This window comes from Bifidobacterium criceti (assembly GCF_002286935.1).
In the GTDB taxonomy this organism is placed as follows: domain Bacteria; phylum Actinomycetota; class Actinomycetes; order Actinomycetales; family Bifidobacteriaceae; genus Bifidobacterium; species Bifidobacterium criceti.
This window is the reverse complement of sequence record NZ_MVOH01000007.1, coordinates 1-179,102: the sequence shown is the minus strand read 5'-3', so window position 1 is coordinate 179,102 and position 179,102 is coordinate 1. Positions and strand designations below refer to the sequence as shown.

Sequence of the window (179,102 nt, the reverse complement as noted above, 5' to 3'; positions counted from 1 at the left end):
TGTATGCCTCCTTGCTGTTCTCCGGCCACCATGTTTCTCCCGTGGTCTTGTCCACGGCGAGTGTGTTCTTGGCTTGGTTCCACCACCTGCGCAGCCCGTAGTACGACCATTCGGGTTTATCGCCACGTTCGAGCATGTCCTTGACATGAGCGAGTCCCGCGTTGTAGACGAACCGCGCCGCACCAGCATGAGACTCCAAGAGTCGTTCCTGCCGTGGCGTCGGGTCAAGCGCCACCTTGACCGCCTCAAGCATCGCGTGCCGCCTTCAACGCCGCGTCCGTCTTGCGCTTGGCCGCGCGGCGTCCGTACAGCCTCGCGCACAACGAGGTCAGCACCTCGCTCATGTCGCGCACCAGATCGTCGTCCAGTTCCGTGTCGTCCACCACGACGATCCGGCGTCCCTGCGCTTTCAACGCGCTCTCCACCAGTCCCGCGTTCATGCGGGCGAGCCTGTCCCTGTGCTCCACGATCAGCGTGCCCACGGTCGGGTCGGACAACAACCGGTTGAGCTTGCGCCGCCTGTCGTTCATGCCGGAACCCGTCTCCGTGACCACCTCGGGCTTCTCGACGCCCATGCCAAGGGCGAACGCTTTCAGTCGGTCGGCCTGACGTCGCAGGTCGTTCCTTTGGTCGCCGCTGGATACTCGCGCATAGCAGACGGTGCGGGATTCCATGCTTTTCGATTGCGGCATGGTCTCGTATTTCGGGTCGTGGATGAGCCACATGCCAGACGGCGTGCGCTCCACGGGGACGGGCATGGTGCCCTGACGGCACCATTTCCACACGGTCTGCGGGTGCAGATGCTCACGCTCGGCCCATTCCTTCACCAACATGCAACATAGTATAGCATATTAAAATATATTTAAGCAAATCGTTTAGGAAACAGCCGACCGCCCCATATCAGCATCATATTGAAATATGTGCCGGCCATGGTCGTCCTCCGCGAGCACTCCGATATGCTGCCCATCGAGCAGAACATGAAGTTCCTTCATATCTCCCTTCCTCATTGTTGACTGCGGCTTTGGCTGTCGTTGGATTCACGCTGGGCTTCAGAAGTCTTCGCCGTCGCCGGAATCGTCACTTGTGTGATTTGCCTTACCGCCTCGGACAGGCTTTCATCATGACGAGCGATATCAAGCTTCAGACCCTCCGCAAGGCGTTCCATCGAAATACCCAACGCGTTATCAGCGAGCTGCGTCTGCATCCATTGATCTACACGCTTACGCATTTTCTCCAACTGAGCATCGTCAAACCCCGGGATCCTCTTCAACGACACTGCCTCCTTCAACGACCCCACCCCCGCAGAAGAAAAGCCTCCAGAACCCGCAAAGCGACCCAATCCGACACCGTCCGCCCTCCGCGCACCATCAGCGCTGCGCGCGTCATCCGCCGACACCGAATCGCCGTCATTCTGGGTCCGAGATGCGGATTGGTTCGTCTCATATGAAACCTCCATCCGCATATCCAGCACTTCGAATAGCTTCATGATGCGCTCGAACCCAGCGTTCTCCACATGCCCGCTTTCGAATCGGCTGATCCACGGCCTGGAAACGCCGACCCGCTGAGCCAGTTCAGCCTGCGTCAAACCACGCGCGATGCGCGCATCGCGGACCGCTACAGCAAGCTGTCTCTTGGACCAGATTGTGCTTGTATACGCCAATGCATGCACCTCTCATCAATCAAACATAATGTTAGATTCGCATAACATCATTAAGAGTGTTAGTAATATCTAACAAACTATAGCATGTTAGCTCATCCCAACATGCAGAGACGGTAGCAATCGCGCCATTGCTCATGCTCAGTCACTAGAGATGACATTCCACGCGTGACCTCACGCACAAACGACCACCCAGCGGCCACCAACAACCGACCGCCGCTCGACCACCCCGAAAACACAGGAAGGCCCCCGCCAAGCGGCGGAGGCCTTCCGAAAAGTATGTACTGTGCTTACGCGATCAGTGCAATCACTCGGCGACGACGTCGACGACCTTGCGGTCGCGGCGGACGCCGAAGCGCACCTGGCCATCGGTCAGAGCGAACAGCGTGTGGTCCTTGCCGACGCCGACGTTCTTGCCCGGGTGGAACTTCGTGCCACGCTGGCGAACGAGGATGTTGCCGGCGACGACGGACTCACCGCCGAAACGCTTCACACCGAGGTACTGAGGATTTGAATCGCGACCGTTACGCGAGCTGGACGCGCCCTTCTTATGTGCCATTTCTAATTCCTTTCAGTGTCCGACTGTCGTCTGATGCCGAAATTCCGAGCGAACTCAGGCGATCTCGGTGATCTTGACGGCGGTCAGCTTCTGGCGATGGCCCTTGCGACGCGCAACGCCGGTCTTGTTCTTGAACTTCTGGATGCGGATCTTCGGTCCCTTGACCTCATCGTCCACAACTTCCGCCTTGACGGTGATCTTCGCGAGATCGGCCGCCGCCACGGTGACCTTGGAGCCGTCCACGACGAGCGCAACCGGGAATTCCACGGTCTCGCCGTTCTTGGCTGCAAGACGATTCACGAGGATCGTATCGCCGACCTCGACCTTTTCCTGATGGCCGCCGGCCTTCACAATCGCGTACATATTCGTTCCTTTATTCACTTGGAAAGCTTACTGTCCGGCACGTTCGAGCCTCGCGGCCAGACACCAGCAATCTAATATACACAGTCCCATGAACATCGCAACACGCCGACGACACCCGCCGACCGACACGTTCACGCCACCGCGCGCCACACCCCTCCAACCTACCGAATCACCCCGACGACACCGGTGTTCGCGACATCCGCACTGTCTACCCATGTTCCCCTCCCCCATCTGCGCATCTTTGGGTACCCACGGCGTCTCCGCGAACCCTATCTGCGCATCTTTGGGTACCTCCCCCGGTTACCTCACGGCGTGTCGCCCCTCCAGGCCCCCGACACGCCCGGTTTCCACGATTACAAACACCCAAAGATAGAAGATACCAATCCTTGGGTACCCAAAGATCCCCGAATACCTCACGCAGATGCACATATTCCACCGCACCAGCCTGTACAGCGCACACTCCCCTGCAGAACGGTACGATCAGCAACCTGTCAGCATACCGGACTGCGGATTCAGACGCAGAACGGTACGCTCAGGCGCACGTCACCGTACCGGACTGCGGATTCTCACGCACTGCGGTACGCTCAGAGGTCCGTCAGCGTACCGGACTGCGGAATTAGACGCACTGCGGTACGCTCAGCAGCGCGCCAGCATACCGAACTGCGGGATTAGACGCACTGCGGTACGCTACGGCGCACACCAGCGTACCGGACTGCGGAATAGGTTGCGATCAGGTCACATCCATCGCTTTCCTAACGCCGCCCACGCACGCCAACGTCGCCTACGCGCACACGCCAATGACATCCATTCCAACAACGCACACAGAGCCATCCTCACTCGCATATTCCAAGTCCACTCCCAGACCCATCCCCCCCCGTTTCCCCCACCAAAATGTGGTTGACTCCCACATTTTACGGGGGGTAAAATGTGGGAGTCAACCACATAAACAGGGGGAAAGCCTCCTGGCTCCCATATTTCGACTATTCACCTTGGGCATCGGATTATTGGCGCATCTGCCTATGTCAATCTCTCGATCGTGCGTGCTTGACCGCGCGTTCCGCATGGCGATGACCGACTACCGCGCCGAAGGATGGATCGTCAACATGCCGCTCTGGGCATCGCCCGGCCTGCGTGCCTATCTCGGAACTGACTGATCGGCGTCAGTGGGGCGTCCGCGATGCCTATCTGCCCATCTTTGGGTACCGTCCGTGCCTCCGTGACGCTATCTGCGCATCTTTGGGCGCCTCCCCCGATTGCCTCACGGCGTGTCGCGCCTCCAGGCCCCGACACGCCCGGTTTCCACGAGACCAAACACCCAAAGATAGAAGATACCAATCCTTGGGTACCCAAAGATTCCCGGATACCCCACGCAGATGCACACATTCCACCGCACCAGCCTGTGCAACGCAACATCCCCCGCAGAACGGTACGCTCAGCGCCCCGTCACCGTACCGGACTGCGGATTCAGACGCACAACGGTACGCTCAGGCGCACGCCAGCGTACCAGAGTGCGGAATTAGACGCACCACGGTGCGCTCAGGCGCACGTCAGCATACCGGACTGCGGGATTTGACGCAGAACGGTGCGCTTAAGCGCACGCCAGCGTACCAGAGTGCGTGAAATACCGCAGAACGGTACGCTCAGGAGGTCGCCAGCATACCGGAGTGCGGAATGTGACGCAGAACGGTACGCTACGGCGCACGTCAGCATACCGGGGTGCGGATTTTCACGCACTGCGGTACGCTCAGAGGTACGTCAGCATGCCGAACTGCGGAATACACCGCCGAACGGTACGCTACGGCGCGCGCCAGCATACCGGAGTGCGGAATGTGACGCAGAACGGTACGCTCAGCCGCGCGCCAGCGTACCGGAGCGCATGAGAGGGGCCACACGCAAAAAGATACGGGGCACATCATCGGCTTGATGTGCCCCGTCGGGGGGAAGAATCATTCTCATGATAAATCTTATGGCGCCCTTTTGCGTTCAGGCAAATGAACGCTGTGTAAATTATAATCCGCCTTCCCCGTTATCCACCCAACACGTCCGCTTCCTTCACAACCTCCCAACACACGAACACGCCCGCACATACCACACACCCATTCCCTCCACATCCAACCACACCAACCCCTAACCCCAACCACACCAACACCGCACACCCCACACCACCCACCAACACGCAAGAAGGCCACCCCCTTCCGAGGGTGGCCTTCCGCTACGCGTTCACGCGTTCACGCGTTCACGCGCTCACACTACGCGCACTCACGCTTCCTTCTTGCGCGACTTCACGATGAGCAGCACGCCGAGCACGAGCGCCGCTCCCGCAACCACAGCGACAAGCGCGATGTCCGCACCGGTCTGCGCCGGCGGTGTCGGCGGCGTGACCGGCGGCGCCGGCTTCGTGTTCGTGATCGTCACGCTCGCCTCGTCTTCGGCGGTCATGTCGTAGTCGGAGATCGTCGTGTACCCGGACGGCACGCTCTTCTCAACGACCTTCCAATCGTTGCCCGATTCGAGTCCGCTCCACGTGTGCTGCCAGTTGTTCGCGTCGGACAGTTCGACGGTTTCCTGTGCTTCGCCGTTCTTGAGCAGTTCGACGGTGATCGACTTCGGACGGTCGGTGTTGCCCGCGTCCTTCCACACTTTCTTGACGTTGAGTGATTCGGTCTTCACTTCCGGCACGACGCAGTCGCTTTTCGGTTCGATGTTGACGACGCGCTGGTTCGCGCCGTCTTCGACGTGCACGTTCGGCAGTGCGACGAGCATCGCCGAGCTCTTGCATTCGATTGTCTTCTCGACGAAGCGGTCCGCGGTCACGAGGAACATGCCGTCCCCGACCTGTGTGAACGAGGCGTTGCCGTCCGCGTCGGTCATCGCGCTTGCGGCCGGTTTTGTGCCGTTCACTTCGATGTAGCCTGCGAGCGTATTCGCCATGTCTCGGAACGTTTGCGGATCCGCGTTGAGCACATCCCAGTTCACCGGGTACTTTTCGGTGTCCGCGAAGTCGCCGATTGGTTCGTATCCGCCTTCGTTCGCCCATTTCGCGACGTTGTACAGGTGGAATACGACGCCTTCGAGCGCCGCCGAGTCGTGCGCATAGCTGACGTTGATCGTGCCCTCACCGTCCCCTGCGATGACGGTCGCCGCGAGGTCGGTGCGGTCTTCCTTCGTCGTGATGGAGTCCTGCACGTTCTCGTCCGCCGTGTCGTCGGCATAGACGCTCGGCATGCCGACGGCGAAGCTGGCGATGAGTGCGCCCACGCCGAGCATTGCCGGCACGATGCGCTTGCCGATGGTAAGCCGTTCCATATTGTCCCCCCTTGGGTTGGTGAGGTGTTTCTTTCTTCTCTTGATTAATTATAAGCGTTGTGTTCGCGTTCTGCCGAACATTGTTCGGAACATTGTCCGGTTCAGCGTCCCGCGTGTTTGACCTGTGTTCCGTTCACGGCGTCGCGTCCGCGTTTGCGGCTGCGGTGCACGATGAGCCAGATGATCCACAGGATGAACAGGACGATTGCGAGGGCGATGCCTGCGATGATCAACGTCCGCTGGTTGTCCGCCTTGTCGTATTCCGTTTCGTCCGCGTGTGCGGGGGTTGGAATGCGGTGTCCGCGTACGAGCAGCCTGTGCGAGTTGATGCCGTATGGCGTGCATGTGATGAGTGTCGCGTAGTCCTGGTTCGGGTCGAAGTCGAGGTCGCGCATTTCGTTTGGCAGGACGGTGCGTATCTGGTTCACTTGATACGTGTACGTGTCGTCGAGCACGTGGAATGCGAACGTGTCGCCTTCTTTGAGACTGTCGAGTCCGGTGAAGAGTTTCGCCGATGGCAGTCCCGTATGTCCGGAGACTGCGGTGTGGGTGCCTTTGCCGCCGACGGGCAGTGATGATCCCGCAAGGTGTCCGCCTGCGATCTGCAGGACGGTGTCTTCGGTGCCGTGGTAGACGGGCAGTCGCACTTCGAGTTTCGGTATCGTGATGTAGCCCATGATGCCGGTTCCCGATACGTCGAGTGTCTTGTTGTATTCGTCCATCTGTTCGTCGGTGAGGTGCCAACGGTCCGGCAGCGTGTTGAGTTGTTCATTGTAGGCGTGGGCTTGGTCGAGGAGTTCCTTCTTCTGTTCCCCGCTCATGTCTTTGACGGTTTCGACGTAGCCTGCGACTGCGCGTGACGCGTGCATGCTGTTCCACCAGTTCGCGAACGTCGGATATACGAGGAGTCCGACGCCGCCGAGGAGCACGATCGCGAACACGGCGATCATGATGTTGAGTCCGACGCCGCTTTTCTTTTTTACTGACTGTGTTGACGTTGCCTGGTCCTCCATAAGGCTGCCGCCCGTCGATTCCTGTGCGGAGCCGGCGGGCGGCGTAACGGTGGAGGAATCGGCACTACGGTCAGTCTGAGGAGGCAGATTGGCTGAGTTACGATTCCTCATGTCACCTTTCCTTAGTGGAGTGATTCACTCAGGCCTGACGGCGACGGAGCGCAACCGCGAGGCCGATGCCAGCGATCAGGACGATCGCAGCGCCAGCGACGTAGAGCACCGTGGTGCCCATGCCACCGGTCGAGGGGAGCTGGGAACCGGACTTGTTGACGATGTTCGTGGAAATCGTACCACCGTTAACAGTCATACCAGTGACGGTCGGATCCGTCCAAATACCCGTGTTTGTAGTGCCATCCGGGACTGCAGTCGCAGGATTGCGAGTAATCCCCTGCGTGACGGTGAAGGTCTTCGGTGCAACATAGTTGTAGCCAGCCGGAACCACGGTCTCGACGAGTGCGTAATCGCCATCGTCGATGCGCGGGAATTTAGCCACATACTTGCCGTCCTCAAGGACAGTCGCGATGCTCGGCGTGATGTGCTGCGCAACATTCTGCTGGAGCGTAGCGATATCGTCCGGGAGCGTAACACCTTGCGGAAGGTTGATGGAAACCCATCCAGCGTAGACCTTGGGGCTGTCGTCAGTAGCTGCGGCTGCAGGCTGATAAGCCTTCCACACGAAGCTGTCTCCCGTCTTGAACTTCTTCAGGAGGGCGAAGCTCGCACCAGCGAGAGGAGTCGTGCCATCGCCCTGGACCTTGTTGGCGTTCACTTCGTAGGTAAAAGCGATGACCGTGTCCTCAGGAGTTTCACCCGTCGGCTGTTCGCCGGTTCCGTTGAAGTGCGGATCCTTGGCGAAGGAAAGCTGAACCTTGTTCGGGTTGCCCTGCACACCAATCTTGGCATCCTCGTTAAGAGTAGCACGATACTCAACGGTGACTTTGTCGCCGCCATTGAGCGCAATCACCTTAGCGTTGCCCTTGTCATCGGTAACAAGATTACCGTCCGCGTCAAGATAGTTTGCCGTCTTGAGGTCAGCAATATCAACGGTCAGCACAGTGCCGCCAGTATACGGGGCAGCTGTGTTAGTCGCAACATCCGTAAGAGAAACAGTATAAGCATTTTCCGCAAGCTGGACACCGTCCACCTTGACGACAACATCAGACTTCGCAATTGTCTGATCAGCCTTGACGAAGGTGAGACCCGCAGACATCGTATCAGTGAACTTGAACTGATACTTGTGGTAATCGTTCACATTATTTGCGGTAGTGCCGGTGAGCTTGTACTCGATGGGATCGTTGACATCGTGATCTGCAGCGTCACCCCAATTGGTGGCACCAGAGGTATCGTTGACGTCCTTGATCTGCTTCTCAACGGTCGGGACATCCTTCTTCATGCTGACCTGCACACCGTTCTGGCCGGCAGTGTTCAGGATGAGTCCAGAGAGGGTGTCGTTCGTATTTGCAGCATCAGTCTGACGAATCAGGTAGTAGCCCTGAGGTCCAGTGAACTGCGCGCCCAGCACTGCAGGGGTTTCGCCTTCAGCTGGTGTAATCAACTGGCCGCCGACGAACTGCTTATCCGGTGCAACAGCTTCTGTTTTACCTTCCGCGTTCTTCTGGCTGTTGATGGCAACCCAAAGAGCGTCGGCGAATTGCTTCATCGCTGTGCTGTCACTCTGGATTTCCGTTGCTGTGATATTCCCGCTAGCATCCGTCTCGGGAGTTGCCGTGCCATAACGGATGTAGTTGTTAATAGCCGTATTGTTCTGAGCCTGAGTTCCGTTCAGAGGAAGACCTGTTGCGTCACGAAGCACCTGGAGGTACTTGCCGCTACCTGTATTGTCAACGGCAATTGTATAGGTGTAGTTGGAACCGCTGTTGGTGACGTCCAGAATGCGATAGGCGTTGAACTTATCCTGAGCACTGGTAGCACCGTTCACTGTGACGGTGACATTGCCATCTTCATCCGTTACCGGATCATCCGCATACGCAGAGGTGGCACCGATGAAACCGGTGGCGGCGATCGCAGCGGCGGAGACCGCGGCGGCGAAGCCCTTCCAAACCTTCTTCATGTTATCTCCTTCGATTGATTGTCAAATTTTATAAACCTTGCGATTCATAAAACCTTTTTACTTCCCCCCGGCAAAGAATCGAATGATTCGTGCAAGGGAGGTGCCGTCTCGCGATAACCGATGCAGACGGCACCAAATTTTTAATTGTTCATCGTTGACTGTGATTGTTTAGATGCGTTTCCTCATCGCTATCGCACAGCCTAGCATCGATATCGCTATCAGCGCAACCCCGAACAACATAATCAGCGTGTTGCCTTCGCCACCGGTCGACGGCAGCTCAAAGCCGGGAGTATTGCTGATAACCTGGTTCGGATAATCGGGCAGAGGCTTGCCTTCTTGGTCCGTAGGGTTCGACGGCGTGATAATCGGATCGCCCGGTTTCCCTTCACTGTTCTTCACGTAGATTCGCACATTTTCGCGGTGCGTTGCATCCACGGTGAAGGTGTAGACAGTCTCCGAATCGACGTTGTAGCCGTCCGGTGCCTTGGTCTCTACCAACTCGTACGTGCCCCAAGGCAGGTTGCGGAAACCGATGCGTCCTGCTGCGGGGTAGCTGTCAAACGCCCATGCAGGCTTGCCCGTTTCGGCCTCGTCACAGGTTCCGGTCTTACTCCCACCGGAGCTCACGCAGTCGGTGATATCGACGGTAACTCTTTCTCCCTCGCCAGTCGCCGGTATGTAGGTAACTCGCCAAGCAGAACCTCCAAGATAAACGTGCTTTCCGTCGGAGCCCGTCTCCGAGCTCACCTTACCCCAGTATACGTCGCCAGGCAAGCGATAGTTGGGAGCTTCGGGGTTCTGCACAGAACGTCCACTATTCGTATCCGAAGCGGTTTTTGTTGCGTTTTTCGGCGCACCTGTAGTGCTGTTGATCTCTTCAGTACCCTTGGTCCACTTCACCGGCGTGGTGTCGCTAGGCTTCTTCGTGCTGAGCTCGAAGTAGTAGTAGACGTTATTCGGCTTCTGGTAGCCTGCCGGAGCAGCGGTCTCCGTCAGACGGTACTTGCCGAGCGCGAGGCCGGTCAGCTTGAAACTACCTGCCACTTCATCTTCATCTATTGCGCAGCCAGACTTATCATCTGAGGTGCAGTCCTTGATTTCGGCAATGTTGGTCTCATAGTTTCCCTCAGCCCCTGCCGTGGCAGGAGCCTTGAACTTCTCAAGCTTCCACTTCGAGCCTGCGATCGGATTCTTCGGGACGGTACCATCGACACCCTCAACGTACCCGGCGTCAACCTTGTCCCAGCTGAACTCAGTCGGGACATCGGAAATCCAATGAAGACCATTGGAGTCCGTGTCGGGCTCAGGCGACCAAGTGACGCTGCCGTTTTCACCAATCGTGATGGTATACACCGTCGGATTGATGAAGTAACCATCAGGCGCCTTATTCTCCTGCAGGTAATAGGTACCGGCAGACAATCCGTCGAGCTTGAACTTGCCGATGGCAGGATTCTTGTCCGCAAGCTGCTTGTCATCAACCCATCCAGTCGTATCAATGTGCGACCACGTAGGTGTGGTATCACCCGCGCGAGCTGCCTTGGCTTTGCGTCGAGCATTGCTCTGCGTGCTCACAGGTGTTGCCTGAGGATCTGGAACATACGTATCGTCAATGGTTACCTTCTTGTCCTTGTCAACAGTAAGCTTGAAGGTATTCTTTGTTGACGAAGCGGAGATATCGGTGTCACCAGTCTGGCATCCATCATTCCCGCAATTGACAATCACTTTGAATGCTGCCTTTGTAGGAACAAGCTTGTAATACAATCCATTGGACAGCTTTTCCATTTCTTCGCCGGGCCACTTGGACCCGGTAAGGCCGTCTCCCCAATAGTAGAGATAAGTCGTGTCGCCCCAATTTGCGGCTGAAGCATCAACGTAGATCCGAGTACCGTCGAGCACAGTGACCGTTGTCGTTGCTGCACTGTCGCCCGCAGTGGCGGTGATGGTGACCGAACCCGTGGACACACCAGTGACTTTACCTGTGGCGTCCACAGTCGCGATGTCCTTGTTATCGGACACCCATTCAGGCGTCAGGGAAAGCTCCTTGTCGTCCTCGCCAATAACCTTTGCCGTGAGCTGCAGTGTGCCGTCCTTCATGACCGTTGGGTTCTGAGGGGTGACAGTGATGCTTTTGACTTTGACTGGATTCACATGAATGGTTATCGAATCCTGATTCGTGCCATCCGCCGCAATAGCCGTGAGCAGGAAATTACCTCCTGCTGGAGGAATCTTCTGCGCAACGATTTCAACAGAACGCCCGTTATCACTCGATGAGATGGAGACACCTTCTCTCGGATCAGCCGTCCATTCGACATGTTGGTTGGCATCTGCCGGTGACACCACAGCGGAAAGGTTAAACGGCTGGCCCTGTGTCACAACTTTATAATCACCGGCCTCCTGCTCTCCGTCATAGATTGTCAGCGACTCAATCGGCTTGCCATCATCCTCGATGAGCCACTGCTGCTGTGGCGTACCCGTCTTGGTCAGCACCCATTCCGAACCATCAAGGCCCGCAAACTTACCTTGCTCCGTCTTGCCCCATTCAATCGACGAACCGTTGAGCGGATTGATGATGGAGCCGTTCGAAGTGATGAGCTTATCCTCATTCTCAGCGATTGGGATGCCCTCCGCATCCAGAACACGGACGAACGTATTCGTCGTCGTGCCGCTGTTCTTCGTCTGGAAGTGGTAGATGTTCGGATTCTCCGTGTAGGCGGTATTATTCGTTGCCGTTTCACGGATGTAATAATTCGCGTTCGGCAGCAGCTTCTGCAGCTGGAATGCGCCTGCAATCGGATTGAGATCTCCGGACGAGGAGATGTTATCCGTCACCGTGAACAGACGACCCGCCGTGAAGTTCGGGTTAGTGTCGTTACCTGTATTGGTTGCCGTCGTGGCGCTATTGGCCTTCGCGGCAGCCAGGTTGTTGTACACCGCCCATGTGGTGCCCCCAAGCGGCACGTTATCACCAGTTTCCGGATTCTTGTCCTCACCGACCTTCGTCCAGTCAATCGCCGAGCACGACGTGCTCAGCGAGCCATACCAAGAGAAGTTATGACGCTCCTGATCCATATCGATGATGGACGCGGAATTACCGTCGGTGAATTGTACGCCATTATTGCTGGAGAACGGAGCCACTGGGTTATTCATCATGAAATCATCACCGACCCACACGCGACCATTGGTCGTCACATGATCGTCGAAGGAACCATGAGGCACCATGATGGAACCGAGCATAGCGGCAGCCGGATCATCACCTTGTTTGCTAGTACCATCACCAATGTCAGCCACTGAATATTCGCCGTTATCGGTCTGGCCGTTGTACATGCCACCGTAAATTGTAAGATTTTCGGTCTTGCCAAAATTCCACATGATGGCCTGAGAGGCAACCGAATAAGCCTTCTTGGACGTATCGGGAGCGTTATCAAAATAGCCATTACCAATCTCGGTCAAGTTGCTTACTGGAGTATCGGCCTTCGCGCTTGGCGTCCACCAGAACTGCCAGCCATTGTGATAGGTGATGTCACCTTCATAGGGCTTACCTTCGTCATCTACGATATTGATTACGATTGAAGCGTCTGACGGCAAATTGCGGAAATCGTATGAGATACCCGAATAGCCTGTACTGTTAAGCAAGGAAGCATTCAAATTGAAGACCTGCATATGAGAAGTGCCGTTACCAGTGAAAACCAGCACCTTCTCTTTGTGAGTATCGTTGTACTCAAACTTATACTGAATATCGCCATTATTATACTTATTGCGCCAATGATAGCTGCCATTCTCAGTATCACGTACAGTCACAGTACCGGTTGACGTCATATTGTACATCCACTGAGACTGATCTTGGATATTCTTCGTGAAATTAGCCTTGGAATTATTGTAATTGTTGTAGTTAACACCATTCACATCGTCGAACAGCGTGGCCCCGGCATTCGTATTCGTATCCCAAGTGATGCTGGTATTGCTATCTTGCTCGGTCCAGAATCCGACGATAGCAGCACGACGTCCTGTCTGTTTGTCCCCATAGGGTAAATCACTGGCAAGAGTATAAGATTGATTCCCCGCGAGCTTTGCCTTATACCAGTTGGTATCATTCGGTTTTGTTCCACCGACGAAGGCCGGACGGGCCCATGCGCCGACATTCGTTTCCGTATTCGAGCTTGCTTCCAGATTTGCCGGCATCTTCATGTTGCCGATAGCGGTGTTCCGTCCCGATACGGCAAGTGTGAACGATCCCGGTGCAGGACGGAACTGCGCGCCAAAACCGACGACGCCGAAGCGGAAGCCGTAGTTCGACCACGACTTCTTGTACGGGTTCATCGCGAGTCGGCCGTTGACCAACGTAAGGCCTTCGGCCTCAGCCGCATAAGTACCACCGGGCTCAGTGCCACCGTCCGTGCTCCAACCTTGCAGTAGTGCGGTATTGCTCGGGCGCGACCCGACGTACATATCGCGTCCAACCCATGTAGCCACACCGTTGTCTACCTTGGCCGTGACATTCGTATCGCCGAGCTCGATGTTCATCGGCGAGCAGGTGCCACCGTTGGTAGCGAGATCGGGATCATAGTCAGCCGCCACCGCCGTCTTCGGCATCAACGCGGGAACGGCGGTGGCGAACATCATCGCCACCGCCGTGAAGGCGGCGAGCAGGCGGGGCTTTGCCGATGTGGTCGGCCCGCGGTCGCTCCCGTGTTTCATCCTCATAGGTTCTTCCCCTTTTGCTCTTTCCTCCCGGTCCATGCTGGATCGGGACGTTAGTCACGTTTCCTGTGGCGTCGCCCTCAGCTGGATGCCGCGGCGATTCTGGCCGCAATCCTTCGCAGTCGCATCCCTCCTCTACCGGTGGCAACGCCTTCGTTATGCATATGTACTGCATTTTACCTGAAGCGGAATAAAATGCACACACAACGAACGCGCTGAATCGCTTAAGATGGCCTGTTCAAACGTTTGCATCGGCGTTTCGCCTGAGGCGTTAGACAGTCAGCCAAGCAATCCAGTGTCGTAAGCGTCTATTTATACAAGATGCGGCAACGCTTCGCACGGTCTCAATCGATTTCCTCACAATTCATGCACATTTTGATGTGGCGTGCAATACCAAGCGCCGCATACCGTCGTTCCGACGTCGTTGCATACCATAATCAATCCCACAATCCAAGACTCAAGCGTCCATTTTCCCAAATGCCCACAACCCCTCCACAATCCCTTCTCCACCCTCTGACAACGTAATCAATACGGCCCTATCCGGTTGCGCAGTCAGCTATGTAAGCGCACATTCCTCCGATGTGCGCACTGCAATCGTGCGCGTGGCCGCCGACCGTATACACCCATAGCGCAAACCCATCTGCGCATCGCGGCGCATGCATCCCGTACGCTTCCCCCGTATTGGCCATATTTACACTGCGTCACGATCCCTGTATCGTGTATCAGTCGTGTCGCGTCACCATATATAAGGAAAACCCCTGGCTCGCCACTAGCTGTGTGCGGCGCCTTCCCCGCGCGTCGTGCGATGCCGCGCGACGCTGGCAGCGCGTAGGCGACGCACGGCGGCACAAACTGCGGCACCGCACGACGCTAGGAGCGCGTAGGCGACGCGCGGCATCCACTCTGCGGCATCGCACGACGCTGGCGGCCTCCACCCGACCAGCGGCACCACAAACTGCGGCAACGCACGACGCGGGCGGCGTGTAGGCGACGCGCGGCACCACAAACTGCGGAACCGCACGACGCGGGCGGCCTCCACCCGACCAGCGGCACCACAAACTGCGGCATCGCACGACACTAGCGGCATGCAGGTGACACACGGCGGCACAAACTACGGGATGCTAATCGTGTGTCGCACTCCATCGGGATGTCCAGAACTTATGCGCGTTCTCATCATCGCCATTCCATGTCACGATGATGTGCCGCGCACCAAGACACTTCACATTGCGTTTCAGCTGCTCCTGAAGATTGCGTCTATAGAGCACATCATCGTCAAAGCCCATCCTCGCATGCGGATTACGCGACAACTCCACCGTGACGACAATGTACAGATCCTCACAATCCAGCGCATCACTGCAGAAACGTCGAACATCCTCATCGGTCGCTTGATGTGCGCCCACCACGATGCACGCCAACGTATCGAAGGACTTGCGCGCAACTTCGAACGCCAAATCTCCCGATTTCTTCCTCGGCTTTCCCGGATGCGCATGCGCATAATCCTTAGCCTCGATAAGATACAGACTCGTGCCACGATATATCGCGACAATGTCGCAACCCTTCGCATGGAACACATCGGACCCGCTCAGTTTCCTATAGAACGCCTGCTCGTCGAAACCAGGCAGCACAGGATACTCATCGGGAAACTCGTATACCGTGTCGTCCTGTTCGAATCGCGTCATGATCGTTCCTCATTCGGACAGGATGGCGTCGGCCTGCTCATATTCACTGCGGATCGACGTCAGATAATCCAAATCGATATCGTCAAGCCCATCGCCTTGCATGATGCGGACGCGTGTATGGCGTTCACCATCGCGACGTAGCGCAGTGAACCGAATGGACGGCATGCTCTTCTCCTGACGCATATCAAGCGAAAGCTGCCTGAGCAGGAATGCACTATGCGTACCCAAGAACACCTGAATGCCATTGCGCGCGAGTGCGATGATCGACTGCACGACAGCCACTTGACTCGCAGGATTGAGATTCGCCTCCGGCTCGTCCCAGAACAGATACCCTTCGTCCACGAGGACACCACATTGCACGAGTTGGGCGATTGTGGACAGTTTGCGCAACCCCTCCGCGAGCAGCGGCATTTCAAAATTGCCCTCGGGACGGCCATTGAGATAGAACCGGCCGTTGACCTGCGCCACATGACCTTCCAGAATGTCCTCAATGGGGCGCAACGCGAGCGCTACACCGCGCGCATTGCGACGCATCGGCGGAAGTCCGAGCAACGAACACGTGTCACGCATCGTCTCGTCGAACTCAAGTTGATGCGTGTCGTACAAGGAGACGAAGCCAGGATAGATCGACATCAGCTCACGTGAAGGCAGAAACACAGGCGTCGCCTTCTGCAGCTTCGCCGGTGTGCTTTCCATGCGGACCTCCGTCTTCGAATTGGTCGCGAAAGAGAAACGCAATGGCGACGCGGACCCCTCGTATGCAATGCCGACTTCCGTCTTCGAACGCCCCTGCTGCCTCGTGACAAGACGTCCCAACGAATCCGGTCGGAACACACCCACCAACTTCTGCGCAAGCCGATGCTGCAACGCGGTCTTCGTGTGTTCGAAACTGTCATCTTGGAGCACTTGCGTGCAGCTGTACAGCAGTTTCAGCAGCTGCGATTTCCCCGTACCATTGTCGCCTACAATCACATTGACGCCCGGCGCAAACGACAGCTCACACGCATCGCCGAAAGGACCGAAACGCGAAACCTGAAGCAAATCAATGGCACACGTACTCATATCCACAATGTAGCGTAGAGGGGATACGGGGGTAGGGGGTTGCGGAGGTTGGTTGGGTGGTTGAGCGGGATTCAGAAGGCGGCGGTGGTGTGGGCGACGGTGTGGGCGGCGGTGTGGGCGGCGCGCGGCACCATAGTGTGCGGCATCGCGCGACGCTAGTAGCCTCCACCCGACCAGCGGCACCGCAGACTGCGGCATCGCGCGACGCGGGCGGCGCGTAGGCGACGCGCGGCGGCACAAACTGCGGCAACGCACAACACCGGCAGCGCGTAAGCGACGCGCGGCATCCACTCTGCGGCATCGCGCGACGCTAGTAGCCTCCACCCGACCGGCGGCACCGCAGACTGCGGCATCGCACGACGCGGGCAGCCTCCACCCGACCAGCGGTACCACAGACTGCGGCATCGCACGACGCAGGCGGCACATAGGCGACGCGCGGCGGCACAAACTGCGGCAACGCACGACGCGGGCGACCTCCACCCGACCAGCGGTACCACAGACTGCGGCAACGCACGACGCCGGCGGCGAATAGGCGACGCGCGGCGGCACAAACTGCGGCATCGCACGACACTAGGAGTGTGCAGACGACTGCCGCAGCGGCACACCCGCGTCCACCAGTCGCCACTTCAGACGCTCCAAATCCGCAAGATCCTCCATACGGATGCGGATGACCATGTCCACTCCCGCGCGCTTGAGCGCTTCGGTGCGCTCGCGCTCGTCGTCGATGACGCCACTCAACGTGCGGCCGTTCATCATTTGCGGATCGCGGTATTTGACGAGCCCGTCTAGTTCGACGACAATCTGGCGACCATCCCTCGTCACCCAGCGGAAATCGACGCGGTACACTCTTCCCGTCTGCGGGTCGACGAATTCCACCTGCAGATCCGGCGGCACGAATCCACAGACGATGAACACTGCGAACGTTTTCGCTTCACCGCCGTTCTCCACACGTGGCGTCGCAAAAAGGAACACATTCCTCGCGCAGTCGTTGATGATTCCCATATTGGTCGCATAGGCGATGATCGATACGATATCCGCACCATTACGCAACGCACAGCATACGATCTGCATTCCTTCGACGAACGGCAACGTACACGCACAGTACGCAGCCGTCTGTGCAACCGTTGTCACATGTACACCGTCCACGGTGACGGATTCGGCACCGGTCGCGGGCAATCTGTGCACATGTCTGCTGTCGGCGTGGTTGCGGCGTACGTCGCACACAATATCAACGGTACGCTTTTTCAACTTTCGTTCAGCGGTGCGGTAATCCATCCACAGCTCAAGTATGCACGCGGCGGCGAGCCCTGCGAATATGCGGTCGGGATGCCATTCGGCGAGGCCGTGCACCGTATATGCCAAGCGCATGATTGGATCGAGTGATTGCCACACGTCGGCGCTGATGAACAATCCAGGAAGCGGAGACACCACGCCACCCTCCTGCTTGTGCCGCAGCAATGCCCGATGCACCGCGTCATCCGTCGGATGCAGACACCGTTTTTCGTCCGCCGCCGCGCGCAGCTGCCGCTCCAGTTCCTTGTGCGTGCGCATGTCTACTCCTTTCGAAATATCCGATGCGCATCTACGGTAGATTGTCCGCGCCGCGGCATGCCACCGTTCCGAACCATGTGTACGGACGGTACCGTTATCCACAATTCGTCGGGAGCAAACATCCGCATATTTCCAGCGGCGCCTCGATGCTCCGTCCGCGGTCCGACGCTGCAGCGTCGCGTGTCGCGGGCCGTTGCGGTGGCGCACGACACAGGCGGCGCGCAGGCGACGCGCGATCGCGCAAACTGCGGCACCGCACGACGCTGACAGCTCCCATCTGACGCGCGGCACCCCAACTGTGGCAACGCGCGACGCTGGGGGCGCACAGGCGACGCGCGGCAACCAAACTGCGGCACCGCACGACGCTGGCGGCGCACAGGCGACGCGCGGCAACCAAACTGCGGCACCGCACGACGCTGGCGGCGCACAGGCGACGCGCGGCAACCAAACTGCGGCACCGCGCGACGCTGGAGCCACGTATCTGGCACCCGCTCACACCCACGCGCACAAAAAAGAGCGGTCGCAGCCTTGGAAGGTTGCAACCGCCCCATCCGGAAGCGTCAGATGGTGCGCCGAACCGCTGCTGAGCAGCTCAACCGCACCCCAGACACGCGCCCCACACACGCACCCCAATCGCCGCACTCGAAAACGCTGGTGGGCGGAGGAAATCCTCCGCCCACCCATGGCTCGCATATTCGGCACGTATGCCGTCAATATCGCAGTTCGTTCACTCCTCGTTTTCTTCGATGTGTTCGATCTGCACTTCGAGATGGTCGGCCGTCTCGAGCGCGTCGTGGATCTCCTCCTCCGCGTTCGTCGCCGCGACGGCCGCCGCCGCTATCTGCGCGAGCTTCTGCTTGACTGCTTCCGACGAACCCTGCGGTACCGCGGCGCCGCCGTGCGCGCCGTGCTGCGCACCACCGCGCGCGCCATGTGCGCCATTGTGCGCAGTGCGCGATTCGCTGCCCTGTCCATGCTTGTTCGTTTTGACGAACGGATCGCCGCCCTTGAGCGCGTACGGATCGTCGAAATCACCTGAAATCGTCGGTTCGTCGTGCACGATGAAGCCGCGTCCTTTGCACGTCGGGCACTCTTCGGAGAACGCTTCGACGAGACCCTGACCGATGCGTTTGCGCGTCATCTGCACAAGGCCGAGCGACGTGACTTCGGCGACCTGGTGCTTCGTGCGGTCGCGCGCGAGGCATTCGACGAGGCGGCGCAGCACGAGGTCGCGGTTCGCGGGCATGACCATGTCCACATAATCGATCATGACCATGCCGCCGATGTCGCGGAGTCGCAGCTGACGCGCGATCTCCTCGCTCGCTTCGAGATTGCAACGGGTGACCGTCTCCTCAAGCGACTTGCCACGGCCGATGAAACGGCCGGTGTTGACGTCAATCGTTGTCATCGCCTCGGTGCGGTCGATGACGATCGAGCCGCCGGACGGCAGGTACACCTGACGTTCCATGCCTTTGCGCAGTTGGGAGTCGATCTGCCATTTGTCGAACACGTCCTTGCCTTCGTGGTCCTCCGGATCCCACTTTTCGAGCTTGTCGCGCAGATCGGGCGCCATCGTGTCGAGATACTGTTCGATCCGCTCATAGACGTTTTCGCCTTCGACGATCATCTTACGGAAGTCGTCGTTGAAGATGTCGCGCACGACGCGGATCGCCATGTCCGGCTCGCCCTGGAGCAGCTTCGGGCGCTTGCCGTGGCGGAACTCCTCGAATTTCGACTGGATCTGCTCCCACTGGCGCACGAGCTGCTCAAGGTCCTTGACGATCGCCTCCTCGGGCGCGCCTTCCGCAGCCGTGCGGATGATGACGCCCATGTCCTTCGGCGCGACCTTCGATACGATCGACTTGAGGCGGCTACGCTCACGGCTGCTCAGCTTGCGGCTGACGCCGGTCATGCCACCCGACGGGACGAGCACGAGGAAACGCCCCGCGAGCGTGACCTGACTCGTCAGACGCGCGCCCTTGTGGCCGATCGGGTCCTTCGTGACCTGTACGAGGACGGGGTCGCCCGAGCGGAACGCGAGTTCGATGCGGCGCGGCTGCCCTTCGAGGCGCGTCGTGTCCCAGTTGACTTCGCCCGCGTAGAGGACGCCGTTTCGCGCCTGGCCGATGTCGACGAACGCCGCTTCCATGCTCGGCAGCACGTTCTGCACACGTCCGATATAGATGTTGCCAACGGTTGCAACCTCTTGGATGTCGGAAACGTAGTGTTCGACGAGCACGTTGTCCTCGAGGACCGAGATCTGCGTGTGGCGGTCGCGTTGGCGCACGACCATCAGACGGTCGACGTTTTCGCGGCGCGCGAGGAAGTCCTGTTCGAGGAGCTGGTTCTGGCGGCTGCGCTCGCGGCGGTTGTCGCGGCGGCGCTGCTTTTTCGCTTCGAGACGAGTGGACCCTTCGACGTCGGTGATTTCGTCGATGTACTGCTGCTTGCGCGAACGATGGGTCGTCGTCTCCTCTTCGGCGTTCTTGCCGCCGCGGCGACGGCGGCGACGACGTGTGACCGTCGTCTCCTCCTCGTCGTCTTCGTCGGATTCCGATTCGTTCGGTTTGCGATCGTTTGCGTTCTCGTTCGATTCGTCGGCGGCGCGGCGCGAACGGCGGCGACGACGTGTGCGCAGCGGCGCCTCCTCGTCCTTCTCGTCGGCGCTGTTCTCATTGGTTTCGTCGTCAGCGTCCTCGTTCGCGCGTTTCTTCGCGTTGCGCGCGATCGCGTCGTCGATCGGCGCGTACGTGATGTCGTCGAGGACGAGGTCTTCCTCGATCTGTTCGACTTCGGCGGCGGCGCGACGTTCCTGCGCGTTGAGGCGACGGTTCGATTTACGCGAGCGTCGGCGCGTCGTCGTCTCCTCCTCGCCATCGGGATAGTCACGGTCGATCGTCGTCTCGTCGTATTCCTCGATGTCGTCTGCGTTGCGACGTGCACCGCGGCGGCCGCGGCGCGGCGTCTCCTCATCGTCGTGCGCGTTCGCTTTGCGCGTGCGGCGGCGAGACGTTGTCGGTTCGTCATCGGTTTCGTCGGCGACCGCGCGGCGTATGCGCGAACGACCGCGGCGCGGCGTCTCCTCATCGTCGTCAGCGGAACGACGCGAACGCGACGGGCGGCCTTCGTCATCCCCGTCTGCGCTCTGCTGCGGGAGGACGGGTTCCTGGAACAGCAGCGACGTCATCGGACGCGCCGAACGGCGTCGCGGTGTCGCGGGTTCTTCGGTTTCCGCGGATTCCTTGGATTCCTCGCGCGCATCAGTCGTATTGGGCTCGCTCGTCGTGTCTGCCGTGGAACGGCTGCGCGTGCGGCGGCGCGGTGCGCGCTTCGGTTCGCTATCAGCGAAATCCTCGGTCTTATCGGCGGCTGAAGCGGTGATCGCGGCGGTCGGCTTCGATGCGGGCAGCGCGGGAACACTTGGTTCGCGGAAGAGCGGCGCGTGCTCCTCCACCTTCAGCTCAACGGACGCGTTCGCGGCGCCCACCCCGCGCACGACACGGCGTCCGCGGCGTCGCGGCGCGGGCTGCTTGACAGCGTTTTCATTGGTATTGTCTGCGGATGCGGGGGTTTCGTTCAAGACGAAATCATCAGTCAAATCGGGCACAATGCTCCTAGCGGCGCGCCGTGCTGCAATCGCGGCGCAAACGTCCTGGCCCCATACGCTCTCACGCCATACTCTCACTATGGCCGCGCGTGTCGCGCACGCAGGTGGCAATCCAAAAGTCAATGCAAGCGATGGCGGACACCGTCGCTCGCGGTTTGCGCCCCGTTCTTCCGAGGTCAACGCGAGGGGATCAACGCCAACGGTTGTTGGGTGATTTTTGCAGAAAATCACCGTATCTCAGTATGGCACAACTCATGGTCGAACGTGTAACGCGTGCGGCGTGCGAGCGGCGCGGCGTCCCAGCCCACAGGCGTCGGCTGCAGATCGGGACGGAAACCGCCCTGTTTGCGACCTAATCCGCAGGTGCTGACTGCCAAACCGGACGCTTTGTCCCAACCCGCAGGCGCCAACTACAGAAACGGACGGGAATAGACCTGCTTGCGTCCCAGTCCGCAGACGCTGACTGCGGAACCGGACGCAACGGCCCAGTCCGCAGGCACCAACTGCAGAACCGGACGGAAACCGAGCTGTTCGCGGCCTAATCCGCAGGCGCTGACTGCGGAACCGGACGCAACGGCCCAGTCCGTAGGCGCTGACTGCCAAACCGGACGGAAACAGTCCCGTTTGTACCCCAATCCGCAGGCGCTGACTGCGAAGTCAGATGCTATGCCCCAGTCCGCAGGCTCTAACTGCAGAACCAGACGGAAACAGCCCCATTCGCGTCCCATTCCGCAGGCGTTAGCTGCAAAACCGGATGAAGCATCCCAATCCACAGCCTCTACCAACCAAATTGGACGAAAACCGGGCTGTTCGCGTCCCAGTCCGTAGGCGCTGACTGCGGAACCGGACGCTTTGTCCCAGTCCGCAGGCGCTGACTGCGGAACCGGACGGAAACAGTCCCGTTTGCGTCCCAATCCGCAGACGACGGCCGCGGAACCGGACGCTTTGTCCCAACCCGCAGGCGCCAACTACAGAAACGGACGGGAATAGACCTGCTTGCGTCCCAGTCCGCAGGCGCTGACTGCGGAACCGGACGCAACGTCCCAGTCCGCAGGCGCTGACTGCCAAACCGGACGGAAACCGAGCTGTTTGCGGCCTAATCCGCAGGTGCTGACTGCCAAACCGGACGCTATGTCCCAACCCGCAGGCGCTGACCGCCGAACCAGACGGAAACAGGACCGTTTGCGTCCCAATTCACCAATGCCGACTGCAGGTCGGACCGCAAAACAGAACCGGCGGAAAAGTCAGCTCAGCCAGTCGGCGAGGATGCCGGCCATGAGCGTGAGGTCGGTTTCGGGCAGCTGCTCGTCGTGCTTGTGCGCCAAGAGCGGACTGCCGGCACCCAAGTTCACCGCGGGAATACCGAGCTGCGCGAAACGTGCGACATCCGTCCACCCGAGCTTCGCGAGCGGTTCGCGGCCCGTGCGCTCACGCACAAGGTCGACGAGCGACTGCACGAGCGGATCGTCCATGCCCGGGCGCGCGGACGGCGACTCGTCCTTCATCTCGACGCCGAATCCCTCGAACACCCCACCGGTCGCGACATGCTCGCCATTGCCAAGCTCGGCGCCGCAATCGGCGCCCATCATCAACGCCTTCGCCTGCGGCAACGTTTTGTCCGGGGCGAAACGGTAGTTCACGTGGACACGGCATTCGTCGGGGATGACGTTCGTGCCGTTGCCGCCCGAGATGAGCGTCGCGTTGAGGCCCTCCCGGTAGGTCAGTCCGTCGACGTCGACGGCGTTGTTCTCATACGCGTTGAGACGGTTGAGGATCTCGGCGGCCTTGTGGATCGCGTTGTCACCCATCCACGCGCGCGCCGAATGCGCGGCGACGCCATGCGCGACGACGTCGAACCGCATCGTGCCGTTGCAGCCGCCCTCGATGCCGCAGTCCGTCGGCTCGCCGATGATCGCGAAATCACCGGTGATCCAATCCGGGTGCGCTTCGACGACTTTCCTCAGGCCGTTCTTCTCGGCGGCGACCTCCTCATGGTCGTAGAACACGAACGTCAGATCGTATTTCGGATCGGTCAGCGTCGCCGCAAGGAACAGCAGGACCGCGTCGGACCCCTTCATATCGGTCGCGCCACGCCCCCACAGCACACGGTCGTGCGGATGCGCGGCGGCGACGTCCCCACGGATGAGCGGATCGCCGGGCTCAAGCCACAGCGGGGGGAAATTGTTGATGACCGGCACCGTATCGAGATGCCCGGCGAGCACGACACGATGCCCTCGGCCGAAATCCGTGGACGCCACGAGCGTATCGCCGTGACGGCGGACGGTCAGGTGCGGCAGCGCGCGCAGGAACTCCTCGACCATATCGGTGAGCGGACCCTCGTCATCGCTCACGGAGTACACACTCATCAACTGCGCCATCAGATCGTGGAGATTCCGCTGGTCGTCCGCGCTCGGGTCGAGTGCAATCGCCGGCGCGGCGGGAATCGGCGTCGCCGTAAGCGACGGGGCGGCGGAATCGGCGGAGGTGGTTGTTGTGGTAGCTGGCGTGTTGACGGATGTAGGGGTCGGCGTAGCTGCGGGGGCGGATTCGGAAGTCATCGAAATCTCCAAAGTCTGGTTGCTCGAGAATCAGTTCGTTCGCACACATCGTAACAGCTCAGCGACATCCGCGAGCGCAGATGCCATACTGCGATGTGCGGGTGCGCGGGCTTTGCTGCGGGCGGCACAATCGGTAGGTGCGGTTGACCGAATGGGACGGGAACGGGCGGGTTTGCGTCCCAGCACCTCGCCATAGCGCACACCGCGGCATCGCACGACGTCAACTGGCACCTCAGCGTCGCGAACCGCCACGCTCTGCGGCACCGCGCGACGCCAGCTGACAACCAACATCCCAGAACGCAGGCGCGGACTACAAAACGGGACGGAAACAGGCGCGGTTGCGTCCCGAACCACAGACGCCAACTACGGAAACGGACGGCGCGACCCGAACCACAGGCGCGGACTGCAAAACCGGACGGAAACAGGCGGGTTTACGTCCCGAACCACAGACGCCAACTACGGAAACGGACGGCGCACACGCAGCACGTGCCTGCGCCCACATCCAGCCCCACGCCCATGCACCTGCCACCCTCCCGCTGCACTACCGCCGGTTTTGGGACGGTCGGCCTCCAATGTGCGCGGCAGGTGACACACTGAGTTGGGCATACACACGCCGCACATGCCGCGCGCACGCCGCGCAACACAACCGCACACTACAGCACAAGAAGGAGCGTCATGACGGGCTTGATCAGCGCGATGGAAGGATTCTGCGTCATCGGCATCGTGATCGCGGTCGGCTACGTCGCCGCGCGCATGCAGATCGGCGGCCCCCAGGCGCAATATGTGCTCAACCGTCTCAGTTTCTTCGTCGCGAGCCCGTGCCTGATGTTCGATATTCTCGCCGATGAGAAGATGAATGAAATCTTCCATCCGTCGATTTTCGTCGCATTTTTCTCCGCACTCGCTGTGGGTGTCGTCTTCCTTATCCTGAACGCGTTCTTCTTCCATTTGAAGGCGCCGGACGCCACGATTGGTGTCCTCAACTCCCTCTATCTCAATTCGAATAACATCGGACTGCCAATCGCGACATACATTCTCGGCAACCCTGCACTCGTCGCACCGATCCTCGTCATGCAGCAGGCGGTGTTCACACCAATCGGACTCACGGTGCTCGACGTGACGACAAAAGGTCAGGTTTCCGCGAAATCAATTCTCAAACAACCGCTGCATCAGCCGCTGCTTATTGGTTCGCTGCTTGGCATTGTCGTATCGATTCTCAATACGAAATTCGGATTTGCAATCGTGCCTGATTTCATCCGCAATCCAATCAGTATGATTGGCGCGTCGGCGGTCCCGATGATCCTGATGGCGTTCGGCATGTCGCTCCACGGCACGAAACCGATGCAGAACAAGAGCAACCGCCCCGCAATCGTCACGGTCGCCGTCCTCAAGAACGTGGTCATGCCGATCATCGCGTTCCTGCTCGCGTACTTCGTCATGGGCTTCCGCGGCCCTGTGCTGTACGCGTGCGTCGTGCTCGCGGCGCTGCCGACGGGACAGAACGTCTACAATTACGCCGCACGCTACAATGTGGGCCTCACGTTCGCGCGCGACGGCATCCTCGTATCGACGGTGACGAGTCCGATTTTCATCGCGATCATCGCGGCGATCCTCAGCTGAGCGTGCATGCACGTCTCGCATGCGTGCGCATACGCGTGCGATAGACATTGGCAGCAACAGACGCAATATACCTGGCGCGTGGACGTACCCCATGCGGATACGAGACACGCAATTTGTGCGCGTGTCGCATTCGTAGTAGACACGCGCACAAATTGGCGGGCGTGTGTAGATATGCGCGACACACGCGAGAGTTGACATCTGCACTCTGCACCATTGCGCCGCGCAGCACATCCGCGCACGACCATGAACTCATGATTCCGAACATCCGCGCACACGCGTACATAGACGAAAACTTTTTGCGCGTGTCGTATGTTTGTACGACACGCGCAAAAATTGCCACGCGTGGGTGCGTTTGCACGACACGCCCATAAGTGGACATCCGCCCACGCAGCGCGCCTGCACTATGCGCGCCCGCGCTCAGTCGTCACGACGACGGCTGACGGTGTCGAGATGCGCGGCGGTGCGGTTCGCGCACACGGCGCCGACGCTCACGAGCGCATAGCACAACGCGATGCCGAACACGAACCTCAGCAGCACCGCGGGCGCTGTGAGTGCGGAACCGATGAGCGGCAGCATGAGGAACATCGAACATCCGGCGGCGACGATGATGACGGTGTTGAGCGGCGTGAGCACTTCGCTGAAGCGCGCGCTGCGCAATGTGCGCGCGTCGGTGCCCTCAAGGATGAGCATGTGGTATTCGCTCGCCTGGTCGTATACGCTCGCCGACTGCATGATGCCTGAGCTGACCGCGGCGAGGACGGCGGCGAACACGAGCGTGAGCGTTCCGCCGAGGGAGATGTCGTGCATCATCATGACCGATTCGGCGTCCGCGTTCTCACCGCTCGCGAGCATACCGCACACCGACGTGACACCTGCGATGAACACGGCGAGCGCGATGCCGGAGACGTTGCGCCATGCGCGCTTCGGATTGTCGAGGATTCGGCGCATTCCCACCATGACCGCAGCGTTCTTCGGATGACGAACGCGCGTTTTCGCGACAGTCGAAACGACCCACGATCCGATGAGGTTGAGCAGCATGAAACAGCCGCCGATGATGCCGAATACGATTGCATAGACGACGATCACATCCGCGTTCGCGAACATTTGCAGACTGTTGAGCATCATGAAACCGCCGATCAATACGACGACGAAGATGACGGCGCGCCATCCGCTCGGCATCGACGAACCTTGGCGCGCGCTCACGCCGAGCGGCGTAATCGCGACGCGCCGCAACGTCAGGAGTGCGGAGACGAGCGCGAGAAGCGCGACGCCGACGACTGCCGCGACCAACGCGAGCGGTCCGACCCACAGCTGTTCGAATGTGAATCGGCGGTTTTCGAACGTGAGCAGCATGATGAGCGGCATGATCGCGAAATAGCCGACGATGCCGATGAGCGCGCCGAGCACGGCCTGGCTGACCGCTTCGAATGCGGTGAGCCGTGTGACCTGCGCGGTCGTCGCACCGACGAGGCGCAGCGTCGCGAGACGCTCGTCGCGACGTGTCGCGGCGAGTCTTGCGGCCGATCCCGCGAGTGTCGTGAACGGCACGATGAGCAGCACACACGCGAACATCGCGAGCGTCACATAGAACTCGGCGTTGTCGCTCACGTGGGCGTGTGACGTGCACTTCGCGGCATCGGCGAAGCACGCGATCGTATGGTCGGGCGACGCGCGCCAGATGAAACCGTGGAGACCGCCGAGGACGGTGAGGAAGATCGCGGTCGCCGCGGCGAACGCGATGACCGCGAGCAAACCGGCGAAGTTGCCGTCGCCGCCGCGGTGTGCGGGGACGCGTATCGCGGCGGAATTCGCGCCGTTCGCAATATTCGTATGCTCGTTCGCGGCGGCCGCGTCTGCAACGTTCGCAGTATTCGTATCCGCGACGTTCACGTCCACGGCGTTCGCGACGTCCGCGACGTTCACGTCGACGTGTTTGCCCACGGAACGATCGAATGGACTGCGGTGGAACAGTCTCCAAAGCGCAAACGTGTTCATCGTGCGACTCCTTGCGAAGGATTGCGCAGTGCGGAAGCGGCAGTGGCGGGTGCGACGGTTGCGGCGGTCGTCATCGGACGGTTCGATGCGTCGAGGATGATGCCGTCGCGCATATGGACGACGCGGTCGCAATAGCGCGCGATGTTCGGATCGTGCGTCACGAGCACGACGGCCGCGTTGTTCGCGCCGGCGGCGTCCATGAGCAGGTTCATGACCTCGTGTCCGGTGTTCTGGTCGAGCGCGCCCGTCGGTTCGTCGGCGAAGATGATCGCCGGGTTCACACACAACGCGCGCGCGATCGCGACGCGTTGCATCTGGCCGCCGCTCATCTCGCCCGGACGGCTGAAGATCAGCTGGCGCAGCCCGATGCGTTCGAGCCACATGACCGCGTGGTTCGTCGCCTCGCTGTACGGCATGCCGGAAAGCATGAGCGGGAGCGCGACGTTCTCGACGGCCGGCAGTTCCGGCAGCAGCTGGCCGGATTGGAAGACGAAACCGAACGCGTGGCGACGCAACCGTGTGCGGTCGGCCTCGGATATGCGATCGATGTCAGCACCACGGAACATCACACGCCCCGTCGTCGGTTTCGTGATGCCCGCGAGCACGTGCAGAAGCGTCGATTTGCCCGAACCGGACGGTCCCATGATCGCGACACGCTCGCCTTCGCCTACGAGGAAATTCGCATGGTTGAGCGCCGGCGGCTGCCCCGGCTGGATGGTGCTGTGGGACGTCGCGTTGTAGTCCATGACGAGGTCGATGCCGTGAAGCACTGGCGTCGGCGCACCTTGCGACGTCCGCGCGGTGCGCTCAGCGTGTGCGCTCCGCGCGGAATCCGTCGTCTGCTGCACGGTGCCGCCGTTGGCCGCCGCACGCATGCCCTGGCCGAAATATCGTGGTGTGTTCGTATCGTTCATGGTTGCCAAGATATGAGCGTCGTCGTGCGCGCGACATCATGCATCAGGATGAATTACGCGCGCCGCGCACCGCCGACTCAGCCTTACGGATGATACGCGCAATCCCCCGCCATCACATACGCGATATTTCCGCACTCCGGTACGCTCACACGTGTCTCACCGTACCGCTCCGCGGCATCGCCGCCAACTACGTCCGCGAACACACCACAGACAGCTGCACCTTGCGGCACTGCCGCTGATTACGTCCACACGCTCACGTCAGCTTCCAGGTGACGCGGTGCAGGTCGCTCGGGCCGTATTCGGCGATCGCCGCGCGGTGCGCCTGCGAACCGTACCCTTTGTTGTTCGCCCACCCGTAGCGCGCATACTGCGGATGTTCGTCCGCGAGCGCGACCATGAGCCGGTCACGGGTCACTTTCGCGAGCACGGCGGCTGCGGCTACCGAGCAGCACCGCTGATCGCCTTTGACTTGTGTGATGACGTGTGCGGGCACCGGTACGGGCGGCGCTTCGAATGTGCCGAGTGTTTTCGTGATGTAGTCGTGCGGTCCGTCGAGGATCGCGCCGACGCGCACGTGCGCATCTTCCGCCGCACCAACGCCGAGTTCGCGTTCGACGGCGTCGAGCGCGCGCAGCGCCGCCACACCGAGCGCGTGCGCGATGCCCCACGCGTCAATCTCCTCATTCGTCGCCGCGCCGACCGCGTACGCGTCGACCCATGCCTTGAGCGGTTCATACAACGCTTCGCGGCGGCGTTCGGTGAGCATTTTCGAATCCGCGAGATAGTGCGGTATCGTCTGTTGCGCGTGCGCGAGGTGTTCCACGCGAAACGCGGCCGCGCCGACCATGACGGGTCCCGCGAGCGCGCCGCGTCCCACTTCGTCGAAGCCGACGATGACATCGTATCCATCCGCCGCGAGCCGCTCTTCGAGCGCAAACGTGGGCACTGTGGAAATGCTCATGGGTCGTCCTCTTTCCAACCTCTTCCTTCGTCGTGCGCGGCATGGCCACAACCGACGCTTCGCACGCCGACGACTTGCCTATTCCTTCGTCGCGCGCGACGGCACGTCCGCGAACACGTCATGGTGCGCGCTCAGCCAACCGATCCGGTTGAGCGGCCAGTAGCGCGCGAACGCGACGCCGACGATGTCGCTCATCGGCACAAGCCCGTTGTCACCATCGTTCTGATGGTATCGGGAATCCGCGGAATTCGAACGATTGTCACCCATTACGAACACGTGTCCCGGTGTCACGGTCACTTTGAACGGGAACGCACTCGGTTCGGTTCCGGGTTTGATGTAGGACGTTTCGTCAATCGAGACACCGTTGATGACGACGGGCGCACCGTTGCCGTCACATTCGACGATGTCGCCGGGCAAACCGATGAGCCGTTTGATGAGATAGTCGCTTGAGAACGTCGTCTGTTCGTCCGCGAGCCAATGCGCGGGATCCTTGAATACAACGATGTCACCACGTTTGAGTTTCGTGATGCGCGGCGTGAGTTTCGTCGTCACGACGCGGTCGCCGGGAAGGATCGTGTCCTCCATCGACCTCGACGGAATGACGTACATACCGAACAGGAACACACGTAATACGACAACGATCGCAATCGGCAGCGCGCACCACAACAGGAAATCCTTCAACGTGAACTTCGCGTCCGGTTTGGGTTGGTCGGAATGGCGTGCGTTCCGGACATCATCGTGGCCGACGCCGCCCTTCGCCTGCGTATGCGTGTCCGGGGACTGCGTATCGCCGACGGAAGAATCGTTGTACGCGCGCATGAATGACGCTCCTGACTGTTGGCTGCCGTGCTCCCGTATCCGCAAACGGTTGCCGCGGATACGCTGTACGTCATTGTATGACACCGCTTGCATAAGCGTACGCCGCCCTCACCAGCTCATCACAAACCAATCATCGTCGATATCGGATGTTCCATCGTGTGTGTCGAAAAACAAAAGGACCCGTGGTAATCCACGGATCCTCGACGACTGTGCACACCCGCGTACGCTATAGGCGTGACGCGGTCGTCACCGCACTCACTTCGCGGAGTTGTCGCGGCGCTCGACGATGCGGGCGGCCTTACCGCGCAGGTTGCGCAGGTAGTACAGCTTCGCGCGGCGCACGCGGCCACGGCGGACGAGCTTGATCGAATCGATCGCCGGGGAGTGCAGCGGGAAGCGGCGCTCAACGCCGGTGCCGAAGCTGATCTTGCGCACGACGAAGGTCTCGCGAACGCCCGCGCCCTGACGCGCGATCACCACACCGGTGAAGGTCTGGATACGGGAGTTGTTGCCTTCCTTGATCTTCACGTTCACGTCGACGGTGTCGCCCGGACGGAACGCCGGGATCTCGTCGGCCGGCTTCATGTGCTTGGCGTCGAATGCTTCGATAGCGTTAACCATGATTGTTCCTCGCTCGCTGCCGCATATCAGCGCAGTGGTTGGGGCGTCGCGCGCTCGCGGACGCCTGGTTTCGCGGAACGACCTGTTCCGCGGTCTGCCGATCCGCCGAAAGTCACGTTCGGCTGGACCTGATGATGCGCGGGGTTATGCGGCACCCCACCCATCGGCACAACGTCCAAAATTGTACATACAACCGTGGAACAAGATTTGTGTGCGTCATCTACGGCTGCACTTCGCGGCACCGCCGCCGACAACAGCCACGCAACCACCGCAAACGGCCGCACACTGCGGCACCGCCGCCGACAACAGCCACACAAAAAGGGGTGCACGGTCCCATCGGACCATGCACCCCGTAATCACAATGGCCAGCGCGCAGCAATCACCACGGCGCTCTGCGCGCGGCAGTCACCGTACGATCAGAACTCGCGCACCTTGCGGTAGAAGTTGATGAGGCTGCGCGTCGACGCATCCTGCGCGGCGAGGGCTTCGTCATTCTGCGAGATCGCGGGGGTGATTTCCTTCGCGAGCTGCTTGCCGAGTTCGACGCCCCACTGGTCGTAGGAATCGAGGCCCCACACGGTGCCTTCGACGAACGTGATGTGCTCGTAGAGCGCGATGAGCTCGCCGAGCGCGAACGGGTCGAGGCGCACGCCCATGATCGACGTCGTCGGACGGTTGCCGGTGAACACGCGCGCCGGGACGATGTCCTCAGGCGTGCCTTCCGCGCGCACTTCGTCCGCGGTCTTGCCGAACGCGAGCGCCTTCGTCTGCGCGAAGTAGTTGCCGAGGAGCAGTTCGTGCATGTCCTGGTCGCCGTCCTTGAGCGGGTTCGGCGTGTTCGCGAACGCGATGAAGTCGGCCGGGATCAGCTGCGTGCCCTGGTGGATGAGCTGGAAGAACGCGTGCTGTCCGTTCGTGCCCGGTTCGCCCCAGAAGATCTCGCCGGTCTCGGTCGTCACCGGGGTGCCGTCCCAGCGCACGGACTTGCCGTTCGATTCCATCGTGAGCTGCTGGAGGTACGCCGGGAAGCGGTGCAGGTACTGGTCGTACGGGAGCACCGCGTGGGACGCGACCTTGTAGAAGTTGCGGTACCAGACGTTGAGCATGCCCATGAGCACGACGACGTTCTTCTCGAACGGCGTGTTCTTGAAGTATTCGTCGATCTGGTGGAAGCCGTTGAGGAACTCCTCGAAACGGGCGGGTCCGAAGACGATCGCGAGGGTGAGGCCGACCGCGGAGTCGACGGAGTAGCGGCCGCCGACCCAATCCCAGAAGCCGAACGCGTTCTGCGGGTCGATGCCGAATTCCTTGACGCGTTCGAGGTTCGTCGAGACGGCGACGAAGTGCTTTTCGACTGCTTCCGCGTTCTTTTCCGCGGTGCCGTCGATTGCGCCGGACGCCTGGAGTTCCTCGAGGAGCCATGCGCGCGCCTCACGCGCGTTCGTCAGCGTCTCGAGCGTGCCGAAGGTCTTCGAGACGACGACGAAGAGCGTCGTCTCCGGGTCGAGGTCCTTTGTTTTCTCGGCGATGTCGTTCGGGTCGATGTTGGAGACGTAGCGCGCCTTGATGCCGGCGTCCGCGTACGGCTTGAGCGCTTCGTACGCCATGACGGGGCCGAGGTCGGAGCCGCCAATGCCGATGTTGACGACGGTCTCGATCTCCTTGCCGGTGACGCCCTTCCACTCGCCCTTGCGGACCTGCTCGGCGAACGCGTACATGCGGTCGAGCGTCTCACGCACGTCCTTGACGGTGTCCTGGCCGTCGACGATGTACTTGCCTTCGTCTTCGACCGGGCGGCGCAGCGCGGTGTGCAGCACGGCGCGGTCCTCGGTGTTGTTGATGTGCACACCCGTGTACATCTGCTCGGTGCGCTCGGCGAGCTTGACTTCGTCGGCGAGTTCGGCGAACAGCTTGAGCGTTTCCGGCTTGATCAGGTTCTTGGAAAGATCGAAGTGCAGCGTGCCCGCGTCGAAGGACAGCGCATCCACGCGGTTCTCGTCCTCGGCGAACCACTTCTTGAGGTCGGCGCCTTCGGCCTGCATCTCGTCGTAGTGACGCTGCAGCTTGGCCCATGCCTCGGTCTGGGTGGCGTCAACTGGAGGATTGATTGCCATTGTTGGTCCTTTCATCATCATCGTGTGCGAAGCGCATGCAGCGAGGGCGCCGCGTCACGCCGCCGTCGTTTCGGCATACGTTTGCACGCTTCACAGCTCTTTCACACTACTCACGAAAGAAGACAGTCGGGCGGACTTCGCCGCCTTCCCGCGAAGACGTCCGCACGAACATTGTGCGACGTCCCATTGTTTAACGACGTTAACCATGAAAACGGCGGTGTGCCGCGGTTCCCGGGAACCGCGGCACACCGCCGCCGCATTCGTGCACGTGGATACTACAGCAGTTCCTCGTATCCCGATTCCGCAAGATGTTTGACGATCGATTTGACTTCCTGGCTGCGCGCGCGTGGCGCGATGAGCAGCGCGTCGTCGGTGTCGACGACGACCATGTCGTTGACGCCGAGGAGCGCGATCGTGCGCCCTCCTTCGGGCACGATCACGTCGCCCGCCGAATCGAGCATCGATACATCGTCGACCGATCCGAGCACTTTGTTGTTGCGTTCGTCGACGCTTGGCAGCAGCGCGGCGACCGAATTGAAGTCGCCGATGTCGTCCCATCCGAAATCTCCGGGGATCATCGCGACGCCGCCTTCGACGGAGAGTGGTTCGGCGACCGCATAGTCGAACGCGATCTTCTCCATCGACGGCCAGTGTTTCGCCATCGCCGCGTCGCGGTGCTCGTCGAAGTCCTCACGGTGCACCGTTTCGCGCGCGTTCTCGCCGCGTGCGCGTGCGGCGTCGACGGCCGCCGCGTACGCGCGGTCGTCGTCGACGATCGCGTCGGCGATCGCGTCGATCGCGCGCGCGAGACGCGGCTTCTCCTTGTGCAGATGGTCCATGAGGACGCTTGCGCGCATGACGAACATGCCCGCGTTCCAACGGTATTCCCCCGTCGACAGATACGCCTGCGCCGTCACGGCGTTCGGTTTTTCGACGAACCGTTCGACGAGTGTCGCATCGGGCGCGTCCTCGATCTGCGCGGCGAGCGATTCGCCTTCGTGGATGTAGCCGAACGCCGTCGACGGGCGCGACGCGGCGATGCCGATCGTCGTCACATAGCCCGCGCGCGCCGTCTGCACGGCTTGGCGCACCGCTTCGATGAACGCGAGTTTGCCGCGGATGACATGGTCAGCCGCGAACGATCCGACGATGATGTCGTCGCCGTGACGACGCATCAGCACGGCCGTCGCGAGCGCGATCGCCGCGGTCGAATCACGTGGTGTCGGTTCGGCGAAGATGTGTTCGGCGCTCACTTCCGGCAGCTGTTCGCGTATGGCGGCGACGTGGCGTTCCCCTGTGCTGATGCAGACGTGGTCGATGCCGCATATCGCGGCGAGACGGTCGAATGTCGTCTGGATGAGCGTACGCCCTTGGCCGAGCAGGTCGAAGAGGAATTTCGGTTTGCCTTCGCGGCTCAGCGGCCACAGGCGCGTACCGGTGCCGCCTGCGGGGATGATGGCGTAGAAATCGTCGAATCCGTTACTCATGCCGTTCATCTTACACAAGCGGCACTGTCGGCGACGATGCGCACATGTGCGGCCGCGCTCGGCGCGCACACGATACGACACGCCGAATTGCGCAATCGTACGCAATCGACTACACTCACCATCTTGTGCACTACGCACGCCACTTTAGCTCAGTCGGTAGAGCGGCTCACTCGTAATGAGCAGGTCGACAGTTCGATTCTGTCAAGTGGCTCCACTGCCCTAGGCCCACCGCCTAGGGTTTTTGTTTTTCGTTGTGTGCGGCGTTGCGCGGCGCACAACGAAGCACACAACGCGCGCGAGTGGCGTAATTGGTAGCCGCGCAGGATTTAGGTTCCTGTGACTTCGGTCGTGTGGGTTCGAGTCCCATCTCGCGCACTGACGACGTAAGACGTTGTCCGGAACCGTTCGACACACCGAGGCCCCATGCTCACGCTCCTCCAGCCGATATCCCTGTTGTGCATCATCGTCGTCGGCTACCTGTTCAAACGTGGGGGCCTGCTCGGCCCACGGGACTACCGCATCATCCAGGTCATCCTGTTCGATCTTGTGCTCCCCGGGGCGATCGTGTATTCGTTCGCGAAGAACCCGCATGACCTGTCGTTGCTGTGGCTGTCCGCGTACGGTTTCATCGTCGCGCTCATCCCGGTCGTCATCATCTACTGCGCGACGTCGCGCCGCCCGATCGCGTCCCGCGCGTTCCTCATGCTCAACGCGTCGGGACTCAACATCGGCTGTTTCTGCTTCCCCGTCGTGCAGGCGTTCCTTGGGTCGTCGGCCGTCGTGCCGGCCGCGATGTTCGACATCGGCAATTGCATCATGGTCGCCGCGGGCACGAATGTCATGACGCAGACGCTGCTGCATATCCGCCCCGGCGCCACACTCGCCGAGCAGGGCGCGGGCGATGCGCCGACATTGCCGTATGAGCAGCCGACCGACCGCGACGCGAAGCGCCTCGCACGCCGTTCGCTGCGCCGCTCGGTGCTGCATGGGTTCTTCGGTTCGGTGCCGTTCGACGTGTATGTCGTGATGATCATCGTGACGGCATGCGGCATATCGCTTCCCGTATGGTTCGCCGACCTGTTCGCGCCGATCGCGAACGCGAACGCGTTCGTCGCGATGCTCATGGTCGGCATGCTGATGGATGTACCCGCGGACAGCAGCGACGTCCTCGCCGTCCTGCGCGTCATCCTGTGGCGTCTGCCGTTCGGGATCGCATTCGCGCTCGCCGCATGGTATCTGCTGCCGTTCGACCCGATGACCCGCGAGGCGACGATGATGTGCTGTCTCGCGCCGATCGCCGTGTTCTCGACGTTGTTCACCGACGAGGTGCTCGGCAACGCGCGCCTCGCCGGCTTCTCACTCGCCGTGACCGCCGTCATCAGCATCGCGCTGATGACGGGCGCCCACGCGCTCATCGCCGCCGGAATCCTGTGATCCTTAGAGGATCGCCTCGATCGCGGGGACGAGCGCGCGCAACGCCTTGCCGCGGTGCGAGATCGCGTTCTTCTGCCCGGGCGTCATCTGCGCGCTCGTGAGCAGCTCGCCGCTCGCGATCGCCTCCTCGGGCTGGTCGTCGGGAAGGAAGATCGGATCGTAGCCGAAGCCATGCTCGCCATGCGGGGCGCGCACGATCGTCCCCGGCATCTCGCCGAGCACGACGGTCTCATCGGCGTCCTCAAGGCCGTCGCCATCGTCCATGCCGCTGTCGGCGTCGAAATCGGACGTGTCCTCCTCATCGCGCAGCGGCACGACGAGCGCGGCGGCGCAGCGGAAGCGCGCGGTGCGGTCGTCGTCCTGGATGTCCTCGATCTGCGCGAGCAGCAGACGGTTGTTCGCCTCATCATTGCCGTGTTCGCCCGCCCAACGCGCGGACAGGATGCCCGGCGCATTGCCCATGACGTCGACGATGAGCCCCGAATCGTCGGCGATCGACGGGAGCCCCGTGCGCAACGCGACGAAACGCGCTTTGAGCAATGCGTTCGCCTCGAAGGTGGTGCCCGTTTCGACGGGGTCGGGCAGATGGAGGCTGCCCGCGGAGACGAGCTCGATGTCCCGCGCCCGTTCGCCAAGACCTTCCGCGAGGATGTCGCGGATCTCGACGAGTTTGCCTTCGTTATGCGTTGCGACGACGATCTTCATCGGTGCTCCTTGTACGTTGCTGGTATGTGTGGATCAGTATCGAATCGGACGTGTGTTCACTCGTCGCCGAACGCGCCGAGCGCGGCGCGCTGCGCGGCCTGCAGTTCGCGGTTGCCTTTCGTCGCGAGGTCGAGCAGGACGTCGAGTTCGTCACGGGAGAACGGGCGGTGTTCGGCGGTCCCCTGAATCTCGATGAACGCACCGGAACCCGTCATCGCGACGTTCATATCCGTCATCGCGCGGCTGTCCTCGAGATACGGCAGGTCGAGCATCGGACGGCCGTCGATGATGCCGACGGACACGGCGGAGACACAGTCCTTGAGGACGCGTTGCGCACTGCGGATGCGGTGGTTGTGCTGCGCCCAGTTGAGCGCGTCGACCATCGCGACGTACGCGCCCGTGATCGACGCGGTGCGCGTGCCGCCATCGGCCTGCAACACATCGCAGTCGAGTTGGATCTGGTTCTCGCCGAGCGCCTTCATATCGACGACACCACGCAGGCAGCGTCCGATGAGACGGCTGATCTCATGGGTGCGGCCGCCGACCTTGCCACGGACGGATTCGCGGTCGGTGCGTTCCGTCGTCGCGCGCGGCAGCATCGAATATTCGGCGGTCACCCAACCCAGACCGCTGTCCTTGCGCCAACGCGGCACGCCCTGCGTGAACGTCGCCGTGCACATGACGCGCGTGTTGCCGCATTCGATGAGGACGGAACCCTCAGGTACATCAGTGAAGGAACGGGTGATCTTCACCGGACGCAACTCGTCGCTCTGACGTCCATCAGGACGGATCACGGTCGACGAACTGATCATGTCTTTGATTTCCACGGTGTGCTCCCCACTTCCGACTACCTGTCACGAATTACGTACGCTGTCGCTGCGTCCGCGGCGCACGAGGCGCCGACGGGCAACGGTACCGATGATAGCCGCACATGTCCCTCGCGCGCACCGCTACGATGCGCGGCCGCCCGCGAGCGCACGCGCCGGCATCGCGCGGTCGATGATGCAGACGACGGCGCCGACGACGAGGAACGCGGCGACGATCTTCAGACACGACACGCCGAACTGCGGCCAGCCGATCACCGGCAGGTCGAGGAACGCGTACGGGTACGGGCTGCCGTTCGTGCCGGGGCCGACCCCGTGCGGCCACCACCATGCGCGCACGAGCACGAACGTGAGGTAGATCGGCGGGTAGATGAGCCACAGGAGCGGATAGGTCGGTTTGAACCGTTTGTGCACGTCGAAGACGATGAAGTCGATGACGACCATGATCGGCACGATGCGGTGCAGCATCGTGTTCGTCATGATTCCGAGGATCTGCGGCACGTGGCGCGGATCGTCGGGCGGCATCATGAAGAACGCGACGAGCGCGACGACGACCGCGTACGTCACCGCCATCCCCTTGAGCCACGCCGGCGGCTGTTCGCCGTGCACGAGCGACGCGGCGCCCGCCCACAGCATGACGAACGCGACGAGCGCGCCCGTTTGGAACGTGAAGTACACCCAACGGTTCGGCACTGTCCATGCCTCCGACGTGCCCATGACGCACAATGCGACGATCGCGAGCCGCCATATTCCGACAATGAAACGCATGGCTCAAGCATACCGTGGCGCGCGCTGCGTGCGGCGTAACATCCGCGCGGCATTCGCGCTGCAGTATGTTCCGCACGACGGTACGCTGAGGCGCACCTGAGCGTACCGTTGTGCGACACAACATACGCGTCTGCCGCACCGACCTACTACTGTGTAATCAACCGCGCCGGCGGCCGCGCGGATACCGCGCGCCGCGTGCGCCGCCGCATCACCCAAGGAGTTTCCATGGTCGACTACAACCCGGTCCTGATGACCGACATGTACGAGTACACGATGCTCGACGCCACGCTGCAGGACGGCACCGCGTCGCGCGACTGCGTGTTCGAGGTCTTCACACGCCATCTTCCCGAGGGCCGCCGTTATGGCGTCGTCGCGGGCACCGGACGGCTCCTCGACGCGCTCGCCGACTTCCATTTCGCCGAAGACGACTTGAGGTTCCTCCGTGACCGCCGCATCGTCAACAAAGAGACGATCGATTGGCTTGAGCATTTCGAATTCCACGGTTCGATGCGCGGCTACCGCGAAGGTGAGATGTACTTCCCGAATTCGCCGATCCTGCAGGTCGAAGGTTCGTTCGGCGAGTGCACGTTGCTCGAAACGCTCATCCTGTCGATCTTCAATTACGATTCCGCGGTCGCGGCGGCCGCGTCACGTATGACGTCGGCCGCGAAGAACCGGCCGTGCATGGACATGGGCGGCCGACGCACGAACGAATGGGCGGCCGTCGCCGCCGCGCGCGCGTCGATCGTCGGCGGTTTCCAGGGGACCGCGAATCTGCTCGCCGCGAAACTCTATGATCTGACGGCGATCGGCACCGCCGCGCACTGCTTCACACTCGTGCACGACAGCGAGCGCGCCGCGTTCGAATCGCAGATCAATGCGCTCGGCAGGAACACGACGCTTCTCGTCGACACCTACAACATCGAGGAAGCCGTGAAAACGGCCGTCGAAGTCGCGGGACCGGAACTCGGCGGCGTACGCATCGATTCCGGTGACCTCGCGTCGCTCGCGCAGCGCGTACGCAACCAACTCGACGCGCTCGGCGCCGTCAATACAAAGATCACGGTGACGAACGACCTCGACGAATACGCGATCGCGTCGCTGCAGACGGCACCCGTCGACTCGTACGGCGTCGGCACGCAGCTCGTGACGGGTTCGGGCGCGCCGACGTGCGCGATGGTGTACAAACTCACCGAACGCGAAGGCGGCGACGGCACGATGGTGCCCGTCGCGAAGAAATCGACGAACAAGGCGACCGTCCCGGGACGCAAACTCGCGTTCCGCTCATACGAATACTCACTCGCCGACTGCGAACATGTCATCTCCGGCAGCAAAGCGGCGCTCGACGCGTTCACCCCGGACGAAGGTTGGCAGGACCTGCTCGTCGACCTCGTCGACCACGGGCAGATCGATGACCAATGGCGCGGCCACGACGCGATCATCAACGCGCGCGCGCACCATGAGGAAGCGCTCAACGCATTGCCGATCACGGCGCAGTCACTGATGCGCGGCGATCCGGTAATTCCGACGCAGACGGTTCTCCTCCCCCAGTGAGCGGTGCGGCTGGCAGCGATTGTAGACGGCTGCACATTGCGGCGGTGCCGCCAACAACAGCTGCACGTCGGCTGTAGACGGCCGCACACTGCGGCGGTGCCGCCAACAACAGCTGCACGTCGGCTGTAGACGGCCGCACACTGCGGCGGTGCCGCCAACAACAGCTGCACGTCGGCTGTAGACGGCTGCACAGTGCGGCACCACCGCCGTCTACAATGGGCTCACAGCAGCACACAGCAACCGACAACCGATAGATGACAGCGAGGTCAACGATGCTTGAGCCCACCCATACCTACACACCCGATCCGACGCGCTACGATTCGATGGAGTACCGCCGCTGCGGCGTCAGCAGCCTCAAACTGCCTCGCGTCGCGCTCGGCCTATGGCACAACTTCGGCGACGATACGCCGCTCGCGAACATGCGCGCGACGATCTGCACCGCGTTCGACAACGGCATCACCTATTTCGACCTCGCGAACAACTACGGCCCTGAACCGGGGGCCGCGGAACGCAACTTCGGCCGCATCTTCCACTCCGAGCTGAGCGCGCACCGCGACGAGGTCGTCGTCGCGACGAAAGCCGGCTTCGAGATGTGGGACGGCCCCTACGGACGCGGAGGCAGCCGCAAATACCTGCTGAACAGCCTCGACGATTCGCTCGCACGTCTCGGTCTCGAGTACGTCGACATCTTCTACCACCACTGCATGGACCCCGATACGCCGCTCGAGGAGTCGATGGGTGCGCTCGCGAGCGCCGTGCAGAGCGGCAAGGCGCTCTATGTGGGTCTTTCGAATTACGATGGCGAGACGATGGAACGCGCGATGGGCATCCTCGCCGACCTCCGTGTGCCGTTCATCGTCAACCAGAACCGGTACAACATCTTCGACCGCACGATCGAGCGCAACGGGCTCAAGGAGATGGGCGCGCGCCTCGGCAGGGGCCTCGTCACGTTCTCGCCGCTCGACCAGGGCCTGCTCACCGACCGCTACCTCAACGGTGTCCCCTCCGACAGCCGCATCGCGCGCGACGGACGCTTCCTGCACAAGGACGCGCTCACCGATGCGCGTCTCGCGCAGATCCGCGACCTCAACGAGATCGCGGGCGCGCGCGGCCAGTCGCTCGCCGAGATGGCGCTCGCGTGGCTGCTGCATGACGCGGCCGTGACGACGGTGCTCGTCGGCGCGTCACGTCCGTCCCAACTGCTTGACGACATCGCCGCGCTCGACAACACCGATTTCACCGATGACGAGCTCGCGCGCATCGACGCGATATCCGCACGCGACTGACACATTGCTCCCCCTCAGCGCGGATATCTCGGCGACACGCCGATGCATCCGCGCTGAGGGGGAGCAATGTTCGCGATGATGCGAAGTATCGCCGTACACGCTCAGAACTGCGCGCCGCCGTATTCGGAGTAGATGCGTTTGCATTCCGGGCAGATCGGGTAATCCGCCGGGTTGCGTTTCGGCACCCACACCTTCCCGCACAACGCGACGACCGGACGCCCGGTGAGCTTCGATTCCTCGATGCGTTCGCGTGAGACGTAATGGGAGAAGCGGTCGGCGTCGCCGTTGTCGCTGCGCTGCGCCTGTTCCTCCTCCGCCGGCCGTTCGAGCACGGCCGTTCCGGTGTTCGTGTCCGGTTCCGTCTGTGTCTGTGGTTCGAGGTCGTCGACGTATGCGTCGACGCCGCGCATATGCGCCTGCTGTCCGATTGATGCTTCCATATTGTGTTCTCCGTTTCCACCGCGCGTCCCGTATCCGCCGGTCCGCACCGGCGCCCGCCTGCGCCGCCGTGTGCGGTGCGTCCATGATAGCGCACACGGCATGTGCGGACCGTCCGCACGCCGTCACTGCGGCCAACAGCGCACCGCGCATCCGCATTCCCGCGCGCGATGTTCCTCCGATTTCATGACACGCGGCGCGAAAGGCCCACGTGTCGCTACTCTTATAGGTATGACTATTGCTGTATGTCCCGGCTCATACGATCCGATCACCGACGGCCACATTGACGTCATCGAACGTTGCGCGCGCCTGTTTGACGAAGTGCACGTCGTCGTCGCCGTGAACGCCGCGAAGACGCCGTTGTTCACCGAGGAGGAACGCGTCGACATCATCCGCCACACCCTTGAAGGTTCCGGTTGCACGAACATCGTCGTCAGTTCGACCGATGGACTCATCACCGATTATTGCGAGCAGGTGGGCGCGACCGTCATCGTCAAGGGCCTGCGGCAGAACGGGGATTACGAGGCCGAGCTTGGCATGGCGCTCGTCAACCGCAAACTCGCCGGCATCGAGACGATGTTCCTTCCCGCCGACCCTGTCCTCGAACATATTTCGAGTTCGGTCGTCAAGGATGTCGCACGTCACGGCGGCGATGTGCGCGGCATGGTCTCCGATTATGTCGTCGAAAAGCTGAACGTCGCGCTCAGGGCGAACCACGACTGACGATATACGAACGCGTGGGCACAACGGAAGGATGAATGATGACGGACGAGACACCGATGGACGACACCGACGAGCACATCCCCGCGAACGCACGCGCGCGCACGTCCTTCAATATGGACGACCTGCCTGACCTGCGAGACAATCCGGCAGCCGGCGCCGACGACGCGCGGCAGCCGTCGCGCAACCAGGAGGAGTTCACGACCGTGTACGACACGATCGATGCGATGGAACGCGCGCTCAACGAGGCGAAGGGCGCGATGTTCTCGCCGACGCTCGTCAAGATCGACCGCGTCGATTTCCTCGACCAGCTGCAGGCGCTCAAGGCGATGCTGCCGGTGCAGCTCGAGCGCGCGTCGGCGCTTATGCGCGAGGCGGAGCGCAGGCTTGAGGCGGCGCAGTCGCAGGCGAACGTCATCATCACGTCCGCGCAGAGCAGGGCCGCCGATATGATCCGCGACGCGAACGACCAGGTGCGGTTCCTGACCGACCAGGAGAACATCACGCAGCTCGCGCGCGACAAGGCGACGCAGATCCTCAACAAGGCGCAGCACACATCCGACCGTCTCACCCAGGGCGCCGACCGCTATTGCATCGGCGTCATGAACGACCTGCAGGAGCAGCTTGACAAACTCAAACGCGACGTCGGCGCGGGGCTGGAGGTCCTTGAGGACCGCCAGCAGAAGGCCGCGCAGGATGTGCCGCACGTCAGCGACGACGACTATCCGCGCTCGTGACCGGCGCCGCACGTGTGCGCGGCGCGCGGCTGGAATAACCGGCGCGCGCATATGATTGAACGGAACGGCGAAACAACAGGCGTATCAATACATTCAACCGCGCCGATCGCGCGGTCAGGCGGCGCATGCCGCGGAAGGCAGGATTGTGGTATGGCACGTGTGCAGTACACGGATTGGACGGTCCCGGTCTCACAGGTCGGTTCCCGCGCGGGACAGCGGATGGAGCTCGACCGCACGTTCCCGGCGCCCCCGGGCATCGGCGACAGCATCGTCGGCGTCGACGAAGGCGCGGACATCCATGTCGATGGCCGCTTCGATTCGATCGTCGACGGCCTCATCTTCACAGGCACGTTCACGGCTCCGGTGCACGCCGTGTGCTCACGCTGCGACACGCCGCTCGACGGCGACTGGAGCGAGCAGGTGACGGCGTTCTTCCCATACGCGGAGGAACAGCCGGATGCGAAACGCGGCGGCAAGCAGGACGACGACGTCGAGGTCATCGCGGGCGAGGACGAGGCGGAAGACGTCTATCCGTTGATCGACAACGGGTCGTTCGCCGACCTTGAGACGCTCATCCGCGACACGTTCGTCGACGCGCTGCCGCTCCAGCCGTTGTGCCGCCCCGACTGCAAGGGCCTGTGCCCGCAATGCGGCGCCGACCTCAACGAGGAGCCCGACCACCATCATGAGACGACCGACATCCGCTTCGCCGGGCTTGAGGCGCTCAAGACGCAGCTCGAAGCGCAACAGGGCGGCGAGGACACCGACGGAAGCTCCGACGAGCACTGAGCGTTCCAACGTCCGCGCACCGTCGTCGTGTGTTTGTACGACCGGTGCGGTAGACTTCTGAACGCTTAAGCTCAATTGTTCGATCGAATAGAGGAAACAGACTATGGCACTGCCAAAGTACAAGATGTCGCGCGCCAACACGCGTTCGCGCCGCGCTAACTGGAAGACGAAGGCCGTCCCGACGATCAGCTGCCCGAACTGCGGCGCCCCGACGATGGCCCATGTGGCCTGCCCGACGTGCGGCTCCTACCGTGGCCGCGTCTATCGCGAGGCCATCCGCAAGACCTACTCTCGCTGAGTCGCGGATCGTTCATTTCATCAAGGCGGCGGCGTCCCACCATCGACGGGTGATGGGACGCCGCCGCCTTTCGATGTTCCGGCGGTTCGGCCGCCGACTACTATGGCAACCATGACGAACCATGTGACCGTGACAATCGACGACACGAACCCCGCACACCCCCTGCTTGAGGCGCTCGGTGTGACGATCCAACCCGACCTGCTCATCGAGGCGCTCACGCACCGCTCGTTCTCCCACGAGCATCCGGACACGAAGAACTACGAGCGGCTCGAATTCCTCGGTGACGCCGTCCTCGAACTCGTCGTGACCGAGACACTGTTCAACGACCATCCGGACATGACGGAAGGACAGCTCGCGAAGATCCGTGCGAAAGCCGTCTCCGAGGAGACGTTGGCCGCAATCGCACGCGGCAAGCTCGACGCGAGCCGCTACATCCTCCTCGGCCACGGCGAAATGGAACAGGGGGGCGCCGAGAAAAGCTCGATCCTGTGCGACATCGTCGAATCGCTCATCGGCGCGACGTTCGTCGAATACGGCATCGACACCGCGCGCGACGTCGTCCACCGTCTCGTCGACGACGCACTCGCCGAAGTCGCGAGCGAAGGCCCCGCGCTCGACTGGAAGACGTCGCTCACCGTGAAGGCGCATACGCTCGGCCTTGGCGAACCGCGATACCAGATGTCAGTAAGCGGCCCCGAATACTCACAGCAGTTCACGGCGCGCGCGATGCTCGGCGAACGCGACGACGTCATCGGCATCGGACACGGCACAAGCAAACGCAAAGCGCAGCTCGCGGCCGCCGAAGCGGCGTGGAAGAACCTCGACGCCGCGACGCACGCGGACTGAGCGCGGACGCGCGGCGTTGGACACGACGGCGCGATATGCGGCGCGCGCCATACACGACGGCGCGATGTGCGGAAGCTGTCCATAAAAGCATTCATCATTCGGTCACCTATGACGACCTCCCCGTCGTTTCCAGTAGGATGTCGTGGACAGGCACAGCACATCAACACATCAAGGGAGGGATCAACCGTGTCACCTACACCCCTGCAGGCGTTCAGCGGCGTGACGAAGAACGCCGCCGGCCATACAAGGCATGAGGTCATCGAAGGCGAGAAAATGACAGGCGCGCAGGCGCTCGTCCGCGCGCTTGAGGATCTGGGTGTCAAGGACGTCTTCGGCGTCCCCGGTGGCGCGATTCTGCCCGTCTACGACGCGATAAGCGAGGAGACGGCGTTCCGCTTCATCCTCGCACGCCATGAGCAGGCGGCGGGACACGCGGCGGAAGGCTACGCCGTCGCGACCGGTGAGGTCGGCGTGTGCATCGTCACGTCGGGCCCCGGCGCGACGAACGTCATCACGGCGATCGCCGATGCGAACATGGATTCGATCCCGATGGTCGTCATCACCGGACAGGTCGGCGTCAACTCGATCGGCACCGACGCGTTCCAGGAAGCGGACATCGTCGGCGCGACCTACCCCGTCGCGAAGCATTCGTACCTCGTCACAAGCGCGCAGGACGTGCCGCGTGTGCTCGCGGAAGCGCATTACATCGCGCGTTCGGGACGCCCCGGCCCCGTCGTCGTCGATCTGACGAAGACCGCGCAGAACGAGGAGATGTACTACACGTGGCCGCAGCGCATGATCCTGCCCGGCTACAATCCGACGACCGAGGCGCACGGGCGCGTGCTCGAAACGGCCGCGAAGATGTTCCAGCGTTCGTTCCGCCCCGTGCTCTATGTGGGCGGCGGCGCGGTGCGCTCCGGCGCGGGCGATGAGATCAAGGCGCTCGCCGACCTGACAGGCGCGCCGATCGTCACGACGCTCCCCGCGCGCGGCATCGTCTCCGACGACGACCCGGCCGTGCTCGGCATGCTCGGCATGCACGGCACGATCGCCGCGACGGGCGCCGTGCAGCGCTGCGACCTGCTCGTCGCGATCGGCGCGCGCTTCGACGACCGGGTGACCGGCAAACTCGACGCGTTCGCGCCCGGCGCGCGCGTCATCCACATCGACATCGACCCGGCGGAGATCGGCAAGAACCGCGCAGCCGACGTGCCGATCGTCGGCGACGTCAAGACCGTGCTCGACGCGCTCATCCCGCAGATCGAACAGCTCCACGCGGAATACGGCAAGCCCGACCTGAGCACATGGTGGACGCTCCTCAACAAGTGGGTCGAACGGTATCCGATTCGCTACGAGGAGCCGACGGATGGCACGCTCGCGCCGCAATGGGTCGTCGAACAGCTCTCGGACGCGGCCGACCCGGACACGATCTGGGTCTCCGGCGTCGGACAGCACCAGATGTGGGCGACACAGCTCATCAAGTTCCGCAAACCGCACCAGTGGATCTCCTCGGGCGGCCTCGGCACGATGGGCTTCGGACTGCCGGCGGCGATCGGCGCGTCGGTCGGCTCGCAGCGGTACTTCGACGGCAAGAAGCCCGTGTGGCTCATCGACGGCGACGGCTCGTTCCAGATGACGAGCGAGGAACTCGCGACCGCGTTCCTCGAAGGCATGCCCGTCAAGATCGCGCTCCTCAACAACTCCGTGTACGGCATGGTCCGCCAATGGCAGACACTGTTCTACGACAAGCACTATTCGGCGACGATCCTGCACAAGGAGGAGGAGACCGGCCTCGTCGGATGCCCCGACTTCGTCAAGCTCGCGGAAGCCTACGGATGCGTCGGCATGCGCGCGCGCACGAAGGAAGAGGCCCTCGCATGCATCCGCAAAGCCAACGAGATCAACGACCGTCCGGTCCTCATCGACTTCCATGTGTGGAAGGACGCGATGGTGTGGCCGATGGTCGCGGCAGGCGACTCGAACAACAACGTCACCTACATGCCCGGCGTCAAGCCGCTCCTCAACCCGATGGGCGACGTGAGCCTCGATGACGGCGACGTCGACACGGACGCCGTCGCCGACGACGCAGCACCCGAAGGCGCGAATGGCGCGGCGTCCGCACAGGCAGCCGACGAGAACGAAGAGAACTGAGAGGAGCACCGACATGGCATCGTATCCAGCATCCCAGCCGGGAGCCAAGCGCCACACGCTTTCCGTGCTCGTGGAGAACCGTCCGGGCGTGCTCGCGCGCATCGCAGGCCTGTTCGCGCGCCGCGCGTTCAACATCAACTCGTTGTCCGTCTCCCCGACGGAACGCCCCGACATCTCACGTGTCACCGTGACCGCGGAAGTCGACGAAGTACCGCTCGAGCAGATCATCAAACAGCTCAACAAACTGCTCCATGTACTCAAGATCGTCGACCTCGACCCGGAGACGACGGTCGAACGTGAACTCGTGCTCATCAAGGTCGCGGCGAACGAATCGAACCGTTCGGACGTGCTCGAAATCGTGCGCCTCTTCCGTGTGCGCGTCGTCGACGTCAATCCGGAATCGCTCACGATCGAAGCGACAGGCGCGGGCGGCAAGATCGACGCGTTGCTCGGACTGCTCGACCACTACGGCATCATCGAACTCGTGCGCTCGGGCGCGGTCGCGATGAGCCGCGGACCGCGCGCGATGAGCGAAAAGGTCATCGGCTCGGAGATCACCGGACGCTGACTTTTCCGCGCCGCGGTACGGTGGGCGGGCCCCAAGCGTACCGCGGCGCGGCTATCGGCGCAGAAAGTCAGCGCCGATGGCACAATGGGAGGCATGACACAACCGGAAGTCCTTATTCTGCAGCATGCCGAGTGGGAAAGGCCAGGCCGCATCCAGGCCGAACTTGAGGAAATCAACCTGCCGACCCAGACGCTCAACATCGCGAAGAAGAAAAAGCCGGACATGCCCGATTTCGATGAGGTCGCCGGCGTCGTCGTCATGGGCGGCCCGATGTCCGCGGTCGACTACGACGGATACCCGGGGCTCAAAGCGGAGGCGAAACTCGTGCGCGCCTCGATAAGCGTCGGCAAACCAGTGCTCGGCGTATGCCTCGGACACCAGATCATCGCGACCGCGCTCGGAGCGAAACTCAAAACGAACAACGACCCCGAGATCGGCGTGCTGCCGATCAAACGCGTCGAACGCCACGACTATTTCTCGATGTGGAACAAGGAACTCGACGTCCTCCAATGGCACAACGACTGCGTCACACTCCCCGACCACGCGACGCTCCTCGCGCGCTCCGGCGCCGCGAAAGTGCAGGCGTTCCGCTTCGGTTCCGCACTCGGCATGCAGTTCCACCTCGAAGTGACACCACAGATGCTCGAGGAATGGCTCGACGAACCGCTCATGGTCAAACAGCTCAAAGCCGCAGGCGGTTCGAAATCGCAATTGCGCGAACAATTCGCCATATGCAATCCGCAACTGCAGCCGCTCGCGGCACAGGTCTTCTCCGGATTCGCCGCACGCTGCAACACGTACGCGCGTTCGCTCATGCGCTGAGCGCATACGTGCACGTGCACGCGCGCTCCGGCATACCGTACCGCGCCTTCGTTACAGTGGTCGGTATGCCGACTTTTGATCTGGGATTGGAACATGTCTCGCTCGCGTTCGCGACGAAAACGATTTTCACCGACGTCACCCAAGGCGTCTTCGAAGGCGACCGCATCGGCATCGTCGGACGCAACGGCGACGGCAAATCAACACTCCTCCATCTGCTCGACGGCGCACAGACACCCGATTCCGGACGCGTGAGCCGCCGCAACGGACTCACGCTCGGAGTCCTCGGGCAGCGCGACGAACTCGACGACGACGCGACGCTGCGCGAAGCCGCGCTCGAAGGGCGCGAGGACTACGAATGGGCGGCGCAGACACAATCGCGCGACATCGTCGAAGCACTCCTCGGCGGCCTCAACCTCGACGCGACGATCGGCACACTCTCAGGCGGGCAGCGCAGGCGCGCCGACCTCGCGCGCCTGCTGCTCAAGGACTGGGACATCCTCGCACTCGACGAACCGACGAACCATCTGGACGTCGTGACGATCCACTGGCTCGCCGAACACCTCAAGAACCGCTGGCCGAAAGGCACCGGCGCACTCCTCCTCGTCACCCACGACCGATGGTTCCTCGACGAAGTGTGCGAATCGATGTGGGAAGTGCACGACGGGCAGATCGAACCATTCGAAGGCGGCTACAGCGCGTACATGCTGCAACGCGTCGAACGTGACCGCCAAGCCGACGTACGCGAGACGAAACGCCGCAACCTCGCGCGCAAAGAGCTCGCATGGCTGTCGCGTGGCGCACGCGCGCGTTCGACGAAACAGAAGTTCCACGTGAAGGCCGCGCGCGAACTCATCGCCGACGTGCCGCCGATGCGCAACACACTCGAACTGCGGCAGATGGCGACCTCAAGACTCGGCAAACAAGTCATCGACCTCATCGACGTCACGCAGATATTCGACCGCGAACAAGGCGCATACGCGGACATCGACCCCGACGCCGCCGCGCTCGCGGAACATACGACATCCGCGTCGACGGTCGATGTCATCGAACCGATGTTCCAGGAGCCGCAGATGTTCGGCAGTGTCACGATCGCCGTCGACGACGCCGACGATCCGCGGTTGAAGTCCGCGTTCGGATCGCGCGCGGACGAGATCGCCGCCGCGCATGGGCTCACGCACCGCGAACCGACAGGCGAGATCAACGCGTTGCGCGGCACACGTGACGGCGACGCGGCGAACGATGAAACAACGTCCGACGCGACGAGCGCGGCCGTCGAACTCACCGTGAGCGGACGTGAAATCCTCGACGATGTGACGTGGCTCATCGGACCCGGCGACCGCTTCGGCATCGTCGGCGCGAACGGCGCGGGCAAATCAACGCTCCTCAAAATCCTCGACGGCACGCTCACGCCGACGGCGGGACATGTGAACATCGGCAAAACGGTCAAATTCGCGGTGCTCTCGCAGCGGCTCGACGAACTCGAACAACTCGGCAACTACAAAGTCAAGGAAGTGCTCAGCCGCTACAAACCAAGCTACATCGTCGACGGCAAGGAAGTGACGCCCGGGCAGCTCATGGAACGGCTCGGCTTCGAAGCGGCGCAACTGATGACGCCGATCCGCGACCTGTCGGGCGGCCAGAAACGCCGCATGCAGCTGCTGCTCATCCTGCTCGACGAACCGAACGTACTGATCATGGACGAACCGGGCAACGACCTCGACACGGACATGCTCGCCGTCATGGAGGACCTGCTCGACACATGGCCGGGCACACTGATCGTCGTGAGCCACGACCGGTACCTGCTCGAACGCGTGACCGACGAACAGTTCGCGCTCATCGGCGGCAAAGTGCGGCATCTGCCCGGCGGCGTGCAGGATTACCTCGACATCGTCGACGCGCTGCGCCGCGGCGAGGATCCGCTCGGCATGAACACGGCGGAAGGCGCGGCCGATCCGACGCTCGACGCGGATACCGTCAAGGAAGAGGACGCGGACGCTGGCGCGGACTCCCCCGACGCGGGCGCACAGACGCGGCCGAAACTCAGCGGCAAAGCGTATGCGGACGCGTCTCGGCGCGTCTCGGCGATCGAACGCAAACTCGAGAAAATCGAAGCGCAGAAGGACGAACTCGAAGCGCAGATGGCGGCGCATGACCCGAGCGACTACGCCGGCCTCAACGAACTCAACAGCCAATTGCAGGCGCTCACGGCGGAATCGGACGGACTCGAAGCCGAATGGCTCGACCTGTCCGAACAGATGGGCCAGTGAGGTACATCCTTCCGTATCGTTCACACCATCCACGGGTGGTGTGAACGACGCGCTCGTCTAGTTGTCTACGTACGCTCGAACCATGACCGAGCATTCCCACGAGGCAAGCAATGCCAACACTTCCAGCACCCCCAACGACACGCAGTTCGATGAGATGCGCATGGCCGGCGACGGCGGCGTCGCGAACGCGGCCGTCGACCTGAGGCTGTATGACACGGCGACGCACGAGATCTCGCGCTTCGAGCCGATCCAGCCGGGCAACGTGGGCATCTATGTGTGCGGCGCGACCGTGCAGAGCTCGCCGCATATCGGGCACATCCGCGCGGGCGTCGCGTTCGATATCATCCGCCGCTGGTTCCTCAAGCTCGGCTACCGCGTCACGTTCATCCGCAATGTGACCGACATCGACGACAAGATCCTCGACAAGGCGGCCGCCGCCGGACAGCGCTGGTGGGCGCGCGCGTACCACTACGAACAGGAGTTCACGGACGCGTACGATGCGCTCGGCGTACTGCCGCCGACGTACGAGCCGCGCGCGACCGGGCACATCATGGACATGGTCCACTTGATCGAACGCATCATCGACAACGGCCACGCGTACGTCATCCGCGACGAGAACGGCGACCTCACCGGCGACGTCTACTTCGACGTCGCGTCGTGGCCGCACTACGGCGAACTCACGCACCAGAAGCAGACGGGCGAGGTCGATGAGGCGGCCGCCGTCGCCGACCGCATGGGGCCGTCCGTGGACGCCGCGGGCGACGACAAATACAATCCGGTCGATCCGGCCGACCTGTCCGAAGACAAGCGCGACCCGCGTGATTTCGCGTTGTGGAAGCGTCCGAAGGCCACCGATCCGGCCGACGCGCGCTGGAAGACGCCGTTCGGCACGGGCCGCCCGGGTTGGCACATCGAATGCTCGGCGATGAGCTACCGCTACCTCGACGGCATGTTCGACATCCACGGCGGCGGCCTCGACCTGCGCTTCCCGCACCACGAGAACGAGATGGCACAGACGCGCGCGGCCGGCTACCGCACGGCGAACCGCTGGATGCATTCCGCGTGGGTCACCGCGAAGGGCGAGAAGATGAGCAAGTCCCTGGGCAACGGCCTTTCCGTGCCCGTCGTGCTCAGCGAACATTCCGCATGGGTCGTGCGGTACGCGCTCGGTTCCGTCCAGTACCGTTCGATGCTCGAATGGTCCGACCAGACGCTCGCCGAGGCGCAGGCCGCATACGACCGCGTCATCAACTTCATCGACCACGCCGGCGACGCGCTCGGCGAACAGCCGTCGCGCGACGAGATCACGGGCGTCTCCGCCGACGACCTTCCCGTCGATTTCGTCGCCGCAATGAACGACGACATCAACGTTTCACGTGCAACAGCCGCGATCTTCACCCAAGTGCGCGCAGGCAACACACTACTCACCGAAATCCTCGATGACGGCGACGGCAGCAAGCACGACGCGCTGCGCACGGCACTTGTCAACGTCCGCGCGATGCTCGACGTCCTCGGTCTAGACCCGCTCGCCGAACCATGGATCGACGGCGGCAGCGACACCGGCGGCGAAGGCACCGTGCGCGATACCCTCGGTGCGCTCATCGACGCGCAGCTCAACGCGCGCGCCGCCGCACGCAACGCGAAGGACTTCGCGACCGCGGACAAAATCCGTGACGACCTCGCCACGCTCGGCATCACGATCGAGGACACCCCAACCGGCTCGACGTGGACCCTCAACTGACCTAGCTACAGCTCCGCCGTATCCCAACCATCGGCGCGCGGAATGCGGCGGATGCGCGCACTGCACAACACAATCACCGTGGAAAGCGCGAGCGCTGCAAGGAACACGATGACGGCTCCGCGGAATCCGAGTACCGGCAGCAGCATGCCTGCGCTCGCGCTTGAGAATGCGGAGAGCGCTTGCGCAGGCACGGTAAGCGAAACGTAGATCCTCCCCTGCATCGACGTCGGCGCCTTTGCGAACACAAAACCAAGCAGCAGCGCGTCAATGATCGGAAACGGCAAGCCCATGACCGAATTCGCGATGAGCACGAGCACATACGATGCGCCATCGGACATACCATCACCATATGCGAACAACATCGGCGCAATGCATGCGCACAGAAACACAAAACTGACGCAAATGCAGACGCCTACCGGCATATGGTCGCTCAAGCGCGCGGCGACGAACGCACCGACGAGCATCATCGCGGCGATGCCGCTGCCGATTGTGCCGATAAGTGTCGCGTTCGTGTTGAGCGACATCAGATGCAGCTGAATCGTGTATTCGACGCCGTTGACGCCGAAATTGAGTATCGCGGCCGCAATCATGATCGTCACGAGCATAGGTTTGTGCAGCGACCACGACCATCCGCTCACGAAATCACCGAAGAACGACGTTCGTTGTTTGCCGTGCGCGGCGCGCGCGTCGGCACTGTCCGCTGCACCATCCGCACGCACCAAACGCCGTGCATCGATGCACCGTGCGGCGGCGCCGGAGATCGCGTACAGGCACGCCGTCACAAGGAACGGCAGCCATGGTGCGATGCCGTAGAGGAAGCCGCCGATGGGGTTGCCGGCGATGTTGATCGTCGCGTCGCGTCCCCGGTTGAGGCTGAGCGCTTTCGGATAGTCGCGCACGCCGATGATCGAGCGGAGCATCGCATCGGTTGCGCTTCCAAGGAATCCACTTACGGCGGAGCCAACCGTCGCAATCACGAGCAGCATCGGATAGGTGAGCGTATGCGCCGCGAGCAATGCCGCCACACTCCCCCATGTGCACACACCGAACGCCGCGTTCGCGACGATGAGCGTACGCCGCTCATGGCGGTCGACGAATGTGCCGCCGAACACACTCGCGACTTGCTGTGCGATGAGCGCGGACGTACCAAGCCAACCCGCGGCGGCTGTCGATCCGGAGACCGCGTATCCCGCAAGGCTCACCGCGAGCGCGCGCAGCGATCCGCCAGCGGCGGACGCCGTGTCCGCGGTGAACCATGCGGCGTAATTCGGCGCGCGCCAGAACGAACGGCGCACATTCGCGCTTTCGATCACGGCACCCATCGGAACACCTGCTGCACGATGGCGACCGGTTCGACATCCGCATCCTCGATATCGTCGATATCTGCGGAATCGTCTGCGTTGATATGTGCACGATCACGTTCTTCGATGAGCATCCTGCGTCGTTCACTCACGTGTTCCCACGTGCGCATGACTTCATTGAGCTGTTCCACCATCGCGCGCGTCTCATCTGGAGTGAGCCGCAGGACGCGATCGTTGGCACCGCACGTGTCCACCCATTGCTGTGGCAATGTGGGAAGCACATCGAGGAACCGTTCGTACGCCATTTGGTAACTGAGCGCAGCCGTACGGCTGAACGCGTCGATGACGTCCGCATCCGCGCTGTCGGGCCGCACGTTCGTCGCATGATGGCATGCGCGCCAATGGCTTTTGCGCCTGTCTCCGTCTGGCGTCACGGCTTTTTCGACGAGTCCTGCTTTCGCGAGCTGCGCGAGATGGTAGCTCACCGCACCTGGGGCCTCGCCGGTCGCCGCGCTGAGCTCACCGACCGTTTGCACATCGCCGACGCGCAGCGCACCGAGCAGCCGCATCCGTGCCGGATGCGCCATGCACTTGAGCGCCTCCTCGGACGCCGCGGAAGCCTCCTCCTGATTGGTTATCGTCGACCTTTCAGCCGCTTGCAATCGTCGTTCCGTCATCAGGTCTCCTTTCACACATTCCAAGTATACAAAATATTTGTACAAATCATTTGTGATTCTGTTCGCCGATGACACCACCATGTGTTTTCCATGGTTGCGCACTGCACACAGCCGCGCTCTGCGGCACCGCCGCCAACTACAGCCATATGTACGCTGCAGACGGCTGCACTAAGCGTCACCGCCGCCGGCTACAGCTACCTACACGCCACACACGGCCGCGCACCGCGGCACCGCCGCCAACGACAGCCACATGAACGCTGTAGACGGCTGCACATTGCGGCACCGCCGCTAACTACGTCCATTCGTACGTTGCAAACGGCTGCACTAAGCGGCAGTGCCGCCAACTACAGCCATATGTACGTCGCAAACGGCTGCACAGTGCGGCACCGCCGCCAACTACAGCCGTCCACAACAGCCGTCCACAACCGCTGACGACTCACTCGAATACGAAATCGACGTTGACGATGTGCAGCTTCGGTTCGAGCGCCTTCTCCATCGCCTGCCGCGCGCGCACGAGTTCCTCGATCTGCACGGTGCCTTTCGTGCTGCCGATGAAGATGTCGACATCGAAGTTCATACCGGTTTTGAAGACGTGGATCTTCTCCATATCGATGCCCGCGGGCATATGTGTTTCGACTTCGCGCGTCACGAATGCGGAGATCTCCTCGTCGTCGTGTGTGCCGCCGACGAGTTCGACGAACGCGTCACGCAGCACAATGACCGGTTCTTTGATCGTCAGCAGCACAATGATCGTCGTGATGAAGAAATCGCCTGTGTAGTGCAGGAAATCAAACGGGGTGCCGTCGGGGAGGAAGTACAGCAGCACGGCGACGACGCCGATGCCGAGCGAGATCATCCCGTCGATCCATGTACCGTTCGCTTCCGCTTTGAGCATGAGGCTTGCATCGCCGATCGAGCGGTTGCGCGCACGATAGTATGCGACGAGCACAAGGCATACGGCGACCGCGGCGATCTGGTAGATGATGACGGGACCGAAACTCAGTCGCTCACCTTCGCCGTACGCGAAGTAGTCGATCGCGACGCGCAGCACATCGATGAACGAGAACAGCAGCAGGCATATCGTGAACATCGATTTGCAGATCGCGTAGATCGGTTCGAGCGCGAACATGCCGTTCGGGAACCGTTCGCTCACGCGCACCGTCTTCTTCGACAGATACGCGGCGACACCGCCCGAGATGACCGAGATGACCGTGAACGACGCGTCGAGGAACATCGCCTTGAGCCCCGTGAGGAAGAACACGAAGAACCCTGCGAACACCATGACGACATTGACGATGATGCCGACCTTCAAGGCCTGCTGTTCGATGTGCTTCTGATGCATGCCGCCTCCTCGTTGTTCCATATGGCGCCGCATCGTCGTCGCGCGCGGCCGCCGTCGCCTATCACACCCCAACCAGTGTAGTGAACGCGCGCATGGCTGTGGAGTTCCGGTGCGCAGGCTGCACGATTTCCCCTCAACACGGTAGAATCGTAGCCATTATGGCAGCATTTAGTTCTCTTACAGACAGGCTCTCGAACGCGTTCAAGCATCTCAAGAGCAAAGGCAAGCTTTCCGAGGCCGACATCGACGGAACGATCCGCGAGATCCGCCGTGCGCTGCTCGACGCGGACGTCTCGCTTGACGTCGTGCGTTCGTTCACGGCGCGCGTACGCGAGCGCGCGCTCGGCGCCGAAGTGAGCGAAGCACTCAACCCGGCGCAGCAGGTCGTCAAGATCGTCAACGACGAACTCACCGACATCCTCGGCCAGGGCGTCGATCGTCCGCTCAATTTCGCGAAGACCCCGCCGACGATCATCATGCTCGCGGGTCTGCAGGGCGCCGGCAAGACGACGCTCGCCGGCAAGCTCGGCTATTGGCTCAAGGAGTCCGGCCATACGCCTCTGCTCGTCGCGGCCGATCTGCAGCGTCCGAACGCCGTCACGCAGCTCGAAGTGGTCGGCGAACGCGCGGGCGTACCGGTGTATGCGCCGGAGAAGGGCGTGCAGTCCGCCGGCGGCGAAGCGGTTTCCGCCCCGGGCGAGACACATGGCGATCCGGTCAAGGTCGCGCGCGATTCGATCGAATACGCGCGCCAGAAGCTCTACGACACCGTCATCATCGATACCGCGGGCCGCCTCGGCGTCGACGAGACATTGATGAAGCAGGCTCGCGACATCCGCGACGCCGTGCAGCCGAACGAGATCCTGTTCGTCATCGACGCGATGATCGGCCAGGACGCGGTGCGCACCGCGCAGGCGTTCGACGAAGGCGTCGATTTCACGGGCGTCGTCCTTTCGAAACTCGACGGCGACGCGCGCGGTGGTGCGGCGTTGTCGGTCGCGTCGGTGACCGGAAAACCGATCCTGTTCGCGTCGAACGGCGAAGGACTCAAGGATTTCGAGGTCTTCCACCCGGACCGTATGGCGTCGCGCATCCTCGATATGGGTGACATCCTCACCCTCATCGAACAGGCACAACGTGAGTTCGACGAGGAGCAGACGCGCAAAGCGGCCGAAAAAATGGCGGAAGGCGACTTCGGTCTCGACGACTTCCTCGCGCAGCTGCAACAGGTGCGCAAACTTGGTTCGATGAAGTCGCTCCTCGGCATGATTCCGGGCATGGCACAGCATCGTAAGGAACTTGAACAGTTCGACGAACGTGAAATCGACCGTACCGAAGCGATCATCCGTTCGATGACCCCTGAAGAACGTCGTAATCCGAAGATCATCGACGGTTCGCGACGCGCGCGCATCGCATACGGTTCGGGTGTCACCGTGTCCGCCGTCAACGCGTTGCTGCAGCGTTTCGAACAGGCATCGAAGATGATGAAGCGCATGAGCAACAAGGCCGGTTTCGGCGCAATGGGCGGCATGGGCGGCGCCGGCGGCGGCAAGAAGAACAAGAAGGGCAAGAAAGGCAAGAAAGGCGCGTCGAAGTCCGGCAATCCGATGAAGCGCGAAGCCGAAGAGAAGGCGTTGCGCGCACGCCTGTCCGGCAACGCAAACACGTCCGGTTCGGCGTTCGCGAAGAAGCCGAAGACACCGCAGATCCCCGACGAACTGCAGGGCATGCTCGGCGGCGCCGACATCCCACCGAACCTCGGCGGTGGTCTCGGCGGCCTCCTCGGCGGCAACTGATCCGCAATGTTTTCCGCAGTGCGGAAAACCACGCACAACGGTACGCCGAGGCGCCTGCCCGCGTACCGTTGTGCGATAGTCGGGGTGCGATATCGATGCGCGTCGCATCACATGTACTACTGCGCGACAGAAAGGTTCCTATGCTCATCGCGATGTGGGTCATCCTGATTGTGCTGCTTGCGTGGCTCTCGCTCACGGAGCTGCCTGCAGGTTGGGACGGTCACAAACCACTGCCGTATCTCATCGCGCTCACGCCGTTCCTGTGGATCGCGTTCGTCGCGTTGTGCGTCATCGGCATATGCATGCGCGACTGGCCGTTCACGGTCTGCAGCGTCGTCGCGCTCATCGCGTCGCTTATGCGGCAGTCGGCGTATTGGCTCAACGACATCAAAGCTCCGAACACCGCGGCCGCACTCGCGCGATATCTCGCCGCACGCAACGCGGGCACGACGAACAACACAAACGGCGCGGACGCGAACGACGCGGACGCGAACGACGCAGACGCAGGCACCCCACACGCCGCGAACACGCGCGGCACACGCACGGCGCACACGACTTCCGCGCCATCCGCCGACCGCGGCCGTTTTCGCGTCCTCACGCTCAACTGCCGCTATGGCCACGCCGACGCCGAACAGATCGTGCGCCTCGTGCGCGCCGAGGACGTCGCCGTCCTCGCGCTCCAGGAATTGAGCGAGGACATCGTCGACCGTCTCGATGCCGCCGGTCTGCGCGAACTGCTGCCGTACCGCGAACTTGGCGAACCGCTCACGACCGACAATGGTGGGTTCAATGGTGTCTGGATGCGCGTCGAACCGTCCGAGAGCACGCCGACCGGAGTGCCGATTCCCGCCGCCGATGTCCCTACGATGACGATTCCGTTGTCGTCGACGCGCAACATCACGTTCGCGTCCGCGCATCCGAAATCGCCGATGCGCGGCTGCCGCGACTGGTCGGCCGGCATCATCGGCTTGCGCGCGCTCATCCGCCATCCGAAGGACGAGCCGCGCGAACAGTATCCGACGCTCGCCGCGATCGACGCCGCGAACGCCGCCGCCGAGGCCGAGGCGTCGGCGGACGCGGCCGCGCATGACACGTTCATCCAAGCCGGTATTTCCGCGCATTCGGCGACCGCGGACCGCGATACCCATCACGAGCGCACGACCGCACCCCACACGAACACAACCACCACGACAACCACACCGACACTCGACGACGACCGCGAGACGATCTGCGTCGTCATGGGCGACCTCAACGCGAGCATCCCGCATCCGAGCTTCCGCAAGCTCCTCGCCGCCGGTTTCCATGACGCGGCGCTCACCGACGCGCGCGGTGTGCATCCGACGTATCCATCGTGGCTCCGTTGGCCGCGCATCGTGCTCGACCATGTGTTGTTCACCGATTATCTGACCGCGTCCGACGTCCGTTCGATCAAGGTCGACGCCACCGACCATCTCGCGCTCGCCGCGACGTTGACGATCGTCGACCATCCGACGCCGCTCAACGCGGGCGCCGGCGAAACGTGGCCGGATTCATTGCCGCCGCTCGCGCGCGAACGCGCGCGCGACCGCATCCGCGCGCGACGGGACGCGGACGTCGACTGACGACGCCCACGACTTATGCGGTGACGGGCCGCAACGTGACGACGAAGCGGAAGCGCGCGTCGTCGAGACGGTACTGCGGCAGCAGTTGCGGTCCGCAACTGTTCGATCCGATGCCCGACTGCATGTAGTCGACCGATACGACGGTCGCGTCCGCCGCGCGCAGTTCGAAGTCGTGTGTCGCGCGCGTCATCTCCTCGGCCGTGTATGCGAGCGCCTGGAAGTCGAATGCGCGCGCATCGCCGGTGCCGTCACCGCGCAACACGAGGAGCGCGACGCCGTCGCCGCCGACGCTCGCCCAGTCGCAGTCGTGGTGGCTGCCGTTCTCCTGCGGCTTGATCTCGTCTTCGTAGAGCGTCGACGGTGTGCCTTCGAACATGCCGTGCCAGCTTGCGCGGTGCTTGTCGATGTAGCTTTCGTTCGGCCCGTATCCGCAGTAGACGACGTTCTTCATCGAGGCGGGCAGCATCATGCGGATGCCGAAGCGCGGCAGGAACGGGAACGCGGTGTCGCGCGCGACGTCCATCGTGCAGACGATCGAACCGTCCGCGTGCACGGTCCATATCGTGTCGACGTGCGCGATCGGCTGCACCGAGGGCGCGACGACACCGATCGATACGCGCAGTTCGACGGCGTTCGTCGTCAGGCGCGCGTCGTCCTGCGCGACCTCCATCGCGAGCGCCGCGCCGTCTTCGGGTTGCGCGATGCCGCTCGCGGCGACGGCGCGCACGTGCACATCGTATGCGCGCGCGGTCGCACAGTCGTACATCGCGCGCCGCCATTCGTGTTTGATGTACATGTCGTTGTCGGTTGGCGCGCGCCATATGCCGATCTCCATCGGTCGCACAAGCAGTTGGCGGTTGTGGTAGCCCAGTTGGGAGAAGAGTCCGGTGCGCATGTCGAGGACGTACCGCCATCCGTCGCCGTCGAGGACGATCGCCGTGCCGGTGCGGCTCACATGGATCGCCGATCCGCGTTCGTCGCCCGCGAGCATTTCCTCATGCTGTCGGCGCACCCATTGGTTCGTGTTGTCACGTCCGGGTATGTCGATTGCGATTTCGTCGAATCCGAGTTCGAACAGGGGGTCCATGTCCCACATCGCCGTCTTCGTCAGGTACCGCAGCACGATCGTGACACGTCCGTCGACCGTGCTGAGGTCGGGCATCCCGTCGAGTGTGACGGTGCCGGTTTCGCCCGGTGCGATCGCGAGCGACGCGTCGGTCGCCTCGTCGTCGCACAGGCGGTACGCGTGCATGACGCCGTCCACATAGAGCTCCCACATGAGTGTCGCGCGGTCGCGCAGTTGGAGGAAGTCGAGGTGGTTCTTCAGTGTGACGTGGACGCTGCCGTCGTCGTCGATCGTGTGTCCGGTGACGCGCGCGGGGCGGAACACGTTCTTGAATTCGTCGAGTCCGCTGTGTGGCGTGCGGTCGGGTGCGACCATGCCGTCGACGCAGAAGTTGCCGTCGTTTGGGCGGTCGCCGAAGTCGCCGCCGTACAGGTATTCGCGTCTGCCTTGCGGTGTGCGGCCCGCGTCGACGGCATGGTCGCACCATTCCCACACGTAGCCGCCGACGAGTCCTTCGTGCCGTTCGATCGCGGCGAAGTAGTCCTCCAAATCGCCGGGTCCGTTGCCCATCGCGTGGCAGAACTCGCACATCAGATACGGTTTGACATGGCCGCCGTCCGCGCGCGGATGCGCGATCGTGCCGTCGTCGCCGTTCGCGCCGTCGCCCTGTGGGCCGTCCTCGCTGAAATACGCGTCGATTTCCGCAATACTTGGGTACATGCGGCTGTGCACGTCGATGACATCGTAGTCATGCCGTTCGTGGCCGTCTGCCTCGACGTAGCGTGCGCTTTCGTAGTGCGTGAGGCGTGACGTGTCGTACCGTTGGATCCACCGCGCCGCGCGTTCGAAGCCGACGCCGTATGCGGATTCGTTGCCGAGCGACCAGAAGAGCACGCATCCGTGGTTCTTGTCGCGTTCGACGCAGCGGCGCACGCGGTCGAGAATCGCGGGCGCGAAGTCCTCGTTGTCGGCGATTGGCGCGTTCCACCCGTATTGGTCGATGCGCGCGTCCGTTTCGGGGATGCCCGTATGCGCACGGTAGAGGTCGTTCGCGCCGTGCGCTTCGATGTCCGCTTCGTCGACGACGAGGAACCCGAGCGTTTCGAACAGGTCGTAGTAGTGCGGCGCGTTCGGGTAGTGGCTTGTGCGCACGCCGTTGACGTTGTGCTGTTTCATCAACAGCAGATCGTCCCTGAACTGCTGTGGTGTGACCGCGTATCCGGTTTTCGGATCCGCATCGTGCCGGTTCATGCCGTGGATCGTGATCGGACGGCGGTTGAGTTCGACGCGTTCGTGCACACCGTCGCCCGTAAGCGCGCGCCGCACTTCGCAGACGCTCAGCAACGACGTGACCGCTTCGTCGTCGCTCACGATCGCAAGACGGTAGCAGTACGGTTCCTCGGGGTTCCACAGATGGACATCGTCGATCATCAACACCGCGCGTGCGTCGGCGTGGAATGTGCTGTCATCGGTACCGTCCACATCATCGACGTCGACCGCCGCCGCTGCGACCGCCGCGACCGTCGCACCGTCGGCGTCGAGGACCGCGACGGTCACGTCGTCGGGAAGTCCGCGCACACCGCCGTCGAGGTCGACGGTCACCTGCGCGCGCGCCGCAGCGCCATCATCGTCGAAATCGATGTCGGTATGGACGAAATAGTCACGGATCATACGCTCAGGGCGTGTGAGCAGATAGACGTCGCGGAAGATGCCGCTCATGCGCAGCTTGTCCTGATCCTCAAGATAGCTGCCATCGCACCATTTGAGCACAAGGACGACGAGCGTGTTCTCCCCCGGTTCGAGCTCGTCGGTCACGTCGAATTCGCTCGTCGCGTGCGACACCTGCGAATAGCCGACGAACGCGCCATTGAGCCACACATAGAAGCAGCTGTCGACGCCTTCGAAATTGAGGTACGCGCGCGGCGCACGCGCGTCGGGCGCATAGTCGAACACGGTGCGGTAGACGGCGCACGGGTCGTCAGCCGGCACGAACGGCGGATCGAACGGGAACGGATAGCGTACGTTCGTGTACTGGTTCCTGTCGAAGCCATGCATCTGCCATACCGACGGCACCGGAACCGTCGTGTACTCGGCGCCCATGTCGAACGCGACATCGGTGAAGACCGGATCGTACGCGTCAAGCGCGGCGGACACCTCGGCGTCAAGGTCGTGGATGCTCTCGTAATAGCGGAACGACCAATCACCGTTGAGCAACTGGAAACGGTCGGAATCCGTGCGGCGGTCGAACGTCGTGTCGATCGGCGCGCTCGCAGGGACGAAATACGCGCGGTCCGGCTCGCATCCCACATGCAGCGTCGTCAGATCCTCGTAATAGCGCGGCACGAACATCGCACGCCTCCTTTGGTCGATTGCGCCATGAACGCACCGGCCGGCGCCGATGCGGCATCACGTCACACTATAATCCGGCCGCCATCCGTCACGCGGCACGGCGCAGCGTATGACGCGCGCGACGCAATGACCATGGGTGGTTGTATCCTGACTGGGTTATTTGGCGATGCGGGACCCTCTCTTCACCCGCAGGCGTCAAGGAACACGCGCCCTGGCGGAACCGTGCCCCACACGGCGACGCGCAGTGCGCAACCCTAGTTTACAAGGAGAGCCATTTTGGCAACCAAGATTCGTCTCAAGCGCATGGGCAAGAAGTTCTATGCCGTGTACCGCGTCGTCATCATGGATTCGCGCAACAAGCGCGACGGCAAGGCCATCGAGGAGATCGGCCTGTACAACCCGAACACCCAGCCGTCGACGATCGAGATCGATTCCGAGCGCGCGCAGTACTGGCTCGGCGTCGGCGCCCAGCCGACCGACCAGGTGCGCAACCTGCTCAAGATCACCGGTGACTGGCAGAAGTTCAAGGGCCTCAAGGGCGCCGAAGGCACGCTCAAGACCGTCGCCGCGAAGCCGGATGCGGCCACCCTCATCGAGGAAGCCGACACGAAGGCGCAGAAGCTCAAGGCCGCGAAGGCCGAGGCCGAGCTCAAGGCCAACGAGGCCGCGACCGATGCTGACGCCGACGCCGAGCAGAAGGCCGACGAGAAGGTCGAGTTCGCCGACGCCGAAGAATCCGCTCCGGAAGCTGTCTGATCATGCTTGCTCAAGTCGTGGAACATCTGATTAAGAACATCGTCGATTTCCCTGACGATGTTTCGGTCAAGTCCCATGAGAACGCGCGTGGTGAGCTCATTCGCGTACGCGTCAATCCTGAGGACATCGGACGCGTCATCGGCCGCAACGGCCGCACCGCGAACGCGATCCGCACCGTCGTGCAGGCGATGGCGGACCACAAGGTCCGCGTGGACATCATGGATGTGCGTAAGTGAACGGTGAATCTGCACAGATGGACCCTCAACAGCCCGAGCTGCTGAGGGTCTGTCGTATCGGACGCGCGCAGGGACTCAAAGGCGAAGTGAGCGTGCAGCTCTTCACGGACGAACCGGAGGAACGGTTCGCCCCCGGCGCCGAACTCTACAGCAAGGACGGCGCGACCACCTACACCATCGAACGTGCACGCACGTTCAAGAACCGCTGGTACCTCAAACTCGAAGGCACCGATGACCGCAACGCCGCCGAGGCGCTCAACGGCACGTTCCTGTACGGGGAACCGTGGGAACTCGATGACGACGAATTCTATCCGAAGGACCTCGTCGGACTCGAAGCGCGCCTCGACGCGGACGGCACCGTCATCGGCACCGTCGTCGACATGATCGAAGGCGCCCAATGGCTCCTCAAGATCCGTCTCGCGCACCCGGTCGGCGATGAGAAGACGGCGCTCGTGCCGTTCGTCATCGACCTCGTGCCCGACGTCGACATCGAGGAGGGGTATCTGACGATCGACCCTCCCGGCGGTCTCATCCCCGGCATCTGAACGGCGGCGGCCGCAACCGGTCAGCCCAATCGAACGCCCCGACGCGTCCCACGCGGACGGGGCGTTCGATTGCATATACCAACGATCACGAATACCGATCATGTAAGGAACCGCGTATGGACATCGACATCGTCTCCGTCTTCCCCGAATATTTCGACGTGCTCAACCTGAGCCTCTTCGGCAAGGCGATCGACCGTGGACTCGTGACGGTCCATACGCACAACCTGCGGCAGTGGACGCACGATGTGCACCAATCGGTCGACGATACGCCCGTCGGCGGCGGCGCGGGCATGGTCATGAAACCGGAAGTGTGGGCGGAATGCATCGACGAGCTGCTCGGCTTCGGCGGCGCCGTGGACGGCAGTGCGCCGGATGCGGATACCGCGGACGCGAACGGCACTGCGGACGCGAACGGCACTGCGGACGCGAACGGCACTGCGGACGCGCCGGTCCTCATCTTCCCGAACCCATCGGCACCGGTGTTCACGCAGCAGGACGCGACCGAACTCTCACGCGCGCGGCACCTCGTGTTCGGCTGCGGGCGCTACGAGGGCTACGATGCGCGCATCCCCGTCTACTACCGCGAACGCGGCGTCGACGTGCGCGAATATTCGATAGGCGACTATGTGCTCAACGGCGGCGAGGTCGCCGTCTCCGTCATGCTTGAGGCGATCACGCGCCTGCTGCCGGGGTTCATGGGCAACGCTGCGTCGATCGTCGAGGAATCGTACACGGGCGCGAACGCGCTCCTCGAACACAACCAGTACACGAAACCGGCCACATGGCGCGGCATCGGCGTACCCCCGGTCCTCATATCCGGCGACCACGGCAAGGTCGACCGCTTCCGGCGCGACGAAGCACTCGAGAAAACGTCCAGGATCCGCCCGGATCTGATCGAGCGCCTCGATTGCGCGACGCTCAGCAAAGCCGACCGCAAGACGCTCATCGCGCTCGGCTGGGAGGTCTCAGGGGCGCATCCGCGCAGGCTCGGCTGAGCGGGAGCGGCGCGCGCGGCGACTGCAATGTTGCGGTGCCGCGTTGCGTGTACCGCGTGCGTCTATCAGTCGTCGTCCTGTTGCGCGACCGTGCGCGCGTATGCATCGGAACGGTATGTGTACACGGTCGTCTCGCCGTAGTCGCGGTGGTCGTCCTCATACCATCCACGCGGCGCGGTGGGGGCCTTCGTTCGTTTCGAACGTTCGAGGACGATCACGCCGTCCTCCCCGACCAATCCACGGGTGACGAGGTCGTCGAGCAACCGTTCGCAATCGTCCGTCGCGAACACGTACGGTGGGTCGATGAGGACGACGTCGAACGGGGTATCGACGGACGCTTTCGCCGCGTACCGCTCCGCCTTCGCGCGCACGACATGCGCGGACATGCCCGTCTGCCATCCCGAATGCCGTTTGAGCGACGTGAGCGTCGCCGCGATGAGCTTCGCGGCCTGCGCGTTCACTTCGACGACGACGAGGTCGCGCGCACCGCGGCTCAGCGCCTCGATGCCGAGCGCGCCCGTACCACCGAAGAGGTCGAGCACACGCGCGTCCTCAAGCAGGCCGCGCGCCTCAAGACGTGAGAAGAGCGCCTCCTTCGTGCGGTCCGTCGTCGGACGCGTCACCGAAAGCGGCGTCGTGAGCGGCGTCCCTTTGAATCGACCGGTAATGACATGCATACGTCCGAGCGTACCCCCACCCCGCGCAACAACCATTAGAATCCGCCGGTCCGGGGAACCGGACACGTGCAATCCCTACTTCACCGTCGGTTCCCAAGGTCTTGACGCCCCAGCATACACGCTCAAAGCCGAATTGTCGTGCGTCAAATCAAGCGCATATGTATCGTTTGCAGTGCGGTTTTTCATATTCGCAGCGTCATTGCAACGGAACACCTAGGCAACATGTGAGGAAAAGCACATCTTTTGTGCGTAGTATTGAGCGGATTCGTCCCAGATTTTCATGTCCTTCGGCGTGTCGTGGCCATCAGCCGTCAGTTGCTCGTCAGGAACCGTTCGTTGCCGCGTGTGAAATCGAGTACGGCGCCCGCGAGCTGCACGTGCCGCGCAAGTTGCGGATCATCGGCGAGGAGCGCCGCCGCGCGTTCGCGCGCGTCGGCGATCATCGTCGCGTCCTTGACGACGCGCAGCAGTTTGAGGCTCGATTTGCCGCCCGACTGCGCGTCCCCGAGCACATCGCCCGCGCCGCGCAATTCAAGGTCCTTCTGCGCGATCTCGGTGCCGTCAAGCGAATCCTTGATGACGTTGAGGCGTTCCTCGGCGACCGAACCGGCCTCGGCGCGCGAGACAAGGAACGCCCACGCGTCGGTGCCGCCACGGCCGACACGTCCACGCAACTGGTGCAGCTGCGAAAGCCCATAGCGGTCGGCGTCGAAAATGACGATGCAACTCGCGAGCGGCACATCGACGCCGACCTCGATGACCGTCGTCGCGACCATGACGGGCGCCCTCCCACTCGTGAACTCGTCCATGACACGCTGCTTCGTCCCGTCATCGTCGCGCCCCGTGAGCGTGCAGATATCGACACCGCGGAACTGCGGCAGCGAGCGCAACCGTTCGCGTATCTCCATGACCGCATGCAGCGGCGGCCGCGGCTGCCCCTCGTCGTCACCGAGGTCGACGATCTGCATATCGTCGTCGACGTCACCGCCGCGCGCGCCGCCATCCTCGGGTACGTCGATGCGCGGACAGACGATGTACGCGCGTTCGCCCGCGTCGATGCGCGCGCGCACATGCCAGAACATGTCCGACATCAGTTTGCCGTCATCCTCGGGCACGACGAACGTGCGGATTGGGCGGCGCCCTCCCGGCAACTCGGTGAGCCATGAGATGTCGAGGTCGCCGAACCACGTCATCGCGGCGGTGCGCGGAATCGGCGTCGCCGTCATGACGAGCAGATGGGGGTCGCGTTCCGACTTGCCGCGCAACGTCTCACGCTGCTCGACGCCAAAACGGTGCTGTTCGTCGATGACGGCGAGCGCGAGGTTCGGCGCCTGGAACGACTTCGAAAACGCGGCGTGCGTCGCGATGACGATGCACGGTTCGCCGCTCGCCGCCTTCGCGAGCACACGGCGGCGCGCCGCGAGGCGCATGCCACCGGTCAGCAGCAGCACCGGCACATCGTCACCGAGCGCGCCGACGGACCGCTTGATTGATGCATGGTGCTGCTCGGCGAGGACCTGTGTCGGCGCGACAAGCACGGCCTGGTGCCCTGAACCGACCGCCTGCAGCATCGCGGCGACGGCGACGACCGTCTTACCGGAACCGACTTCACCCTGCAGCAGACGTTGCATCGGATGGTGCGCGCGCATGTCCTCACCGATCGCGTCGATGACGTCGCGCTGCCCAGCGGTGAGCGGAAACGGCAACGCCGCGATGTAATCGTCGCGCAATGCGGTGTCGTCGCACGCGAACGCCGCGCTCGCGCTCGCGGCGTCGCGCGCCATCAGCAGCGCGCATTGGCACACGAAGGCCTCCTCGTAGCGCATCGTCGTGATCGCGGAACGGAAATCGGCGACCGTGTCAGGATCGTGGATCGCGCAGAACGCATGCGCGCGGTGCATCAACGCGCGTGCCTCGCGCACGGCTTCCGGAAGGATGTTGGGAATCGCCGACGCGAGCGCCTCGCGCACATGATCGCCAGAATCCCACAGCGAACGCGTGGCGGCCTCGTCGCCGGCGCCGGCGTTCGCGGACGCGGTGGTGGCCTCCTCCCCTGCGAGCATGCGCAACAGCTGCAGGATCGTCTCATGGATGTGCTCGCTCGAAATGCGCGAGTTCGCATGGTAGACGGGGCGTGGGCGGCATACGCGCGCAAGGCCTTGCGCGGGCGTGTCGACGTCGTATTTGAGCGTGCGCGCCGGCGTCGTGGCGCGGGCGGGTGACGCGGTGCGCGTCGCGTCGCGCGCGCCCGCGTCGTCGAACGCGAGCTGCGCGGGAGCGGGCACCGGCTCCTGCGGCGCGATCGTCAGGATCTCCGGGTGTGTGAACTGCAGACGGTCGTTGAACACACTTGGTTCGCCGGCGATGACGACGCGCAATCCCGTGTACAGGCGCGACGCCATCCAATCGACGTACGATTTGCGGTGCGAGAAAAAGACGAGGTTCGCGGCGGCGGGACGAAGGCCATGTTCGCGTGCGGAGTCGGCATCATCGACGAGCACTTCGAGACGGTACGACCCACGCGCGCTCATCGGCGACACGCGCACGCCGCGTATCGTGACGGCGCACGCCATCTTCTCGCCGAAGCGCACATCGCCGAGCGCGCGCACCGGCACCGGATCGGTCACGCGGAACGGATAGTACGTGAGCGCATCGATGACCGTCACGACGCCGAGCGCTTTGAGCGCGCTCACGCGTCGCTTGTTCGCCAACAACGTTGCCAGCGTCGATTCCAAGGTCACGGTGCTCATCCTCCCCATTGTCTCACGCGCGCGGACGTGCCCCGCGCGCGAACGCGAAACGCGGGCGTGCGCAGGCGGTGTGCGGGTGTGCTCCGCGTCCCACTCCGCAGCCCCCACCTGCCAACCCACCCGCAAACGCGCCTGTTTCCGTCCCGATTGGTAGGTGGGGTCTGCACATCCGGACACTCCACGCACCCGCACACCCGCGCACGCACCCTCACACCCGCCCGCGCATGGCAAAAAGCCCCGCCGGACGAGCAACGCTCACCCGGCGGGGCTTCACCATGCGTTCCGCATGGCGCAATGCATTCAGATTCGCATATCAGTTGGCGCTCACACGCTGAACCTTGCCTGCCTTGAGGCATTTCGCGCACACGCGAAGGCGGACGTTCTGGCCGTCCACGGTGGTGCGAACCGGCTGGAGGTTCGGCAGGAAGCGGCGCTTGTTACGAATATGCGAGTGCGACACGGTATAACCGGTACGCGGGCCCTTGCCACACACTGCACAACGAGCTGCCATAATGGACTCCCTATAAATTACTGTTGACTTGCAAGTCTGCGCGCAGCAGCGCACGTTCAAAACGCGCACGCTTCCACACACAACTTCCCAATGATACAACCTGCTGCCGGACAATGCCACCCTTCCCCCACATACACACGACATCCACACCCGCTACACTCCCGATTCCCGTGTGTCCGTCCACGATTCGCCGCACCGACGTCTACAATCAGTACCAGAGCGTCTTCATTGGGGGCCGCCGCAGGGTACTGGAAGAGATAATGGAGCTGGAGTCCTTGGGAAGGGTTCCACGCAGGGAAAGGAAGCAACGATGCTCAGTGACATCGTCAACAAGATCCGCGCACAGCGTGACCATGAGCCCACCGTGTTCTCTCTTGGGCAGACGTGGGTCGATATGCTCATGCACGTCCCACAGATGCCCGAGGCGGGCCGTTTCATCGAAGCGAGCAACGTGACACGGTGCGTAGGAGGCAGTTTCCAAGTGCTCGACGCGGCGACGCGCATGGGCGCGCACACCGAACTTGCGAGCATGCTCGGCACGGGACCGTGGGCCGACTGCATCGCAAGCGCGCTCCGCCGCGCGCATATCGCGCATACAGGGCGCACGTTGCCGAACCAGGACAATGGTCTGCGCATCATCCTCTCCGATGGCGAACACAAGGCATATGTCGCGCACCATGGCGCCGAGTCGCGCGGTGACGCCGACGCGTACAAGGACATCCATCCGCAGAAGGGCGACGTCGTCCATATCAGCAGCAACGCGTTGATGAACGATGGTGCCGTCGCCGTCCAGAAGTTCCTCACACGCGCCGAATGCCAACCTGACGCACGTACGTTCCGCATCGTGCTCAATCCGACGAGCGCGTTGCGTCTCGTGAACACTCAGCTGCTCGAAACGCTCATCCTCGCGCGCCCGATATGGTCGATGAACCGCCAGCAGGCGCGTTCGCTCGCCGATTGTCTCGCGATCGACATCGATGAGACGCCGACGATGCGCGTGTCGGGTGGATTCGACGAATCGATGCTCGCGTTGTGCACGTCGCTGAGTGATGTGCTGCGCGCGCCTGTTGTGCTGCGTGCGGGTTCGCGCGGCGCGTGGATACGTCAGCATGGCGAAGGTGTCATGCATATCGATGGATTCCCGACGAAGGCGACGCACATTCGTTCCGCCGGACCGGTGCATACGGGTGCGCTGTGTGCGCTCCTCGCCGAGGGGTGGGATCTTGAGGCGAGTGTGCAGATCGCGAATGCGGCCGCGGCGCTCGCGATCGCGCACAACGTCAATGGTGTCCCGGTATGTCCGGGGTATGACGAGGCGACCGCGTTCATCAAGGAGAAGCTCGCCGATTGATGATGGTGGTGCGCGGCGGATGCGGCCTGTACGGCCGTCGCCGTGCGCCCGACAAGACTTACCGTGAGTACACCCATGCAGAAAGGCCGGGACCTAACGGTCCCGGCCTCCCTTTATCGCATATATGCACAAGTTCCGCAGTGCGGTACGCTTGGGCGCCTCCCACCGTACCGTGGTGCGGAATTTGCCGCATCACGGTACGGTGGGAGGCGCCCAAGCGTACCGCACTGCGAGACAAGCGGCGTCGTTTACGCCGCGTCCTCGCCGCGTTCGGCTTTGAGCACGTCGTCCGCGTTGAGCACGCCGTAGCGCAGGCACTGCCGCAGGAACCGCAGCACGTCGCCTTCGATTGAGTTCGCGAGGATGTCGACGGCCGCGTCCGCCGCGCACGGGAAGCCCATGTCGACGAGTTGCATCGCGGACGTCGCGAGCACGTCGATCGCACGTGCCTGCGGCGCGATCGGCACACCGATCTCGCGCAGCCGCGCTTCGGCCTTCTCACGGTCGGGCAGTCCGTCCCATCCGAGTTCGGCGCACAGTTCCGCCACCTCACGCCGCGCGGACGGTTCGTACGATGCGCTCTTCACCGTGCGCAGCGCATAGCATGCGGCCGCCGATTCGCGGTCGCCCGTCTGCCACAGTGCATACGCGAGCCTGTAATAGAGGAAATCGACGTCGTCGCGCACGACGGCGATCGTCAACGCGAACTTGAGCACGCGCGCGGCCGCCGCGTAATCGTCGTTGTCCGCGTGCACGACCGCTTCCTCGCAATACGCGGACGCACACGTCGGCGCCATCCGCTCCATCGCCTGCGCCTGCGCGGTCGCGGCCGCATAGTCGCCGTCGTCGCGGTAGATGTGGGTGAGGCCGACGCGCGCGTTGTAGAGCGCGTCGGGTGCCTTCCAATAGCGGTTGTGCGGTCCGTCGTCAACGAGTGAGACGAGGAGCCGCTGCGTCGGGTTCTCGCAATAGAGCGGCTTTTCGTTCGCGGGTGCCTGTTCGTTCATCTCGATCTGCATGATGATGGATTCGAGTTCGATCGAGGTGCCGACGGGCGTGTCCGTTTCGCTGTCACGCCGCAGGTCGAGGATCTCCGATCCCTTGATTGATCCCGTATCGTGCAGGATGTCGAGGTCGCTCGCCGTGTCGGCGCGCAGCAGCGCGCCGAGTTCCGGCGGCAGCGGACGCTTGTCCGCCCACAGCGGCGTACGGTTCGCGAGGAGCGATTGCGGCACCGGCAGTGGTGTGATGACGTCGAGGCCGCGGCGCGCGTTGAAGCTGAGCGCGAACGATGTGGGACGCAGCATCGGCATGACGCGCGCGGGGTCGTCGTCGAGTGTGGGGTCGTCGAATGCGCCGTTGGTGTAGAGCGGCAGCACTTGCGCGGTGAACGTCGCGCGGTCGAACGCGAGTGAAAGGACCGGATCCTCGGTTTTGTAGAGCGATCCACGGTAGCCGGTCACGGTCACCGAGGTGACGTGCGGCCCCGCCGTGAACGCCATCTGCGCGAAGAGTCCCGCGAGTTCGAGCGCATACGCCGCCGCGTGTGCGGCGCGCATCGCGCGCACGTCGACGAGGTGCCCGTCGCGCCAATCGCTCGACTGGAACTGTGTTTCGTCGGGGGCGGAGAAGATGACCGCCATCTCTCCGGTCGCGGTGTTGACGTCCGCGCGGTATTCGAGGCGGTGCGGCAGGACGAGCGATTCGCCGATCGTGATGAAGCGCGTCAACGTGTCCCAGATGCCGCCGGCCGCCGCCTGTGCGTCGTTGATGCGCGCGAAGCGGTTGTTGACGTCCGTGTAGTCGAGGATGTGCGCCATGTGCTGTGACCAGATATGGTCGCGCCTGCGCACCGCTTCGTAGCATTCGGCTTCGCTCAGCGACGTGACGAAACCGTTGTCGTTGTCCTTCGCGTCCGCGGCGCGCTGCACCGCGGCGAAACGGTTCAGGGCCGATTCGACGGCGAGCACGACGTGGCGGTCCTCGGTCGCCATCGCACCGTTGAACACGGCCCAGAACAGGTTCGTGCCGCCGACGATGATGTAGTGCAACGGTTCGCGAGCGCTCACGGGGCGCAGCGCGGCCGCGCCCGCCTCGATGAGCTCACGCGCGGCGAAACGGTCGATCGGCGCGGCCTCGTCCGCATGCACGGCGCCTTTCCATACGATCGCGTCGATCGCGTCGGCGACCGGCGCGTCCGTCACGGTCCGGAACTCGTCGAATATGCGTCCGAGCCCCGCCCCGGGCGTACGTCCCGCGAGGCGCGGGAAACGGCATGTGAGCAGCCAGCTCGCCGCGAGCAGGACCGGCAGCGCATGCGACCCGCGCGTATAGGGGCCGAAGTCGAGCGCGCCCGCAAGAACCTGCACGTTGTCACCGTGCCGTTCGTATTCGCCGAAGCTCACGCCGCGTTCGGGCGCGAAGACGCTGCGCACGCGCATCGAGCCGGTCTCATCGTCGCTGTCCTCATCCCATGCGTTGAAGAAGACGTCGGCGCGGCCGTCGAGGTCGCGCGCCGCATCGTCGTCAAGGACGTGGTCCGTCGCGAACACCTTCATGTCGTCGCGGATCCACGCGAGCACGTGCACGCCACCCGCGGCCGGCGCGACGACGTAGCCGAGGCCATGGTCGGGCTGCGGCAACGCGGCCGTCACCGCGTACGTCTCGCCGGCCGGCTGTCCGGGCAGCGCTTCGAGCGTGATCATGCCGCCGCGGCCCGGGAGTTCGTAGACCGGTCCCGTCACCGGCGCCGCGGGCGCCACGGCGGGAGGCGCGACGGGCGCCGGTGGTGTGGCGATCGGCGTCGCCCCGGCTGGTGGCGGCACCGCAGGGATCGGGGGGACGGTGAAGCCGCTCGCGGGCGGCATGCCGTTCATCTGTGTCATTGCATCTTCCTTGTCATCGTTCATCGTCATCGATCGGCTTGTGGTGTTCCTTCGTCACTCAATGTTGCCGTTTGATGTTCCTTCGTCACTCCGAGATCTCGTCTTCGCTGTACGTGCCGTAGAGGAGCGTGCTGCCAAGCCAGTTGAGTGTGTCGTCATGGTCGACGCTCGCGCACAGCCGTGTGCCGGCGCCCGCGGCGAGCGGGAACCCGGCGTCGACGAGGTCGATCGTGTTCTGCGCGAGTGTATGCATGAGCGCATGCGACGGCACGACGGGGATGCCGTTCGCGCGCAGCAACCGCTTCGTATCCTCGATCGCGGGTGCACGGCTCATGTCGCCTTCGAGCACTTCGCCGAGTTCCTCGATCGCGGGCTCGCGCAGCCAGCGCACCGGCATCGTGAGCGTCATCGCATAGCATGCGGCGGACACGTCGGCCTTGCCGAGGTTGCGCATCGCATAGGCGAGGCGGTAGTAGAGCATCGCGATGTCGTTCACGTCGACCGCGTACGGCAGCGCCTTGATGAGCACATCCGCGTCCTGCTGCCAGTCCGGCGTCTCCGTGTCCACATAGAGCGCCGATTCGGTCACATACGCGGGGATGAAGAGCTTGCTGTAATGGTGGATGCGTGCGGCGAGCTCCTCGGCCTCCTTGACATGCCCGTTCTCGACATTGATGCGCAACAGGGCGGTCAAAGCGCGGAACATCGCGTCCGGCACCGGGAAGTAGCGGATGGCCGCCGGGTCGGTGCCCGGCACGCCGTCGGCATGTGCCGCCGGGTCGTCATCGTCGGTGAGCGCGACGAGTTCGCGTTCGGCTTGGTTGTTGCAGTAGAGCGGCTTGAGCGTCGGTGTCTCCTCGGGGAGCGGTTTCGACAGTTCCATGATGACCGATTCGAGTTCGATCACGGCGGACATCGGCGATTCCTCGTTGCTTTCGATGATCTTGTCGACGTCGGCGATCGAGATCGGTGACGTGTCGTGGAGCACATCGAGGTCGCACGCGCGGTCGGCGCGCAGCCGCACCTTGAGTTCGTCGGGCAGCGCGCGCGTGTCCTTCCACAGCGGCACGCGGTGCGCGGCGATCGCCGGCGGCAACGGCAGCGGTGTGATGCCTTTGAGACCACGGTCCTCGCCGAATTCGACGACCGATGCGGCGGGCCTGAACATCGCGAGGAGCGCGGCCGGATCGCCGTCATAACGCTCGTCGTTGATGTCGTCGTTGAGGTAATGCGGCAGCACATCGCCGAAGAACGCCATGCGGTCGAACCTGAGCGAAAGCACGGGGGTCCCGGTGAGCATGCCCGCGCGCGGTGATCGTGACCGACGTCGTCGCGATGCTCGACGTGAACCCGACGTAGGCGAGCAATCCTGCGAGGCGCAGCGCATAGGACGCGGCCTGCGCGCCGCGCATGTCGCGTATGTCGATCCACGTGCCGTCGTCGCCGATGCGCGACGCCGGGAAGCTCATCGCCGTCGGCGCGTTGAACCCGATCGCCATCACACCGGACGCGTTGTCGACGTCGACGCCGTATTCAAGGCGCAGCGGCAGGCGCAACGCCTCCGCGACGTTGCCGAAGCGCGTGAGCGACTCCCATGCGCCGCCGCGCCGCGCATGCGCGTCGTAGAGCTCCATGTACGGATTGCGCCCATCGATGCGACCGCGCACGAAGCGCGTGTGCTCACCCCAGCGCACAAATGCGCGGCGGAACGCGGATCCCGCCTGCAGCTCGTCGAGCGTCGAGAGCAGCCCAAGGTCGTTGTCAAGGGTGCAGGCGACGGCGCGCGCCTCGACGGCGCGGTTGAACGCACCTTCGACGGCGATGACGAGGTCGCGCTGCAATCCCTGGACGTCATTCGCGTCGAACGTGATCCAGAACTGCCCGGTCGTGTCGAGGCGGTGCATGCCCAATTCGGTGTTCGCCGCGATCTGCCTGATCTGCGGCGCGCCGATCTCGACGAGTTGGCGCGCGAGCGCGCGTTCGACGGGCGTGACCCTCCCGGCCGTCGACGTCCCACGGTGGATGACCATGTCGATCGCATCCGGCAGCGGCATCTTCTCGATCTCCTCGAAGAAGTCGGAGAAGCGTCCCGAGCTCGTCGTGATGCGTTCGCCGCGCAATGCGGGCAGGCGGCACGCGGCGAGCCAGCATGCGGCGATCGCGTCGGCGCGCCGGTGTGACGAGGACCCGTAGACGCCGACGTCGAACGAGCACAACGCGATGTATACGCTGCCGTCCGCGTCGACCGTGTATTCGCCGATGCAGATCGGGATGTCGGGATCACCGCCCTTGAAGCCGCCGTATACCGTGTCCCACAGGAAGATGGCGCCGATGCGCGGATTGCCGTCGTTCCACGGGTCGAGTTTGAGGACGACGTCCTGGGGTGAGGGCTCCTCGCTCAGGACCGTCCCGGTCGGGTGCACGGCGTCGTCACCGGCGATCCATGCGAGGATCTCCATCTGTCCGGCCGCCGTCAATTCAACGATGTACCCCTGACCGCCCTCGGGCTGTTCAAGCGCGTCGACGATGCCGACACGCATGCCCTCCGGTTGCCCGGGAATCGGTGCGAGGAGCCTGACGCGGCTATCCGTGTGCACCGGTGTCGGCGCGGGCGGCGCCACGCCTCCCGCCGGCGGCGGGGGTACCTGTGGGACGGCGTCCGCGTCGTCCCGTTTCGCTTTGTCGTTCTTCCTGCCGAATAATCCGAACACTGTTCGTGTGCTCCTTCCCTATCACCGGACATCATCGCCCGCGCATGATCGACCGGCCGCAATCGCGGCTCTCAGTCCACGCCACCGTAGTGGCCGCCTTTCCATGGTTTCGACAGTCTAGCGGACTTCGCCGCCGCGTTCACCCCCATCCCAGCACGTGAGCACGTTTGCATCACACTGTGTACCGAGCACGGTGCACATCGCACGATGCGCATATGCCGCACAACCTGCACACCTACGCACACCGACGCCGTCCGCTCGCCGCGCAAAGCGTGCGTAGGGTACCGTGGTACGCATGACGCCTACGCTCCTCGCCATCGAAAAGACATTCCTGTGGTTCCTGCTGTACAGCTTCGTCGGCTGGCTGTGGGAGACCTGCCTCAACATCGTCATGAAGAAACGCTTCGTCGACCGCGGCATCCTCAACGGCCCATTGTGCCCGATCTACGGTTTCGGCGCGATGCTCGCGATCTACGCGCTGCCGGGCGAGCACACGTTCCTCGCCGTGTTCCTCAGCAGCGGCGTGCTCTCATGCACGCTCGAATACTTCACCTCGTGGGGCATCGAACAACTGTTCCATATGCGGCTGTGGGACTATTCGAACAAGCCATTCAACATCAACGGCCGCGTCTACCTCAACGGGTTCATCTTCTTCGGCCTCGGCTGCACCGTCGTCAAACTGTGGGTGCAACCGCACGTCATCGCGATGCTCGACGCCGTGCCCCCACTCGTCATCACGGTCGTCTCCGCGGTCCTCCTCGTCATCCTCCTCGCCGACGTCGCCGTGACCCTCGCGGGCCTCATCAGCATGTCAAGCCGCCTCGGCCACGTCGAAGCGGACATCAAACACCTCAAACAGCGCGGCATCGCGCGCCTCGACGTCGACATCACGGCAGCCGACGCGCATATCGAAGCAGCCGAAACGCATCTCAACGAAGCATTCTCGAAGCACGTGCACGACACCTTCAACCTCCAGCAGCGCCGCCTCATCGACGCATACCCGCACATGCGCACCGCGCACGACCCGCATGTGCTCCACGAGATCCGCGCACAGTTCGCGAAATACCATGCGCGCCGCACGAACAACGACTGAGCCAAGCGCAACGCGCGCGACATACGCGCGGCGTACGCTTGGGGCACAACCCTGACGTTCGACTCCGGAGGAACCCATGATCAACGACCGTTTCAAGGACATGCTCAATGAGAAATCCGTCATCCGTTCGATAAGCGAACGCGCAAGCGCACGCAAACGCGAAATCGGCGCCGACAACGTCTTCGACTTCTCGATCGGCAATCCGAACGTCCCCTGCCCATCGCAGTTCACCGACGCGGTGCTCGACCTGTACTCGACCGAGCCGCCGCACGTGCTGCACGGCTACAGCCCGTCGATGGGCATCCTCTCGGTGCGCCAGGCGATGGCGGACTCGCTCAACCGCCGCTTCGGCATGGACTACAAGGCCGCGCACCTCTTCCCGACGGCCGGTGCGACGGCGGCGCTCGCGCACGCGTTCCGCGCGGTGACGAAGCCGGGCGACGACATTGTCACATTCGCGCCGTACTTCCCCGAATACCAACCGTATGTCGAAGGCACGGGCGCGCATCTGAAGATCGTGCCGCCGGACACCGCACATTTCCAGATCGATTTCGACGCGCTCGAACGCACGCTCGACGCGAACACGGCCGCCGTCCTCATCAATACGCCGAACAATCCGTCGGGAACGGTGTATTCGGAGGAGACGCTCACGGCGCTCGCCGATATGCTGCGCGCGAAGCAACGCGAATACGGCCACGACATCTTCCTCATCTCCGACGAACCGTACCGTGAAATCGTCTTCGATGGCGCGACGCAGCCGTATCCAGCGAAGTTCTACGACAACACGCTCACATGCTATTCATTCTCGAAGTCGCTTTCGCTCCCCGGTGAGCGCATCGGCTACGTCGCCGTCAACCCGCGCGCGACGGACGCCGACCTGCTCGTGCCGATGTTCGCGCAGATAAGCCGCACGATAGGACACAACTGCCCGTCGTCGACGATCCAGCTCGCGGTCGCGCGCGTCCTTGACGACACAAGCGACCTGTCGATCTACGAGACGAACATGAACATCATCTACGACGCGCTCGTCGACCTCGGGTTCACTGTGGAACGCCCGGGCGGCACGTTCTACATCTTCCCGAAGGCGCTTGAGGAGGACGCGAACGCGTTCGCGCGCAAGGCGATGGACTACGACCTGTACATGGTGCCGTCCGATTCGTTCGGCATGCCCGGCTATCTGCGCATCTCGTATTGTCTCGAGACCGACCAGGTGCGCCGTGGCGTCGAGCGGCTGCGTGAGTTCGTGACCGAGGTCTACGGCGGCTGACGCGCGCCGTCTTCCGCCCGCCGCTGTCTGCGCATGGTGTATCTGCACATGGCGTATCCGCACATGGCGGCGACGCGTGCGTCCCTACAATGGGAACACGGCGGCGCCCGTTGCGCCACGGACGTTCTGGGAGGCCGGCATGGGAAACATTCTCGACTACGCGCGCACGGAAACGAGGGATTTCTCCGAGTTCCCGTTCCACGTCGCCGACGCGCTCGTGTTCGCGCTGCTCAGCTATGACAAGATCCCGTCCGACGTACCGACGCTCGCGGGGTTGCGGCAGCGCTACGGCAGTTTCACGAAACGGTTGCGCGCGTTCGACTGGCGGCGGCTCTCCCATTCGGTGCGCGCGCTCGTCAAGCCGCCGTTCGAAGGCCCTGCGCTGCGGCAGATCGAGCATGAGCTTGGCGCCTATGAGACGACGCATCCGTACATCGCACGGCACGCGGGCTTCGGCGACCCGCACGAATCACACGAGTTCTACCGGTCGACGGCCGTCAATCCGCGTTTCTCGATCGTGCACGTCTCGGCCGCCGAGGAACGCTTCGACGAACGCGCGCAGACGCAGTTCGCGGCGCTCACATTCCGCCTGCCGACCGGTGCCCTCGTCATCGCCTTCCGTGGCACCGACGATTCGCTCGTCGGTTGGAAGGAGGATTTCAACATGGCCTACCAATACCCGGTGCCGGCGCAAAAGCAGGCCGCCGACTACCTTGAGCGCGTCGCCGCGCTGTGGGACGGGGACATCATCCTCACCGGGCATTCGAAAGGCGGCAACATCGGCGTCTATGCGGCGATGAACGCGCGCGACGACGTGAAGGACCGCATAAGCCACATCTACTCGTTCGACGGCCCCGGATTCCCTCCCGACGTCGTACGCAGTTATGAATACGGCACGGTCGTCGACCGCGTCACGAAAATCGTTCCCGATTCGTCGATCATCGGGATGCTGCTCAACGAATCGCCACGCGAGCGGCTTGTCGTCGTCAAATCCGACGCGGACGGCCTCGCGCAGCATTCGTGCTTCAGCTGGCTCATGCACGGCGACGGTTTCGAGATCGCCGAGGATGGGTTGTCCGCAAGTTCAAAGGCATTCAACGACGCGCTCAACACATGGCTTTCCGGCATGACGCAACGCCAGCGCGAACACGGCGTCGACGCGCTGTTCCGCGTGCTCACATCGAGCGGATACAAGAGCACGACCGAGCTCATGAACGCGGGTCCGCGCGTCATCCCCGGCATGCTCGGGCAATACGTCGGGCTGACAGGTGAGGAACGCAAATACATCAACCAGGCGCTGTGGATGCTCGCGACGGCGACGTTCCGTCATTGATCGACGCACCCGTGCGCACGAACCGCACGTTGGCTTGTTCGATCGGTTCCACCGCGCATATCGATATACGATATGGCTGTCGGTGCACAACGCGGACGCCTTGGCTACACATGCGGACGGACAGTCGGACCATCCGGCGTTTCGCCAGCAGCCATTGTTTCACTACGCGTCCGCCTTGTGCCTATAGACTTGGGAACCAGCACAACAAAACGCGTGGGCCACACCCGCGCAACCGCCCACGCACACGGCATACGTCCGGATGGTGTCCATATCGTCCGAACGGTGCGCATATGCGCGGGACGACCAATGATCGACAAGATCTCGAAGGAGCGGAACGCATGCCAAGGCCTCGTCGTGATTCAGAGATTCTCCCGGCGAAAGACCGTCTCGAGAATGCATTCTGGACGCTGCTCGAGGAAGGTGATTACGACAAGATCACGGTGACCGATATCGTTCGCGTGGCTGAGGTGAACCGTAATTCCTTCTATTATCACTTCTCCGGGCTCCCAGAGCTCGCGGATTCCGCGGTCCTCCACGAAGTGGAGAAGCTGCCGATGCCGATCTATTCGCGCGCGGAAGGCGACCCGAACGTCGAATGGCGGCACTTCTGCGTCCGCCTGCTCAACGACCCCGACCAGATCCAGCACCTCAACCGCCTGTCGCTCCTCGTCGGATTCCACAGCACACATGAGCTCACCGAATCATTGCGTGACTTCCTGCGCATGACGTTGCTGACGATCATCGACCGTGACACGGCGACGCTTGATCCGAAATCGGAGATGCTCGTCGACTTCTGCATCGGCGGTGTGCTCGCGGCGCTCTACAACTGGCCCCATATGCGCAACCGCATCACCGTCGACGACCTGCTCGACAGCGACATCGCGATCCTGTCGATGGGCCTGTTCCTGACGATGTCCGGCGAGGACCCGATGCCATACTGGCGCCGCATGGTGCTCGGCTACAACCGCATCGGCAACCATGTGCCAGCCTACGCAGCCGTGACGAACGAACGGTACCGCTGAACGGCGGTTCGGCTTTCCCGGGCGGGGCCGGTGGGGAATCCACCGGCCCCGCCCGTCATGTCATCAGGCGGTACTGGTGCGGTTCCCCTCGTGCCGGTATCATAGCGGTGCCGTCGGCCGGCGGCGCACAACCTCACTTCCGGGAGCATCATGGACATCGTGTTGGACTGGCTCAAAGCGAACTCCGGCAAAATCATCCTCGTCGTCGTCGTGACCGTCGTCGCCGTCATCGCGACGCGCGTCACCTCGCGGCTGCTCAACAAAGTGCTGCGCCGCGCGCAGATCCCGAACGCGTCGATCTTCGTCAACCTCGCGCGCATCCTCATCTGGACACTCGCGGTCACGCTCATCCTGCGCCCTGTTTTCGGCATCAACCCGGTGACCGTGTTCACAGCGCTCGGCATAGGCGGTTTCGCCGTCTCGCTTGGTCTCAAGGACTCGATCGCGAACACGATCGGCGGATTCCAACTCATGTTCTCGCACGTGCTCCAACCGGGCGACGTCGTATCGATATCGGGTGTGACGGGGACGGTCACCGACGTCACATGGCGACAGACGATCGTACGCGAGCGCAACGGCAACACATTGATGATTCCGAATTCGGTGCTCAACACGACGGCGCTCGAAAAGTACCTCCCATCGAACGAAGCGCAAGTGACGATCCCGTTCACAGCGAAACCCGGCGTCGATATGGACGCGTTGACGAAGGAACTGCTCGGCAAAATCAACGAATCGGCACACGACCTCATATCCGACGACCCGAAACCCGTCATCCGCTTCACCGGCTTCTCCCCCGCTGGTACGACGGGCAACATCATCGTCTACGCGAAGCCCGGCGTCGCATTGTCGACGGTCACGGACGCGATCGCGCGCGACGTGAGCTCGTCGTCGATGTTCACCGACCTCGCCGCGTCCGGTTCGGTCGCCGCGAAAGACGCCGCGAACTCCGCGCACCCCCGCGCATAAGTCCCATTCCGCACTGCGGTACGCTTACGCACACGTGAGCGTACCGGAATGCGGAGTATTGCGCGCTTAATTGACGAAGGTCATGAACAACGTCCCGAGGACGCCAAGGCACAGGAACACGATGACGCCGGCGTTGCCGTAGAACGTCGGCATGACCGCCTGGCGCGGCAGTTCGTCGGGCGCGGTGTAGCAACGGAACCGTTGGCGTCTGCGGATGAGCAATACGAAGCCCGCGATGAGTCCCGCGAGCATGAGCACAAGATAGCACGCGAGACATACGATGACGACGACGTCCGCGGTCTGCGGATGCGTGAGGATATCGGGTTTCGTGATGATGCGTTCGTATTTCGCGAGCAGTGGCGTCGCGATGACCGCACTGCCGCCGTTGATCGCCATATGCAGCGCGACCGTGTACCGCAATTGGCTTGTGCGCGTATAGACGTAGCCGAACAGCAGACCGAGGCCGAACGCGTAGAAGAACTGGTAGAGGTTGAGGTGGAAGAGTCCGAAGAAAAGCGCCGAAAGCACAATCGCCGGTCGCTCCCCGTACCTGCGCAGCCGTCCGATGATTTGTTTGCGGAACAACCATTCCTCGACGAGGGGTGCGACGATGACGGTCGCGATGACGATGACGAACCAGTTCGACCCGGTCATCATCGTCGCGATCCTGTTGTCCGCGGTCCCGTTCGACAACAACGCCGACAATACGATGCCGAGGATGTTGCCGCCCCACATGATCGGCAGGCACATGAGCAGGAACACGAACCACTGCGAGAAGCGCAGACGGAAACGCCGCGTCCGCAACAGCGGTGTGTTGCGGAACAGTTGGTATCCGATCGGAATCGCGCATACGCACAACGCGAAATCGGATATCGTGATCGCCATCCACCCGGCCATGCTGCTTTTCATCCACATGAACGCCGACTGCAGCAGCAACGTGATCGCGACCCACAGCACGACGATGAACGAGAACCCCGCACCGATCGACGACGCCGCGCGCTTCGCCTTCGCGACACGTTCGTCGATCTGCGGCTGCGGCATCGGCGTCGGCGACATCGCATAGTACATCCGCGGTTGCGCGGGCGGCGGCGTGGACACCGGCATCGGCGGCGTCTGCGGCGGCACCGGCGGCTGTTGCGGCACGTGGTTGTTCGGCGTCATGTTCGTCATCGTTCGCGCTCGACCTCACATACGCAGCAGCGCGGTCATGACCGAACCGAACAACACGAACACGAGGATGCAGACGAGGATCGTCAACGCGATGCTCACGGCGGAAATGATGATGCCCGCGAGCGCGAAATCGCCGCCGCGTTCACCGGATTTCTTCGTCTGCGTATAGCCGATGATGCTCAAGATGAGTCCGATGAGGGAGAAGAAGAACGAGCAGACGAATCCCGCGATCGCCATCGCGTTCCACTTCGACGACTGCGCGTTGTAGTACTGCGGCTGCGCGTAGTTCGGATACTGTTGGTCCGGGTACTGCGGCTGCTGCATCGGCTGTCCGCCGTTCGCATACGGATTGTATTGGCTCATGGTTCCTCGTTTCCCGCGCGCCTGCGCGTCCTTCCTGGTCCTTCCTGGTCCCGCGCGGTCGCGCGGGACGTCGCTTCCTCTACAGTAGACGAGAACGCCACGCTCCGCACGCGGCGTTCATCGGAACAATCAATCGTCGGTACGACCAGTCCTCGATACGATCAGTCGTTGAGGAGCGAATCGTAATCGTCCATCGACACGTCGCACTGCGACTGAGAATCGTAGGTCTTGTCCATAATCGTCTTCCCCTTCGAGGTTTCGAGGATGAACTCGACTTTCGCGTCCTTGAGGCTGTATTCGTCCTCGAGTTGCTTCACGAATTCGCTCATCGGGGAGCACAGGATGCCGTCCATCATCGACGAATAGAGGCTTTCGTAGGCGTCGTATTCGGAATCGGTGAACCGGACCTTGTAGATGAGTGTGTTGCCTTTCGCGCTCACGTCCATCGTCATGCCCTCGGTATCGCCCGATGAGCCCTCGATTGCCTGTTCGATTGCCTTCTTGACTTCCGGATTGCTGAAGGCCTGCTCGAGCGTCTTGCCGTCGCGCAGCGCCTGGTCGATGTCGGCGTTGTCGAGGCCGCCGCCGGTGCCGAACGGATCGTCCGTCGGATCATCGGTCGGGTCGTCGTCCGGATCGTCCAGGTCACCGAAGGGGTCGTCGGTCGGATCGTCCGTCGACTTCGGCGACGACGTCTGGCTGTGCGTCGCGCTCGGCGATTCGTTGCCGCCCTTGTTGTCATCGTTCTTGTTGAGCGCGATGACCGCGAACACGATGCATGCGATGAGCAGCAGCGCGGCGACGACGCTCACGATGATGATCGGCGTCTTGTTGTTCTTCGGCGGCTGCTGGCCGTTGAACGGCGCGTTGCCGTCCGGCGGGATCTGCGGGGGCATCTGCCCGTTGCCGCCGTAGGTGTTCGCTGGCGCATACCCGTTGCCGTTCGTGGCGTTCGGGTCGTACCCGTTGCCACCGTAGTTGTTCTGCTCGAAGCCATAACCGCCGCCGTTGCCCTGTGGAGCCGGGGCGGCCTGCGGTGCGGCGTTGCCCTGCATCTGTCCGAAGTCGAACGCCTGCGTCGGCTGCGCCTGTGCGGCGCCGTCGTATTCAGTCGTGCGCGGCTGTGCGTTGTACTGCGGTGCACCACCATACGGTTCGCCATACGTCGGCATCGGCTGCGTTGCGTTCGTCGGCGGCATCGGCTGCGTTTCGCCCATCGGCTGCGACGGCTGCATCGGTTGCGCGTTGTAGGCGTCACCGTACGTCGGCATCGGCTGCGTCTCGTTCATCGGTTGCGGCGTACCCGGATACGCCTGCGTTTCGTCGTAGGCGGAGTAATCGGGATTGCCGTACGCCTGCGTCTGCCCTTGTTCCGTCGACCGCGTGTCCTCGTATCCCGGATAGTTCGGATACTGCGGATTGCTTTGCGGTTCGCCAGCGGAACCATACGGCGAGTTCGGATTGCTCATGTTGCTGTCTTCTCTTTCATCATTGGTTCGGACGAACTTCGCCCGCGTGTTCGCTCGGACATCATCGGACGACGATGCGCCATGCACCGTCCGCTCCGCGACGTCGTGGGCGTCGGCGATGGCCGCACCATGCACGTTCCCGTAACGCACACGAATAGCAACAGTGTATCGAACACCCTTCTGCGATCGTTCTCAGGTCTGACTCGTGAGATATCAGCCAGACAATCGACAATCGTCGAACCGTACGCCGCACACGGCTGCACACTGCGGCACCGCCGCCAACAACGTCCATCCGCACGCTGCACACGGCTGCACATTGCGGCACCGCCGCCAACAACGTCCATCCGCACGCTGCACACGGCTGTACACTGCGGCACCGCCGCCGGCGACGTCTGTCAGTTACCGGCGTACGAGTACGCTGTGAATCGTTGTAGCCGTTGACTTCTCCCACACAGAGGTGACCATGTCCACACCCACCACGACCTCCACCACCGAAACCCCTGAAACCACCGAAACCACCGCAGACGCGACGCCGCGCACGCGCGTCGCCGTCATCTACGGCGGCAAAGCGGATGAACATTCGATTTCGTGCATCACCGCGGCGACGTTCCTGCGCGCGATGGACGCATCGAAATTCGAACCCGTCCTCATCGGCATCACGAAGGACGGCGCATGGATCACCGACGGTGACGATCCGCTCATGTGGGACCTCGCACACGGTCTGCCGCACGTCGAACGCACCGCCGACGCGCGCGACGTCGTCCTCAACATCGGTGCAGGCGCGGACGGTTTCCTCGCGCGCAACGCGGACGGTTCGCTCACGTCGCTCGGCCATATCGACATCGTGCTGCCGGCGTTGCACGGCCCATACGGTGAGGACGGCACGATCCAAGGACTCTTCGAGATGATGGGCGTCCCGTACGTCGGCTGCGGCGTGCTCGCTTCCGCCGCATGCATGGACAAGCATTACACGAAAGTGCTGCTCGCGGCCGCCGGAATCCCCGTCTCCCCCGGTATCACGATCGACACCCGCCGTTTCGACGCGGCCGACCATTTCGCGGCCGACGGCGAACGCTTCCTCGCACTCGTCGACGAAGCCGGACTCGCCTATCCGCTCTTCGTCAAGCCGTCGCGTGCAGGGTCGAGCTTCGGCGTCACGAAAGTCGAACGGATCAACGATCCGGAAGCGCTCGCGGCCGCCGTCTACGAAGCGAGCCTGCACGATTGGCGCGTGCTCATCGAACAAGGCATCGACGCGCGCGAAATCGAATGCGGTGTCATTCGCCCCAAGCCGACCGATTCGCCACGAGCGAGCCTTCCCGGTGAAGTCGTCCTCGACAAACGCGAAAGCGGCGACGACCAGTTCTACGATTTCGACAGCAAATACATGGACGCCCAGGCGAGCCACACCGAGATTCCACCGAAGCTGTCCGACGACCTCATCGAACGTGTGCGCGACACGGCGGTGCACGCGTTCCATGCGGTCGATGGTATGGGGTTGAGCCGCGTCGACACGTTCGTGACCGCGGATGGCGACGTCCTCGTCAACGAAATCAATACGCTGCCGGGCTGCACATCGATTTCGCTGTTCCCGAAAGCGTGGGAGGCGACCGGTATCCCGTTCCCGGACATGGTGACGTTGCTCATCGAAGGCGCGCTCAGCGAGTAGGAAACGTGTGCACGTATGCACGAAAGGCCGCGCACAGCATATCGATATGCTGTGCGCGGCCTTTCGTGCATACGTGCACATGTATATATGCGTATGTCGCAGGATGCGCGCGTTCGCACTATGCGCGCGTCATTCGACGGTGATGTTCTTCGGGAACATCTCCGCGATCATCTGGTCGAACGAGATGCCGTCATTGAGGACACGTGTCACGGCCTTCGCGAGCGGCGTATCGACGTGGTACTGTTCGCCGAGCGCGACGACCGCGCCCGCCGTCGCGACGCCTTCCGCGACGCCGTTGCTCGCCTTCGTCGCCTCGTCGACGCTCATGCCCTTGCCGAGGTTGTATCCGAATGTGTAGTTGCGCGACAGTGGCGATCCGCACGTCGCGATGAGGTCGCCGACACCCGCGAGTCCGTAGAACGTCTCCGGCAGCGCGCCCGCGGCCGTGCCGACTTCCTTGATTTCGGTCAGTCCTCGTGTCTCGATCATCGCGGCCGTGTTTTCGCCGTATCCCGCGCCATGTGACATGCCGACCGCGAGCGCGACGACGTTCTTGAGCGATCCGCACAGTTCGAGGCCGATGATGTCGGCGGTGATAAACGCCTTGAAATAGTCGGTCGTGCACATCTTCGCGAATGCGCGCGCGTTGTCGATGTCGGTGCAGCCGACGACGGTCGCGGCAGGTTCACGTGCGGCGATCTGCTTGCTCAGGTTCGGTCCGGACACGGCGAGGAAACGGTTCGTCGGCAGGTCGAGTGCCTCCTCGACGACTTCGTCCATGCGTTTGCCGGTGTTCTTCTCGATGCCCTTCATCAGCGACACGACGAGTGCTTCGTCCGGCAGCAGACCGTTGAACTGTTCGAGTGCGCCGCGCGCGTATTGCGCGGCGATCGCGACGACGACGACGTCGGCGTGCGCGACCGCCTCGGCGCGGTCGCCTGTCGCGTGCATGTTGTCGGGCAGCTTGTCGACGCTCGGCAGACGTACGGGATTGCGGTGTTCGGCCTGGATCGCCTCGACGATCCCCGGTTCGATCGCCCACATCGTCACATCGTTGCCCGCGTCCGCGAGTACCTGTCCGAATGCCGTACCCCAGGCGCCTGCGCCCAGAACCGTGATGTTCGCCATTGTCTGCTCCTTCTGCCGCGCGAGCGCACGGCATATGTGGTTGTGCCGTCGGCGCGCGCGGACGTGTCGACGGTTCGTCTGGTATCTATTGTTGCCGTCCTGCGCGCGCTGTGTGCGATTTCGCTCTTGGCACCTGTCATCGGCCGCGTGTCGCGGTGTGTCGCGATATGCCCTGCCGTGTGCTGCGCGCCCCATTCCTACCGCACTCCGGTACGTTCGGACGCGCGCAAGCGTACCGCACTGCGGAATGTGGGCGCTATTGGTGCGCGGGTGGTGTCTTCGTCGATGCCGATGTCTTCGTCGTCGATGCCGACGCTGACGTATCGATGATGTCGGTTTCGCCGAGCGCGCGTGCGTCGATGAGGTGGGGGTCGGTGAACGGCGCGACTTCGGGCACTTCCTTCATGATGCGGTAGTCGTAGAACCCATTCGGTGCGGCGACACCGCGGATGTTCGCCATGACTTCCTTCATGCGTACGCGTACGCGGCGCGCGAGTTCGTTCGCGAGTTCCGCGGGCGGTTCGTCACCCCACGCGTCGGCGTGCGCGAGCAGATCGGCGTAATCGAGGCGCGTGTCGTAGCACATGACGACGTTTTTGCGTGGCCACGGCCACCAATGGTTGATGCTCGCGGCACCCCACGTGACCGCGCAATACAGCGGAATCTGGTGTCCTAGACGGCGCGACGCCTCAAGCGCGATGAACCCGACGCCGTTCTTCATGCTCATCGGCCACTTGTCCGGATCGCGGGTGACGGTGCCTTCGGGCCATATCGTGAGCGCATGATCCGACGTGAGGATGTTGATCGACTCCTCCTCGATCTGCCGGGCCTTCCCCGAATGCCTTGGTACAGGCTGCATGCCGACCGCGCGGAACCATTTGCCGATGATCGGCCATTTGCCCATCTCCGCTTTCGCCATATAGCGCGGGCGGCGTCCCATCTGGAACATCGCGACCATCGGCACGAACACGTCGAACTGCGTCACGTGCGTCGCGGCGGTGATGTACGCGCCCTCCGTCGGCACATTGTCGAGTCCCCACGCGCGCAGTTTGCAGCTCATACGCAGCACTTTCGCGGCGCCTTCGACAAGACGGCGCGTGATCTTCGGATTGAGTTCGTCGATTTCCTTCTGGTTCGGACGTACGCGTCCCGTCGGGAACGGACGTGTCGGATCGACGAGGTCGTATTCGGACGCGAGGCGCGCGACCTGCTTGTTGCTGAGCGGATCCACCGCCGAGCGCGGTGACGGCTTTCCTTTGGATACCATGCCCCCATTGTGCCCCGAGAGCGGTACACAGTGCGGTGCTCGACGTAGTACACAGTACGATGTGCACCGCGTACCGTCGTGCATCCCCACACACGCACGACGGTACGCTTACACGTGCGTAAGCGTACCGTCGTGCGTATATGTTGCGCGTTCAGCCGCGCTCAGCTGCACGCAGCAGCCGCAAATCAGGATCAGTCGATCTGCGCGCCGAGTGCCGCGAGTTTGCCGCGGAAGTCCGCATACCCGCGGTCGATGAGGCTTATGCCGCGCACATCGGACGGTCCGTTCGCCGTGAGCGCCGCAATGAGGTGGCTGAAGCCGCCACGCAGATCAGGCACGTCGATGTCGCGTCCTTCGAGCGGCGTCGGCCCGAATATGACCGCCGAATGCTTGTAATTGCGCTGCTGGAAGCGGCACGGCAGCGAACCGAGGCATTCGCGGTACAGCTGGATCGTCGCACCCATCTGCACGAGTGGTTTCGTGAACCCGAAACGATTCTCGTACACGGTCTCATGCACGATGCTCAGGCCATTCGCCTGTGTGAGCGCGACGACGAGCGGCTGCTGCCAATCGGTCATGAATCCGGGGTGCACGTCCGTTTCGATCGCGACGGGCTTGAGGTCGCCGCCCGGGTGCCAGAAGCGGATGCCGCGGTCGGTGATGTCGAATTCGCCGCCGATCTTACGGAAGACGTTGAGGAACGTCATCATTTCCGGCTGCGTCGCGCCTTTCACGAAGATGTCGCCGTGCGTCGCGAGCGCCGCCGACGCCCAGCTCGCCGCTTCGATGCGGTCGGTGAGCGCGGTGTGCGTGTAGCCTTTGAGTTCCTTGACGCCTTCGATGCGGAACGTGCGGTCGACGTCGACGGAGATGATCGCGCCCATCTTCTGCAGCACGGCGACGAGGTCCATGATTTCGGGTTCGGTCGCCGCTCCCGACAGTTCGGTTTTGCCTTCGGCGAGCACGGCGGCGAGGAGCGTCTGCTCGGTCGCGCCGACGGACGGGTACGGCAGATGGATTTTCGCGCCGTGCAGCCCGTTCGGCGCGGTGATGTGGATGCCGTCCTTGTGTTCCTTGTCGACGTCCGCGCCGAGTTTGCGCAGCGTTTCGAGATGGAAGTCGATCGGGCGCCCGCCGATGTTGCATCCGCCGAGCGCGGGGATGAACGCCTCACCGAGGCGGTGCAGGAGCGGTCCGGAGAACAGGATCGGGATTCTCGACGATCCCGAGAGCGTATCCACGTCGGCGACGTCCGCGAGCTGCACGTTCGTCGCGTCGATTGTCACGACGCCCTCGGCGCCGTTGACGTCGACGTTCACGCCGTGCAGGCGCAGCAGGTCGGATACGACGTGCACGTCGCGGATCTCGGGGACGTTCCTGAGCACGCTCGTGCCTGGCGCGAGCAGTGCGGCGACCATCGCCTTGCTTACGAAATTCTTGGCTCCGCGGACTTTGATCGTTCCGTTGAGGGGCTTGCCGCCAACAACGTGCAGCACGTCTTCCGTTTGTTCGGCCACGTCTACCTCTTTCGTATCTTGTTGTCGCTGTGCGCGGGCGGCCATCATGCGCCGTCCATCGAAGTCTGTCTGTTGTATATCTACATGCGCGTCGCCGCTTTTATTTCCTCGCGCGCGACGCCTCTCATCCGCCCATCCATTGTGCCATAAGGCATGTAAGTACCTTCGACCGCGCGCCGCACACCGCGCGCTGTTGGCGTTGCGCGCAAAAGCGTTGGCATGCACGTCGCGCGCGCATATCATCGAGGCTGATGATGGGTGCGGCGAAAGACATGCGCGCGAATGCACCACGTGTCGTACGCCGTTCCCGATGTGAGATGATTCGATCGAAGGAGATTCCGATGACCACTGTCGCCATCGTCGGCTGCACACACGCGGGCACGTTCGCCGCGACGTCGATCCTCAACGCGCACCCCGATTGGGATGTGCACGTCTTCGAACGCAACGCGACGCTGTCATTCCTCTCGTGCGGCATCGCGCTGTGGGTCGGCGACCACGTGTCCGATCCGAGGAAGATGTTCTACTCGTCCCCCGCCGAGCTCGAGGCGGCGGGTGCGACGATGCATATGCGCACCGACGTCACCGATATCCACGTCGCCGAGCAGACGTTGGAGTTCCGCGACCTTGAGACAGGCGACACGCAGACGTTGCCGTTCGACAAACTCGTCGTGACGACCGGTTCCCGCCCCGTCGTGCCGTCGATCCCGGGCATCGATTCGCGTCGTGTGCAGCTGTGCAAGAGCTGGAACCACGCGGTCGAATTGAAGGAACGTTCGAAGGACGCGAAATCGGTCGTCGTCGTCGGCGCCGGGTACATCGGAGCGGAACTCGCGGAGCAGTTCAGCGACATCGGCGTCCACGTGACGCTCGTCGACGCCGCCGACCGCGTCCTCGCGAACAATTTCGACCAACCGATAACCGATATCGTCGAAGACCGCTACCGTGAGCACAACGTGACGCTCGCGCTCGGCGAAAAGGTCGTCGCGTTCCGTGACAACGACGAGGACGACACGGTGACCGTCGTGACCGACGGCGGCGAATACACGGCGCAGTTCGCCGTCCTCGCGATCGGCTTCCTGCCGAACACGGACCTTGTGCGCGGCCAGGTCGATATGATGGACAACGGCGCGATCATCACGAACGAGTTCATGCAGACGTCGGTGCCGTACGTGTACGCGGCGGGCGACAGCGCGGCCGTCTTCTACAATCCGACCGGCCAATACGATTACATGCCGCTCGCGACGAACGCCGTGCGCCAAGGCATGCTCGTCGGCGCGAACATCGAGCAGCCGACGCGCAAGTACATGGGCACACAGGCGACGAGCGCCGTGCAGCTCTACGACCTGTCGCTCGCGGCGTCGGGCCTCACCCAGGGCGGAGCGAACCGGCGCGGCATGGACATCCGTTCGACCGAGCTCGTCGAGGACTACCGTCCCGCGTTCATGCAGACGACGGCACCCGTCACGTCGATCCTCACGTGGGATCCGAACACACGTCTCGTCAAAGGCGCGCAGTTCTGCTCGACCGTCGACGTCTCCGGTGCCGCGAACGTCGTCTCGATGGCGATCCAATCGAAATTCACGATCGATATGCTCGCGAACGTCGATTTCCTGTTCCAACCGAACTTCGACCAACCGGTCTACTATGCCGGCGCGGTCGCCGCGAAAGCCGTCGCCGAACAGGACCGTTGACGGACAATCCATATCGACGTATGCAAGTGCCGCGGTGCGCGGCCGCCGTGATCGATCACGGCGGCCGCGCACCGCGGCACGTTCGTATGCATATATGCCTGCAGCGCTCACCTATGCGCACATGTGCGCTCAGTCGCCACCGAGGTCGAACGCGGCCTCGTCGTCCTCACGGGAATACGTGCGGAACGCCATGAGCGTCTGCGTGCCGACGACACCGTCGACTTTCGCGATCCCCTCGGGAATAATCTGCGCGAGGTCGTCGAACTGTTCGGACGAGACGACGGCTACGAGGTCGACGTCACCCGCGACCGAATAGACATCGCGCACGCCATCGAGTTCGACGATGCGCTTCGCCGCCTCGCCAACCATATCGCTTTCCGTCGTGATCAACACGATCGCATCCGCCATGACGTCTCCTTTACTCGTTCGGGCGAACCAATGCTGCCATTATACGGTCGTCAACGTGCGCCTATCGGCCCCGCCCAACCGTCGTCGTGCGGTTCGCGTGCGGATTCGATGACATATTCCTCCTCGTGGAGCGCGGGGATCGTCTTCGGCTTGAACGGGAAGCGTTCCGCGCGCATCTTCTCATACGCGGCGATGTCGTCCTCGTGCTGCAGCGTCAGGTCGATGTCGTCGTATCCGTTCATCAGACGCCAACGCACGTAATCGTTGACTTCGAACGGCAGCACGACATCACCGCACGTCACGGTGCGCGTGTCGAGGTCGACCGTCATCTGGCGGCCAGGTTCCTCTTCGAGCAGTTTCCACAGCAATTCGACGCTCTCCTGTGGCATGATCGCCGCGAGCACACCGTTCTTCGCGGTGTTGCCATAGAAGATGTCGGCGAAACGCGGCGCGATGACGACGCGGAACCCATAATCGTGGAGCGCCCACACCGCGTGTTCGCGCGACGAGCCGATGCCGAAATCAGGGCCGGCGACGAGGATCTTGCCGTCCGCATACTCCGGTTTGTTGAGTACGAAATCGGGGTCGCGGCGCCACGCGTAGAACAGTGCGTCGTCGAAGCCCGCGCGCGTCACGCGCTTGAGGAAGACGGCCGGGATGATCTGGTCGGTGTCGACGTTCGAACGGCGCAGCGGGACGCCCGTTCCGGTCAGTGTCGTGAGTTTTTCCATTGGTGTACGTCCTTATGTCGTGGATGGTGCGGATCTGCTGTGTTCGGCTGTGCGCGGTCGCGCGTCACAGATCGGCGGGGGTCGAGATCGTGCCGCGGATCGCGGTCGCGGCGGCGACGGCGGGCGACGCGAGATGCGTGCGCGACCCCTTGCCCTGGCGGCCTTCGAAATTGCGGTTGGACGTGGAGATCGAACGTTCGCCGACGACGAGTTTGTCCGGGTTCATGCCGAGGCACATCGAGCAGCCGGCGTTGCGCCATTCCGCGCCGAACTCCTTGAAGATCTCGTCGAGCCCCTCGGCTTCCGCCTGCAGACGGATGCGCGACGATGCGGGCACGACGAGCACACGGTGGATCGAATCCGCCTTCTTGTGGCCCTTCATGATTTCGGCGGCGATGCGCAGGTCCTCGATGCGGCCGTTCGTGCACGATCCGATGAACACCGTGTCGACGGGAATGTCACGGATCGGCGTACCCGGTTCGAGCCCCATGTATGCGAGCGCACGTTCGGCGGCGGCGCGTTCGGTCGCGTCGGCGAAATCCTCGGGTGCGGGGACTTCCGCGGAAATCGGCACACCCTGACCGGGATTCGTGCCCCATGTGACGAACGGTTCGAGGTCCTCGGCGCGCAATGTCACTTCGGCGTCGAATTGTGCGTCGTCATCGGTCTTCAATGTCTTCCAATACTCGACCGCCTGATCCCACAGTTCGCCCTGCGGCGCGTGCGGACGGCCCTTGAGGTATGCGAACGTCGTCTCGTCCGGCGCGATCATGCCTGCGCGCGCACCCGCTTCGATGCTCATGTTGCAGATCGTCATGCGTGCGTCCATCGACAGGTTCTCGATCGCCTCGCCGCGGTATTCGAGGACGTAGCCCTGGCCGCCGCCGGTGCCGATCTTCGCGATGATCGCGAGGATGATGTCCTTCGCGCTCACATCCGCGGGCAGGTCGCCTTCGATGTTGATCGCCATCGTCTTGAACGGCTTGAGGCTCAAGGTCTGCGTCGCCATGACGTGTTCGACTTCGGACGTGCCGATGCCGAACGCGAGCGCGCCGAACGCGCCGTGCGTCGACGTGTGCGAATCGCCGCACACGATCGTCATGCCCGGCTGCGTCAGGCCGAGCATCGGCGCGAACGCGTGCACGATGCCCTGGTCGGCGTCACCGAGCGGGTGCAGACGTACGCCGAATTCCTTGCAGTTCTTTTCGAGCGTCGTCAGCTGCGTCGCGCTCGTCTCGTCCGGGTTCGGACGGTCGATGTCGACCGTCGGCGTGTTGTGGTCCTCGGTCGCGATGAGCTGGTCGACGTGGCGCGGCGTGCGCCCCGCGAGGCGCAGCCCTTCGAACGCCTGCGGACTCGTCACTTCGTGCATGAGCATCAGGTCGATGTACAGCAGGTCGGGAGCGCCGTCATCGCCTTTGCGCACCAAATGATCAGCCCAGACCTTCTCGGCCAGTGTCATTCCCATCGTCGGTTCTCCTCCTACAAAAACAGGTCGCGCATGTCAAGGGCGCGTTTCACACGTCCGACTAGCTTATGAGTTCACGTTTCAAGACATCCCACGTGCGTCACTATATGAGATATGGAGGTTTCGTAACCTCCGTGAGACGTCGAGAATCGTTGATTTCCCAGCATTGTCAAGGTATTTCGCCATTCGCTTCCCACACTGTGGAATGATTGCGGATTATTCGATTTGGTGTTTCAGTATGTGAGATGGCATAATCGAGACATGACTTCAAATACGCTATCCGCAAAATCCGCGCGTCCCATCGACGCGCCTGTGACAGAATCCACCGCCCCCGCGCCCGCCGTGGACGAACCCATCGACGCCCATATGGAGGAACGTGAGGAACAAGTGGACAACCGTGTGGACGAACGTGTCAAAGAGCAGATCGCCCGTGACAACGAAATCCACTCCGGCGTCGGCGTGCTCGACAAGACCGTCAAGATCCTCGACGCGCTCGAATCCGGCCCGGCGACGCTCGGCCAGCTCGTGAGCGCGACGAAACTCGCGCGACCGACCGCGCACCGTCTCGCGATCGCGCTTGAACGCCACCGTTTCGTCCTGCGTGACCAGCACGGCCGTTTCGTGCTCGGCTCGCGTTTCGCGGAACTCGCCGCGGCGGCGGGCGAGGACCGTCTGCTTGCGGCCGCTGGCCCAATCCTGCAGACGCTGCTTGACCGTACGGGCGAAAGCGCGCAGATCTACCGCCGTCAAGGCGAACAGCGCGTGTGCATCGCGGCCGTCGAACGCGCGAGCGGCCTGCGGGATTCGATTCCCGTCGGCGCGATGCTGTCGATGGAAGCCGGTTCGGCCGCGCAGATCCTGCTCGCATGGGAGGATTCCGACCGCCTGCACCAGGGCCTGCGCCATGCGCGCTTCTCGGCGGCGAAGCTCGCCGCCGTCCGCAAGCGCGGCTGGGCGGAGTCGATCAACGAACGCGACGAGGGCGTGTGCTCGATCTCGGCACCGATCCGCAACGCGTCCGGCCAGGTGATCGCGGCGATCTCGATCTCCGGCCCGAGCGGCCGCATGGGTTCGAACCCGGGCCACCGCTACGCCCCACTCGTCATGGGCGCCGGCAAGTACCTGACCGACGCGCTCATCAAGGCGAGCATCAGCCGCTGACGTGCGGCGCCCGCACCCGGCATACCCAAGGGGAATGGCCACCACTGGCCGTTCCCCTTGTCCATACGTACGCACCCGTACGGCCGCCTATGCCTATGGCCGTCAGCAGCGTCCCACCCCGCAGACGCCACCAACCGGCCCACCCGCAAACCAGCCAGTTTCCGTCCCACTACGCAGACACCACCCGCACATCCACCCGCAGCGGCCCAATCCGCAGTTCCCTCCGACCACACGGGACGCAAACCAGCCGATTTCCGTCCCGCTTCGCAGCTCCGACCTGCACCTGCGCCCACGACGCCCACGCCTGCAACAGCGGCGTGATCCGCTACTTGCCGAACAGGTTCTTCGCGATCGAGTGGAACACGCGGCTGAACATATTCGGCTTGTGCAGCAGGTTCACCCCTTCGCTTTTCGGCTTGGATTCCGCCGTCATCCCGTACACGTACGCCTTCTTCGAATTCGGCCTGCCGACGAGCTCGCCGAATTCGAGCAGTTGCGTGCGCGGCTCGTACGGATGCCGGATGTCGAACTCGAACAGCCGCGCCGCACGCCGCTCAGGGACCGGACCGTAGGATCCGAAGCCGCACGTCGGCGATGCAATCATGCGCACGCCATCGACGATGCCATCGAATGCATTACGGTGGTCGTGCCCCGTCGCGATCGCGAAGTACGCGTGCGTATCGCGTAGGATCGCGAATTCGCCGCTGTCGTCGTCAGGGCAGCTGATACCCTCCCCAAGATAGCCGCCAGGCGCCGTCTTCGCGTCGTCGAGCGTGTAGTATTGTCCGGAGAACATCCGGTACCCTTCGACGGCGTGCGCGGACGTCGCCATCGCCGGCTTGAGCAGCTGATAGTACTGCGGCAGCGCCGTATGCTGGAACACAATCGACTTCGCGTCCGCACCGAGCGCGTCCGGCAGCTGCCGCAGGAACGCCAACGCGCGCGCATCGGGCGCACCGTATCCTCCCGTCGGCGCGTAGTCGCCGGAATCAACGAGAACGATCCCGACGACCGTTTCCCCACGATCGTTCGCAACCGGCAGCGCAAACGTCCCCGGTTCGCACACGTATGCGATTTCGTCCGCGAGCGCAGGCGCCGTCGTACGTACGCACACGTCGCCCATCTCCTGTGTACGATCGGCACCGTCGCCGATGTGCATCGAACGTTCGATAAGCGGCGTCACCACGGGATTGAGGCACCCTTTGAATTCGTGGTAGACCGCGTCAAGCTGCGCGTTGCTCAGCCCACACTGAAAATCGTGGTTCCCATATGTGACCGCCCACGGAACGCCCACGTTCACCATCGGCGTCACGAATTGGCGTATCGATTCGCGCACACGTGCGCGTGTCTGTTCGAGTTCCGCCTCGCGCCGCGGTGTGGACATCGGCTTCTTCCAGTGGCGTTTGCAGAACGTGGCCGCGTATGCGGGATCGTATCCTGCGATCTGGTTGCCCGAGAAGACGACGAGGTCCGGGCGCGCGCTTGCGAGCGCGGCTTCGATGAGGTGGATCGTGTCGGCGGAGACCTTCGGCCCGTCCTGGATATCCGCGAGCTGCAGTATGCGGAATTTCCCCGAACGATGAAATTGCAGACGTCCAAGCCGCTGCGAAATGGACAACGGTGCGTCCGCTTCCGAAACCTGCTGTATTACCTCTCGCTCACTCATACTTCCAACAGTAATGCACATCGCGTTGGGCGCAACGCGTACTCGCGCAGATTCTCCCCGCGCTTTCCTCCCGGCGTATGCATACGCCGATGCCATTGTGCGCGGCTGTGCGCCACTATGTACGCAGCTGGTGCCACCGTGCGACACGTCCCAAACCGCAGGCGCCACCTGCACAACCACCTGCAAACACGGCTGTTTCCGTCCCGGATTGTAGACGCGGCCTACACAACCACCCGCAAACGCCATGCGTACGAAAATGACGAAACCCTCGCCGAAGCGAGGGTTTCGTATTGGCTGGGATGCCTGGACTCGAACCAAGAATGGCTGAACCAGAATCAGCTGTGTTGCCAATTACACCACATCCCAATTGGCATGTTCATCACCGTGGTGGTGAACTTCGTACCCCCAACCGGATTTGAACCGGTGTTGGCGCCGTGAGAGGGCGTAGTCCTAGACCGCTAGACGATGGGGGCATCATCTCGTTGCTCCGTAGAAGCAACAGAAAGAAAATATACTGAAGAATCCGCGCGAGCGCAAATCACGGCGTGTCGCGCTCTATTCCGCCGTTTTCGCGCCCGCATACGCGAAGGGGAACGTCAGCAAACGTTCCCCCACACGCGCAGCGGTTGCCGCACACCAACACGTGCACACCGTGCACATGCCCCGTGCACGTCAGCACATGCACGTCAGCACACGTTGCGCACACCGCACGCACGTCAGCGCTCTCGCGCACCCCCGCCTTACGCGCCCTGGATCTCCCCAAGATGCGCGCGCAGCCCTTCGAGACGCTGCATCGTGAGCGGCTTGCCGACGATTTCCATCGATTCGAAGAGCGGCGGCGAGACGCGCCGTCCGCTCATCGCGACGCGTACCGGGCCGAACGCGACGCGCGGCTTGTAGCCGCCGTCCTCGATGAGCGCCTTGTTGAGCGTCTCATGCAGATGGTCGGTCTTCCACTCCGCTTCCGGTACCGCGTCGAGCGCCGCGATCGCCGCGTCGAGCACTTCGCCGGCCGTCGCCTTGAGCTGCTTCTTCGCGTCGTCCTCCGGCGCGATGTACTCGCTCGTCGACAGCAGCGAACCGGCCATGCCGGCCACCTCGCCGAGCAGGCGCACGCGCGGCTGCACGAGCGGCGCGGCGGCGGTGAGCACGCTGCGCTCGCGGTCGGTGAGCTCGTCCCAGTGTTCGGCGGAGACGACGCCGTCGCGGAACAGGTACGGCACCGAGCGGTCGAGGAAGTCCTGCGGTTCGAGCATGCGGATATGTTCCGCGTTGATCGCCGTCGCCTTGTCGATGTCGAAGCGCGCCGGGTTCGCTTTGACGTCGCGCACATCGAATTGCTCGATCATTTCGTCCATCGTGAAGATGTCGCGGTCGGGTCCGATCGACCATCCGAGGAGCGCGAGGTAGTTGAGGAGACCTTCCTTGATGAAGCCATGGTCGCGGTGCAGGAACAGGTTCGATTCCGGGTCGCGCTTCGAGAGTTTCTTGTTCCCCTGTCCCATGACGTAGGGCATGTGGCCGAAGAGCGGCATCTGCTTGGCGACGCCGAGTTCGATGAGGTACCGGTAGAGCACGATCTGACGCGGTGTCGAGCTGAGCAGGTCTTCGCCGCGCAGCACGACGTTGATGTCCATCAGCGCATCGTCGACCGGGTTCGTCAGTGTGTACAGGGGGTCGCCGTTCGGACGCACGATCACATAGTCCGGTACGGAGCCCGCTTTGAACGTGATCTCACCACGGATGAGGTCGTCGAACGTGATGTCCTCGTCCGGCATTTTGATACGCAGCGCCGGCTTACGCCCTTCCGCACGGAACGCTTCCTTCTGTTCCTCGGTGAGGTTGCGGTCGTAGCCGTCGTATCCGAATTCCTTCGGTCGTCCGGCTGCGATGTTGCGCGCTTCGATTTCCTCGGGTGTCGAGAATGATTCGTACGCGTAGCCGGCTTCGAGCAGCTTCTGCGCAACGTCGAAGTAGATCGGTCCGCGTTCGCTCTGACGGTACGGTCCGTTCGGTCCGCCGACGCGGATGCCTTCGTCCCAGTCGATGCCGAGCCAGTCGAGCGCCTCGATGATCTGGTTGAAGCTCTCTTCGGAATCGCGCTGCGCATCGGTGTCCTCGATGCGGAACACGAACGTACCGCCGGTGTGGCGCGCCTCGGCCCAGTTGAACAGGGCCGTGCGCACCATGCCGACGTGCGGGATGCCCGTGGGCGAGGGGCAGAACCGCACGCGCACGTCGGCCGGCAGCTCCGGCTTCACATGCTCGCGCTCCTTCATGTCTTCCACGGAATCTTCGGGTTGGATGATCTTTGCAGCATCGGTGTCAGTCATGCTGTCCATTGTGGCGCGCGAACCGGACGTGCACGCACGCGCGCGATCACGCGCTGATCTCGGTGAGCACGGGCGTCTCGGTGCTCGTCTTGATCTGCTTGAAGCCGAGCAGTGCGATCGCGAGCGAAACGAGCGCGAGCGCGGTGACGACCATGAACCCGCCGTGCGAGCCGTTGCGGTCGATGAACACGCCGGCGATCGCGGAACCCGCGGATCCGCCGATCGCGTTCATCGCGCCCATCCACGCCATGCCTTCGGTGAAGCGCGTCTGCGGCACCAGATGCAGCATGAGCTGGTTGCCGTTGATCCACGTGGGCGACTGGCACACGCCGATGATCAGGTAGATCACCATGATCACCCACAGGTGTTTGGCGAACAGGAACGACCCGATGCCCAGATTCACCACGGCCAGGCACACGTAGAAGCGCTTCCACAGCGGGATCGCCCAGTTCTTCGCGCCGTACAGCAGCGCGCCGGCGAGCGAGCTGACCGAGAAGCACGCGAACACGAAGCCGGTGTACTGTTTCATGTTCGCTTCAGTGGCGAACGCGACGATCGAGATGCCGGCGGCCGACTGGAACGCGCCCAGGCCGAACCATGTGACGCACACGGCAATGAGGCCCGGGCCCCAGATCGAGTCTTTCTTGCCGCTCATCGCGCGGTCGTACGCCTCGCGCGCCGCCTGCTGCACAGCCGCATCATCGAGCCCTTCGGATGTGGCGTGCACGCGCGCGTCATCCGCGGCGCTCTGCGCGCGCATCAGTCGCGCCTTCTCGTCTTCGCGCGCGCGGAATTCCTTGCGCGTCAGACCGGCTTCGCGCGCAAGCTGCGTCTGGCTCGGCGGGCATGTGGTGAACTCGGTAAGGAACATGAGCGCGCCGACGAGCACGCACAGGCCCGTCACCGAAAACGAGAGGACACCCGAGATGACGGCGAGCGTGGAGGCGAGCGGATTGCCCACGACCCACATCGCCTCGTCGAACACGCCCGAAAGCGACAGCGCGCGGTTGACGCCCTGCCTGTCGTTGCCCATCAGGTACGTCCAGCGCGCGCGGCTCATCGCGCCCCACGGTGGCACGGCGGCCAGGAACGGCACGATGCAGTACAGCACCGCCGGGTTGGCATGCGCGAGCACGCACGAGACGAACGATGTGGCGGCGACCATCCACACGACGATCGTCGGCACGGAGACGGCGCGCTGGCCGAAGCGGTCGACGAGCGTGCCCAGCACGGGGCTCAGCACGGCGCCCGCGATCGCCTGCACGGCGGTCAGTGCGCCGGCGAGCGCGTAATTGCCGTAGTACTGCTGCGTCATGATCGTCATCGTCATGCCGACCATCGGGAACGGCATGCACGCGATGACCGACCCGACGGCAAAACGTGCGGTGTGTGGGATGCGCAATAGTTCGGCGTACCCGCCGAAGATGCGCTGTGCGACGTCGCGGACGCCGCTGAGGTGATTGGAGGCCATGGTGTGCCGCTCCTTTCTGCTCACGGCGTGTCCCGCGTGCGGTCGTCGCGCCGTTTTGCGTCACGGCTTGATTCCTTCCGCCCGCGGCCGGGTTGGGGTGGGATGTTCGTCGATTGACTTGTTGTGGTCGGGGTCGCCGCGCCGGCCTATGCCGCCGCTGGCCCCCCTCGCCGTCTTCACGGTCCGTTGCGCGCGCGGACGCTGCCATACGTGCCGCGCGCCGCCACCACTGCGAAGCCGTGCCCGTGCACATGGCCGGTTCGGCGTGCGCCTATGCGCCTGTTCGCCTATGCCGATGTGTATGCCGGACACGGCCACATTAGTCGCACCCACCGGCGCGACACGCGGTGAAAACGGACTGCTGCATGATTTTCGAAAAATATCTCGAATGACTGAACCGCCCACAGGAACGGCGCCTATGCACTATGCGGCGTGACGGCCTTTCGCCCCTCGGCCGGATGTGACCACGGCGAGGCACATGCCGGCAGCCAGAACTGCGAAGCCGAAGGCCATGAGATGCATGCCGCGCCCACCTGCGGAGGGCAGTGTGACCGTCGCCTTGTGGTTCCCAACGACATGCAATCCTGACGGTGTCGTATGGAAATCGGGGTCGTCGGCGTTTGTCCACTGCACCGTGCCGTCGGGGTTGATGGTGAAGGTATACGAGCCAGTCCCCTGGCGATAGTCCTGAGGCGCTTTCGTTTCCGTCAGCATATAGGTTCCAGCCGGAAGACCCGCCACCGTGATGTGTCCCGAGGCGGGATCGCGATCGGCCTTCTGGCTTTGCCCTTCAGTGGTGTCGTCATCCTTCACCGTCCACACCTGCTTCGTGCACTGATCCTCGCCGGATTGCGGAACAAGATCGCTGGGGCATTGACGGATCTTCCATTCGGATCCCGGCAGGAATGCGCCTCCCTGCACTGCAACGGATCCATTCTCTTGAACTGTCACCTTTGCGGCGTCCACCTTGCCCCAGGAAACCTGGATGGGCATGTCGTACACATCGAAACCGGAATAAGTAGCGGCCAGTTCGTACTTCGACACATAGTCCTGCAGGGACTGCAGCGCGCTCTTGTCCTCGTCGGTGTTCGAGGCGCTGGCGATATAGAAATAATGTGGCGTGGCATCCAGAAGATACCCAGCCGGGGCCTTCGATTCCCACGCCACGTACAGCGTGTTGACATTCAGACCCGCGCCTGACGTGTCACCATCTCCGGGCCTGAACGCAATCTTGCCATTGGAATCCGTGGTATACGTGATAGGTGTTTCACAAGGTTTATCTGGCGGCCGGACATTGGTGTCCCCTGTAGGCACCTCGCAGACGCTGAACTCCGCGCCTGGCAGCACTGCCGTCACATCGGTACTATCGCGTTTGGTCAGTACCGTGGCGCCTGTAGTGCCGGCATCGGCATTCGGTTTGACGATCTGAACGTAACCCGTATGGGTGAACGCACTTTCGGTGCTGCCCTTCAGTCTGACCGTGTTGCTGATCGTACGCTGGACTCCGGGAACGCCAGTCACCTGCACGTTGTAATGCAATTGCAGTGTGGCATCGTTGAGTGTCAGATGATTCGGATCATCCGGCCAATACGGATTGTTGCCTTGAGCGTCTCCCTGTAGAGCGACCGTCACCGTTGCGTTGCCATTGTCGTTCCTGCCGAATTGCAAGGTCCAATACCGCTGGTCTACCGTCTGCGAATGATTCATGGTCAGCGAGAACGAATCGCGCACATATTCCGCATTAGGGGAACCCAACTGGTCTTCAAGGGTCAGGGACTCGCTTGCGGTGAATGGGCGCAGACGCTTCTCCTTCATCGTCTTGGTATCGACCTCGACGGTGTACTTCATCAGGTTGTTGCCTGCGTCATACCCGCGCTTGCTCGGTTTCACGACATCGCCCTTTGCGAGGGTGGTGGTGCCGGAAGCCGATTGGCTGCCCAGACCGGCGAAATCAAATTTGATGCGGTTGGTCACTTGTTCCGCGCTGTTGTCCGGGAGATTGGCATCCGTTTGCGTGATATAAGTGTCGAATTCGAGCACGATGATCGAGTTCCTCTGCACGGGGATTTCCGGTTTCTCAGTGTTGATTCCCGGCAGGTCCATGTTCTCGTTCTTGGGGTCGCCTTCGTATTCCCAATTGGATAATGTTCCATTATTGGGGATGGAGAATCCGATCGTACCGCTGTTCGACGTATCGTATGTGGCGCATGTTGCGGAATCGCCTGAATCAGTTGTGCAGCCCGACTCCTGCGCAATTTTGAACGCATGCCATTGTTCGCCCGCCTCGTAGTTGTTGGTGTAGAGGTTCTTCGTGGTCGGCCACGCTTCAACCGTGCTGCCATCCACGGTCACCGACTCCTTCGGAGGCATCGACACGAACCAGCCGAATACAGGCTTGCTCGTATTCAAATGCCATTTGTCTGAAGGCAACGTATCCGTGACGGTGATGGTATCGACTCCCGATAGATCCTGAATGCCGCTCATGCCCGGCACTTCGACCTTGTAGGGGCCGTTTTCATTCCAAACCTGGTTTCCGTTGGCGTCCGTCAACCAATCACAAATCCACCATGATTTCACACCGTTGGACCAGACACGCCAATGCGCTGTCCAACCATCAACTTTATTGTTGGGATCGCTGGGATCCGGCACCTTACCCGATTCGGCCTTATCATGCCAACTGGCCTCACCATCACGGTTGGCATGCACCATTTTGCCCGCCGCATTACCTTGGTCGAACATGATATCCGTTTGGGGGACTTCGTATCTCGGATTCCCATTCACCATGTACCTGAATTTGGCGTAGTTGTGGTACCGGTCAGGAGCACCGTCGCATAACGTGTTGTAGGTGATGCGCAACGGCTTATTGAACGCTCTTTCAGAGTGCTCGAATACGATGCGGAAAGCCGGCGCTCCGTCGTGGTTGCCGTATGAATCCGCGGAATTGCGGTCGCTTTCATGGTACCAGCCCTTGGGGTACTCCGTTCCCATGGGCAGCGGGCGAGCGGCCGGCTTGCCGTTTTCGGCGGTGAGGCCCGCATAGCAGGTATCCGCACGATTGGGGTCCGTCTCCTTCTTGCACTCGTCACGGGAGTCGTTCCTATCCGCTTCGACCACGGTGTATTTATCCGTGATCGGCGTCCACTTCCCCGGCTCTGTCTCCTCCTCCAGTTTCAGATCGAGGTAATCCTGGCTGTACCACATGTGCAGCGTATTGCCATCTGAATTGCCGTGAACCCAGTCCTCGTACAGGAACAAATCGGTGATCTTCTGCCCACCTTCGGGCGGGGTGAAAATCGATCTGCCATGGCACCTTGTAGACACCGGAGCCGAGTGCGGCCTCCTCAAACACATACCCGTCCTGTTGTGCGGGGGAGCTCTTCGTCAACAGTGTCTCATTGAATCCCGGGTCAACGGGCTGATCCTTCTGCACGCTCGCTTCTTTGCCCGGCCCGGGGGTCGGAGTGCAGTCGTCATCCTTGCACTGGATTTCGCCGGTGTTCTTCCACTCGGAAACCTCTGTGTTTGTATCCACTCGCGTGGAATACTTTATGACACATATCTGCTTGCCTGCATTCCCAGGGAATTCATACGTGAAACTCGTATCAGTCTCCGTATTGCTAACACCCAGAGCTGACCATGGTTGGCGCAGTGGATTACCCTGATTCGACCAGTCATCGAAGCAGTCGACGCTCGCGCCGTCCCCTGTATAGTGATGCCCCGGTTGCAAGGTGTCGACGAACTCGTAGTCGCCCAGATTGAATTTGTCATTGGCCGTGTTGATCTGCACCGTCCAGTTGATGGTCGTATGCTCATTGTCGGCCCAATTGCCTTCTTTATGCCCCACCCAGTTGTAATGGGCGGAGGGCACTTCCGGTTCGACCGTGCTGTTCACTTCATCATGGTCTTTCCACTTCCATGTCGCGGTGTTGCCGGCATTCGCGTAATGGTGGGAGTCATTGGGTTTCGTCGTGGCAAGCTTTGCATCTATCCGTGTTGTATAGGTTATCGTGTATGTGCCTTTGGGCAGGTATGGCGTCTTGGGATTCCCATGCTTGGGCAGCGACGATGACTCCAATTCCACCTCCGTCACACGCTTAGAACCATCTTCTCTATAGACGAAGGATGGCGTCCATGATTCCTGCACATTGTCCATCGTCATCGAAAAATCGCTTGCAATCGTCAACGCGTCCTTCGGCGTATCGGAGAACTCGAAATTGTCGATATCGCCTTCGGCGTTGAGCGTCACGGTACAGGTGGATTTCAGAGTGTCAATATCGGGCTGTGTGCAGCTTTTCTGCCCGGTGACGCCCCACGGTTCACGCTGCACGGTAATAGAGCTGCCCGTGCCGGGGAACACCCATGTTTGCTGGAGCGTTTCTTCGTCCACGTTGGGGATCCAGTTCACATCGAGGCCATACCTGAAATAGAAATTGGTGTTCTTGCCGTTGCTGACGACATAGTCCCGGTCATAGGAGATCTGCAGCTTGGCGTTGTTGCCTTCGCCCGGCACCACTCTCAATGTGGCGACCCTCACGCCGTTTTCGTACACCACATGATCCTTGGGCTGGCCATTGTTGCCCATCGTGTCGTTGATCGACGCGTAATCGATCGGCAACTGGTATTCCCAATCCAACTGGTACTGCGAAGGGTCATTTGGATTGTCATTATGGATGGCGCTGTCGGTGATGGTGATGTCGAGGTCGAATTTCAGGTTCGCGTGAGGCGGCAGCACGGGCGGCTGATCACCATGCGTGATATCGTCGCCGTTGTAATGCAACGTCACCTTCGATTTCGACTCGGCAATATTATTTGTATTATCTGTTATCAATGGCCGGTACGTGGATGTAGTGTCACCGGCGGCATCGGATTGCGAGACCGCAGGCGCGTCGTCCTGCGCCACTGCGGTCGTGCCCACCACGGGCAGGAAGACCAACGAGACAGCGACGGCGAGCGCGACTACAGCACGTTTCCAGGCGCAAACGCGTGTCTCGGATATGCCGGCCTTGGCATTGCTCCTGTGCACAATCGCCATCGCTCCACTCCCATCACGCTCTCTTCGCCGTTGGTGCCTGCTGCTCGAACATGCCGTATTGCACCCTGAATATACGCTCAGAGAGTATATTAGTCAAACGAATTTACTCATTCTGTCTCTTCTTGAATACGCTTTCAGAAAATGCTTTGCGCGTCTCGCACGAAAACCTCACTATGTGACATAAACCGCCAAAATAGCGGTGTTTTCCCCACGCTCACGATGCACATTCCATGCAACATGAAAGGATCGGGACAATAGTCATTTCACTTACTCATGCCGATATATTCACCACGGTCCATAACAGACTGGCAACGTTGTCACGGCGTGTCGTCGCCATGCCAGACAACCAGACAGATGGAACGCCGCAATCCCCATATTTACCGTCTGCACAGTACGGTAGGAGGCAGCACTTTTCCGGGCACACGCAAAGCGCGAAGCGCCCGGAGAACCCCACGCATCCAAGGAGCGCGCATGACGGCCACCACAATCAACTTCGTACGCCACGGCAAGGTCTACAACCCCAACCATGTGCTGTACGAACGGCTACCCGGATTCCATCTGTCCGACGCCGGACGCCGCATGGCGTTCGCGACGGCGCGCTACCTCGCCGAGAACCCACAGACGAACACGGCGTGCGCCGTCTACTCGTCCCCTTTGGAACGCACGCGCGAGACCGCCGAAGTCATCCTCCACGAACTCAACGAAGTGCGCGACGAACGCGGCGAACAACCCCTCGAACTGATCACCGACCCCCGTCTCATCGAAGCGCGCAACGAATTCCGCGGCAAACGCATCGGTTACGGGGAAGGCGCGCTGTGGCGCCCCGAGAACATCAAGCTCATCCGCAATCTGTGGCGACCGACATGGGGTGAAAGCTACCGTTCGATCGCAAACCGTGTGCGCAATTTCGCCCTCGAAAAAATCGACGAGCACCCCGGCGAGCAGATCGTCGTCGTCACGCACGAATCGCCGATCTGGTCGTACCGTCACATGCTCGAAACCGGGCACCCCGAGCACAACATGCTGTTGCGCAAGACGGCGCTCGCATCGGTCACGTCGATCACCTACGACGATGCGACGCACGACGTATTGTCGGTCACCTATGCCGACCCCGCACGCGGCATTGAGTGACCTATACACATACTTTTTATATATATAAGGAGACGAAAATGAACGTTGACACCGGACAAGTCGTCGAGCGCATCGCCGCGCTTCCCGCGGTCCGCCAGGCCGCGCAGACGGCCGCGGACCTGACGGAACTGTGGCCGCTCACATCCGCGATGCACATGGACAACGACGCGCGCTACTGCGAGAACCTGCAGGTGCGCCTCAGCCGCCTCGCCGCGTGCGTATTGACCGATGCGGACGTGTCGATGGCGGACGCCGAATTCGTCTACGAAGGCGCCGACATGATCCCAGGGCGACCACAAGAGGAAGTCGACGCGCTCAACGCGGCGAACGACGCGATCGAGACACTCGACGAATTTACGTCATCGCACGACGTGCACGACCTGTTCGACGCCGCAGCGGCGCTCGGCGTCACATGGTCTGGTGCGACGACGACGGCGATCGGCGACGCGGTCGCGAACGTCGAACAATTCGTCAGCGAACGCACCGAGACAACCGTCGAGCCGATCACGTGGCGGTACGCGGCCACCGTCGTGCTGCTCGACGAACTGCTGCGCGCCGTCACCGCACAGTTCACCGCGGACAACGGCGCCGAACTGCCGACGGCCGGCGGCGCACCCGAAGCGCGCGTGCGCGGTGTCGCGACGCTCGCACTGCCGTTCATACCATTCATCAACGCGTTCGCGGCGACGCTCGAAGTGCCGCAGATCTGCCTGACGGCGGAACAGTACCACGGTGTCGTCGCCGCCTACGTCACACCGAACGGCGACGACAGCGCCGACGACGCCGCCGTCGTGCTCGCACAGGCGCTCGCGCCGATCGCGGGCGCCGAGTGGCGCAAGCACCGCGAGGACGTCCTGTGGGACCCGAAGGAAGCGAAGGCGCGCGCCCGCGAAGAGGACGAACGCAAGAACAAGGAAGCGCTCGCCGCGAAATTCGCCCACGTCAAAGACGACCCCACGAAACCCGAAGTGGAACTGTAAGCGGCTGCGGGGGCGCACACCTTGTTCGCGCTGCGGTACGCCGACGCGGCCCCAAGCGTACCGTTGTGCACCACTGGACCCCCGCGCTACGCTCGCGGCGACTTCGGACGGCCACCTTGTACACTATTGCTGTGCGAAAACTCATCGAACAAATCCTCAAATTCGGCGTTGTCGGCATCATCGCGTTCCTCATCGACTGGGGCATCCTCAACCTCCTCGTCGGCGTGTTCCATATGCACAACGTCATCGCGGGCACGATCTCGTTCCTCATCGCGCTCGTGTTCAACTATCTCGCGAGCATGAAATACGTCTTCAAACACCGCCCCGACATGGCGCGGTGGATGGAGATGGCGATCTTCCTGTTCTCGGCGGTCGTCGGTCTGTTCATCAACATGTTCATCATTTGGCTGTCGACGTACGGCATGAACAAAGACGCCTACATCAGCCAACACGCGATGTATCTGCTGCGCACGAACATCGGCAAACTCATTTCGACCGTCGTCGTCGCAATCTGGAACTTCATCATCCGCAAATGGCTCCTCGACGATACGCATACGAACGCGATGAACCGCCTGCGCCGCGGCGACCACATCCTGTCCGAGGAAGAGCTTGAGGCGAAATGGGAGCAGAGTTTCTCGCACCGTCTGGGCATGTGGTCGATCGAGCACACGCCGAAGGGTTGGAAGTAGCTGCGTGCGGTGGCAGTGCCGCAACGTACAGCCGTATACGGACGATAGGTAGACGTTGTACGCGGCAGTGCCGCCAACAACAGCCGCCTACGGACGATAAGTAGACGTCACCGTCGGCAGTGCCGCCAACAACAGCCATCTACAGCTCACAGATGGACACCGTACACGGCAGTGCCGCCACACACGGTCGCCTACACGGTGCAGGTAGCCGCCGCGCACGCCATCGGCGCGCCGAGTAGTGTGGGCAGTGACGATTTCGTCCAATCAAGGAGGACCTATGCCAGTCATTCACACCCACGTTTCCGTTCCGACAACGAAAGAGCAGCGCGACACGCTCAAGAGCCTGTTCGGCCAGGCGATCACGGCCGTTCCCGGCAAATCCGAAGGTTGGCTCATGTGCATGTTCGAAGACAATGTGCCGATGTACTTCGGTGGCGACGATACCGCCCCCGTCGCGTACGTCGAAGTGAACGTCTTCGGTTCGAACGTGCCGACGAGCGCATGGAGCAAGCTCACACCGCAGATCATGGATGCACTGCAGAACACACTTGAGATTCCGGGCGACCGCACCTACATCCGCTACACTGCGACGCCTGATTGGGGTTGGAACGGCTCCAACTTCTGATAGCGACGCCGATAGGCATATGGTAATGGGGTTGGGTTCGGATCGATGAATCCGAACCCAACCCCTCAGCGTACCGTTGGTCCGATTACTCAGCCGATGCGTGGCGCAGCGTGCGCACCGGGCTTGCGGTTCTTCTGCGCGATGACCGCGAGCACCATACCCGCCGCGACGCATGCGAGGCCAAACGCCGCGAAGTGCGTCCCGATGCCACCGGCCGACGGTAGCTCGACGCCGGGTTCGTTACCGATGACGAACTCCGTCACCTTCCAATCACCGCCCATCAGACCATGGATGAGCGAGCCAGTCACGTTGACATTTACCCATGTCATCGTGCCAGCATTGTTCAACGTGACCCGGAACATATTCTGGCTTTCGTCTGGCACCTCATAGCCGTCCGGAGCTTCCGTTTCCTTCAGGATGTACGTTCCGGTCGGCAGTCCGGTCACTTTGGCCGCACGCGTTGGAGGTCAGCGACCACGCGGAGCCACCAAGGTATGCGGCACCTTCTTTCAGCGCAACCGACGAGCCGTTTGTCTCGACATCGCTTTCGTCGACTTTGCCCCATTCAAGCCCTGCCGTCTTCCGATCGTTGCCAACAGCATATTCGCCAGTGGGATTGCCGTCATCATCAGTCAGTGCGTGCAGCTGCGAACCAGTCGTTGTGGCATCGGTCATCTCGAAAGTGCCGTCGCGCTTCACCGTCACCGTATAGGAGATGCCATCAGGTGATTCGTATCCGCTCGGGGCCTTCGTCTCCGTGAGCGTATAGCTGCCGGTCGGCAATCCGGAAACCTTGAATCTGCCATCGTCGCCATCCGCATCCGCGAGTCGCGTGATGTAGGTGACCGGTTGCCCGCCTGCAGTCGTTGCCGTTTGCTGCGCACCATTGTCGACAATGGTCACCTCGCATGCGACATTGGAGTTCGGGATGAACTTCTGGTCTCCCGTGCACCTGTTGTCGTTGGACTTCAGTGTCCATTCCGTTCCTGCAAGGTACTGCGCTTTCTTGAGTGAGACCGAAGGCTTACCCGAAGATTCAACGGTTTCGATGTTCTTCTCATCCACTTTCACCCATGCGAATCCTGCACGGGGGTCGACGATGCTGAATGCGGCATCGAGCACGTAGATATCGTTCTTATCCGCATAACTGCTGATCGCTGTCAGGGCGGTATCGGCATCGTCCGCACGCAGATACTTCAGATAGAAGTACTGCGGCATCGTATTGACGACATATCCCTCAGGTGCTTTCGTCTCCCATGCCACGAAGAGTGTGTTCTGAGGAAGATTGAAGACAGACGTCTCGTTGTTGGCACCGCTACCATTCGAGAACGTCAGCTGCCCATTGGCACCCGTCTTCATGTCATAGATGGTTCCAGTGCACGGCCACGCTTTCCCGCTCGCCCCACTTCCGCCATACACGCCGTTGTCCTTCACAGGCTTTCCCGTATCGACTTGGCACATCTTGAACTCAGCCCCCTTGAGCGGTGTCGTGTTGTCGTCCGCGGATACCTTCGTGGCGGTTATCGAACCAGTGGCACCCGCATCCGCCGTTGGGATTTGAATCGTCACCGGGCGTTGCGCAGAAGCGGAACCTTCCATGCTGCCGCCGAATTTGACCGAATTGCTCACATCGATCTGCTGACCTGGAATGCCCTTCACAGCCACATCGTAGAAGAGCTTGAACTTCTTGCCCTTGTAAAGCGGGCCCTTGTCTCCGTTCAGTGGATACTCGCCGTTGTACAGTTCGGCGGGATTGAAGCTGATGGTGGCAGTCTGTCGATGGGTCACCGCGCCCTTCGCAATCACCACTGTCGGCTGTGGGCTCACCGCTGCTTCACGTCCTTGATCGGTCGCGAGCACAAATGACCCATCCATATAATACGAGTTCGGCGATCCCAACGAATCCTTGAGTACAATTGTCTGCCCGGATGTCCCTGCTCATACCGGAATTTGGCATAGTTGATGTAGGTGTCCGGTTCACCATCACATAATGTGTTATATGTGATACGCATCTTCCATTTGCCGGCATCGTAGTTGCTCATCACATCGTTCTGATCATAAGCGAGCGTGAACGCTGGGGCGCCGTCATGCATGTCATAGGTATCCTGACCGTTGTACTTGGACATGTTCTTTTTGAAGAAACCTTCCGGATACCGCGCCCCATCCGGCAGCTCGCGTGCATCAGACGAAGCATCCTGCCACTGAGTATTAATGGAGTAGTATTCCTCAGGGAAGCCCTTACCCAATCCTCGTACAGGTGCAGCTTACGGACACTGCCTTGCGGATTGTTGTCGGGATCCTGATCACTTGCAGGCGGCGTGTATTCGAGCGTCCACGGAACGATATACGTGCTGCGTCCGCCGATCTGCCGGGGCTCGCCTACAGTCTTGCTGAATCGCGGTTCCTCGTATTGGGGATCGTCCGGGTTATCCGGTTCCACCGGCGTATTCCCTCCTGGGGCAGGCTTCGTCACACTGGCGTCCTTCTCCTGCTGCCACTCCTCACAGCCCAGCGGCGCGCAATCGAAGGTGATCGTATTCTCATATTTGGTATCGGATGGGTCATTGATACCATCATCGGCCACCGTCGTGCAATAGATGACTTCATACTTGTTGTAGTCATCGTTGTCCGGGAACGTAAAACCATGCGTTCCTTTCGCACCTTGTACAGGGAACAAACCTTCCATCTCAGGATGCTGCGCCACAAAATCAGCGGCACTCATTTCCTGACCATCGTCGACCCTGATAGAGGCTGTTCCAGTAAACGTCTGTGTATCATCGAGAATGTCCTCGAAGGTACGGCCACGTAGATTGCCTTTGTCACCACCGTCATTGAACTTGACAGTCCATTTGATCTGCTTGACCTTGACTTTCTTCCCATCTTCAACTGTCTCCGACTGCAGTTCACCATTCTTGTTGATCCAGTTGATGTTGAGCTTATGGAACGACGGCGTGTAAGTGGACTCGCCTCCCTTATTGCCACCCCAATTCCACTTCGCGGTATTGGAGGCGTTTCTGTACTCGAATTGCTCCAGATTCGTGCCTTGAGGCACATCAATCCTCGTATCGTAAGTGATGACGTACGTGCCCTTCGGCAGTTTGTCATTGCCGAAATCAAGAGTCGTCCCACCATTTTGGAACTGCTCATTCATCTTGTCGGCAGCGGCGCGCGCTTCCGTGTCGTCTTTTGCCCCGGACTCATATCGTGCAGTCATATTCGAAGTAATTCGCAGATTCGCACCATGCGTATCTTCAAACTTGAAATTCTTCACATCACCGCTCGCATTGAGGCGCACCGTGCATGTAAGGTCGGTCTGCGACGACCCCTTCCAATTGCAGGACTTGCTACCCGACATCGACGCCGCTTCGCGCTGCACGGTGATTGTTGTTCCGACACCAGGGAACTCCCAAGACATCGTCCCACCATCCGGAATGAGCTCATCTCGGAAGATCGCCCGCAGATTGTAGCTGAAGAAGAAGTCCGAGTTCTTGTCCTTTGCATACTCCTCATCGAATTCGACCTGCAGGTACAGCTTGCCCTGCGCGTCTTTCCTGAGCGTCACCGTCGCGACGGTACGACCGCCTTCACGGACCGTGTGCACTTCGTTGATTTCACTCTGATCCTTGACCATCGCGGCAGGAATGCCGAACGGGTACTCCCATTTCAGGTTTTTCGTACCGTCACCTTTCACGACGGCGTCATCCCCCAGATGCACATCGACATAGAACGACATGTCCTTGTCCGGCACAACGTTTCCGATGTTATTGAGGTCATCGCCCTTGAAGGTTTGCTGCGTCTCAGCACCATTGCCGTCACGCACTGTGGCTTTCAGCTCCACGGTCACTTTCGACGTATTGCCGGTCGCGTCCATATAGCCATCCGTGACCGCCGATGCGGCAAGCGGCGTGATAACTCCCATAATCAACACCAGTATGATTGCGAGCACTGCGCCTTCGACCGACGTCAAGGCGCGCCTATACGCCGCAACATGATTATGCGCGAAAGCGCCTCTTCTGCCACCCATCGTCCTTCTCCTTGACTTACTGACGGTTTGACTGTTTCTTGTTCGCTGCATACATCGCCCCGGCTCGCGTAGAACGTCGTTATCACTACGCTAAGAGACTATTAAGCGTTTAATGAACATTAAACGAACCGGGGCGCGTTTTCACGCTTTGTCATTGGTGTGCACCCTGTTGCGCACACGTTGTCAAACATCAATGACGCGAAGGCCTGCACTACTTTCTTCATTGGGCAACCAAACATGAATGCGCGGAAAATATCGCACTTAACAACTTAAGTGTTTCATCTACGTCTATCGACGGCATGCGCACACCATCTTGGACACCTCAACAACACGCCATCCGTGTTCCGCCGCTCTACAACGTTCTCATATCATCTGTCGCATATCGACGACGCCCACGCCACACACACTGCCCACCTTTTCCAGACATCTCCGGCACTGCATGACACGTTCCCCACTCCCGCAACACGCAGACGCCCCCACCAATGCGCCCGTTCCGACCCACACCGCAGCTCCAATCTTCCAGCCCACCCGCAAACCAACCCTTTTCCGCCCCAATCCGCAGATGCCATCTACACACCCACCCACTCCGTTCCGCACCGCAGCTCCCAACTACCAACCCACCCGCAAACCCCACCGTTTCCGACCCACTACGCAGACGCCAACCACCAACCCGCCCACTCCCATCCCCACATACGATGGGGCCGTCCGCACATGGTGTGCGGACGGCCCTGAAAGGCGAAACCGAACGAAATCTCAGACGATCTTCGGCATCGGCGTTGTGAGCGACGTCGTCAGATTGACGTGGACGAGGCCCGCGCCGGAGTGGACGTCGACCTTCTTGAGCGTCACCGTGCGCTCGTCGGCGGGTGCGGCATCGTTGTCGGTCATCGTCGCGGGCGACTTCACGGCGACGAGCGCGAGGTCGTCGAACGCGACTCCAGCGTCCTCGGCGAGCGCACGCGCCACCTCAAGCGACTCCTCGAAGCCCGGCTTCATCACGACGCGATCGGCGGGAACACCGTACGCGTGCTCGCACACCCATTTGACGTTCTCGACGAGCGGCATGCCCTTGTGGCTTTCGGGCGTCTCAGGCGCCCCGTCGGCGCTCACGGCGTCGGCGAACGCATCGAGCTGCGGCGCGAGCGCGTCGCCACCGTCGCGGTAGAGGTTGCCGACGATTGGATCTCGGAACTTCAATTCGGCGGCGGTCTCGCGCAGTGCGGGAACCTGGTCGTCCTCGCCGTCCCACAGGTTGATGAGGGGGAACGTCGGAATACCGAGTCCCTCAAGACGTTCCACGTGGAACGGATAGCGCCACTGGAGCGCGGGATCGTCGCGCCACGTCGACGCGCGCGTCACGACGACGGCCGCGCTCGGCCACTGTGCGCCGTATTCGCGGCACGCGATGTCAAGCCATTTCTGCGCGCCCGCGTCGGCGCCGTAGCCGGCTTCGACGATGACGACATCGTGCAACGCGCACGCCATCTCGACGGACACGAGCGACGGAATGCCGATCGACACGTTCGCGAACGGACCGCCGTGCACGTACACGGGGGAACCGTTCTTCGTCTCCGTCTTCGCAGGCTTGACGGCGTCGGCGAGGATGTTCGTGATGCGCCACAGGTCGATGAACTCACCGAACGTCACGGCTTTGCCGTCCTTCGTACCGGCGATCATCTTCGCGACGCGTTCCGCGATCTCGTCCATCGAACGCGACAGGACGACGATCTGCATCAGTTCGCACGTCGGCGTGAGCACGGTCTTCTCATGCACGTCGTTCTTGCCGGCGTCGACGACGACGCTGCGCAGCGAGCGCGACGGCACTTCGGAGACGCGTGGAACAATCACCGTGTCGAGCAGCCCATCGTCGACGGCCTTCTCCGCGAACGACGCGAGCAGGTTCTGCGCGGCCTCGATCGCGCCCATCTCCCCACACAGACCCCAGTCGATGAGCTCCGGATGCGTGAGCGACGCCTTGCCGCCGCCGGACGCACCGCCCTTCGAACCGGCCGCCGTGATGCCCATGCTCGGCTGGCGCAGCACGGCGGCTGCGTCGATGCCGCGCGCGTTGAGCGCGTCGATGAGCGCGATCGTCGTCGTCGTCTTACCTTCGCCACGCGACGCCTTGAGCGGCGTATCCGCAGTGACGAGGACGACTTTGCCATGCTTGCGCGGGGCGTCGGGGTTGTTGTTGAGCGAGTCGAGATAACCGAATGCGTCGATCTTGTCTACCAGTCCGTAAGGTTTGGTGAATTCCTCGATGAGCGTCACGGTCACGTTCCTTTCCACGGATATTGGATGTAGTGTCCGGATGTTGGTGCCTTCCCAACATATCAGCACACCGCGGCCGTGGACGCGGACGTGTCACTGTGCGAAACAGTGGGGGGTGCGGTGTGCGAATGCAGCTGTCTGCGGCGGCGATGCCGCGCAACACAGCCACCCAACGTCCACAAACGGCCGCACACGGCGGCAGCAGCGCACACAGCAGCCACCTACAACAGAAAAACGGCTGTGTTCTGCGGCACCGCCGCACAACACAGCCGCCAACAGCGCACCCACCGCGCGCGCCGCACAACCTGTCAGTTGTCGGATCTATTGAATCCGTTCTTCATACCCATGCTCACCGTGTACAGCACACTGTCGAGCAGGTCGTCGGTGTTGTCCTTGAGCTGCTGCGCGATCGTCTCGTTCGCGGCCGCGAGCACGTCGCGCACTTCCGCGTCGCGCACGGCGGCGATGATGTCGTCCGGTTCCATCGGTTCGACGTCTTCGGCGACGCCTTCCGTCTCGTACTGCGCGTCGTATGCGTCCTCACGTTCCGCCGCCGCGAGCACGTCGGCGCCACCGAGACGGTCGACCTGTTCGTCGGCTGCGATGATGATGCGGTTGCCAAGCGCGCCCATCTTCTGCTGGAAGCGTTCGACGGCTGCGCTCGTCTGCGCGAACTGCGCGTCGCACAACGCCGCGATGATGCGGTTCTCCCAGTACATGTTCTCGGTCGTCACACGCGTCGTCGTGTCGCGCACATACGCGGGCGTGTCGTTGACGTTCGGGAAGAACGGCACGAGCGCGTTGAACGGGTTCGACGCGTACGTGAGCCACTGGATCGCGCGGTTCACCTGAGGACGGTACGGACGGATCTGCATGACCGCGAGATGGTTCTGCCGATTGATGCCGATCGGACGGTAGAGGTGGCGTGTCACATCGTCACCGAGTGTGCCGTAGGGGTCGAATTCGGTCCCCTGGTAGTGCGAGCTGAGCACATATTTGACATCCTCGATCGTGATCTTGCGCTCAGGCTGCCGCGCCCACGGGATGTCGTCCCCCGTCGGCTTGTGGTCGGCGTCCGGTCCGTCCCAGACTTCGTCGTAGGGGTTGAAGTACCGCTGCATATACCATGCGCGCGGCGTGTTGTAGACGTGGTCGGAGTCCGAATGCGAACCGAATGCCGCGCGCGGATCGAACGCGGACAGTCCTTCGACGGACAGGTCGAGATGGTTGCGCGCGATGAACGAACGGAGGTCGGCGCTGCACATGCAGTCGATTTGCTCACCGTACGCGTCGTCGATGTCGAATTCGTCGATGCCGAGCTGGTTCGGCATCGTCACATACGAATCGTCGGGGACACGTTTCGCGATCCAATGGTGTCCGCCGACCGATTCGAACCACCATATCTCGTCCGCGTCCGAGAACGCGACACCGTTGGATTCGTAGGTGCCGTACTCCTCGAGGAGCGCGCCGAGGCGTTCGACGCCTTCGCGCGCGGTCTTGATATACGGGAGCACGACGGTCACGAAGTCCTCTTCGCCAAGGCCGCCCGCGACCGCGGGTTCGTACCCGTCCTCACCTTCCACACCGCGCGCGGGAGCGTATGCGACGAGCGGATCGGCACCGAGGACACGCTCATTCGTCGTGATCGTCTCGGTCGCGCTCATCGCGACGTTCGCTTCGTTGACGCCCGCTTCCGCCCACAATCCGATGTGTGGATCCGCGTTCGGCACCGACGAATACTGGAGCGGATCGTCGGGCAGTGCAATCGTCAGATGGCTCTGCACGGTCGTGTACGTGCGCGGTTGCGCTTCGGGTGTGACGATGACGAAACGCTTCGGGTCGAACTCACCGAAGCAGGAATCCTCGTTGCGCGCGATGATCGTCGATCCGTCGAAGCTCGCGTCCTTGCCGACGAGCAGTGTCGTACAACTCATATCTCTCCCATGTGTGCGTGGATGTCGTCTGCGGATATTGTAGGAGATTAGGCGGTTCGTCCGCATTCGTCCACCCATAATACGAAATACGCCGGTGGCGGACGCATGAGTGCGTCCGCCACCGGCGGAGGCCGCATTGACGGCGCGACGTCCGCACTCGGCGGACGTCCGCTCCAACGGAACGCGCGCGTTTAGAAGTCGGCCATGCTGAACGCGTTCTTCATGTTGACGCTCGTCGCCTGCAGGCACTGCGCGATGATCGTCTGTGTCTGCGCCTTGAGCTGCTTCGCGGTCGCGTCGTTCGCGGCCGCGAGCACCTCGCGCGCCTGCGCATTGCGCGTCACGTCGGTGATGTCCTTCGGTTCGACCGGTTCGACGTCCGCGGGGATGCCGAGTTCCTCGTCCTTCGTGCCGCGCGCGGCGGCGTCGTACGTCGCGTCGCCGCCGAGGCGCGCGAGCTGTTCGTCGGTCGCGAAGACCATCTGATGGCCAAGTGCGGCGACCGTCTGCTTGTAGTGCGCGATCTGCTCCGCGGTGCCCGCATAATCGGAATCACCGAGGACCGCGAGCAGACGGCTCGCCCAGTAGTAGCTGTCGAGCGTGACTTCGGGCGTCGTATTGCTCACGTATGCCGGCATCGCGTCGACGTTCGCGAAGAACGGGACGGTCGCGTTGAACGGCGTCGACGCGAACGTGATCCAATGGATCGCGCGGTCGGCTTGCGGCGCGTACGGGCGGATCTGCATGATCGAGCGTTCGCATGTGCGGTTGATGCCCGCGGGGCGGTACATGTGGCGCGTCGTGGCGTCGCCGCGCTTGCCGTACGGATCGTACTGCGTGCCCTGGTAGTGCAGCGAGAGCGCGTAGTCGACGTCCTCGATCGTGATCTTCTTGTCCGGCTGGCGGCACCATGGGATGTCGTCGTCATCCGGGCGCACGTCCGCGTCCGGTCCGTCCCATGTCTCGTCGAGCGGATTGAAGTATTTCTCGATCATCCACGCGCGCGGCGTGTTGTAGACGTGGTCCATGTCCGAATGCGAACCGAACGCGTCACGCGGATCGAACCGCCCTTCGAGCGCGAAATCGACGTTGAGATGGTGGACGTCCATGAACTCACGCAGGTCCGCGGAGCACATGTAATCGCGCTGTTCACCGTACGCGTCCTCGAAATCGAACTCGTCGATGCCGAGACGGTTCGGGTTGACGACGTAGCAGTCGTCGGGCACACGGCGCGCGATCCAATGGTGGCCGCCGACCGTCTCGATCCACCACACCTCGTGCGCGTCCGAGAACCCGATGCCGTTGCTTTCGTATGTGCCGTACTTTTCCAGCAGCGCACCGAGGCGCTTGACGCCTTCGCGCGCGGTGCGGATGTACGGCAGCACAATCGTGACGAGGTCCTCCTCGCCTATGCCACCGGCCGCTTCCGGCACGTAATCGGCGTCGCCCGGCTTGCCGACCGCGGGCGTGTACGGGACGAGCGGATCGGCTCCGAGGACGCGTGCGTTCGACGTGATCGTCTCGGTCGCCGTCATCGCGACGTTCGCCTCGTTGATGCCCGCCTCTCCCCAGACGCCGTCGCTCGTGAACGCGTTCGGCGTCTGCGAATACTGGAGCGGATCGTCGGGAAGGTCGATCGTCAGATGTCCGTTGACGCTCGTGTACGTGCACGGTTGGTCTTCGGGACGGACGATGATCAGTTTCTTGTTGTTGAACGATCCCGGTTCGTCGTCCTCGTTGCGCGCGATGATCGTCGACCCGTCGTAGCTCGCGCCCCTGCCGACGAGAATGGTTGTGCATGCCATAAATGCCTCTTTTCGATGGAACAAGATGGTGCCGTCCCGCGCGCACGGTGCGCGCGCGTCTTCTCCTGCTCTTGGTCCCACTAGTGACGTTCTACCGCGTCACGCGGCATCCGTGGCCACAATCCCGCCGAATTATTCCGTGAGAATATATAGCACGCTCAGCACTTGCCGGTGAGCGTGATGCCGCCGACGTCGATGACATGCGCGTCATCAAGGCCGTGCAACATGTCGTTGAGCCAGAAGCCCTGCTCGAGGTCCGGGATCGGATCGGCCGTGCCCCACACCTGCAGCATGTACTCGTGGTCCTTGTCAGGCGGCTGCGGACCGGTGTAGTGCGCGACGAGCTGCAGGTTCTGCTGGTCCTGCCCGTAGAGCGGCGACGCCTGCGAATTGCGGCCCTGCGCGGCCTCCGGGATCATCGTGTTGACGTTGCGCGAGAAATCGGCCGGAATCTGCAGCGCGTGCGCGTCGGACGGATCGAACATGATCGCGTCGACGGGAAGGTTCGCCATCGTCCAATGGATCCATTCGAACCCGCACACGGGGATCGAATCAGGGTCGCTGAACTCCCAGTGCAGGTATTTCGCGGACGGGCTGAGATGGTCGATATAGAACGGGAACGATACGCACGGTACGCCGTCGACGCGCGCGTCATCAGGCGCCTGCTTTGCGTACCGCTCCGGTATTGTGGTGAAATCTGCGGAAACTAACATGGTTCCAGTATCGCGCACCGCAAGACGCGAAGTGCGCGTGTTCGTTGATGGATGCAACGGACACGCGCACTTCGCATCGTCTATCGCGATCATCTATCGCGATCATCTATGCGATTGTCGATTGATCATTTGTCCTGCGGAAGTTCGCACCAGCATGGCGCCTTGTAGTAGTCGCCGTTGAGTGCCTTCGCCGCGATCTCGCGCGCTTCGTCAATCGTGTGGCGCGCGAGCTCCGCGCGGACGTCGTCGAGCGCGACAGGCGTCATCGAAAGCGAGTTGACACCGAGGCCCGCGAGCACGACGGCGAGGTCCGGGTCGGCCGCCGCCTCGCCGCACACGCCTACCGGCATGCCGTTCCTGTTGCCTGCTTCACAGATCATCTTGATGACGCGCAGGACCGCGGGATGCCATGCGGTCTGGTAGTTCGAGACCGTACCGAGCGTACGGTCCGCGGCGAGCGTGTACTGCGTGAGGTCGTTTGTGCCGATCGAAACGAAATCGGTCACCTGGGAGACCTTGTCCGCCATGACGGCGATCGACGGCACTTCGGCCATGCACCCGACGAACTTCAATCCGAAGCTCTTGCCGAGCTTCGTGAAGTACTCGGCTTCCCATTCGTCGGCGACCATCGGCGCCATGACCCACAGGTCGGCGTCCGTCTGCGCATCGGCGTCCGCGAGCGCCTTGAGCTGGCCTTCGAGGACCTCTTTGTGTTGCGCGAGCGTGCGCAGGCCACGCAGGCCGAGCGCCGGGTTCGGTTCATCCTCCTGCGTCAGGAATGGCAGCGGCTTGTCGGCGCCCGCGTCGAGCAGGCGGATGACGACCTTCTTGCCGGGGAACTGCGCGAGCAGCTCCGCGTATGCCTTCGTCTGCTCTTCGACGCTCGGCGGCTCCTCGTTGCCGATGAACAGGAATTCGGTACGGAACAGGCCGACGCCTTCCGCGCCGTATTCGAGCGCCGTCTTCGCGTCGCCCGGCTTGCCGACGTTCGCGAGGAGCGGGATCTTCGTGCCGTCCTTGAGCTGTCCGGGTTCACCACGCAGTTCCTTCGCCGCGTCGGCGCGCGCCTTCGCCGCGTGCGCCTCCTCGATCTGTTCCTTCGTCGGGTCGGTGATAACTTCCCCCTTCGCGGCGTTGACGATGACTTCCTCGCCATCCTTCAGGTTGACCGCGTCGGCCGCGGAGACGACGGCGACGATGCCGCGCGCACGGCACAGGATTGCCGTATGCGACGTCGGGCCGCCTTCCGACGTGACGATCGCGAGCGTCTTCGTCAGGTCGAGGCTCGCCGTGTCCGCCGGCGAAAGGTCCTTCGCGACGAGCACGAACGGGGTGTCGCTTGCCGGCACGCCCGGCGCGGGGAGCCCCATGAGCTCGGCGATGACGCGTTGCCCGACGTCGTGCAGGTCGGCCGCGCGTTCGCCCTGGTAGCCGCCGATCGCGCGGAACATGTCCTCGACCTGGCCGAAGCCGTCGAGCACGGCGCGTTCGCCGGTCTTGCCATCGTCGATCATCGCGTCGATGTTCTTCGCGAGCGCCGGATCGGATGCGAACATCGCGACGGCCTGCAGGATCTCGGCGGCCTGCTTCGTGCCTTCGTCGCCGTTCGCGGCTTCCTCGGCACGGCGGTTGAGGTCGGCGTTGACGGATCCGAGCGCCTTCTTGACGCGTGCCTTCTCGTCCTCGGCCGGGATCGACGCCGCACGTGGTTCGTCCTTCGGTTCCGGGATCGGCTCCGCCATGCGCAGCACGGGGCCGACCGCCACACCACGTCCGATACCCACTCCATCGAGCATCATCGCTACCTCCTTCATCGCACTTCCTTTGGGGCGTTGCGTCCCGGGTGTGCGTTCCTTGTCCTATCCATTCCTGTCGATCGGTTCCGGGATTCCCAACGGTGGACACGCGCGTCCGGCACGATGTGCGTCGCGCGTATGCCATGCCTATGACCGGTTCCCGATTCGTGAGCAATTCTACTGGAATGGCCGTTTTCCCAACTGTTTTCCGGTCTCAGCTGAGTCTTGCCCGTGTACCGTCGAATACTGTGCAACGCATGGTATCGTGTGTATGAGTCGCGGCGTGAGCCGCGCCAACGATGCAATCGATTGTGCAGTTGGTTGTGCGATTGATTGTTCAACTGTTCAACTGAAGGAGCACATCATGGCAACCGCCACACGCAGCACCGTCATCAATGATCCCGTCGGCATCCACGCGCGCCCGGCCGCGCAGTTCGCACAGGCCGCGGGGGCGAGCGGCTGCACCGTCACGATCGCGAAGGAAGGTTCCGACCCGGTCCAGGCCGATTCGATCCTGTCCGTCATGGGTCTTGGCGTCAAGCAGGGCGATACGGTCACGATCACGGTCGAAGGCGACAACGCCGAGCAGGTCGCGGACGAGCTCGTCAATACGCTGCTCGCCGTCTGATTCCCGCTTCGTCTGCGAACCATACGCATATCGGGCGTCGCACTGGGTGCTTCCAGCGCGACGCCCGATGCATTATCTGGATGTGTTGGTGCGCGCCTACGCTTCCGCGAGCGCGCAGAAGAGCGCTTCGAACACGAGCAACGCGTTGCCGTTGCCGAGGAGCCGCCTGCGCGCGGTGTTGATGTCGTCGAGGCAGCGGATCGTCTGTTCGCGGCGCATACGTGCGCTCATGTCGGCGATCGCGCGTCTGTTTTCGACGTTGACGAGTCCGACCGATTCCTCGGCGTCGTTCTGCAGTACGGCGACGTCGCGGTAGACGCTTGCGACCGAGTTGAGCGCGCGGTCGAGCACGTCACGTGTGCGCCGTGTCGTCTGCCGTTTGATGTCGTCCGCTTTCATCAGCGCGTTGTATGCGGGGCGCAATGACGGCGGCACACGGTCGCCTTCGGCGAGTCCGTTGAGCCGTAGGAATTCGCGTTGTGCCTTCGCCGCCTGTTGCTTCACATCGTCGGTGGCTTGCGCCTTCGCGCTGTCGAGGAGGTCGCCCGCGAGGAGGATCGCCTGTGACGCCTTGCGCATGCCGAGGATGCCGACGACGAGTTCGTCGCGGTCGGCGAGCACTTGCGAATCGGTCGCGTAGAGCGATGCGACGCCGATGTGCCCTTCCGCGAGCCGCGCCGCGCGCATCGCGAGGTTGTGTTCGACGCCGTGTGCCTCTTCGAGATAGCGCGCGACTTGCGCGTCGGAGGGTACGCCGAGGTTCACGATGCGTGTACGCGAACGGATCGTCGGCAGCACGTCCTGTGCGCTCGGCGCGCACAGCAACCATATCGTATGCGGGCTGGGTTCTTCGATTTCCTTGAGCAGCACGTTCGTTGTTCGTTCGAGCATGCGGTCGACGTCTTCGATGATGATGATCCGCCATGGTCCGCTGCGTGGCATCTGCTCCGCGGTCGCGACGAGCCCGCGCACATCGTCGATGCCGATCGTGACCTTGTCGGTCGTGAGTGTCGTCACGTCCGGATGCGTGCCCGCGAGCACCTCGCGCGTCGCCTTCGTCGGTTCGTCGTCAAGGCCGTGGTCGGGGCTTTCCAATGCGGCCGCGAACGCACGCGCCATGTTCGACCGTCCCGATCCGGGAGGGCCGCATATGAGCCACGATTGCGCCAACGCCTTCGGGTCGCCGCAACTGACCGCGCGCAGTTGTTCGACGACGCGGTCCTGCCCCACCAACTTGTCCCACACACTCATACCGAATCAGCCAACCAGATGCACGCTGTCTTCGCAAATCGTCCGGGCGATGTCATCGGCCGGCAGCGCCGCGTCGACGACGAGGAACCGTTCCGGTTCGCGCTCGGCGAGGTCGAGGAACGCGCGCCTTGTACGGCGTTGGAACGCATCCCCCGCCGATTCGATGCGGTCCTCGGCGTGCGTGAGCCGCGCATGTGCCGCCGCGGGGTCGATGTCGAGCAGATACGTCCGTTCCGGCAGCAGGCCACCCGTCGCCCACATGCTCAACTCGCGGATCTCGCCGGCCGTCAGTTCGCGGCCGCCCGCCTGATAGGCGAGCGACGAGTCGAGGTAGCGGTCGGTTATGACGATCGCGCCGCGGTCGAGCGCCGGACGGATCGTCTCGGCGACGTGCTGCGCGCGGTCCGCGGCGAACAGGAGCGCTTCCGTGCGCGCCGCGACCGGTTCGTCACCGTGCAGCAGCATATGGCGGATCTCGGCGCCGAGCGGCGTGCCGCCGGGTTCGCGCGTCACGACGACTTCCCTGCCCCGCGCGCGCCAGAAGGTGGCGAGGCGTTCGACCTGCGTCGTCTTGCCGGCGCCGTCGACGCCTTCGAAGGACACGAACATTCCCTCCATGACGGCCTTCCCGTTCAGCGCTTGGGCACGACCGGCGGCCGCGTGTAGCCGTCATGCTCGGTCATGTAGTCGATGTCCGCCTTGACGGTCGCCGCCGTCGAGCCGATCTCCTTCGCGATGCGCGAGTTCGCCCATCCTTCGTCGGCGAGTTCGCGCACCTTCTTGCGGCGTTCGTCGCGTGCGCTGTGCGCCGCGCCCTTCGCCGACTTCGTGCCCTTCGCCGCCTTCGTCGATTTCGCGGACGCCTTGCGCCCACGGCGCTTGGCCGGTCCGGCCGCGCGTTTCTCGGCGAGCAGACGGAACGCGTCCTCGGCCGAGATCGTCTTCGGATCGTATTGCTTCGGCAGCGAACGGTTCGTTTCGCCGTCGGTGATGTAGGCCCCGTAGAAGCCTTCCTTGATCGTCACCGGCTTGTTCGTCGTCGGATCGTTGCCGAGTTCACGCAGCGGCGGTTTCGCGGCACGGCGCCCACGCCCGTACTTCGGCTGCGCGAACAGGTCGCGCGCCTGCTGTTCGGTCACGGTGAAGATCGCATCCTCGCTTTCAAGCGAACGCGTCTCGCTTGTGCCATCGGCGCGTTCGCGCGTCAGATACGGGCCATAGCGGCCGTTGTTCGCGAGGATCTTCGTCGTGCCCGTCTCGCCGGTCTTCTCATCCGTCTCGTCATAGGACGCGACGAGGCGCGGCAGGGACAGCAGCTTGAGCGCGTCGTCGAGCGTGACCGTCTCGGGCGTCATCGATTTGAACAGCGACGCCATCTTCGGGCGTGCATCCGAACCTTCCTCGACGAGCGCGACGTACGGTCCGAAACGGCCGTTGCGCACTTCAACGGTGCCGCCCGTCGCCGGGTCGGTGCCGAGCACGCGCGGGCCGCCCGCGTTCTCGTCGATGAGCTTGTGCGCCTCCGCGACGGTCAGTTCGTCGGGCGCGAGCGTCTCGGGAATCGACGCGTGCTTCGGGTTGCCTTTGTCGTCGAGGTGCTTCGTATCCTCAAGATACGGCCCGTAGCGGCCGACGCGCACATTGATGCCATCGCCGATCTCGATCGTGTTGATCGCGCGCGCGTCGATCTCGCCGAGCTGCGCGACCTGCTGCTGCAATCCCTCGCGCACATCCTGCGCATCCTTCGCCGCGTCCTTCCCGGTGCCGAAATAGAACGCCGTGAGCCAATCGCGGCCGGTGTCCCTGCCGTGCGCGATCTCGTCGAGCCCATTCTCCATGTCCGCGGTGAACTGGTAGTCGACGTACTTCGGGAACTTCGTCTCCAACAGCTTCGTCACCGCGAACGCGAGCCACGATGGGATGAGCGCACGTCCGCGCTCATAGACGTATTTCCTGTCGATGATCGTCGAAATGATGCTCGCGTACGTCGACGGACGTCCAATCTCCTTCGCTTCGAGCGTCTTGACAAGCGACGCCTCGGTGTATCGCGCCGGAGGCTGCGTCTCATGGCCGTCCGCGCGCACATCCTGCGCGTCGAGCGTGTCCCCCGTCCGCAGCGGCGGCAGCGACGCGTCCGCATCGTCCTTCGTCTTCTTCGTCTCGCCAAGCACACGCAGGAATCCAGGGAACTCGATGACGGTGCCCGAAGCCTGGAACGTCGTCTCACCGCGCGCGCCGGCGTCGGCGGTGAAGCGCGCCGTCGCCGTCGAACCGGTCGCGTCCGCCATCTGCGACGCGAGCGTACGCTGCCAGATCAGTGTATAGAGCTTGAGCTGGTCCGGAGGGAGCGTCGACGCGAGCTGCGCGGGGTCACGGAAATGCGAACCCGCGGGACGGATGCATTCGTGCGCCTCCTGTGCGCCCGCCGTCTTCGTCGCATACTGCTTGGGGCCGTCCGACAGATACTGTTCGCCGAACTCACGCGCGACCGATTCGCGCGCGGCGGCGATCGCCTCATGGCTCAACGTGACCGAATCGGTACGCATATACGTGATGTATCCGTTCTCATACAGGCTTTGCGCGGCGCGCATCGTCTGCCTCGACGACATGCCGAGGCGGTTGCCTGCGGCCTGCTGCATCGTCGACGTCGTGAACGGCGGCTGCGGACGGCGACGGTACGGTTTCTTCTCGACGTCGGCGACGCGGAACGCGGCCGACGCGAGCGCGGCGGCGATCGCGTCCGCGTCCGCCTGCGCGAGCTGGCGCACATCATCGCGACGTGCGGCATCAGTGAGCTCACCGCGCGACGTGAAATCCTTCGAAACGGCGACACGGTGACCATCGACGGCGACGAGGCGCGCATCGAACGCCACCTCGGCACCGAGCGCGTCAGGCGCCTGCAAGCGTGCGATGACATCCCAATACGGGGCACGCACGAACGCCATACGTTCGCGCTCGCGCTCGACGATGAGTCGTGTCGCGACGGACTGCACACGTCCCGCGGACAGTCCCGGGCCGACCTTGCGCCACAGGACCGGCGACAGTTCGTAGCCGTAGAGGCGGTCGAGGACGCGGCGCGTCTCCTGCGCGTCGACCATATGGCTGTCCACTTCGCGCGTGTGCTCAAGCGACGAACGGATCGCCTCGGGCGTGATCTCGTGGAACACCATGCGCTTGACGGGGACCTTCGGCTTGAGCGTCTGCACGAGGTGCCACGCGATCGCCTCGCCTTCGCGGTCCTCATCGGTCGCGAGGTAGAGTTCGTCGGCGTCCTTGAGCGCGGCGCGCAGTTCTGCGACCGTCTTCTTCTTGTCCGCGCCGACGATGTAGTACGGCTTGAACCCGTCGTCGACGTCGACGCCGAACTTGCCGAACTGTGCCTTCTGCGCGGCGGGGACCTGACTCGGCTGGGCAAGGTCGCGGATGTGGCCCACCGAGGCGAGCACGGTGTACCCCTTTCCGAGGTAGCCGCCGATCTTCTTGGCCTTCGCCGGGGACTCGACGATCACGAGCTTGCTGCCTGCAGTCATGATTTCTCCTTACCAATGGTCATTCGCACGCCATATTACTCATGGCCTGTGCAATCCGTTGCGCTGTGTGGCGAACAACGGACGGTCGCACAGCCGCTATTTCGCTTTTGGTGGAGCGGGCGGCGCACCGATGAGGCCGAGCTTCGTGAGCGGCGCGGCGGTCAGCTGGCGCATCATGAGCACCATGCCGTTGACGAACGCGGCGCATCCGAAGATGAGCGCCGTCGTCGCCGAACACGCGCCCGATGCGGCCCATCCGGCCGCCGCGTCGAGACCTGGCTCGACCTGCCAGATGACGTAGGCGCCATACGCGACCGCGCACAGGCCGAGTGTGATGAGCGCGGTCGCGATGAGTTGGATCGACGGTGACGACACGCGGTCGCCGGGGCGGTCCATGCCGGACGTGCGCGTGCACGCCAACGTGAGCATCATGAGTCCGCCGGTGATGAATATCGCCATGAGCACATCGCTCGGCCGGTGCCATTGGTCGTAGACGACCGATACGCCGACGGCGATCGTGCACAACGTCGATACGACGGCGCATGCGGCGCGCCACGCATGCGGCACCGCGCACAACAACACGAGCCCCGCGGCCGCGGCGAGCATCGTATGCCCCGAAGGCGCCGAATTGTTCGTTGACGATTCGACATAGACGAGCAGTGGACGTGGCAGATACGGTTTGAGGAGTTTCGCCGCGGCGAAGCAGACGGCGCTGTAGACGGCGAGCTGACCGATGAGCCACCACCGCTTGCGCAGCGCGGCGATGACGAACGCGGCCACACCGAACGCGAGCGCGACGCCGATGATGATCGGCGATTGCAGATGGCCGAAGCTCAACCATGACGGCATGATCGACGAATAATTGATGATCGCGAGGTCCTCGAAGGTCTGTCCGTCCGCAGTACGTACGCCAAGCCAATACAACGCGGCGGCGATCGCGACGAACGCGGCCGCGAACACGACGCACAACACGATGCTCGACGTACGCGGGCGCAACATGAGCGGATCGAGCTGCGCAAGCGACGATTGCATATCGTGCGCGAGGACATCCTCGTCGTTCGGTTTCGTCGACGTGTCCCCATCATCGATCAGCGGTGTCGGTTTCGGAGGTTCGCTCTTCTCGAACGTCGACCATTGTGTCGTATCAGCGGAAGGCTGCCGCGCACCGTCGTCGGCGTGTGTCGAAGAAGGTTCATGTGTGTGCTCGCTCATGCTACCGACTGTAGCGCACGCGGGGAAACAAAGGGGGAAGGTATGGAAAACCTCCGCGCACCCACCAGAGGCCACTTACCCTTGCTGCATTCCTGCCCTGGGGGGATTGGGTGACATAGTGCCACGCGGAGGCATTCATCAGTGTACACCATCCCCGGACCACCCAGCTCTGAACCACCCCCCAGCCTTGAATCACCCAGCCCCCAATTCCGCAGAGTGGTACGCTCACAGGCGCGTCAGCGTACCGTCGTGCGTGAAAACACCGCAGCGCGGTACGCTCACAGTCGCCCCACCGTACCGTCGTGCGTAGTATTCCGCAGTCCGGTACGCTCACAAGCATCTCACCATACCGTCGTGCGTGAAAAACCGCAGCGCGGTACGCTCACGGGCGCGTCAGCGTACCGTCGTGCGTACAACACCGCGCCCCGGCACGCTGGACGGAGTGTCAGCGTACCGGGGCGCGGAGTTGAGAGAACGGAAGGTCAGGCCTTCCAGACGTCCTTGCCGTCGGCCTTCGCCTTCGCGACGTCGGCGTCGAGCTCGGCCTCGTTCGCCTCGACGTTGCCCGCGATGAACTCCTCGACGAGCTGGCGCGCCTCATTGTCCTCATGCTGCACGGCCGGGGACTTCATGAAGTACGACGACGGTGCGAGGATCGGGCCGGCGAGGCCACGGTCGAGCGCGATCTTCGCGGCGCGCACGGCGTCGATGACGATGCCGGCGGAGTTCGGGGAATCCCACACCTCAAGCTTGTATTCGAGGTTGAGCGGCACATCGCCGAACGTCGTGCCCTCGAGGCGGACGAACGCGAACTTGCGGTCGTCGAGCCACGCGACGTAATCGGACGGTCCGATGTGCACATCGTACGGATCCATCTCGTGGGGGACGATCGACGTGACGGCGCGCGTCTTCGAGATCTTCTTCGACTCCAGACGCGAACGCTGCAGCATGTTCATGAAGTCCATGTTGCCGCCGACGTTGAGCTGGTACGTACGGTCGAGATGCACACCGCGGTCCTCGAACAGACGTGCGAGCACACGGTGCGTGATCGTCGCGCCGACCTGCGACTTGATGTCGTCACCGATGATCGGGACGCCGGCGTCACGGAACTTCTGCGCCCATTCCGGATCGGACGCGATGAACACCGGCAGGCAGTTGACGAACGCACAGCCGGCATCCATCGCGGCCTGCGCATACGCCTTGTCGGCCTCCTCGGAACCGACCGGCAGATAGGAGACGAGGACGTCGACATTGTTGTCGCGCAGCACCTGGGCGACGTCGACCGGCTCCTTGTCCGACTCCTCGATCATCTCACGGTAGTACTCGCCAAGACCGTCGAGCGTCGGTCCACGCAGCACCTCGACGCCCAGATTCGGCACGTCGGAGAACTTGATCGTGTTGTTCTGGGACGAGAAGACCGCTTCGGACAGGTCCTTGCCGACCTTGTCCGCATCGACATCGAACGCGGCGACGAACTCGATGTCACGGACACGGTAGCCACCGAAGTTGTTATGCATCAGTCCCGGGATCTTGTCCTCATCCTTGGTGTCCTTGTAGTACTCGACACCCTGCACCAGTGACGAAGCGCAATTGCCCACACCGGCGATAGCCACGCGAATGCTCATGAAAAATGACTCCTCTAGTTGCGTGCGTTGTCCGCCTTCCAGCATACCGCGCACTGCCCGTGACGGCCTGCCAAAGGAACTTCAAGACACTAACGTTACCGTGTGTGCAGGAAAAACCTACGCGGCCGTAATCCACACATGCATACGCGCACGCGCGCGGCCAGGATAAAGAGCGCATCGATGCACCCCTCGGCGAATCGACGGTTGTTTTTCAGGTACGGCGATTACCGTGGACAGCATGGCTTCACAGACACGTACCGTAAGTTCGGGAACGTCGGGCGGCGCACGCAGGGCGTCGTCGGGACGGACGGACACGAGAAAGACATCGGCGAATCCAGGCGGGAAGCGCACGAACCACCGCGCCCCGAAGAACAACAAAAGCCCGAAGAAGCAACACAAAGGCCTCTGGTGGAAGATTCCGCTCGGCGTGATCGGCGGCATCCTCGCCATCGGCATCGCGCTCTTCGCGTACCTGTATGCGACGACCGACATCCCCCAGCCGGAGAAGGTCGCGCTCGCCGAAAAGACGACCGTCTACTACGACGACGGCACGACACCGATCGGATCGTTCTCGGAACAGAACCGTGAGATCATCAACTGTTCGGCATTGCCCGACTACGTCGGCAACGCGATCGTCGCGTCCGAGGACCGTTCGTTCTGGACGAACGGCGGCATCGACATCACCGGCATGGCGCGCGCGCTCTACAACAACCTGACGAAAGGCACACGCCAAGGCGGATCGACGATCACCCAACAGTACGCGGAACGCTATTACCTCGGCGAAACGACGTCCTACGCCGGCAAGATCCGCGAGGCGATCCTCGCGATGAAGATCGCGAATTCGCAGGACAAATCCGAAGTGCTGTGCAACTATATGAACACGATCTACCTCGGACGCGGCGCATACGGCATCCAGGCGGCCGCACAGGCGTATTTCGGCAAGGACGCGAAGGACCTCACACCATCCGAGGCCGCGATGATCGCCGGCATCATCCCCGCGCCGAGCACATGGGACCCGGCCGTGAACCCCGAGCAGGCCGAGAAACGCTTCGACCGCGTCATCCGCATCATGAAGGAGGACGGCTACCTCACCACCGAGCAGGCGGCCGACGCGAAGTTCCCGGATGTCAAGGAATACGTGCCGAGCAACGACTATGCGGGACCGGCAGGATACATCCTGTCGACCGTCGAGGCGGAACTGACCGACAACAAGGCGTTCGCGAAGGACGAGCTTGAAACCGGCGGATACAAGGTCATCACGACGCTCGACAAGACGATGCAGGACCGCATCCAGGCCGTCGGCGACGAACGGCCCGAAGGCATGCCGGACACGCTGCAGGTCGGCGGCATCGCCGTCGATGAGACAACCGGCTCGGTGCGCGCGATGTACGCGGGGCAGGACTATCTCAAGCAACAGCTCAACAACGCGACCCAATCGAAATTCCAACCCGGATCGACGATGAAACCATTCGGACTCATCGGCGCGGCACAGGACGACGTGAGCTTCTCGACACTGTTCAACGGCAACTCCCCCGAACGTTTCGAAACGACACCCGGAACGTTCGCGGAAGTGCCGAACGCGCTTGACATCAGCTGGGGCAACATCAACCTCAACCAAGCGACCGCGAACTCCGTCAACACCGTGTTCATGAACGTCAACGAACACCTCACACCGAAGCGGTACGCGCAGATCGCGCACGACGCGGGCATCACCGGCGACATCCAGGAGGACACGCTCTACAACATCCTCGGCATCAACTCACTCACCGTGTGGGACCTCGCACAAGGCCACTCGACGATCGCGAACAACGGCACGAAGAACACCTTGCACATCGTCGACCGCGTCACGAAGGACGACAAGGACATGTACAAGGCGAACCCGGAGTCGAAAAAGGTGTTCGACGAGAACGACTGCGCGCTCGCACAGCATGCGATGCTCGGCACGACGACCTACGGCACCGCCGCGGGCGTATCCTCCCAGCTCGGCAGGCCGATCGCGGGCAAATCCGGCACCGCGAACGACGAGACGGCGGCAAGCTTCGTAGGCTACACACCACAGCTGATGAACGTGTGGGCGATCTGGAATCCGGGAGCGAACGGCGAGAACCTCGTCGTGCCGTCATTCGCCGGCTACGGCGTCTCCTCGACCGGCTACCCGGCGCACCTGTTCTCCGAGTTCATGTCGACGGCGCTCGCGGACATGCCGGTCGAGCAGTTCCCGCAGGCCGTCGACGACGGCAAGATCGGAGGCCCAGACGGCGACTGGGGCCTCGGCGGCTCGCGGAACCAGTCAAATGGCCAAGGCCAGGACACGACCTCGCCGAATGCGACGCCGAGCGAATCGCCATCGCAGAGCGAACAGCCGTCAAGCGAGCCGTCGACGACGCAACCGGAGACGAAACCATCGACTCCGGCACCGTCGTCGTCATCCTCACCGTCACCGGAACAGCCACAGCCGACGCAACCGGAGACGACGGAGCCGAATCCCCCATCGCCGGAACAGACGGACCAACCGCAGCAACAGCCACCGGCGCAACGATCAAACAGGTAGCGCACACGGCCTATACGGGAAAGGGAGGGGCGCCGTCCGGAATCGATTCCGGACGGCGCCCCTCCCTTTCCCGTATAGGCCGTGCTCAGCGCGCGGAGCGGTTGACGGCGGAGATGATCGCCTTGAGCGAGCTCGTCACAATCGACGAATCGATGCCGACACCCCACACGACGCTTGTCTCACCATCCTCGAGCGCGATCTCGCATTCGACATAGGACGCGGCGCGCGCATCGGTGCCGACGGACATCGTATGTTCGGCGTAATCGAGGACGCTCGCGTCGACGCCGAGCACCTTGACGGCGTCGAGGAACGCGTCGATTGGACCGTTCCCGGTGCCGGAGATCTCACGGACCTCCTCGGGGTCGGTTCCGACGTTGAGCCCACGGTCGAGCACGGTCGCGTTGAGCGTCGTGTCCGAACCATCCTCACCCGACGACAGGCTCACCTTGAGCAGCTTGAGACGGCCCCACTGCTCGAGCGAAGCGTCCTGCTGGTCGCCGACAACCGCGCCGGCCTCGGTCGTGCCGGCTTCCTCGACGGGCAGGTACTCATCCTTGAACAGATGCCAGATGTCCTCGTCCTTGACTTCCTTCTTCGTCGTGTCCGCATGCTGCTGCACGACGCGCTCGAACTCGACCTGCAGTTTCTTCGGCAGGTCGAGGTTGTGGTTCGCCTTGAGCAGATACGCCATGCCGCCCTTGCCGGACTGCGAGTTGACGCGGATGATCGCCTCGTACGAACGGCCGATGTCCTTCGGATCGATCGGCAGATACGGCACGAGCCACACGAAGTTCCCAAGTTCCGCGCCCGCCATGTCCGCGGCGACCTCGCGCGCCTCGAGACCCTTCTTGATCGCGTCCTGGTGCGAACCGGAGAACGCCGTGAACACGAAATTGCCGGCGTACGGGTGGCGCTCCGAGATCTTGATCTGGTTGCAGTACTCGACCGTGCGGCGGATCTGCGGGATGTCGGACAGGTCGATCTGCGGGTCGATGCCCTGCGTGAGCAGGTTGAGCCCGAGCGTGACGAGGTCGACGTTGCCGGTGCGTTCGCCATTGCCGAGCAGGCAGCCTTCGATGCGGTCCGCGCCCGCGAGGATGCCGAGTTCGGCGGCGGCGACGCCCATGCCTTCGTCATTGTGCGGATGGAGCGACAGCACGATCGCGTCGCGGTCCTGCAGATTGTTCGAGACGTACTCCACTTCGTCCGCGAAGACGTTCGGCGTCGTCATCTCGACGGTCGCGGGCAGATTGATGATCATCGGATGTTCGGGGGTCGGTTTGATGACATCGATGACGGCGTTGCACACGTCGACCGCGTACTCCGGTTCCGTTCCGGTGAACGATTCCGGAGAGTATTCGTAGTACAGGTCGATGCCTTCCGCGTCGCCCTCGAGTTCCTTGCACAGTTCTGCCGCGTCCGTCGCGAGTTTCTTGATCGCGTCCTTGTCCTTGCGGAAGACGACCTCACGCTGCAGTACGGAGACGGAATTGTAGAAGTGCACGATCGCGCGCCTGACGCCTTTGAGACACTCGTAGGTCTTGCGGATGAGGTGTTCGCGCGCCTGTGTGAGCACGACGATCGTCACATCGTCCGGGATGAGTTCACGTTCGATGAGCATACGGATGAAGTCGTAGTCGGTCTCGGACGCGCTCGGGAAGCCGACTTCGATCTCCTTGTAGCCCATCTCGACGAGCATGTTCCAGAACCGCAGTTTGCGGTCGGAATCCATCGGATTGACGAGCGCCTGGTTGCCGTCGCGAAGGTCGACGGAGCACCAGCGCGGCGCGCGCGTAAGTCGTTTGCCCGGCCACGTACGCTCCGGGTAGTCAAACGGCACCTGCTTGTCGTATGCGACGTACTTCGTGTACGGCATCGAGCTTGGCTTCTGCGGAGCGCCGATAAAACGTGCCGGAGGCAGCAGCGGGTCGTTGTTCCCTCCGTTGGATGCCGCGGCGACTGCGGCGAGATCAAACACGGACGATTGATCCTGACCCATCTCTCCTCCTTCTGTAGTGGTTTGGTATTGGTGAGTTCAGTCGTTCCACCGATGTGTCCACAAATGTGTTCACATAGTGGTTATGCATGGGTGTGCATAACGTCCTACCCTATAAAGCCTACCGAAGAAGCGATGGAGAAACGTCCATATTCCGGCCATGTTCCGCAGCATGTTTACATTCTTCCGGTATAAGCGGCGCGTCAGCGGTGGATCAGTCGGCGGGATAGTACACGTTCGTGTCACTCGGTGACGCGTTCATATGATAGCCAAGTGTTTTGATGAACGGTTTCGTCGAATCCGGCGGCACATAATCCGATTGGGGCGCGGACAACGCGATTGATTTGACCTCTTCACTATCCGCGCCTTTGAAGATATAGACGAAATTGAATGGTTTCATGATCTCGGCTTCGGAATAGAACGTGCTGCCTTCATAGCAGGCTTGGTATCCGCGTTCGGAACCGCAATGGTAGTCGCTCTCGGGGCCACGGAACTCGATGCCCACGGATTCGGGGATGTCCCAGGACAGCTTCGCGCCTTTCGCGACCGGGATCATGGTCTCGTGCGTGCTTGACGACTCAGCAGTCGTCACCTTGCCGTCATCGTCCAACTCGAGGCAATCGCTGCCATCCTTGAGGCAGTATCTGCCTGCGATCGGGCTCATGTCACCGCTGTAGACACGTGTGCGGATCTGCTCGGGAGTGAGGTCCTTCTTGTGCGCGTCGGTATCTGTGTTGTCGCCGTCGTCCGTATCTGCGTCGTCATCGTTGTCGATGTCGTCATCATTGTCCGTATCCGTATCCGACTTCTTTTGTGTCTTGTCGTCGGATGCGTCAGCTGCGGCACCGTCCACGTCGGCGTCCTCAAGCGTGTCCCAATCCAATTCGGGGGTTTCGTCGAGGTAATACACGGTGTCGTCACTCGGCGCGGGACGCATCTTCACGGTGCGGTCCTTGCCGAGCTCATTGCCCGCTGCGGCATTGAACGGCAGGAACGGATTGGCGGTCCTGATGTTGTAGTCGGCTTCACGCTCGTTGTCATCGTACTGCTTCACATCACGGTAGAGCAGGAACGGGCGGTCAGTGTCCACGTTGTGCTGCTTGTGCGCCGCGTCGAGTGCGGAACGGTCGAAGTATCCACTGCTCTCGAGCTTGTCCAGTTTGGTGCCGACGGGCGCGACGACGAAGAAATTGCTCATCCGGTACTTGCCGCCGGTATCCTTGACTGTGCTGAAATCGACCGCCCCGGAGACGTCCACGACTTTGCCGGCGTTGCAGTACTGTGTGAAGCCTGCGCCGTTCCTGCTGACACGCGTGTCGCCGCACCAGAAACTCATGAACGCCTTGTGTGGTATGAGCTCGAACGCGCCGGTGTCGCCCTGCAGGAGATAGTCCTTCGACAGCGTGCCACAGAACGCCTGCTGGATCGCATCACACGACACGAGCATCGAATCGGACATCGCATACTTATCGGGTTGCGCGCCGTCCACAACGCCGAACACCTGTTGCCCATCCGTACGTCCGCCATTGATGCCACCGAGCGTGATGCAATCGCCGGCCTTGTTGCACCAGCGGCCCGCGGCCACATCGTCGGCGCTCTGGCCCGCGAGGATCATCGAATCCTTGCTGCCTGTGGCATCCGCCGACTGGAGGAACGTGTCTTTCGCGCCTTTCGCATCCACGCCCTGATACACGGTGACGCTCTCGCCCGTGCCGAGCGTGCTGCCCGGCGCCGGCTGTGATCCGCTCACTTTGCCGATGTACTGCTTGGATGCGAGACGCTTCTTCACGGTGACGTCGTAGCCCTTCGATTCAAGCTCGGATGCGACGTCATCCACGTCACGCCCCATGATGTCGACCGGGATGCCATCGCCCTCTTTGGCCGCCACGCCGATGTAGATCCCCTCCTGCGCGTCGCTCACCGCCTGACCGGGTTCGGGCGACGTGTTCACGACGGTCCCCTCCTTCGTCTGGCTTGCATCGGAGATGAGCACGTGCTTGTAATGCACGGGCACGCCCATGTCGCCGAAGGTTTTCGTCACGGCCGTCGCCTCTTTGCCGACCGTGTCCCCGGGAACGCCGGCACCGGCGGATTCACGCACCTCGACCGTGCTGCCCGACTTGACGCGCGCGCCCGCATCGTTGCCACCGTACCCAAGGAACGCACCCTTCTTCGCCCCGGAGAACTCCTTCGTCTTCTTCACTTTGAGGCCTTTGCCACGCAATTGCGCGGCCACGGTGTCCGCACTCACGACGTCATCGGACGCCGTGTCCGCGGTCGCCGCCTGTGCCTGCGGCAGCGTCTTCCCGCCCCACCATTCCGCGTTGTACGTCACGAGACCCACGACGAGCGCAACGACGACGACCGCGGCGGCGGCGACCGCCCATACGAGTCGTTGGTGTGTGCGTTCCGCGGCCTGCATTTGCGCGCCTGTGGCCGCCGTGGATGCAGGTTGCGCGGTGGGAGCGGCTTGCGTCGGCGCCGCGCCCGCAGTCGGCGATGATGGCGGCAACGGTTTTCCACAATGGGTGCAGAATCGCGATGTCGAATCGTTATTGGACCCACAATGCACGCAGAACATGATTTCCCCTTATATTGGTCTTCTCTGCTACCGCCCCTCATTGTACGGCACAATAGACACATCCGTTCATATGGATGCGTACATCGTCGTTCATATCGACATCATTCGGACATGGTGTGGTTTTCGATGAGATTGACACCGCGCCGCGCCATGCAATAGGCGTTGCCGAGCCATGTATGCCGCGAATTCGGCCACACCGCGCCGAGACGTGGCGCGTTCTGGCTCATCCATATGCTCGGTACGCGTCCGTCCGCGCTACGTGAGCCGAGGAGATTGAATCCGTTTTTCTCAAGGAGCCATTCCGGATGCTGCGTCGCGATCGCGAGACCTTCTTCGAGCGTGAGTGGGATGCGTTCGTCCGATTCGATGAGTTTGCGCGCGACATCCGGCTCACGGTTGACGTAGCATGTGCCGGTATGCGGTTCGAGGACGAGGTAGAACGGACCTTCGGGTGGTTCGAAACCATCCGTCGGCAGGAAACTCGCGATGTCGCGCGGCGGCATCGTCGTGAACCCGGCCATGCGGTTGATGCTCGTGCGCGCGATGAGCGATTCCGGGGAGACGAGCTCGCGCGTCGGCACGAGCAGGATGTCCTCGCCGAGATCGTTGCGCTCGAGCGCGGCGATGAGCGGACGCGCGAGTGCGCGGAACGATTCGTCGCTCATGTCGGCGACGTCCGGATATCCGAGCGCGACGATGCGGTCCAACTGGTGCTGCGCAGTGATCGATGCCTGTGACATGTCTTCCAGCATAGCCGCCCATCTGTTCGCGCACGGCGCGAGCGACGCGCGAGTGCGCACATTGCGGCACCGCGCGACACTGACGTCCTCCCAACGTCGCGCGACCGCACACTTTGCGGCACCGCACGACGCTAACGCCGTCCTCACCTAGCAAAAGGCGCACGCCGTATGACGTGCGCCCCGTTTTGCGCTGTCCTTCCAGTCGGATCCTTCCGGATCCGATCAGGCGACGATCACAGCTGGTCGGCGAAATGCTTGTTCGCGACGATTTCCGCGAGTTCGACGGCATTGAGCGCCGCACCCTTGCGCAGGTTGTCGTTCGTCACGAAGAACGCAAGACCCTTGTTGCCGTCGACGGCCTGGTCCTGACGGATGCGGCCGACGAAGCTCGGCGTCTTGCCTGCCGCGAGCTGCGCGGTCGGGATGTCGACGAGTTCGACGGCGTCCGCCTTCTCGAGCACCTCACGTGCCTGCTCAGGCGTCACATCCTGTTCGAACTCGGCGTTGACACTCATGCCGTGCGACGTGAACACGCCGACGCGCACGCACGTGCACGACGCCTTGAGGTCCGGCAGATGCAGGATCTTGCGGCTTTCGTTGCGCAGTTTCTGCTCTTCGTCGGTCTCCTCCGAGCCGTCGTCGACGATGTCGCCGATGAACGGGACTTCGTTGAACGCGATCGTGCGCGCGACCTTCGTCGGTTCCGGGAAATCGATCGCGTCGCCGCCGAAGACGAGCTTGTCCGCGCCCTGTTCGACGGCCGCCTTCGCTTCGTTCATCAGCTGCTCGACGCCCGCGCGGCCCGCGCCGGAGACCGCTTGGTACGAGCTCACGATGAGGCGCTTGAGGCCGAACGCGTCGGAAAGCGGCTTGAGGACCGGCATGATCGCCATCGTCGTGCAGTTCGGGTTCGAGACGATGCCGGACGGGATCTCGTCAAGGTCGTCCGGATTGACTTCCGCGACGACGAGCGGCACATCGTCATGCATGCGCCATTGCGACGAGTTGTCGATGACGTACGCGCCGGCTTCGGCGAACTTCGGAGCCCACTGCTTCGACGTGCCGCCGCCCGCGGAGAAGATCGCGATGTCGATGCCGTTGAGGTCCGCCGTGGCGACGTCCTCGACGGTGATGTCGTGGCCACGCCAGTTGAGCACCTGCCCCGCGGAATGCGCGGACGCGAGGAAACGCAGGTCCTTGACGGGGAAGTCGCGTTCGTCGAGCACACGGCGCATGACCATGCCGACCTGTCCGGTCGCGCCGAGAACGGCCACATTGACGCCACGTTCGTTGATTTGTACCATTTGCCGGCTCCTTAGTTCTGCCGTTGGGTTGTTGTTCTGCCGTCGGATGTCGTATCGACGATTGTTGTCCGCTGAATGCCGACGCCGGTTCGTCAGCGTCCGGTGCCGCCGTAGACGACCGCTTCGACCTTCTGCGCGTCGAGTCCGTACGCCGTGTGGAGCGCCTTGACGGCCTCGTTGAGCTGGTCGAGCGGCACAAGCGCGGCGATGCGGATCTCGGACGTCGAGATCATGAGCACGTTGATGCCTTTCTCGCTGAGCGCCTTGAAGAAGCGCGCCGCGAGCCCGGAGTGCGTTTTCATGCCGACGCCGACGACGGCGACCTTGCCGACGTTCGGATTGACGTCGAACGAGTTGTATCCGAGCGTGTCCTGTTCCTGAAGGAGCACTTCGCGCACGCGCTTCGCGTCCTTGCCCGGCACGGTGAACGAGATGTCGGCGGTGCCGGTCGAGGCGCCCGCCTGCACGATCATGTCGACGTTCACGCCGATTTCGGCGAGACGCTCGAACACGCGCGCGGCCATGCCCGGTTCGTCGGCGACGCCGCGGACGGTCGCGAGCGATTCGCTGCTGTCGTGCGCGACACCGGAGATGATCGGCGTCTCCTGGCCGAGGTCGGGAAACAGATCGCCCATCGACTTGTCTTCGTTCTCATTCATGGTTCTTTTGCTCTCCGTGGGTTGTACGTGGGTTGGCGTTGGTACGTGGATTGATTGGTTCGTGGAAATGCGCCGGCGTCTCGGATGTGCCCGGACGTGCACGACGTGTTCAGACGTTCGGCAGCGTGTTCGGATCGACACCATCGGGGACGACGAGTGTTCCTGAACGGTGGGAGAACGAGCTGCGCACATGCAACGGCATATTGAAGCGCTGTGCGTATTCGACGCAACGCAATGCGAGCACTTTCGAACCGCACGACGACATTTCGAGGATCTCGTCGTATCCGATCGACGGGATGCGGCGCGCGGTCGGCACGATGCGCGGATCGGCGGTGAAGATGCCGTCGACGTCGGTGTAGATCTCGCAGATGTCCGCACCGAGCGCGACCGCGAGCGCGACGGCCGACGTATCGGAACCGCCGCGACCGAGCGTCGTCGCGTCGCCGCGTTCGTTGCGTCCTTGGAATCCGGCGACGATCGCGACGCTGCCGAGGTCGAGCGCGCGGCGCACACGGTCCGGCTTGACGGCGCGGATGTGCGCGGCGCCGAACTGGGCGTCGGTCATGAAACCGGCCTGTGAACCGGTGAACGAGTATGCGTGGGAACCGGCGGCGTGGATCGCCATCGCGAGCAGGCTCATCGAGATGCGTTCGCCCGCCGTCATGAGCATGTCCATTTCACGTGCCGGCGGATCGGAGTCGATGCTCAGCGCCTGGTCGATGAGGTCGTCGGTCGTGTCGCCCATCGCCGAGACGACGACCGCCACATCGTTGCCCGCGTTCTTCGTTTCGATGATGCGTCGTGCCACACGCTTGATCGAGTCGGGGTCGGCGACGGACGAACCACCGTATTTCTGCACGATAAGAGCCACAACTATCCAATCTTCTCTGTGTTGTTTGTTTGTGTACGCATGGGACTCGCGACTGTGCCCAGTGTACGCAGGAAGCTCGATTATTATATGGACGCCTCCGTGACGCGCCGGAACGTGTTCCCACGATACGAAACGCCCGGGTTGCGCGGCGTGGCGCTCAGACCTCGCGCCGTCCTTCGAGCGCGCGCGACAGCGTGATCTCGTCGGCGTATTCGAGGTCGCCTCCGACGGGCAGTCCGCTCGCGAGGCGCGTCACTTTCACGTCGAGTGGTGTCAGGAGCCTGCCGAGGTATGTCGTCGTCGCCTCACCTTCGATGTTCGGGTTGAGGGCGACGATGATTTCCTTGACTTCGTCGGTCTGCAACCGGTTGAGCAGCTGCGCGATGTTGAGGTCGTTCGGTCCGATGTTCGCCATCGGGTTGATCGCACCGCCGAGCACATGGTAGAGGCCGCGGTATTCGCGTGTGCGTTCGATGCTCATGACGTCCTTCGGTTCCTCGACGACGCATATCACGCTGTGGTCGCGTCGTGGGTCGGCGCATATCGCGCATGGGCTTGTCTCGCACACGTTGCCGCACACCTCGCAGAACCGCACTTTGTGTTTGACTTCGGTGATTGATTCGACGAGGCGCTGCGCTTCGTCGTCGGGTGCGCCGAGCACGTAGAACGCGATGCGTTGCGCGCCTTTCGGGCCGATGCCCGGCAGGCTTGCGAACGCGTCGATGAGGCGTTGGATCGCGCCGTCATATGCCAATGCCATGGTTTCCTTTCCCGGCGTCCGTCTTAGTGCGCGTTGTGGTTGCGCGGGTTCTTCGGATCGTCCGCCGCGAATGCTTCAACAGACTTCACATCGAATAATTCCTTGACTTCGTCGAGGCTCATCGCCTGTGACGTGGCCAATGATTCGTCGTCGATCGAGTATTCGTCCTCGTCCGGGTCGACTTGGGGTGCGGGGGCCGGTTCCTCCTGCTGCGGCGTCGGGGATGGCTGCGCGTCGGCGTCGGCGCTGCCGAGCTGACCCCACGGGTCGGCGGGCGGCGTGGGCTCGCTGTGCCTGCCCTGCGCCGCCTGCTGCTCGATCGAGGAGACGCGCGCGAAATCGATATGCGCGGGCTCGTCATCGTGGTATGCCCATGGATCGATGCCTGCTTCGCCCATCGACGCCGCCGCACCGTTCGGCGACGGCGCAGTGAGCGGCGTTGGTTCCGCGTCCTGTGACGGGCCGGCGGCTTGCGCCGGCGTGGCGGTGGCGCCGCCCTGCGTGGCCGGCACCTCCTCGTGGGACGACGGGTCGTCGGATGGCGTCGTGAACGACGTATGGGTCGGCTTCGCGTCCGCCCATGGATCGTAATCGGCTCGGGCCGGTGCGCCACCGCCTCGGTGTACGGCGTCATCGGCGGCGGGGGTGTCGGCCGCCGCCACAGGTACCGCGCCTTCGCCGGATGCCGCGCGTCCGAGTTGTGTCTTGAGCGTCGCCTGCAGGTTCTCCTTCGCGAGCTGCGCCTTGATGCGCTGCTGTTGGTCGGACGGGAGCCGCTTGAACGGCGGCGCGGTCTGGCCATCCTCCATCGTCGGCGTCGGCGCGAGCCGCACGTCGGGGCCGAACACGCGGTGCACTGCGGCGCGCACGATGTCGGTGACTTCGGTCCGCCCATCGACGCTTTCCTTGCTCACGGCGAGCGCGAACGCGTATTTGTCCATCGGCGTGCCGAATTTGATCATGAGCTTGCGTCCGCCGGTCCTCTGGTCCGGCGCGAGCTTGATGCGCGGCACCCTCGTGCGGTCCACATACGAGCGCACGTCGGCCGGAAGTGACGTCACGAGGCCGTCCCACATCTCGTCGGGGGTGCCATTGGCTGACGGCGCGCCGGCCGGCCGGCCCTGTTGCACGCCAGCCCTGGATTCTGCGATGCGCTGCGCCTCCGCCGCGGCCCGCATCGCCGCCGTCGCGGCGTCCATCGCATGCTGCTCGTTCGACTGGCGGAGCTGTGCATGCTGTGCCGGCGGCGTCACGGAAGCGCCTTGCGCCGCCGATGGTTGCCCGGCAGCCGCAGCGGGCGCGTGGGCGGTGTCGGCCGCAAGAGCCGGTGCCGCGGCATGCCCATGCGCGGCGCCACCCTCGGGCGTGTCGGTTCCGATAAATCCACCGCCCGTCGCCGGCTTCGTCGGATCGGCATGCTGTGACGCATCGGCGGTGTTGCCATTGAGCGCCGCATAGCCGGTCTCACGTCCTGCGAGCAACCGTGCGGCAAGCAGTTCGAGGCGCATGCGCGGCGACGTCGCCCCCGCCATATGCGTGAGCGCCTCGTCGGTCTCCTCGGCCATCGCCGTCAATGTCGCCAAGCCGAGCGCCGTCGCCTGACGGTGCAGATCGTCGAGGTCCTCGGCGGCCGCGTCGTCGCTCAATACATGTTCGGCGTGTTCGCCACCAAGCGTGAGCACGAGCAGGTCGCGGATGCGCGAGAGCAGGTCCTCGACGAACCTGCGCGCGTCGTACCCGCCGACGATGACCTTCTGGATGACGTCATAGAGCTTCGCGCCATCATGGTCGATGATCGCGTCGATCGCGTCGCCGATGAGCACGTCCGGCGTGAACCCGAGGAGCGCGGCGGCCGCGTCATAGGTGATGTCACCGTCGACGGCGCCGACCATGAGCTGGTCAAGCACGGACAACGTGTCACGCACCGAACCGCCGCCGGCGCGCATCGCGAGCCGCAGGACGCCCGGTTCGGTCTCGATGTGCTCCTGCTCGCATATCTCCTCAAGATACGGCCCCATCGTCTCGGGCGGCACGAGCCGAAACGGATAATGGTGGGTGCGCGAGCGGATCGTGCCGATGACCTTCTCCGGTTCCGTCGTCGCGAAGATGAACATGACATGCTCGGGTGGCTCCTCGACGATCTTGAGGAGCGCGTTGAAGCCCTGCGGCGTCACCATATGCGCCTCGTCGAGGATGAAGATCTTGTAGCGGTCGCGCGCGGGCGCGAATCCCGCGCGTTCGCGCAGCTCGCGCGCGTCGTCGACGCCGTTGTGGCTTGCGGCGTCGATCTCGACGACATCGATCGACCCCGGCCCTCCCGTCGCGAGGTCACGGCAGCTGTCGCACGCACCGCATGGATGCGACGTCGGGCCTTCGACGCAGTTCACGCAACGCGCGAGGATGCGTGCGGAACTCGTCTTGCCACAGCCGCGCGGACCTGAGAACAGGTATGCATGCGTGAGCCTATGTTCGTCAAGTGCGCGCATGAGCGGCACCGTCACCTGGTCCTGCCCGATGACGCCTTCGAATGTGTCCGGACGATACCGGCGGTAGAGCGCTAATGCCATGTCGATTCCCGTTTCTCCATCGCGAGTGCCTCGCTGTTCACTGCTTCTACGGTACAGCCTGCTCACCCGGGCGGACGCACGCATCCCCGTGGGGAGCGCGGGCCCGTGCGCGCGGCTGAGCGTGTTGCGTCCATGGCGGCCGAATCCATGGATCCCATTCCCTCATGCGCCGCCACATGGGCGCGGCCCCGCCCGTGCGTACGCCGTCACATGGCCGACGAACGGCACATCGGTCGGTACGTGGACACGCACGGCCACATCGTCACCATCGACGTCGCACGATTCGAGGTTGCCGGCATTTGCATCGGTCAGCCATGCGGCGACCGCACACGGCGTGCCATCGCCCCGCCATAGCGCGGATGCGGCGCCGAGCGCCGCGACGTCGGCGGCCGTGCGCGCCTGCGACTGCCGCAGCACGATGTTGCCAGCCGCGGCGAGCACACCGATGAGCACCGCCGCCGCAACGACGAGCGCGACACCGACGACCGTCGCCGATCCCTCATCTTCGCGTCGCGCGAAGTATGCACCCACACGTCGCGCACGTCGTTTCATCATCGTCGTCACCTTTGTCATCGTCCATCCTCCTCGGTGATGCGCGTCCACGCACCATCCATCCATGTCAACCGTCCTGTTTCGCGACGGCCGCCTGCCCGTGCACCGTCATCGGCAATACACCGAGCGGGTCGGCGAGCACACGGCACGTCGTCGTGACGATGAGACGGTCACCGTGGTCGGCGACCGAGAGTTGCACGCCCGCAGGCGCGGACACGGACTCGGTACCGCCGTTGACGAGCACAGCGCGCGCGGCGTCCGCGGCCGCATCCTGACAGGAGATCTGCGTGACGCCCGCGCGCGCGACGTACAACAGCAGCACAGCGACGGCGACGACGACGGGGAGGATGACGGCGAACTCCGCCGTCGCCGCCCCCGTGTCCCCACCGCGCGCCCACGCGCGCAGACGGTCCCATATGCGTCGCATGCCGCACCGTCAGACGCTCAGCGCCTTCTTGACGATGTTCGTCAGCAGCGTCTTGATCGCATCCGATTTGAGCAATGCGACGAGTACTGCAGCGAATCCGGTCGCGGCGACGAGCACGACCGCGTACTCGGCCGTCGCCGCGCCTTCCTCAGGCTGCGCCTTGAGCGTGCGCATCCTCGCGTCGAGCATGACGCCCGCGCGCGTCATGCGCCGGCCAAGGTCCTGCAACGGCCATCCGGTATCCATCGTGTCGATGCCGATGCCGTCATCGAGGGAGATCATGTTGTGCATATCCAACTCCTTTGTTGTGTGTGGTGTATCTGGTCGTCGTGTTGCGCGCGACGATGATGTTTCACATGAAACGTGCACGTCGTCGCGCATCGTCGTATCACGCGCTCACCGTATAAACGAGATGATCGTGGGGATGACCGCGATGCATAGGAACGCGGGCAGGAAACACAGACCCATAGGCAACAGCAGCCGTACGGACAGTTTCGACGCCGCCCGCTCGATGCCCATGCGCTCCATAGTGTCGAGCTGTTCCCTCGCCGCATCGATCTGCGCGACGGCGGCGACGCCCCCGTTCCACGACTCACGCAATGCATCGCGTACAGCGGAGCACACGGCCGCAAGCCGCGGCTCATCCGGAGCGCAGACCCATGCCTCATCCCACGAGGCGCCCTCCATGAGCCCATCGGATACGGCGGCGAACGCCCCCGCGCACGGTCCGGTGCAGCACGCACCGACGGCACGCAATGCATCAGGGATCGACTGGCCGCCTTCGAGGGCCGCCGCGAGCAATTCAAGGACAAGCGCCGCATTCGGCACCCAATCGCCGTCCAGACGTTCCGGCAGCGCAAACAACCTCGCGCCAACATCGACGCCGACGCATGCGGCACCCGCCGCGAACGCCACGCACACGGCAGCGCAACAGGCCCAGCCGAACGCATCCATGCGCACCTCCCGTCAGTCATCACCCGCCTCCATCCGTGCCATGAGCCGACGCATCCAGACGGCGCCGGCCGCATGGCACATCGCGCCCAGCACGAGGCAACACATGCCTTGCCAAGAGCCGAACAGGACGCCGAGCGGGTCCGCGCCAAGCACCTCGCCGAGGATGACGGTGACGGCCGGCAGCCCGAGCAGCATCTTGACCGTCGATTGCGGCACGGCGAACGCGTTGCGCTTGAGCTCCTCGCGCATATGGATGCGCGCGTGCGCCATACGTACTGCCTCGACGCAACGCGCCATCGGGCATCCGACGCGGATGCCGAGCGCGCATGCGGCGCGCAGACCGCTGGCCGCATGCCGCACCTCGTCTTCCGTCTCGTCCGGCAACGCGCGGACGCGCAACACATCGGCGAGCCTTGCGATGTCGATGCCGCCATTGCAATCGGTCACATCGCCGTCCGGGATGAACGTCGGGCGCTTCCGTTCCATGCATCGCGCATCGGTCCCGAAGCGGTGTTCGAGCGATGATGGCATGTCATGCCCGGCGCGCAGCGCAGCGGCCAATCCCGCCAGTTCGGCACCGATGCCGGCACGTCGGCCGCCGGCGGCCTCGACTGATCCGCCCGCATGCCCATCAAGGCGGTCGAGGCGCGTCTCAGCGCCGTCGTGAAGCAACACGGCGAGGAGCACGGCCAGCGCCGCCGCAATCGACCACGTCATTGCCCCACCTCCTTAGGAAATCGGACCAGGCCGGCCCAATGACCGTCTCCTCGGTCGCACCGCGCCCGACGGCCTGCCGTCCGCGCAAACGACCGTCCCGGCAATCGAGCATGCCGATCTGCGCGATGCGGCGTCTCCCATTGGCGCGTTCGAGATGGATGAGCACATCGAACGCACCGTCGGCGAGCCGTTCGAGCGCCGCGGGTTCCACGTCGGCGAGCATGCCGAGCGAGACGAGTCGCGCAGGCACACGGTCCACGCCGTCGGCATGGATTGTGCTGAGCGACCCGCGGTGTCCGGAGTTGAGCGCCCTGAGCAGATCGACGACCTCCTCGCCGCGCACTTCGCCGACGACGATGCGGTCGGGGCGCATGCGCAGCGTCGCCTTGACGAGCGCGGGCAGACCGACGTCGCCGGCGCCTTCGACGTTCGCGTCGCGCGCGACAAGCGACACGACATGCGGATGCGGCACCGAAGCGAGCTCACGCACCTCCTCGACCGTCACGATCCGCTCATTGGGCGCACATGCCGCGAGCAGGGCCTTGAGGAGCGTCGTCTTGCCGGTTCCCGTCGCTCCGGAGACGAGCATGTTCGCCTTCATGCGCACGAGCATGCGCAGCATCGGCGTCCACTGAGGCGGGAACATGCCGGTTGCGGCGAGCGCGTCCAGATCGGCGCGCGCACGGTCGGGGAACCGGATCGAGATCGATGCGCCTTGCGGTACGATCGGCGCGATGACGGCGTGCACACGTGTGCCGTCATCGGCCGCCGCATCGGCGATCGGTTGTGCTTCGTCGAGCCGCTTGCCAAGCTGCGCACACAGGCGCACGGCAAGGTCGCGCACGACTGCTGGATCGTCGAGCGGAATCGCCGTATGCGCGAGTTGCATGCCGTGGCCACCGTCAAACCATACGGTCCCGTCGCATGTCACGACGATGTCGGTGACGCGCGCATCGGCGCCAATCGGGGCGAGTGGCCCCAGCTCAAGCGTCCTGCACGGAACGGAAACGCCCATGACCGCCTCCCTACCGCAGCGCGCCGCTCAGGTCGCATACGCGTTCCACTTCACGCGTGAGCACGTCGAGCGGAGCCGCGTTGCGTTTCGGCAATGTGCGCACGCCAAGGCCTTCGAGCACGTCGCCGCACATCTTCGGGTCATTGCGGATGGGACCGATGACATCCCTGCCGAGATATGTCTTCGCCTCACGCACATCGATGACGCCGCGCATACGTGCGGATCCACGTGGTTCGATGCCAACGATCGCGATGACGTCGCCGGGATGCTCGGCGACGGGACGCGCCGGCTGCCCCGGACCTGGCGGTGCGGTGCGCCGCTCGACGCTCTCCCGGCCTTGCCGCTCCAGCCAATCGAGATGTGCGCGGGCGCGCGCAAGGCCGAGGACCGACAGTTCGACGACGACGATGTGCGACGCCTCGATGAGCGATGGCGCTTCGGGGATGCACTCACCGCGCGCAGCATCGACGACGACCACCTCATCGCATGCGGCGAGCGCATGCACGGCTGCCTCCAGTTCCCACGGTTTCGGCGCGTCGCCGTTCCACGGGTCGAACGAGAGGACGGCCACGCCATCCCATTTCGGCAGCTGCCGGTACAGCGCGGGACCGCTCAGCTGTCCGAGCGGCGCATGCACATCATGCCAACGCGAGCCGTGTTCGTGTTCGATGCCAAGGAGCACATCGAGACCACCGCCGCACATGCGCACGTCGGCGTCGATGAGCGCCGTGGGCGCATGGCGGCCGGCGAGCGCACGCGCGAGCACCGCCGAGAGCGTCGAAGTGCCCGCTCCGCCACTTCCCGATGACAATGTGACGACGTTGCCGCCGGACAAGTCGATCACCTCACGCTGCGCGTCGTTGCGGCGCATGACTTCCTGCGGGCGCGGCCGGCTGGACCGCGCGTGGGTTCCTCCCCGCGGCGGCGTGTAGTACCGCTGCGGTTCGTTCGTGCTGCGGGACGCGCCGAATGCGGTCATCGGCCGGATCATCGCCCCTATCCCATCTGCGTATGCAGGCATCATCAATGTGTTCATGTGTCGATTGAACGACGTCCGCGTTCGGCGGCGCAATCCGAACGGGGGTATGTGTACGGACGGTCCGGTTATCCACATTTGAGCTCACTGTGAACATCCCTACTGCCGTCTGGGAAACGCCCCACCCATCCACCAGGGCACGGCCGTCTTTCGCGGCACCGCCGCACAACACTGCTGCCTATACGCCGCATACAGCCGCTCGTTGCGGCACCGCCGCCAACCACTTCCATCCATACGCCGCAAACGGCTGTACGCTGCGGCACCGCCGCCACTGACAGCCGTCCATACGCCGCACACAGCCGCACGCTGCGGCACCACCGCCGCACACGTCCACCGGAATATGGGAATATGACGGAACACAAAAAGGGGACCCACCGAAGTGGGTCCCTGACAAGTCCAACTGCGCAGAATCTCTGCACAACTTCATCGTTGCAACGGTAAGTCTTTCCAATACCCGCCCAACGTAATAATCTTTCTGATCATATACTTTTGTGGGTCTGCTATTCAGTTGTTCTTGTACTTGACAATTATGCTCGTTTCTCCGCATTCCGCAAGCCGCATGCACCAATGTTCGCATTTTTTCCATTTTGTTCGCGGCGATGATGAATGCAACACGCAAACGGTACGTATTGTCCGCTATCGACACCGCAATGTTCATTCGAACACGGATGTCGGCGTGTCGTTCACCGTGCGCGCGAACACCACCAATCGCCGACGATGGGTGGTACACCGCACGACGCCGATGACAACCGATTCCCCTTAGGTAAAGTTTGTGCAACAAAAACGGTGATTTTCCCCACTCCCAGTGATTTCTCGGGCCCAACCCCCTAAAGTAGTGACCATGGCACAGATTTTTGACGCACCTTCAAAGGCGATTCTGCGCAGCCAGATCGCCGAACATATCGCAGAGACGGACAAAAGCGACAAACGCGAGACGCTCAACGGCGAACAGCCGTTGCCGAAGGACCGCTTCTTCGACCGTGAGCTCAGCTGGCTCAAGTTCAACAAGCGTGTGCTTGAGCTCGCCCAGGACGAGGACATCCCGATCATCGAACGCGCGACGTTCGCGTCGATCTTCGCGAACAACCTCGACGAGTTCTTCATGGTCCGCGTCGCCGGCCTCAAGCGCCGCATCGACACCGGCATCGCCGTGACGAGCCCGTCCGGGCTGAGCCCACGCCAGCAGATGCGCGCGATCTCCGAGCAGGCGCACAAATTGCAGGACGAGCACGCCCACTACGTCGTCGACCACATCCTACCCGACCTCGCGAAGGAGAACATCAAACTGCTGGGCTGGGACAAGCTCACGATAAGCGAGCAGGAGCGCCTGTCCCGCTACTTCCGTCAGCAGGTCTTCCCGGTGCTCACGCCGCTCGCCGTCGACCCCGCGCATCCGTTCCCGTACATCTCGGGCAACTCGCTCAACCTCGCGATCATCGTCGAGAACCCGGCGTCCGGCAAATCGCATTTCGCGCGAGTCAAGATCCCGGACAACATCAACCGTCTCGTCCCCGTCGACGACATGACCGAGGACGATTCCGACGAAGTGCGCTACGGCTTCATCACGATGGAGAACCTCATCATCGCGCATCTTGAGACACTCTTCCCGGGCATGATCATCAAGGAGGCGCGTTCGTTCCGCGTGACGCGCAACGAGGACATCGAAGTCGAAGAGGACGACGCCGAGAACCTGCTCAACGCGATCGAGAAGGAACTGCTGCGCCGTCGTTTCGGCCCTCCGATCCGTCTCGAGATCTCCGACGAAACGTCCCCGTTCCTCTCGCAGCTGCTCGCCGACCAGATGGGCGTCACTCCGGAGGAAGTGTACCGCCTGCCCGCACCGCTCGACGCGACCGTGCTCTTCGAGCTCGGCGGCATCGACCGCCCGGACCTCAAGTTCCGCCCGTTCGTGCCGACGACGAACCGCCAGATCGCACAGGTCGAATCGAGCCGCGCACAGGACATCTTCGCCGCGATCCGCGAACGCGACATCCTGCTGCACCATCCGTACGATTCGTTCTCGACGTCGGTGCAGGCGTTCCTCGCGCAGGCCGCGGCCGATCCCAAGGTCCTCGCGATCAAGCAGACGCTCTACCGTACATCGAGCAACTCCCCGATCATCGACGCGCTCATCGACGCCGCACATGCCGGCAAGCAGGTGCTCGCACTCGTCGAGCTCAAGGCGCGCTTCGACGAGGACGCGAACATCGCGTGGGCTCGCAAGCTCGAACGTGCGGGCGTGCACGTCGTCTACGGCATCGTCGGACTCAAGACGCACTGCAAGCTCTCACTCGTCGTGCGGCAGGAAGCGGACGGCCTCAAACGCTACTGCCACGTCGGCACCGGCAACTACAACCCGAAGACCGCACGTCAGTACACCGATCTCGGTCTGCTCACCTGCGACCCCGTCGTCGGACAGGACATGACGCGCCTGTTCAACCAATTGAGCGGTTATGCGCCGAAGTCGAGCTTCCACCGTCTCCTTGTCGCGCCGCGCACGGTGCGTTCGGGACTCATCCAACGCATCCGCCGAGAGGAGGACGCCGCGCGCGCGGGGAAGGAAGCGTGGATCAAGATCAAAGTGAACTCAATCGTCGACGAGAAGACAATCGACGCACTCTACCGCGCAAGCCAAGCGGGTGTGAAGATCGACATCGTCGAACGCGGCATCTGCTCGCTCAAACCGGGCGTCCCCGGACTGTCCGAGAACATCCGCGTACGTTCGATCCTCGGTCGTTTCCTCGAACACAGCCGCATCTACGCGTTCGCGAATTCCGACGGTCCGCAGATCGGCGAAGGCCCGATCGCGGGACCGGAGGTGTGGATCGGTTCCGCCGACCTCATGCACCGCAACCTCGACCGCCGTGTCGAAGCGCTCGTGCGCATCACGATGCCGGAACAGATCGACGAACTCATCAAATACATCGATCTGCAGATGGCGGATTCGACGTCGAGCTGGCATATGCAGCCCGACGGCACATACGTGCGACACTCGAAGGACGCGGACGGACGTCCGCTCGTCGACAGCCAGGAATACCTGATCCGCAAACACCAGCGCCGTCCAAACGCGCACAACTGACGACGACGTCCGCGAACACAAGACGATACGGGGTTCCGTGACGCGCACGACGCGCGTCACGGAACCCCGTACATTGTTGCGCGCATATGCGCACGATGTGAACACGCGCGCGTCTCCTACAATGGGAGACATGAGCAGCAAATGCAAACATGTCGTCGAAGCGGCCGGAGGCATCCTCTACCGCCGCCGCGGCGGAGCACCCGACGGCGAAATCGAAGTGTGCCTCGTGCACCGTCCGAAATACGACGACTGGAGTTGGCCGAAAGGAAAACTCGAGAACAACGAATCGCACCGGCATGCGGCCGTGCGCGAAATCGGCGAGGAAACCGGGCAGTACGTCGCGCTCGGCGCATACCTCGGCGATGTCGAATACCCATTGAGCGCGGAAGGGCGCAAATCGCGCAACAAACACAGCGGAACGGACAGCGGACAGCGCAAACATGTGATGTATTGGATGGCGACGGTCATCGACCGCGCACGTGCACACACGATGGCGCCCGCGTTCGGCCCCGTGCACCGCGCGGACGTCGGAGAAATCAACGATGTCATATGGTTGACGATTCCCGAAGCGCGCAAGACACTCACCCATTCGACCGACAAGGAGATCCTCGCACTGTTCGCCGACCGGCTCGAGGAACACGCGGACGAAGCGCACGTCGTGCTCCTTGTGCGCCACGCGAAGGCGGAACCACGCAAACAGTGGAAAGGCACCGACGCCGCACGCCCGATCACGCCGCTCGGCGCATCCGCGGCGTACGCGCTCGACCGCGAACTCGCATGCTACGCGCCGACCCGGCTTACGTCGTCGCCATGGATGCGCTGCCAACAGACCATGGAAATGCTCGCATGGCAGACGAACATGCCCGTCGAGTTCATCCCCGAACTCACCGAGGACGCGTTCGCACGCGACGAAACGGCCGCGTGGAAGGCGTTCCTCGCGCAACTCGAACGCACCGTGCACGGCGCGCAGCCGATGGCGATATGCATGCACCGCCCCGTCATCGGCGGCATGTTCGACCATCTGCGCCTGATATGCGCGAACAAATCGCTCACGAAGAAACTCATCGCGAAAACGCCGTATATGCCGACCGGCAGCGCACTCGCACTGTTCCTCGTCCCGACGGGCGACGGCCTGCGCATCATCGACATACAGAAAGTGGCACCCATTGTCTACTAATTCGTCCGCCAACTTCCCACGTTCCGGGTCGGGATCGATCATCGCGAGCCGTTCCGCGTTCACCCATACTGGTTCGCCGCGCCCCGCACGCCCAGGTCAGCTCGACCAGGCGCTCGCGGAGAACATCGCGGGAGGGGTCGATCCCGAACAGCTGAGCGCCGTGAGTCACGCGACGGCGTGGGCGTTGCTCAGCCATGTGCACAAGACCGAGGATCCACAGGTCGTCGAACGTGTGCTCACGCTTGTCGACCACGAGGGCGTCGACGTCATCGCGGAACTGTGGAGCCACACGGAGCCGGATTCGCTCCCCGGGGTGCTGTGGCGGCTGTATCTGCTGCGCACATGGATGCGTAGGCAGCGTGGGACGATCGCGCGGCTGTGGCGTCTTGGTGAGCCGATCGCGACGTCCGCGTCGGCGATCGCGGGCGTCGATGCGGCGCCGACCGAGGAAGACATCGCGCGCACCGCTGACTCGATTCTCGCGGGCGCGTTCCGCGGCGATTTCGCGGTCGCGCTCGAGCGAGCTGCGACATTCGTGAACGTCATCGTTCTTGGTATGCGCGCGCAGGCGCGGCGCATCACCGCGCACGCGAAGGCGATGGCCGATCCGGACATGGGTGCCGTCGGCACGACCGCCGACATCCGCGCCGCGCATACGAAGGCCGCCCAACTGCTGCACACGGCGGCGAACCTGCACACGACAGCCGAGGATCTGCGTACCGGCGCGCATCTGTGGCGCCGGGGCCGCCTCGAGTAGCACGCGCAGCCGCCGCAGCGCGTGTTTTCCGTCCCATTCCGCAGACCCCGCCAACCAACCCACCCGCAAACACGCCCGTTTCCGTCCCACTTTGCAGCCACCACCTGCCAACCGGGACACTCCGTCCCATTCCGCAGCCGCCACCTGCGCATCCACCCGCAAACACGCCCGTTTCCGTCCCGAACAGCAGACCGCACCGACGATTCCACCCGCACACCACACCACCCGCAACCCCCGCCCACCCACACAAAAACGGACGCCCCCGCAGGGGAACGTCCGTTCCGCACACCGTACGCTCGCACCGCAGCTCCTGCCGAGCCGCGAGCGTCCGGATCAGTCGATGACGCCGTAGAGGCGGTCGCCCGCGTCCCCGAGGCCCGGCACGATGTAGCTCTTGTCGTTGAGCCCTTTGTCGACGCCGCACACGACGACACGGAAATCGATGCTCGGATCGATGTTGTCCTCGACGAATTTGATGCCTTCGGGCGCCGCGATGATGCAGATCGCCGTCACATCCTTCGCGCCCTTTTCGGCGAGGTAGTGCGTCGCCGCGACGAGTGTGCCGCCTGTCGCGAGCATCGGGTCGATGAGGAAGCACTGGCGTCCGGAGAGGTCGTCCGGCAGGCGGTTCGCGTATGTGATCTGCTGCGTCGGGTGTTCCTCGTCGCGTTTCATGCCGAGGAAGCCGACTTCGGCGGAGGGGATCATGCGCGTCATGCCGTCGAGCATGCCGAGTCCCGCGCGCAGGACTGGCACGATGATCGGCCGCGGTTGCGCGATTGTCTTGCCGACCATCGGCGCGACGGGTGTCTCGATCGGTTTGTCGACGACGGCGAGGTTGCGCGTCGCTTCGTACGCCTCAAGTGAGACGAGTTCCGAGACGAGCTCACGGAACGTGGAGGATGGGGTGTTCTTGTCGCGCAGCACAGTGAGTTTGTGCTCGACGAGCGGATGGTTGAGTACATGCAGTTCCATACTTTCCCAGCATAGTCGCCGTCGTGTGCCGAAACGTGGAACGTGCGGCGTTGTGCGGCGTCCGTGCACACGCCTACCGCGTATTACGCTCACAGAGTACTGCCGTCTCATATGACATCTCAATAATTGGATACGATGTCATCAATTATGGTGCCGCATCTGTACACTACGAGAGTGTGTGCCTATGCGTGGGAGGCGCGGCACCCACAAAACAGAACAGGAACAGGAGAGGGGTCGAAACGTGACACGCAGCATCCTTGTCACGGGCGGTACGGTGTTCGTCAGCCGCTTCATCGCAACGTATTTCGTGGAATCAGGGGATGACGTCACGGTGCTCAACCGTGGTTCGCATCCGCAGATCGCAGGTGTGCGTACGCTCATCGCGGACCGTCACAACCTTGACCATATGCTCGACGGCGAGCATTTCGACGCAGTCATCGACGTGACCGCATACAACGCGTGCGATGTGCTCGACCTCGTGCGCGGCCTCGAGCATGCAACAGTCGGCACGACGATCATGATCAGTTCGAGCGCCGTCTATCCGGAAACGAATCTGCAACCCTTTGCAGAAGGCGTCCGCCTCGGGCGGAACACATTCTGGGGAGACTACGGCACCGGCAAGATCGAAGCGGAACGTGCGCTGCTGCAATGCGTGAACGACGCGTACATCGTGCGGCCGCCGTATCTGTACGGACCGATGAACAACCTCTACCGCGAAGCGTTCGTCTTCGACTGCGCGCGCGAGGACAGGTGTTTCTATCTGCCGCACGATGGCGGTATGCGTCTGCAGTTCTTCCATGTGCGCGACCTGTGCCGTTTCCTCGAACTGATCATCGACGCCAGGCCGGCGCAACGGGTCTTCAACGTCGGCAATCCGGACAGCGTGAGCGTGCGCGAATGGGTCGGCATGTGCTATGCCGCCGTCGGGAAGACGGCGACGTATGCGACTGTCGACAACGTCGAGGCGCGTAAGTTCTTCCCGTTCCACGATTACGAATACCGTCTCGACGTCCACGCACAACAGGAGCTCATGCCGAAGGTCACACCGATGGACGATGGGTTGCGCGAATCCTACGACTGGTACCGCGCACATATGGAGCAAGTGAACGCGCATCCGTACACACAGTACATCGATCTGCATCTCGCGCCGCAGCCGACGCATTGACGAGCTTTCCGCGCTGCAGATGGGGAAATAAGGAAGTGCGCCGGACCGCGAAAGCGCCATGTCGGCGCAAAGGCCGCTCGCAGCGGCAAAAAATGGAGCCCGGGGCTATGCACGGCCCGACGCGTGTTCCATTGTACATGGTTTCCCCGTTTGCGCCACCCGTGAGTCCGATACGAACGTCGGACTCACGGCTGCACACTGCGGCACCGCCGCCGACTACGTCTATATCGACGTTGTAGACGGCTGCACTTCGCGGCACCGCCGCAACGCACAGCCGTCCGACAACCAACGCAGCCGCTTACAGCTGCCGCGCCGCGCTCGCCGCGGTCTCGCCCGGGACGAACGCTTCGAAGATGAAACGGTCGAAGTACGGCATGCACGAGTTGAGCTCCTGCTCGCTGCGCACGGTCCACGCGACCGTCTGCGCGCCCATGCGACGCGCGAACGCGAGTGTCTTGCTGTTGCCGTTGCGGTAGTCGTACGCGATGAAATCAGGGCGGCTCATCCAGTTGAACGCGAGTTTGCCCGCCGCCCACACGATCGGATCGGCGTCGCCGAACGGTGCATCCTCCGCGAGCTGTCCGCGCGACGTGCCCGGATGGTTTTCCTTGTACCAGTGCATCGCCGCAGGATTGAACGATTCGACCGCGTACACGCCGCGGTACGCGTCGAGCAGATCCGCCGCCTGCTGCATGAGCGCGTCGTCACGCGAACCCCAATCGCGCATGTTCTCGAATTTGAATTCGACGATGATCGGGACACGTCCGTCGACGACGCGCAGTACGTCTGCGAGGAGCGGCACATGCTGGTAGTAGCCTTCCGGCACCTGTTCCGGCGTCTTGACGAGCGTCGGGTCCTCGGCCGTCGCGCCCGGCAGGAGCGGCGACGTCTCCGCCCCCGGCGCGGCCGTCGGGAACAGTGGGATGCGCACGAGCTCGTCGTAGGTGAGGTCGGCGATTTTCCGCGGGTCGCCTGCGACGCGCAGCAGGTCGGGGTCGTGCGCGACGACGACTTTGTTGTCGAGCGTGAGCTGCACGTCGAGTTCGATGCCGTATCCTGCCTGCGCCGCCGCCGCGAACGCCGCGAGCGAATTCTCGGGCGCGATCGGTCCGACTTCGCGCGGCGTGCCGTATCCCGCCTGCATCGCCATGCGCCGTGCGAGCGCGACGTATTCGCCGCTCTCCCCCGCGTACTGCTGGCTCAGTCCGGAGCCCGCGTCGTGCAGTCCGCGGTGTGCGAACATGACCTCCGGAAGCGACGACACATAGTTCTTCCTGCGGTTGTTGAACGTGCGCGGCGCCATCGCCCACACCGCGGCCCCCGCCGTGACGGCCGCGCCGATGACGATGTTCCTCAACGTCTTTGCCATGGTTGCTCCTTATGATTGCCCTTGATGGTGCGTTGTTCCACTGTCGAGCCTAGTGCACCGCGCCGCGCCGCCACGCGCGCTATGAGCGAACGGCAGCGCCCGCGTTATTTGTGTTTCCTGTTGCGTTTGCGTTCGCGTCCTTTGAGGTAGATGTCGATGACGATCCAGCATGAGAGCACGAACGCCGCGAGATAGCCGAGGAATCCGACGACCGGTATGCCGAAGATGATCGGTTTCATGCCCGCGAAATAGACGATTGACGATCCGACGAACAGGCCGACGACGATGAGCGCCATCGTGAGTCGGTTGACCATGTCCGAAAGCTGCTGGAGCGGTTCCTGCGAGCCGACGAGTTCGAAGTTCGCGCGCAGTTCGCCGCGCGTGAGCATATGGAGCGCGACGTTCGCCTCGCTGAGCGATTTGAGCGCGCCGTGGAGCGCTTCGTGGCTTTCGAGGGCGAGCTGTTTCGCTTCGTCCTTGACGACCTGTGTTTTCGTCTTCGAGTGTTCGATGTGCTCGGAGATGATTTCGATCATGTTGACGTTGGGGATGAATTTGTCGAGCAGACCTTCGAGGGTCACGAGCGCGCGCCCGACCGTCGTGATCGAACTGGGGATCTCGATGCCGTGGCGTCGCGCCATTTGCGTGAGTGACGCGAGGAATTGCGCGAGGTCGAGGTCCTGGAGGTTCACGGTGCCGAATTCCTCGACGATGCCGTCGAGGTCGGCGAGGAGCGACGGGTAGTCGGTATGGTCGGTTTCGGTTCCGGCGAAACGCAGCAGGGCGTCGGCGAGTCCCGCCGAATCCTGTTTCGCGACGGCGAACAGCATCTGTTTGAGCGCGGCGCGCGTCGACGCGTTGAGGCGCCCGGTCATGCCGAGGTCGAGGAGCACGATCTGCCCGCCGCGGATTTCGATGTTGCCCGGGTGGGGGTCGGCGTGGAAGAAGCCTGCGTCGAGGATCTGGCACGCGTAGTTGTCGACGAGTTTCGTGCCGATTTCGTTGAGCGAATAGCCGTCCGCGATGAGTTCGCGCGTGTGCGCGATCGGGATGCCTTCGACGTATTCCATGACGAGCACATGTTCGGTGCACAGGTCGATGTAGGGCGTCGGACAGTCCATGTATGCGAAGTCGTCGCAGAACCGTTTGAATTCGCTCAGGTTGCGCGCTTCGTTGAGGAAGTTCGTCTCTTCGTCGAACGTGTCCCACAGTTCCTCGACGACGCCTTGGAAGTCGACGACCTGCGCGTTGTGCATGATCTTCGTCGCGCCGCGTGCGAGCGACCGCATGATCGAGACGTCTTCGGCCATCGTCACACGCACGCCGGGGCGCTGCACTTTGACGGCGACGTCCTCGCCGCTCAGCAGCGTCGCGCGGTGCACTTGCGCGAGCGATGCGGAGCCGAGCGGTGTCGGGTCGATCGCGCTGAAGACTTCGCTGAGTGGACGGTGGTATTCGGATTCGAGTGTTTCGAGGACGATCGAGTACGGCATCGGGTCGGCGTCGGCGCGCAGTTTGGAGAGTTCGTCGCAGAACGATTGCGGCAGGATCTCCGAGCGCATCGACAGGATCTGCCCGACTTTGACGAACGTGGGGCCGAGCGCTTCGAACATGAGGCGCATCTTGACGGGTGTGAGCCCTTTGAGCGCGTCGAATTGCATCGCGATTTTGCCGATTTGGTGCAACCGTTTGATTTTGCTGCGCCGTGTCAGATGGTATTCGTCGGAGAACGAGCGGCGGTGCGCGCCGAACAGTCCGATCGTCTCGGGTTCCTTCGTCTGTTTCGGCAGTTGGTTGCGCAATGCGATGATGTGCGCCGCCTCCTGTGTCTCCTCCGCATCGAGGAGACGTTCGCGGCGCGCGCCGCGTTGTGCGGACGCACCGGCGTCGCTGTCCGCTTCCTGATTCTGCAGTCGCGCGTCGAGGTCGACGATTTTCGAGGTGTCGATGCGCGCTCCGCGTTGCGCCTCACGCCTCGCACGTGCACGCGCGCGGTCTTCGCGCCGCTCGTCGCGCGCCTCGTCATGCTCGTCGCGCCGTTCTTCGCGCGCGAACCGTTTGAGTTCCGCGGTGCTCACGCCATCGTCGGCCGACGGTATCGCGTCGATGCTGTCTGTCTGATTGTTCACGTGGTCGTCCATAGGCATGCCGAAGCGTCGCCCGCGGTGTCATGCGTCAGGCGGCGCGTTGTGCCGCGGCGCTTATGCGCGCGGCGTTCGTTGATGGTTCGCGGACTCACTTGCCCGAAGCGGCGGTGTCCGGATCGGCGGTGTCGATCGTGACGTCGGCCTTGACCGTTTCCTCGTCGACGTCCGCGTCCGCGGCATCGACCTTCGCGTCGGCGTCGTCGACCTTCTCGGTGAGGTCGTCGACGACGTGCGCGGCCTGGTTGCGCAGCCCCGCGGCGGCGTTCTGGAGCGTCTGCGACGCCTCGGCCGCCTTCTCCTTGAACGAGTCCTTCTTGTCGCTCGCCTTGTGCGCGAGTTCGCTGTTGAGCTCCTTGCCCTGCTCGACGGTCAGTTCGCCGCGTTCGACGAGGCGGTTGACGAGTTCCTGTCCCTTCTCCGCGGTCGTGGCGATCGCGCCGACGCCCGCGAGGAAAATCTTGCGCAGCCCTTCGCCAAAGTCGGGGATGTTGTTGTTCGAATCGGTCATGATGCCTCCCAGCTCATTCATCCATCGTTTGGATAGTGCTAACTCTACACGTCCCGCCGCGTGCCGCGCGTTCAGCGTGGGCGTACTTGTGCGACGTCCCGCGCGTGTTGCGCGACCGTGTCGATCCGTGTGAGTTCGTCGCGTTGCGTGGGCGTCCCTCCGGGTGCGAACGTGCCGTACCGACGTTCGACGGCCGTGCGGATGAGGAAATCGCTCACGGCTGGGTTCTTCGGCAGGAGCGAACCGTGCATATAGGTGCCGATGACGTTGTGCACGCGCGCGCCTTCCGTGTGGTCTTCACCATTGTTGCCCATGCCGTCGTGGTCGACGGTGCCGAAAGGGCGCACGCCGTCGCGCAGGAACGTCTGTCCCGAATGGTTCTCGTATCCGATGATGGTGCCGAATTCGTCGCTGTGTTCGACGAGGTTGCCGATCATGCGCGCGTCGCGCCCGACCGTGTATGCGCCGATGATGCCGATGCCGTCGAGGCGCGCGCCGTCGACCGTCTCGAAGTATTCGCCGAACAGCTGGTACAGTCCGCATATCATGAGCATCGGCACACCGTCTGCGGCGAGCGCGCGCAATGTGTCCGCGCGCGCGTAGAGGTCGTCGATGATCTTCTTCTGTCCGGTGTCCTGGCCGCCGCCGCCGAGGATGATGTCGACGCGCCCGGGCCACGGGTCGCGCTGGTTGACCATGTGGATGCGCGGTGCGTATCCGTAGAGCGTGAGCCTACGCTCGATCGTGAGGACGTTGCCGGTGTCCCCGTAGATGTTCATGTCCTTCGGGTACAACGAGACGATGTCGATTGGTTGTGCCATGCGCCGCTCCTTCATTTGCCGACGCCGGCGTCGGCGACGTCGGCGATCTTCGACAGGTACGCACGCACGGCGAGCATCGCCGTGTACGTGCAGTAGATGTGCTTCCTTCTGCCGGGGTTGCCTGTGACGAATGATTCGACCGCCTGTTCGAGGTCGGTGTCGACCGTGCCGACGCGCACGTCGTCGTAGGCGAGGCGCAGCGCCATGTCCCATGCGCGCACGCCGGACACGGCGGCGACGCCACTGTCCTTGAGGCTTGAGAAGTCGACGTCCCACAGCCAGCTCATGTCGCGTCCGTCCGCGTATTCGTCGTTGATGCAGATCATCGTGTCCGCGTCGTCGGGAGGGAACGATGCGAGCGCGAGGCGGAAGCCCATCGGATTCTTGACGAGGAGCAGTTCCGTCGGCGATCCGTGCACGTCGATGACTTCGCCGCGTCCGAACGCCGGTGTGACTTGTGCGAGCGCGTCGAGCAGCTCCGCCGTGTCCGCCGTCGCGAAGCGTTGCGCGCGCATGATGAAGCCGTCGCGGCGCGGTTGGGCAATCGTGTCGGCCGCGCGCCTGATGGCGCCGTCGGCGCGCACGTCCTGCCGCACAGCGCGTACGACGGCGAGCGCGGCCGCCGCGTTGTAGAGGTTGTAGACGCCTTCGAGTTTGACTTCGGATTCGTATTCGCGCCCGTCGATGACCATCTGCGCACGGTGGTCGCCGACCGCGGTGAGCATGACATCGGCGCGTGTCGCGTTCGTCGGCATGTCCGCGGCGGCCACCGCCGTATCGTCGCCCGCCGCGAGCGCGATGGTCGTCGCCATGTCGTCGTCGGTCGGGAAATACCGGCGCAATGCGCGTGACAGGCCGAAGTACGATACATGGGTATCGACAGGCGTGAGTTGGGCGAGCGCCGCGATGCGCGGGTCTTCGCGGTTGAGCACGACGGCGCGCGTCGCTGCTTCGGCGACGCGTCCGAGGAGGCGCGCGGTGTTGTCGATTTCGCCGAAGCGGTCGAGTTGGTCGCGCATGACGTTGAGCAGGAGCGCGTATTGCGGTTTGACTTGGTCGACGAACTGCACGGCGTAGGCTTCGTCGAGTTCGAGGACGGCGATATCGGCGTCGATCCTGCCGCCGATGGTCACTTCGTTGATGAGTGCGGAGACGACGCCGCGCGTGAAGTTCGATCCGGTCGGGTTCGTGAAGACGCGCAACCCGAGCGATTCGAGCATCATCGCGACCATCCTCGTCGTCGTCGTCTTTCCGTTCGTGCCGGAGACAAGGATGACGCCGAGTGGCAGTTGCGCCAACGTGCGGCGCAGGAACGTCGGGTCGGCCTTTTCGACGACTTTGCCCGGGAACGCGCTTCCGCCATGGTGGGTGACGCGCGACGCCCACCGCACCGTCTTGCCGAGTGCGGGCGTCGCGAACCCGTACCACGGCCCTTTCGCTGCTTTCGTCATGTCAGACCCCTTGCTGATAGTCCTGCGGCATGTCCTGGAATTTCGAGTACTGCCCGCGGAACGCCAGGTTGAAGGTCGCCGTCGGTCCGTTGCGGTGCTTCGCCATGATGATGTCGGCCTCGCCCGGGCGGTCCTCTTTATCATAGGCGTCGGGGCGGTGCACGAGGAACACGACATCCGCGTCCTGTTCGATCGAGCCGGATTCACGCAGGTCGGACATCTGCGGTTTCCTGTCGTTGCGCAGTTCCGAGCTTCGGTTGAGCTGCGAGAGCGCGACGACGGGCACTTCGAGTTCTTTCGCGAGCAGCTTGAGCGCGCGCGAGAACTCAGAGACCTCCTGCTGGCGGCTTTCGACCTGTTTGCCGGCGCTCATGAGCTGCAGATAGTCGATGACGACGAGTTTGAGGTCGTTCGTCTGCTTGAGCCTGCGGCATTTCGCACGGATCTCCATGAGGCTCATGTTCGGCGAATCGTCGATGAAGAGCGGCGCGTCCTTGAGTTTGACGAAGAAATTGTTGAGGACGTTCCAGCGTCCCGGGTCGATGTCCTCGGCGTTGCGCATCGCCGAGAGCGGGATGTTCGTCTCCGCGGAGATGATGCGCTGCGACAGTTCGATCTGGCTCATCTCAAGGCTGAAGATGACGGTCGTCAGGTTCTGGTGGAGCGCGGCCGCGCGTGCGAAGTCGACGCCGAGCGTCGACTTGCCCATCGCGGGGCGTCCCGCGACGACGATCATCTGGCCCGGCTGCAGGCCTTTCGTGACCGAATCGATGTCGCGGAACCCGGTCGCGATGCCGGATTCGATCTCGCCTTTCTGGATGAGGTCGAGCTGCTTGAGCGTCGCTTCGACGGAGTCGTAGATTGGCGCATAGTCCTGATGCACCTTGCCCATGCTCATCTCGTACACCTCGGCCTGTGCGAGGTTGACGACGTCCTGCGCCTGCGATCCTTCGGCGTTGTAACCAAGCTGCGTGATCTTCGTGCCGGCGGCGATCACGGCACGCAGGATCGCGCGCTGGTGCACGATCGTCGCGTAGTACACGGCGTTCGCAGCCGTCGGCACGGCGCCGATGAGGTCGTGCAGGTAGGCGACGCCGCCGACTTTCTCCAGGTCGCCGGCGTCGTTGAGCTGGTTCGCGACCGTCACGACGTCGGCCGGCTCGCCCGCTGAGAACAGGTCGATGATCGCCTTGTAGATCGTCTGGTGCTTCGGCTGGTAGAAGTCGGATTCCTCAAGGGTCTCGGTGACTTCGCCGATCGCGTCCTTCGCCATGAGCATGCCGCCGAGCGTCGCCATCTCCGCGTCGTCGTCGTGCGGCGGCACGCGGTCGAAGAGCGCCATGTCGTTCTTGTCGTTTCCTGAAAATCCATTGAATCCATCAGCCATAGCAGTCGATTATATGAAGCCTCCGGCGTATGCGCCATCGACGCCACGGACCATCATCGATGGGCCCGTGGCAACGACGGTGTGTCCGGCGTGTTCAACATGCCTCGCCGAGTGTGCCGGGCATCGCGAGCTCCTGTTCGAGGCGCGGCAGCATGACGCGCGAGAAGCCAAGCGTTGACGGCCCGAACAGTTTGAGCGTCGCATCGCGCATCATCGCATTGTCCTTCCAAGGCGAGCGCGCAAGCCATACGCCGACCGCCGCGTCCCGGAAGATGCAGTATTGGCGCAGCATCGACGTCTGCTCGTGCTTCGATGCGCCACGCAATTGCTCATAGTCGATCTCGTGCTCGTCGATGAGCAGCATCGGCATCGCGAGCACGCCGATGTCACGCACCATCCTGCACATCGAGTCAAGGCTCCTGAACGACGATTCGATCAGGTCACGGTCGTGCGTCACGAGCGCGCCGAGCAACTGGTTGCGCATCATCACGCCAAGGATCGAGGCGGCGACGTCGGCGATGTACATCAGATTGCCCCACAGTGGCTTCTGCATCTCCTGTTCGCGCAATTGCGGCGACTCGTAGATCGTGTCGACCATCGGGACCGTCGTGCCCCATAGCGCCTCGACCGCCTTGCGCAATTGCTGCGCGTCATAGAGGAACCGTTTGTCGATGCGCTGCTCGCATGCGGAGACGCGCGGCTTCACCTTCATGTACCGCTCGATGTCCTCCTGGCACCATGGCTCGTTGCGTTTCGCCCGGTCGAGCACATCGGCGATGCCGACGTGGTAGGAGAAGTACTGGTATGCGGTGTGCATCACGTCATCGTCGTCGTCGATGATCCGGTTCGGCATCGAGACATGCACGTCGCCGCGCGCAAGCGCCTGCTCGTATTCCGCGTCGGCCTGCACGCGCAGGCCGTCGATCGCATGGATGATCTCGATCGCATCCTCGTGCTCGCGGCGTTCCGCTTCGGATTTGAACCGGTGGCACGGCGTCGTCGCCTCGAGGAGCAATTCGCCGCCTATCGTGCCGTCGTTGAGCACGGCATAGGCGACGCGCGACGTCTGCATGCCCGGCGCACCCCAGCGCATGATGCAGCGCGACGCCATCGACCGCATCATGCGGTAGTATTCGAACAAGTCGGAGAAGCGTTGGTGCTTCGAACCGAAGCGGCGCTTGTCGTGGCCTTTGAAGCGCTTTTCGAATCTTTTGCGGTCGAAGGCCCGGATGAGCAGCGGCAGTTCGTCGTCGGGCCTGTCCGTCGCGAAGGCGGCACGCGCGTGCGCCATGCGTTCGTACAGCCAGTAGCCGAGGCCGCGGCGGCGCACGACGTATTCGCAATGCGTCAGGAACGTCCGGCAATGGTTGATGAAGGCAGTATCCCCCTGTTCGGCCGCCGCGTGGATCTCGGTCGGCCAGCATGACGCGCCGAACAATTCCTCGGCGATGTCCTGGAGCCGTTCGGGCGCCGGTGGCAGGACCGTGCTCACCATTTTCCCCTGTGGCGTGTCCTTCTCGTCGACGACAATGCGTTCCGCGTTGACGATGTGGTCGTCGAACAACGCGCGCAATTCGACGAGCTGTTCGAGGAACCCCTTGGAATCGAGTTCGAGCGTCGCGCCTTGCGTGGTCTGGTCTGCGGTTGTGGACATGCGTTGGCCTCCTTGTAGGCGGAAAACTTGGATGTGCACCGGTGTTCCTGCCACTGTGCCGTATCCGCCGCCCGCGTGCCACCGCTTTCGAAAAGAATGTGGATATGTGGAAAGCCGCGGCGTGTTCCACCATTCCTCATCCGATGTGGATAACGCAATCCATCCTGCATCCGTCACATGTCGATACCGCTTCCTATCGACGTTCAGCGGACGGTGGAGCGACGCGCGCGGAGCGGCATTGTGGACAACGTTGTCCACAGAACCCCTACTTATCCACATTCTGGGGATAACCATGTGGATTACGCTTCCAGTTATCCACATTCGGTGGATAACCCTGTGGAAAACATGGGGATACATAGTGGAATACCGCTCCCATTAGCGCACGCCGATTTGCACGGCCCCCCTATCTGTGCTACGTGCGCCGCGCATCACCGATCGCGGCGGCGCGGACGTCAGCCGATCGCCGCACGCGCCGTCGCCGCCATCGTCGTGACGACCTGCGCGCTCCATGCGCTCCATCCGAGCTGCCCCGAGATATGCTCGCCCGACGTCGCGCCAAGCGAGCACATATCCGCTTTCGTCAGGTCGAACAGCATGTCGAGCAGCAGCGGGTCACGTTCGACGCGGGACGCGAGCTCGTCGCCGACACCGGGGTCGTTCGGATTGCGCGACGTCGCAAACGCCGACAATGTCAGATGCTCGCGCACGAGGAGCGTCGCCATACCGACGATGCGCGCGTCGAAGCCCATCCGTTCGAGCACGGCGCGCGCGTGCCGTTCGCCTTCCTTCGCATGGTCGGTGACGCGCGGCCGTTTGCCGATGTCGTGCAGGATGCCCGCGAGCACAAGCGCCGCATAGTGCTCATCGTCGTACCGCCCGGACGTACGTGGCGCGAGCGCACCGGAGACGTCGCCGCGGGACGCGAACGATGCGCCGAAATACGGGCGTTCACGTCCGAGCTGCGACGTCACGGCGATCATATGGCGGTCGATTGTGTACCGGTGCGCGGCCGAAGCGCTCGGACGGTTGCGTATCGCGGCCCATTCGGGCATCCAACGGTTCGGGATGCCGACGAAATCGAGTTCCTCCCATGTGTCGAGCAGGTGCGCGCCGCTCGCGAGCAGGCGGACGAAGGCCACGCGCGACGCGTCATCCCAGTTCGTGTAGCTGATTGGGGATGTCGCCAGGTTCGCGAGCGTCGATGTGTTGATCGACAGGCCATGTTCGGCGGCAGCGACGGCGACGCGCAACGGGAGGTCGCCGTCCGCGGACGCGTCGACGCCCGGCGCGAGCACGACCTCCTGTTCGTGGACGGCGACGCCCGGCGCGAGCAGTTCGAATGTCGGCGCCTCGCGCCTGCCGCCCGCGCGTGGGTGCATGATCTGGAAGAACGAGAACCGTGGCCGTTCGTGGACGAGCGTATGTTCGGCGCGAGCCGCCGTCGCGTCGAGCGAGAACGCGATCGCGCGCCCGAGACGTGCGAGGAGCGTCTGCAGATCGTCGATCGACGCCGCCGCGCGCGCGTCCTCGGGCAGTGTCGGGTCGGCGAGGCCGAGCATCGCGGCGACGGGCGCCTGGTACGGCGCGAGCAGCAGGTTCGTATCCTTGCGCGCGGCGAGATGGATGCAGTCGCGCACGTCGAGGAGGCGTTCGACGGCCGCGTCGTAACGTCCGTGCGGACGGTCGGCGAGCCATGACGCAGAGAGTGCCGATGTGAGCACCGTGTCGCGCAGGCCCCCGCGTGACTCCTTGATGTCGGGTTGGTTGACGTATGGCATGCGTCCGAAGCGGTCGAGCCGCTGCTTCGCGGAGTCGAGCAGTTCGGGGAGGCGTTTGCGCGCGGCTTTGCGCCACCGTTCGAGGATCGTGACCGATGTGCGCGTGATGAGGTCGGCGTCGCCCGCGACGGGTCGCACGTCGAGCCAGCCCATCGCGGCCGGCAGGTCGGCGTCGGTGACCGACGTGCATTCGTCATGTGTGCGGACGGAGTGATCGAGGTCGAGGCCGCTGTCCCACAGTGGATACCATAGTCGGTTCGCGAACGCGTTGAGTTGCGTGCGGCCAAGCGCCTTGCCATCGTGGATGAGCACAAGGTCGAGGTCGGAGACGGGGCCGAGCTGCCCGCGGGCAAGCGATCCGACGGCCGCGAGGCCGATGCCTTCCGTCGGCACATCGAAGGGCACGGCCGCGCATGCCTCATTCCATAACGCCGCGAGCGCGTCGGACGCGAGCGCCGTGCGCGCCTTGCGTTTCGCGGTGCCGTCGCGGTATACGCCATCCTCGTCCGGTGCGCTCAATGCGAGCATGCGTCCTTTGAGATCGTCGACGGCGGCCGTCATCGTTCCCCCTTGCCGGCCCATGCCGGGCCCTCTCGTCTGCCGGATAATTCGTGGGTATGGAATTTCCTGCGCTGCGGTACGGCGGGAGGCGCCTCAGCGTACCACAGCGCGGGAAAGCGAACGGCCGTACGCCGGCCGCGCCGTATACGGCGGCGGCCTCCGTGCACAGCGCATCGGAAGCCGCCGTCATATGGAGGTGACGGTCCGGCGAGGCCGGACATCATCGGGCCATGTCAGATGGCCGCGGAGCCCGTTTCGCCGGTGCGCACACGGGCGACCATGTCGAGCGGGGCGACCCACACCTTGCCGTCGCCGATCGTGCCCGAGCCGGCCGACTTGATGATGACGTCGACGAGCGTTTCGGCGTCGGCGTCGTCGCACAGGACTTCGACGCGGATCTTCGGGATGAGGTCGACCGTGTATTCGGCGCCGCGGTAAATCTCGGTGTGCCCGCGCTGGCGGCCGTAGCCGTTCGCCTCGGAGACGGTGAGGCCGTGGACGCCAGCGGCCGCGAGGGCCTCCTTGACGTCGTCGAGCTTGAATGGCTGGATGATTGCGGTTATGAGCTTCATGTCACATCTCCTTGATGACGGAGCTGGCGGTGCCAGCGAAATCGTATGCGCGTTCGCCCTGGTCGGCAAGGTCGATGCCGCCGACTTCCTGGGCCTGGGTCACGCGCCAGCCGATGGTCTTCTCAAGGCCGAACGCGATGATCGTCGTGATGACCGCGGAGAACGCCATGGCGACGACCGCGATGACGACCTGCACGACGAGCTGACGCCAGTCGCCGCCGCAGAACAGGCCCGTGCCCTGCATGAAGAAGCCGAGCAGGACGGTGCCGATGAGGCCGCCGACGCCGTGGACGCCGACGACGTCGAGCGAATCGTCATAGCCGAGCTTGTACTTGAGCGAGCAGGCGAAGCATGTCACGATGCCGGCGATCGCGCCGAGCACGATCGACCACAGCGGGGAGACGACGTCGGCGGCCGGCGTGATCGCGACGAGGCCGGCGACGATGCCCGAGGCGGCGCCAATCGCCGTGTAGTGGCCCGTGCGGATCTTCTCGGTGAAGCCCCATGCGAGCATCGCGGCGCCTGCGGCGAGCGACGTGGAGACCCACGCATAGCCCGCGGTGCCGTTCGCGGCGAACGCGGAGCCGGCGTTGAAGCCGAACCAGCCGAACCACAGCAGGAACGCGCCGAGCATGACGAACGGGACGTTGTGTGGGCGCATCGGCTCGGTGCCGAAGCCCTTGCGCTTGCCGATGATGAGGACGATGATGAGCGCCGCGACCGCGGCGTTGATGTGGACGACGGTGCCGCCGGCGAAGTCGTGCGCGGCCGCGCCGATCGCCTGCGAGATCGGGCCGTCGGCGGACAGGAGGCCGCCGTTCCAGACCATATGCGCCATCGGCGCGTAGTCGAGCGTGATCCACAGTGCGACGAAGATCATCCACGTGCTGTACTTGACGCGTTCCGCGATCGCGCCGCAGATGAGCGCGACGGTGATCATCGCGAACGCGGCCTGGAAGCCGACGTCGACGGACGCCGGATAGTTGTTCGCGTTCATGCTTGCCGACGTGAAGACGCCGTCCTGTGCGACCATCGTGTCACGCAGCAGGAACCCGGTCGCCGGATCGCCGAAGACACCGCCGATCGAATGGCCGGCGTAGGCGATCGACCAGCCCCACAGGCCCCAGATGATGATCGTGACCGAAAGCGCCGCGGCCTCCATCATCATCATGTTCAGCACGGCCTTGGCACGGACCATGCCGCCGTAGAAGAATGCAACACCGGGTGTCATAAGGAACACCAGGCACGCGCTCGTCAGAATCCACGCGGCGTTACCGGAATCAAGCTGTCCCATACGGCCACCTCCCTCTCATATGTCGTTCTTGTCTTGCCTTGTCCGCCAGAAGGCCCGGCGGGCGACTCTCATTGGATTTGCAGCCCCGTGCGGGGCTCACATGCCATATGGAACGCCCCGCGGGTTTTGAGCATGTTTCGACGCATTACGAATATGTAAAAGCGCATGGCTCGCCATCCACGCATTCCATGCGCCGGCGCACGGCGGCGCACCCCGATAACGGGCCATCGATTTTTCCTATCGCGCGTAGGAATCCCTTCGTTTCCCCGCATACGCCACCGTGATACCACGCGATAGATTCCGCCTATCGCCACGCCGCGACGCGCCGCGCACACGCACGTTACGATGCCCCATGTCAGGCGGCAAGCCGACAACAACCCCAACCAATGAGAGAGGACGACCCATGTCGATCAACAAACCGGCCACGACGACGCTATCCGCAATCATCGCGATCTCGCTCATGGGGATGTGCGCGGCGTGCGGCACCGGGGACCCATCCGCCGACGCCGCGGACGCGGACGGCGCGAAGGTCGTCACATTCGTCCTCGAATCGCAGGATCCGCCGTATGCCTACGCCGATGACAACGGCCAACCGGCCGGATTCGACCTCGACGTGCTCAAAGCGATCGACGACAGGCTCGACGACTACACGTTCGAATACGAGGTGCTCGATTACCAGACGGGGCTCATCGGCACGAAACAGGGCAAATACGACGCGATGATCGGCGCGTTCTTCGAGACGCCCGCGCGCGCCGAGCAGTACCTGCTGTCGAAGCCGTACAACTACTTCTTCATGAACCTCATCGTGCCGCAGGATTCGACGATCAAGACGCTCGAGGACCTCGACGGCAAGACGCTCGACCCGATCGTCCCGTCGGACGGCCGCTATGTCGCGATCACCGATTGGCTCAAGCGCCATCCGGACACGAAGATCGAAGTGCCGACCGTGACGAACCAGGAGACGTTCCAGGACATGTTCAACGCCGTGCACGACGGTTCCTATGACGCCGTCTACCTGTCGAAGGCGCAATACGAAGGCGTCGCCGACACGCTCGGCTACGAGCTCAAGGTCACCGACCCGGTCGACGCGGCCGGCACCGTGATCCTCTACAACAAGAAGCAGGGCGACCTCCAGAAGGCGATCGACGAACAGGTCGACGCACTGCTCGATGACGGCACGCTCCCCAAGCTGAGCGAAAAGTGGTTCAAGCAGGACAACTACGAGCTCGCCAAGGAACTCGGCGCGTTCAAGGAGTGACCCGATGCTCGAATTGCTGCCCACCGTGCTGCCACGGCTGCTGCAGGCGCTGCCGGCGACGCTCATCTACTGGTTCGTGCCATCCGTGCTCGCGCTCATCCTCGGCACGCTGCTGTGCATCGCACGCGTGGGCCGCAAGGGCGTCATCTATTGGGTGTGCACGGTCGTCATCTCGTTCTTCCGCGGCACACCCGGCATCGTCCAGCTGTACCTCGTGTTCTTCGGCCTGCCGAAGCTCTTCGCGCTCATCGGCGCCGACATCGAGGACTGGCAGGCCGGCGCCTTCTTCATCATCGCGACGACGCTCAACCTGTCATGCTTCGTATGCGAGGCGCTGCGCGGCGGCTACCTCGCCGTCGATCGCGGCCAGATCGAGACAGGCCTGAGCCTCGGCTACAACCGATGGCAGAACTTCGTCCACGTCATCGCACCGCAGACATTGCGCGTCTCGTTGCTCAACCTCAAGAACCTCGAGATCGCGGTCATGAAGGACACGTCGATCGCGTACGTCATCGGCGCGGCGTGCATCCTCGGCACGGCGAAGACGATCATCTCCGCACAATACGGTGTCGGGCAGCTCGCGATCCTCGGCATCGCCGGCGTGTGCTATTTCGTGCTGTGCGCCGTGCTCGAAGCGGCGTTCGGCGCGGCGTCGCACCGGCTCGCGCGCCATGAGCGGAAGGCCGTCGCCTGATGGAACTCGACTACGACTTCATGATCGCGGACCTGCCGACCGTGTTCGCGGGACTGCCGAACACACTGTTGCTGACCGCATGGTCGCTGCTGTTCGCGGTCACGCTCGCGCTCACGCTCGGCACCGTCATCCTCACCGGCGTCCCCGTGCTCACCCAGGTGGTCATCGCGCTCAACACGTTCATCAAAGGCGTGCCGCTCGCCGTCCAACTGCTGTTCTGCTATTACGGCATGCCACTGCTGTGCCGGTGGCTCGACGGGCTCGGCGTCTACCATCATGATCCGCGCCACATCCCGTATTTCTGGGCCGCGGTCGCCGCGCTCGCTTGCAATTTCGGCGCGTATCTCACCGACGTCGTCGTCTCGTCGGTGCGCGCGATCGACCACGGCCAGATCGAATGCGCGCACGCGCTCGGCATGACACGTTGGCAGACGATCCGCCGCGTCATCGTGCCACAGGGCGCCGTGATCGCGCTCCCTGGATTCACGAACTACGTCATTTGGCTGCTCAAAGGCACGGCGCTCGCGTCGCTCATCAACGTGAGCGAACTGCTCATCGCCGCACAACTGAGCGCTGCGGACGGCTACGAATACCTCGAAGCGTACATCGACGCCGCACTCATCTACTGGGCCGTATGCGCGGGCCTCGAATGCGCGATGACGAAGCTCGAACGTCGCGTGGGCACCTACCGCAGGCAGGATGTGCGGCAGGCGGCCGCGATCAGTGCACACGGTGCGGACGCCGACGATACGTCTTCCGGCCCATCCATCCCATCCACCGAACCCATCAGTGCGGTCCGCGGCGCCACGTTTGCGCACGACCGCGCAGAAACCCCAACCCCGCAACCGATTGGAGCCTGAACCATGTCTTTCGAGCACAACATCCCCACACTTGACAACGCGACCGTGAACGCGGCACGTGAGATATCCGAACGCCGCGCCGCGACGATCAGCCGCATGATTGACGAAGCGGCGAAACGCGGCCTCGACGACGCATTCGCGTACGACGCGGTCGCCGACTACGGCGCCGACAACGCGCGCGAATTCCGCAAGACGCTCAAGGATCCCGATTCGTTCCGTGAATTCATCGACAATTTCGGCACCGACCACAACCGTGAGATCTACGAGATGGAAACGGTCACGAAAACGGACGACGAACTGCAGATCGACTTCCACTACTGCCCTTACGTCACCCAATGGGTGCGCCAGGGCAAGACGGAACAGGAGATCGCACGCCTGTGCGAAATCGCGATGGCGGGCGACCACGCGTTCGCGGGCGCGTTCAGGCACGTCGACTTCACACTTGAGGGCACGATCGCCGAAGGGCGCCCGGTGTGCACACTGCGCTTCCGCAGGACCGACGGAACCAACGCCGAGGTGGCGCGATGAGCACCGCCGACGATACTGTCGTCTCGCTGCGCGGCATCCGCAAACGCTTCGGCGGCAACGATGTACTCAACGGGATCGACCTCGACGTACGCAAAGGCGAAGTGCTCGCGGTCCTCGGATCGAGCGGATCGGGCAAGACGACGCTGTTGCGCTGCGTGAACGCGCTCGAACAGCCGGACGCCGGCACTGTGCGCGTCGCGGGGACGGCGATCGATTACACGAACAAACCGAGGTACCGCACCACGCTCGCGTTGCGGCGCAAGACGGCGATGGTGTTCCAGAACTACAACCTCTTCGCGCACAAGACGGTGCTGCAGAACGTGACCGAGGGACTCACCGTCGTGCGCGGCGTCGCGAAACACGCCGCGCGCGAACGTGCGCGCGCGGCGCTCCACAGCGTCGGTCTCGACGGGTTCGACGACCGCTATCCGAACATGTTGTCGGGCGGCCAGCAGCAGCGTGTGTCGATCGCGCGCGCGCGTTGGCGCTCAAACCGGACGTGATCCTGTTCGACGAGCCGACGTCGGCGCTCGACCCGGAACTCGTCGGCGACGTCAACGACGTCATCGGCGACGTCGCGGCGACGGGTGTGACGATGATCATCGTCACCCACGAAATCCGTTTCGCGTACAATGCCGCGTCACGCGTCGTCTTCGTCGACCGCGGACGCATCATCGAAGACGGCACGCCGAAGCAGGTCATCGACCATCCGAAACATCGGCGCGTCCAGGAATTCCTGAGCAAGATGACGAACAAATAAAAGTGGAGATAGAGGAAGGCGCGTGTGCGCGGCATCGTCCGCGCACACGCGCCTTCCTCTATTCCGACATCAGTTGTGCCGATAGGTGTCCGACCATCCGTCCTCACTCGCCGAGGATGCCGTCGACGAACGATTCCGGATCGAACGGGGCGAGGTCGTCGGGCCCTTCGCCGACGCCGACGAGTTTGACGGGGACGCCGAGTTCCTTCTGCACCGAGATGACGATGCCGCCCTTCGCCGAACCGTCGAGTTTCGTGAGCACGACGCCGGTGATGCCGATCGCCTCGGCGAACACCTTCGCCTGCGTCATGCCGTTCTGTCCCGTCGTCGCGTCGAGCACGAGGAGCACTTCGGCGACCGGCAGGTTCTTTTCGGTGACGCGGCGGATCTTGCCGAGCTCGTCCATCAGGTTCGCCTTGTTCTGCAGACGTCCCGCCGTATCGATGATGAGGACGTCGGCGCCCGTCTCCTTCGCTTTCGCGGAGGCTTCGAACGCGACCGACGCGGGGTCGGCGCCGTCCTTGTCCGAGCGCACGACCGGCACACCGACCTTCGCGCCCCACGTCTCGAGCTGGTCCGCGGCCGCCGCGCGGAACGTGTCCGCCGCGCCGAGCATGACGTGCTTGCCTTCCGAGACGAAGAGGCGTGCGAGTTTGCCGGTCGTCGTCGTCTTGCCGGTGCCGTTGACGCCGACCATGATGATGACGCTTGGTGTGCTCGCATACGGTTTGTCCGCTTCGAGCGTGCGGTCGGTCTCGGTACCGACGAGGTTGAGCAGTTCGGCGCGCAGCGCCTCACGCAGCTGTGTCGCGTCCGTCTCACCGGTCACACGTGCGTCGGTGCGCAGTTTTTCGACGAGTTCCTCGCTCGCTTCGGCGCCGACGTCCGCGAGCAGCAGCGTGTCCTCGACGTCCTCCCAATCCGATTCGGACAGATGGTCCTTCGCGAGGATGTTGAAGAGCGCCTTGCCGAAGGGGTTGCTCGATTTCGCGAGCCGTTCGCGCAAACGCTGGAGACGTCCCTTCTTGCCGACGGGACGTTCGGTCTTCTCCTCGACGGGGGCCGGCACTTCCTCGGCGATCGTCTCGTCGACGACGGCCGGGGCTTCGGGTTCCTCGATTGTTTCGGTGGTCTCGGTGGTTTCGGTGGTTTCGGTGGTTTCGATGGCCGCAGTGGTCTGCGGTTCCCCGGTGACCGTCACCGTCTCCTCGACGGTTTCGGTCGTGGGTTCGACTGTGGGTTCCGCGGTGGGTTCGGTTGCAGGGACCTTCTTCGGTGCCTGCGCCTGCCGCCGTTCACGTTCGTCAGTGGTCTGCGCGGCGGAAGGCGCCGTCTTCGCGGCTTCGGCGGCGGCTTTGCGCCGCGCCTCCTCACGTTCCGCGGCGAGGCGCGCGTCGGCTTTCGCCTTCGCCTCCTCCTCGGACTTTCCCAATCGCTTCTTGCGTGACCGATCCGCCCATATGCCGCCCACGATGAACAGCAGGGCGATGACCACGACGGCGATGATGCCATACACGGTATTCGTATCCATAACCCCAGCCTAAAAACCTCAACGGACACGCCGCATCCCCACGCGCGGCCGTCCGGCGACAGCCGACGATCGCGGCGGGCGCTCGGCAATCAAGAGGGCGTGAAAGAATACGCGGTATGGCAAACGCTTCGAGAATGTCGTCGTACCAACGTCGCGAACAACTCATCCGCATCGGCCGCTCACTGTTCGCGTCCAAAGGATTCGAAGCGGTCAGCGTCGAGGAGATCGCCGCGACCGCGAAAGTCAGCAAACCGATCGTCTATGAGCACTTCGGCGGGAAGGAGGGACTGTACGCGGTCGTCGTCGACCGTGAGATGCGCACCCTCACCGACGCGTTGTTCGAAGCGCTCTCGACCGAGAAACTGCATCCGCGGCAGATCGTCGAACGCACGACGCTCACGTTGCTCACCTATATCGAGGAGAATGCGGAAGGGTTCCAGGTCCTCGTGCGCGACTCCCCGACGACCGATCCGACGAGCTCGTTCTCGTCGCTCCTCGGCGACGTCTCGACACGAGTCGGCGAAATCCTCGAGGAATGGTTCCGACGGCAGAAACTGCCCGCAAAACATGCACCGTACTATGCGCAGATGCTCGTCGGCATGACCGTCTACACAGGCCAGTATTGGGCGGACCAACGCAAACTCAGCAAGGAACAGCTCGCCGCGCTCATCGTCAACCTCGCATGGAACGGCCTGTCACGCATGGAAGCGAAACCACAGTTGCGTTTCGAAGGCGCGAAGGCCGCGAAAACGGCGAAGTCCACGGCATCGACGAACGCGGCGGGCGCGGAAGACGCGGACGGGGATTGCGAGGAACCGACGGCGGACGTCGGCGCCTGACCTTGCGCCAACGTCCGCCGCGCCGCTCACTTCATCCAGTGATCCGACATCCTGAACGCGTTGTGCATGAGGTTGCTCGACGTATACAACACTTGGTCGAGCAATGTCTGCGTACGCGCGCGCAGCCACACCGCCATCGTCTCGTTCGCGTCCGCGAGCGCCGTGCGCACCGCAGCGCCGCGCACGCCGTCCGCGTCCTGCGCGAGCGCGTCCGCATCCTCCGCGATCGATGCGTCGGTGTGTTCGACGAGGTTGATTCCGTACGACTGCACGTCCTCGATGTACTGTTCGATCTCCCCGTTCGTATCGAACCAGTGGGCGTCCGCGATGACGGCGATGATGCGGTTCATCCAGTACAGTGTGTCCGTCGTCGCGTGTTCACCGTCGGTGTCGCGTAGGAACGCGGGCGTATCGTCGACGTTCGCGTAGAACGGCGCGGGCGATGTGAACGCGCCGCAGCCGTACGAGATCCACATGAGCGCGCGGTGCGCGTCGGGCACGTATGGGCGGATCTGCATGCACACCATGTGCCCGGTCCTGTTGACACCGATCGGACGGTAGCGGTGGCGGCTTTCCGCGGTGCCCGTCGTGCCGTAGGGGTCGTATGGTGTGCCGTCGAAATGCGAACCCATCAGGAACGCGACGTCCTCGACGCTCACTTTGCGCTCAGGTTCGCGGCACCACGGCAGGTCCTGCGAATCGGGACGGTATTCGGCGTCCTCACTGTCCCAATCGTGGGACGGGTTGAGGTACCGCTGCATATACCATGCGCGCGGCGTGTTGTAGATCGCGTCCTTCGGTGTCGCCGTGCCGAACGCGCCACGCGTGTCGAAATGCGCGGGGCTGCCGTTCTCCGACGACATCGCGCGGTCGAGGTGGTGGTCGTCGATGAAATCGCGCAGGTCCGCGCTGCACATGTTGTTGCGGCGCTCGCTCAACGCGTCGTCGAAATCGATGCTGTCGATGCCGAGCTGGTTCGGCACGGCGGCGTAGCAGTCGTCGGGCACACGGCGCGCGATCCAATGGTGGCCGCCGATCGTCTCGACGTACCATATCTCGTCCACATCGCTGATGATGATGCCGTTCGATTCGTAGGTGCCGTACTCCTCGAGGAGCGCGCCGAGGCGTTCGACGCCTTCGCGCGCCGTCGTCACATATGGCAGCACGAGGGTGATGATGTCCTCTTCGCCGAATCCGCTGACCTGTTCGTCCGCGTTGTTCTTGTCTGTCTTCGTGTCCGCTTTGACGAAGGGGTCGGCGGCGAGCACACGCGGATTGACGCTGATCGTCTCCGTCGCGCTCATCGCGACGTTGTGTTCGTTGACACCCGCTTCCGCGAGGATGCCGCGGTTCGCGCGCACGTTCGGCACGATGCTGTAGCGGCACGGGTCGTCGGGCAGTTCGATGCGGAACGTGCCCGCGACGTTCGCGTACGCGCGCGGCTGCTCGTGCGGTTGCACGACGATGAACCGTTTCGGATCGTACGTGCCGCTCCCCGAATCGTCATTGCGCGCGATGATCGTGGAACCGTCGATGCTGGCTGATTTTCCGACTAACAGTGTGGTGCAAGACATGATGACCACGTTAGTCGATGCGCGCACACCGCGCGCGTAACGCCGCCGCGAGCGTACCGTGGCGCGTTCCGCACCGCGGTATGCTTACAGTCTCCTCAGCGTACCGTTCTGCGTCATATTCCGCACGATGGTACGCAGAAGGATCAGGTTGGTTTTGCGAAATCGATGGGACGATGTATACTTGCACGTTGTTGCCCCTCTAGCTCAACGGTTAGAGCAGCGTCCTTTTAAGTCGTGGGTTCAGGGTTCGAATCCCTGGGGGGGCACAAGCAAAGGCTTGGCATCGTAGAACCACCACGATGCCAAGCCTTTTCCAATATCCGCGCACGATGCATATACGTCCGCGACGAGCGTCCGCACAATCGGGCATATAGGAACTAAAGTTATTGATTTAGACTTTCATTCGGTTGCGTTTGGGTAGCGTGTGCTGGCGTGGAATTCGTTCCAGTCGATGCCGGTTCCGAGTGTTGGCTGGGTCATGTCGGGCTCGTTGTCTTGGTCTGTACGTGGTTTGCTCTGCCGGTCGTGTTGCTTGAGGATGCGGGCGGGGTCGGGTTTGGCGCTGTTCATGTAGCAGTGCCATTCGCAGGCGCGGCGCATGTGCGCCTCGGGCAGGCCGCGGTGGTTGACGAGCATGCGCTTGAGCGCGGCGTTGAGCCCTCCCTCGAGGCGGTTGCTGTCGCGTGGCACGGGGCCCTGCGCGGTCAGTGTGGGGTCGAGGAAACAAAAGAGCGTGCCGTCTTTGAAGAGGCGTTCAAGCCTGAAATAGGCGCGGCGCAATGGCAGGTGGGTCCACCACCATCCGCTTGTGCTCGTGGCGGCCCTGGGATCGTCGGGATGGTCCTTGGCGTACGTGCGTTCGGCCAGCATGCCTTTCCAGCGTTCGTGCCACGCGTTGAGCGCCTGGCCCCACCTGGCGGCCGTGTCGGCGTCGTGGATGCGGGTGAGCGTGTCGGCGAGGCGTTTGAGATCCCTCCCGGCCTGCAGTCTGGGTCTGGAGGTCAGATCGGCCCTGGTGTCGCGTTGCACGTGGACCAGGCAG

General features: G+C 62.9%; 136 protein-coding genes, 5 tRNA genes, 1 other RNA gene and 4 pseudogenes. 50 read left to right on the top strand and 96 right to left on the bottom strand.

Annotated features, from left to right (window positions below):
* From B1526_RS04240 to dapE, 15 genes are all read right to left on the bottom strand, one after another.
* On the bottom strand, positions 1 to 253 hold a 253-nt coding region (locus B1526_RS04240; RefSeq protein ID WP_157908696.1), incomplete at its 3' end, for a helix-turn-helix domain-containing protein.
* On the bottom strand, positions 246 to 833 hold the full coding sequence (locus tag B1526_RS04235) for an IS607 family transposase (RefSeq protein ID WP_095614847.1): 588 nt from the start codon (positions 831 to 833) through the stop codon (positions 246 to 248). The genes B1526_RS04235 and B1526_RS04240, both read right to left, overlap by 8 nt.
* Positions 834 to 1,003: 170 nt before the next feature.
* Positions 1,004 to 1,669, bottom strand: a complete 666-nt coding sequence (locus B1526_RS04230; RefSeq protein WP_095614846.1) for a helix-turn-helix domain-containing protein — start codon at positions 1,667 to 1,669, stop codon at positions 1,004 to 1,006.
* A 295-nt stretch (positions 1,670 to 1,964) separates the two neighbouring features.
* Positions 1,965 to 2,216, bottom strand: a complete 252-nt coding sequence (rpmA, locus tag B1526_RS04225) for a 50S ribosomal protein L27 (RefSeq protein WP_095614845.1) — start codon at positions 2,214 to 2,216, stop codon at positions 1,965 to 1,967.
* A gap of 54 nt (positions 2,217 to 2,270) precedes the next feature.
* Positions 2,271 to 2,579 carry a 50S ribosomal protein L21 gene (gene rplU, locus B1526_RS04220; RefSeq protein WP_095614844.1) on the bottom strand — a complete coding sequence of 103 codons (309 nt, stop codon included), beginning with the start codon at positions 2,577 to 2,579 and terminating at the stop codon, positions 2,271 to 2,273.
* 2,259 nt (positions 2,580 to 4,838) lie between these two features.
* Positions 4,839 to 5,885, bottom strand: coding sequence for a Cna B-type domain-containing protein (locus B1526_RS04215; RefSeq protein ID WP_095614843.1), 1,047 nt, complete (start codon positions 5,883 to 5,885; stop codon positions 4,839 to 4,841).
* A gap of 101 nt (positions 5,886 to 5,986) precedes the next feature.
* A complete protein-coding gene (locus B1526_RS04210; RefSeq protein WP_235607018.1) occupies positions 5,987 to 7,009 on the bottom strand; it encodes a class C sortase in 1,023 nt (340 codons plus the stop codon).
* Positions 7,010 to 7,037: 28 nt separating this feature from the next.
* Positions 7,038 to 8,969: an isopeptide-forming domain-containing fimbrial protein gene (locus B1526_RS04205; RefSeq protein WP_095614842.1), complete on the bottom strand. Its 1,932-nt coding sequence runs from the start codon at positions 8,967 to 8,969 to the stop codon at positions 7,038 to 7,040.
* Positions 8,970 to 9,137: 168 nt separating this feature from the next.
* Positions 9,138 to 13,670, bottom strand: a complete 4,533-nt coding sequence (locus tag B1526_RS04200; protein WP_162287933.1) for a SpaA isopeptide-forming pilin-related protein — start codon at positions 13,668 to 13,670, stop codon at positions 9,138 to 9,140.
* A 1,118-nt stretch (positions 13,671 to 14,788) separates the two neighbouring features.
* On the bottom strand, positions 14,789 to 15,346 hold the full coding sequence (locus B1526_RS04195) for a hypothetical protein (protein ID WP_095614840.1): 558 nt from the start codon (positions 15,344 to 15,346) through the stop codon (positions 14,789 to 14,791).
* Positions 15,347 to 15,355: 9 nt separating this feature from the next.
* A complete protein-coding gene (locus B1526_RS04190) occupies positions 15,356 to 16,408 on the bottom strand; it encodes an AAA family ATPase (protein ID WP_106408091.1) in 1,053 nt (350 codons plus the stop codon).
* 570 nt (positions 16,409 to 16,978) lie between these two features.
* Entirely contained in the window at positions 16,979 to 18,166 is a 1,188-nt protein-coding gene (locus tag B1526_RS04185; RefSeq protein WP_133088453.1) for a hypothetical protein, read from the bottom strand.
* 520 nt (positions 18,167 to 18,686) lie between these two features.
* The gene (locus B1526_RS04180) at positions 18,687 to 21,566 is read right to left on the bottom strand and encodes an Rne/Rng family ribonuclease (protein ID WP_095614837.1); all 2,880 of its coding nucleotides are present in this window, start codon (positions 21,564 to 21,566) and stop codon (positions 18,687 to 18,689) included.
* A gap of 227 nt (positions 21,567 to 21,793) precedes the next feature.
* Entirely contained in the window at positions 21,794 to 21,943 is a 150-nt protein-coding gene (locus B1526_RS09110) for a hypothetical protein (protein WP_157908693.1), read from the bottom strand.
* 867 nt (positions 21,944 to 22,810) lie between these two features.
* Entirely contained in the window at positions 22,811 to 24,124 is a 1,314-nt protein-coding gene (gene dapE / locus B1526_RS04175) for a succinyl-diaminopimelate desuccinylase (protein WP_095614836.1), read from the bottom strand.
* 675 nt (positions 24,125 to 24,799) lie between these two features.
* Between dapE and B1526_RS04170 the strand changes: the two genes are divergently transcribed.
* Positions 24,800 to 25,744 (top strand): AEC family transporter, encoded by a 945-nt coding sequence (locus B1526_RS04170; protein WP_095614835.1) that lies wholly within the window; start codon positions 24,800 to 24,802, stop codon positions 25,742 to 25,744.
* Between the two features lie 417 nt (positions 25,745 to 26,161).
* Here the strand turns inward: B1526_RS04170 and B1526_RS04165 are convergent, their stop codons facing one another.
* The 7 genes from B1526_RS04165 to B1526_RS04135 all read right to left on the bottom strand — a co-directional run bounded on the left by B1526_RS04165 (position 26,162) and on the right by B1526_RS04135 (position 34,655).
* On the bottom strand, positions 26,162 to 27,739 hold the full coding sequence (locus tag B1526_RS04165) for an FtsX-like permease family protein (RefSeq protein ID WP_095614834.1): 1,578 nt from the start codon (positions 27,737 to 27,739) through the stop codon (positions 26,162 to 26,164).
* Positions 27,736 to 28,653, bottom strand: coding sequence for an ABC transporter ATP-binding protein (locus B1526_RS04160; protein WP_407640992.1), 918 nt, complete (start codon positions 28,651 to 28,653; stop codon positions 27,736 to 27,738). The genes B1526_RS04165 and B1526_RS04160 overlap by 4 nt, the downstream gene beginning before the upstream one ends.
* A gap of 253 nt (positions 28,654 to 28,906) precedes the next feature.
* On the bottom strand, positions 28,907 to 29,614 hold the full coding sequence (locus B1526_RS04155; protein WP_095614833.1) for a ribonuclease HII: 708 nt from the start codon (positions 29,612 to 29,614) through the stop codon (positions 28,907 to 28,909).
* Between the two features lie 78 nt (positions 29,615 to 29,692).
* Positions 29,693 to 30,433 carry a signal peptidase I gene (gene lepB / locus B1526_RS04150; protein WP_162287932.1) on the bottom strand — a complete coding sequence of 247 codons (741 nt, stop codon included), beginning with the start codon at positions 30,431 to 30,433 and terminating at the stop codon, positions 29,693 to 29,695.
* A gap of 255 nt (positions 30,434 to 30,688) precedes the next feature.
* The gene (gene rplS, locus B1526_RS04145; protein WP_095614831.1) at positions 30,689 to 31,054 is read right to left on the bottom strand and encodes a 50S ribosomal protein L19; all 366 of its coding nucleotides are present in this window, start codon (positions 31,052 to 31,054) and stop codon (positions 30,689 to 30,691) included.
* A 416-nt stretch (positions 31,055 to 31,470) separates the two neighbouring features.
* Complete coding sequence (gene pgi, locus B1526_RS04140) at positions 31,471 to 33,168, bottom strand: glucose-6-phosphate isomerase (RefSeq protein ID WP_095614830.1); 1,698 nt, start codon at positions 33,166 to 33,168, stop codon at positions 31,471 to 31,473.
* A 275-nt stretch (positions 33,169 to 33,443) separates the two neighbouring features.
* Positions 33,444 to 34,655 carry a mannose-1-phosphate guanylyltransferase gene (locus tag B1526_RS04135; RefSeq protein ID WP_095614829.1) on the bottom strand — a complete coding sequence of 404 codons (1,212 nt, stop codon included), beginning with the start codon at positions 34,653 to 34,655 and terminating at the stop codon, positions 33,444 to 33,446.
* A 138-nt stretch (positions 34,656 to 34,793) separates the two neighbouring features.
* Between B1526_RS04135 and B1526_RS04130 the strand changes: the two genes are divergently transcribed.
* From B1526_RS04130 to B1526_RS04120, 3 genes are all read left to right on the top strand, one after another.
* Positions 34,794 to 34,869, top strand: a tRNA-Thr gene (locus B1526_RS04130).
* Between the two features lie 79 nt (positions 34,870 to 34,948).
* Positions 34,949 to 35,030, top strand: a tRNA-Leu gene (locus tag B1526_RS04125).
* Positions 35,031 to 35,078: 48 nt separating this feature from the next.
* Positions 35,079 to 36,089, top strand: coding sequence for an AEC family transporter (locus B1526_RS04120; RefSeq protein ID WP_095614828.1), 1,011 nt, complete (start codon positions 35,079 to 35,081; stop codon positions 36,087 to 36,089).
* 3 nt (positions 36,090 to 36,092) lie between these two features.
* On the opposite strand, the gene B1526_RS04115 is transcribed toward B1526_RS04120, so the two are convergent.
* The 3 genes from B1526_RS04115 to B1526_RS04105 all read right to left on the bottom strand — a co-directional run bounded on the left by B1526_RS04115 (position 36,093) and on the right by B1526_RS04105 (position 38,386).
* A complete protein-coding gene (locus B1526_RS04115; RefSeq protein ID WP_095614827.1) occupies positions 36,093 to 36,794 on the bottom strand; it encodes a non-canonical purine NTP pyrophosphatase in 702 nt (233 codons plus the stop codon).
* Positions 36,795 to 36,850: 56 nt separating this feature from the next.
* Positions 36,851 to 37,606 carry a ribonuclease PH gene (gene rph, locus B1526_RS04110; RefSeq protein ID WP_095614826.1) on the bottom strand — a complete coding sequence of 252 codons (756 nt, stop codon included), beginning with the start codon at positions 37,604 to 37,606 and terminating at the stop codon, positions 36,851 to 36,853.
* 138 nt (positions 37,607 to 37,744) lie between these two features.
* Positions 37,745 to 38,386 carry a Pr6Pr family membrane protein gene (locus B1526_RS04105; protein ID WP_095614825.1) on the bottom strand — a complete coding sequence of 214 codons (642 nt, stop codon included), beginning with the start codon at positions 38,384 to 38,386 and terminating at the stop codon, positions 37,745 to 37,747.
* Positions 38,387 to 38,611: 225 nt separating this feature from the next.
* On the opposite strand from B1526_RS04105, the gene B1526_RS04100 reads away from it, so the two are divergent.
* Together B1526_RS04100 and B1526_RS04095 are read left to right on the top strand one after the other, a co-directional pair.
* Entirely contained in the window at positions 38,612 to 39,940 is a 1,329-nt protein-coding gene (locus B1526_RS04100) for a nicotinate phosphoribosyltransferase (protein WP_095614824.1), read from the top strand.
* Positions 39,941 to 40,212: 272 nt separating this feature from the next.
* Positions 40,213 to 41,226 carry an aldo/keto reductase gene (locus tag B1526_RS04095; protein ID WP_095614823.1) on the top strand — a complete coding sequence of 338 codons (1,014 nt, stop codon included), beginning with the start codon at positions 40,213 to 40,215 and terminating at the stop codon, positions 41,224 to 41,226.
* 101 nt (positions 41,227 to 41,327) lie between these two features.
* Here B1526_RS04095 and B1526_RS04090 read toward each other — a convergent pair whose 3' ends face one another.
* Complete coding sequence (locus tag B1526_RS04090; RefSeq protein ID WP_162287934.1) at positions 41,328 to 41,636, bottom strand: DUF3039 domain-containing protein; 309 nt, start codon at positions 41,634 to 41,636, stop codon at positions 41,328 to 41,330.
* A gap of 259 nt (positions 41,637 to 41,895) precedes the next feature.
* On the opposite strand from B1526_RS04090, the gene coaD reads away from it, so the two are divergent.
* The 11 genes and pseudogenes from coaD (at position 41,896) to cysS (ending at position 52,603) form a co-directional block, all read left to right on the top strand.
* The gene (coaD, locus tag B1526_RS04085) at positions 41,896 to 42,387 is read left to right on the top strand and encodes a pantetheine-phosphate adenylyltransferase (protein ID WP_095614821.1); all 492 of its coding nucleotides are present in this window, start codon (positions 41,896 to 41,898) and stop codon (positions 42,385 to 42,387) included.
* Positions 42,388 to 42,425: 38 nt separating this feature from the next.
* A complete protein-coding gene (locus tag B1526_RS04080; RefSeq protein WP_407640991.1) occupies positions 42,426 to 43,121 on the top strand; it encodes an SPFH domain-containing protein in 696 nt (231 codons plus the stop codon).
* A 150-nt stretch (positions 43,122 to 43,271) separates the two neighbouring features.
* Positions 43,272 to 43,910 (top strand): YceD family protein, encoded by a 639-nt coding sequence (locus B1526_RS04075; RefSeq protein WP_095614819.1) that lies wholly within the window; start codon positions 43,272 to 43,274, stop codon positions 43,908 to 43,910.
* A 103-nt stretch (positions 43,911 to 44,013) separates the two neighbouring features.
* Complete coding sequence (gene rpmF / locus B1526_RS04070; protein ID WP_095614818.1) at positions 44,014 to 44,208, top strand: 50S ribosomal protein L32; 195 nt, start codon at positions 44,014 to 44,016, stop codon at positions 44,206 to 44,208.
* Positions 44,209 to 44,319: 111 nt separating this feature from the next.
* Positions 44,320 to 45,054 carry a ribonuclease III gene (gene rnc, locus B1526_RS04065; protein WP_095614817.1) on the top strand — a complete coding sequence of 245 codons (735 nt, stop codon included), beginning with the start codon at positions 44,320 to 44,322 and terminating at the stop codon, positions 45,052 to 45,054.
* Between the two features lie 186 nt (positions 45,055 to 45,240).
* On the top strand, positions 45,241 to 47,205 hold the full coding sequence (locus B1526_RS04060) for an acetolactate synthase large subunit (RefSeq protein WP_235607017.1): 1,965 nt from the start codon (positions 45,241 to 45,243) through the stop codon (positions 47,203 to 47,205).
* A 13-nt stretch (positions 47,206 to 47,218) separates the two neighbouring features.
* Positions 47,219 to 47,773, top strand: a complete 555-nt coding sequence (ilvN, locus tag B1526_RS04055; RefSeq protein ID WP_095614815.1) for an acetolactate synthase small subunit — start codon at positions 47,219 to 47,221, stop codon at positions 47,771 to 47,773.
* Between the two features lie 93 nt (positions 47,774 to 47,866).
* Positions 47,867 to 48,595, top strand: a complete 729-nt coding sequence (locus B1526_RS04050) for a type 1 glutamine amidotransferase (protein ID WP_095614854.1) — start codon at positions 47,867 to 47,869, stop codon at positions 48,593 to 48,595.
* 65 nt (positions 48,596 to 48,660) lie between these two features.
* Positions 48,661 to 50,494 (top strand): annotated as a pseudogene (locus B1526_RS04045) (ABC-F family ATP-binding cassette domain-containing protein); the annotation flags it as partial.
* Positions 50,495 to 50,631: 137 nt separating this feature from the next.
* Positions 50,632 to 50,862, top strand: a pseudogene (locus B1526_RS09420) (ABC transporter C-terminal domain-containing protein); the annotation flags it as partial.
* A 154-nt stretch (positions 50,863 to 51,016) separates the two neighbouring features.
* Positions 51,017 to 52,603 (top strand): cysteine--tRNA ligase, encoded by a 1,587-nt coding sequence (gene cysS / locus B1526_RS04040; protein WP_407640994.1) that lies wholly within the window; start codon positions 51,017 to 51,019, stop codon positions 52,601 to 52,603.
* A gap of 5 nt (positions 52,604 to 52,608) precedes the next feature.
* Here cysS and B1526_RS04035 read toward each other — a convergent pair whose 3' ends face one another.
* The 3 genes from B1526_RS04035 to B1526_RS04025 all read right to left on the bottom strand — a co-directional run bounded on the left by B1526_RS04035 (position 52,609) and on the right by B1526_RS04025 (position 55,944).
* Positions 52,609 to 53,925 carry an MFS transporter gene (locus B1526_RS04035; RefSeq protein ID WP_095614812.1) on the bottom strand — a complete coding sequence of 439 codons (1,317 nt, stop codon included), beginning with the start codon at positions 53,923 to 53,925 and terminating at the stop codon, positions 52,609 to 52,611.
* Positions 53,913 to 54,581: an ArsR/SmtB family transcription factor gene (locus B1526_RS04030; protein WP_095614811.1), complete on the bottom strand. Its 669-nt coding sequence runs from the start codon at positions 54,579 to 54,581 to the stop codon at positions 53,913 to 53,915. Before B1526_RS04030 ends, B1526_RS04035 begins: the two co-directional genes overlap by 13 nt.
* A gap of 436 nt (positions 54,582 to 55,017) precedes the next feature.
* Positions 55,018 to 55,944: a cation transporter gene (locus B1526_RS04025; protein ID WP_327078347.1), complete on the bottom strand. Its 927-nt coding sequence runs from the start codon at positions 55,942 to 55,944 to the stop codon at positions 55,018 to 55,020.
* Positions 55,945 to 56,081: 137 nt separating this feature from the next.
* Between B1526_RS04025 and ffh the strand changes: the two genes are divergently transcribed.
* Entirely contained in the window at positions 56,082 to 57,719 is a 1,638-nt protein-coding gene (gene ffh / locus B1526_RS04020; protein ID WP_095614809.1) for a signal recognition particle protein, read from the top strand.
* Between the two features lie 140 nt (positions 57,720 to 57,859).
* Positions 57,860 to 59,320, top strand: a complete 1,461-nt coding sequence (locus tag B1526_RS04015; RefSeq protein WP_095614808.1) for an endonuclease/exonuclease/phosphatase family protein — start codon at positions 57,860 to 57,862, stop codon at positions 59,318 to 59,320.
* A 13-nt stretch (positions 59,321 to 59,333) separates the two neighbouring features.
* Here the strand turns inward: B1526_RS04015 and B1526_RS04010 are convergent, their stop codons facing one another.
* Positions 59,334 to 62,735 (bottom strand): glycoside hydrolase family 2 TIM barrel-domain containing protein, encoded by a 3,402-nt coding sequence (locus B1526_RS04010; RefSeq protein ID WP_095614807.1) that lies wholly within the window; start codon positions 62,733 to 62,735, stop codon positions 59,334 to 59,336.
* A gap of 276 nt (positions 62,736 to 63,011) precedes the next feature.
* Between B1526_RS04010 and rpsP the strand changes: the two genes are divergently transcribed.
* From rpsP to trmD, 4 genes are all read left to right on the top strand, one after another.
* Positions 63,012 to 63,491, top strand: a complete 480-nt coding sequence (gene rpsP, locus B1526_RS04005; RefSeq protein WP_095614806.1) for a 30S ribosomal protein S16 — start codon at positions 63,012 to 63,014, stop codon at positions 63,489 to 63,491.
* Between the two features lie 2 nt (positions 63,492 to 63,493).
* Positions 63,494 to 63,727, top strand: coding sequence for an RNA-binding protein (locus tag B1526_RS04000; RefSeq protein WP_026644714.1), 234 nt, complete (start codon positions 63,494 to 63,496; stop codon positions 63,725 to 63,727).
* A gap of 17 nt (positions 63,728 to 63,744) precedes the next feature.
* Positions 63,745 to 64,272, top strand: coding sequence for a ribosome maturation factor RimM (rimM, locus tag B1526_RS03995; RefSeq protein ID WP_095614805.1), 528 nt, complete (start codon positions 63,745 to 63,747; stop codon positions 64,270 to 64,272).
* Between the two features lie 116 nt (positions 64,273 to 64,388).
* The gene (gene trmD, locus B1526_RS03990) at positions 64,389 to 65,267 is read left to right on the top strand and encodes a tRNA (guanosine(37)-N1)-methyltransferase TrmD (protein WP_095614804.1); all 879 of its coding nucleotides are present in this window, start codon (positions 64,389 to 64,391) and stop codon (positions 65,265 to 65,267) included.
* Between the two features lie 65 nt (positions 65,268 to 65,332).
* Here the strand turns inward: trmD and rsmD are convergent, their stop codons facing one another.
* The 3 genes from rsmD to rpmB all read right to left on the bottom strand — a co-directional run bounded on the left by rsmD (position 65,333) and on the right by rpmB (position 69,205).
* Positions 65,333 to 65,944, bottom strand: coding sequence for a 16S rRNA (guanine(966)-N(2))-methyltransferase RsmD (gene rsmD / locus B1526_RS03985; RefSeq protein WP_095614803.1), 612 nt, complete (start codon positions 65,942 to 65,944; stop codon positions 65,333 to 65,335).
* A gap of 311 nt (positions 65,945 to 66,255) precedes the next feature.
* Complete coding sequence (locus tag B1526_RS03980; RefSeq protein WP_162287931.1) at positions 66,256 to 68,703, bottom strand: ATP-dependent DNA helicase RecG; 2,448 nt, start codon at positions 68,701 to 68,703, stop codon at positions 66,256 to 66,258.
* A 304-nt stretch (positions 68,704 to 69,007) separates the two neighbouring features.
* Positions 69,008 to 69,205: a 50S ribosomal protein L28 gene (gene rpmB, locus B1526_RS03975; protein ID WP_095614853.1), complete on the bottom strand. Its 198-nt coding sequence runs from the start codon at positions 69,203 to 69,205 to the stop codon at positions 69,008 to 69,010.
* A gap of 310 nt (positions 69,206 to 69,515) precedes the next feature.
* Here rpmB and B1526_RS03970 point away from each other — a divergent pair, with 310 nt between their 5' ends.
* Positions 69,516 to 70,556 carry a PfkB family carbohydrate kinase gene (locus B1526_RS03970; protein ID WP_095614801.1) on the top strand — a complete coding sequence of 347 codons (1,041 nt, stop codon included), beginning with the start codon at positions 69,516 to 69,518 and terminating at the stop codon, positions 70,554 to 70,556.
* Between the two features lie 248 nt (positions 70,557 to 70,804).
* Here B1526_RS03970 and B1526_RS03965 read toward each other — a convergent pair whose 3' ends face one another.
* From B1526_RS03965 to B1526_RS03955, 3 genes are all read right to left on the bottom strand, one after another.
* On the bottom strand, positions 70,805 to 73,441 hold the full coding sequence (locus B1526_RS03965) for a tetratricopeptide repeat protein (RefSeq protein WP_133088451.1): 2,637 nt from the start codon (positions 73,439 to 73,441) through the stop codon (positions 70,805 to 70,807).
* A gap of 85 nt (positions 73,442 to 73,526) precedes the next feature.
* Positions 73,527 to 74,741 carry a hypothetical protein gene (locus B1526_RS03960; protein WP_133088448.1) on the bottom strand — a complete coding sequence of 405 codons (1,215 nt, stop codon included), beginning with the start codon at positions 74,739 to 74,741 and terminating at the stop codon, positions 73,527 to 73,529.
* A complete protein-coding gene (locus B1526_RS03955; RefSeq protein ID WP_095614798.1) occupies positions 74,635 to 76,152 on the bottom strand; it encodes a hypothetical protein in 1,518 nt (505 codons plus the stop codon). The genes B1526_RS03960 and B1526_RS03955 overlap by 107 nt, the downstream gene beginning before the upstream one ends.
* Before the next feature lie 295 nt (positions 76,153 to 76,447).
* On the opposite strand from B1526_RS03955, the gene B1526_RS03950 reads away from it, so the two are divergent.
* The 5 genes from B1526_RS03950 to B1526_RS03930 all read left to right on the top strand — a co-directional run bounded on the left by B1526_RS03950 (position 76,448) and on the right by B1526_RS03930 (position 81,833).
* Complete coding sequence (locus tag B1526_RS03950) at positions 76,448 to 77,245, top strand: putative ABC transporter permease (protein WP_095614797.1); 798 nt, start codon at positions 76,448 to 76,450, stop codon at positions 77,243 to 77,245.
* A 76-nt stretch (positions 77,246 to 77,321) separates the two neighbouring features.
* On the top strand, positions 77,322 to 78,512 hold the full coding sequence (locus tag B1526_RS03945; RefSeq protein WP_095614796.1) for a pyridoxal phosphate-dependent aminotransferase: 1,191 nt from the start codon (positions 77,322 to 77,324) through the stop codon (positions 78,510 to 78,512).
* A 139-nt stretch (positions 78,513 to 78,651) separates the two neighbouring features.
* The gene (locus B1526_RS03940; RefSeq protein ID WP_095614852.1) at positions 78,652 to 79,845 is read left to right on the top strand and encodes a DUF2974 domain-containing protein; all 1,194 of its coding nucleotides are present in this window, start codon (positions 78,652 to 78,654) and stop codon (positions 79,843 to 79,845) included.
* Positions 79,846 to 80,183: 338 nt separating this feature from the next.
* The gene (locus tag B1526_RS03935; RefSeq protein WP_095614795.1) at positions 80,184 to 80,867 is read left to right on the top strand and encodes a TetR/AcrR family transcriptional regulator; all 684 of its coding nucleotides are present in this window, start codon (positions 80,184 to 80,186) and stop codon (positions 80,865 to 80,867) included.
* A 150-nt stretch (positions 80,868 to 81,017) separates the two neighbouring features.
* Positions 81,018 to 81,833, top strand: a complete 816-nt coding sequence (locus B1526_RS03930; RefSeq protein WP_095614794.1) for a mechanosensitive ion channel family protein — start codon at positions 81,018 to 81,020, stop codon at positions 81,831 to 81,833.
* A 66-nt stretch (positions 81,834 to 81,899) separates the two neighbouring features.
* On the opposite strand, the gene B1526_RS03925 is transcribed toward B1526_RS03930, so the two are convergent.
* The 3 genes from B1526_RS03925 to B1526_RS03915 all read right to left on the bottom strand — a co-directional run bounded on the left by B1526_RS03925 (position 81,900) and on the right by B1526_RS03915 (position 84,835).
* Positions 81,900 to 82,994 (bottom strand): CPBP family intramembrane glutamic endopeptidase, encoded by a 1,095-nt coding sequence (locus tag B1526_RS03925; RefSeq protein WP_133088446.1) that lies wholly within the window; start codon positions 82,992 to 82,994, stop codon positions 81,900 to 81,902.
* Between the two features lie 24 nt (positions 82,995 to 83,018).
* Entirely contained in the window at positions 83,019 to 83,366 is a 348-nt protein-coding gene (locus B1526_RS03920) for a DUF4190 domain-containing protein (RefSeq protein WP_095614792.1), read from the bottom strand.
* Positions 83,367 to 83,527: 161 nt separating this feature from the next.
* Positions 83,528 to 84,835 carry a DUF4854 domain-containing protein gene (locus tag B1526_RS03915; RefSeq protein ID WP_133088444.1) on the bottom strand — a complete coding sequence of 436 codons (1,308 nt, stop codon included), beginning with the start codon at positions 84,833 to 84,835 and terminating at the stop codon, positions 83,528 to 83,530.
* A gap of 463 nt (positions 84,836 to 85,298) precedes the next feature.
* On the opposite strand from B1526_RS03915, the gene B1526_RS03910 reads away from it, so the two are divergent.
* Positions 85,299 to 86,504 (top strand): D-alanine--D-alanine ligase family protein, encoded by a 1,206-nt coding sequence (locus B1526_RS03910; protein ID WP_095614790.1) that lies wholly within the window; start codon positions 85,299 to 85,301, stop codon positions 86,502 to 86,504.
* A 129-nt stretch (positions 86,505 to 86,633) separates the two neighbouring features.
* Here B1526_RS03910 and B1526_RS03905 read toward each other — a convergent pair whose 3' ends face one another.
* The 3 genes from B1526_RS03905 to murA form a co-directional block, all read right to left on the bottom strand.
* Positions 86,634 to 87,632, bottom strand: coding sequence for an NAD(P)H-dependent glycerol-3-phosphate dehydrogenase (locus B1526_RS03905; protein WP_095614789.1), 999 nt, complete (start codon positions 87,630 to 87,632; stop codon positions 86,634 to 86,636).
* A 256-nt stretch (positions 87,633 to 87,888) separates the two neighbouring features.
* On the bottom strand, positions 87,889 to 88,899 hold the full coding sequence (locus B1526_RS03900; protein WP_095614788.1) for a lysophospholipid acyltransferase family protein: 1,011 nt from the start codon (positions 88,897 to 88,899) through the stop codon (positions 87,889 to 87,891).
* Positions 88,900 to 89,090: 191 nt separating this feature from the next.
* Positions 89,091 to 90,461 carry a UDP-N-acetylglucosamine 1-carboxyvinyltransferase gene (gene murA / locus B1526_RS03895; protein WP_235607023.1) on the bottom strand — a complete coding sequence of 457 codons (1,371 nt, stop codon included), beginning with the start codon at positions 90,459 to 90,461 and terminating at the stop codon, positions 89,091 to 89,093.
* A 296-nt stretch (positions 90,462 to 90,757) separates the two neighbouring features.
* On the opposite strand from murA, the gene B1526_RS03890 reads away from it, so the two are divergent.
* Positions 90,758 to 92,107 (top strand): NAD(P)/FAD-dependent oxidoreductase, encoded by a 1,350-nt coding sequence (locus tag B1526_RS03890; protein WP_095614787.1) that lies wholly within the window; start codon positions 90,758 to 90,760, stop codon positions 92,105 to 92,107.
* Positions 92,108 to 92,236: 129 nt separating this feature from the next.
* Here B1526_RS03890 and B1526_RS03885 read toward each other — a convergent pair whose 3' ends face one another.
* From B1526_RS03885 to leuC, 3 genes are all read right to left on the bottom strand, one after another.
* A complete protein-coding gene (locus tag B1526_RS03885; RefSeq protein ID WP_095614786.1) occupies positions 92,237 to 92,515 on the bottom strand; it encodes an Lrp/AsnC ligand binding domain-containing protein in 279 nt (92 codons plus the stop codon).
* A 50-nt stretch (positions 92,516 to 92,565) separates the two neighbouring features.
* Positions 92,566 to 93,246, bottom strand: coding sequence for a 3-isopropylmalate dehydratase small subunit (leuD, locus tag B1526_RS03880; RefSeq protein ID WP_095614785.1), 681 nt, complete (start codon positions 93,244 to 93,246; stop codon positions 92,566 to 92,568).
* 64 nt (positions 93,247 to 93,310) lie between these two features.
* On the bottom strand, positions 93,311 to 94,714 hold the full coding sequence (gene leuC / locus B1526_RS03875) for a 3-isopropylmalate dehydratase large subunit (RefSeq protein WP_095614784.1): 1,404 nt from the start codon (positions 94,712 to 94,714) through the stop codon (positions 93,311 to 93,313).
* Positions 94,715 to 95,080: 366 nt separating this feature from the next.
* Here leuC and B1526_RS03870 point away from each other — a divergent pair, with 366 nt between their 5' ends.
* Positions 95,081 to 95,875, top strand: a complete 795-nt coding sequence (locus B1526_RS03870; protein ID WP_095614783.1) for an IclR family transcriptional regulator — start codon at positions 95,081 to 95,083, stop codon at positions 95,873 to 95,875.
* A gap of 325 nt (positions 95,876 to 96,200) precedes the next feature.
* On the opposite strand, the gene B1526_RS03865 is transcribed toward B1526_RS03870, so the two are convergent.
* The 7 genes from B1526_RS03865 to B1526_RS09270 form a co-directional block, all read right to left on the bottom strand.
* Positions 96,201 to 97,541, bottom strand: coding sequence for a metallophosphoesterase (locus B1526_RS03865; RefSeq protein ID WP_095614782.1), 1,341 nt, complete (start codon positions 97,539 to 97,541; stop codon positions 96,201 to 96,203).
* Between the two features lie 291 nt (positions 97,542 to 97,832).
* Positions 97,833 to 97,907, bottom strand: a tRNA-Gln gene (locus tag B1526_RS03860).
* A 34-nt stretch (positions 97,908 to 97,941) separates the two neighbouring features.
* Positions 97,942 to 98,014 (bottom strand) — tRNA-Glu (locus tag B1526_RS03855).
* A gap of 267 nt (positions 98,015 to 98,281) precedes the next feature.
* Positions 98,282 to 99,820 (bottom strand): glutamate--tRNA ligase, encoded by a 1,539-nt coding sequence (gltX, locus tag B1526_RS03850; RefSeq protein ID WP_095614850.1) that lies wholly within the window; start codon positions 99,818 to 99,820, stop codon positions 98,282 to 98,284.
* A 100-nt stretch (positions 99,821 to 99,920) separates the two neighbouring features.
* On the bottom strand, positions 99,921 to 101,345 hold the full coding sequence (locus tag B1526_RS03845; protein WP_095614781.1) for an MFS transporter: 1,425 nt from the start codon (positions 101,343 to 101,345) through the stop codon (positions 99,921 to 99,923).
* A gap of 423 nt (positions 101,346 to 101,768) precedes the next feature.
* Positions 101,769 to 103,052, bottom strand: coding sequence for a SpaA isopeptide-forming pilin-related protein (locus tag B1526_RS09275; protein ID WP_235607022.1), 1,284 nt, complete (start codon positions 103,050 to 103,052; stop codon positions 101,769 to 101,771).
* Between the two features lie 1,414 nt (positions 103,053 to 104,466).
* Positions 104,467 to 106,377 carry a collagen binding domain-containing protein gene (locus tag B1526_RS09270; RefSeq protein ID WP_095614779.1) on the bottom strand — a complete coding sequence of 637 codons (1,911 nt, stop codon included), beginning with the start codon at positions 106,375 to 106,377 and terminating at the stop codon, positions 104,467 to 104,469.
* Positions 106,378 to 106,848: 471 nt separating this feature from the next.
* Between B1526_RS09270 and B1526_RS03830 the strand changes: the two genes are divergently transcribed.
* The 4 genes from B1526_RS03830 (at position 106,849) to B1526_RS03815 (ending at position 109,802) form a co-directional block, all read left to right on the top strand.
* Positions 106,849 to 107,508: a histidine phosphatase family protein gene (locus tag B1526_RS03830; protein WP_095614778.1), complete on the top strand. Its 660-nt coding sequence runs from the start codon at positions 106,849 to 106,851 to the stop codon at positions 107,506 to 107,508.
* A 38-nt stretch (positions 107,509 to 107,546) separates the two neighbouring features.
* Positions 107,547 to 108,488 carry a hypothetical protein gene (locus tag B1526_RS03825; protein WP_095614777.1) on the top strand — a complete coding sequence of 314 codons (942 nt, stop codon included), beginning with the start codon at positions 107,547 to 107,549 and terminating at the stop codon, positions 108,486 to 108,488.
* Positions 108,489 to 108,619: 131 nt separating this feature from the next.
* The gene (locus B1526_RS03820; protein ID WP_095614776.1) at positions 108,620 to 109,177 is read left to right on the top strand and encodes a GtrA family protein; all 558 of its coding nucleotides are present in this window, start codon (positions 108,620 to 108,622) and stop codon (positions 109,175 to 109,177) included.
* A gap of 277 nt (positions 109,178 to 109,454) precedes the next feature.
* Positions 109,455 to 109,802: a phenylpyruvate tautomerase MIF-related protein gene (locus tag B1526_RS03815; RefSeq protein WP_095614775.1), complete on the top strand. Its 348-nt coding sequence runs from the start codon at positions 109,455 to 109,457 to the stop codon at positions 109,800 to 109,802.
* Positions 109,803 to 109,891: 89 nt separating this feature from the next.
* On the opposite strand, the gene B1526_RS03810 is transcribed toward B1526_RS03815, so the two are convergent.
* From B1526_RS03810 to ptsP, 8 genes are all read right to left on the bottom strand, one after another.
* Positions 109,892 to 110,248: a prealbumin-like fold domain-containing protein gene (locus B1526_RS03810; RefSeq protein WP_157908691.1), complete on the bottom strand. Its 357-nt coding sequence runs from the start codon at positions 110,246 to 110,248 to the stop codon at positions 109,892 to 109,894.
* The gene (locus tag B1526_RS03805) at positions 110,187 to 111,701 is read right to left on the bottom strand and encodes a prealbumin-like fold domain-containing protein (protein ID WP_133088440.1); all 1,515 of its coding nucleotides are present in this window, start codon (positions 111,699 to 111,701) and stop codon (positions 110,187 to 110,189) included. The genes B1526_RS03810 and B1526_RS03805 overlap by 62 nt, the downstream gene beginning before the upstream one ends.
* 142 nt (positions 111,702 to 111,843) lie before the next feature.
* Positions 111,844 to 113,826, bottom strand: coding sequence for a hypothetical protein (locus tag B1526_RS03800; RefSeq protein ID WP_095614772.1), 1,983 nt, complete (start codon positions 113,824 to 113,826; stop codon positions 111,844 to 111,846).
* A gap of 753 nt (positions 113,827 to 114,579) precedes the next feature.
* Positions 114,580 to 116,097 (bottom strand): formate--tetrahydrofolate ligase, encoded by a 1,518-nt coding sequence (locus B1526_RS03795; protein ID WP_095614771.1) that lies wholly within the window; start codon positions 116,095 to 116,097, stop codon positions 114,580 to 114,582.
* A gap of 308 nt (positions 116,098 to 116,405) precedes the next feature.
* Complete coding sequence (locus tag B1526_RS03790; protein ID WP_095614770.1) at positions 116,406 to 118,031, bottom strand: C69 family dipeptidase; 1,626 nt, start codon at positions 118,029 to 118,031, stop codon at positions 116,406 to 116,408.
* Positions 118,032 to 118,222: 191 nt separating this feature from the next.
* Positions 118,223 to 119,836: a C69 family dipeptidase gene (locus B1526_RS03785; protein ID WP_095614769.1), complete on the bottom strand. Its 1,614-nt coding sequence runs from the start codon at positions 119,834 to 119,836 to the stop codon at positions 118,223 to 118,225.
* Positions 119,837 to 119,994: 158 nt separating this feature from the next.
* Positions 119,995 to 120,549, bottom strand: a complete 555-nt coding sequence (locus B1526_RS03780; protein ID WP_162287929.1) for a YbhB/YbcL family Raf kinase inhibitor-like protein — start codon at positions 120,547 to 120,549, stop codon at positions 119,995 to 119,997.
* A gap of 125 nt (positions 120,550 to 120,674) precedes the next feature.
* Positions 120,675 to 122,348 (bottom strand): phosphoenolpyruvate--protein phosphotransferase, encoded by a 1,674-nt coding sequence (gene ptsP, locus B1526_RS03775; protein ID WP_095614849.1) that lies wholly within the window; start codon positions 122,346 to 122,348, stop codon positions 120,675 to 120,677.
* 361 nt (positions 122,349 to 122,709) lie between these two features.
* On the opposite strand from ptsP, the gene B1526_RS03770 reads away from it, so the two are divergent.
* A complete protein-coding gene (locus B1526_RS03770) occupies positions 122,710 to 122,973 on the top strand; it encodes an HPr family phosphocarrier protein (RefSeq protein ID WP_095614767.1) in 264 nt (87 codons plus the stop codon).
* Between the two features lie 96 nt (positions 122,974 to 123,069).
* Here B1526_RS03770 and B1526_RS03765 read toward each other — a convergent pair whose 3' ends face one another.
* The 6 genes from B1526_RS03765 to B1526_RS03740 form a co-directional block, all read right to left on the bottom strand.
* Positions 123,070 to 124,224 carry a DNA polymerase III subunit delta' gene (locus tag B1526_RS03765; protein WP_095614766.1) on the bottom strand — a complete coding sequence of 385 codons (1,155 nt, stop codon included), beginning with the start codon at positions 124,222 to 124,224 and terminating at the stop codon, positions 123,070 to 123,072.
* Between the two features lie 6 nt (positions 124,225 to 124,230).
* A complete protein-coding gene (gene tmk / locus B1526_RS03760; RefSeq protein ID WP_095614765.1) occupies positions 124,231 to 124,842 on the bottom strand; it encodes a dTMP kinase in 612 nt (203 codons plus the stop codon).
* A gap of 14 nt (positions 124,843 to 124,856) precedes the next feature.
* Positions 124,857 to 127,754, bottom strand: coding sequence for a type I DNA topoisomerase (gene topA, locus B1526_RS03755; RefSeq protein ID WP_095614764.1), 2,898 nt, complete (start codon positions 127,752 to 127,754; stop codon positions 124,857 to 124,859).
* Positions 127,755 to 127,850: 96 nt separating this feature from the next.
* Positions 127,851 to 128,966, bottom strand: a complete 1,116-nt coding sequence (locus tag B1526_RS03750) for a phosphatase PAP2 family protein (RefSeq protein WP_095614763.1) — start codon at positions 128,964 to 128,966, stop codon at positions 127,851 to 127,853.
* A gap of 41 nt (positions 128,967 to 129,007) precedes the next feature.
* An RNA gene (gene ffs / locus B1526_RS03745) (signal recognition particle sRNA small type) lies at positions 129,008 to 129,104 on the bottom strand.
* A gap of 344 nt (positions 129,105 to 129,448) precedes the next feature.
* Positions 129,449 to 130,591, bottom strand: a complete 1,143-nt coding sequence (locus B1526_RS03740; protein WP_095614762.1) for an inositol-3-phosphate synthase — start codon at positions 130,589 to 130,591, stop codon at positions 129,449 to 129,451.
* 238 nt (positions 130,592 to 130,829) lie between these two features.
* On the opposite strand from B1526_RS03740, the gene B1526_RS03735 reads away from it, so the two are divergent.
* Positions 130,830 to 133,142: a transglycosylase domain-containing protein gene (locus B1526_RS03735; protein ID WP_095614761.1), complete on the top strand. Its 2,313-nt coding sequence runs from the start codon at positions 130,830 to 130,832 to the stop codon at positions 133,140 to 133,142.
* Between the two features lie 85 nt (positions 133,143 to 133,227).
* On the opposite strand, the gene leuA is transcribed toward B1526_RS03735, so the two are convergent.
* The 16 genes and pseudogenes from leuA to B1526_RS03660 form a co-directional block, all read right to left on the bottom strand.
* The gene (gene leuA, locus B1526_RS03730) at positions 133,228 to 135,141 is read right to left on the bottom strand and encodes a 2-isopropylmalate synthase (protein ID WP_095614760.1); all 1,914 of its coding nucleotides are present in this window, start codon (positions 135,139 to 135,141) and stop codon (positions 133,228 to 133,230) included.
* A 211-nt stretch (positions 135,142 to 135,352) separates the two neighbouring features.
* Complete coding sequence (locus tag B1526_RS03725; protein WP_095614759.1) at positions 135,353 to 137,560, bottom strand: PASTA domain-containing protein; 2,208 nt, start codon at positions 137,558 to 137,560, stop codon at positions 135,353 to 135,355.
* A 93-nt stretch (positions 137,561 to 137,653) separates the two neighbouring features.
* A pseudogene (locus B1526_RS09415) lies at positions 137,654 to 137,719 on the bottom strand (zinc-ribbon domain-containing protein); the annotation flags it as partial.
* Positions 137,720 to 137,820: 101 nt separating this feature from the next.
* A complete protein-coding gene (locus B1526_RS03720) occupies positions 137,821 to 138,459 on the bottom strand; it encodes a DUF5701 family protein (protein ID WP_095614758.1) in 639 nt (212 codons plus the stop codon).
* Between the two features lie 233 nt (positions 138,460 to 138,692).
* A complete protein-coding gene (locus B1526_RS03715; RefSeq protein WP_095614757.1) occupies positions 138,693 to 139,763 on the bottom strand; it encodes an aspartate-semialdehyde dehydrogenase in 1,071 nt (356 codons plus the stop codon).
* A 92-nt stretch (positions 139,764 to 139,855) separates the two neighbouring features.
* Positions 139,856 to 140,422: an ACT domain-containing protein gene (locus B1526_RS03710; RefSeq protein WP_095614756.1), complete on the bottom strand. Its 567-nt coding sequence runs from the start codon at positions 140,420 to 140,422 to the stop codon at positions 139,856 to 139,858.
* Positions 140,423 to 140,531: 109 nt separating this feature from the next.
* Positions 140,532 to 141,293 carry an aspartate kinase gene (locus tag B1526_RS03705; RefSeq protein WP_095614755.1) on the bottom strand — a complete coding sequence of 254 codons (762 nt, stop codon included), beginning with the start codon at positions 141,291 to 141,293 and terminating at the stop codon, positions 140,532 to 140,534.
* Between the two features lie 157 nt (positions 141,294 to 141,450).
* Positions 141,451 to 142,053: a recombination mediator RecR gene (gene recR, locus B1526_RS03700; RefSeq protein WP_095614754.1), complete on the bottom strand. Its 603-nt coding sequence runs from the start codon at positions 142,051 to 142,053 to the stop codon at positions 141,451 to 141,453.
* Between the two features lie 23 nt (positions 142,054 to 142,076).
* Positions 142,077 to 144,620 (bottom strand): DNA polymerase III subunit gamma/tau, encoded by a 2,544-nt coding sequence (dnaX, locus tag B1526_RS03695; RefSeq protein WP_095614753.1) that lies wholly within the window; start codon positions 144,618 to 144,620, stop codon positions 142,077 to 142,079.
* Positions 144,621 to 144,782: 162 nt separating this feature from the next.
* Entirely contained in the window at positions 144,783 to 145,193 is a 411-nt protein-coding gene (locus tag B1526_RS03690) for an Rv3654c family TadE-like protein (protein ID WP_157908690.1), read from the bottom strand.
* A gap of 46 nt (positions 145,194 to 145,239) precedes the next feature.
* Positions 145,240 to 145,599: a TadE/TadG family type IV pilus assembly protein gene (locus B1526_RS03685; protein WP_095614751.1), complete on the bottom strand. Its 360-nt coding sequence runs from the start codon at positions 145,597 to 145,599 to the stop codon at positions 145,240 to 145,242.
* A 9-nt stretch (positions 145,600 to 145,608) separates the two neighbouring features.
* Positions 145,609 to 145,845 carry a DUF4244 domain-containing protein gene (locus B1526_RS03680; protein ID WP_235607021.1) on the bottom strand — a complete coding sequence of 79 codons (237 nt, stop codon included), beginning with the start codon at positions 145,843 to 145,845 and terminating at the stop codon, positions 145,609 to 145,611.
* Between the two features lie 150 nt (positions 145,846 to 145,995).
* The gene (locus B1526_RS03675; RefSeq protein ID WP_095614749.1) at positions 145,996 to 146,553 is read right to left on the bottom strand and encodes a type II secretion system F family protein; all 558 of its coding nucleotides are present in this window, start codon (positions 146,551 to 146,553) and stop codon (positions 145,996 to 145,998) included.
* Between the two features lie 12 nt (positions 146,554 to 146,565).
* Positions 146,566 to 147,270, bottom strand: coding sequence for a type II secretion system F family protein (locus B1526_RS03670; protein ID WP_095614748.1), 705 nt, complete (start codon positions 147,268 to 147,270; stop codon positions 146,566 to 146,568).
* Positions 147,206 to 148,285, bottom strand: coding sequence for a CpaF family protein (locus B1526_RS03665; RefSeq protein WP_095614747.1), 1,080 nt, complete (start codon positions 148,283 to 148,285; stop codon positions 147,206 to 147,208). The genes B1526_RS03670 and B1526_RS03665 overlap by 65 nt, the downstream gene beginning before the upstream one ends.
* A 10-nt stretch (positions 148,286 to 148,295) precedes the next feature.
* Entirely contained in the window at positions 148,296 to 149,156 is an 861-nt protein-coding gene (locus B1526_RS03660; protein WP_201260122.1) for a P-loop NTPase, read from the bottom strand.
* A 1,006-nt stretch (positions 149,157 to 150,162) separates the two neighbouring features.
* On the opposite strand from B1526_RS03660, the gene B1526_RS03655 reads away from it, so the two are divergent.
* From B1526_RS03655 to B1526_RS03645, 3 genes are all read left to right on the top strand, one after another.
* The gene (locus B1526_RS03655; protein WP_095614746.1) at positions 150,163 to 152,400 is read left to right on the top strand and encodes an RNA degradosome polyphosphate kinase; all 2,238 of its coding nucleotides are present in this window, start codon (positions 150,163 to 150,165) and stop codon (positions 152,398 to 152,400) included.
* Positions 152,401 to 152,521: 121 nt separating this feature from the next.
* Positions 152,522 to 153,577 carry an NUDIX hydrolase gene (locus B1526_RS03650; RefSeq protein ID WP_407640990.1) on the top strand — a complete coding sequence of 352 codons (1,056 nt, stop codon included), beginning with the start codon at positions 152,522 to 152,524 and terminating at the stop codon, positions 153,575 to 153,577.
* A complete protein-coding gene (locus B1526_RS03645) occupies positions 153,567 to 154,334 on the top strand; it encodes a hypothetical protein (RefSeq protein WP_095614744.1) in 768 nt (255 codons plus the stop codon). Before B1526_RS03650 ends, B1526_RS03645 begins: the two co-directional genes overlap by 11 nt.
* A 333-nt stretch (positions 154,335 to 154,667) precedes the next feature.
* On the opposite strand, the gene upp is transcribed toward B1526_RS03645, so the two are convergent.
* A complete protein-coding gene (gene upp, locus B1526_RS03640; protein ID WP_095614743.1) occupies positions 154,668 to 155,309 on the bottom strand; it encodes a uracil phosphoribosyltransferase in 642 nt (213 codons plus the stop codon).
* A gap of 241 nt (positions 155,310 to 155,550) precedes the next feature.
* On the opposite strand from upp, the gene B1526_RS03635 reads away from it, so the two are divergent.
* The gene (locus B1526_RS03635; protein WP_095614742.1) at positions 155,551 to 156,474 is read left to right on the top strand and encodes an NAD-dependent epimerase/dehydratase family protein; all 924 of its coding nucleotides are present in this window, start codon (positions 155,551 to 155,553) and stop codon (positions 156,472 to 156,474) included.
* Between the two features lie 298 nt (positions 156,475 to 156,772).
* Here the strand turns inward: B1526_RS03635 and B1526_RS03630 are convergent, their stop codons facing one another.
* The 10 genes from B1526_RS03630 to B1526_RS03585 form a co-directional block, all read right to left on the bottom strand.
* Positions 156,773 to 157,843: a glycerophosphodiester phosphodiesterase family protein gene (locus B1526_RS03630; RefSeq protein WP_095614741.1), complete on the bottom strand. Its 1,071-nt coding sequence runs from the start codon at positions 157,841 to 157,843 to the stop codon at positions 156,773 to 156,775.
* 104 nt (positions 157,844 to 157,947) lie between these two features.
* Positions 157,948 to 159,777 (bottom strand): ABC1 kinase family protein, encoded by a 1,830-nt coding sequence (locus B1526_RS03625; protein ID WP_407640993.1) that lies wholly within the window; start codon positions 159,775 to 159,777, stop codon positions 157,948 to 157,950.
* Between the two features lie 301 nt (positions 159,778 to 160,078).
* Complete coding sequence (locus B1526_RS03620; RefSeq protein WP_133088436.1) at positions 160,079 to 160,519, bottom strand: phasin family protein; 441 nt, start codon at positions 160,517 to 160,519, stop codon at positions 160,079 to 160,081.
* A gap of 50 nt (positions 160,520 to 160,569) precedes the next feature.
* The gene (locus B1526_RS03615; protein WP_095614739.1) at positions 160,570 to 161,319 is read right to left on the bottom strand and encodes a type 1 glutamine amidotransferase; all 750 of its coding nucleotides are present in this window, start codon (positions 161,317 to 161,319) and stop codon (positions 160,570 to 160,572) included.
* A gap of 11 nt (positions 161,320 to 161,330) precedes the next feature.
* Positions 161,331 to 162,770, bottom strand: coding sequence for a Mur ligase family protein (locus B1526_RS03610; protein ID WP_095614738.1), 1,440 nt, complete (start codon positions 162,768 to 162,770; stop codon positions 161,331 to 161,333).
* 1 nt (position 162,771) lies between these two features.
* Positions 162,772 to 164,157 (bottom strand): replicative DNA helicase, encoded by a 1,386-nt coding sequence (dnaB, locus tag B1526_RS03605; protein WP_095614737.1) that lies wholly within the window; start codon positions 164,155 to 164,157, stop codon positions 162,772 to 162,774.
* Positions 164,158 to 164,251: 94 nt separating this feature from the next.
* Complete coding sequence (locus B1526_RS03600; protein WP_095614736.1) at positions 164,252 to 165,811, bottom strand: hypothetical protein; 1,560 nt, start codon at positions 165,809 to 165,811, stop codon at positions 164,252 to 164,254.
* A 452-nt stretch (positions 165,812 to 166,263) separates the two neighbouring features.
* The gene (locus tag B1526_RS03595) at positions 166,264 to 168,150 is read right to left on the bottom strand and encodes a [protein-PII] uridylyltransferase family protein (protein WP_095614735.1); all 1,887 of its coding nucleotides are present in this window, start codon (positions 168,148 to 168,150) and stop codon (positions 166,264 to 166,266) included.
* Between the two features lie 233 nt (positions 168,151 to 168,383).
* On the bottom strand, positions 168,384 to 168,722 hold the full coding sequence (locus B1526_RS03590) for a P-II family nitrogen regulator (RefSeq protein WP_095614734.1): 339 nt from the start codon (positions 168,720 to 168,722) through the stop codon (positions 168,384 to 168,386).
* 1 nt (position 168,723) lies between these two features.
* Positions 168,724 to 170,016, bottom strand: a complete 1,293-nt coding sequence (locus tag B1526_RS03585) for an ammonium transporter (protein ID WP_095614733.1) — start codon at positions 170,014 to 170,016, stop codon at positions 168,724 to 168,726.
* A 403-nt stretch (positions 170,017 to 170,419) separates the two neighbouring features.
* Here B1526_RS03585 and B1526_RS03580 point away from each other — a divergent pair, with 403 nt between their 5' ends.
* The 6 genes from B1526_RS03580 to B1526_RS09460 are packed head-to-tail and all read left to right on the top strand — an operon-like array spanning position 170,420 to position 174,116.
* On the top strand, positions 170,420 to 171,274 hold the full coding sequence (locus tag B1526_RS03580; RefSeq protein ID WP_164470453.1) for an amino acid ABC transporter substrate-binding protein: 855 nt from the start codon (positions 170,420 to 170,422) through the stop codon (positions 171,272 to 171,274).
* Between the two features lie 4 nt (positions 171,275 to 171,278).
* Positions 171,279 to 171,968 (top strand): amino acid ABC transporter permease, encoded by a 690-nt coding sequence (locus B1526_RS03575; protein WP_095614731.1) that lies wholly within the window; start codon positions 171,279 to 171,281, stop codon positions 171,966 to 171,968.
* Positions 171,968 to 172,828: an amino acid ABC transporter permease gene (locus B1526_RS03570; RefSeq protein WP_095614730.1), complete on the top strand. Its 861-nt coding sequence runs from the start codon at positions 171,968 to 171,970 to the stop codon at positions 172,826 to 172,828. The genes B1526_RS03575 and B1526_RS03570 overlap by 1 nt, the downstream gene beginning before the upstream one ends.
* Before the next feature lie 3 nt (positions 172,829 to 172,831).
* The gene (locus B1526_RS03565; protein WP_095614729.1) at positions 172,832 to 173,356 is read left to right on the top strand and encodes an L-2-amino-thiazoline-4-carboxylic acid hydrolase; all 525 of its coding nucleotides are present in this window, start codon (positions 172,832 to 172,834) and stop codon (positions 173,354 to 173,356) included.
* Positions 173,353 to 173,859 carry an ATP-binding cassette domain-containing protein gene (locus B1526_RS03560; RefSeq protein ID WP_327078345.1) on the top strand — a complete coding sequence of 169 codons (507 nt, stop codon included), beginning with the start codon at positions 173,353 to 173,355 and terminating at the stop codon, positions 173,857 to 173,859. The genes B1526_RS03565 and B1526_RS03560 overlap by 4 nt, the downstream gene beginning before the upstream one ends.
* Positions 173,838 to 174,116: a hypothetical protein gene (locus B1526_RS09460; RefSeq protein ID WP_327078344.1), complete on the top strand. Its 279-nt coding sequence runs from the start codon at positions 173,838 to 173,840 to the stop codon at positions 174,114 to 174,116. Before B1526_RS03560 ends, B1526_RS09460 begins: the two co-directional genes overlap by 22 nt.
* A 103-nt stretch (positions 174,117 to 174,219) precedes the next feature.
* Here the strand turns inward: B1526_RS09460 and ftsY are convergent, their stop codons facing one another.
* Positions 174,220 to 175,647 (bottom strand): signal recognition particle-docking protein FtsY, encoded by a 1,428-nt coding sequence (ftsY, locus tag B1526_RS03555; protein ID WP_095614728.1) that lies wholly within the window; start codon positions 175,645 to 175,647, stop codon positions 174,220 to 174,222.
* A gap of 116 nt (positions 175,648 to 175,763) precedes the next feature.
* Here ftsY and B1526_RS03550 point away from each other — a divergent pair, with 116 nt between their 5' ends.
* Complete coding sequence (locus B1526_RS03550; RefSeq protein WP_095614727.1) at positions 175,764 to 176,486, top strand: TetR/AcrR family transcriptional regulator; 723 nt, start codon at positions 175,764 to 175,766, stop codon at positions 176,484 to 176,486.
* A gap of 26 nt (positions 176,487 to 176,512) precedes the next feature.
* On the opposite strand, the gene B1526_RS03545 is transcribed toward B1526_RS03550, so the two are convergent.
* Positions 176,513 to 178,060, bottom strand: coding sequence for a C69 family dipeptidase (locus B1526_RS03545; RefSeq protein ID WP_095614848.1), 1,548 nt, complete (start codon positions 178,058 to 178,060; stop codon positions 176,513 to 176,515).
* A 193-nt stretch (positions 178,061 to 178,253) separates the two neighbouring features.
* On the opposite strand from B1526_RS03545, the gene B1526_RS03540 reads away from it, so the two are divergent.
* Positions 178,254 to 178,326, top strand: a tRNA-Lys gene (locus B1526_RS03540).
* 133 nt (positions 178,327 to 178,459) lie between these two features.
* Here the strand turns inward: B1526_RS03540 and B1526_RS03535 are convergent.
* Positions 178,460 to 179,102: pseudogene (locus B1526_RS03535) on the bottom strand (IS256 family transposase); the annotation flags it as partial.

What these genes read in the sequence shown, in the direction of transcription:
- B1526_RS04190 (WP_106408091.1), bottom strand. Translation starts at nt 16,408, where the DNA reads ATGAGTACGTGTGCCATTGATTTGCTTCAGGTTTCGCGTTTCGGTCCT.
- B1526_RS09275 (WP_235607022.1), bottom strand. Translation starts at nt 103,052, where the DNA reads ATGAATCATTCGCAGACGGTAGACCAGCGGTATTGGACCTTGCAATTC.
- B1526_RS03935 (WP_095614795.1), top strand. Translation starts at nt 80,184, where the DNA reads ATGCCAAGGCCTCGTCGTGATTCAGAGATTCTCCCGGCGAAAGACCGT.
- B1526_RS03930 (WP_095614794.1), top strand. Translation starts at nt 81,018, where the DNA reads ATGGACATCGTGTTGGACTGGCTCAAAGCGAACTCCGGCAAAATCATC.
- B1526_RS03655 (WP_095614746.1), top strand. Translation starts at nt 150,163, where the DNA reads ATGGCACAGATTTTTGACGCACCTTCAAAGGCGATTCTGCGCAGCCAG.
- B1526_RS03980 (WP_162287931.1), bottom strand. Translation starts at nt 68,703, where the DNA reads ATGGGGAGGATGAGCACCGTGACCTTGGAATCGACGCTGGCAACGTTG.
- B1526_RS03590 (WP_095614734.1), bottom strand. Translation starts at nt 168,722, where the DNA reads ATGAAGCTCATAACCGCAATCATCCAGCCATTCAAGCTCGACGACGTC.
- B1526_RS03830 (WP_095614778.1), top strand. Translation starts at nt 106,849, where the DNA reads ATGACGGCCACCACAATCAACTTCGTACGCCACGGCAAGGTCTACAAC.
- B1526_RS04080 (WP_407640991.1), top strand. Translation starts at nt 42,426, where the DNA reads ATGACGGACGAGACACCGATGGACGACACCGACGAGCACATCCCCGCG.
- rpmA (WP_095614845.1), bottom strand. Translation starts at nt 2,216, where the DNA reads ATGGCACATAAGAAGGGCGCGTCCAGCTCGCGTAACGGTCGCGATTCA.
- B1526_RS03690 (WP_157908690.1), bottom strand. Translation starts at nt 145,193, where the DNA reads ATGACAAAGGTGACGACGATGATGAAACGACGTGCGCGACGTGTGGGT.
- B1526_RS03650 (WP_407640990.1), top strand. Translation starts at nt 152,522, where the DNA reads ATGGGAGACATGAGCAGCAAATGCAAACATGTCGTCGAAGCGGCCGGA.
- B1526_RS03570 (WP_095614730.1), top strand. Translation starts at nt 171,968, where the DNA reads ATGGAACTCGACTACGACTTCATGATCGCGGACCTGCCGACCGTGTTC.
- B1526_RS03950 (WP_095614797.1), top strand. Translation starts at nt 76,448, where the DNA reads ATGACGCCTACGCTCCTCGCCATCGAAAAGACATTCCTGTGGTTCCTG.
- B1526_RS03800 (WP_095614772.1), bottom strand. Translation starts at nt 113,826, where the DNA reads ATGGGTGGCAGAAGAGGCGCTTTCGCGCATAATCATGTTGCGGCGTAT.
- B1526_RS03870 (WP_095614783.1), top strand. Translation starts at nt 95,081, where the DNA reads ATGGAGGAACGTGAGGAACAAGTGGACAACCGTGTGGACGAACGTGTC.
- B1526_RS03780 (WP_162287929.1), bottom strand. Translation starts at nt 120,549, where the DNA reads ATGTTAGTTTCCGCAGATTTCACCACAATACCGGAGCGGTACGCAAAG.
- B1526_RS04010 (WP_095614807.1), bottom strand. Translation starts at nt 62,735, where the DNA reads ATGTTCGTGCCGCGCTATTACGAGGATCTGACGACGCTGCATGTGGGA.
- B1526_RS04215 (WP_095614843.1), bottom strand. Translation starts at nt 5,885, where the DNA reads ATGGAACGGCTTACCATCGGCAAGCGCATCGTGCCGGCAATGCTCGGC.
- trmD (WP_095614804.1), top strand. Translation starts at nt 64,389, where the DNA reads ATGGACATCGACATCGTCTCCGTCTTCCCCGAATATTTCGACGTGCTC.
- B1526_RS03845 (WP_095614781.1), bottom strand. Translation starts at nt 101,345, where the DNA reads ATGGCCTCCAATCACCTCAGCGGCGTCCGCGACGTCGCACAGCGCATC.
- B1526_RS03740 (WP_095614762.1), bottom strand. Translation starts at nt 130,591, where the DNA reads ATGAGCATTCGCGTGGCTATCGCCGGTGTGGGCAATTGCGCTTCGTCA.
- B1526_RS03925 (WP_133088446.1), bottom strand. Translation starts at nt 82,994, where the DNA reads ATGACGCCGAACAACCACGTGCCGCAACAGCCGCCGGTGCCGCCGCAG.
- rnc (WP_095614817.1), top strand. Translation starts at nt 44,320, where the DNA reads ATGACGAACCATGTGACCGTGACAATCGACGACACGAACCCCGCACAC.
- topA (WP_095614764.1), bottom strand. Translation starts at nt 127,754, where the DNA reads ATGACTGCAGGCAGCAAGCTCGTGATCGTCGAGTCCCCGGCGAAGGCC.
- B1526_RS04030 (WP_095614811.1), bottom strand. Translation starts at nt 54,581, where the DNA reads ATGACGGAACGACGATTGCAAGCGGCTGAAAGGTCGACGATAACCAAT.
- leuA (WP_095614760.1), bottom strand. Translation starts at nt 135,141, where the DNA reads ATGGGTCAGGATCAATCGTCCGTGTTTGATCTCGCCGCAGTCGCCGCG.
- B1526_RS03735 (WP_095614761.1), top strand. Translation starts at nt 130,830, where the DNA reads ATGGCTTCACAGACACGTACCGTAAGTTCGGGAACGTCGGGCGGCGCA.
- rph (WP_095614826.1), bottom strand. Translation starts at nt 37,606, where the DNA reads ATGATCAGTTCGTCGACCGTGATCCGTCCTGATGGACGTCAGAGCGAC.
- murA (WP_235607023.1), bottom strand. Translation starts at nt 90,461, where the DNA reads ATGGCCGCCCGCGCACAGCGACAACAAGATACGAAAGAGGTAGACGTG.
- B1526_RS04235 (WP_095614847.1), bottom strand. Translation starts at nt 833, where the DNA reads ATGTTGGTGAAGGAATGGGCCGAGCGTGAGCATCTGCACCCGCAGACC.
- B1526_RS04035 (WP_095614812.1), bottom strand. Translation starts at nt 53,925, where the DNA reads ATGGGTGCCGTGATCGAAAGCGCGAATGTGCGCCGTTCGTTCTGGCGC.
- B1526_RS04100 (WP_095614824.1), top strand. Translation starts at nt 38,612, where the DNA reads ATGGTCGACTACAACCCGGTCCTGATGACCGACATGTACGAGTACACG.
- B1526_RS03685 (WP_095614751.1), bottom strand. Translation starts at nt 145,599, where the DNA reads ATGCGACGCATATGGGACCGTCTGCGCGCGTGGGCGCGCGGTGGGGAC.
- B1526_RS03750 (WP_095614763.1), bottom strand. Translation starts at nt 128,966, where the DNA reads ATGAGCGAGCACACACATGAACCTTCTTCGACACACGCCGACGACGGT.
- rpmF (WP_095614818.1), top strand. Translation starts at nt 44,014, where the DNA reads ATGGCACTGCCAAAGTACAAGATGTCGCGCGCCAACACGCGTTCGCGC.
- B1526_RS04155 (WP_095614833.1), bottom strand. Translation starts at nt 29,614, where the DNA reads ATGAGCATTTCCACAGTGCCCACGTTTGCGCTCGAAGAGCGGCTCGCG.
- B1526_RS04115 (WP_095614827.1), bottom strand. Translation starts at nt 36,794, where the DNA reads ATGAAGATCGTCGTCGCAACGCATAACGAAGGCAAACTCGTCGAGATC.
- B1526_RS04160 (WP_407640992.1), bottom strand. Translation starts at nt 28,653, where the DNA reads ATGAACGATACGAACACACCACGATATTTCGGCCAGGGCATGCGTGCG.
- B1526_RS03670 (WP_095614748.1), bottom strand. Translation starts at nt 147,270, where the DNA reads ATGACGTGGTCGATTGCGGCGGCGCTGGCCGTGCTCCTCGCCGTGTTG.
- B1526_RS03965 (WP_133088451.1), bottom strand. Translation starts at nt 73,441, where the DNA reads ATGACACAGATGAACGGCATGCCGCCCGCGAGCGGCTTCACCGTCCCC.
- B1526_RS03825 (WP_095614777.1), top strand. Translation starts at nt 107,547, where the DNA reads ATGAACGTTGACACCGGACAAGTCGTCGAGCGCATCGCCGCGCTTCCC.
- B1526_RS03545 (WP_095614848.1), bottom strand. Translation starts at nt 178,060, where the DNA reads ATGTCTTGCACCACACTGTTAGTCGGAAAATCAGCCAGCATCGACGGT.
- B1526_RS04135 (WP_095614829.1), bottom strand. Translation starts at nt 34,655, where the DNA reads ATGAGTAACGGATTCGACGATTTCTACGCCATCATCCCCGCAGGCGGC.
- tmk (WP_095614765.1), bottom strand. Translation starts at nt 124,842, where the DNA reads ATGGAGGGAATGTTCGTGTCCTTCGAAGGCGTCGACGGCGCCGGCAAG.
- B1526_RS04120 (WP_095614828.1), top strand. Translation starts at nt 35,079, where the DNA reads ATGCTCACGCTCCTCCAGCCGATATCCCTGTTGTGCATCATCGTCGTC.
- B1526_RS03710 (WP_095614756.1), bottom strand. Translation starts at nt 140,422, where the DNA reads ATGAATGAGAACGAAGACAAGTCGATGGGCGATCTGTTTCCCGACCTC.
- B1526_RS03945 (WP_095614796.1), top strand. Translation starts at nt 77,322, where the DNA reads ATGATCAACGACCGTTTCAAGGACATGCTCAATGAGAAATCCGTCATC.
- B1526_RS03815 (WP_095614775.1), top strand. Translation starts at nt 109,455, where the DNA reads ATGCCAGTCATTCACACCCACGTTTCCGTTCCGACAACGAAAGAGCAG.
- B1526_RS03565 (WP_095614729.1), top strand. Translation starts at nt 172,832, where the DNA reads ATGTCTTTCGAGCACAACATCCCCACACTTGACAACGCGACCGTGAAC.
- B1526_RS03865 (WP_095614782.1), bottom strand. Translation starts at nt 97,541, where the DNA reads ATGAGTGAGCGAGAGGTAATACAGCAGGTTTCGGAAGCGGACGCACCG.
- B1526_RS03675 (WP_095614749.1), bottom strand. Translation starts at nt 146,553, where the DNA reads ATGGATGCGTTCGGCTGGGCCTGTTGCGCTGCCGTGTGCGTGGCGTTC.
- B1526_RS03785 (WP_095614769.1), bottom strand. Translation starts at nt 119,836, where the DNA reads ATGGCATGCACAACCATTCTCGTCGGCAGGGGCGCGAGCTACGACGGG.
- B1526_RS03615 (WP_095614739.1), bottom strand. Translation starts at nt 161,319, where the DNA reads ATGGCACAACCAATCGACATCGTCTCGTTGTACCCGAAGGACATGAAC.
- lepB (WP_162287932.1), bottom strand. Translation starts at nt 30,433, where the DNA reads ATGCGCGCGTACAACGATTCTTCCGTCGGCGATACGCAGTCCCCGGAC.
- rsmD (WP_095614803.1), bottom strand. Translation starts at nt 65,944, where the DNA reads ATGCATGTCATTACCGGTCGATTCAAAGGGACGCCGCTCACGACGCCG.
- rimM (WP_095614805.1), top strand. Translation starts at nt 63,745, where the DNA reads ATGGACCCTCAACAGCCCGAGCTGCTGAGGGTCTGTCGTATCGGACGC.
- dnaB (WP_095614737.1), bottom strand. Translation starts at nt 164,157, where the DNA reads ATGGCTGATGGATTCAATGGATTTTCAGGAAACGACAAGAACGACATG.
- B1526_RS04205 (WP_095614842.1), bottom strand. Translation starts at nt 8,969, where the DNA reads ATGAAGAAGGTTTGGAAGGGCTTCGCCGCCGCGGTCTCCGCCGCTGCG.
- ffh (WP_095614809.1), top strand. Translation starts at nt 56,082, where the DNA reads ATGGCAGCATTTAGTTCTCTTACAGACAGGCTCTCGAACGCGTTCAAG.
- B1526_RS03790 (WP_095614770.1), bottom strand. Translation starts at nt 118,031, where the DNA reads ATGAGTTGTACGACACTGCTCGTCGGCAAGGACGCGAGCTTCGACGGA.
- leuD (WP_095614785.1), bottom strand. Translation starts at nt 93,246, where the DNA reads ATGGAAAAACTCACGACACTGACCGGAACGGGCGTCCCGCTGCGCCGT.
- B1526_RS03550 (WP_095614727.1), top strand. Translation starts at nt 175,764, where the DNA reads ATGGCAAACGCTTCGAGAATGTCGTCGTACCAACGTCGCGAACAACTC.
- ftsY (WP_095614728.1), bottom strand. Translation starts at nt 175,647, where the DNA reads ATGGATACGAATACCGTGTATGGCATCATCGCCGTCGTGGTCATCGCC.
- B1526_RS03720 (WP_095614758.1), bottom strand. Translation starts at nt 138,459, where the DNA reads ATGTCACAGGCATCGATCACTGCGCAGCACCAGTTGGACCGCATCGTC.
- B1526_RS04105 (WP_095614825.1), bottom strand. Translation starts at nt 38,386, where the DNA reads ATGCGTTTCATTGTCGGAATATGGCGGCTCGCGATCGTCGCATTGTGC.
- B1526_RS03910 (WP_095614790.1), top strand. Translation starts at nt 85,299, where the DNA reads ATGTCCACACCCACCACGACCTCCACCACCGAAACCCCTGAAACCACC.
- rplU (WP_095614844.1), bottom strand. Translation starts at nt 2,579, where the DNA reads ATGTACGCGATTGTGAAGGCCGGCGGCCATCAGGAAAAGGTCGAGGTC.
- B1526_RS03610 (WP_095614738.1), bottom strand. Translation starts at nt 162,770, where the DNA reads ATGACGAAAGCAGCGAAAGGGCCGTGGTACGGGTTCGCGACGCCCGCA.
- B1526_RS04025 (WP_327078347.1), bottom strand. Translation starts at nt 55,944, where the DNA reads ATGGAACAACGAGGAGGCGGCATGCATCAGAAGCACATCGAACAGCAG.
- B1526_RS03970 (WP_095614801.1), top strand. Translation starts at nt 69,516, where the DNA reads ATGCTCAGTGACATCGTCAACAAGATCCGCGCACAGCGTGACCATGAG.
- rplS (WP_095614831.1), bottom strand. Translation starts at nt 31,054, where the DNA reads ATGGTTAACGCTATCGAAGCATTCGACGCCAAGCACATGAAGCCGGCC.
- ilvN (WP_095614815.1), top strand. Translation starts at nt 47,219, where the DNA reads ATGGCATCGTATCCAGCATCCCAGCCGGGAGCCAAGCGCCACACGCTT.
- leuC (WP_095614784.1), bottom strand. Translation starts at nt 94,714, where the DNA reads ATGGGAATGACACTGGCCGAGAAGGTCTGGGCTGATCATTTGGTGCGC.
- pgi (WP_095614830.1), bottom strand. Translation starts at nt 33,168, where the DNA reads ATGGCAATCAATCCTCCAGTTGACGCCACCCAGACCGAGGCATGGGCC.
- B1526_RS03900 (WP_095614788.1), bottom strand. Translation starts at nt 88,899, where the DNA reads ATGGTATCCAAAGGAAAGCCGTCACCGCGCTCGGCGGTGGATCCGCTC.
- B1526_RS04200 (WP_162287933.1), bottom strand. Translation starts at nt 13,670, where the DNA reads ATGAGGATGAAACACGGGAGCGACCGCGGGCCGACCACATCGGCAAAG.
- B1526_RS04000 (WP_026644714.1), top strand. Translation starts at nt 63,494, where the DNA reads ATGCTTGCTCAAGTCGTGGAACATCTGATTAAGAACATCGTCGATTTC.
- cysS (WP_407640994.1), top strand. Translation starts at nt 51,017, where the DNA reads ATGCGCATGGCCGGCGACGGCGGCGTCGCGAACGCGGCCGTCGACCTG.
- B1526_RS03765 (WP_095614766.1), bottom strand. Translation starts at nt 124,224, where the DNA reads ATGAGTGTGTGGGACAAGTTGGTGGGGCAGGACCGCGTCGTCGAACAA.
- B1526_RS03600 (WP_095614736.1), bottom strand. Translation starts at nt 165,811, where the DNA reads ATGTCCACAACCGCAGACCAGACCACGCAAGGCGCGACGCTCGAACTC.
- upp (WP_095614743.1), bottom strand. Translation starts at nt 155,309, where the DNA reads ATGGAACTGCATGTACTCAACCATCCGCTCGTCGAGCACAAACTCACT.
- B1526_RS04165 (WP_095614834.1), bottom strand. Translation starts at nt 27,739, where the DNA reads ATGAACACGTTTGCGCTTTGGAGACTGTTCCACCGCAGTCCATTCGAT.
- B1526_RS03940 (WP_095614852.1), top strand. Translation starts at nt 78,652, where the DNA reads ATGGGAAACATTCTCGACTACGCGCGCACGGAAACGAGGGATTTCTCC.
- coaD (WP_095614821.1), top strand. Translation starts at nt 41,896, where the DNA reads ATGACTATTGCTGTATGTCCCGGCTCATACGATCCGATCACCGACGGC.
- B1526_RS03595 (WP_095614735.1), bottom strand. Translation starts at nt 168,150, where the DNA reads ATGACGGCCGCCGTCGACGATCTCAAAGGACGCATGCTCGCATTGAGC.
- B1526_RS03660 (WP_201260122.1), bottom strand. Translation starts at nt 149,156, where the DNA reads ATGCGCCGCAACGACGCGCAGCGTGAGGTGATCGACTTGTCCGGCGGC.
- B1526_RS03580 (WP_164470453.1), top strand. Translation starts at nt 170,420, where the DNA reads ATGTCGATCAACAAACCGGCCACGACGACGCTATCCGCAATCATCGCG.
- rpmB (WP_095614853.1), bottom strand. Translation starts at nt 69,205, where the DNA reads ATGGCAGCTCGTTGTGCAGTGTGTGGCAAGGGCCCGCGTACCGGTTAT.
- B1526_RS03560 (WP_327078345.1), top strand. Translation starts at nt 173,353, where the DNA reads ATGAGCACCGCCGACGATACTGTCGTCTCGCTGCGCGGCATCCGCAAA.
- B1526_RS04090 (WP_162287934.1), bottom strand. Translation starts at nt 41,636, where the DNA reads ATGCGCGGCGTCGACGCATACGTCGACGACCTCGAACCACAGACACAG.
- gltX (WP_095614850.1), bottom strand. Translation starts at nt 99,820, where the DNA reads ATGAAGGAGCGCGAGCATGTGAAGCCGGAGCTGCCGGCCGACGTGCGC.
- B1526_RS03680 (WP_235607021.1), bottom strand. Translation starts at nt 145,845, where the DNA reads ATGGATACCGGATGGCCGTTGCAGGACCTTGGCCGGCGCATGACGCGC.
- B1526_RS04170 (WP_095614835.1), top strand. Translation starts at nt 24,800, where the DNA reads ATGACGGGCTTGATCAGCGCGATGGAAGGATTCTGCGTCATCGGCATC.
- B1526_RS03920 (WP_095614792.1), bottom strand. Translation starts at nt 83,366, where the DNA reads ATGAGCCAATACAATCCGTATGCGAACGGCGGACAGCCGATGCAGCAG.
- B1526_RS03585 (WP_095614733.1), bottom strand. Translation starts at nt 170,016, where the DNA reads ATGGGACAGCTTGATTCCGGTAACGCCGCGTGGATTCTGACGAGCGCG.
- B1526_RS04195 (WP_095614840.1), bottom strand. Translation starts at nt 15,346, where the DNA reads ATGACGCGATTCGAACAGGACGACACGGTATACGAGTTTCCCGATGAG.
- B1526_RS03630 (WP_095614741.1), bottom strand. Translation starts at nt 157,843, where the DNA reads ATGGCAAAGACGTTGAGGAACATCGTCATCGGCGCGGCCGTCACGGCG.
- B1526_RS04210 (WP_235607018.1), bottom strand. Translation starts at nt 7,009, where the DNA reads ATGAGGAATCGTAACTCAGCCAATCTGCCTCCTCAGACTGACCGTAGT.
- recR (WP_095614754.1), bottom strand. Translation starts at nt 142,053, where the DNA reads ATGGCATTGGCATATGACGGCGCGATCCAACGCCTCATCGACGCGTTC.
- dnaX (WP_095614753.1), bottom strand. Translation starts at nt 144,620, where the DNA reads ATGGCATTAGCGCTCTACCGCCGGTATCGTCCGGACACATTCGAAGGC.
- B1526_RS04075 (WP_095614819.1), top strand. Translation starts at nt 43,272, where the DNA reads ATGGCACGTGTGCAGTACACGGATTGGACGGTCCCGGTCTCACAGGTC.
- B1526_RS03715 (WP_095614757.1), bottom strand. Translation starts at nt 139,763, where the DNA reads ATGGTACAAATCAACGAACGTGGCGTCAATGTGGCCGTTCTCGGCGCG.
- B1526_RS03665 (WP_095614747.1), bottom strand. Translation starts at nt 148,285, where the DNA reads ATGGGCGTTTCCGTTCCGTGCAGGACGCTTGAGCTGGGGCCACTCGCC.
- B1526_RS09270 (WP_095614779.1), bottom strand. Translation starts at nt 106,377, where the DNA reads ATGGCGATTGTGCACAGGAGCAATGCCAAGGCCGGCATATCCGAGACA.
- B1526_RS04095 (WP_095614823.1), top strand. Translation starts at nt 40,213, where the DNA reads ATGCTTGAGCCCACCCATACCTACACACCCGATCCGACGCGCTACGAT.
- B1526_RS03725 (WP_095614759.1), bottom strand. Translation starts at nt 137,560, where the DNA reads ATGCAGGCCGCGGAACGCACACACCAACGACTCGTATGGGCGGTCGCC.
- B1526_RS03885 (WP_095614786.1), bottom strand. Translation starts at nt 92,515, where the DNA reads ATGGCGGATGCGATCGTGTTGATCACGACGGAAAGCGATATGGTTGGC.
- B1526_RS03770 (WP_095614767.1), top strand. Translation starts at nt 122,710, where the DNA reads ATGGCAACCGCCACACGCAGCACCGTCATCAATGATCCCGTCGGCATC.
- B1526_RS03960 (WP_133088448.1), bottom strand. Translation starts at nt 74,741, where the DNA reads ATGCTCACCGGGACCCCCGTGCTTTCGCTCAGGTTCGACCGCATGGCG.
- B1526_RS03915 (WP_133088444.1), bottom strand. Translation starts at nt 84,835, where the DNA reads ATGAGCAATCCGAACTCGCCGTATGGTTCCGCTGGCGAACCGCAAAGC.
- ptsP (WP_095614849.1), bottom strand. Translation starts at nt 122,348, where the DNA reads ATGATGCTCGATGGAGTGGGTATCGGACGTGGTGTGGCGGTCGGCCCC.
- B1526_RS03620 (WP_133088436.1), bottom strand. Translation starts at nt 160,519, where the DNA reads ATGAATGAGCTGGGAGGCATCATGACCGATTCGAACAACAACATCCCC.
- B1526_RS03890 (WP_095614787.1), top strand. Translation starts at nt 90,758, where the DNA reads ATGACCACTGTCGCCATCGTCGGCTGCACACACGCGGGCACGTTCGCC.
- dapE (WP_095614836.1), bottom strand. Translation starts at nt 24,124, where the DNA reads ATGACTTCCGAATCCGCCCCCGCAGCTACGCCGACCCCTACATCCGTC.
- B1526_RS04050 (WP_095614854.1), top strand. Translation starts at nt 47,867, where the DNA reads ATGACACAACCGGAAGTCCTTATTCTGCAGCATGCCGAGTGGGAAAGG.
- B1526_RS03905 (WP_095614789.1), bottom strand. Translation starts at nt 87,632, where the DNA reads ATGGCGAACATCACGGTTCTGGGCGCAGGCGCCTGGGGTACGGCATTC.
- B1526_RS04015 (WP_095614808.1), top strand. Translation starts at nt 57,860, where the DNA reads ATGCTCATCGCGATGTGGGTCATCCTGATTGTGCTGCTTGCGTGGCTC.
- B1526_RS03575 (WP_095614731.1), top strand. Translation starts at nt 171,279, where the DNA reads ATGCTCGAATTGCTGCCCACCGTGCTGCCACGGCTGCTGCAGGCGCTG.